201 protein-coding genes, 7 tRNA genes, 2 pseudogenes and 1 riboswitch (1 of these 211 cut by a window edge) are annotated in these 230,686 nt (G+C 70.6%); of the genes and pseudogenes, 130 read left to right on the top strand and 80 right to left on the bottom strand.

The features are described from left to right. Positions 1-126: 126 nt before the first annotated feature. On the bottom strand, positions 127-327 hold the full coding sequence (locus ACIQJT_RS15755; RefSeq protein WP_053851599.1) for a hypothetical protein: 201 nt from the start codon (positions 325-327) through the stop codon (positions 127-129). A gap of 194 nt (positions 328-521) precedes the next feature. Here ACIQJT_RS15755 and ACIQJT_RS15760 point away from each other — a divergent pair, with 194 nt between their 5' ends. The 5 genes from ACIQJT_RS15760 (at position 522) to ACIQJT_RS15780 (ending at position 5,569) form a co-directional block, all read left to right on the top strand. Continuing rightward, positions 522-1,088, top strand: coding sequence for a MarR family winged helix-turn-helix transcriptional regulator (locus ACIQJT_RS15760; protein WP_402643739.1), 567 nt, complete (start codon positions 522-524; stop codon positions 1,086-1,088). 13 nt (positions 1,089-1,101) lie between these two features. Then, positions 1,102-3,627, top strand: a complete 2,526-nt coding sequence (locus ACIQJT_RS15765; protein ID WP_402643742.1) for an MFS transporter — start codon at positions 1,102-1,104, stop codon at positions 3,625-3,627. Between the two features lie 91 nt (positions 3,628-3,718). Then, positions 3,719-4,540, top strand: coding sequence for a YceI family protein (locus tag ACIQJT_RS15770; RefSeq protein ID WP_402643745.1), 822 nt, complete (start codon positions 3,719-3,721; stop codon positions 4,538-4,540). A gap of 35 nt (positions 4,541-4,575) precedes the next feature. After that, positions 4,576-5,091, top strand: coding sequence for a class I SAM-dependent methyltransferase (locus tag ACIQJT_RS15775; RefSeq protein ID WP_365452599.1), 516 nt, complete (start codon positions 4,576-4,578; stop codon positions 5,089-5,091). 4 nt (positions 5,092-5,095) lie between these two features. Then, positions 5,096-5,569 (top strand): PPOX class F420-dependent oxidoreductase, encoded by a 474-nt coding sequence (locus tag ACIQJT_RS15780; RefSeq protein WP_053853344.1) that lies wholly within the window; start codon positions 5,096-5,098, stop codon positions 5,567-5,569. 32 nt (positions 5,570-5,601) lie between these two features. Here the strand turns inward: ACIQJT_RS15780 and ACIQJT_RS15785 are convergent, their stop codons facing one another. The 8 genes from ACIQJT_RS15785 to ACIQJT_RS15820 all read right to left on the bottom strand — a co-directional run bounded on the left by ACIQJT_RS15785 (position 5,602) and on the right by ACIQJT_RS15820 (position 15,759). Continuing rightward, positions 5,602-6,387, bottom strand: a complete 786-nt coding sequence (locus tag ACIQJT_RS15785; RefSeq protein WP_402643751.1) for a TetR/AcrR family transcriptional regulator — start codon at positions 6,385-6,387, stop codon at positions 5,602-5,604. A gap of 129 nt (positions 6,388-6,516) precedes the next feature. Then, positions 6,517-7,998: an MFS transporter gene (locus ACIQJT_RS15790; protein WP_402643753.1), complete on the bottom strand. Its 1,482-nt coding sequence runs from the start codon at positions 7,996-7,998 to the stop codon at positions 6,517-6,519. A 121-nt stretch (positions 7,999-8,119) separates the two neighbouring features. Then, complete coding sequence (locus tag ACIQJT_RS15795; protein WP_402643756.1) at positions 8,120-10,291, bottom strand: ArnT family glycosyltransferase; 2,172 nt, start codon at positions 10,289-10,291, stop codon at positions 8,120-8,122. Beyond that, positions 10,291-11,805 carry a glycosyltransferase gene (locus ACIQJT_RS15800; RefSeq protein ID WP_402643759.1) on the bottom strand — a complete coding sequence of 505 codons (1,515 nt, stop codon included), beginning with the start codon at positions 11,803-11,805 and terminating at the stop codon, positions 10,291-10,293. Before ACIQJT_RS15800 ends, ACIQJT_RS15795 begins: the two co-directional genes overlap by 1 nt. Positions 11,806-11,819: 14 nt before the next feature. Then, the gene (locus ACIQJT_RS15805) at positions 11,820-13,472 is read right to left on the bottom strand and encodes an ATP-binding protein (RefSeq protein WP_402643761.1); all 1,653 of its coding nucleotides are present in this window, start codon (positions 13,470-13,472) and stop codon (positions 11,820-11,822) included. Further along, the gene (locus ACIQJT_RS15810) at positions 13,469-14,209 is read right to left on the bottom strand and encodes a response regulator transcription factor (RefSeq protein WP_037711888.1); all 741 of its coding nucleotides are present in this window, start codon (positions 14,207-14,209) and stop codon (positions 13,469-13,471) included. Before ACIQJT_RS15810 ends, ACIQJT_RS15805 begins: the two co-directional genes overlap by 4 nt. A gap of 167 nt (positions 14,210-14,376) precedes the next feature. After that, positions 14,377-15,252 carry a DUF2797 domain-containing protein gene (locus ACIQJT_RS15815; protein WP_402643764.1) on the bottom strand — a complete coding sequence of 292 codons (876 nt, stop codon included), beginning with the start codon at positions 15,250-15,252 and terminating at the stop codon, positions 14,377-14,379. Between the two features lie 60 nt (positions 15,253-15,312). Further along, entirely contained in the window at positions 15,313-15,759 is a 447-nt protein-coding gene (locus tag ACIQJT_RS15820; protein ID WP_402643766.1) for an HGxxPAAW family protein, read from the bottom strand. Positions 15,760-15,840: 81 nt separating this feature from the next. On the opposite strand from ACIQJT_RS15820, the gene ACIQJT_RS15825 reads away from it, so the two are divergent. Beyond that, a complete protein-coding gene (locus ACIQJT_RS15825; RefSeq protein WP_053852364.1) occupies positions 15,841-16,329 on the top strand; it encodes a MarR family winged helix-turn-helix transcriptional regulator in 489 nt (162 codons plus the stop codon). A 200-nt stretch (positions 16,330-16,529) separates the two neighbouring features. Beyond that, positions 16,530-17,042 (top strand): GtrA family protein, encoded by a 513-nt coding sequence (locus ACIQJT_RS15830; RefSeq protein WP_365452615.1) that lies wholly within the window; start codon positions 16,530-16,532, stop codon positions 17,040-17,042. A gap of 30 nt (positions 17,043-17,072) precedes the next feature. Here the strand turns inward: ACIQJT_RS15830 and ACIQJT_RS15835 are convergent, their stop codons facing one another. Then, positions 17,073-17,510: an NUDIX domain-containing protein gene (locus ACIQJT_RS15835; protein WP_402643770.1), complete on the bottom strand. Its 438-nt coding sequence runs from the start codon at positions 17,508-17,510 to the stop codon at positions 17,073-17,075. A 164-nt stretch (positions 17,511-17,674) separates the two neighbouring features. Between ACIQJT_RS15835 and ACIQJT_RS15840 the strand changes: the two genes are divergently transcribed. Next, the gene (locus ACIQJT_RS15840; RefSeq protein WP_402643773.1) at positions 17,675-17,860 is read left to right on the top strand and encodes a hypothetical protein; all 186 of its coding nucleotides are present in this window, start codon (positions 17,675-17,677) and stop codon (positions 17,858-17,860) included. A gap of 431 nt (positions 17,861-18,291) precedes the next feature. Here the strand turns inward: ACIQJT_RS15840 and ACIQJT_RS15845 are convergent, their stop codons facing one another. Beyond that, positions 18,292-18,480, bottom strand: a complete 189-nt coding sequence (locus ACIQJT_RS15845; RefSeq protein WP_402643775.1) for a hypothetical protein — start codon at positions 18,478-18,480, stop codon at positions 18,292-18,294. A gap of 300 nt (positions 18,481-18,780) precedes the next feature. Here ACIQJT_RS15845 and ACIQJT_RS15850 point away from each other — a divergent pair, with 300 nt between their 5' ends. Continuing rightward, positions 18,781-19,365 (top strand): hypothetical protein, encoded by a 585-nt coding sequence (locus tag ACIQJT_RS15850; protein WP_402643777.1) that lies wholly within the window; start codon positions 18,781-18,783, stop codon positions 19,363-19,365. 111 nt (positions 19,366-19,476) lie between these two features. Here ACIQJT_RS15850 and ACIQJT_RS15855 read toward each other — a convergent pair whose 3' ends face one another. Continuing rightward, a complete protein-coding gene (locus ACIQJT_RS15855) occupies positions 19,477-19,737 on the bottom strand; it encodes a hypothetical protein (protein ID WP_365452623.1) in 261 nt (86 codons plus the stop codon). A gap of 734 nt (positions 19,738-20,471) precedes the next feature. Here ACIQJT_RS15855 and ACIQJT_RS15860 point away from each other — a divergent pair. Beyond that, positions 20,472-20,942 carry an SMI1/KNR4 family protein gene (locus ACIQJT_RS15860; protein WP_402643781.1) on the top strand — a complete coding sequence of 157 codons (471 nt, stop codon included), beginning with the start codon at positions 20,472-20,474 and terminating at the stop codon, positions 20,940-20,942. Positions 20,943-21,114: 172 nt separating this feature from the next. Here the strand turns inward: ACIQJT_RS15860 and ACIQJT_RS15865 are convergent, their stop codons facing one another. From ACIQJT_RS15865 to ACIQJT_RS15875, 3 genes are all read right to left on the bottom strand, one after another. Further along, the gene (locus ACIQJT_RS15865) at positions 21,115-21,813 is read right to left on the bottom strand and encodes a hypothetical protein (protein WP_402643783.1); all 699 of its coding nucleotides are present in this window, start codon (positions 21,811-21,813) and stop codon (positions 21,115-21,117) included. Positions 21,814-22,090: 277 nt separating this feature from the next. Beyond that, positions 22,091-22,163: transfer RNA gene (locus ACIQJT_RS15870), tRNA-Arg, on the bottom strand. Between the two features lie 188 nt (positions 22,164-22,351). Continuing rightward, positions 22,352-22,442 (bottom strand) — tRNA-Ser (locus tag ACIQJT_RS15875). A 251-nt stretch (positions 22,443-22,693) separates the two neighbouring features. On the opposite strand from ACIQJT_RS15875, the gene ACIQJT_RS15880 reads away from it, so the two are divergent. After that, the gene (locus ACIQJT_RS15880) at positions 22,694-23,125 is read left to right on the top strand and encodes an SSI family serine proteinase inhibitor (RefSeq protein ID WP_402643786.1); all 432 of its coding nucleotides are present in this window, start codon (positions 22,694-22,696) and stop codon (positions 23,123-23,125) included. Positions 23,126-23,295: 170 nt separating this feature from the next. Next, on the top strand, positions 23,296-27,729 hold the full coding sequence (locus tag ACIQJT_RS15885; RefSeq protein ID WP_402643789.1) for a PAS domain-containing protein: 4,434 nt from the start codon (positions 23,296-23,298) through the stop codon (positions 27,727-27,729). Positions 27,730-27,837: 108 nt separating this feature from the next. Here ACIQJT_RS15885 and ACIQJT_RS15890 read toward each other — a convergent pair whose 3' ends face one another. Further along, entirely contained in the window at positions 27,838-28,422 is a 585-nt protein-coding gene (locus tag ACIQJT_RS15890) for a TetR family transcriptional regulator (RefSeq protein WP_402643792.1), read from the bottom strand. A gap of 135 nt (positions 28,423-28,557) precedes the next feature. On the opposite strand from ACIQJT_RS15890, the gene ACIQJT_RS15895 reads away from it, so the two are divergent. Continuing rightward, positions 28,558-29,751 carry an MFS transporter gene (locus ACIQJT_RS15895; RefSeq protein ID WP_402643795.1) on the top strand — a complete coding sequence of 398 codons (1,194 nt, stop codon included), beginning with the start codon at positions 28,558-28,560 and terminating at the stop codon, positions 29,749-29,751. Between the two features lie 118 nt (positions 29,752-29,869). Here ACIQJT_RS15895 and ACIQJT_RS15900 read toward each other — a convergent pair whose 3' ends face one another. The 6 genes from ACIQJT_RS15900 to ACIQJT_RS15925 form a co-directional block, all read right to left on the bottom strand. Further along, positions 29,870-31,549 (bottom strand): long-chain fatty acid--CoA ligase, encoded by a 1,680-nt coding sequence (locus tag ACIQJT_RS15900; RefSeq protein ID WP_402643798.1) that lies wholly within the window; start codon positions 31,547-31,549, stop codon positions 29,870-29,872. A gap of 821 nt (positions 31,550-32,370) precedes the next feature. Next, positions 32,371-32,928 carry a SigE family RNA polymerase sigma factor gene (locus ACIQJT_RS15905; protein WP_053851784.1) on the bottom strand — a complete coding sequence of 186 codons (558 nt, stop codon included), beginning with the start codon at positions 32,926-32,928 and terminating at the stop codon, positions 32,371-32,373. A gap of 145 nt (positions 32,929-33,073) precedes the next feature. Beyond that, positions 33,074-34,240 (bottom strand): lipid-transfer protein, encoded by a 1,167-nt coding sequence (locus ACIQJT_RS15910; protein WP_402643802.1) that lies wholly within the window; start codon positions 34,238-34,240, stop codon positions 33,074-33,076. Beyond that, entirely contained in the window at positions 34,237-34,626 is a 390-nt protein-coding gene (locus ACIQJT_RS15915) for a MaoC family dehydratase (protein WP_402643804.1), read from the bottom strand. Before ACIQJT_RS15915 ends, ACIQJT_RS15910 begins: the two co-directional genes overlap by 4 nt. After that, positions 34,623-35,582: a bifunctional MaoC family dehydratase N-terminal/OB-fold nucleic acid binding domain-containing protein gene (locus ACIQJT_RS15920; RefSeq protein WP_402643806.1), complete on the bottom strand. Its 960-nt coding sequence runs from the start codon at positions 35,580-35,582 to the stop codon at positions 34,623-34,625. The genes ACIQJT_RS15915 and ACIQJT_RS15920 overlap by 4 nt, the downstream gene beginning before the upstream one ends. 197 nt (positions 35,583-35,779) lie before the next feature. Continuing rightward, on the bottom strand, positions 35,780-36,094 hold the full coding sequence (locus ACIQJT_RS15925; RefSeq protein ID WP_086724924.1) for a hypothetical protein: 315 nt from the start codon (positions 36,092-36,094) through the stop codon (positions 35,780-35,782). Positions 36,095-36,441: 347 nt separating this feature from the next. Here ACIQJT_RS15925 and ACIQJT_RS15930 point away from each other — a divergent pair, with 347 nt between their 5' ends. The 3 genes from ACIQJT_RS15930 (at position 36,442) to ACIQJT_RS15940 (ending at position 40,514) form a co-directional block, all read left to right on the top strand. Continuing rightward, a complete protein-coding gene (locus tag ACIQJT_RS15930; protein WP_402643810.1) occupies positions 36,442-37,311 on the top strand; it encodes a bifunctional DNA primase/polymerase in 870 nt (289 codons plus the stop codon). 68 nt (positions 37,312-37,379) lie between these two features. Continuing rightward, entirely contained in the window at positions 37,380-37,811 is a 432-nt protein-coding gene (locus tag ACIQJT_RS15935) for a hypothetical protein (RefSeq protein WP_365452684.1), read from the top strand. Between the two features lie 1,305 nt (positions 37,812-39,116). Beyond that, complete coding sequence (locus tag ACIQJT_RS15940; RefSeq protein WP_402643814.1) at positions 39,117-40,514, top strand: HEPN domain-containing protein; 1,398 nt, start codon at positions 39,117-39,119, stop codon at positions 40,512-40,514. A gap of 50 nt (positions 40,515-40,564) precedes the next feature. Here ACIQJT_RS15940 and ACIQJT_RS15945 read toward each other — a convergent pair whose 3' ends face one another. Then, positions 40,565-41,242 (bottom strand): AAA family ATPase, encoded by a 678-nt coding sequence (locus ACIQJT_RS15945; protein ID WP_402643817.1) that lies wholly within the window; start codon positions 41,240-41,242, stop codon positions 40,565-40,567. Further along, positions 41,239-41,997, bottom strand: coding sequence for a GntR family transcriptional regulator (locus ACIQJT_RS15950; protein WP_402643820.1), 759 nt, complete (start codon positions 41,995-41,997; stop codon positions 41,239-41,241). Before ACIQJT_RS15950 ends, ACIQJT_RS15945 begins: the two co-directional genes overlap by 4 nt. 774 nt (positions 41,998-42,771) lie before the next feature. Between ACIQJT_RS15950 and ACIQJT_RS15955 the strand changes: the two genes are divergently transcribed. The 15 genes from ACIQJT_RS15955 (at position 42,772) to ACIQJT_RS16025 (ending at position 53,850) form a co-directional block, all read left to right on the top strand. Beyond that, entirely contained in the window at positions 42,772-43,068 is a 297-nt protein-coding gene (locus ACIQJT_RS15955; protein ID WP_402643822.1) for a DUF6284 family protein, read from the top strand. Further along, the gene (locus ACIQJT_RS15960) at positions 43,065-43,511 is read left to right on the top strand and encodes a Pycsar system effector family protein (RefSeq protein WP_402643826.1); all 447 of its coding nucleotides are present in this window, start codon (positions 43,065-43,067) and stop codon (positions 43,509-43,511) included. The genes ACIQJT_RS15955 and ACIQJT_RS15960 overlap by 4 nt, the downstream gene beginning before the upstream one ends. Further along, the gene (locus tag ACIQJT_RS15965) at positions 43,508-43,702 is read left to right on the top strand and encodes a hypothetical protein (protein ID WP_402643829.1); all 195 of its coding nucleotides are present in this window, start codon (positions 43,508-43,510) and stop codon (positions 43,700-43,702) included. The genes ACIQJT_RS15960 and ACIQJT_RS15965 overlap by 4 nt, the downstream gene beginning before the upstream one ends. After that, entirely contained in the window at positions 43,699-44,562 is an 864-nt protein-coding gene (locus ACIQJT_RS15970; RefSeq protein ID WP_402643832.1) for a protein spdB, read from the top strand. The genes ACIQJT_RS15965 and ACIQJT_RS15970 overlap by 4 nt, the downstream gene beginning before the upstream one ends. Beyond that, positions 44,562-44,966 (top strand): RRQRL motif-containing zinc-binding protein, encoded by a 405-nt coding sequence (locus ACIQJT_RS15975; protein WP_402644759.1) that lies wholly within the window; start codon positions 44,562-44,564, stop codon positions 44,964-44,966. The genes ACIQJT_RS15970 and ACIQJT_RS15975 overlap by 1 nt, the downstream gene beginning before the upstream one ends. Next, positions 44,963-45,166, top strand: a complete 204-nt coding sequence (locus ACIQJT_RS15980; RefSeq protein ID WP_402643834.1) for a hypothetical protein — start codon at positions 44,963-44,965, stop codon at positions 45,164-45,166. The genes ACIQJT_RS15975 and ACIQJT_RS15980 overlap by 4 nt, the downstream gene beginning before the upstream one ends. 5 nt (positions 45,167-45,171) lie before the next feature. Next, the gene (locus tag ACIQJT_RS15985; protein ID WP_402643837.1) at positions 45,172-45,489 is read left to right on the top strand and encodes a hypothetical protein; all 318 of its coding nucleotides are present in this window, start codon (positions 45,172-45,174) and stop codon (positions 45,487-45,489) included. A gap of 2 nt (positions 45,490-45,491) precedes the next feature. After that, positions 45,492-45,662, top strand: a complete 171-nt coding sequence (locus ACIQJT_RS15990) for a pRL2-8 (protein WP_402643839.1) — start codon at positions 45,492-45,494, stop codon at positions 45,660-45,662. A gap of 145 nt (positions 45,663-45,807) precedes the next feature. After that, positions 45,808-47,934, top strand: a complete 2,127-nt coding sequence (locus ACIQJT_RS15995; protein WP_402643841.1) for an ATP-binding protein — start codon at positions 45,808-45,810, stop codon at positions 47,932-47,934. Between the two features lie 203 nt (positions 47,935-48,137). Then, on the top strand, positions 48,138-48,602 hold the full coding sequence (locus ACIQJT_RS16000; RefSeq protein ID WP_402643843.1) for a hypothetical protein: 465 nt from the start codon (positions 48,138-48,140) through the stop codon (positions 48,600-48,602). A gap of 89 nt (positions 48,603-48,691) precedes the next feature. Then, on the top strand, positions 48,692-49,429 hold the full coding sequence (locus tag ACIQJT_RS16005) for a DNA methylase (protein WP_402643845.1): 738 nt from the start codon (positions 48,692-48,694) through the stop codon (positions 49,427-49,429). Then, positions 49,426-50,271 (top strand): bifunctional DNA primase/polymerase, encoded by an 846-nt coding sequence (locus ACIQJT_RS16010; protein WP_402643848.1) that lies wholly within the window; start codon positions 49,426-49,428, stop codon positions 50,269-50,271. Before ACIQJT_RS16005 ends, ACIQJT_RS16010 begins: the two co-directional genes overlap by 4 nt. A gap of 2 nt (positions 50,272-50,273) precedes the next feature. Further along, positions 50,274-51,749, top strand: coding sequence for an ATP-binding protein (locus ACIQJT_RS16015; RefSeq protein WP_402643851.1), 1,476 nt, complete (start codon positions 50,274-50,276; stop codon positions 51,747-51,749). A 436-nt stretch (positions 51,750-52,185) separates the two neighbouring features. After that, positions 52,186-52,374 (top strand): helix-turn-helix transcriptional regulator, encoded by a 189-nt coding sequence (locus ACIQJT_RS16020; RefSeq protein WP_402643853.1) that lies wholly within the window; start codon positions 52,186-52,188, stop codon positions 52,372-52,374. 60 nt (positions 52,375-52,434) lie between these two features. Beyond that, entirely contained in the window at positions 52,435-53,850 is a 1,416-nt protein-coding gene (locus ACIQJT_RS16025) for a tyrosine-type recombinase/integrase (RefSeq protein WP_402643856.1), read from the top strand. A 138-nt stretch (positions 53,851-53,988) separates the two neighbouring features. On the opposite strand, the gene ACIQJT_RS16030 is transcribed toward ACIQJT_RS16025, so the two are convergent. Both ACIQJT_RS16030 and ACIQJT_RS16035 read right to left on the bottom strand, forming a co-directional pair. Then, positions 53,989-54,073: transfer RNA gene (locus tag ACIQJT_RS16030), tRNA-Ser, on the bottom strand. A 62-nt stretch (positions 54,074-54,135) separates the two neighbouring features. Then, positions 54,136-55,605, bottom strand: a complete 1,470-nt coding sequence (locus tag ACIQJT_RS16035) for a trypsin-like peptidase domain-containing protein (RefSeq protein ID WP_365452725.1) — start codon at positions 55,603-55,605, stop codon at positions 54,136-54,138. Positions 55,606-55,863: 258 nt separating this feature from the next. Between ACIQJT_RS16035 and ACIQJT_RS16040 the strand changes: the two genes are divergently transcribed. From ACIQJT_RS16040 to ACIQJT_RS16050, 3 genes are all read left to right on the top strand, one after another. After that, positions 55,864-56,691 (top strand): glycerophosphodiester phosphodiesterase, encoded by an 828-nt coding sequence (locus ACIQJT_RS16040; protein ID WP_365452728.1) that lies wholly within the window; start codon positions 55,864-55,866, stop codon positions 56,689-56,691. Positions 56,692-56,749: 58 nt separating this feature from the next. Beyond that, positions 56,750-57,385, top strand: a complete 636-nt coding sequence (locus ACIQJT_RS16045; protein WP_365452731.1) for an ATP-binding protein — start codon at positions 56,750-56,752, stop codon at positions 57,383-57,385. A 122-nt stretch (positions 57,386-57,507) separates the two neighbouring features. Beyond that, entirely contained in the window at positions 57,508-58,473 is a 966-nt protein-coding gene (locus ACIQJT_RS16050; protein ID WP_365452734.1) for a DUF5926 family protein, read from the top strand. A 244-nt stretch (positions 58,474-58,717) separates the two neighbouring features. Here the strand turns inward: ACIQJT_RS16050 and ACIQJT_RS16055 are convergent, their stop codons facing one another. Continuing rightward, the gene (locus ACIQJT_RS16055; protein WP_402643859.1) at positions 58,718-59,404 is read right to left on the bottom strand and encodes a hypothetical protein; all 687 of its coding nucleotides are present in this window, start codon (positions 59,402-59,404) and stop codon (positions 58,718-58,720) included. Positions 59,405-59,460: 56 nt separating this feature from the next. Further along, positions 59,461-60,126: a bifunctional DNA primase/polymerase gene (locus tag ACIQJT_RS16060; RefSeq protein WP_365452740.1), complete on the bottom strand. Its 666-nt coding sequence runs from the start codon at positions 60,124-60,126 to the stop codon at positions 59,461-59,463. 452 nt (positions 60,127-60,578) lie between these two features. On the opposite strand from ACIQJT_RS16060, the gene ACIQJT_RS16065 reads away from it, so the two are divergent. From ACIQJT_RS16065 to ACIQJT_RS16080, 4 genes are all read left to right on the top strand, one after another. Further along, complete coding sequence (locus ACIQJT_RS16065; RefSeq protein WP_402643862.1) at positions 60,579-62,090, top strand: PP2C family protein-serine/threonine phosphatase; 1,512 nt, start codon at positions 60,579-60,581, stop codon at positions 62,088-62,090. Between the two features lie 89 nt (positions 62,091-62,179). Beyond that, positions 62,180-63,640, top strand: coding sequence for an aminopeptidase P family protein (locus tag ACIQJT_RS16070; protein ID WP_402643864.1), 1,461 nt, complete (start codon positions 62,180-62,182; stop codon positions 63,638-63,640). Between the two features lie 80 nt (positions 63,641-63,720). Then, positions 63,721-65,067, top strand: coding sequence for a PLP-dependent aminotransferase family protein (locus ACIQJT_RS16075; RefSeq protein ID WP_402643867.1), 1,347 nt, complete (start codon positions 63,721-63,723; stop codon positions 65,065-65,067). 46 nt (positions 65,068-65,113) lie between these two features. Then, on the top strand, positions 65,114-66,442 hold the full coding sequence (locus ACIQJT_RS16080) for an MFS transporter (RefSeq protein ID WP_402643870.1): 1,329 nt from the start codon (positions 65,114-65,116) through the stop codon (positions 66,440-66,442). Here the strand turns inward: ACIQJT_RS16080 and ACIQJT_RS16085 are convergent. Beyond that, positions 66,405-66,845, bottom strand: coding sequence for an ATP-binding protein (locus ACIQJT_RS16085; RefSeq protein WP_365452755.1), 441 nt, complete (start codon positions 66,843-66,845; stop codon positions 66,405-66,407). The genes ACIQJT_RS16080 and ACIQJT_RS16085 overlap by 38 nt on opposite strands. A gap of 230 nt (positions 66,846-67,075) precedes the next feature. Here ACIQJT_RS16085 and ACIQJT_RS16090 point away from each other — a divergent pair, with 230 nt between their 5' ends. The 9 genes from ACIQJT_RS16090 (at position 67,076) to ACIQJT_RS16130 (ending at position 76,928) form a co-directional block, all read left to right on the top strand. Continuing rightward, positions 67,076-67,954 (top strand): hypothetical protein, encoded by an 879-nt coding sequence (locus tag ACIQJT_RS16090; RefSeq protein WP_402643873.1) that lies wholly within the window; start codon positions 67,076-67,078, stop codon positions 67,952-67,954. Positions 67,955-68,079: 125 nt separating this feature from the next. Continuing rightward, on the top strand, positions 68,080-68,817 hold the full coding sequence (locus tag ACIQJT_RS16095) for a YcnI family protein (RefSeq protein ID WP_402643875.1): 738 nt from the start codon (positions 68,080-68,082) through the stop codon (positions 68,815-68,817). A 76-nt stretch (positions 68,818-68,893) separates the two neighbouring features. After that, a complete protein-coding gene (locus ACIQJT_RS16100) occupies positions 68,894-69,553 on the top strand; it encodes an SCO family protein (protein ID WP_402643878.1) in 660 nt (219 codons plus the stop codon). Further along, positions 69,550-70,002 carry a copper chaperone PCu(A)C gene (locus tag ACIQJT_RS16105; RefSeq protein ID WP_402643881.1) on the top strand — a complete coding sequence of 151 codons (453 nt, stop codon included), beginning with the start codon at positions 69,550-69,552 and terminating at the stop codon, positions 70,000-70,002. The genes ACIQJT_RS16100 and ACIQJT_RS16105 overlap by 4 nt, the downstream gene beginning before the upstream one ends. Positions 70,003-70,015: 13 nt before the next feature. Further along, positions 70,016-72,031 (top strand): copper resistance CopC/CopD family protein, encoded by a 2,016-nt coding sequence (locus ACIQJT_RS16110; RefSeq protein WP_402643883.1) that lies wholly within the window; start codon positions 70,016-70,018, stop codon positions 72,029-72,031. An 8-nt stretch (positions 72,032-72,039) separates the two neighbouring features. After that, positions 72,040-73,317, top strand: a complete 1,278-nt coding sequence (efeB, locus tag ACIQJT_RS16115; RefSeq protein WP_402643886.1) for an iron uptake transporter deferrochelatase/peroxidase subunit — start codon at positions 72,040-72,042, stop codon at positions 73,315-73,317. 68 nt (positions 73,318-73,385) lie between these two features. Then, complete coding sequence (pheA, locus tag ACIQJT_RS16120; RefSeq protein WP_365452776.1) at positions 73,386-74,318, top strand: prephenate dehydratase; 933 nt, start codon at positions 73,386-73,388, stop codon at positions 74,316-74,318. Positions 74,319-74,850: 532 nt separating this feature from the next. Continuing rightward, the gene (gene serS, locus ACIQJT_RS16125; protein ID WP_402643889.1) at positions 74,851-76,128 is read left to right on the top strand and encodes a serine--tRNA ligase; all 1,278 of its coding nucleotides are present in this window, start codon (positions 74,851-74,853) and stop codon (positions 76,126-76,128) included. Continuing rightward, positions 76,125-76,928, top strand: a complete 804-nt coding sequence (locus tag ACIQJT_RS16130) for an HAD family hydrolase (protein WP_365452782.1) — start codon at positions 76,125-76,127, stop codon at positions 76,926-76,928. Before serS ends, ACIQJT_RS16130 begins: the two co-directional genes overlap by 4 nt. 175 nt (positions 76,929-77,103) lie before the next feature. Here ACIQJT_RS16130 and ACIQJT_RS16135 read toward each other — a convergent pair. From ACIQJT_RS16135 to ACIQJT_RS16160, 6 genes are all read right to left on the bottom strand, one after another. Further along, positions 77,104-77,191: transfer RNA gene (locus ACIQJT_RS16135), tRNA-Ser, on the bottom strand. 268 nt (positions 77,192-77,459) lie between these two features. After that, complete coding sequence (locus ACIQJT_RS16140) at positions 77,460-77,657, bottom strand: hypothetical protein (protein ID WP_007383214.1); 198 nt, start codon at positions 77,655-77,657, stop codon at positions 77,460-77,462. Between the two features lie 99 nt (positions 77,658-77,756). Continuing rightward, positions 77,757-78,476 carry an ABC transporter permease gene (locus tag ACIQJT_RS16145; RefSeq protein WP_365452785.1) on the bottom strand — a complete coding sequence of 240 codons (720 nt, stop codon included), beginning with the start codon at positions 78,474-78,476 and terminating at the stop codon, positions 77,757-77,759. A 10-nt stretch (positions 78,477-78,486) separates the two neighbouring features. Continuing rightward, complete coding sequence (locus ACIQJT_RS16150) at positions 78,487-79,398, bottom strand: ABC transporter ATP-binding protein (protein WP_053849664.1); 912 nt, start codon at positions 79,396-79,398, stop codon at positions 78,487-78,489. Beyond that, complete coding sequence (locus tag ACIQJT_RS16155) at positions 79,395-80,303, bottom strand: ABC transporter permease subunit (RefSeq protein ID WP_365452788.1); 909 nt, start codon at positions 80,301-80,303, stop codon at positions 79,395-79,397. Before ACIQJT_RS16155 ends, ACIQJT_RS16150 begins: the two co-directional genes overlap by 4 nt. Then, positions 80,293-81,258 (bottom strand): ABC transporter ATP-binding protein, encoded by a 966-nt coding sequence (locus ACIQJT_RS16160; RefSeq protein WP_365453784.1) that lies wholly within the window; start codon positions 81,256-81,258, stop codon positions 80,293-80,295. Before ACIQJT_RS16160 ends, ACIQJT_RS16155 begins: the two co-directional genes overlap by 11 nt. A gap of 247 nt (positions 81,259-81,505) precedes the next feature. On the opposite strand from ACIQJT_RS16160, the gene ACIQJT_RS16165 reads away from it, so the two are divergent. The 8 genes from ACIQJT_RS16165 to ACIQJT_RS16200 all read left to right on the top strand — a co-directional run bounded on the left by ACIQJT_RS16165 (position 81,506) and on the right by ACIQJT_RS16200 (position 88,725). Next, positions 81,506-82,348 carry a M24 family metallopeptidase gene (locus ACIQJT_RS16165; RefSeq protein WP_402643895.1) on the top strand — a complete coding sequence of 281 codons (843 nt, stop codon included), beginning with the start codon at positions 81,506-81,508 and terminating at the stop codon, positions 82,346-82,348. Then, on the top strand, positions 82,345-84,102 hold the full coding sequence (locus ACIQJT_RS16170; protein ID WP_402643898.1) for an SDR family oxidoreductase: 1,758 nt from the start codon (positions 82,345-82,347) through the stop codon (positions 84,100-84,102). The genes ACIQJT_RS16165 and ACIQJT_RS16170 overlap by 4 nt, the downstream gene beginning before the upstream one ends. Beyond that, positions 84,099-84,692 carry a metal-dependent hydrolase gene (locus ACIQJT_RS16175; RefSeq protein ID WP_402643900.1) on the top strand — a complete coding sequence of 198 codons (594 nt, stop codon included), beginning with the start codon at positions 84,099-84,101 and terminating at the stop codon, positions 84,690-84,692. Before ACIQJT_RS16170 ends, ACIQJT_RS16175 begins: the two co-directional genes overlap by 4 nt. Next, on the top strand, positions 84,689-85,627 hold the full coding sequence (locus ACIQJT_RS16180) for a MerR family transcriptional regulator (RefSeq protein ID WP_402643902.1): 939 nt from the start codon (positions 84,689-84,691) through the stop codon (positions 85,625-85,627). Before ACIQJT_RS16175 ends, ACIQJT_RS16180 begins: the two co-directional genes overlap by 4 nt. Before the next feature lie 122 nt (positions 85,628-85,749). Further along, positions 85,750-86,322 carry an RNA 2'-phosphotransferase gene (locus ACIQJT_RS16185; RefSeq protein ID WP_402643904.1) on the top strand — a complete coding sequence of 191 codons (573 nt, stop codon included), beginning with the start codon at positions 85,750-85,752 and terminating at the stop codon, positions 86,320-86,322. A 24-nt stretch (positions 86,323-86,346) separates the two neighbouring features. Further along, entirely contained in the window at positions 86,347-86,802 is a 456-nt protein-coding gene (locus ACIQJT_RS16190; RefSeq protein ID WP_365452806.1) for a hypothetical protein, read from the top strand. Positions 86,803-86,854: 52 nt separating this feature from the next. Continuing rightward, complete coding sequence (locus tag ACIQJT_RS16195; protein ID WP_402643908.1) at positions 86,855-87,757, top strand: LLM class flavin-dependent oxidoreductase; 903 nt, start codon at positions 86,855-86,857, stop codon at positions 87,755-87,757. Between the two features lie 83 nt (positions 87,758-87,840). After that, positions 87,841-88,725 carry a Cof-type HAD-IIB family hydrolase gene (locus ACIQJT_RS16200; protein WP_402643911.1) on the top strand — a complete coding sequence of 295 codons (885 nt, stop codon included), beginning with the start codon at positions 87,841-87,843 and terminating at the stop codon, positions 88,723-88,725. A 17-nt stretch (positions 88,726-88,742) separates the two neighbouring features. Here the strand turns inward: ACIQJT_RS16200 and ACIQJT_RS16205 are convergent. The 5 genes and pseudogenes from ACIQJT_RS16205 to hisC form a co-directional block, all read right to left on the bottom strand. Further along, positions 88,743-88,904 (bottom strand): annotated as a pseudogene (locus tag ACIQJT_RS16205) (M23 family peptidase); the annotation flags it as partial. 5 nt (positions 88,905-88,909) lie between these two features. Then, the gene (gene cydD, locus ACIQJT_RS16210; protein WP_402643913.1) at positions 88,910-92,413 is read right to left on the bottom strand and encodes a thiol reductant ABC exporter subunit CydD; all 3,504 of its coding nucleotides are present in this window, start codon (positions 92,411-92,413) and stop codon (positions 88,910-88,912) included. 57 nt (positions 92,414-92,470) lie between these two features. Continuing rightward, positions 92,471-93,475: a cytochrome d ubiquinol oxidase subunit II gene (cydB, locus tag ACIQJT_RS16215; protein ID WP_402643916.1), complete on the bottom strand. Its 1,005-nt coding sequence runs from the start codon at positions 93,473-93,475 to the stop codon at positions 92,471-92,473. Between the two features lie 18 nt (positions 93,476-93,493). Next, entirely contained in the window at positions 93,494-95,002 is a 1,509-nt protein-coding gene (locus ACIQJT_RS16220; protein ID WP_053846209.1) for a cytochrome ubiquinol oxidase subunit I, read from the bottom strand. Positions 95,003-95,236: 234 nt separating this feature from the next. Next, positions 95,237-96,316 (bottom strand): histidinol-phosphate transaminase, encoded by a 1,080-nt coding sequence (gene hisC / locus ACIQJT_RS16225; protein ID WP_402643918.1) that lies wholly within the window; start codon positions 96,314-96,316, stop codon positions 95,237-95,239. Between the two features lie 438 nt (positions 96,317-96,754). Here hisC and ACIQJT_RS16230 point away from each other — a divergent pair, with 438 nt between their 5' ends. From ACIQJT_RS16230 to ACIQJT_RS16240, 3 genes are all read left to right on the top strand, one after another. Continuing rightward, positions 96,755-97,867, top strand: coding sequence for a LacI family DNA-binding transcriptional regulator (locus ACIQJT_RS16230; protein ID WP_365452822.1), 1,113 nt, complete (start codon positions 96,755-96,757; stop codon positions 97,865-97,867). A gap of 396 nt (positions 97,868-98,263) precedes the next feature. Next, positions 98,264-99,328, top strand: a complete 1,065-nt coding sequence (locus tag ACIQJT_RS16235; protein ID WP_402643921.1) for a metallophosphoesterase — start codon at positions 98,264-98,266, stop codon at positions 99,326-99,328. A 193-nt stretch (positions 99,329-99,521) separates the two neighbouring features. After that, a complete protein-coding gene (locus tag ACIQJT_RS16240; protein ID WP_402643924.1) occupies positions 99,522-100,388 on the top strand; it encodes a hypothetical protein in 867 nt (288 codons plus the stop codon). A 91-nt stretch (positions 100,389-100,479) separates the two neighbouring features. On the opposite strand, the gene thiC is transcribed toward ACIQJT_RS16240, so the two are convergent. Then, entirely contained in the window at positions 100,480-102,258 is a 1,779-nt protein-coding gene (gene thiC / locus ACIQJT_RS16245; RefSeq protein ID WP_402643927.1) for a phosphomethylpyrimidine synthase ThiC, read from the bottom strand. Then, positions 102,251-102,440: riboswitch (TPP riboswitch) on the bottom strand. Its footprint overlaps the gene before it by 8 nt. A gap of 722 nt (positions 102,441-103,162) precedes the next feature. On the opposite strand from thiC, the gene ACIQJT_RS16250 reads away from it, so the two are divergent. After that, a complete protein-coding gene (locus tag ACIQJT_RS16250) occupies positions 103,163-104,422 on the top strand; it encodes a YibE/F family protein (RefSeq protein WP_365452831.1) in 1,260 nt (419 codons plus the stop codon). A 164-nt stretch (positions 104,423-104,586) separates the two neighbouring features. On the opposite strand, the gene ACIQJT_RS16255 is transcribed toward ACIQJT_RS16250, so the two are convergent. The 4 genes from ACIQJT_RS16255 to ACIQJT_RS16270 all read right to left on the bottom strand — a co-directional run bounded on the left by ACIQJT_RS16255 (position 104,587) and on the right by ACIQJT_RS16270 (position 107,329). Next, the gene (locus tag ACIQJT_RS16255; RefSeq protein WP_365452834.1) at positions 104,587-105,024 is read right to left on the bottom strand and encodes an SsgA family sporulation/cell division regulator; all 438 of its coding nucleotides are present in this window, start codon (positions 105,022-105,024) and stop codon (positions 104,587-104,589) included. Between the two features lie 98 nt (positions 105,025-105,122). Continuing rightward, on the bottom strand, positions 105,123-105,836 hold the full coding sequence (locus tag ACIQJT_RS16260) for an IclR family transcriptional regulator (RefSeq protein WP_402643931.1): 714 nt from the start codon (positions 105,834-105,836) through the stop codon (positions 105,123-105,125). A gap of 803 nt (positions 105,837-106,639) precedes the next feature. Further along, positions 106,640-106,852 (bottom strand): DUF5326 family protein, encoded by a 213-nt coding sequence (locus ACIQJT_RS16265; protein WP_053846220.1) that lies wholly within the window; start codon positions 106,850-106,852, stop codon positions 106,640-106,642. 159 nt (positions 106,853-107,011) lie between these two features. Next, a complete protein-coding gene (locus ACIQJT_RS16270) occupies positions 107,012-107,329 on the bottom strand; it encodes a cupin domain-containing protein (RefSeq protein WP_028808005.1) in 318 nt (105 codons plus the stop codon). Positions 107,330-107,387: 58 nt separating this feature from the next. On the opposite strand from ACIQJT_RS16270, the gene ACIQJT_RS16275 reads away from it, so the two are divergent. The 5 genes from ACIQJT_RS16275 (at position 107,388) to ACIQJT_RS16295 (ending at position 111,135) form a co-directional block, all read left to right on the top strand. After that, positions 107,388-107,765, top strand: coding sequence for a phage holin family protein (locus ACIQJT_RS16275; protein ID WP_402643935.1), 378 nt, complete (start codon positions 107,388-107,390; stop codon positions 107,763-107,765). A 6-nt stretch (positions 107,766-107,771) separates the two neighbouring features. Further along, the gene (locus ACIQJT_RS16280) at positions 107,772-108,263 is read left to right on the top strand and encodes a low molecular weight protein-tyrosine-phosphatase (protein WP_402643937.1); all 492 of its coding nucleotides are present in this window, start codon (positions 107,772-107,774) and stop codon (positions 108,261-108,263) included. After that, entirely contained in the window at positions 108,260-109,399 is a 1,140-nt protein-coding gene (locus ACIQJT_RS16285) for a cystathionine gamma-lyase (RefSeq protein WP_402643940.1), read from the top strand. Before ACIQJT_RS16280 ends, ACIQJT_RS16285 begins: the two co-directional genes overlap by 4 nt. Before the next feature lie 244 nt (positions 109,400-109,643). Beyond that, a complete protein-coding gene (locus tag ACIQJT_RS16290; protein ID WP_402643943.1) occupies positions 109,644-110,564 on the top strand; it encodes a LysR family transcriptional regulator in 921 nt (306 codons plus the stop codon). A gap of 88 nt (positions 110,565-110,652) precedes the next feature. Further along, positions 110,653-111,135: an NUDIX hydrolase gene (locus ACIQJT_RS16295; RefSeq protein ID WP_280907394.1), complete on the top strand. Its 483-nt coding sequence runs from the start codon at positions 110,653-110,655 to the stop codon at positions 111,133-111,135. Positions 111,136-111,147: 12 nt separating this feature from the next. On the opposite strand, the gene ACIQJT_RS16300 is transcribed toward ACIQJT_RS16295, so the two are convergent. Together ACIQJT_RS16300 and ACIQJT_RS16305 are read right to left on the bottom strand one after the other, a co-directional pair. Beyond that, positions 111,148-112,308 carry a globin domain-containing protein gene (locus ACIQJT_RS16300; protein ID WP_402644762.1) on the bottom strand — a complete coding sequence of 387 codons (1,161 nt, stop codon included), beginning with the start codon at positions 112,306-112,308 and terminating at the stop codon, positions 111,148-111,150. A 619-nt stretch (positions 112,309-112,927) separates the two neighbouring features. Continuing rightward, on the bottom strand, positions 112,928-113,560 hold the full coding sequence (locus tag ACIQJT_RS16305) for an HAD family hydrolase (protein WP_402643946.1): 633 nt from the start codon (positions 113,558-113,560) through the stop codon (positions 112,928-112,930). 223 nt (positions 113,561-113,783) lie between these two features. On the opposite strand from ACIQJT_RS16305, the gene ACIQJT_RS16310 reads away from it, so the two are divergent. Continuing rightward, positions 113,784-114,650: a GNAT family N-acetyltransferase gene (locus tag ACIQJT_RS16310; protein WP_402643949.1), complete on the top strand. Its 867-nt coding sequence runs from the start codon at positions 113,784-113,786 to the stop codon at positions 114,648-114,650. Positions 114,651-114,726: 76 nt separating this feature from the next. Here the strand turns inward: ACIQJT_RS16310 and ACIQJT_RS16315 are convergent, their stop codons facing one another. Next, positions 114,727-115,935 carry an MFS transporter gene (locus ACIQJT_RS16315; protein WP_402643951.1) on the bottom strand — a complete coding sequence of 403 codons (1,209 nt, stop codon included), beginning with the start codon at positions 115,933-115,935 and terminating at the stop codon, positions 114,727-114,729. Between the two features lie 141 nt (positions 115,936-116,076). Between ACIQJT_RS16315 and ACIQJT_RS16320 the strand changes: the two genes are divergently transcribed. Both ACIQJT_RS16320 and ACIQJT_RS16325 read left to right on the top strand, forming a co-directional pair. Next, positions 116,077-116,559, top strand: coding sequence for a MarR family transcriptional regulator (locus tag ACIQJT_RS16320; RefSeq protein WP_365452862.1), 483 nt, complete (start codon positions 116,077-116,079; stop codon positions 116,557-116,559). Between the two features lie 9 nt (positions 116,560-116,568). Then, positions 116,569-117,021, top strand: a complete 453-nt coding sequence (locus ACIQJT_RS16325) for a GNAT family N-acetyltransferase (RefSeq protein ID WP_365452865.1) — start codon at positions 116,569-116,571, stop codon at positions 117,019-117,021. Between the two features lie 82 nt (positions 117,022-117,103). Here the strand turns inward: ACIQJT_RS16325 and ACIQJT_RS16330 are convergent, their stop codons facing one another. Together ACIQJT_RS16330 and dnaB are read right to left on the bottom strand one after the other, a co-directional pair. Beyond that, the gene (locus ACIQJT_RS16330) at positions 117,104-118,489 is read right to left on the bottom strand and encodes a serine hydrolase domain-containing protein (RefSeq protein WP_402643955.1); all 1,386 of its coding nucleotides are present in this window, start codon (positions 118,487-118,489) and stop codon (positions 117,104-117,106) included. Positions 118,490-118,592: 103 nt separating this feature from the next. Next, a complete protein-coding gene (dnaB, locus tag ACIQJT_RS16335; protein WP_053846232.1) occupies positions 118,593-120,071 on the bottom strand; it encodes a replicative DNA helicase in 1,479 nt (492 codons plus the stop codon). Between the two features lie 450 nt (positions 120,072-120,521). Here dnaB and ACIQJT_RS16340 point away from each other — a divergent pair, with 450 nt between their 5' ends. Next, positions 120,522-121,868, top strand: coding sequence for an MATE family efflux transporter (locus tag ACIQJT_RS16340; protein ID WP_402643958.1), 1,347 nt, complete (start codon positions 120,522-120,524; stop codon positions 121,866-121,868). Positions 121,869-122,009: 141 nt separating this feature from the next. On the opposite strand, the gene rplI is transcribed toward ACIQJT_RS16340, so the two are convergent. From rplI to rpsF, 4 genes are all read right to left on the bottom strand, one after another. Continuing rightward, positions 122,010-122,456: a 50S ribosomal protein L9 gene (rplI, locus tag ACIQJT_RS16345; protein ID WP_020134131.1), complete on the bottom strand. Its 447-nt coding sequence runs from the start codon at positions 122,454-122,456 to the stop codon at positions 122,010-122,012. Between the two features lie 18 nt (positions 122,457-122,474). Next, on the bottom strand, positions 122,475-122,711 hold the full coding sequence (rpsR, locus tag ACIQJT_RS16350) for a 30S ribosomal protein S18 (protein WP_003949403.1): 237 nt from the start codon (positions 122,709-122,711) through the stop codon (positions 122,475-122,477). A gap of 57 nt (positions 122,712-122,768) precedes the next feature. Then, complete coding sequence (locus ACIQJT_RS16355) at positions 122,769-123,359, bottom strand: single-stranded DNA-binding protein (RefSeq protein ID WP_365452874.1); 591 nt, start codon at positions 123,357-123,359, stop codon at positions 122,769-122,771. Between the two features lie 78 nt (positions 123,360-123,437). After that, a complete protein-coding gene (rpsF, locus tag ACIQJT_RS16360; RefSeq protein WP_007383258.1) occupies positions 123,438-123,728 on the bottom strand; it encodes a 30S ribosomal protein S6 in 291 nt (96 codons plus the stop codon). 263 nt (positions 123,729-123,991) lie between these two features. Here rpsF and ACIQJT_RS16365 point away from each other — a divergent pair, with 263 nt between their 5' ends. The 3 genes from ACIQJT_RS16365 to ACIQJT_RS16375 all read left to right on the top strand — a co-directional run bounded on the left by ACIQJT_RS16365 (position 123,992) and on the right by ACIQJT_RS16375 (position 126,712). Continuing rightward, a complete protein-coding gene (locus tag ACIQJT_RS16365) occupies positions 123,992-124,306 on the top strand; it encodes a hypothetical protein (RefSeq protein WP_402643962.1) in 315 nt (104 codons plus the stop codon). A 178-nt stretch (positions 124,307-124,484) separates the two neighbouring features. Beyond that, a complete protein-coding gene (femX, locus tag ACIQJT_RS16370; protein ID WP_123990363.1) occupies positions 124,485-125,606 on the top strand; it encodes a peptidoglycan bridge formation glycyltransferase FemX in 1,122 nt (373 codons plus the stop codon). A gap of 74 nt (positions 125,607-125,680) precedes the next feature. Continuing rightward, a complete protein-coding gene (locus tag ACIQJT_RS16375) occupies positions 125,681-126,712 on the top strand; it encodes an alanine racemase (protein WP_123990364.1) in 1,032 nt (343 codons plus the stop codon). A 122-nt stretch (positions 126,713-126,834) separates the two neighbouring features. Here ACIQJT_RS16375 and ACIQJT_RS16380 read toward each other — a convergent pair whose 3' ends face one another. Continuing rightward, positions 126,835-128,334, bottom strand: a complete 1,500-nt coding sequence (locus ACIQJT_RS16380) for a glycosyltransferase family 87 protein (protein WP_402643966.1) — start codon at positions 128,332-128,334, stop codon at positions 126,835-126,837. Between the two features lie 108 nt (positions 128,335-128,442). Next, positions 128,443-131,130, bottom strand: a complete 2,688-nt coding sequence (locus ACIQJT_RS16385; RefSeq protein WP_365452881.1) for a transglycosylase domain-containing protein — start codon at positions 131,128-131,130, stop codon at positions 128,443-128,445. A 351-nt stretch (positions 131,131-131,481) separates the two neighbouring features. Here ACIQJT_RS16385 and ACIQJT_RS16390 point away from each other — a divergent pair, with 351 nt between their 5' ends. The 3 genes from ACIQJT_RS16390 to ACIQJT_RS16400 all read left to right on the top strand — a co-directional run bounded on the left by ACIQJT_RS16390 (position 131,482) and on the right by ACIQJT_RS16400 (position 134,651). Then, positions 131,482-132,162 (top strand): PadR family transcriptional regulator, encoded by a 681-nt coding sequence (locus ACIQJT_RS16390; RefSeq protein ID WP_053846238.1) that lies wholly within the window; start codon positions 131,482-131,484, stop codon positions 132,160-132,162. Positions 132,163-132,206: 44 nt separating this feature from the next. Continuing rightward, positions 132,207-133,289 (top strand): inositol-3-phosphate synthase, encoded by a 1,083-nt coding sequence (locus ACIQJT_RS16395; RefSeq protein WP_365452884.1) that lies wholly within the window; start codon positions 132,207-132,209, stop codon positions 133,287-133,289. 87 nt (positions 133,290-133,376) lie between these two features. Further along, positions 133,377-134,651, top strand: coding sequence for an MFS transporter (locus tag ACIQJT_RS16400; protein ID WP_402643969.1), 1,275 nt, complete (start codon positions 133,377-133,379; stop codon positions 134,649-134,651). 83 nt (positions 134,652-134,734) lie between these two features. Here ACIQJT_RS16400 and ACIQJT_RS16405 read toward each other — a convergent pair whose 3' ends face one another. Continuing rightward, positions 134,735-136,177 carry a CCA tRNA nucleotidyltransferase gene (locus ACIQJT_RS16405; protein ID WP_402643972.1) on the bottom strand — a complete coding sequence of 481 codons (1,443 nt, stop codon included), beginning with the start codon at positions 136,175-136,177 and terminating at the stop codon, positions 134,735-134,737. A 257-nt stretch (positions 136,178-136,434) separates the two neighbouring features. Here ACIQJT_RS16405 and ACIQJT_RS16410 point away from each other — a divergent pair, with 257 nt between their 5' ends. The 7 genes from ACIQJT_RS16410 (at position 136,435) to trxA (ending at position 146,115) form a co-directional block, all read left to right on the top strand. Beyond that, entirely contained in the window at positions 136,435-138,804 is a 2,370-nt protein-coding gene (locus ACIQJT_RS16410) for a DUF6049 family protein (protein ID WP_402643975.1), read from the top strand. Between the two features lie 44 nt (positions 138,805-138,848). Then, on the top strand, positions 138,849-141,119 hold the full coding sequence (murJ, locus tag ACIQJT_RS16415) for a murein biosynthesis integral membrane protein MurJ (RefSeq protein ID WP_402643978.1): 2,271 nt from the start codon (positions 138,849-138,851) through the stop codon (positions 141,117-141,119). A gap of 119 nt (positions 141,120-141,238) precedes the next feature. Beyond that, positions 141,239-142,951, top strand: a complete 1,713-nt coding sequence (locus ACIQJT_RS16420; RefSeq protein WP_365452899.1) for a protein kinase family protein — start codon at positions 141,239-141,241, stop codon at positions 142,949-142,951. Between the two features lie 31 nt (positions 142,952-142,982). After that, positions 142,983-143,708: an RNA polymerase sigma factor SigM gene (sigM, locus tag ACIQJT_RS16425; protein ID WP_365452902.1), complete on the top strand. Its 726-nt coding sequence runs from the start codon at positions 142,983-142,985 to the stop codon at positions 143,706-143,708. Continuing rightward, positions 143,705-144,601, top strand: a complete 897-nt coding sequence (locus ACIQJT_RS16430; RefSeq protein ID WP_402643983.1) for an anti-sigma factor family protein — start codon at positions 143,705-143,707, stop codon at positions 144,599-144,601. The genes sigM and ACIQJT_RS16430 overlap by 4 nt, the downstream gene beginning before the upstream one ends. A 168-nt stretch (positions 144,602-144,769) precedes the next feature. Continuing rightward, positions 144,770-145,738, top strand: coding sequence for a thioredoxin-disulfide reductase (gene trxB, locus ACIQJT_RS16435; protein ID WP_402643985.1), 969 nt, complete (start codon positions 144,770-144,772; stop codon positions 145,736-145,738). Between the two features lie 44 nt (positions 145,739-145,782). Beyond that, on the top strand, positions 145,783-146,115 hold the full coding sequence (gene trxA / locus ACIQJT_RS16440; protein ID WP_003991504.1) for a thioredoxin: 333 nt from the start codon (positions 145,783-145,785) through the stop codon (positions 146,113-146,115). 74 nt (positions 146,116-146,189) lie between these two features. Here the strand turns inward: trxA and ACIQJT_RS16445 are convergent, their stop codons facing one another. The 9 genes from ACIQJT_RS16445 to rpmH all read right to left on the bottom strand — a co-directional run bounded on the left by ACIQJT_RS16445 (position 146,190) and on the right by rpmH (position 153,095). Continuing rightward, complete coding sequence (locus ACIQJT_RS16445) at positions 146,190-146,807, bottom strand: GNAT family N-acetyltransferase (RefSeq protein ID WP_365452911.1); 618 nt, start codon at positions 146,805-146,807, stop codon at positions 146,190-146,192. 324 nt (positions 146,808-147,131) lie between these two features. Beyond that, the gene (locus ACIQJT_RS16450) at positions 147,132-148,229 is read right to left on the bottom strand and encodes a ParB/RepB/Spo0J family partition protein (RefSeq protein ID WP_402643988.1); all 1,098 of its coding nucleotides are present in this window, start codon (positions 148,227-148,229) and stop codon (positions 147,132-147,134) included. Continuing rightward, entirely contained in the window at positions 148,226-149,299 is a 1,074-nt protein-coding gene (locus ACIQJT_RS16455) for a ParA family protein (RefSeq protein WP_078935937.1), read from the bottom strand. The genes ACIQJT_RS16450 and ACIQJT_RS16455 overlap by 4 nt, the downstream gene beginning before the upstream one ends. A gap of 265 nt (positions 149,300-149,564) precedes the next feature. After that, positions 149,565-150,281 carry a 16S rRNA (guanine(527)-N(7))-methyltransferase RsmG gene (gene rsmG / locus ACIQJT_RS16460; RefSeq protein ID WP_053846250.1) on the bottom strand — a complete coding sequence of 239 codons (717 nt, stop codon included), beginning with the start codon at positions 150,279-150,281 and terminating at the stop codon, positions 149,565-149,567. 118 nt (positions 150,282-150,399) lie between these two features. Continuing rightward, positions 150,400-150,912: a R3H domain-containing nucleic acid-binding protein gene (locus ACIQJT_RS16465; protein WP_365452917.1), complete on the bottom strand. Its 513-nt coding sequence runs from the start codon at positions 150,910-150,912 to the stop codon at positions 150,400-150,402. Positions 150,913-150,927: 15 nt separating this feature from the next. Beyond that, positions 150,928-152,214, bottom strand: coding sequence for a membrane protein insertase YidC (gene yidC, locus ACIQJT_RS16470; RefSeq protein WP_402643992.1), 1,287 nt, complete (start codon positions 152,212-152,214; stop codon positions 150,928-150,930). Between the two features lie 3 nt (positions 152,215-152,217). Next, the gene (gene yidD / locus ACIQJT_RS16475) at positions 152,218-152,568 is read right to left on the bottom strand and encodes a membrane protein insertion efficiency factor YidD (RefSeq protein ID WP_037707204.1); all 351 of its coding nucleotides are present in this window, start codon (positions 152,566-152,568) and stop codon (positions 152,218-152,220) included. Next, complete coding sequence (rnpA, locus tag ACIQJT_RS16480; RefSeq protein ID WP_078959689.1) at positions 152,565-152,936, bottom strand: ribonuclease P protein component; 372 nt, start codon at positions 152,934-152,936, stop codon at positions 152,565-152,567. Before rnpA ends, yidD begins: the two co-directional genes overlap by 4 nt. A gap of 21 nt (positions 152,937-152,957) precedes the next feature. Then, complete coding sequence (gene rpmH, locus ACIQJT_RS16485) at positions 152,958-153,095, bottom strand: 50S ribosomal protein L34 (protein ID WP_005482975.1); 138 nt, start codon at positions 153,093-153,095, stop codon at positions 152,958-152,960. Positions 153,096-153,478: 383 nt separating this feature from the next. On the opposite strand from rpmH, the gene dnaA reads away from it, so the two are divergent. The 10 genes from dnaA to ACIQJT_RS16535 all read left to right on the top strand — a co-directional run bounded on the left by dnaA (position 153,479) and on the right by ACIQJT_RS16535 (position 166,864). Then, a complete protein-coding gene (gene dnaA / locus ACIQJT_RS16490; protein WP_402643997.1) occupies positions 153,479-155,473 on the top strand; it encodes a chromosomal replication initiator protein DnaA in 1,995 nt (664 codons plus the stop codon). Between the two features lie 932 nt (positions 155,474-156,405). After that, the gene (dnaN, locus tag ACIQJT_RS16495; protein WP_053847949.1) at positions 156,406-157,536 is read left to right on the top strand and encodes a DNA polymerase III subunit beta; all 1,131 of its coding nucleotides are present in this window, start codon (positions 156,406-156,408) and stop codon (positions 157,534-157,536) included. 127 nt (positions 157,537-157,663) lie between these two features. Then, positions 157,664-158,539 (top strand): phosphogluconate dehydrogenase (NAD(+)-dependent, decarboxylating), encoded by an 876-nt coding sequence (gene gnd / locus ACIQJT_RS16500; protein WP_402643999.1) that lies wholly within the window; start codon positions 157,664-157,666, stop codon positions 158,537-158,539. A 52-nt stretch (positions 158,540-158,591) separates the two neighbouring features. Next, entirely contained in the window at positions 158,592-159,713 is a 1,122-nt protein-coding gene (gene recF, locus ACIQJT_RS16505; RefSeq protein ID WP_053847947.1) for a DNA replication/repair protein RecF, read from the top strand. After that, a complete protein-coding gene (locus tag ACIQJT_RS16510; protein WP_365452932.1) occupies positions 159,710-160,264 on the top strand; it encodes a DciA family protein in 555 nt (184 codons plus the stop codon). Before recF ends, ACIQJT_RS16510 begins: the two co-directional genes overlap by 4 nt. Before the next feature lie 375 nt (positions 160,265-160,639). Beyond that, the gene (gene gyrB / locus ACIQJT_RS16515) at positions 160,640-162,688 is read left to right on the top strand and encodes a DNA topoisomerase (ATP-hydrolyzing) subunit B (RefSeq protein ID WP_179200363.1); all 2,049 of its coding nucleotides are present in this window, start codon (positions 160,640-160,642) and stop codon (positions 162,686-162,688) included. Between the two features lie 43 nt (positions 162,689-162,731). Beyond that, the gene (gyrA, locus tag ACIQJT_RS16520) at positions 162,732-165,329 is read left to right on the top strand and encodes a DNA gyrase subunit A (protein WP_365452935.1); all 2,598 of its coding nucleotides are present in this window, start codon (positions 162,732-162,734) and stop codon (positions 165,327-165,329) included. 18 nt (positions 165,330-165,347) lie between these two features. Beyond that, positions 165,348-166,178, top strand: coding sequence for a DUF3566 domain-containing protein (locus tag ACIQJT_RS16525; protein ID WP_365452938.1), 831 nt, complete (start codon positions 165,348-165,350; stop codon positions 166,176-166,178). A 111-nt stretch (positions 166,179-166,289) separates the two neighbouring features. Further along, positions 166,290-166,366: transfer RNA gene (locus tag ACIQJT_RS16530), tRNA-Ile, on the top strand. A 144-nt stretch (positions 166,367-166,510) separates the two neighbouring features. Further along, the gene (locus ACIQJT_RS16535; protein ID WP_402644005.1) at positions 166,511-166,864 is read left to right on the top strand and encodes a VOC family protein; all 354 of its coding nucleotides are present in this window, start codon (positions 166,511-166,513) and stop codon (positions 166,862-166,864) included. Positions 166,865-167,183: 319 nt separating this feature from the next. On the opposite strand, the gene ACIQJT_RS16540 is transcribed toward ACIQJT_RS16535, so the two are convergent. After that, positions 167,184-167,558 (bottom strand): DUF6344 domain-containing protein, encoded by a 375-nt coding sequence (locus ACIQJT_RS16540; RefSeq protein WP_402644008.1) that lies wholly within the window; start codon positions 167,556-167,558, stop codon positions 167,184-167,186. Positions 167,559-167,910: 352 nt separating this feature from the next. Between ACIQJT_RS16540 and ACIQJT_RS16545 the strand changes: the two genes are divergently transcribed. Next, on the top strand, positions 167,911-168,039 hold the full coding sequence (locus tag ACIQJT_RS16545) for a DLW-39 family protein (protein ID WP_003999697.1): 129 nt from the start codon (positions 167,911-167,913) through the stop codon (positions 168,037-168,039). 232 nt (positions 168,040-168,271) lie between these two features. Here ACIQJT_RS16545 and ACIQJT_RS16550 read toward each other — a convergent pair whose 3' ends face one another. Beyond that, positions 168,272-168,400 carry a hypothetical protein gene (locus ACIQJT_RS16550; RefSeq protein ID WP_402644010.1) on the bottom strand — a complete coding sequence of 43 codons (129 nt, stop codon included), beginning with the start codon at positions 168,398-168,400 and terminating at the stop codon, positions 168,272-168,274. 49 nt (positions 168,401-168,449) lie between these two features. On the opposite strand from ACIQJT_RS16550, the gene ACIQJT_RS16555 reads away from it, so the two are divergent. Then, positions 168,450-169,658 carry a hypothetical protein gene (locus ACIQJT_RS16555; protein WP_402644012.1) on the top strand — a complete coding sequence of 403 codons (1,209 nt, stop codon included), beginning with the start codon at positions 168,450-168,452 and terminating at the stop codon, positions 169,656-169,658. 1,787 nt (positions 169,659-171,445) lie between these two features. Here the strand turns inward: ACIQJT_RS16555 and ACIQJT_RS16560 are convergent. After that, positions 171,446-172,346 (bottom strand): annotated as a pseudogene (locus ACIQJT_RS16560) (serine/threonine-protein kinase); the annotation flags it as partial. Positions 172,347-172,555: 209 nt separating this feature from the next. Beyond that, positions 172,556-173,104 (bottom strand): DNA-binding protein, encoded by a 549-nt coding sequence (locus ACIQJT_RS16565; RefSeq protein ID WP_031036313.1) that lies wholly within the window; start codon positions 173,102-173,104, stop codon positions 172,556-172,558. Between the two features lie 184 nt (positions 173,105-173,288). On the opposite strand from ACIQJT_RS16565, the gene ACIQJT_RS16570 reads away from it, so the two are divergent. Beyond that, positions 173,289-173,361, top strand: a tRNA-Ala gene (locus ACIQJT_RS16570). Positions 173,362-173,445: 84 nt separating this feature from the next. Here the strand turns inward: ACIQJT_RS16570 and ACIQJT_RS16575 are convergent. Next, positions 173,446-174,396: a glycoside hydrolase family 26 protein gene (locus ACIQJT_RS16575; RefSeq protein WP_402644015.1), complete on the bottom strand. Its 951-nt coding sequence runs from the start codon at positions 174,394-174,396 to the stop codon at positions 173,446-173,448. Between the two features lie 149 nt (positions 174,397-174,545). After that, positions 174,546-175,247, bottom strand: coding sequence for a DUF5324 family protein (locus tag ACIQJT_RS16580; protein ID WP_365452953.1), 702 nt, complete (start codon positions 175,245-175,247; stop codon positions 174,546-174,548). A 242-nt stretch (positions 175,248-175,489) separates the two neighbouring features. On the opposite strand from ACIQJT_RS16580, the gene ACIQJT_RS16585 reads away from it, so the two are divergent. Both ACIQJT_RS16585 and ACIQJT_RS16590 read left to right on the top strand, forming a co-directional pair. Further along, entirely contained in the window at positions 175,490-176,023 is a 534-nt protein-coding gene (locus ACIQJT_RS16585; RefSeq protein WP_053848768.1) for a peptidylprolyl isomerase, read from the top strand. 104 nt (positions 176,024-176,127) lie between these two features. After that, complete coding sequence (locus ACIQJT_RS16590) at positions 176,128-177,012, top strand: rhomboid family intramembrane serine protease (RefSeq protein ID WP_365452956.1); 885 nt, start codon at positions 176,128-176,130, stop codon at positions 177,010-177,012. Positions 177,013-177,277: 265 nt separating this feature from the next. Here the strand turns inward: ACIQJT_RS16590 and crgA are convergent, their stop codons facing one another. Beyond that, on the bottom strand, positions 177,278-177,532 hold the full coding sequence (gene crgA, locus ACIQJT_RS16595) for a cell division protein CrgA (protein ID WP_053848770.1): 255 nt from the start codon (positions 177,530-177,532) through the stop codon (positions 177,278-177,280). Positions 177,533-177,672: 140 nt separating this feature from the next. On the opposite strand from crgA, the gene ACIQJT_RS16600 reads away from it, so the two are divergent. The 6 genes from ACIQJT_RS16600 to ACIQJT_RS16625 are packed head-to-tail and all read left to right on the top strand — an operon-like array spanning position 177,673 to position 181,872. Then, entirely contained in the window at positions 177,673-178,452 is a 780-nt protein-coding gene (locus ACIQJT_RS16600; protein WP_365452960.1) for a DUF881 domain-containing protein, read from the top strand. An 18-nt stretch (positions 178,453-178,470) separates the two neighbouring features. Continuing rightward, positions 178,471-179,160, top strand: coding sequence for a class E sortase (locus ACIQJT_RS16605; protein WP_365452963.1), 690 nt, complete (start codon positions 178,471-178,473; stop codon positions 179,158-179,160). Positions 179,161-179,212: 52 nt separating this feature from the next. Continuing rightward, a complete protein-coding gene (locus ACIQJT_RS16610; protein ID WP_019324742.1) occupies positions 179,213-179,374 on the top strand; it encodes a hypothetical protein in 162 nt (53 codons plus the stop codon). After that, positions 179,371-180,009: an aminodeoxychorismate/anthranilate synthase component II gene (locus ACIQJT_RS16615; protein ID WP_365452966.1), complete on the top strand. Its 639-nt coding sequence runs from the start codon at positions 179,371-179,373 to the stop codon at positions 180,007-180,009. The genes ACIQJT_RS16610 and ACIQJT_RS16615 overlap by 4 nt, the downstream gene beginning before the upstream one ends. Continuing rightward, positions 180,006-181,121 carry a class E sortase gene (locus ACIQJT_RS16620; RefSeq protein ID WP_402644021.1) on the top strand — a complete coding sequence of 372 codons (1,116 nt, stop codon included), beginning with the start codon at positions 180,006-180,008 and terminating at the stop codon, positions 181,119-181,121. The genes ACIQJT_RS16615 and ACIQJT_RS16620 overlap by 4 nt, the downstream gene beginning before the upstream one ends. 13 nt (positions 181,122-181,134) lie before the next feature. Beyond that, positions 181,135-181,872 (top strand): class E sortase, encoded by a 738-nt coding sequence (locus ACIQJT_RS16625; RefSeq protein ID WP_402644024.1) that lies wholly within the window; start codon positions 181,135-181,137, stop codon positions 181,870-181,872. A gap of 460 nt (positions 181,873-182,332) precedes the next feature. Here the strand turns inward: ACIQJT_RS16625 and ACIQJT_RS16630 are convergent, their stop codons facing one another. From ACIQJT_RS16630 to ACIQJT_RS16660, 7 genes are all read right to left on the bottom strand, one after another. Next, entirely contained in the window at positions 182,333-182,629 is a 297-nt protein-coding gene (locus tag ACIQJT_RS16630) for a hypothetical protein (protein ID WP_402644027.1), read from the bottom strand. Between the two features lie 391 nt (positions 182,630-183,020). Continuing rightward, positions 183,021-185,003: a Stk1 family PASTA domain-containing Ser/Thr kinase gene (pknB, locus tag ACIQJT_RS16635; protein ID WP_402644029.1), complete on the bottom strand. Its 1,983-nt coding sequence runs from the start codon at positions 185,001-185,003 to the stop codon at positions 183,021-183,023. Between the two features lie 169 nt (positions 185,004-185,172). Next, the gene (locus ACIQJT_RS16640) at positions 185,173-186,645 is read right to left on the bottom strand and encodes a peptidoglycan D,D-transpeptidase FtsI family protein (protein WP_402644032.1); all 1,473 of its coding nucleotides are present in this window, start codon (positions 186,643-186,645) and stop codon (positions 185,173-185,175) included. Next, complete coding sequence (locus ACIQJT_RS16645; RefSeq protein ID WP_053848779.1) at positions 186,642-188,096, bottom strand: FtsW/RodA/SpoVE family cell cycle protein; 1,455 nt, start codon at positions 188,094-188,096, stop codon at positions 186,642-186,644. The genes ACIQJT_RS16640 and ACIQJT_RS16645 overlap by 4 nt, the downstream gene beginning before the upstream one ends. Before the next feature lie 27 nt (positions 188,097-188,123). Then, the gene (locus ACIQJT_RS16650) at positions 188,124-189,689 is read right to left on the bottom strand and encodes a Stp1/IreP family PP2C-type Ser/Thr phosphatase (RefSeq protein ID WP_402644766.1); all 1,566 of its coding nucleotides are present in this window, start codon (positions 189,687-189,689) and stop codon (positions 188,124-188,126) included. 98 nt (positions 189,690-189,787) lie between these two features. After that, entirely contained in the window at positions 189,788-190,300 is a 513-nt protein-coding gene (locus ACIQJT_RS16655) for an FHA domain-containing protein (protein ID WP_053852850.1), read from the bottom strand. Between the two features lie 10 nt (positions 190,301-190,310). After that, on the bottom strand, positions 190,311-191,180 hold the full coding sequence (locus ACIQJT_RS16660) for a DUF3662 and FHA domain-containing protein (RefSeq protein ID WP_365452985.1): 870 nt from the start codon (positions 191,178-191,180) through the stop codon (positions 190,311-190,313). A gap of 468 nt (positions 191,181-191,648) precedes the next feature. On the opposite strand from ACIQJT_RS16660, the gene ACIQJT_RS16665 reads away from it, so the two are divergent. From ACIQJT_RS16665 to ACIQJT_RS16800, 28 genes are all read left to right on the top strand, one after another. Then, positions 191,649-191,735: transfer RNA gene (locus tag ACIQJT_RS16665), tRNA-Leu, on the top strand. Positions 191,736-192,194: 459 nt separating this feature from the next. Beyond that, positions 192,195-192,356, top strand: a complete 162-nt coding sequence (locus tag ACIQJT_RS16670; protein ID WP_159044519.1) for a hypothetical protein — start codon at positions 192,195-192,197, stop codon at positions 192,354-192,356. A 179-nt stretch (positions 192,357-192,535) separates the two neighbouring features. Next, positions 192,536-193,546: a LuxR C-terminal-related transcriptional regulator gene (locus ACIQJT_RS16675; protein ID WP_365452988.1), complete on the top strand. Its 1,011-nt coding sequence runs from the start codon at positions 192,536-192,538 to the stop codon at positions 193,544-193,546. A 191-nt stretch (positions 193,547-193,737) separates the two neighbouring features. Beyond that, complete coding sequence (locus ACIQJT_RS16680; protein WP_053853370.1) at positions 193,738-194,007, top strand: acyl carrier protein; 270 nt, start codon at positions 193,738-193,740, stop codon at positions 194,005-194,007. Between the two features lie 34 nt (positions 194,008-194,041). Further along, positions 194,042-195,304, top strand: a complete 1,263-nt coding sequence (locus ACIQJT_RS16685; RefSeq protein ID WP_402644038.1) for a beta-ketoacyl-[acyl-carrier-protein] synthase family protein — start codon at positions 194,042-194,044, stop codon at positions 195,302-195,304. Next, positions 195,301-196,464 carry a beta-ketoacyl synthase N-terminal-like domain-containing protein gene (locus ACIQJT_RS16690; RefSeq protein WP_365452994.1) on the top strand — a complete coding sequence of 388 codons (1,164 nt, stop codon included), beginning with the start codon at positions 195,301-195,303 and terminating at the stop codon, positions 196,462-196,464. Before ACIQJT_RS16685 ends, ACIQJT_RS16690 begins: the two co-directional genes overlap by 4 nt. Then, positions 196,457-197,482 (top strand): beta-ketoacyl synthase N-terminal-like domain-containing protein, encoded by a 1,026-nt coding sequence (locus tag ACIQJT_RS16695; protein ID WP_402644040.1) that lies wholly within the window; start codon positions 196,457-196,459, stop codon positions 197,480-197,482. Before ACIQJT_RS16690 ends, ACIQJT_RS16695 begins: the two co-directional genes overlap by 8 nt. A gap of 47 nt (positions 197,483-197,529) precedes the next feature. Further along, entirely contained in the window at positions 197,530-198,324 is a 795-nt protein-coding gene (locus ACIQJT_RS16700; RefSeq protein WP_365453000.1) for an alpha/beta hydrolase, read from the top strand. A gap of 95 nt (positions 198,325-198,419) precedes the next feature. After that, positions 198,420-199,397 (top strand): acyl-CoA thioesterase, encoded by a 978-nt coding sequence (locus tag ACIQJT_RS16705; protein ID WP_402644043.1) that lies wholly within the window; start codon positions 198,420-198,422, stop codon positions 199,395-199,397. Next, the gene (locus tag ACIQJT_RS16710; RefSeq protein ID WP_402644045.1) at positions 199,394-200,689 is read left to right on the top strand and encodes a beta-ketoacyl-[acyl-carrier-protein] synthase family protein; all 1,296 of its coding nucleotides are present in this window, start codon (positions 199,394-199,396) and stop codon (positions 200,687-200,689) included. Before ACIQJT_RS16705 ends, ACIQJT_RS16710 begins: the two co-directional genes overlap by 4 nt. Continuing rightward, the gene (locus ACIQJT_RS16715) at positions 200,682-201,752 is read left to right on the top strand and encodes a beta-ketoacyl synthase N-terminal-like domain-containing protein (protein ID WP_402644047.1); all 1,071 of its coding nucleotides are present in this window, start codon (positions 200,682-200,684) and stop codon (positions 201,750-201,752) included. Before ACIQJT_RS16710 ends, ACIQJT_RS16715 begins: the two co-directional genes overlap by 8 nt. Then, a complete protein-coding gene (locus ACIQJT_RS16720; protein WP_365453012.1) occupies positions 201,736-202,551 on the top strand; it encodes an SDR family oxidoreductase in 816 nt (271 codons plus the stop codon). The genes ACIQJT_RS16715 and ACIQJT_RS16720 overlap by 17 nt, the downstream gene beginning before the upstream one ends. Before the next feature lie 64 nt (positions 202,552-202,615). Next, positions 202,616-203,734: a beta-ketoacyl synthase N-terminal-like domain-containing protein gene (locus ACIQJT_RS16725; protein WP_365453015.1), complete on the top strand. Its 1,119-nt coding sequence runs from the start codon at positions 202,616-202,618 to the stop codon at positions 203,732-203,734. Between the two features lie 238 nt (positions 203,735-203,972). After that, positions 203,973-204,242: an acyl carrier protein gene (locus ACIQJT_RS16730; protein ID WP_365453018.1), complete on the top strand. Its 270-nt coding sequence runs from the start codon at positions 203,973-203,975 to the stop codon at positions 204,240-204,242. Continuing rightward, positions 204,239-204,676: a 3-hydroxyacyl-ACP dehydratase FabZ family protein gene (locus ACIQJT_RS16735; RefSeq protein WP_402644051.1), complete on the top strand. Its 438-nt coding sequence runs from the start codon at positions 204,239-204,241 to the stop codon at positions 204,674-204,676. Before ACIQJT_RS16730 ends, ACIQJT_RS16735 begins: the two co-directional genes overlap by 4 nt. Continuing rightward, positions 204,673-205,182: a 3-hydroxyacyl-ACP dehydratase FabZ family protein gene (locus tag ACIQJT_RS16740; RefSeq protein ID WP_402644054.1), complete on the top strand. Its 510-nt coding sequence runs from the start codon at positions 204,673-204,675 to the stop codon at positions 205,180-205,182. The genes ACIQJT_RS16735 and ACIQJT_RS16740 overlap by 4 nt, the downstream gene beginning before the upstream one ends. 23 nt (positions 205,183-205,205) lie before the next feature. After that, positions 205,206-205,958, top strand: a complete 753-nt coding sequence (gene fabG / locus ACIQJT_RS16745) for a 3-oxoacyl-[acyl-carrier-protein] reductase (RefSeq protein ID WP_402644056.1) — start codon at positions 205,206-205,208, stop codon at positions 205,956-205,958. Next, positions 205,955-206,767 (top strand): 2-hydroxychromene-2-carboxylate isomerase, encoded by an 813-nt coding sequence (locus tag ACIQJT_RS16750; RefSeq protein ID WP_402644059.1) that lies wholly within the window; start codon positions 205,955-205,957, stop codon positions 206,765-206,767. The genes fabG and ACIQJT_RS16750 overlap by 4 nt, the downstream gene beginning before the upstream one ends. 224 nt (positions 206,768-206,991) lie before the next feature. After that, positions 206,992-210,477 carry an AMP-binding protein gene (locus ACIQJT_RS16755; RefSeq protein WP_402644062.1) on the top strand — a complete coding sequence of 1,162 codons (3,486 nt, stop codon included), beginning with the start codon at positions 206,992-206,994 and terminating at the stop codon, positions 210,475-210,477. Continuing rightward, a complete protein-coding gene (locus tag ACIQJT_RS16760) occupies positions 210,474-212,279 on the top strand; it encodes an acyl-CoA dehydrogenase family protein (protein ID WP_402644065.1) in 1,806 nt (601 codons plus the stop codon). The genes ACIQJT_RS16755 and ACIQJT_RS16760 overlap by 4 nt, the downstream gene beginning before the upstream one ends. After that, complete coding sequence (locus ACIQJT_RS16765; protein WP_365453039.1) at positions 212,276-212,572, top strand: acyl carrier protein; 297 nt, start codon at positions 212,276-212,278, stop codon at positions 212,570-212,572. The genes ACIQJT_RS16760 and ACIQJT_RS16765 overlap by 4 nt, the downstream gene beginning before the upstream one ends. 106 nt (positions 212,573-212,678) lie before the next feature. After that, positions 212,679-213,662 (top strand): 2,3-diaminopropionate biosynthesis protein SbnA, encoded by a 984-nt coding sequence (sbnA, locus tag ACIQJT_RS16770; protein ID WP_365453042.1) that lies wholly within the window; start codon positions 212,679-212,681, stop codon positions 213,660-213,662. Between the two features lie 6 nt (positions 213,663-213,668). Beyond that, on the top strand, positions 213,669-215,036 hold the full coding sequence (locus ACIQJT_RS16775; RefSeq protein WP_365453045.1) for a condensation domain-containing protein: 1,368 nt from the start codon (positions 213,669-213,671) through the stop codon (positions 215,034-215,036). Beyond that, entirely contained in the window at positions 215,033-215,809 is a 777-nt protein-coding gene (locus ACIQJT_RS16780) for an FkbM family methyltransferase (RefSeq protein WP_365453048.1), read from the top strand. The genes ACIQJT_RS16775 and ACIQJT_RS16780 overlap by 4 nt, the downstream gene beginning before the upstream one ends. Before the next feature lie 65 nt (positions 215,810-215,874). Then, positions 215,875-216,873: a 2,3-diaminopropionate biosynthesis protein SbnB gene (gene sbnB, locus ACIQJT_RS16785; RefSeq protein WP_365453051.1), complete on the top strand. Its 999-nt coding sequence runs from the start codon at positions 215,875-215,877 to the stop codon at positions 216,871-216,873. A gap of 62 nt (positions 216,874-216,935) precedes the next feature. After that, positions 216,936-217,157: an MbtH family NRPS accessory protein gene (locus tag ACIQJT_RS16790; protein WP_365453054.1), complete on the top strand. Its 222-nt coding sequence runs from the start codon at positions 216,936-216,938 to the stop codon at positions 217,155-217,157. A 40-nt stretch (positions 217,158-217,197) separates the two neighbouring features. Beyond that, positions 217,198-222,381, top strand: a complete 5,184-nt coding sequence (locus ACIQJT_RS16795; protein ID WP_402644070.1) for an amino acid adenylation domain-containing protein — start codon at positions 217,198-217,200, stop codon at positions 222,379-222,381. Beyond that, positions 222,378-230,686, top strand: the 5' portion of a protein-coding gene (locus ACIQJT_RS16800) for an amino acid adenylation domain-containing protein (protein WP_402644072.1). It continues 2,446 nt past the right edge of the window; 8,309 of the gene's 10,755 nt are visible here — the first part of the coding sequence; it begins with the start codon at positions 222,378-222,380; its stop codon lies off the right edge, out of view. Before ACIQJT_RS16795 ends, ACIQJT_RS16800 begins: the two co-directional genes overlap by 4 nt.

Below are 230,686 nucleotides of genomic sequence, written 5' to 3' on the forward strand. Positions count from 1 at the left end.
GGCCCCGACCCACCCACCGAACCCAAGGCGCTACACACGCCCCCACCGGACAGCGACGGGCCGCCGCAGGCATCAGGGGCGCGGGGAACTGCGCACAACGCCCGCCCCCACCAAGCCGCACCGTCACTACTTCAGCGCCAGCCAAGCCACCGCCGCCACGATCGCCACCGCGATCACCACACCCACGATGAGCCCGATGCGCGGGCCGCCCGACGCCGCGGGCGCGGTCTGCTGTCGGCCCTGCGGGCCCTCGTCGACGAACGCGCGGAACATCTGGGTGCTGCCGGCGGGGTCGTAGTTGCCCTGGGGGCCCTGGTTGTCAGCCATGCCCAGAGACCCTAGCGAATCTGGCAGTGGCGCCCAAGTGCGGGGCTGACGGGGGTATCAGCGGACCCCACGTGCAGGTTTACGTTCGCAATACTTGCCTTTGCCAAGTTTTTATGCCGCACCTACCCAACTTATTTGCCTGTAGCAACCAAGCACGCCTATGGTTGCCCTAAGCAACAAATACGGGAGGTGTGATGGCCGAGCAGGCGCGCTACGAGGAGCTGATCCGCCAGTTCAGCGCCTTCGGAGCCGTGAAGCGGGAGATAGGACGCATGATGCCGTCCGAGTGCCCCGCCGGTTCCGCCGCCGTACTGACCCTGCTCGGGCGCTACGGGGACATGCGCATGAGCAAGCTCTCCGAGTTGCTCGCCGTGGACATGTCGGTCACCAGCCGCCACGTGGCGCACGTCGCCGAGCGCGGCTGGATCGAGCGCTCCCCCGACCCCGCGGACAAGCGTTCCCGCATCCTGCGTCTGACGCCGGCCGGCCAGTCGCTCCTCGACCAGCTCTCCCGGCGGACCTGCCACCTGCTCGCCGAGCGGCTGAGCGACTGGAGCGACGACGAGGTGGCCCAGCTCACCGCGCTGATGGCCCGGCTGCGGGCGAGCTTCGACGACACCCGAGCCCACGACCCGCGAACCCATGACACCCGCTCACACCACACCCGCGCAGACGACACCCGCGCCCACGGCCCCGACCCCCGGCCCCCCGCACCCCCCGTACTCGAACAGACCACCCGTACACCCGCGATCACCCAGTAAGAGAAGGAAGCCCATGGCAACGACCACACCAGCCGGTGTGCGGGCTCACGCCAAGCACGGGGGAGGCTCCGGCGAGTACGCCCCGATGACGCACCGGCAGATCATGGAGGCCATCTCCGGCCTGCTGCTCGGCATGTTCGTGGCGATCCTGTCGTCCACGATCGTCACCAACGCGCTCCCGCACATCATCAGCGACCTCGGCGGCGGCCAGTCCGCCTACACCTGGGTCGTCACCGCCGCCCTCCTGTCGATGACCGCGGCCACCCCCCTGTGGGGCAAGCTCGCCGACCTGTACAGCAAGAAGGCGCTCGTCCAGATAGCGCTGGTCATCTACGTCCTCGGCTCCGCAGCCGCCGGTCTCTCGCAGAACGCCGGCATGCTGATCGCCTGCCGTGTCGTCCAGGGCATCGGCGTCGGCGGTCTGTCCGCCCTCGCGCAGATCGTCATGGCCGCGATGATCTCCCCGCGTGAGCGCGGCCGTTACTCCGGCTACCTCGGCGCGACCTTCGCCGTCGCCACCGTCGGCGGCCCGCTGCTCGGCGGTGTCATCACCGACACCTCGTGGCTGGGCTGGCGCTGGTGCTTCTACGTCGGCGTCCCCTTCGCCGTCATCGCGCTGATCGTGCTCCAGAAGACCCTGCACCTGCCCGTCGTGAAGCGGGACGTCAAGGTCGACTGGGCCGGCGCGACCTTCATCGCCGCCGCCGTCTCGCTGCTGCTGGTCTGGGTCACCTTCGCCGGTGACAAGTACGACTGGCTGTCGTGGCAGACGTACACGATGGTCGGCGGTTCGATCGTGCTCGGACTGCTGTTCGTGCTGATCGAGTCCAAGGCCACCGAGCCGATCATCCCGCTGCGGCTGTTCCGCAACCGGACCATCACGCTGGCGTCGCTGGCCTCGCTGTTCGTCGGTGTCGCGATGTTCACCGGCACGGTCTTCTTCAGCCAGTACTTCCAGCTGGCCCGCGACAAGTCCCCGACGATGTCCGGCGTCATGACCATCCCGATGATCGGTGGTCTGTTCGTCTCCTCGACCGTCTCCGGGCAGTTCATCACCCGCACCGGACGCTGGAAGGCGTGGCTGGTCAGCGGTGGTGTGCTGGTGACGGCCGGACTGGGCCTGCTGGGCACCATCCGGTACGACACGGCCTACTGGAAGATGTCGATCTTCATGGCCCTGCTGGGTCTCGGCATCGGCATGATGATGCAGAACCTGGTGCTGTGCACGCAGAACCAGGTCGAGCCGAGCGACCTCGGCGCGGCCAGCTCGACGGTCACCTTCTTCCGTTCCCTGGGTGGTGCGGTCGGCGTCTCCGCGCTCGGTGCGGTCATGGCCCACCGGATCACGCACTACGTCGAGGACGGCGTCGCCGCTCTCGACCCGCAGTACCGGGCCGCCCTGGCCGGTTCCGGCTCCTCCACCGACAGCATCCCGGACCTGGCCAAGCTCCCGGCCCCGGTGCGCACGCTGGTGGAGAGCTCCTACGGGCACGGCATCGCCGACGTGTTCCTGATCGCCGGCGCCCTCGCGGCCGTCGCGTTCCTGATCACCCTGTTCATCAAGGAGGTCCCGCTGCGGACCAAGGGCGCGCTGGCGCAGGCCGCGGCGGAGCAGTCGCCGGCCGAGGTGGCCGCGGAAGCCGCCGAGGCCCCGGCCGCCGCGCACACCCCGAGCTGGGCCGCCACCGCCTCCGACACCGAGACCGCCCCCGAGGGCACGCAGCGGCTGTCCGCCGTCGCCACCCTCGCCCGTCCCGAAGCCTCCGGTGAGGGCTCCGGCGGCATCCCGGTCCGCGGCTTCGTGCGCGGCGCCGAGAGCGCCCCGGTCCCGCAGGCCGCGGTCACGCTGATCTCGCTCTCGGGACAGCAGCTGGGCCGGGCGGTGACGCAGGCCGACGGTTCCTACGCGGTCGAGGCACCGGGCGTCGGGTCGTACGTCCTGATCGCCTCCGCGGACGGCTTCCAGCCGCAGGCGTCCACCGTCCTCGTGAACGGTGAGCCGGTGGCCTACGACGTCCTCCTCAGCGGCACCAGCGGGCTGAACGGGCTCGTGCGGGCCGCGCAGAGCGGGGAGCCGGTCAAGGACGCGATGGTGATCGTCACCGATGTGCGCGGAGATCTGCTGGCCACCGGGACCACCGGTGAGCAGGGCGAGTTCGCCTTCGGTGAGCTGGTGCCGGGTGCGGTGACCGTCGCGGTGAACGCCGCCGGGTTCCGGCCGCGCGCCCTGCCCGTCGAGGTCGGCGGCACCGGCGTCACCCGCATCGAGGTCGACCTCGACTCGGGCGCCCGCCTCCAGGGTGTCGTCCGGGCGCCGCACGGTCCGCTGGCCGACGCGCGGGTCACCCTCGTGGACGCGGCCGGCAACGTGGTCGGCACCGCCACCACCGGGACGGACGGGGCGTACGCCTTCACCGACCTGGACGGCGGCGAGTACACGGTCATCGCCACGGGCTACCCGCCGCAGGCGACGGCCGTGACGGTGAACGGCCCCGCGGTCGACGGCCACGACATCGAACTCGCCCACCCCGGCGAGTAGTTCAACCGCTCCGGCCCGTGGCGGGGAGCGCGCGCTCCGATGGGAGGCGCGCGCCCGCCACGGGCCGGTCTCATTCGAGGAGTTGTGAGACATGGGACTGACCGCGAGGATCCGCACCCGGGACGGATGGGCCGTGTCGCACGCGGTCGTCACGGTGACCGACATGACCGGCGCCCAGGTGCTGCGCGCGGAGGCGGACGCCGAGGGGGCGGTACGGGACGGGACTCCGCTGGAGCCGGGGCCGTACACCGTCATCGTCACGGCCGTGGGATACGCGCCCGCCGCCTCCAGCGCGATCGTCACGGCGAGCGGGCGGGCCGAGGTCGGCACGGTCACGCTGGCCCGTATCGGCGGGGCGGAACTCCCGCCGCCCGGGCCCTGGACCGTCGACCCGGCCCACTCCAGCGTGGGGGCGGTCGCCCAGCACCTGGGCATCTCCAGCGTGCACGGCCGCTTCACCGACTTCACCGCGGCGATCGAGGTCGCCCCGGACGACGTGACCAAGTCCCGGGTGGAGGCGATGATCCGGGCCGCCTCCATCGACACGGGCAACGCGATGCGGGACGAGCACCTGCGCTCGGCGGACTTCCTGGACGTCGAGCGGTACCCGGAGATCACCTACCGGTCGACGGGGCTGACGGTGGCCGGCACCGACCGCTGGACGGTCCACGGGGAACTGGCGATGCGGGGTGTCGTACGGCCGGTGGACCTGGACCTCGCCTACCTGGGCACGGGCGCCGACCCCTGGGGCGGCACCCGCGCGGCCTTCCGGGCCACGGCCCAGCTGCGGCGGGACGACTTCGCCATGAACTACAACCAGGTCGTGCAGGCCGGGATCGCGGCGATCGGCACGACCCTGAAGGTCGAGCTCGATGTGCAGGCGGTCCAGGGGGAGTCGCTGCCGCAGGCCTGAGGGCGTTGTCAGTGGCGGGACGTACGGTTCGGGGCATGGAGCGGAGCACGGGGGTGCAGGCGTACTACGCCGAGTCGGCGGAGCGGCTCGGGCGGGTCTACGAGAGCGTGTCGCTCGAGGACGTGCACGGGGCACTGCTGGACCTGCTGCCGCCGGCGCCCGCGCGGGTGCTGGACGTCGGCGCGGGGACCGGGCGGGACGCGGCGGCGCCGGCCGGCCGCGGATACACCGTCGACGCGGCGGAGCCGGTGGCGGAGCTGCGGCGGGTGGCCGAGCGGCTGCACCCCGGCAGCGGGGTGACCTGGCGGGCGGGCGCCCTGCCGGAGATACCGGGTGTGCGGGGGCCCTACGACGTGGTCCTGCTGACCGCGGTCACTGCCGCGGTGACGGTGACCGTCGCGATGGGGGTGGTCGGACTGCTGCTGGTGAGCGCGCTGATGGTGGTGCCGGTGGCGGCGGGGCTGAGACTGCTGCGGACCGTGGCCGAGGGCACGGACCGGCTCGGCCGGGACGCGGTGCACTGGCACGCCGTGGCGCTCCAACTAGGCTGATTCCATGGCACCGAACATCGCGACCAACACGTCCGTCTCCCTGGAAGAGCTGCTGGACTTCGTGCGGCCCCGGCACCGGGCGATCCTGCTGACACGGCGGGCGGACGGGTCACCGCAGGCCTCGCCGCTGACGTGCGGGGTGGACGACTCGGGGCGGATCGTCGTGTCGACGTATCCCGAGCGGGCGAAGACGAGGAACGCGAAGCGGGATCCGCGGGTGAGCGTGGTCGTGCTGAGCGACGACTGGAACGGACCGTGGGTGCAGGTCGACGGGACCGCGGAGGTCATCGACTCGCCCGACTCCGTGGAGCCGTTGGTGGAGTACTTCCGGAACATCTCCGGGGAGCACCCCGACTGGGACGAGTACCGGGCGGCGATGGTGAAGCAGGGTAAGTCGATCATCCGGGTCACGCCGGAGCGGTGGGGGCCGGTTGCCACCGGCGGTTTCCCGGCGCGGTTGGCTTCGCCGGACGCGTGAGGAGGGCTTCTCGTTCGTCGGCGGGTGCGGGTTCACTGTGGCCGGTCGGGCCCCCGGGGAGTCGTCCTCACCTTCGCCTCGATGCCTGCCACCAGTAGCTCCAGGGCGAAGTCGAAGTCCCTGTCCCTCATTTCCTCCACCGTGTCGCCGCCCCTCGCCGTCATGATCTCCTCGTTCTCCCTGAGGATCTCGGCGGCGTCGGGGGACCGGGTCGCCGAGGCCATGGCGTGGCGGAAGTAGGACTCCTGGGTCATGCCGGCGCGGGCCGCCCGGGTGGCGAAGTGGCCCTCGATGGTGCCGAAGCCGTAGACGAACTGGAAGACGGCGGAGATCGCGCCGGTGATGCCGTGGGCGGGCAGGCCGGTCCTGCGGACGACCCGGTGCACGGTCCGGGACAGGGCCAGGGAGTGCGGGCCGATGTTGAGGAAGGTGCCGGCCAGCGGTGAGACCCAGGGGTGCCGGACCAGCAGTCCCCGGTACTCCCCGGCCACCGTGCGCAGTTGGTCCCGCCAGTCCTCGTCGGCGTCCGGGTCCGGCAGCTCCAGCTCGCCGAAGACCGCGTCCAGGGCGAGTTCGAGCAGGTCGTCCTTGGTGTCGACGTACCAGTAGACGGACATCGCGGTCACGTTCAGCTCGGCGGCCAGCCGCCGCATGGAGAACTTGGCCAGCCCCTCCGCGTCCAGGAGCCGTACGGTCACCTCGGTGATCCGGTCCCGGTCAAGGCCGGACGGCTGGCCGCTGCCCCGCCCGCTCCGGCGCACCTTGCCGTCCAGCCAGACACTGGTCCGACCCGAGGCCTTCTGGCCCGCGTTAGCCATGGCGCACCTTTCAGAAACGTCCGTCCACCGGCAAAGCTGCCAGGTGCCTTCCAACTTAAGGGGCGGGGGGAACTGCGCGACCTGCCACAACCGGCCTGCGTCGGCCGACGCTCCAGGACCCTCACCCCCTCAGGCGCCTTCTCCCCGCTCGGCCCGCCGCAACAACACCCCCGCCACCACCCCGCCCAGCAGCACGGCCACCGCCCCCACCGACTGGCTGCTCTCCAGGCCGGAGGCGAACGCGTCCGTGATCCGCGCCCGCTCCGACGCCGACCCCGCCTCCGCCAGCGCCCCCGGCAGGGACACCGCGGCCACCGAGATCCCCGCCGCGAACCGCGCGTTCAGCACCGCACCCAGGACCGCGACCCCCAGCCCCTGCCCGAACTCGGCGACCGTGCCGTTGATTCCCGCGCCGACCCCGGCCTTCTCCGGCGGGATCGCGCTCATGATCGCGTGTGCCATCGCGGGGCTCGCGACCGCCGCCCCCGCGCCGATCAGCACCAGCCCGAGGAGCGTGCCCGCATAGCCGTGGCCGGTGAGCGTGGCGATGGAGAGGAGGCCCGCGGCCATCACCGCCATGCCGAGGCCGATGGACAGCGGGGTCCCCAGTCTCGTCGACCACTTCGCCGCGACGCCCGTGAAGTTGAGGGCCACGATCATCAGCGCGAGCGGTGCCGTCCGCAGGCCCGCCTCCAGGGGGCCGTAACCGAGGACGAACTGCATGTGCTGGGTGAGCAGGAAGAGCGAGCCGCCCATGCCGAAGGTGATCAGGACCGCTCCCGCCACCGCGCCGGTGAACCGGCGGTCGCGGAAGAAGTGCATGTCGAGCATGGGGTACGGGATGCGGCTCTCCCAGTACGCGAACGCCCCCAGGACCGCCACCGCGACCGTCGCCGGCACCAGCACCCGGCCGGACGTCCAGCCGTGCTCGGGGCCGGAGATGATCGCGAACACCAGGGCCGCCATGCCGATCGTGGAGAGCAGCGCGCCGAGCAGGTCGGGGCGGTCGCCCCGGGGGTTCTTGGACTCGGGGACCAGGATCACCACCGCGACCAGGGCGAGCGCGGCGACCGGCAAGTTGATCAGGAAGATCGCGCCCCACCAGAAGTGGTTCAGCATGAAGCCGCCGAGGAGGGGGCCGGCCGCGAAGCCCAGCGAGTTCACCGCCGCCCAGATGCCGATCGCCCGCGGCTGCTCCCCGGGCGCGAAGATCTGCATCGCCACGGCGAGCGTGGTGGTCATCAGCAGGGCGCCGCCCACGCCCATCCCGGCCCGGGCCGCGATCAGTTGGGCGGTGGAGTCGGCGAGGCCCGCGACCAGTGAACCGACGCCGAACAGGACCAGTCCCGCGGCCAGCATCTTCTTGCGGCCGTAGCGGTCGGCGGCGCTGCCCGCGGTGAGCAGGAGCCCCGACTGCACCAGCGAGTACGCGTTGATCATCCACTGGATGTCGGAGGTGGCGGCGCCCAGTTCCCTGGTGAGGGAGGGGATCGCCACGTTCAGGATCGTGTTGTCGAGCAGCACGGTGAGCTGCGCGAGGCAGATGACGCCGAGTATCAGCCAGCGCTGGGGGTGGCCCTGGGAGACGGCGGCGGGGGCGGGAGCGGTCATGCTGTACACCGTAGAACAGTTCTTATACGGCGTACAACGCGGTTTTCCGTCGTCGCACTTCCAGCCGTACGACGACAGGGGCGGTGACCGAGGTCACCGCCCCTGTCCCTTTCGAGAACCGTCAGCCGTTCGCCTCCTGGGTGAGGTCGTAGAAGGTGGCCGAACCGACCGTCACCTTCTTGAAGTTGGCCTCGACCCACGAGGTGATCTGCGAGGACGTACCGCTGCCGCCGCCCATGCCGCCGCCGGAGCCGCTGGAGATGAAGTAGTGGATCCTCCCCTCCTCCACGTACTTCTTGAACTGGGCGAGCGTGGGCGACGGGTCGGTGCCGTTGAAGCCGCCGATCGCCATCACCGGTTCTCCGGTGGACAGTTGGTAGCTCGCCGCGTTCTGTGCGCCGATCGCCGCCGCGACCCAGGTGTACTGCGACGAGTCGGTCTCCAGCAGCTTCTTGGCCTCGGAGCCGACGCTCGCGCCGTTCAGCAGGCCGCCGGCGCCACCGCCGCCCATGGGGCCGTCACCCGTCTGTCCGCCGGAGCCGCCCTGCTGGTTCTGGGTGCCGCCGTCGCCGTTCTGCTGCCCCGGCCGGCCGGGCATGCCGCCGGGGAAGCCGCCCGTGCCGCCGCCCTGCGTGTTGCCGTTGCCGTTCTGCTGGTTCTGGCCCGGCATGCCGCCGCCGAAGCCGCCCCGGCCACCGCCGCCTCCGCCCGGACCGCCGCCCATCATGGACGCGCCCGCCGGGCCCGCCGTCACGATGGAACCGGTGTGGCCCTCCTGGAGGGTGCTCAGGGTGTACGCCGTCGGGCCGGCCAGGGCGGCCACCAGGCCCAGGCAGGCCGCGGCGAGGGCGAGTCGCCGGCTGAGCCGGCCCGCGAAGACCAGACCGAGCGCGGCGACCAGGCCGCCGATCAGGACCAGGTACTTCAGCCAGGGCAGGTAGTCGGAGGTGCGGTCGAGGAGGACGTAGCCCCAGGCGGCCGCCGCCACGACCGAGGCCGCGAGGGTGATCGACGCCCACAGCGCGGCGCGCTTCTCCCACAGGATGCCCGCGCCCATGCCGATCACGGCCGCCAGGTAGGGGGCGAGGGCCACCGTGTAGTACTGGTGGAAGATGCCCGCCATGTAGCTGAAGACGACCATGGTCATCAGCAGCGAGCCGCCCCAGACCAGGAACGCGCCGCGGGTCGCCGACGTCCGCTTGAGCCTGCGGGTCGCCACCAGACCGGCGACGAGCAGGATCAACGCGGCCGGCAGCAGCCAGGAGATCTGGCCGCCGATCTCGGAGTTGAACATCCGGTCCCAGCCGGTCTCGCCCCACTGCCCGGTGCCGCCTCCGCCGCCACCGCCGCCGACCGAGCCGGTCTCGTCGCCGTTGAGGCGGCCGAGGCCGTTGTAGCCGAAGGTCAGTTCCAGGAAGGAGTTGTTCTGGGAGCCGCCGATGTAGGGGCGGGACGACGCGGGCCACAGCTCGACGATCGCCACCCACCAGCCGCCGGACACGATCAACGCCAGCGTGGCCGCGGCCAGTTGACCCAGCCGCTTCCTGACGGACACCGGCGCGCAGACGGCGTAGACGATCGCCAGCGGCGGCAGGATAAGGAAGGCCTGGAGGGTCTTGGCGAGGAACGCGAAGCCGATCGCGGCACCCGCCCACACCAGCCACTTCGTACGGCCGTCCTCCAGGGCGCGGACCACGAGACAGCAGGCCACCGACATCAGCAGCGCCAGCATGGCGTCGGGGTTGTTGAACCGGAACATCAGCGCCGCGACGGGGGTGAGCGCGAGCACGGCGCCCGCGATCAGACCGGCCGCGGGGCTGAACCGGCGGCGCACGGCGGCGTGGACGACGGCGACCGTGCCGACGCCCATGAGGACCTCGGGGGCCAGGATCGCCCAGGAGTTCAGGCCGAAGATCCGCACCGACAGCTCCATCGGCCACAGCGAGGCCGGGGGCTTGTCGACGGTGATCGCGTTGCCCGCGTCCAGCGAGCCGAAGAAGAACGCCTTCCAGGACTGCGATCCCGCCTGGACCGCCGCCGAGTAGAAGGAGTTGGCGTAGCCGGAGGAGCTCAGGTTGTACAGGTAGAGCAGGAGGGTCGCGGCCAGCAGGCCGAGGAAGGCCGGGCGCGCCCAGCGGGGGTCCTCGGGGCGGCCGCGCCACAGTCTGCGGACGAAGGGCTGCCGGGGTTCACCGGACCCGGGGGCCTGGGCGGCGTCCGGCGCCCCGGGAGCCGTCGCCGTCGGAGCCCGCCCGGAACCCTGCTGGGCCGGACGGTCGGTCTGCGTGGTCATCAGGACTTCCTCGGTTCGGTGTCGGTCGGGCGCACCGGCTGCAACCGCACGGTGGCGTCCTTCCAGGAGCGCTGCTCCGCGGCTTCCGCGGCTTCACCGGCGCGGAACTCGGTCGTGTCGTACGGGGACGCCGGGGTGTACGGCGTCGCCGCATACTGGTGCGGCGCCGGGGGCCGGGGCAGCGGTGCGTACGGCTGCCGCGGGAACTGCTGGGTGGCGCAGGCCGGCGAGGACGGGGGGCGGGCGGTGACGACGGTGGACCGGGGCCGGTCGTCACCGCGGTCGGGGAAGACCCAGGCCCGGAAGAGCAGGAACCGCAGCACGGTCGCCGCGAGGTTGGCGGCGACCAGCACCGCCAGCTCGGTGGAGTGCGCGGGATCGCTGCTGGCCGCGTCGAGGGCGGCGAGGGAGCCGCTGGTCAGCGCGAGGCCGATACCGAAGACGACCAGGCCCTGCGCCTGGTGCCGGACGGCACCGCCGCGCCCGCGCACCCCGAAGGTCAGCCGCCGGTTGGCGGCGGTGTTGGCGACCGCGGAGACCAGCAGGGCCAGAGCGTTGGCGACCTGGGAGCCGCCGAACTGCCGGAAGGCGCTGTAGAGGACGAGGTAGAAGAGGGTCGACAGACCGCCGACGACACAGAACCCGACGAGCTGGCGGGCCAGCCCCTTCGGCACGTCCTGGATCTCACGGTCGCGCGGGTCGTCGCCGAACGGCCGGGTGATCCGGTCCAGCGGCAGCGATCCGCTCGCCAGCGCCTTGCCCACCCGCCACACGCCCTTGAGGTCCTCGGTCGCCGTCTTGACGATGTGGACGCTGGAGTCCGGGTCGTCGACCCAGTCGACGGGCACCTCGTGGATCCGCAGTCCCGCGCGCTCGGCGATGACCAGCATCTCGGTGTCGAAGAACCAGCCGGTGTCCTCGACGAGCGGCAGCAGGACCTGCGCCACCTCACGCCGGATGGCCTTGAACCCGCACTGGGCGTCGGAGAAGCGGGCCTGGAGGGAGCCGCGCAGGACGAGGTTGTAGGCGCGGCTGATGAACTCCCGCTTGGGGCCGCGCACCACCCGGGAGCTGCGGGCGAGCCGGGAGCCGATCGCCAGGTCGGAGTGGCCCGAGATCAGCGGGGCCACCAGCGGCAGCAGGGCGTTGAGGTCGGTGGACAGGTCCACGTCCATGTAGGCGAGGACCGGGGCGTCGGAGGCGGACCAGACGGTCCGCAGGGCCCGGCCGCGGCCCTTCTGTTCCAGCCGGAAGGCCCTGACCTCCGCGATCTCCGCCTCCAGCGTCCGCGCCACCAGGGCAGTGGTGTCCGTCGACGCGTTGTCCGCGATGGTGATGCGGAACGCGTACGGGAAGGTGCGCTCGAGGTGCTCGTGCAGTCTCAGCACACACGGCTGGAGGTCCTTCTCCTCGTTGTAGACGGGGATCACTACGTCCAGGACAGGCGTACCGGCGTCGCCGGCCGGGAGGTGCTCCCGCGCCGGCAGGGTGCCGGGAGAAGAGTCGGTTCGCATGTGAACGACTCTGGTCAAGCCCCCTGTCGCACCCATATGGCGGCGCTGTGCTGTGCCTGTGAGTGCGATTGCCAGTTCGTTTCGGGCGCCGGAAGGGGGACCGCGGGCCCGACCGCGGGCAGGTGCACGGTGAACACGGTCCGTCCCGGAACACTGTCCACGGTCACCGCGCCGCCGTGCGCGGTCGCGACGGCCTGCACGATGGCGAGGCCGAGGCCGGTGGACCCGGTGGCACGGGAGCGCGCGGAGTCGCCGCGCGCGAACCGTTCGAAGACGTGCGGGAGCAGGTCGGCCGGGATGCCCTGGCCGTTGTCCTCGACGTCCACGCACATCCACGGTCCGCGGCGCTGCACGCGCGCGGTGACCGTCGTACCCGGCGGGGTGTGCTTGCGGGCGTTGCCGAGCAGGTTGATGAGCACCTGCTGGAGACGGGCCGCGTCGCCGGAGACGAGGGCGGGTTCGTCGGGCAGGTCCAGGCGCCAGTTGTGGTCCATGCCGGCCGCGCGGGCGTCGCTGATGGTGTCCACGACGAGCGGGACGAGGTCGGTCTGCTCGAACTGGAGCGGCCGCCCGGCGTCCAGGCGCGCGAGCAGCAGCAGGTCCTCCACGAGCAGGGTCATCCGGCCCGCCTCGGACTCGATACGGCCGAGGGCGTGCCGGGTGTCGGGGCCGACCTGTTCCCTGCCGCGCCGGGTGAGTTCGGCGTACCCGCGGATGGAGGCCAGCGGTGTTCTGAGCTCGTGACTGGCGTCGGCGACGAACTGCCGTACCCGCATCTCGCTCTGCTGCCGTGCGTGCAGGGCGCCGTGGACGTGGTCCAGCATCCGGTTCAGCGCGGAGCCGACCTGCCCGACCTCGGTGTGCGGGTCGCACTCCGACTCGGGCACCCGCTCGCTCAGGTTGACCTCCCCGGTGTGCAGCGGCAGTTCGGAGACCCGGGTGGCGGTGTTGGCGACCTTGCGCAGGGGGCGGGTGGCGAGCCCGACGAGGACGTAACCGGCGATCACGGCCGCGCCGAGGCCGGCGGCGGTGACGCTGACCTCGACGAGGATCAGGGTGTTGATGGTGCTGTTGACGTCGTCGGTGGGCAGGGCGATGTAGTACGAGTCGGTGTTGTCCCTGCTGGTGACGTACTGGACGCGGTACTCGCCGAGGCCCGGGACGTCCACGGTGTGGGCGTCGTCGTCCCGCGGCACGGCGGCGAGGGCCGCCTTCTGCGCGGCGTTGAGCCCGGCGGCCGTCATTCCCTTGAAGTCGCCGTTGCTGTCCTTCTGCTGCTCGGCGACGGCGGCACTGACGATCTTGCCCTTCTGCACGTACGCGGCGATGGTGTCGGGCTGCGTCGGGGCCTGCTTGATGAGGTTCGCGGCCTTGGCGCTCGCCGGGATGTCCGGCTGCGTGCCGGGCAGGTCCTTCGGAGGCTCTTTGCCCTGCTGCGGTGCGTTGTCCCTGCCGAAGCCCACCGCGCGCCCGGCGGTCTCACGCAGCTTGCCGTCCAGCTGGTCGTACAGATGGGTCCGCAACGCCAGTGTCGTCACCGTGCCGATCACCGAGCAGACCACGGCGATCAGCACCACCGACGCGACGACGAGCCGCGTCCGCAGCGTGCGCGGCTTGCCTGCTCGCCGTGCCCGCTTCTGCGCCCGTGGCCGTCGTCGCCCGCTCATGACGCGGCGGGCTTGATCAGGTAACCGGCGCCGCGCCGGGTGTGGATCATCGGCTCCCGGCCCGCGTCGATCTTCCGGCGCAGGTAGGAGATGTAGAGCTCGACGACGTTGGCCTGGCCGCCGAAGTCGTAGGACCACACCCGGTCGAGGATCTGCGCCTTGCTCAGCACCCGCCGGGGATTGCGCATGAGGAACCGCAGGAGCTCGAACTCGGTCGCGGTGAGGTGGATGTTCTCCCCGGCCCGCGAGACCTCGTGGCTGTCCTCGTCGAGGGTGAGGTCGCCGACGACCAGCACGGAGTCGGAGCGGCGGTCGGCCGCCCCGGAGCGGCGGATGAGTCCGCGCAGCCGGGCCACGACCTCCTCGAGGCTGAACGGCTTGGTGACGTAGTCGTCGCCGCCGGCGGTGAGCCCCGCGATACGGTCCTCGACCGCGTCCTTCGCGGTCAGGAACAGCACGGGCACGTCCGGCAGCTCGCGCCGCAGCCGGCCCAGGACGGTGAGGCCGTCCATGTCCGGGAGCATCATGTCCAGGACCACGGCGTCGGGCCGGAACTCCCGCGCGGTCTGGACGGCACCCGTGCCGTCCCCGGCGCTGCGGATCTGCCATCCCTCGTAACGCAGGGCCATGGACAGCAGTTCGGTGATCGACAGCTCGTCGTCCACCACAAGCACGCGGACGGGGCTCCCGTCCGGCCTCAGCAGTTCGGTGCGCCCCTGGGGCGAGGTCGTGGTCATGGTGAACACCATGTCGGGGCCCCCTGAGAGCACCCTTTCGGCAGTCTGTGATTTCTCTGAGAAACGCACAGGCGGCTCTCAGGGAACGCCTGGGAAGTGGCTTGTCCGACCGTGCGGACAAGCCGTCCGGGGAGCCCACGAAGTCGACGGCTCCCCCCGCCGACCCGTCAGAACAACCCGTCCTGCACCCCTGGCGCCTCCCTGAACTCCCGCACCGGCACGGTGATGTCCGCCCCGTCGGCCGGCACCAGCTCCCATCCGGTCATCAGCCGGGTGTCGAGCACGACGGCTCCTCCGTCCGCCGTCTCCAGGTGCAGGTCCGGTCCGGCGGCCGCGAGGAGCCGTCCCCCCACCGACCCGCCCGCGACGAGCCCGGTCACCTCACCCACGGCGGTGGGCAGTCCGGCGAGACCGAAGATCTCGACGTGGTCGACCGGTCGGTACGGCGCCCGCGTCAGGGACTCCGGCCAGCCGCCCAACGCCACCGCACGCGCGTGCAGTTCGGCGATCTCGGCGGCCCACTCGGCGGCCGACCCCGGCAGGGCGGACCGTACGACCCGCTTGGCGCCGTACGGAATGCGGTCCGGGACCGAGAGCGCCGCCCGCAGCAGTTCCTCGGTGCGCCGCGCGGCCATGAGCGGGCCGGTGCCGAGCCAGCTGAAACAGACGGCACCCTGCTCCCACAGGCGCGCCGGGCCCCGCTCGAACGCCGTGATGCCGACCTTGACCATGCCGGGCCCGAACCACGCCAGGTACACCCGGTACGGACGGGGATCGTCCGCGAGGGTGTCGGCCGCCACGGAGTGGGCCCGGTCCAGTCGCGCGCACTCCTCGCACCGCGCCCCCGTGCTCCGCGCCGACACCGCCGCCCGCGCCGGACACGCGTGCCCCCGAGCTCCCACGCATGTCCGCACACCCCCCTCGGCGACCCCGAAGGCCACCCGCTTCCCCCGGGTCAGCGCGCTGCGCCGCCCGCCTTCCCAGCGCAGCACGGGCCCGTCCGCCGACCACGACAACCCCGAGCACTTCCATCCCTGTGCCATCCCTCACGAGAGTAGGGGGCACCACTGACAACGGGACGGCACGAGCGGCGCCGGCGCCGGTCAGCGCGACGACTCCACGGACACGGGCTCCACGGCCACCGCCTTCTTGGACACCGCCTTCTCGGACACCGCCCCCGCTGCCCCCGGCTCCGTGGACAGCACCCCCGGTGCCGCCGCGGCCCGCGCCCCGACCACACCGGTCCGCGCGTCGGCGCGTCCCGCCATCCGGCATCCGACGCACCCCGGGTGCCCCTGCCGGGCGCCGGTGTCCCGCACCCGCATCGCCCACTGCTCGCGCGGTCGGCGCCCCGGCGGCTTGCCCCAGCCGGTCAGGTGCAGGGCCCAGGTCACCAGGGCGCTCGCCACGGTGATCACGAGACCGACGGCGATCAGCACGCCGGACACCGTGCACACCCCCGCCCCCAGTACGGACGTCCCCACCGTGGCGATGGCGACTCCGGTCCACCCCGCGACCGTGTGCCCCTCGTCATACTGATGTGCACTCACAGAACCTCCTGGACCAGCTCTCTCACCTCCTAAGAAATTTACATCAGAAACCTCTTACACGCTAAGGGAATAAGGATTCCGATGCACGCCGAGCCCCGCCCCTCCGCCACTCCGGCCCAGGCCCTGGAGGCGATGGACTTCTTCATCGCCACCGCCCACCTCGGCCAGCAGGAGATGGCCCAGCGGCTGGGCCTGAACGTCACCGACCTGCTGAGCTTCGCCTGCGTCCTGAAGGCCGGCGAGAACCTCCTCACCGCGGGCGACCTGGCCGAGCACGCCCACGTCACGACCGGCGCGGTCACCGGCATCCTCAACCGCCTCGAACGCGGCGGCTACGTCACCCGCGTCCCCGACCCCACCGACCGCCGCCGCGTCCGGGTCGCCGCGCAGCCCGACGCCGTGGCCAAGGTCGTCGCCCTCTACCAGCCGTACTACGACCGCCTCGACGCCGTCTTCGCGGAGTACTCCGCCGACGAGATCGCCGTGCTCCACGACTGGTTCAGCCGTACGACGAACCTGACGCTCGCCTATATCGAGGAGTTGCGGGCGAAGGACGCGGAAGGCGAGTAGCGCAAGCCGACAGCGGGCGAGCGCCCCTGATCGCAGCGGGAGTCGACGGGGTTCCCCACCCCGGGGGTGCAGCCAGCCCTACCTTCGGTTCGGGAGTGCGCTCCATCGATTCGGCGCCCTCGCGACGGCATCGTTGATCACGGCTGGTCCATCCGGGATCCAGCGGATCGACAAGCCAGCGCCGAGCCGGAGGAAACACCATGGAGCCGCAGACGGCCGACCGGACCCAGTCCCCGTCCACGCCGGGCGCCGTCGCCTCCTTCGTGCGCTTCGTCGTCTGCGGCGGCGGGATCGGCGTCCTGTCCAGCTTCGCGGTACCGCTGGTCGCGGTGACGATGCCGTGGGCGATGGCGAACGCGGTGATCACCGTGGCCGGCACCCTCCTGTGCACCGAGCTGCACGCCCTGTTCACCTTCGGCACCGGCCGTCGCCCCGGCTGGCGCCGGCACCTCCAGTCCTCCGGTTCGGCGGCCGCCGCGTACGCCGTCACCTGCGCCGCGATGTTCCTGCTGCACCTGATCCAGTCGGCGCCTGGGACGGTCGCGGAACAGGTGGTCTACCTCGGCGCCTCGGCCCTGGCGGGCATCGGCCGCTTCCTGGTCCTGCGCCTGTTCGTCTTCGCGGGCCCCCGCAAGGACCCGCGCCCGTCCGGGACCGTCGTCGCCCTGCCCCGCCCGGCGCTGCCGCGCACCGCGGTGCTCCCGGCCTGCTGAGCGGGAGGCACGGCCGGCCCGGACCACAACTCACCGCGCCGCTCCGGCCCTTCGGACCGCCCTGTACCGCCCTGTACCGCCCTGTACCGCCGAAGGACCTCCACCCCGTCGGACACGAACACCCCTTGCCCCACCGCCTCCAGCAACTCGCCCTCCCCGAACCACGTGATGCCCCCCAGATCGGGCGGCCCCGAGCCAGGAGGGGGCTGAACTCGCCGCGGCACAGAACTTGAGGACGGGACGCGGCCGGCCGAACACCCCCAGCTCCTCGGCGAGTTCCCGGGCAGCCGCCGCCTCGTACGCCTCCCCGACCTCGACGGCCCCGCCCACCAGCCAGTTGTACTGCCCGGGAAACCGGGAGAGGCCCTCCGGCCGCCGATGCACGAGGACCCGCCCGAGCGAATCCCGGCAGACGGTGGTCGCAACCCGATGCAGCCACCCCTTCTCGACGGCCTCGGCCCAGTCCACCGCCCCATGCAGAGAGGTACGACGACACCCCCGAGGGGGGCTGACGACCCCCTGGGGGTGCGGCTTGCCCCACCCCGGATCGGGCGGACGGCTCCATGTCGCGGCCCCGGGATCGACGGCATCGTAGAGGCCATCGGCACCGGCCCCTTCCGGAAGGAACTCCCATGAACCAGCTCCTGTCCACCCCGCCGGCCAAGACCGCCCCCGAGAGCGACCTGTCCCCGCTCCTCACCGCCTGGGACGAGGCCCACCCGGTCACCACCGACCCCGACTGGCGCCACCTGCTGGACGAACTGGCCCACCCCCGCACCACCCAGGCCTTCCACACCCTGGCCACGACCCCGGCATGAACGAACGCCCCACCGCCCCGACCACGGCAAGAGGCCCCGCAGAGATTCCAGGCCTCGATCCATCCTGCCTCGAGGTCGATCGGTACCCGGGCGGAGATCTGGGTGCCGAGCCCGTCGTGCACCTTGACCACGTACGGGTCCTCGGCGATGAAGACGAGGTGGGCAGCCCGCCCCTGGCCCGGCCAGGCACCGGAAAACCTCGGTGCCGTGAGCACGACAAAGCCCCCTCCGGGATGATCCCGAGGGGGCTTTGACTGCTGTGCACTCGGCAGGATTCGAACCTGCAACCTTCTGACCCGTAGCTCTACCGAGATCGGTCAGGGGAGGTCAGAGCTCATACAGGTTGCCCGGGGGGCCCATGAGACCCGGTCTGAAGTGCTGCCGGTCGCTTGGTGCGCGCTTTCGTCATCCACGCTCCGGCGCTGTGCTGTCTACCGCTTCTGCACCCTGTAGCGCTTCAGCAGGAGGGTGATTCGTGCCTGGTCCGCCTCGCCGTTGAGCTCGGCCAGGAGGTCGTCAGGGCACAACTCGTAGAGGTCGCCCCACCATCGCCGCCCTCGGTTGTCCCAGATTCGGTAACCACCAGGCACGCCCCTGGCCACATAGCGTCTCCTGCTCATAGGCCCCAGCTCCCCCGCCGTCCGCGGTCGTCCCCGACGTGTGACCATACGCACGCTGCCACCCACCAGCGAGGGGGTATCCAGCTGTCGGCCCACACGATTCCAACTGTGTTGATGTCCCACGGGTCATTGGACGGGACCGTTCACCTGCGTACATGGGCGGCCCAACCCTCACTCGCCATCGGCTTTCCGGTCCGCCCTGTACGGCGGTGAACCGTGCTGAACGAGACGGAACCTGAGACGGAGGCGTGCGCACAACTCGGGTGACCGCAAGCTTCGGTTGGCTCTAGCCTTACTGCGGTGATCAGCAGTGAGGGAACACGCCTGGGTGCGGAGGCCGCACGCCGTCTGGCAGAGACGGGCCGCTATGAGTTCGAGCCGGGTCTGACGGACGCCGAGTTCGCCCGTATCGAGAGCGAGTACGGTTTCCGAGCGTTCCTTGCAGCCGGCCTACCCGTCAACGTTCCTCCCGAGGAAGGGCAAACCTGGTCCAAGCCCTGGCCGGAGTGGAGGGGCGGCGACCTGGACAGCTTGCGTCGACAGCTCGCCTGGCCGACCGAGGGTGTTCTCCTCAGCGTCGAGCACAATGTGTTCTGGTACGACGGCTGGGGCGAGCGTCCGTCTGATGGGGCGACGGCACTGGATACGGCAAGGCGTCATCTGAGGGCGGCGCCGGTGCTGGTGCCTGTGTACGCCCACCGATACCTGCCGGCCGGGCGGGGAAGCTTCGGGCATCCGGTGCTCTCGATGTGGCAGACCGATGTCATCTACTACGGGCTGGACCTGGCCGACTACGTGCACCAGGAGTTCGACGAGGCACGCGGCGACGTCGACGAGGACTGGAACCCGAGGGCGACGGTCCCCTTTTGGCGGGACCTCGTCTGAATCTGCTGCGGGATCGAGAAACGTGCGCCATCAGCTTGGAAAGCTGCTGGCATCTGTGGTTCAACCCTGGCGTTGGGTGCTGGCGGTTGTTGGGGTTGTTGCACGTCGGCGCTACCAGTCCCGCCAGTCATCCGTGATCTCGGTGCGGCTACGCTCTTCGGTCTCATAGCCAGCGCTGTCATGGTCTTCGTTGATCTCATTCAGCGCCAGGACGACATGCTTGACTACCTCGAAGACCTGTTCGTCGTCACCGTCCCGGAGCGTGCCCACTCCCGACTCAAACGCATGCAGCGCTCCATCGGTCGCCGCCAACAGCGACTCAGGGAAGAGCTCTGACAAGAAGGCATCACTCGGGTCATGGCGGCTGGTCACCGGCGTTGAGGCGCTGCGGGTCTCATCTGAACGGCCGTGAACGGTGCTGCATGTGACGCAAACAGACGACCGTCCGTGGTCCTAGAACTGGCCTCGCCACCATGGCACGTCCAAGCTGTCAGCCGGGATCACCTTGGCTCTGGCCAGGATCTTCCTGTCGAGGGCCCATACGATGGCGCGTAGCTCACGCGCGCTCTTCCTCGGCAGGGCGTGAAGCACGACTTCGAGGTGGCCGCGGAAGTCGATGCCGTAGCACCCGCACATAGGGATGCCGCAGTCAGGACCTACCAGTGGGTCCGCAAGTTGTCCGAGAGGGCCGTGGGCCAGGGCCTTCCAGTGCCAGAACGCCTCTTCCGTGGCTTCGGGCCAGAAACGGGTCCGCTCGAGCCGCCGTATGTCAGCAGTGCAAGACCCGGACAGGCGATCGATGAACGGGTACCGTCGCTGCCTCGGCCGGCGGGTAGGAAGGTCGCCCCGCAGGTCTGACGGGCGCCTACGCGGCATGGCCCCTTCGATTGTCGGTCATGCGGGCAAAGTACAGAACGACGTGCTTGGTGACCACCGCGTATCCCGTGATTGATGCTCTAAGTTCGGGAAGCCCCTGCGGTGGGCCTGGAGTGGGACGGAAATGGCCGCCGACTTGTGCCCCCCACTCTCCCTATTCGCCCTGCTTCTCCGCAGGATCTGGCACACATCTGGCACGTCCGACAAACCAGGGCTGAGAGCCTGGGCCGATGACTGATGATGAGGTTGTCGAGGCATTGCGGATCGTGGCGAGGGCGGGAACTTTGCCACCGCCCGCAACACCGGAGGCTGTCGCCGCGGCGGAAAAGGCCATCGGGTTCCCGTTGCCTCCTCTCCTGCGGCGCTTGTACGTAGAGGTCGCCAACGGAGGGTTCGGCCCGCACGAAGGAATCCTGGGCGTGAGCGGTGGGGCCGCACAGGGCAACTTCGCGGACATCGCCGAGCTGTACCAGGACGGCCCGGATCCGTCCGGTCGCATCCCGGCCGGCCTGGTGCTGATCTACGACTGGGGCTGCACCGTCTGGTCGCTGGTCGACTTCCGCGACCCCGCGGGCGTCATGTGGGTCAACCATGATGGTGAGTGCTGGCCCCAGGGTGTGAACCTCGCGGAGTGGCTGACGAGCACGCTCACAGGAACGTTGACGGTGGAAACGCTGCTGGAGAGCCAGCCCCCCTCGTAGACCAGATGCCCCGCCGCCCTGGGCTGGTGCTTCTCTCGCCTGCGCTGATGGTCCGTAGGCGTCCGCGGTTGTCCGCTGTTGCTTGCTTGCCTTGTCACGCAGTCGGACACGCACCCGGTTGGACCGCATTACCCCTGCCTCGGCGTCCGAAGATGCCGGCTCGGTTCGCGGATCAAGGTCTGAACAGCCAGCGCTCGATCTCGTCGAGGCCGATGCGGCGCCCGAGCCGCCTGCTTTCCTCACGAGCCCAGCGGTCCAGGAGCGCGCAGTACCGGGCGTAGGTGTCAGTGGGCCATCCGTGCTTACCGAGCGAGTCCCACTTGCAGGTGTCCCTGAGTGTGGCGGCCACCCGGTAGTCGAGGATCACGCACGGGTGATCGAGAGCGCCGCTGCCGGCGAAGTACAGGACCTTGGTCGAGAACGCCGGTCCTAGATACGCGATGACGTTGCGGCCTCCTGGGCGCAGAGCTTCGTACGCCTGCGCCGGATCCTCGCGGGCCGCATGCAGAGCATGGCGCAGAGCTGCGACAGCTGAGGACGGGCTGTCTGCCACAGCTTGGATGCGCTTGCGGTTGAGGCGGAGTTTCATGCCGCTGCCCCAGGCGAGGACTCGCCACAGGAATCGCAGCAGCTCCTCTTCGGAGCCCGCATCAAGGTTGGCCGCATCCCTGAACAAGTCGCCTCGGCTGAGCTGCGTGACATCCGGTCCGGTCACAGGCGCTCCAGGCAGGTGAGCGGCAGTGATCTCGGTGTTCCACCAGTCGCCGGCTATGGGGACGGTGTGACCGTCGATCCGCTCCGACCGTCGCTCGGCAAGAGCCGCACAGGCCGCGTGCGGCAACTGCAGGCGGGACAAGTCAGTGCGGTCCATGACCCCATCCTGCCTCGCGGGCAGGAAGGGAGTGGGCGACTCCGGTGCTCACGGCTTGCCGATTCTGACGAACGAAAATTCCGGGCTCACGCCAGGGCACCCAGTGCTCGACGGCTCGGCCCGGTAGAGGTGGAGGGCGCCACTGTACGAACGACCTTGACGCCCTGGGACACGCCTGCTCGGCTCCGCCTGGGCGACGGCAGGCGGGATAGCCGTGCCGCTGCTGTACGGCACGAAAAAGGCCCCTCGGAGTGATCCGAAGGGCCTTTGACCTGTGTGCACTCGGCAGGATTCGAACCTGCAACCTTCTGATCCGTAGTCAGATGCTCTATCCGTTAAGCTACGAGTGCTTGTTCTGTTTTCTCGCCGTTCCTTGCCCTTCCGGGCCGCTCGCGGCGACAGGAAGAACATTACATGACTGCCGCTCGCATGTGAAATCCGTTAGCCATACCCCTTGCGACCTGCGAAAACGTACATCTGAGCGAAGCAGGGAACGACGAAGCCCCGGCCGCTGGGACCGGGGCTTCGTGATCAGGCGCGGAGGCGGAGGGATTTGAACCCTCGATGGGATTTAAGTCCCAAACCGCATTAGCAGTGCGGCGCCATAGACCGGACTAGGCGACGCCTCCAGCACAGCCGCCCGCGCGAGCGCGAGTGGTGCGTGCAGATGATGACACAGCCGGAGGTCGTGCCACCAATCGGCTCCCACGGTACTAGGCAGTCGGGGCGCAGGGCAAAGTGCTTCCGCCGCTCCACCTTCCGCCGCACAGCCGCGCCACCGCGCCACCGCGCCGCCCCACCGCGCCGCGCCGCCCCACCGCCGCCGAACCGTTCCACCGCTCCCTCGCAACGTACGGCGCCGTCCGCCGTTAGTCAGGGCATGTCATACGTCATCCGGCCCAGCCGGCTCGCACGGCTGAGTCCGCTCCCGCTGTTCCTCGCCGCCCTCGCCCCCACCCCCGCGACGGCGGCGTACACCCCGCCCGGTGACCACCTCACCGTCACCGTCCGGGACGCCGGCCACGGTGCCGACGGGACCTTCGAGGTCGACTGCCACCCCGCGCGCGGCACCCACCGCGACCCCGCGGGCGCGTGCGCCGGCCTGGACAGGAACACCCGGTGGGGGCGCGACACCTTTGCCCCCGTCCCCGAGGGCAGCGTCTGCACGATGCTCTACGGCGGTCCCGCCACCGCCCACGTCACCGGGACGTGGGCCGGCCGCCCCGTGGACGCCCGGTTCGACCGGAGCAACGGCTGCGAGACCGCGCGGTGGGACCGCTTCGTGCCCCTCCTCCCCGGCATGGGCACCTAGCCCCCGAAAGGCGGTCACACGTTCTACTTCACTTCGTCGTGCGACCTCCCTCTCATCCGGCACCCCCGCACAACCGCTGCGCTTAGACTCCCTCGCGTGACACGTCGCGGGCCCCTTGGCAAGATGGCCCGAACGGTCGGCAAGGTGCGGTAACAGGGAGGAAGCGTCTCGTGAGCAGCAGGCCATCCCGAGGCGCTGCTCGCCTCGCAGCCATACTCGACGCGCTTCCCGACGCGTTGGTGCTGGTCAACGCCAATGGGACCGTCGTCAACGCCAACACCATCGCCCTGGAGGCGTTCGAGGCGCCGGGCACCGCGCTCGTCGGGCGCGGGCTGCTCGATCTGCTCCCGCAGTTCGACTCACGGCTCATCCCGGGCTCCATGCGGCGGCCGGACCACATGGACCCGCGCGGGCGGACCAAGCCGACCCGGATGGTGGCACGCAGGACCGACGGGAGCGAGTTCCCCGTCGAGGTCACCAGCGCCAACCTGGAGAACGGCCAGCAGGCCTACGACGGTTACGGCTACAGCGGCGACGAGCTGCTCATGCTCGTCGTGCGCGACCTGACCGGGACCGTCGACACCGAGGCCGAGCTGGCCCGTTCGCAGCGGCAGACCGAGATGATCCTGCGGGCCGCGTCCGAGGGTGTCGTGGGCACCGACACCGACGGGCGGATCGTGCTCGTCAACCCGGCCGCCGCCCAGATACTGGGTTACCGGGCCAGTGACCTCGGCGGACGCGAGCTCCACGACCTCGTCCTGCACTCCCGCGCCGACGGCACCCCCTTCGCGTACGAGGAGTCCCCGCTCGCCGACACCCTGCGCTCCGGGCGCAAGCACCGGGTGCGCGGGCAGGTGCTGTGGTCCAAGAAGGGCGAGAAGGTCCCGGTCGACCTCACGACCGCGCCCGTGCGCGACGGCGACCAGCTCGTCGGCGCCGTGCTCACCTTCACCGACCGGCGGCCCTACGACGCCCTCGCCGACGAGAAGTCCGCCGCCGAGAGGGCCCACGCGGAGGAACTGGAACGGCTGGAGGAGGAGCACGCCTCCGAGCTGACCGCGCTGCGCCAGAAACACATCGCCGAGCTGGAGGAGCTCCAGGAGCGGCACGACGAGGAGATCGCCGCCGGCGAGGAGCGGTACGCCGCGCTCGGCGAGCGCGAGAAGGACCGGTACGAGGCCCTGGCCGGCCGGCACGACCAGCTCCTCACCCTGCTCGGGCGCTCCCTGCGCGGACCCCTCGACGAACTGCGCCGCGAACTGTCCGCGCTCGCCGCCGACGACGCCGGACAGCTCTGGCCCGAGGCCAACCAGGTCCTGCACCACCTCTCGGCCGGCTACTCCCGCATCACCAACCTCATCGACAACGTCCTCGGCTACCAGCGCCTCGACGCGGGCGCCGACGACATCGTCCGTACGAACGTCATGCTCGACGCGGTCGTCGCCGCCGGCGTGGACGGCGCGGTCGAGCTCATCGGGCCGGGACGCGTCCAGTTCGCCGTGCACGCGCCGCCCATCGAGGCCGAGGTCGACGCCCAGCGTCTCGCGACCGCGCTCGCGCACCTCATCGCGGACGTGGCCGGGGTCGACGCCACCGGGAACTCGCCCGTGTCCGCGGGCGGTTACATGGACAACACGGTCGTCGTCGCGGCCGCGCAGCGCGGCGAGGGCGTCCGCATCGAGGTGCGCGGGCCGTACGCCGGGGGAGACCCGGTGCACGAGCCGATCGTGCGCGGGATCGTGCGTGCCCACGGCGGTGTGCTCCAGACGCACGAGGTGCCCGGCATGAGCGGCAGCGCGTACGTCCTCGAAGTGCCCATCGGCGGTGGGGCGGGGGCCGTCGCGGCTCCCGGTCCGGCCGCGCTGGAGGCCGCGCCCGCGGAGGCCGCCCCCGCGGAGGCCGCCCCCGCGGAGGGTGCCCCGGCCGAGACCGCTCCCGCCGAGGGCGGCGGGCGGCGGCGGGCCCGGCGTTCCTCCACCGACTCCTTCCTGGACGCCGACGTCCCGGCCGGGACCGACGAGACCGTGCCGCCCGCAGTACCGCCTACCGGGCGGCGCAGGCGGCGGGCGGCGGCCGAGCAGGAACAGCCGGTGTCCGTACCGGCGCAGGCCTCCGGGGACGACGGCGACGGCTCCGGCGGTACCGGACGGCGCCGTGGGCGGCCCGCCGAGGGCGCCGAGGCCGCCGAAGCCGGGGTGTCCGAGGGTGCCGTGGTGATGGCCGGCGAGCACGGTGCCGGGTCCGCGGCCGCGGGCACCGGGCTCGGCGGGACCGTACCGCCGCAGGGCGTGCCGGTCCCGGCGGGGCGCCGGGCCCGGCGCGAGGGCGGCGAACAGCACGCGCTGCCGGCCGCTCTGCCCGCGGGCGGCTCCGCCGAACCGGGGCGACCGCAGGGCGAGCTCCAGGTCGCCGGGCAGGGGCCGGCCGGTGACGGCACTCCGCAGCAGGACGGGCGCCGGCGCCGGGCCCTCGCGGCCGCGTCGGAGCGTGCGGCCGCGCAGGAGGCCGCCCCCCGCTCGGTCTTCGCGCTTCCGCCCGCCGACGCGGACCGCCCGGCCGACGCCCCGGCCCCGGTGGCACCGGTCCAGACGCAGGGCCCTGCCCAGCCGCAGGGACAGACGGCGGCCGCGGGGCAGATTCCGGGCCAGGTGCCGGGGCAGTTCCCCGGCCAGGCTCCGGGGCTCCTCCCGGCCCAGGTGCCCGGGCAGGTCCCGGCACCGGGTGCGACACCGGCCCCCGTCCCCGTACCGGCGGCCACTCCCGTCGCCGCCAACGGCCTCGCCCAGCCCCTGCCCGCCGACGGCCACGGTGACGACGGACGGCACGACGCCGTGCCGCACGACCAGGCCGCCGACCACACCCCGCCCCAGCCGCACCCCACCAACGCGCCCACGGGCCGCCGTCGCCGGGCCGTGGCCCAGCCCGCGGAGGCACCGGCCGGCACGCCCGCGCAGGGCGTCCCCGCACAGGCCGGGCAGGCAGCCGTTCCCGGCGCGCCCGTGCCCGTCGGGGTTCCCGCGGCCCCCGCGCAGCAGGTCCCCGGGTTCCCGGGTGTCCCCGTGCAGGACGCGACCGGGCAGCCCGGCCTGATCCCGCAGGCCGCACCCGCCCCGGCCTCACCCCTCGCCGCGGCCCCGGCCCAGCCCGCCCGGCCCCTCCCTGCCGAGGCTCCCCAGCCCCAGCCCCAGCCCCAGCCGCAACCGCAACTCCAGCCTCAGGGGCAGGCCCCGGCCGCGCCCGCCTCGCAGCAGTGGCCCGCCGGCCACGACACCTCCGGTGCCGGTGTCGCCGCCGCCGTACCCCCGAACCGGCCCGCCGCCCAGCCCGTTCAGGCCCCCGCCGGGCAGCCCACTCCGCCGCCCGGTACGCCGTTGCCGGCGGAGGCGGTGCGGGCGCAGGTACCGGTCGCGGCGCAGCCGCTGCCCGCCGAGGCCGCGGCGGCTCCCGCCGCGCCCGTCGACCCGAACTCCACGCAGGGCCGGGCGATCAGCGTGCGGACCCTCGGTCAGGGGGTGCCGTTCACCCGGCAGGCGGCCCAGGTGCAGCAGCCGGGGGCGGCCACGCCGCCCCCGCACCAGCCCGGCGGTTCGGGACGGCGGCGCAAGCTCGGCACCCGGCCCGACCCCGCCGCCGCGGCGGCCCCGGAGCAGACCGGCCGCCCGCATCCGGCGGCCGAGCAGGCCGTGTCCGCGCCGACGCCCGCTCCGCAGCCGTCGCAGACCGGGCAGTCCCGGCTCGCGCACGCCACCGAGGCGGCCGGGCGGTCGTACGCCATAGGGGCGCCGGACGAGAACGCCGCCGAGGGGCCCGAGCCGTTGGACGGTCCCGGCGGGGCCGTCGAGATCCCGGACACCCCGCGGCCGCAGCCGATGGACGACGAGCTGCCCCCGGAGCCGCTGGACAACCCGCGGCGGCTGCTGGTGTGGCCCGCGCCGGACGTGACGACCCAGCAGGCGCTGAGCGACCGCGGGTACCGGCCCGTTGTCGTGCAGTCGCGCGAGGAGGTCGACGCGCAGATCGCGGCGTTCCCCGCCGCGCTGTTCGTGGACCCGCTGACCGGGCCGATCACCCGGACCGCGCTCCAGTCGCTGCGGCAGGCGGCGGTGGCGTCCGAGGTCCCGATCATGGTGACCGCCGGACTCGGGCAGGCCTCGCGGGAAGCGGCGTACGGCGCCGATCCCGCCGTACTGCTCAAAGCGCTGGCGCCCCGGGACAGTGAGCAGCATCCGCCGCGGGTGCTGCTGATCGAGGAGCACGCGGAGATCGCGCTGGCGCTGACGGCGACGCTGGAGCGGCGCGGGATGCAGGTCGCGCGGGCGGCGAGCGACGCGGACGCGGTGACGCTGGCGGGACAGCTCAGGCCGAACCTCGTCGTGATGGACCTCATGCAGGTGCACCGGCGGCGGGCCGGGATCGTGGACTGGCTGCGGGCCAACGGGCAGCTCAACCGGACGCCGCTCGTCGTCTACACGGCCGCCGTCGACCAGGCCGATCTGCCGCGGCTGGCCTCCGGTGAGACGGTCCTCTTCCTCGCCGAGCGGTCGACGAGCCCCGAGGTCCAGGCGCGGATCGTGGATCTGCTGGCCCGGATCGGGACGAACTAGCCCCGGACCGGGCCGGGCCGGACAGGCCCGGAGCGGGACGAGGAACAGGCCAGGAGGCGCCCGCGCGGCGTGTGCGCGCCCTCGCGGGCGTGATCCGTCAAGTCACCGTCAGGTCGCCGTCAGCCTGCGCGCCGCCTCCCGCACGGACGCCCGCAGCCGTTCCCGGTCCGCGGGCTCCCCGCCCACCAGGATCCGCTTCATCTGCGGGACCACGGCCGCCCAGTTGGCCACGGCGATCAGCAGGAACAGCAGGTCGCGGGCCGGGATGGCGTCGGTGACGACACCGCGTTCCTGGCCGTCCCGCAGGGTGGCGACCTTGTGGCGGTAGTGCTCCTGGCGTTCGGCCTCGTCGGGCAGCTCGGTGCCGGAGCCGTACTCCAGGCCCTCCCAGAACAGCAGGCGCAGCACCTCGGGGTGGGCCTCGTGGTAGTCCATGAGGCGGTCGATCCAGCCCCCGATGTCGTCCGGGTCGACCGGGACGGCGATCGCGAGGTCGAGCATGACCTTGCCCAGGACCTTCGTGAACAGCTCCGCCTTGTTGCCGAAGTAGGCGTAGATGAGCTGCTTGTTGGCCTTGGCCTCGGTCGCGATGCGGTCGATGCGGGCGCCCGCGATGCCGTGGCGGGCGAACTCCGCGACCGCCGCCTCGAAGATCCTGGCCCGGGTGGCCTCGGGGTCCCTTGCTGCTGCCATGGGGCCAGGGTACGGCCGACCGAGCCAGTAACCAACTATTTGGTTGACAGGGAATGGACGGCCCTCGCAGACTGTTGGGGCAGTCGTCCAACCAACCAGTTGGTTATTAGATCCGACTCTAAGGATGCCCCGGTCATGCCGACAGCCACCGTCACCCAAGGACGGTCCGCCGAGACCCCCGCACGGGACGCGGGCTCGCTCCTCCTCGTCCTCATCGCCGTCTGCACCGCCGTCACCGCCGCCAACATCTACCTCGCGGCCCCGCTGCTCCCCCTCATCGCCCACGACTTCGGTTCGACGCCCTCCGCGGTCGCCTGGGTCGCCTCGGTCGCGCAGTTCGGCTACGCCTTCGGCCTGCTCGTCTTCGCCCCGCTCGGCGACAGCGTGAACCGGCGGCGCCTGGTCGCCGGCCTCTCCCTCGTGACCACCGCGGCCCTGACCGCCGCCGCGCTCGCCACCGGCACCACCGCCCTCGCCGGCGCCGTGCTGATCGCCTCCGCGGCCACCGTCGTCCCCCAGCTCCTGGTCCCGCTGGTCGCCCAGCGCGCCCCCGCCCACCACCGGGCCCGGCATGTCGCGGCCGTCATCGCGGGCCTGTTCACCGGAATCGTCGCGGCCCGGGTGCTCGGCGGACTGATCGGACAGGCCTTCGGCTGGCGGGTGGTCTTCGTGGGCGCGGCCGTCCTGACGGCCGCCCTCGGCCTCGCGACGGCGTACGCCCTGCCCGCGGAGCAGGTGCGCCGCTCCGGCCCCCTCTTCTCGGGTCTCACCGCCCTGCCGTCCCTCGTCCGCCGCTCGCCCGACCTGTGGCGCGCGTGTGTGCGGCAGGCAGGGATGTACGGCGCCTGGAGCGCGCTGTGGACCTCGCTGGCCCTCCTGCTGACCGGCTCGTCCTACGGCCTGTCGACCGCGACCGCCGGGCTCTTCGGCCTCTTCGGCCTCGCCGCGAGCGTGGTGGCGCCCCTGGCCGGCGGGTTCGTGGACCGCTTCGGTGCCGCCAGGGTCGTACGGTCGGCGTATCTGCTCGCCGCCGTCTCCGTGCCGCTGTTCTGGCTCGGCGGGCACGCGCTGTGGGCGCTGTTCGTCGCGGCGATCGCCGTCCACGCGGCCCTGGTCGCCTCCCACGTCGCCAACCAGACCCTCGCCCTGACGACGACCTCGACCCCGGCCACCGCCAACACCGCGTACGTGGTCGCCGGTTTCGCGGGCGGCGCCACGGCGTCCGCGCTGGCGGGCTCGGCGTTCGGCTGGTGGGGCTGGGGCGGCGTGTGCGCCGTCGCGGGGGTGTGGCTGGGCCTGGGCTGGCTCACCACCTCGGTACGGCGGTGAGGCTGCCGCCGCCCCACGGTGGGGTTGTCGCCGTACGGCGGTCAGGGCCCTCGGTGTTCACCCGGGGCGCCCTGACCGCCGTGTCCGTAAGGTCTCTCGGAGGTGCGCTCAGCGTGGCTCAGAGCTTGGTGACGTCCAGGCCGCCCTCCGCGTACTGCTTGCGCAGGACCTTCTTGTCGAACTTTCCGACGCTCGTCTTCGGGACCGCCTCGATGATCGACCAGCGCTCCGGGAGCTGCCACTTGGCGATCCTGCACACGTCGCTCGCGAGGAAGGCGCGCAGGGACTCGAAGTCGGCGGTGGAGCCCTCCTTGAGGACGACCGTGGCGAGGGGGCGCTCGCCCCACTTCTCGTCGGGGACGGCGACGACGGCGGCCTCGGTGACGTCCGGGTGGGACATCAGCGCGTTCTCCAGCTCGACCGAGGAGATCCACTCGCCGCCGGACTTGATGACGTCCTTGGCCCGGTCGGTGAGGGTGAGGAAGCCGTCGGCGGAGATGGTGCCGACGTCGCCCGTCTTCAGCCAGCCGTCCTCGCTGAACTTGTCGGCGGGGCGCAGGGGTTCGGCGTCCGGGCCGTTGTAGTACGCGCCGGCGATCCAGGGGCCGCGGACCTCCAGCTCGCCCGCGGACTCGCCGTCCCAGGGCAGGCGCTCGCCGCCCGGCCCGGTGAGGCGGGCCTCGACGCCGGCCGGGAAGCGGCCCTGGGTGAGGCGGTACGCGAACTCCTCGGGCGTGCCGACCACGTGGGCCGGCGGGCGCGCGATGGTGCCGAGCGGGGAGGTCTCCGTCATGCCCCAGGCGTGGCAGACCCGCATGCCGAGTCGGTCGAAGGCCTCCATCAGGGAGGGTGGGCAGGCCGAGCCGCCGATGGTGACCTGGCCGAGCGAGGAGACGTCCCGCGGCTTGGCGGTGAGCTCGGCGAGCAGGCCCTGCCAGATGGTGGGGACGGCTGCCGCGTGGGTCGGCCTCTCGCGCTCGATCATCTCGGCGAGGGGGGCGGGCTGCAGGAAGCGGTCCGGCATCAGCATGTTGACGCCGGTCATGAAGGTCGCGTGCGGCAGGCCCCAGGCGTTGACGTGGAACTGCGGGACGACCACGAGTGAGGTGTCCTGGTCGGTAAGGCCCATCGACTGGGCCATGTTGACCTGCATGGAGTGCAGGTAGATCGAACGGTGGCTGTAGACCACGCCCTTGGGGTCGCCCGTGGTGCCGGAGGTGTAGCACATGGCGGCGGCCTGGCGCTCGTCCAGCTCGGGCCAGTCGTACGTGGCGGGCTTGCCGGCGATCAGGTCCTCGTACTCGTGCACGCGCGCGTGGGAGCCTTCGAGGGCCGTGCGGTCGCCGGGCCCCGAGACCACCACGTGCTCGACCGTCTTGAGATGCGGGAGCAGCGGGGCGAGCAGGGGGAGCAGCGAGCCGTTGGCGATGATGACGCGGTCGGCCGCGTGGCCCACGATGAAGGCGAGCTGGTCGGCCGGGAGGCGGAGGTTCAGGGTGTGCAGGACCGCGCCCATGGAGGGGATCGCGAAGTAGGCCTCGACGTGCTCGGCGTTGTTCCACATGAGGGTCGCCACCCGCTCGTCGTCGGCGACCTCGAGGTCCTCGCGCAGGGCGTGGGCCAGCTGCGCGGCGCGGGCGCCGATCTCGGCGAAGGAGCGGCGGTGCGGCTCCGGCTCGCCGGTCCATGTGGTCACCTGTGAGGTGCCGTGGATCGACGACCCGTGGGTCAGGATCCTGGAGATCAGCAGCGGTACGTCCTGCATGGTGCTCAGCACGGCGTCCTCCCGGGGCGACATTGCCTACGCGGTAGTAAGGGATGCGCCGATTCTGCGCACATACCGCGCGGTATGTCACTAGAGCCGAGCGATCGATCACGTCACGATGCCCTCACAACGGCCGACCGCGGCCGACGGTTCCCCTGCGGGGCGGCTCCCAGGCCGGCGGACGGACGGGCAGGGGCCCGAGTCCCAGTGCCGGAGGGCGGGCGTGGGGCGTGGGGCGACGATCACCCGGCGGGCGACGATTCACCGGCGGACGTGCACCCGGCCGTGTGGCCAGCCCCAGAGGGAGGGCACCGGCCCGGGGGGACGTATGCCGGAGTGTGTGCACCGGCCAGGCGACGACTGTCGGCAGACGGGCACCGGTCGGAGGCGACGGTCGCCGGACGGCGAGCAGGGCGCCCGGTGCGACGACTCCCGGCGGACGGGCCACGACAAAGGGGCCGCCGGCCGGCGGGAACAGGCCGCCGTAGTACTCCCGGATGGGCGGCCACCGACCGCGGGCGGCGATTGCCGGCGGGAGAGCACGGGGCCGGACCGGCGTGGCGCCTGGCGGCCGACGTGCCCGGCGCGGCCAGGACGAACGGGTGGCCGACGGGCGGGGCGGGCAGCACCTTGAGGGACGACTCCCCAAGGGCTTCCGGCTTCCGGCTTCCGGCTTCCGGCTTCCGGCTTCCGGCAGGTGTGGACGAGTCCGAGGCTCGCCCGGCGCTCGGCCGGCCCGCGAACCTCGTACGGGTCGACGCAGGCGCGGGTCCTGAGGCGACGTGTCCCCGGTCGACGAACACCAGCCCGGAGCCACGATCCCGGACAGACGAACGCCGCCCAGATCTGCGCCCCTACCGGGCGAGCACCAGCTCGGGGTCCTCGCGGAGTTTGCCCAGGGCTCGGGAGACCGCCGACTTCACGGTGCCGACGGAGACCCCGAGGACCTCGGCCGTCTGCACCTCGCTGAGGTCCTCGTAGTACCTGAGGACGACCATCGCCCGCTGCCGGGCCGGCAGCTTCATGATCGCCCGCCACATCGCGTCGTGCAGCGCCTGCTGCTCGGCGGGGTCGTCCTCGCCCGGCACGGGGTCGGGCTCGGGGATCTCGTCGGTCGCGAACTCGTCCACCTTGCGCTTGCGCCACTGCGAGGTGCGCGTGTTCAGCAGGGCCCGGCGCACATACCCGTCGAGGGCCCGGTGGTCCTCGATGCGCTCCCAGGCGACATACGTCTTGGTCAGGGCGGTCTGCAGCAGGTCCTCCGCGTCGCTCGGGTTCGCGGTCAGCGACCGGGCGGTACGCAGCAGCACCGGCTGGCGGGCCTTCACGTACGAGGCGAACGAGGGGTACGCGAGGGTCTGCGTCGCCGGTACGGCGGCCTTCGAAGCGCTGGTGCAGACGGGTGTGGTCATGGCTCCACGCTAGATTCGCGACGCCCGCCGCTCATCGGCCACAGGTCCCGAAGAGGACTCCCCCTCAGGTTGTAGAGGTGGGGCTGACTGCACCTCCTGAAGGTGGACGAGAGAGACACGTCTACTGCGGGATCACCCCTGGGGGCTACCCGTCCGCGGTGAGCACGAGCCCGGACGTGGGCACCCCCGTCCCCGCCGTCACCAGGACTACCCCCGCCCCCGCCACCTGGTTGGCCGCCGTCCCCCGCAGTTGCCGTACGGCTTCCGCGATGCCGTTCATGCCGTGGAGGTACGCCTCCCCCAGTTGGCCGCCGTGGGTGTTGAGGGGGAGCGCGCCCCGGCGCACGAAGTCCGCGGCCTCGCCCCGGGCGCAGAAGCCGAACTCCTCGAGCTGCATCAGGACGAACGGGGTGAAGTGGTCGTAGAGGATCGCCACGTCGATGTCCCCGGGGACCAGGCCCGAGGTCCGCCAGAGCTGGCGGGCGACGACGTTCGTCTCGGGGAGTCCGGTGAGGTCGTCGCGGTAGAAGCTGGTCATCTGCTCCTGGGCGCGGCCGGCACCCTGGGCGGCGGCCGCGACGACGGCGGGCCGCCGGCGGAGGGCACGCGCGCGTGCGAGGGAGGTGACGACGATCGCCTGGCCGCCGTCGGTCTCCTGGCAGCAGTCCAGGAGCCGGAGCGGCTCCACGATCCAGCGGGAGGCGGCGTGGTCGGCGAGGGTGATGGGGCGGCCGTGGAACCAGGCCGCCGGGTTGGTGGCCGCGTACGCCCGGTCGGTCACCGCCACATGACCGAAGGCCTCCGGTGTGAGGCCGTAGGTGTGCAGATAGCGCTGGGCCGCCATCGCCACCCAGGACGCCGGGGTGAGCAGCCCGAACGGCAGCGACCAGCCGAGCGCGACGCCCTCGGCGGAGGGTTCGCGGTGCTGGACGCCGGAGCCGAAGCGGCGGCCGGAGCGTTCGTTGAAGGCGCGGTAGCAGACGACGACCTCGGCCACGCCCGCCGCGATCGCGAGCGCCGCCTGCTGGACGGTCGCGCAGGCCGCGCCGCCGCCGTAGTGGACGCGGGAGAAGAAGGACAGCTCGCCGATCCCGCAGGCCTGGGCGACGGTGATCTCAGGGCTGGTGTCCATGGTGAAGGTGACCATGCCGTCGACGTCGGCGGCCGTGAGCCCCGCGTCGTCGAGCGCCGCGCGGACCGCCTCGGCGGCCAGGCTCAGTTCGCTGCGGCCGGAGTCCTTGGAGAACTCGGTGGCCCCGATTCCGGCGATCGCGGCCAGGCCGCCGAGCCGGTCACGCGCGCGTGTGCTCATTCGGCGTCCCGCAGACAGAAGGTGACGGTCCCCGTGACGTGGTCGCCGATGGCGTTGGTCCCCACGATCCGTACGGTCGCGGTGTCTCCTCGGACGGTCTCCACTCTTCCGCTCAGCACCATGGTGTCGCCGGGGTAGTTGGGGGCGCCCAGCCGGATGGCGACCTTCTTCAGTACGGTCCGCGGGCCGAAGTGGTCGGTGACGTAGCGGCCCACCAGGCCGTTCGTCGTCAGGATGTTCATGAAGATGTCCGGGGAGCCCTTGCGGCGGGCCGACTCCGGGTCGTGGTGCACGTCCTGGTAGTCCCGGGAGGCGATCGCCCCCGCGACGATCAGCGTGCGGGTGACCGGGATCTCCAGGGGCGGCAGTTCGTCGCCCGTTCTCATACGGCGGCCTCCTCGGCGGCGGCACGGAAGACGGGGAGGGTGAGATCGCCGTCGTAGGACTGGAAGACGAGCCGCACCGGCATCCCGATCCGCACCTTGTCGTACGGCGTCCCGACGACGTTGCTGATCATCCGTACGCCCTCGGCGAGTTCGACGAGCACGACGGCGTAGGGAGGGTCGAAGGCCGGGAAGGGCGGGTGGTGCATGACGACGTACGAGTGGACGGTTCCCTCTCCGCTCGCCTCGACGGTGTCCCAGTCGGGGCTCCCGCAGTGGGCGCAGCCCGGCAGCCAGGGGAAGCGGAGGGTGCCGCAGGCGGTGCAGCGCTGGATGAGGAGCCTGTGCTGTTCGACGCCCTCCCAGAAGCCGGCGTTGTCCCGGTTGACGACGGGGCGGGGCCGGGGAGGGACCTGCTCACGTCGTACGGGCGCGTACTTGAGGATGCGGAACCTGTGCGTGCCGACGAGGGCCCCGGCCACCCGGACGTCGGTACGGATCGTGACGAAGTGACCGGTGCCGAGCCTGGTGGTCTTGCGGTCCGAGACCGACTCGATGACGGTGTCGAACGTGATCTCGTCGCCGGGACGCAGTGGCCGGAAGTACTCCTGCTCGCAGTCGGTGGCGACGACCGAGGTGCAGCCCGACTCGTCGAGCAGCGCCAGGAGTTCGTCGTACGCCGACGATCTGCCCGGGTGCCCGCTCAGGCCCCCCATCGTCCATACCTGGAGCATGGTGGGCGGGGCGACGGCGCCGGGCCCCGAGTAGGCCGGGTGGGCGTCCCCCAGGGCCTCGCACCAGTGCCTGATCATCGGCAGGTTGACGGGGTCCTTGCCGGTGGCGGAGACGGCGGCGGGGTGGCCTTCGTAGGACTTGAGGCGGGTGAGCGGGTCGGGGGGCGGGGACTGCGGATCGCGGGCCTCGGGCAGGGTCGGCGGAGTGTCCGGATCGTCGGCCATGAGGACAACCTCCTTGTCCGCAAGATTTCCTGACTGTCCGTCAGATCAGGTGCGGTGTCAAGACCGTCGCCCCGGCGCGGACACGCCTGCGCGGCGGCGCCGAAGCACCGCCGCGCGGACGTGTCACCTCCCCCCGTGGAACCCCCCGGATCCGCCCCCCTGAAGCCCCCCGCCGCGGGCCGGCCGGATCTCGCGGATCACCACCACAGAGGGGTGAAGTGGACGGACGTGTTGTTGTTCCCCTGGTTGATGGCCGTGAACGCGGAGCCGTTGACCTGTGCCGTGTTGCTCTGGTTCGACGCCCCGGAGCCGACGGCGTTCTGCTGCGTGGTGGAGGCGTTGCCGTTGTTGTCGTGTCCGACACCGCTGCCCACGATGCTCGCGACTCCCGCGTTCGATCCGTCGTCCGCGAAGCCGCCGTTGTCCGCCGTCGCGATGCCGGTGAAGAGCGCGGCGGCGAGCGGGAGGGCGGAGACGGCGGCGATGACGCGGGCGGTACGGATGCTTGCCATGGTGTTTCCTCCAGAACCCGGCCTGTGGCCGGTAGTACGTCAAGTAAGGCTGTTGGCAGGGCAGTTGGCCGACCACCCCGGTGCTGTGCACGACGTCGTGAGTCCAGAGTTGCCCACCGGATCGCCGGCGAACCAGAGCGGAAGCTGTTATTCCCCCTGAAGCGTGAGGACAAGTCGATAAACCCCTTTCGCGACTTCGGGCACTATCTCGGGGCGATACGGACTCCCACGCCTCAAGCGGGACAAGAGAGGAAGCGTTCCAGCACCTTTCCGGCCAATCCCTCACCCTCGGCGCGTCGCACCCGCCACCCCTTCCCTTTTTCGAACACGCGTACGAACATAGAGCCATGGCCACCACAGACCGGCAGGCCACGACGCTGGCCCTCGCACACGCCCTGTCAGCCGCCGAGCGCGGGCTGGCCGTCATCCCCCTGTCCCGCACCAAGCTCCCGGCCCTGCGCTCCCCCCACCGCGACGACCCCCTGGCCGCCCCGTGCCACGGCGAGTGCGGCGCGTTCGGCCACGGCGTGTACGACGCCTCGACCGACCCCGTCCGCATCCGCGAGCTCTTCGCGGCCGCCCCCTGGGCCACGGGCTACGGCATCGCGTGCGGTCTGCCGCCCCACCATCTGATCGGCGTCGACCTGGACACCAAGTCGGGCACGGACTCCTCGGCGGCCCTGCGCGAACTGGCGCTGCGCCACCTCTTCACGATCCCCGACACGGTCGTCGTGCTCACCCCGAGCGGTGGCCGGCACCTCTGGCTGACCGGCCCGCCCGACGCCGCCGTCCCCAACTCGGCCGGCCGACTTGCCCCCGGCATCGACATCCGGGGCGCAGGCGGCTACCTCGTCGGCCCCGGCTCCCGCACCGACCACGGCACCTACACGACGGCCCCGGGCACCGCCCACCTCGCCCCCGCGGCCTGCCCGCCGGCTCTGCTCCGCCTGCTCCTGCCCCCGCCGCGCCCCACGCACCCCGCGACCCACCCCTCCGCGGGCGACCAGGGCCAGGGCCTGGTCCAGTTCGTCCTCGCCGCCCACGAGGGCCAGCGCAACACCCGCCTCTTCTGGGCCGCCTGCCGCGCCTACGAGAACGGCATCGGCCCTGCATTGGTCGCCCCCCTGGTCGACGCAGCCCTCAACACTGGCCTCACGGAACGCGAGGCACGGGCCACGATCGCGTCGGCGGCCCGCATGACCGGCCGCCGCCCCTGACCCCACCCGCCCGGACCACTGGCACCACCAGCACGGCAGAACCATTGGAGCGCCACAGAGTGCCGATCATGACCCTGTCCCGGCTCGTCCTGACCTCCGGCCGCAGGGTCGACCTCGGAGAGCTGCGCCTGACGTCGACGTACGGCGGGATGCTGGACGGTTATCCGTGCAGACCGGTCAACGAGCTGCGGATCGAGGGCCTGCTGCGATCGGCCGAGCACGACTACCCGACCGCCCCCGTGCACCTGGTGCCGCCCCCGCACGAGTACCCGGACCACTACCCCGGCGCCTTCGGCCCGGTCGAGATGCTGCCGGCGGTGGCCTGCGTCGGCGTCTTCCGCTCCACGGCCCTGACCCGGTCCCGCGACCCCGTCCTCTACGGCAGCCACCTGACGATCATCTGGTTCCAGCCCCACGCCCGCGTACCCTCCGACTGCGACGCACAGGCCGGCCTGCGGGACGTCGCCTGGGAGGAACTGGCCCGCGACTACGAGCTGTAGCGCAGAAGACCGGGCCGCCGGGCCCCCGCACGCAGAAAGGGCACCCCGGCGAGGGGCACCCTTTCTGAGCAGCGCATGCGCTGAACGACCGCGGTGGGTGTGGGATTTGAACCCACGGTGACTCGCGCCACGACGGTTTTCAAGAGCGTCGCGGAATCAGAAGCGAAACTCCCTCTGACCTGCACGGGAGCCCGTGCTCGGCCCCTGTATCGCGGCGCTGGCCCGCACATGGCCCACAGCCTCTCAGGGCTGCCCCTTCGACTCTCCTTCGCTGGACGGCAGCGAACCTCGGTGGATCAAGGGGACAACCACAGCTACCACAGCAGCGGCCGTACCAAGAGGTGCAGCCAGGGCGGGCACAAAGACGACCAAAACGGTCACCGCGAGGGCAAGCCCACCCATGCCTCCGAGCAGCACACCCCGCCGACGAAGCAAGGGCACATCCGTCGAACGGACGAGGGGTACGTCGGCCTCGTGCCCCTCTCCCGAAGTTGAGAGTTCGGGACCAATCGGTACTGTCATTACTGACCTTTCTCACGCTTGGGACTAGGTCAGGGCGGCTCCCGTGCCAGCGGGGGCCGCCTTTTTCTTGCGGCCACGCCACCCGTTGTCGACATGGTGGCAGTGAGTAAGCCCTACGCCAATCTGGTTATCCACAGCCCCTGTGGACAACGGGGCCATTACTGTGCGTAAGCCGTGATTTCCTGTGCACGACCCAGTGGACAGGGCGGTGGGTAAACCACAGGATCATCCACAGCACGTGGTCTGACCTGCGGCTTTTGTTTACCCACACTGTGGAGAAGAAAAAAATCTCCAACTGAGCACACATCACTGCGCGTAAGGGCGGAAGGATTGATTCCAAGCTTATTTCTATCCGCGTAGAGCCTCCGAAAGGGGCGCATTTTAGCGGTGCCCACTGACAATCCCTTGCCCTGGGCAGACTCCGCACCAGAGCCGAGCCACGCGGCCGTAAGCAGCTCGGCAATCAGGCTGAGACCGAGAGAGCCGAACCGGAGACCTTCCGCCCTCCAGCCGAGGGAGGTCAGCCCCAACTGACGTCGGTTGTGGCCCTCAGGCTGAGTGGGCACGTCTCTGCGCGACCGGCACACGCAACGCACCTAGCGAGACAGTGACGTCTAGGGGAGGTCACTGTGCCGCCGGCTCCTCTACCGCGCGACTGGCGCCAGAGGGGCACACCCGGCACAAGAAAATTCTATTGCTCGTGACCGTAAAACCTGCGCTATCCCGCTAGTGGGTCACTAGAATGTCGGCACTACCGAACAGTGATCGACAGCGGGAGTAATTGTGGAGCCGTTTGAAAGTGAAGGGCTGTTTTGGCTTCCCGAAGCAGAGGAGCAGCAGATCGCAGGGAAAATCTCGTTCACGCATTCGGAAGGCGTTAAGCTTTACCTGATCGGCGGATTTTCCGAATTTCAATCGTTTACAAACTTGAATGACGTTGCACGATTTCCGATCATTCACGGAGTCGCAGGAAAACGCTACCTAACATTGCAGGACTGCACACGGTCAAGCTATCGAATCGAATTTCCGGGGATGCTCCGCGAAGACTATAGGGCTGTCACACTCTTCGCCGGCCAAACTCTTCTAACATCAGACGATCAGCATTTTACTGAAGTTACGGTCCGCTTCAACAACCTATGGGACTGGACGCAAAGGACGATAATTTCTCAGAACTACACCTTTGACTCTGACTCCAAGCTAACTAGCGCAACACTTACCTTGACACCCCTCGAAACAGAGGAGCACGAGATTGCCGGAGGAAAGCTTGCGCTGATTTCTAGATGGAATATCCCAGGAGGCCAACAACAAGACAGGGGTTTCGAGCAAGATTTCTCCCTGCGCTTGACTTACGACGATCCAGTTGATCTCGCGCACATCCGCAATGATGTGGCCACTCTCCAGGACTTGATTTCCGCTACAAGCGATTCCGCCTGTCTGCCAACGGACATATCGCTATGGATCACAGAAGAGTCTGACGGGAGCACTGAAACTGCAAGACTAAACCTGTACGGTCAGCAGTCCGCACAGAGCATGACCCAAAAGTCAAATTCGGTTGAATTCCTCCTTCACCTAGACGAGATCGGTGGGCTTCCCGCAATAGGGAGATGGCTAGATTTCCTACGCGACAGGCGCATCGTTCTGGGCCTAGCTCTGTCGTCGAGATACAGGGCAATGTACGTGGAGAATAAGTTCTTCAATGCCGTTTCATCCGCCGAAACTCTTCATAGGATGGAGTTCCCTAACCACGTAATGCCTACCGCGGACTATAAGGAATTCAGGGACCTCCTCGTGGGGTACGTGCCTGAGGAGCATCGCAGATGGCTAAAGGAACAACTCGCCTTCTCGAACGAGCCAAGATTGCGTGGGCGAATCAAGGAGTTGGCGGAATTCTGTGGCTTGCCCGCTGTGCTGGAGTGTGATGCCGACCAGTGGGCAAGGGCCGTAACCAATACACGCAACAGAATGGTTCACCATGACGACAGAAAGGGCCCACGAGCTTCGAACGCGCAATTCTATTGGATGTCCGAGTCTTTGCAGCTTCTCGTGCTGCTGTGTCTAGCGAAATTTTGCAAGTTCCAGGACGGGTATCTCGCAAAAATCAAGGCGAGTGACACTGTCGACTTGATCGCCAGGAGAGTGCGCGAGCTCCTTGATCCGAAAAAGGCAAACGATAGCGCGTAAGCTGATATTTGAGGACCCTTATAAATGTTTATCCGACGCTCTGTCGAGAGTCAGGGTCGGATAAGCTCCAGCGCCGAAATCACCGTTGCGGGATCTCCGTCGTATATCAAGGGCTGTTCATCTGACTCAGGAGCAACGAAGCGAGTGCGGTACCTCCGGAGGTCGCTCTCGGAGAAATAAATCGCGTTGGGATCGTGAGCGTGGGCCTCGTTGCGCTTGTTGATCCTTGACCAGAGTTCGTCATGGCTCGCTTCGAGATAGACCAGCAGCGGAGTCGCGCCGGCGTCGGTCGCGATGGTTCGCCACCGGGCGCGGTCGTCCGGAGTCCAGAAGCCATGGTCAACCACGACGTCACGCCCCGACTGAAGCAGTTCGCGCAGCTCAACCGCGACATCCTCAAGGACCGGCCGTTCAAGGGTGGGGAAGGTGCCTCGTGGGAAGTCCACCCCGTACACGCCGTGTCGGCGATACATCTCCTCATCCGGACACAGGCGTACGAAGCCGCGATCGGTGAGGACTCGGGAAAGCGTGGTCTTGCCAGAGCCGGGGAGCCCGGCCATGAGAACGCAGAACGGCGAACGTGAGGTCATGGGTCTCGTGAGGGTCTGGGAGATCGCGGAGATTTCCACTTCGGCTTCGGGTGAGAGCGTGCCTGTACGGCGAGCGGCGAGTAGACCGCCCATCCGATCTTCAAGCACGCTCAAGAGCGTGTCATCCAAGGTCGTCACGGGGAAACCTCCGATTCTGTGCGCCAGGTGCGACCAGGGCCACCGAGGTCAACGCCGTATTCCACAACGTTGTTCTCACTGTCGATGAACTTCGCGGTCATCACGACGACGGGTTCCGCAGGCGGGTTCTCCGGGTCCAACTCCAGGAGCTGGGTGTCTTCTGTCGTCAGTAGGCGCGCTGAGGCGGTGTCAATCCGATGACTGATCGGAAGGCCCGTCGCCTCCGCGATGAGCTGGAGTGAGGTGCCCCCGGTCAGTCGCTCACTCTTCGCCAACTGCGGGATCAGCTTCCCGTACCTAGCCGGGATCCAAGACGTACTGTGCGCCACGATGCCGTGTCGGTCCCGGTAGACCCGGCTACGACGAATCACGTCGGAGCGAGGCTCGATACCTAGAGCCTGCGCCACCTCCACAGGCGCAGGGACCACGTCAGCCTTGTGCGAGTCGGAGCGTTCACCGGACCCCCAACTTGAGCCGGTACGGCGGCCGCGGTCCTGGCGCTGAGATCCCGACGACATCGGACCCGGCTGATCCAGGACTTCCGTTCCGATCCCGTGGATGCCTCGGACCATGCCTTCGTTGCGCAGCTTGCGCAACGCCTTCTCGGCCGTGGCCGTGCTCACGCTCCACTCTTCCGACAGGTTCTTGATGCTCGGCAGGAGCGTTCCCGGCTGCAGCCGACCGGACGTGATCAGCTCCGCGTAGTGGGCGGCAATCTTGGCGTACGGCGCCCGGTTGTCGGCCTGACCGGCCATTTCGCGTGCTCCCTCGTCTCGGTTCCCTGAGGTTCCCTAGCTTACCGCTTGACACCGCAGGGAACCCTAGGGAACCTTAGGGATGTGCCCGCCGGTCGGAACAGTCGATCGGAAGGCGCTGCACCTTGATGCGCCTGCGCTCCACGGCGGCGCAGCCCGGAGGAAAGCCCGCAGGGGTCAGTACGAAGGCAGCGATCGTTGGTTGAGAATTCAATAGAGATTCAACTCTGACGGGCTCCGCGTCCCGTCCCCTGAACGGCCGGGGTGATGGCCGTTGGCAGCCACTTCGTGGCAGGTGAACGTGTCCTGCCCTGTGCGTCAGCTCTGGAGAACACTCGTGCGGATCATCCCTTCCTTGCGGGAGGTCAGCCGCTCGTGGTGCCACCTGCCGCACGCTGCCCTGCTGGCGTCAGAGCAGTGACGATGACGCGCCCGACTTTCCCGGCTCGGGGTCGGTCCGCTGTGCCAACGGCGTACCGGCGAAAGCCGTGTCCCTGCGATTCGCGGGAGGTCGGCATGGGCCGACGACATACAAAGGCGCCGCCGCGATGGACCGGCCAGCGGCGCTCTCCTTCCTCCGGTCCGTCCTGGCTTCGCAGCGCCTGACGTTGCGGCCGGCTGCCTCTCCCGCCCGTACCTCGTTCCGCCTTGCGGCCGGGGGACGGACGGGAGCGCGGGGAGCCGGAATGACCGACTTCAACGGCGCGCGGCCCCGGAGGTGCAACTCCGGGGCCGCTGTTCGGGCCGTTCCCCTGCCAAAGGAACCACGACCCAATGGAACACATCGTCACTGTTCAGGGCATTGTTACGGCGTCCGATGACTGGACGCCGTTCGCCAACTCCGCCGACTTCATGGAGCCGACGGATGCGGAGCTGGATGCGATCGAGCAGGAGATGCCGCTGATCCTGGCGCGCGTCGACCTGCTCGACGCACAGATCATCACGCTCGACCGCACGCCGACCGAACTGGACACCCGCCGTATCCGCCGGGCCCGCAACCGGGTGCTTGCCGAGCGTCGGGCCCTGGCCAACCGCACCGTCGTCGTCACGCTGCCCGGGGGTGTCGCATGAGCACCCTTGAGCAGAGCTTGACGGCCGCGCATGCTGAGGTGAAGGCGGAGATCGCGCGGACCGACAACAAGACGGCGCTGTTGTTGGCGTTCGTCGGTGCGGTGCTGGCCGGGGCGTGGACAATCGCCCGTGACCTGCCCCTGAACCCGTTCGCCTGTGCCGTGGGCGGACTCGGCATGACGCTGCTGATCGCGGCGGCTGGTCTGCTGCTGCGCTCGGTGCGTCCCAACATCAAGGGCCGGCACGGCTTCCCGCTGTGGGCCACCCTCACTGCCGAGCAGATCAGCCAGGCCGTCTCCCGCGACCTCGCCGCTGACATCGCTGGCCTGTCCCGCCTCGCGGTCGCCAAGTTCACGGGCCTGCGCCGCGCCGTCGACCTGACCCTTGCGGGGGGCGGACTGCTCGCTCTCGCCCTCCTGATCGTGATCGGGGGCGCGGCATGACCCCGACGCCTTCCCTGCGCGGCTGGGAGCTGCTGATTGCCATGGCGGGCGCGCTGGCGGCGATGGCCGGTACGACGGCCGCGTATCTCACCGACGACCACGCCTGGCGCTACCTGGTCGCGGCCGGCTGCCTCGCGCAGTTCGTCGGCTGGACGTTGCACGGCCGGCGCCTGAGGGGCGGTGCCCGATGAACCGCACGAGCCGGACCGTTCTGCCCGCCGTCGCGATGACGGCCGTGTCCATGGTGCTGACCCTGGCCGTGGTCCTGATGTGGCTCGGCACGGCCGTGCCGTGGCCGGTCGCCCTGGTCGTCGGGCTCGGCATCGACGGCGGCTGGCTGGCCACCCTCGCCTATGAACGTCGCCTGGCCGCCCAAGGCGACCACAGCCGAGTGGTGACCGCAGTGGGCTGGTTGTTCGGCCTCATCGCCACCGGCTTCCTCATCGCCCACGCACTGACCGCCGAACAGTCTGCCGGCGCCTGGTTGGCGGTGGCGTGGCTGCCGATCGCGGCAAAGGCCCTGTGGCTGGTGCACAGCCTGTGGGAGCGCACCGCGCTCACCACCGTCGCCCTGGACGCTATCCGGGGTATCCAGCAGGAAGCCCGCGACGAAGCCGCCGTGGCCCGCGCCCGCCTCCGGGCGGAAGCGGCCTCGGAGGAGACGCGGCTGACCGCCGTGACGGGGGCCGGTGCTCGCGTCGCCCGCGTGCAGGCGAGGACCGCGAAGACCCTTGCGGGGGCGTGGTCGACGCTGGAGGAAGCGCGGCAGGGTGAGGACACGAGCAGGGCGCTGACCAGCGTGACGAGTCGCGTCACACCCGGCGTCACGCCCCGCTGGGAACTGCCCGTCTGGGGGCCTGTCGAGCAGGTTCCCGCGCTGGAGTCGGCGCCGCCCGCGCTGACCGACAGCGAGTTGGACGCGCTGGTCGACCAGATCCGCACCAGCCAGACCCCCGCCCTGTCGTATCGCGAGATGGCCACGCGCTTCCGTGCGGCCGGCCATTCCGCCTCCGAGGTCCGCCTGCGGGCGGCGTGGAAGCGAGTGGCGTGATGTCCGGCGTCTACGGCAAGTGCTTCGACCCCACCGGGGCCCGCCACGGGATACCCACCTACCCGTGGCGCCTGGCCCCCCACGGGCTAGCCACCCGCCGGCAGTTACGGGCTCAGGGCCTGCGCCCTGGGGGTCAGCCGATCGCCGCGCAGGCCATGCGCATCAACCGGCGCACCGGCGGCCCGCGGGTGGCCTACCTGTACCGCGAAGACCTCGCGCTTCCGGTGCGGCCGATGACCTCGCGCAAGTGGGGCGCCCTCGCCCTGGCCATGCTCGCCCGCCGCACCTGCCCGTCGTGCCGGCTCGACGCGGGCTATTGCATCCCGCGCTCGCTCGGCATGTGCGTGCCATGCGCCTACCCCACCACCCCCACTCCCGTGCCTGACCTGGGAGGTCAGCCGTGAAGAACGTGCTGCACGAGTCGCCGGGCGACGACAACGCCCGCACCCTGCGCCTGCTGGACGCCACCGACACCGCGTTCGCCCACGAGTCCACCACCGAGCTGGGCACCGACTTCGAGCAGGTCGTGTTGGAGGGCCTGCTCACCGACCGGTCCGTGGACGTCTATCCGCCCGCCGGCCACACCTACCCGAGGAAGGACTGACCGCCATGGGCAAGCCCGACACCCGCCGCCTGGACAAGGAAATCCAGCGAACCCAACGCAAGCTGGAAGCCGTCCGCAACGAGGAAATGTGGCCCCTGACCAGCCAGGAACGCCGTCAGGTCATGGGCGCCCTGGTCAGCGGCTCCTACCGCACTGTGCGGTCCAAGAGCACCGGCCGCGCCGACCGGAAGCTGGAGAGCGTCTGGGAGTCGGTGCAGACCCGGCTCATTGCCGAACTCACCGCGCTTCAGAGCGAGCGGCAGCGTCTCGTCACCGAGGCCGCCACCGCCAAGGCCGCCAAGAAGTCCTCGGGGTGGTGGTGAGCATGGCAGCGACGCAGACGCCCCCGGGTGAGTGCCCGCAGTGCTGGGAGCACGCCCACAACAAGCGCATCCACCGCCGCCTCAAGCCGCGCCAGGACTGCCCGCAGTGCGTCGATCACATGGTCAACGGCTGCCCCTACCTCACGCCCAAGAAGGAATCCCGCTGGTGGTGACCGCCCCCACCAGCGCCCTTCCGGCCGCCTGACGCGCGGCTCGCACGCCTCGCATGCCGGGGTGGTCGTCCCTGCCACGGACCCGGCCACCCCGGCACTCTCCCGCAACTCCCGCCCGAGTAGGGCAGTCAGGAGCACTTCCAGCATGTCCGAGAACGTCGTCAGCCTCCACAAAACACCCGAACCCACGACTGCCGATGCCACCGTGACCACGTTGACCGTGGTCCCCGACCCGGCCCCGGCCAAGCCGATACCGCTGTGGGTGCGCTCCGGGCGCGCGGTGCGCACGGTCGTCACGCACGAGACCACCCGCACGACCGCCCGCGCCGTGGTCCGCCACGGCCTCTACACCGTCAACGGCGGCCGAATCCTGGCCCGCCGCACCTGGGACGGCAAGACCGGCGCCCGCTACGAGCGCATGCTCCGTGCCGCTGAAGCCGCAGGCAACTACGAGGTGGCGGAGGAGTGGGAGGAGCGTCTTCAGCGCTTCCGCGAGGCCCGCCACCGCCGCCGCATGGACCTGCTCCACTCCCCGCTCGACGTCGCCAAGGGCGTCGGGGTCGGCGTCGGCATGAGCATCGGCGTCCTCGTCGCGCTCGGGGTCGTGATGGCCATCAACAACCACGACATCACCGACGTCATCACCCCCCTCGCGGCCACCATCGAGTTCATCGGCCTGCTCATCCGGATCGTGCAGGTCGTATGGGGCCCCGCTCTCGTGCTCGGGCCGCTGTTCGCTCTGCTGGGCATGTGGATGGTCGGCAGCAAGCAACAGGCCGCCCCCGCCTGGGTCATGCCGGCCAACGTGCGCAACGGCGAAGGTGAGCCGATCACCCCGTCCATCGTCGTCAAGGCCCTGCGGGATCTCGGCATCCCCGCCATGCGCAAGGCCATCACGGAGATGGGCGACGCCGGCGCCTCCATGCTGGGACCGATCCGGATCGCGGGATGCGGAGTTGAGGTCGACGTCACCCTGCCCTCTGGCGTGGCCACGAACGAGGTGCAGTCCAAGCGGCGCAAGCTGGCGGAAAACCTGACCCGGCACGAGCACGAAGTGTTCATCACGATCCCGCAGGCCGCCCGCACGGTTCGCCTGTGGATCGCCGACTCCGGGGCGCTGGATGAGCCGATCGGCCCGTCTCCGCTGGTCACCGATGAGACGCTGACCGCCGACTACGTCAAGGGCCGCGCCCCGTGGGGTCAGGACCTGCGCGGCGACGCCGCCGCCCTGTCGCTGTATCAGCGGCACCTGCTCATCACGGGTCTGTCCAACCAGGGCAAGACCGCTGCGCTGCGCTCCCTGGCGCTGTGGGCGTCGCTGGATCGGCGGGTGGAATTCCGGATCGCCGACCTCAAGGGTGCGGGTGACTGGGCGATGTTCGACGGCTTGGCCACGGTGCTGATCCAGGGGCCGACAGATGAGCACGTGATCGAGGCGACCGAGATGGTTGAAGGGCTGGTCGATGAGATGAATCGCCGGATCGCGCAGCGTCAGGCGGACCCCTCGGTGGTGTTCGAGCCGCTGATCGGGATCGTGGACGAAGCGCAGGTGGCGTTCATGTGCCCGGCCGTGGACGACGAGAAGCGCCCTTACGGCGGCTCCAAGGCGACCTCCCGGTACTTCATGGCGGTGCGGAAGGTCCACAACCAGGGCCGTGTGGTCGACGTGCTCATGTGGGAGGGCACCCAGGACCCCACCGACCAGAACCTTCCCAAGCTCGTGCGCGAGGGCGCGCACACCCGGGCCTCGCTCGCGCTGGGCACCGAGGCACAAGCCGTCATGGCGCTGGGTGAGAAGGCAGTCAACGGCGGGGCCGCCCCGCACCTGCTCCGGCAGGGTCTGGACAAGGGAACCCTGGTCGTCGCCTCCGACGGCATCGACATCCCCAAGGGCCAGTCCTCGATCACGGTGCGCACCCACTACATCGACGACGACGCGGCCAAGGCCATCACCGACCGCGCCAAGGGCCTGCGCGACGGCGTCACCACCCTGCACGCCATCGAGCGCGGCGAGGACCGCGACCGCCTCGCCGACATCGCCTCCGTGGTCGGAAACGCGCCCCGCGTGCGCACCCAGGACGTCCTCAAGCGGCTCGCCGTGCTCGACGAGGACGTCTACGGCAAGTGGTCCTTCCTCGACCTCAAGCGCGTCCTGGAGGGCACCGGAGCCGAGCCCTACAAGTCGGACGGCGTCATGGTCGTGGGCCGCGACCGTCTCGCCCGTGCCCTCGCCAACCGCGACGACGAAGGTTCCGCTTCCGCCGCCGGATGACAGGGAGCAGGCGCCGCCCGGGTCAGGGAGGCAGGGAGAACTCCCTCACCCCCTCCCTGACCCGCCTCCCTGGCCCTGACCTGCATAAAAGATCAATCAGGGAGGCAGGGAGGCGTCCCAGGTCAGCCCCCGAAAACCCCTCCACAGCACCCCTCCAAGGGGGTGTCTATGTCTCCCTGACTCATGTTCGGAAGGGATTCCGCATGTACCCCGAACCCGCCCGCCACGCCCCCGCTGAGGGGGCCGTGGAAGTCCACCAGCCGACCCCGCTTCCGCCCGCCGTGGTCGCTCCGGCGCCGATGGTGGCCGTGCAGCCGGGAGCCGTGCCGGCGGTCGCGAGCATCGTCCTGCCGGACGGCCGCGTGGTCACCGGCTACGCCATCAACCCCGCACAACCCGAACCCCTCACCGCGAACCCGCCCGTGTCCCGCGCAGCGGTGAACGTCGCCCTCGGGGGCGTCGGGTTTCTCGCGGTGTGCGGCGGCCTGCTGCTGCTCACCACCTTCATCACCGCCCTGACCGCGCTCATCACCCAGCTCATCACCCTCGCCGCCGTGATCTTCGGCGGCTGGATCGCGGTGCAGGTCTTCAAGCCGCACGGCCACCAGGGCGGGACCACGGTCAACATCCGCAAAGCGATCTTCAAGCGCAACCACTTCCACGGCTAGCTACGCCAAGGGCGGCCCCTCCGTCTCGCCAAAGTCGCGGGGCCGCCCTTGCCCAGCCAGTACCCGTCAAGGAACTGGAGACATCCAGCATGACCCATCGTCTTGTCCTCGGGCGACTGCTCGCCCTCCTCGAACCCCTACGGGTGTTGGACGCCTTCTGCTGCATCGGGGGCGCCACCACCGGCTACCGGCGCGCGTTCGGCAATTGCCACATCACCGGCGTCGACATCCAGGCACAGCCCGACTATCCGGGCGACGCCTTCCACCAGGGCGACGCCATCGAGTACATCCGCGCCCACGGCCACGAGTACGACTTCATCCACGCCTCCCCGCCGTGCCAGGGCGAGGGCGCTCCCACCAAGGGCACCAACCGGGCCCGCAACGCGGCCATCGGCCGCACCTACCCCCGGCTCATCGCCCCGACCCGGGCCGCCCTGGAAGCCACCGGCCGGCCGTTCGTGATGGAGAACGTGCCGGGCTCCGAGGTCCGTAAAGACCTGCGCCTGTGCGGCGAACAGTTCGGCCTCGCGGTGCTCATGCACCGCTACTTCGAACTCGGAGGCTGGACCGCTCCGCAGCCCGCCCACCCCAAGCATCGGGGCTACGTGCGCGGTTGGCGCCACGGCGTCTACCGCGACGGCCCGTATGTGGCCGCGTACGGTGAGGGCGGCGGCAAGGCCACCGTGGACGAGATTAGGGCCGCGAAGGGCATCGACTGGTCCACAGACCACCTACGGCTCCGGGAAGCCCTCCCGCCCGCCTATACGCAGTGGATCGGGGCCGCATTCCTGGCCTCCCTCGCTCCTGCGCTGGGAGTGGCCGCATGAGCGCCCCGACCCTGCTGGACACCGCGCTCAAGCTTGCCGCAGACGGCCTCCCACCCCTGCCCCTGCGGGCGGGCAAGGTGCCGTTCGGCAACTGCCCGGACTGCACCGGCAACGCGTGCGGCGGCCGGCCGAATATGAAGACCCCGGGCCCCTGCGCATGCCCCGGCGTCTGCCACGCGTGGGCCGCCGCCACCATCGACCCCCACGTACTCACCTCCCCGGCGTGGGCGACTGCGTGGCGTCGGGCCGCCGCCGTCGCCTACCACCCCGGCGGCGCCGGCGTGACCGTGGTCGACCTGGACGACGCGGAGGCCGTCACTTGGGCCCGCACCACATTGCCCCCCACGCTCACCGTGCCGACGACGCGGGGAGAGCACTGGATCTACCGGGGCGTGATGCGGTCCGTGAACGCCGTACGACCCGGCGTCGACCTCAAGTCCCTTATGGCATACGCACGTTGGCTCGGACCCGGCACAGGCGTCATGGCCCCTCTCCCGGACTCTGTGCGCGCGCTGGCAGTAAAGGAGCCGTCACCGGCGCGCAGGGCGCCACAGAGCCTCACAGCACCTCTGAAGGGCCATGGGGGCGAGTGCAGGCACAGGACCCCCGCCTACCTGGAGCGCGGGATCGCCATGGCAGAGCAGCGCATCAGCGAGGCGCGCAGCGCCGTTCACGCGACCGTGTACCGCACGTTCCTCGCCGTGCTCTCCACCCACGGCCGGTGCGGCTGCCTCAGCGACACCCACGTCAACCGGCTGTTCACCGCCGCGCAGGCCAAAGGCGAGACCCCCCGGCACTGCACGGACGCGTGGACCAACGCCCTGACCACGTTGGGACTGTGACCATGTCTGACGACGAGAAGAACCCCGCTCGCGAGGTCATCGCCGACTACGCGCACTCCCACTTCCGCTACTTCCGCACCGCCGACGGCACCGTCTACGCCCAGAAGAACGGCCACCCCGTCGCCCGCCCCATCCGCTCCCAGGGCACCACCGGAAGCCACCGCCAGGAACTCATGGTCGGCCTCTTTAGGGACGGGGTCGGCGTGTTCAACGGCACGGCACTCAAGGAGGCGTTGGACTTGATCGAAGCACTCGCGCTGTCCGAGGACGTACAGCCCGTGCACATCCGCGTTGCCCCCGGATTCGATGGGGCCACGTGGCTGGACTTGGGGCGCGCCGACGGACAGTCCGTCCGCATCCACCCCGCCGGATGGGACATCAAGGTTCCCGACCCGCGTGAAGTGTGCTGGCGGCGCACTCAGCTCACCGGGGAGCTGCCCCTGCCCGCTCGGGATACGAACGGCAAGGGAATCGACAGTCTTCTGAGGCTGTGCAACTTCGCCACAGCCGAGTCTGAGTGCCTGGCGATCGCGTGGCTGATCGGCTGTCTCGGACCGTCCGTGCCTGTCCCGGCCCCGTTCCTCACCGGCCCGCAGGGCGCCGGCAAGTCGACGGGCGGCCGGATGCTCGTCCGGATCATCGAGGGGATGACGGGCGACCTGCGCCGGGCCCCGAAGGATGAGGAGAACCTGATCGCGGCGGTCGCGGCAGGGTGGGTAACCGCGCTGGACAACCTCTCCCACATGACCCCGGATCTGTCCGATGCGATGTGCTGCATCGTGACCGGTGCGGAGAGCGTCAAGCGAGCGCTGTTCACCGACGGGGACGTCTTCCGCGTCGGTTACCGCCGCCCGCTGCTCCTCACCGGAATCGACGTCGGAGTCATCCGCCCCGACCTCGCCGAACGCCTCCTGCCCCTGCGTCTGGAACGGCCGAAGGTGCGGCGCACAGAGGCAGAGCTGTGGGCGGAGTACGCGGAGGTGCTGCCCGTCGTCCTCGGCTCGTTGCTGGACCTGACGGTCAAGGTCCGTGCTGTGGACGCGGAGACACCCACGGACCTGCGGATGGCGGACTTCGCCCACCTGTGCGCACAGCTCGACGGCGCCACCGGATTCGGGGCACTCGCCGCCTACCGGGCCAGTCTCGACGACCTCAACGACGACGTCATTGAAGGCGACCTGCTGGCACAGACCGTGCTCCGGCATGCCGAGAGCATCGAGCCAGGCGAGGCGCAGCGGATGACGTCCACCGAGTGGCTGCACTGCCTCAGCCGCCTCTACAGCGGTGAGGAACTCCGCACGCTGCCCAAGGGCTGGCCGACAACGGGAAAGGTGCTCTCTGACCGCCTCAAGCGGCTCCAGCCCACCCTTGCTGCCCGGGGTGTCCTCATCGACTCCGGGCGCACCTATGAAGGCCGCTATCTCGAAATGGCTCGCGCGTCCGCCCCACCGTCGCACGCGCAGGAAGCGGCGTTCTGACCTACCGAGACAAGCAAGAAGAGCACCAGGCGCGCCGGGGGTGCTCTTCTTGCTCTTCGGCGGCGGCGCCGCCCCCAGGACGTGCCGCGCAGCGGCTCCTTCTTCACGTCCTGAGAGCACCCGCACCACTACAGACACCCCTCCATTTTCCTAAGTAGGGGAACGCTGCGTCATGTGCGTCATACGGACGGGAAACCGGCCCCCTACTTGCGAGAACGACCATGACGCAGACGGCCGATCCTGCGTCATTCCCGCGTCATGTGCGTCATGCCATGACGCACGCCATGACGGACACATGACGCACGCCTCAAGCCCTGCGTCATGCAAAACCCCAGCTCAACGCATGCGTATGACGCACATGACGCTATGACGCAGAAATCCGGACCTCGGACAGACGCAACCCAAGACCCCTGACCGAAGCCTCAAGGAGTCGACCGTGGCACACCCCGAGATGCTGAAACTCCCCGAAGTGCTCACCGAGATCAAGATGAGCCGCGCCGCCTTCTACCGCATGCGCGCCCGCGGCCAAGCCCCCCGTCTCCGCAAGCTCCCCAACGGACAGGTCCGCGTCAGCCGCGCCGACCTTGATGCCTGGTGGGAGCGCTGCGAGCAGCAAGCCGCATAGGTCAAACCGCTTCACCGGGGCCCGCGCTGAGCGCGGGCCCCTCGTCACGTCTGGAGAGACATGCTCACGTACGACGTCGATATCTGGTCCATCCGCAAGCGGGCCGGCCGCCCCAAGCCGTGGGAGCTGCGTTGGAGGGTGGGCGAGCGCCCCCACTCCCGCAGTTTCAAGCTGAAGCCGCAGGCAGATGGGCGACGGGCCGAATTGATGGCGGCTCTGCGGGATCAACAGCAGTTCGACGAAGAAACGGGCCTACCCGCACGTGAGTTGCTGGCTCTGACCTCTCCCTCCTGGTACGAGCACGTGACGGAGTACGTCCTGATGAAGTGGCCGCGCGCCGCCGCCAAGCATCGGGCGAGCATCGCGGAATCCCTCGCAGTCGTGACGCCCGCGCTCGTCACGAACAAGCGAGGAGCACCCCGCCCGTCAGTGCTGCGCGATGCGCTCTACCAGTGGGCATTTCGCGCAGTGCGAGGGCCGGACGGTACTTGGGTTCCGCGCCACGTAGCCGAAGAGCCACCAGCGGATATCCGCGCCGCGCTTGAATGGGTCGCCTCCCGCTCCATCAAGGTCAAGGACTTGGAGGACCCCGCCCTCCTGCGTCCCGCCCTTGAAGCCCTCTCGCTCCGTCTGGACGGGGGGAAAGCCGCGGAGAACACCGCCCGACGCAAGCGCATGGTGCTGAGCAACGTCCTTCGCTACACAGTCGAAGAAAAGGGCCTGCTCGCCTCCAACCCTCTCCCGCGCGTGGACTGGACCGCTCCCGAGAGCGACGACGAAATCGACTTCCGATACGTGCCGGACCCACGGTTGGCGCGGGCCCTGCTCGGGGCAGTCCGCGACTCTGGCCCCCGCGGTCAGCACCTCCACGCGTTCTTCGGGTGCCTCTACTACGCCGCAATGCGCCCTGGCGAAATCGTCGCGCTCACCAAAGACGACTGCACCTTGCCGCCCAACTCGCCAGACTCCGTGCAGGAGTGGGGCGAACTCCTGCTCGGAGAGAGCCGCCCGGAAGTCGGCGGCGGCTGGACGGATGAGGGCACGTCGTATGAGAAGCGTGGGCTCAAGCGACGTAAGCAGGGAGCGACACGGACCGTGCCCATTCCGCCCGTTCTCGTGCACCTCCTACGGCAGCACATCGAGCGATACGGCACGGCCGACGACGGGCGGCTGTTCCGGGCCTCGCGGGGCGGACGCGTCCCCTCCACCGAGTACTGCGACCTCTGGGAGAGAGCACGAAAGGCGGTCCTCTCCCCCCGTGAGGTGAAGTCGGACCTCGCCGCCGTGCCTTACTCCCTCCGGCACGCGGGAGTGTCCCTCTGGATCAAATCGGGCGTGGACCCGGCGGAGGTCGCCGCGCGCGCCGGCCACAGCATCGCGGTGCTGTACCGCTTCTACGCAAAGATCCTGAAAGGCGGTCAGCAGCACTCCAACGATCTCATCTCCCGGGCGCTCGACGAGGGAGGAGGGTCCTGACTCTGGCCCACAGATGGCCCATACGTACTGGTCAACGCTGGGATATGAGCGAGAAGGAGTGAGACAGGACCCATGCAGAAGGGGTGCCGCTCCGGAGAGTGGCACCCCTTCTGACCTGCAAGCTTCTGGCCTGCGAAGCGGTGGGTGTGGGATTTGAACCCACGGTGACTCGCGCCACGACGGTTTTCAAGACCGTTCCCTTAGGCCGCTCGGGCAACCCACCCCGCGCCGCCGGTGACCGTGGCGCGGGGACCAGAGTAACGGGTCGGGACGGGGGCGTGGATGTCAGCTGTCGCCAGTGCGGGAGCCCAGGGTGAGATCGACCGTGCGGGTCTGGCCGTCACGCTCGTAGGTGATCTTGACCTTGTCGCCGGGCTTGTGGGTCCAGATCTCGCCGATCAGGGTGGGACCGGAGTCGATGACGTGGTCGTCCAGCTTGGTGATGACGTCGCCCGGCTTCAGGCCGGCCTTGGCGGCGGGGCCGCCCGCCTCGACCGGAGCGGAGCCGCCCGCGCCCTCGGTGGTGATCTTCGCGCCGCCGGTGGAGTCCTCCAGGGAGACGGACGCGCCGATCTTGGCGTAGACCGGCTTGCCGGTCCGGATGAGCTGCTGGGCGACGTACTTGGCCTGGTTGATCGGGATGGCGAAGCCGAGGCCGATCGAGCCGGACTGGCTGGTGCCGCCGAGGCCGCCGCCGCTGGTGGACTGGATGGCGGAGTTGATGCCGATCACGTTGCCCTGCGCGTCGAGGAGGGGGCCTCCCGAGTTGCCCGGGTTGATCGACGCGTCCGTCTGCAGCGCGCTCATGTAGGAGGCGTTGCTGCCGCTGCCGTCGCTGGAGGCCACCGGGCGGTTCTTCGCGCTGATGATGCCCGTCGTGACGGTGTTCGACAGGCCGAAGGGGGCGCCGATCGCGATGGTGGAGTCGCCGACCGCCACCTGGTCGGAGTTGCCGAGGGTGAGCGGCTTGAGGTCGCCCGGCGCGTTCTTGAGCTTGATGACCGCCACGTCGTAGCCCTGCGCGTGGCCGACCACCTCGGCGTCGTACTTCTTGCCGTTCGGGAAGGTGGCGGTCAGCTTGCCGCCGTCGACCGCGTCGGCGACCACGTGGTTGTTGGTGACGATGTGGCCCTGGGTGTCGAAGACGAACCCGGTTCCGGTGCCGCCCTCGCCGTTGGTGGACTCGGCCTCGATGGTGACCGTGCTGGGCAGGGCCCGCTGCGCCACGCCCGCCACGGTGTCGGCGGCCCGCTTCACGCTGCCGCCGCTGTCCGAGGCGGACAGGGTCGTCGAGGAGCCGTTGTCGTTGTTCTTCGCCAGGGTGTAGCCCAGACCGCCGCCGATCCCGCCGGCGACCAGCGCGGCCACCAGGATCGCGGCGACGAGACCACCGCGGCCCGTCTTCGGCTTCGGCGCGGGCTGCTGGTAGCCCGCGCCCCAGACACCCGTCGGACCGGCGCCGCCCGCACCGCCGTCGGCGTACGAGGGCGTGCCCGGGACCTGCGGCGGCGGCCAGGAGCCCTCGGGGCCGCCCGCGCCACCGTGCTGCTGCCCCTGCGTCGAGGCGTACGCCGGCGCCGGTCCCGCGTGCACGAGTTCCGGGTTCTGGGCGCCGCCTGCGGGGTGCGGCGGGACCGGCGGGGTCGGGGCGCCCGCGTCGGGGGCCTGGGGGGCCGAAGCCGCGGGAGCGTCCACCGGCACGGGGGGTGCAGACGGGGCCGGGGGTACCGCGGTGCCCTCGTTCTCGGTGCTCACAGCTTCTCTCCTCGGTCCACGGCTGTCGATTGTCGGTCGCACCCGGTCACGCGCGGCCGGGGCCGCTCCGTGTCCGGCGTACGTCAGCTATGCATGTCCTTTTGTATGCCGTCAGCTTTTCCCACAAGCCGTCAGGGCACCATAAGCGGTGCCTGTGGGTTCACGGCTGCTCTTTATATAGGCCATGCAAGACAAATGAGGCGCAATCCATATGCCTCCGTTCGCACGCGTACCCCCGAGCGGTGGCACCATGACGCGGTGACCCACGCACGGCAGCAGCTGACTCAAGTCGTCGCCCACCGCGGAGCCTCGGAAGACGCTCCCGAGCACACGCTCGCCGCGTACCGCAAGGCGATCGAGGACGGCGCGGACGCCCTCGAGTGCGATGTACGCCTCACCGCCGACGGCCATCTCGTGTGCGTCCACGACCGACGGGTCAACCGTACGTCCAACGGCCGCGGAGCGGTCTCGGCCCTGGAGCTCGCCGACCTCGCCGCCCTGGACTTCGGCTCGCGCAGGACACGGGAGTTCTGGCGCACCCGCGACGAGGAACCGGACTGGGTGTACCGGCCCGAGGACCGGGAGGACACCTCCGTGCTCACCCTGGAGCGCCTGCTCGAACTCGTCGCCGACGCGGGGCGGCGAGTGGAGATGGCCATCGAGACCAAGCACCCGACGCGCTGGGCCGGCCAGGTCGAGGAGCGGCTGCTGCTGCTCCTGAAGCGGTTCGGCCTGGACAGCCCCGCCTCGGCCGCCGAGTCGCCGATCAGGGTCATGAGTTTCTCGGCCCGGTCGCTGCACCGCGTGCGTGCCGTCTCGCCGACCCTGCCGACGGTCTACCTGCTCCAGTTCGTCTCGCCCCGGCTGCGGGACGGCCGGCTGCCCGCAGGGGTGCGGATCGCGGGTCCCTCGATCCGGATCGTGCGCAACCACCCCGGCTACATCGAACGCCTGAAGCGGGCGGGCCACCAGGTGCACGTGTGGACCGTCAACGAGATGGAGGACGTGGACCTCTGCGTCGAGCTCGGCGTCGACGCCATCATCACCAACCGGCCGCGCGCGGTGCTCGACCGGCTCGGCCGCTGACGTCCCCTGCGTCACAGGGTGTGCCCCGGCGCGTTCGGTGCGTGTTCGAACGCGGCGAATGCGTCGGCGGAGCGGAATCGGCCGGTTTCCGGTTCAGGCCAATGGGGCATCCACACCGTGGCGTGGGGCGAAGGAGGTCTCGGGGGTGGCGTTGGTGGTGGCACAGGAGGTGCCCACGTCGTCGAGCATGGCCGTACCCCATGGCCCTGCGGGCGTGGGGGAAGCGAGACACCGTATGCGCGTCCAACTGCGCAGGGGTGGCGTGGCGGAATCGGTCATCGACGACGCCGTACTGATTCTTTCCGAACTCTTGAGCAACGCGTGCAAACACGGCCGGCCGTTGGGCGACGCCCTGGCCGGGGACGGTGACGTCCGCGCCGCCTGGCGGGTGGACGCGAGGGGCCGGCTCACGGTCGAGGTGACGGACGGCGGCGGGCCCACCCGCCCGGCTCCGGCCACGCCCTCGGTCACCGCGCACGGCGGCCGCGGGCTCAACATCATCACCGCGCTGGCGGACGACTGGGGCGTCAGGGACGACGCCCGGGGCGAGGTCACGGTCTGGGTGATCGTCCACTCAGATGTCCACGACCCGGACGCCGGCTGCCGCCGCGACGACTTCGCGACGCGTGTCGTGGCCCCGTCGGTCGCGATACCCGACCTGGACTTCTCGGACGCCTTCGACGATCTCGGCTGAGGGCTCGGGACCGGCGTCCGGGCCGGACATCCCGGTGGTTGTCCACAGGCTCCCGTCGGCCAGGTCGCGAGCGGCTAGGCTCGCGCCCGTACGAGACGAGCCGTAACCGGGAGACAGCCACGATGGCCAAGAAGCGACCCCAGACGAAGGCCAAGCGCCCGCAGATCACGGACGGTGAGGTCCCGGTCGTCGGCGCCCGCGAACCCTGCCCCTGCGGAAGCGGCCGCCGCTACAAGGCCTGCCACGGCCGGGCCGCCGCGCAGGCCGCGACCGAGCTGGTGCACCGCCCGTTCGAGGGTCTCCCGGGCGAGGGCGACTGGGTGGCACTGCGCGAGCTGGTCCCCGCCGCCACGGTCGAGCTGACCCTCAAGAGCGGTCTCCCCGAGGGCGTCCCGTCGGTCACGCTGGCCACGGTCCTGCCGATGGCCTGGCCCGCCCTGCGCCGCGACGACGGCTCGGTCCTGCTCGGACTGCAGAACGACACGGCGTCCGGTGACATCAGCCGCGATCTCGCCGACACCCTCCAGCGCGCGCTCACCGCGGCTCCCGGCACCCCGGTCGAGGGCCGACGCGCCCCCGCCGACGGTCCGCGGTTGCAGGATCTGCTCGACCCCGATGGCGCGTTCGAGCCAGTTGTGCACGAGGGCTTCGAGTTCTGGGTCCCGGACGCGGAGAACGCCACGCCCGAGGTGACCGCCTCCCTGGAGCGGGCCAACGCGGCGGCCATCCCGACCGTCCGGCTGACCGGTGTGGACGCCGCCTACTGGTGCGAGACCCCGGACAAGAACCATCTGCGCTGGGTGATGCCGCACCCCGAGGAGCAACTTCTGGACGCGCTCGCGCGCCTGCACGCGGCCGGGAGGTCGAGCCTCGGCGAGGGCACCCGGCTGGTCGGTTCCTTCCGCGCCCACGGCCTCACCGTCCCGGTCTGGGACCTGCCGAGCGGGGTCACCGCGGAGGACGTCGAGAAGCCGGCCGCCGAGTTCGCCGAGCGGCTCGCGGGCGCTCTGGCCACGGACGCACCGCTGACCGCCGACGAGCGCCGCGCCCGGGGCGGTCTCACCAACCGCCAGGTCACGCTGAGTTGACACCGGGAGTGCGGCTGACCGGTCGGTCAGCCGCACCGAACCTTCACGGAACGACCGGCTCCGTTCACAACTCGCCTCAGGGAAAGGCGAATCGGTGTCCGAATCAGCCAGGGGGCGGCGCGGTCGAATTTGCGAACGGGCGATCTCTTGTTACCGTTCCAGTAGCCCGGTTGCTGGTGCATCCCCCGTCGCCAGCAACCGGGTCTTTCTGTGTCCGGGCAGCTTTACGGAACGCCGCCGCGCGTCAACTGCCCGTGTTCTCCCCGGAGTTGCTCCCGGCCCGCAGCAGCAGCGGTCCGTCGCCCCGCCGGGCGAACTCCGCCACCGCCGTGTAGTCGGCCGGCGCCCCCCGGGTGCGCTCCCGGGGCGTCTCGCACAGGTCCGGCTCGTCGCCGGCGCCGACCGCGCAGCGCAGCTCCACCGTGCGTCCGCCGGGTCCCATGAAGCTGAGGGCGGCGTCCAGCACCGCGCCGGTCGCGTTGCGGTAGTAGGTGCGCGCCCAGGTCTCCTCGCCCTGAGTGAGCACACAGGTCTGTGCCTCCACGCCGTCGGGGGAGCTCAGTTCGGGACCGCAGCGCGCGGCCGTGGCCAGACCCACACCGAGCAGCAGCGGGGAGCGGCCGGGGCCGGGGAGGGGCGCCTTGGGATCATCGGCCGCGGACGGCCGTACGTCGGAGGACCCCGCCGAGGGACGCGCGGCGGATGACCCTCCGGTCGAACGCACCCCGGAGGACCCCGCGTCGGGACGTGCGGCCAAAGGCGGCGTGGCGGGACGCACGAGATCGCGTACGACGGTGCGGCCCCGGTCGCCCACCTGTCCCGCGGAGGCCACGGCCAGGGGGAGCACGACGGCGCCCACCACGGCACCGGACAGGGCGAGCAGCCGAACCCACGGGGTGCCTGGGGGTCGTCCCCCGGAATGACGCAGCATGAGGCGGACGATAACGACCGGGCGCGGGCACCCGGTTCCGCCCGCGCCCGACACCCCTACAACTCGGGTGCGCTCACACCCGTACGGGTGAGGGCCTCGACCACGGCGTCCACCACGGCCTCGACGTCGGGGACCCACGGGGAGGCCGAGCCGGGCAGCGGAGCCCGCTCCCAGGTGATCTCGCCGTGGCCGGTCTCGGACGGGGGCAGGGCGAGGTAGCCGCCCTCGCCGTGGAAGCGGAGGGAACCGGGGACGTGGTCCTGGGCGTACAGCAGTTCGCCCAGCTGTTCCAGGGAGTACGGCTTGACGAGGATCGCCCAGCGGGTCGGCGCGGCGATCACCGGGCCCAGGCGCATGCCCTCGCGGTCGAGTGCGGCCAGGGCGCGGGCGGCCGGCAGGGCCGGCAGGCTGACCGCGCAGGGGGCGCTGCCACCGGTGGCCAGGACGATCGGCGCGGCCGGGCGGTTGGTCCACCACCAGCGCACCATGCGCTCGTCCGTGGTGGCCGCGAGCAGGCCCGGGTCGAAGGGGTGGGCGCCGGGGACCGTGCACTCCGGGTCGGGGCATCCGCAACGGGCCCGGCCCTCCGGGTCCGGTGCCACACCCGGGAGTACCGGCCACTGCCATTCCTTCGCGAAGGTCAGGGCCGCGCTGAGCAATTCAGGCCTTCCGTCGCTGCGCTGGGACAGGAGCCTGCGTCGCCTTCCGAGGATCTCGCGCATGAGCGCTCGTTCCTTTCCGTTGCACCGCTGGCAACACCGTGGACCACATCACACCATGTGTCGATCACTTCACTGTGCGTACCTGTTGGCGCATCACACCCTTGTCCGAGACAAGGGGAACCCCATACTGCGTCTATCAAAAGCGCGGGCGTGGCGGGGGGTGGCGAAGTCTGGCGTTTTGCCGTCCCGCGTATTTCTCTCCGCCTCCGCCACGGGAGGATGGGGCTCGATCGTCGGTGGCTAAGACGCCCGGGTCGGTCACCAGGTTCCGGGTGACTGTCCAGCACCCCTGGTCCTTACCGAGTACGTACCCATCACGACCGCTGTGACGCTCTGTGGAGCAAGGCCAGTCGACCTCAATACACCGTAACCCGAAGCAGTTTTAAGCCATCTTTGCCCATCGACCCACCCTCCACCAGTTACCCACGGACACCAGGAATCCCGGCAGGACAATGCTGGACATCCCCTCACGAGTGCGTGTACATGTGGAGACACTGCTAGCGGCGCAGAATGACATGGGGGTTTGCGATGCTTTTGAGCAATACGCACCGGTCGGAAAGCCGGACGCCATGAACGCCCCTCACCCTCCGAAAGTGGCCGGAATCGATTCAACGGTTCCCGCACCCGCACACACTGTCACGCCCGCGCCCGCCGCCCCGGGCACCCCCGCGCCCCCCGTGCCGAACGCACCCGGCGCGCTGCTCCAGGACCGTCTCGCCGGCTGGGTCTCCGACCTGACGACCCTCCATGAACTCACCGAACGCCTCGCCCGCACCGAGGCGTTGTCCGAGGCCCTCCAGGAACTCCTGCGCGCCGGCGCCGCCCTGGTGGGAGCCCGGCGCGGACTCGTCGTCCTCGAACCGGACGACCGACTCGGCCCCGACACCACCATCGGCCTCGGACTCGCCCGCGCCGACCTCGGACACATCGAGACCGTGCCGCGCAGCGCGATGTCGTACGGCCGCATCCTCGAAGGACTGCCGGGCGGTGACGGCGAGATCGCCCAGCCCGACCTGCTCGCCGAGGACGGCCTCGACCCGCGCCACCGCGAGGTGGCCGCCCGCCTCGGTTACGCGGCCTGCTACGCGCTCCCGCTGTCCACCGCCGGCGCCGGCCGCCTCGGTGCCGCCGTGTGGCTCTACGACGAACCCGCCGAACCGTCCGAGCGCCGGCGCCACCTCGTCGGCCTGTACGTCCGCCACGCCACCGAGCACCTGGCCCGGCTCGTCGAGGTCGAGCGCACGCGCGCGTGCATGGCGACGATGGCCGAGGAGCTGCTGCCGTCCCGGCTCCCCCGCGTCGCCGGCGTCCGGCTCGCCGTCCGGCACCGCACCGGCCCGCGCGGAGGCGGCGACTGGTACGACGCGCTGCCGCTGCCGGACGCGGCCCTGGGCCTCGCGGTCGGTTCGGTCACCGGCAGCGGCCCGAGCGCGGTCGCCGCGATGGGGCGCCTGCGAGCCTCCCTGAGGGCGTACGCCGTGATGGAGGGCGAGGACCCGGTCGCGGTCCTGTCCGACCTGGAGCTGCTGCTCCGGCTGACCGAGCCGGCCCGCTCCGCGACCGCCCTGTTCGCCTACTGCGAGCCCGCGCTGCGCAAGCTCACGCTGGCCGGTGCCGGGCACTGCCCGCCGCTGCTGATCGGCGAGCGGCGCACCGAGTTCGTGGAGACGTCCGTGTCCGCGCCGCTCGGCATGCTCGCCTGCTGGGAGGCGCCGAGCGTGGAGCTGTGCGCGGAGCCCGGTGAGACGGTGCTGCTGTACACGGACGGGCTGCTGCACCGCACCGGCGACCCCACCGACCGCGCCTTCGCGCGCCTGCACGCGGCGGCGGCCGGAGTGCCGAGGGCGCTGCGCGGTGACCCCGACGCCGTCGCCGACCACGTGCTGCGGACCGTGCTGCCGGACGGACTGGACGAGGCGGATTCCGAGGAGGACGTGGTCCTGCTCGCGGCTCACTTCGAGTAGCGGTCGGTAACAGGTGCTGCGGGCCTGGGCCCCCTTCGGTACGACCGTACGATGGACGGGGTCCAGTGCCGTTTCGTAGGAGGATGACCGTGGCCGAAGAGCTCACCCCGGCGACCCCGGAAGATGAGTCCGAAGAGCCGATCAAGAAGCGGAAGAACGGCCTGTACCCGGGCGTCTCCGACGAGCTGGCCGAGAACATGAAGTCCGGCTGGGCCGACACCGAGCTGCACGACCTGGAGCCGATCGCGCAGGCCGCCGAGACCGCGGCCCGCCGCGCGGCGCTCTCCGCGCGCTTCCCCGGCGAGCGGCTGGTGATCCCCGCGGGCAACCTGAAGACCCGCTCCAACGACACCGAGTACCCCTTCCGGGCCTCCGTGGAGTACGCCTACCTCACGGGCAACCAGACCGAGGACGGCGTCCTCGTCCTGGAGCCCTCCCGGGACGGCCACACCGCCACGCTGTACCTGCTGCCGCGCTCCGACCGTGAGAACGGCGAGTTCTGGCTGTCGGGTCAGGGCGAGCTGTGGGTCGGGCGGCGGCACTCGCTGACCGAGGCCTCGACGCTGTACGGCCTGCCCGTCTCCGACGTGCGCGAGCTCGCCGGCATCCTGCGCGAGGCCACCGGCCCGGTGCGGGTCGTGCGCGGCTACGACGCCGGCATCGAGGCCGCGCTGACCGACAAGGTCACCGCCGAGCGGGACGAGGAGCTGCGGGTCTTCCTGTCCGAGGCACGCCTCGTCAAGGACGACTTCGAGATCGGTGAGCTCCAGAAGGCCGTCGACTCGACGGTCCGCGGCTTCGAGGACGTGGTGAAGGTCCTCGACAGGGCCGAGGCCACCTCCGAGCGGTACATCGAGGGCACGTTCTTCCTCCGCGCGCGCGTGGAGGGCAACGACGTCGGCTACGGCACGATCGCCGCGGCGGGACCGCACGCGTGCACGCTGCACTGGGTGCGGAACGACGGAGCGGTCCGGTCGGGTGAGCTGCTGCTCCTCGACGCCGGTGTCGAGACGCACACGTACTACACCGCCGACGTGACGCGGACGCTGCCGGTCAACGGCCGGTTCAGCGAGATCCAGAAGAAGATCTACGACGCCGTGTACGACGCCCAGGAGGCCGGGATCGCGGCCGTGCAGCCGGGGGCCAAGTACCGGGACTTCCATGACGCGGCCCAGCGGGTGCTGGCCGAGCGGCTCGTGGAGTGGGGGCTGGTCGAGGGGCCGGTGGAGCGGGTGCTGGAGCTGGGTCTCCAGCGGCGGTGGACGCTGCACGGGACCGGGCACATGCTCGGCCTGGACGTCCACGACTGCGCCGCCGCGCGGGTCGAGTCGTACGTGGACGGGGTCCTGGAGGCGGGGATGGTGCTGACCGTCGAGCCCGGTCTGTACTTCCAGGCCGACGATCTGACGGTGCCCGAGGAGTACCGGGGCATCGGCGTGCGGATCGAGGACGACATCCTGGTGACGGCGGAGGGGAACCGGAACCTGTCGTCCGGTCTGCCCCGGCGGTCCGACGAGGTCGAGGCGTGGATGGCCGGCCTCAAGGGCTGAGGTACGGGCGGGTGGGGGCTGGTCGCGCCCGCGCGGCGGAGCCGCACGTCGATGCGGTCCCGCGCCCCTGGGTGGGTGCAGTGGACCTGCATCTGGACATCAGCCACGGTGACGGGCTTCGGGCCGGGCTCGAACGGGCCCTTCGTGATGCCGTTCGTGAGGGGCGGCTGGCTCCTGGGGCCCGGTTGCCCGCCACCCGACGGCTCGCCGAGGAACTGGGGGTCTCCCGGGGGACCGTCAGGGACGCCTACGACCAGTTGATCGCCGAGGGTTTCCTCACCGCTCGGCAGGGGGCCGGTACCGAGGTCGCGTCCCTGCCGCCTCTCGGTACCGCACCCGTGAAGTCCGCCGCACGCGTGCGGGTGCCCGTCCACGATCTGCGGCCCGGCACGCCCGACGTCGGCGCGTTTCCCGCTGACGCCTGGGTCAAGGCCGTGCGGCGGGCCGTCGCCACCGCTCCGGTCTCCGCGTACGACTACGGCGATCCCCTGGGCCGGATCGAGCTGCGGGCCGCCCTCTCCGAATATCTCGGGCGGACCCGCGGGGTGGTCGCGCCCGCGGAGCGGATCGTCGTGACGTCCGGGGCCGTGCAGGGGCTCGCGCTGCTCACGCGGGTGCTGGAGGGCGGGACGGTCGCCATGGAGGACCCGGGGCTGCCCTTCCACCGCGAGGTCGTGCGGCGGGCCGGCGGGCGGGTGGTGCCGGTGCGGGTCGACGGACTGGGGGTAGAGGTCGACGACCTGCGGGACCCCGCGGCCGTCGTCGTCACGCCCGCCCACCAGTACCCGACCGGCGTGACACTGCACCCCTCACGGCGGCGCGCGCTGGCCGACTGGGCACGCACGCGTGGAGCGCTGATCGTCGAGGACGACTACGACGGCGAGTTCCGGTACGACCGGCAGCCCGTCGGAGCGCTCCAGGGAATGGCGCCGGGGCACGTCGTCTACCTCGGGACGGCGTCGAAGACGCTCGGCCCCGCGCTCCGGCTCGGCTGGATGGTGCTGCCGCCGCACCTCGTCGGGCCCGTCGCCGACGCCAAGCTGCACAGCGACCACAGCACCGAGGCGATCGGGCAGCTCGCGCTCGCCGAGCTGATCCGCGGCCACGCCTACGACCGACACGTACGCGCGTGCCGGCTGCGGTACCGCCGGCGCAGGGACCGGCTCGTGGAGCGGCTGGGGGCGCGGTGGCGGGTCCAGGGGATCGCGGCCGGGCTGCACGCGCTGGTGGAGGTCGGGGACGAGACGGCGGTGCTGACGCGGGCCGCGGCCCAGGGGCTCGCGGTGGGGTCGCTTCGGGAGCACTGGCACGCGGCGGGTGCTCGGGAGGGGCTGGTCGTGGGGTACGGGACGCCTCGCGAGGGGGCGTATCCCGGGGCGCTGGACGCCCTGGTCCGGGTCCTGGAATTGGGCCACTCACCGAGGTGATCATTGGGCCTCCACGGCGGCCCACCGCGCTTCTAGCGTGGTTCCCATGACGAACTCACTCGTCCCGCCCGCGGGCCCGCAACGCGTCCTGGCTCTCGCCCAGTTGAGCAACTCCGTCGGGGACGGCGCCTATTACGTGACGTCGGCCCTCTACTTCACGCACGTCGTCGGCCTCGCTCCGGCCCGCGTGGGGCTCGGGCTGACCGTCGGGTGGGCGGTCGGATCGGTGGTGGGAGTACCGCTCGGGCGGCTCGCGGACCGGCGCGGGGCGCGCGGTACGGCGGTGCTGCTGGCGCTGGCGACGGGGCTGGCGGTGGCGTCCTTCCTGGTGGTGCGGGACTTCGTGCCGTTCGTCCTGGCGGCCTGCGCCTACGCCTCCGCGCAGTCGGGGCTGGCGGCGGCCCGGCAGGCGCTGCTCGCGGGACTGGTGTCCGCCGGCGAGCGGACCGGACTGCTGGCCCACCTCCAGGCCACGCTCAACGCCGGGCTGGCGGTCGGGGCGGGGCTGGGCGGGCTCGCGCTGCACGCCGGGACACGGGCCGCGTACCTCGGGGTGTTCGCGGTGGACGCGGTGAGCTTCGTGGTGTGCGCGGGGCTGTTGCTGCGGCTGCCTTCGGTGGCCCCCCGCCAGGCCGTGGACCGGCGCCGCACCTCCGGAGTGCTGCACGACCGTCCGTACGCCGTGCTCACCCTGCTGAACACCGTCCTGCTGCTGCGGATGCCGCTGCTGAGCCTGGGCATCCCGCTGTGGATCGCCGAGCGGACCGCGGCTCCGGACTGGCTGGTTTCCGCGCTGTTCGTGCTCAACACCGGGGCCGTGATGGTGTTCCAGGTGCGGATGGCCCGCGGGGTGACGGGGCCGGCGTCGGCCCTGCGCGCGGTACGGCGGTCGGGGTGGGTCATGCTGGCGGCCTGCGCGGTGCTCGCCCTGTCGGCGGGGGCCTCGCCGTGGGTGGCCGTAGGGGCGCTGGTCGCCGGGGCGGTGCTCCAGGTGGTGGCCGAGATGGGGCAGTCCGCCGGGTCCTGGCAGCTGTCCTTCGACCTGGCCCCGGCCGACCGGGTCGGCGAGTACCAGGGGTTCTTCGGGACCGGGGTGACGGTGGCCCGGACCCTGGGGCCGCTGGTGCTGACGACGCTGCTGGTGGAGTGGGGCACGCCGGGATGGCTGCTGCTCGGCGGGGCGACCCTCGTGACGTCGTACGCGATGGGCCCGGCGACGAGGTGGGCGACGGACCGGGCCGCGGAGACGGGCGCCCCGGGGACGAAGGCCCGGACGCCCGTGCTCGTGGACCAGGCGCTGTCAGACCGCCCTCGGGGCAGCCGTCACCGGGAGCGTGTCACACCGCAATCAGCGGTGCGTCCTCGCGCCACTTGAGGATCTTGTCGAAGCTCACCACGGCCCCGCTGCCCGGCTTGTTGCCGATCTGGACGTGGTCGGCGAGTTCGTGGATGAGACAGAGCCCCCGGCCGCTCTCCGCCTCCACGGGGGTGGGGCGGGGGCGCACCGGCGAGAACCCCGGGCCGGAGTCGGTGACCTCGATACGGCACTTCTCGCCGTCGAGGTAGGCGGTGACCCGGTAGGCCTCGCTGGCGTCCTGCGGCCCGCTCTCCCCGCCGTGCTCCACGGCGTTGGCACAGGCCTCGCTCAGGGCCAGGGAGAGGTCGTAGGAGACGTCCGGGTCCACGCCCGCGGTCTCCATGGTGCCGAGCAGCAGACGCCGGGCGAGCGGAACGCTCGCAGCCTCGCGCCGCAGATGGAGTGACCACCAGATGCTCATGCTCCAGCCTCCTGGCCGCGGCTCGACATACCTCTACGTATTGCCGCCCGTGCCCGTGTGTAAGCACATCGTTGACGTGATGCCCCCCATATGGGCGATGCGTCGGCGGCGACGGGCGGTGTATGTGGGGCACTCCGCACCAGAAGTGACCTTCCGGTCCTAGCCCCCGTACGTCACCTTGTGGACCTGCCGTACGGGGCTCATGGGCCCAGTGCGATGATGAGCCCGCCATGACTGCCCCCCACGCGCGTTCCGGAGGGGATCTCCGGGTTCTGCGGGCCGCGGTGTTCGCCGCGGTCTGCGTCGTGCTGGCCGCGGCCGGCCACTCGATCGCCTCCTGCGCCACGGTTCCGCTGTGGACGCTCGGCGCGGGGTTCGCCGGGGTCGGGCTCGTCGTGGCACCTCTGGCCGGTCGCGCGCGCTCGCTGCCGGGGATCGCGACACTGCTCGCGGTCGGACAGAGCGTGCTGCACGTCCTGTTCGGCCTCGGACAGCACGGCACGACGGCGATGTCCTCGTCGATGACGTCGATGTCCGGGTCCGGGATGTCCGCGGTCCCCGGGATGTCGTCGGCGATGTCCTCCTCGGTGTCGTCCGCGCAGTCGGTGTCCGACGCCACGCTGGTCCAGCAGGCCGCGCGGCTGCTGTGCGGGACCACCGCCGCGGCGATCAGCCCGGCGCAGGCGCAGAAGATCCTCACCGACGCCCGGCTGTATCCCGGCACCCCGGGGACGACGGCCCACCACTCGGCCGACGCCATGAGCGGCGCCTCCGTCTGGCCGTCCCTGCCGATGGTCCTCGGCCACGTCCTCGCCGCGGTCGCCGCGGGCTGGCTGCTGCGGCGCGGAGACCTGGCCCTGCTGCGGCTCGCCGAACTGTCCACGTGCTCGGCGCACGCGGTCGCCGAAGGGGCGCTCGTACGGTCCCTGCGGGGGGCGCTCGCGCTGGTGCGTGCCCTGGGCGCGGGGCTGCCGGGGGTTCCCGAGGCCGGACCGCGCGCCCCGCTGACGGCGTCACTCGCGCCGCCCCGACCTCGGACCGCGGCACTCCAGCACACGGTGATCAGGCGCGGTCCGCCGGCCGCCGCCGCACTCGTTCTCGCCGCCTGACGCGACGCGACCACCACTCCGCTTCCCGAGGAAGACGGAAAAGGGGCCGCCGTCGTGCGGCACGCGCGTGTGCGCACGCGCATCCCTCTTCCCAGGAATCTCTTTCGAAGCGGAGTGCTCTTTTCATGAAGGCTTCTCGTCTCGCCGCCACCGGTGCCGTCGCCGCCACCGCCGTCGTCGTCCTGTCCTCACCCGCCTTCGCGCACGTCAGCGTGCAGGCCGAGGGCACCGCGGCCAAGGGCGGTTACGCGGTCGTGGACTTCAAGGTCCCCAACGAGCGCGACAACGCCTCCACCACCAAGCTCGAGGTCAACTTCCCGGCCGACCACCCGCTGGCCTCGGTCATGCCCGAGCCGATGCCGGGCTGGAAGATCGAGGTCACCAAGTCCAAGCTCGCCAAGCCCCTCGAACTGCACGGCGAGCAGATCACCGAGGCCGTCTCCAAGGTCACCTGGACCGCCGCCGGCAAGGACAGCGGCATCCAGCCCGGCTACTTCGAGAAGTTCCCGGTCTCCATCGGCGCCCTGCCCGAGGACGCCGACGAACTGGTCTTCAAGGCGATCCAGACGTACTCCAACAAGGAGGTCGTGCGCTGGATCGAGGTCCAGGAGGACGGGGCGGAGGAGCCCGAGACGCCGGCTCCCGTCCTCGCCCTGTCCGCGGCCTCCGAGGACGGCCACCACGGCTCGACGGGCGCCGAGGACGCGGACGACAAGACCGAGAACGCCGCCGCGACCACCGAGGCCGCCGACGGTGACAGCAGCGACACCACGGCCCGTGTCCTCGGCGTGGTCGGCATCGTGATCGGCGCCCTGGGTGTGGCCTACGGCGTGCTCGCCGGCCGCCGGCGCAGCGACGCCTGACCTGTTCCGCGGGACCCGCGCCGGGGCGGTACAGCCCCGGCGCGCACCGAAATTCTTACATCTGGGACATTTTGATATGCGCAAGAAGACGTTCGCCGCGGCGGCGCTGGTCGCCGCCGCCACCCTGACGCTCTCCGCCTGCGGCAGCGGTGACGACAGCGGCAGCTCGCCCGTCTCGGTGGTCTCGGAGGAGGCCGGCTCGGACAAGGCCGCCACCGTCCTCGACCAGCCGTTCGAGAAGCCCGACCTGGTCCTCACCGACACCAAGGGCCAGAAGTACGACCTCCGCAAGGAGACGAAGGGCAAGCCGACACTGGTCTACTTCGGCTACACCCACTGCCCCGACATCTGCCCGCTGACGATGAACAACATCGCCGTGGCGAAGAAGCAGCTCCCCAAGGCCGAGCAGGACCGGCTGACCGTCGTGTTCGTCACCACCGACCCGGCCCGCGACACCCCGGCCGAGCTCGGCAAGTGGCTCAAGGGCATCGACACCCGGTTCGTGGGCCTGACCGGCGACTTCGCCACCATCCAGGCGAGCGCCCGCACCCTGGGCATCTCCATCGAACCGACCCACAAGGACAAGAAGACCGGCAAGACCGTCTCGGTGCACGGCACCCAGGTCGTCGCCTTCTCCCCGAAGACCGACCAGGGATACGTCCTCTACGGCGAGGACGCCACCGTCGACGACTACACCAAGGACCTGCCCAAGATCATCAAGGGGCAGACCCCGTGACCCGTGCGTCCACCGGGCTCGCCGTCCTGACGGGAGCGACCCTGCTGCTGGCCGGCTGTTCCGACTCCGGCGACTCCCCGGCCCGCCTCACCGTCTCCGGTGCCTACATCCCGCAGCCCGTCTCCGCCGACATGGCCGCCGGGTTCCTGACCATCTCCAACTCCGGCTCGTCCGCGGACGAGCTGACCTCGGTCACCAGTGACGAGGGCGAGGTCACCATGCACGAGACCGACGGCGGCGCGATGGAGGAGGTCTCCCGCCTGACCGTCCCGGCCCACGGGCGGCTCGTGTTCAGGAGCGGCGCCAACCACCTGATGTTCGACAAGCTGAAGCAGGCTCCGAAGCAGGGGCAGACGGTCACCGTCGAACTCCACTTCGCCACCTCCGACCCCGTCGTCGTCAAGATGCCGGTGAAGTCGGCGACCTACGTCCCGAAGACCGGACACTGAGGGAGGGACCACCTTGACGCAGACCATCACCCCCCGCGTCCGGACCCTGGTACTGCTGCTCCTGGCCGCGTGCGGCCTGCTGCTGACCACGGCCGGGCCGGCCTCCGCGCACGCCGCGCTCACCGGCAGCGACCCCCAGCAGGGGGTGGTGGTCGACAAGGCGCCCGACCAGGTCGCCCTGACCTTCTCCGAGAAGGTCGCCCTGTCGAGCGACTCGCTGCGGGTCCTCGACCCCAAGGGCAAGGCCGTCCAGCAGGGCAAACCGTTCGAGGTCAGCGGCACGACGTACGCCGTGAGGCTGCACAGCGGGCTGCCCGACGGCACCTACACCGTCACCTACCAGGTGGTCTCCGCCGACAGCCATCCGGTCGCCGGTGCCTTCACCTTCTCCATCGGCGCCCCCTCCACCACCTCCGTCTCCGTCTCCGGGGACACGGCGGGCGGCGGGGTCGTCGGCTGGCTGTACGGCTTCGGGCGGTACATGTCGTACGCCGGCTTCATCGTGCTGGTCGGCGGCGCCGCCTTCGTGCTCGGCTGCTGGCAGCGCGGCGCCGGAGTGCGGCCCATGCAGCGGCTCGTCGTCGGCGGCTGGCTCACCCTCACCTCGGCCACCCTGCTGCTGCTCCTGCTGCGCGGCTCCTACACGGGCTCCGGGAAGGTCGGGGACGTCTTCGACCTGGACCTGCTCGGCAACGTGCTCCAGACCAAGGCGGGCGCCGCCCTCGTCTCCCGGCTGCTGCTGCTCGCGGCGGCGGCCCTGTTCATCTCCGTGCTCTTCGGGGCGTACGACAAGCGTGAGGACGAGGAGAAGCGCGACCTCACCTTCGGGCTCGCGATCGGCGGCACCGTCGTCGCGGCCGGGCTCGCGGCGAGCTGGGCCATGGCCGAGCACGCCTCGGTCGGGCTCCAGGCAGGCATCGCGATGCCCGTCGACGTCGTCCACCTGCTGGCCGTCGCCACCTGGCTCGGCGGGCTGACCGCGCTGCTCGTCGCGCTGTACCGCTCGGACACGCCGGTCGAGTCGGCCGCCGTACGACGGTTCTCCCAGGTCGCCTTCGGCAGCGTGGTCGCGCTGGTCGCGACCGGCGTCTACCAGTCCTGGCGGCAGCTCGGGTCCTGGTCGGCGTTCACCGAAACCCGGTACGGGCAGCTGCTGCTGGTCAAGATCGGGCTGGTGGCGCTGCTGGTCGGCGTCGCGTTCATCTCACGGCGGTGGACCGCGCAGCTCGCGGACACGGTGGTGCAGCGGGGGAAGCGGGCGCAGCAGAAGGAACGGGTCGGTGCGGGAGCCTCGGGTTCGGGCCCGGGCTCACGTCCCGGCTCCGGCAAGTCCAAGGGGGGCGGCGGCTCCAAGGGGGCCGCGTCGAAGGAAGCCGGTGCCGAGGAGGGCGGCGCCCAGGAGGGCCGTGACAAGCGCGGCTCCGAGGCCGCCCGTGACTCCAAGCGGGCCGCTCAGCTCGCCCGGCAGCAGGCCGCGATCGACACCGCCCGGCAGAAGCGGGCACGGGACGCCGATCCCCACCGGTTCGGACTGCGCCGCTCGGTGCTCGCCGAGGCGGGGGTCGCGGTCGTCCTGCTGGCGGTCACGACCGTGCTGACGCAGACCGAGCCCGGCCGCACGGAGGAGGACGCCAAGGCGGCCAAGGCGGCCTCCTCCTCGGCCTCCTCCGAGTCCTCGGGAACGTCCGGTGCGCTGACCCTGGACATGTCCTTCGACACCGGCGGCACGGACGGCACGGGCGTCGTCACGGTCGACTTCGACCCCGCGCGCGTGGGCGGCAACGAGATGCACGTCTACGTCCAGCGGCCCAACGGCCGGGCCTTCGACATCCCCGAGGTGAAGGTCGCCCTCACCTTGGAGGCCAGGAAGATCGGGCCGCTGGCCGTCACCCCCGACCGCATCTCCACGGGCCACTGGTCGGCGAGCAACGTGCAGATCCCCATGGCCGGAGACTGGAAGGTGGCCGTGACCGTACGGACCTCCGACATCGACCAGACGACCGTCTCGAAGAACGCGCAGATCGGCTGAACCGCACCATGGCTGAACAGTCCCTCCCCCTCGTCGACGAAGACGCCTCCAGCCCGGAGCGTCCCACCGCGGGCCAGGGCATCTCACGGCGTGCCCTGCTCGGCACCGCCGGCGCCACCGGGCTCGTCCTCGGAGCGGCCGGCGGAGCCGCGGGGTATGCCGCCGCACCCGCCGCGGCGACTCCGCTGGCCTCGGTCGGCAGCCGCGAGGTGATGTTTCACGGGAAACATCAGCCCGGCATCACCGACGGCCTCCAGGCGCGCGGCCATCTCGTCGCCTTCGACCTGGCGGCGGGCGCGGGCCGCAAGGAGGCCGCCGCGCTGCTGCGCCGCTGGTCGCGGACGGCTCAGCGGCTGATGGCGGGGGAGGCGTCCGCGACCGGCGACACGGATGTCGCCCGGGACGCCGGACCCTCCGCACTGACGCTGACCTTCGGCTTCGGGCACAGCTTCTTCGCCCGCACCGGACTGGAGAAGCAGCGGCCGGTCGCCCTCGACCCGCTGCCCGACTTCTCCTCCGACCAGCTCGACAAGGCCCGCAGCAACGGCGATCTGTGGGTGCAGATCGGCGCCGACGACGCCCTGGTCGCCTTCCACGCCCTGCGCGCGATCCAGAAGGACGCGGGCAGCGCGGCCACAGTCCGCTGGCAGATGAACGGCTTCAACCGCACACCGGGAGCCACGGCCCACCCCATGACGGCCCGCAACCTCATGGGCCAGGTGGACGGCACCCGCAATCCGAAGCCCGGCGAGCCCGACTTCGACCAGCGCGTCTTCGTCCCGGAGTCCGGCACGCCCGCGTGGATGGCGAACGGCTCCTACGCGGTCGTACGGCGGATCCGGATGCTGCTGGACGACTGGGAGAAGCTGTCCCTCAGGGCCCAGGAGGCCGTCATCGGGCGCCGCAAGGCCAACGGCGCGCCCCTGACCGGGGGCACCGAGACGACCCCGATGGACCTGGAGAAGACGGACGCCGAGGGCACTCTGGTCGTCCCGGTCAACGCGCACGCCCGGATCACCCGGCCCGACCAGAACGGGGGCGCGGCCATCCTGCGCCGCCCGTTCTCGTACCACGACGGCATCGACGCGGACGGCACACCGGACGCGGGGCTGCTGTTCGTCTGCTGGCAGGCGGACCCGCTGCGCGGTTTCGTGCCGCTCCAGCGCAAGCTCGACCGGGGGGACGCGCTCTCCGCGTACGTGCGGCACGAGTCGAGCGGTCTGTTCGCGGTACCGGGCGGGGCGGCGCGGGGGGAGTACGTGGGGCAGGCCCTGCTGGAGGGGTGAGGTTACGCAGGTTCACCCGGTGGTGAGACAGGCGGGCTCCGTCCCGCAAGGGCCATTAGGGTGAGGTCATGCCAGCCAGCTATGCGTATCTCGGCCCCGAGGGGACCTTCACCGAAGTCGCGCTGCGGACGCTTCCCGAGGCGGCCACCCGGGAGCTGATCCCCTACGTGTCGGTGCAGTCCGCGCTGGACGCGGTGCGCACGGGCGAGGCCGAGGCCGCCTTCGTGCCGATCGAGAACTCCGTCGAGGGCGGCATCACCACCACCCTCGACGAACTGGTGGCGGGCGCGCCGCTGATGATCTACCGCGAGGTACTGCTGTCGATCACCTTCGCGCTGCTGGTCAGGCCGGGCACCGAGCTCACGGACATCAAGACGGTCTCCGCGCACCCGGCCGCCCAGCCGCAGGTGCGCAACTGGCTGAAGAGGAACCTCCCGGACGTCCACTGGGAGTCCGCAGCCTCGAACGCGGACGCGGCCCGGCTGGTCCAGGAGGGCCAGTACGACGCGGCCTTCGCCGGCGAGTTCGCGGCCGCCCGCTACGGCCTCGAGGCCCTGGAGACCGGGATCCACGACGCCGAGAACGCGCAGACGCGGTTCGTGCTGGTCGGCCGCCCCGCCCGGCCCGCCGCGCCGACCGGGGCCGACAAGACCTCCGTCGTGCTGTGGCAGCGCGACGACCACCCCGGCGGACTGCGCGACCTGCTCGGCGAGTTCGCCACCCGCGGCATCAACCTGATGCTGCTCCAGTCCCGGCCCACCGGCGCGGGCATCGGCAACTACTGCTTCTGCATCGACGCCGAGGGCCACATCACCGACCGCCGGGTGGCCGAGGCGCTGATGGGACTGAAACGGATCTGCCGCGAGGTGCGCTTCCTGGGTTCGTACCCGCGTGCGGACAAGGAGCCGACGGACCTGGGGGCACCGCTGGCCGGGACCTCGGACGAGGAGTTCATGGCCGCCTCGGACTGGGTGGCCAGATGCCAGGACGGCCGCTTCTAGGGCCGGTCCTACCTGCAGATTTTAGTTATCCACAGGAGTTTTCCACAGGTCCGCTTCTCGACCTGGGGACAAGTCGACAACAAAAGGTGACCCTGTCGACAAATCGGCCCTCAGGGCACATCGGTGTCCACACGCGCGCACGTCACCCTTCGTCCACTGTTTTCCTTTAGGCAATCCTTTGGGGTGACCCCTTTCCACTCGAAAGTAGGGGTACAAGTGGGTTTGCGACGGGAATCCTCGGCATGGTCCCCGGGTTTCGGAGTGATCAATTCCGAAATCCACAGATCGTCCGCACACCCTGTGGATAACTTTTCGCAAGGTGTGGATTCCTGTGGACAACCATGCGCCAAGTCCCGCTCCCAGCAAGGGAGTCGAGTCAACCCGACTCCGCGCGCATGCTTCGTCCCGGGGACCCTGTTCCCGTTTCCTTGACACGCTCCGCAATTCGCTCATAACGGTACGTAAGCGATGATTTTGCTCGGCGGGAATAGTGAGTCGTGGGCCGTATGCCCGCACCGGTAGCCTTGGCGGCGTGATTGACCTTCGCCTGCTCCGTGAGGACCCCGACCGAGTGCGCGCGTCCCAGCGCGCCCGTGGAGAGGACGTCGCCCTCGTCGACGCCCTCCTGTCTGCCGACGAGCGGCGCAGGTCGTCCGGCGTCCGCTTCGACGAGCTGCGTTCCGAGCAGAAGTCGCTCGGCAAGCTCATCCCCAAGGCCACGCCCGAGGAGCGCGCCGAACTGCTCCAGAAGGCGGAGCAGCTCAAGGCCGACGTCAAGGCCGCCGAGGCCGCGCAGAACGAGGCGGACGAAGAGACCAAGCGCCTCGCGCTCCGGCTCGGCAACCTCGTCCACCCCGACGTCCCCGTCGGCGGCGAGGAGGACTTCGTCGTCCTGGAGACGCACGGCACCATCCGCGACTTCGGCGCCGAGGGCTTCGAGCCCAAGGACCACCTGGAGCTCGGCGAGGCGCTGGGCGCCATCGACGTCGAGCGCGGCGCCAAGGTGTCCGGCTCGCGCTTCTACTACCTGACCGGCGTCGGCGCGCTCCTGGAGCTCGCGCTCGTCAACGCGGCGATCGCCCAGGCCACCGAGGCCGGGTTCACGCCGATGCTCACCCCCGCGCTGGTCCGCCCGCGCGCCATGGAGGGCACCGGCTTCCTCGGCCAGGCCGCGGAGAACGTCTACCACCTGGAGAAGGACGACTACTACCTGGTCGGCACCTCCGAGGTCCCGCTCGCCGCGTACCACATGGACGAGATCCTGGACGCCGACCAACTGCCCCTGCGCTACGCCGGCTTCTCGCCGTGCTTCCGCCGCGAGGCAGGCACCTACGGCAAGGACACCCGCGGCATCTTCCGCGTGCACCAGTTCGACAAGGTCGAGATGTTCTCCTACGTCGCCCCCGAGGACGCGGAGAACGAGCACAAGCGGCTCCTGGACTGGGAGAAGCAGTGGCTGACCGGCCTCGAGCTGCCGTTCCAGGTCATCGACGTGGCCTCCGGCGACCTCGGCGCCTCCGCCTCCCGCAAGTACGACTGCGAGGCGTGGATCCCGACCCAGGGCAAGTACCGCGAGCTGACCTCGGCCTCCAACTGCGACGGCTTCCAGGCCCGCCGCCTGTCCGTGCGCATGCGCGACGGCAAGAAGGTGCAGCCGCTGGCGACGCTCAACGGCACGCTGTGCGCCGTGCCGCGCACCATCGTGGCCATCCTGGAGAACCACCAGCTCGCCGACGGCTCGGTGCGGGTGCCCGAGGTGCTGCGCCCGTACCTGGGCGGCCGGGAGCTGCTGGAGCCGGTCGCCAAGTGAGCCAGGCCTTTCCGTACCGGTTGATCGCGACCGACCTCGACGGCACGCTCCTGCGCTCCGACGATTCGGTGTCCCCGCGCACCCGGGACGCGCTCGCCGCGGCCACCGCGGCGGGCGCCTCCCACATCGTCGTGACGGGACGCGCGGTCCCCTGGACCCGGCACATCCTCGACGACCTCGGCTACGACGGTCTCGCGGTCTGCGGGCAGGGTGCGCAGGTGTACCACGCCGGTGAGCACCGTCTGCTGACGTCGGTGACGCTGGACCGGCAGCTCGCGGGCGTGGCTCTCGCGAAGATCGAGGCGGAGGTCGGCCCGCTGTACCTGGCGGCGAGCCGTGACGGCCTCGAGGGCGACGTGCTGGTCGGGCCGGGGTACGCGGTGACGGGGAAGCTGCCCTCGACGCCGTTCACGGACGCGTCGGATCTGTGGACCGCCCCCCTGAACAAGATCTACATACAGCATCCGAAGCTGTCGGACGACGAACTGGCCGAGGCGGCCCAGCGGGCCGCGGGCGGCTTCGTCACGGTCGCGATGGCGGGCGAGGGCATCGTCGAACTGCTCCCGCTGGGCCTGTCGAAGGCGACCGGCCTGTCCCTGGCGGCCCGCCGCCTGGGGCTGAAGGCCGCGGACACGATCGCTTTCGGCGACATGCCCAACGACATCCCGATGTTCGCCTGGGCGTCCTACGGCGTGGCGATGGCCGGCGCCCACCAGGAACTCAAGGCGGTGGCCGACGAGGTGACGTCCTCCAACGAGGAGGACGGCATCGCGGTGGTGCTGGAACGGCTGCTGGGCTGAGGGTTGCCGGGCTGACGGTCCCGCCCGCGGCCACCGGGCAGGGTCTCCGTCGGCCTGCCTCTCGCCGCCTGGAGTCGCCACCCCGGCCCGGGGCCGCGGCAGCACCGAGCGGCTCCCTGCCCTTCTCGACGCACTCCGGCATGAAGCACGGCCGAGTCCCAGTGACAACGTCTCGCGGAGGATGCACGGATCGAACGTGCGCGGGCTTTCCAGGCCCGACCTTGGCTTAGCAAGCCAGTGCCTTACCACTCGGCCAATCCTCCGGGTGGGCGGCCTCACGCGAGAGCGACATCGCGTGCTCGAAGCGGCCGCCCCGGGCTACCTGCGGGTGGACTCGACGGTGGCGTAACTACACCGGAGTCCTCCGCCGGCTGCCCTGACGGGAACCGGACGTACTGTCGTGCATGGACATCGCCCGGCTCCTCTCCCAGCTCGCGGCGCCGGACGGTCGTCCGGCGGGGTGGACACAACCACTGTGCCCGTACGACGAGTTGGGCGCCACCGATTAAATGCGGCCGGGTGTTCGAAAACCTAACGGCGTCGCCACCGCCGCCGGCGCTTGCTGAAGAACCACCCGGCAGGTGGCTCGTCGGAGCGCCAGGGCTGCGGTTCGGGCTCCTCGTCACGCCAGCGCGCGGCCAGCATCCGGGCACGGGCAGACGGCTCGGTCGTCCCGGCGGACCGTATGAAGTCCTCGTCCAGCACGAGGTCGTCCCAGTCGTCTGCCATGCCCGTTCCCTTCGACTCGCTGCCGGACGTCCCCCGGTGTCCAGGGTGGCCGGACACCGGTGAAGTCCCCGTCAGTAAGCGGGACGTGAGGGGAGGTTCCTACTCCTCGCCCGCCAGCGTCAGCGACCGCAGCTTCTGTCCCGCGTACCAGGTCGCGAGGACGGTCACCACGACCAGCAGCACCGTGGCCGTCGGCAGCCCCACGTCCGAGGTGACCAGGTCCCCGCCCGCGACCTTGTGGGCGACGGCCAGCGACCACTGCTGGACGCTCAGGGTCCTCGCCCCGGAGACCAGGGAGCCGAACAGGGCCTCCCACACCAGCGCGTAGACCAGCCCGAACACCACCGCGTGCCGGGAGACCGTGCCGAGCAGCAGGAAGAGCGCCGCGTAGGCGATCGAGGCGACCAGCGCGGCCACCGTGTAGGCGACGGCGATCTGCTGGCCGTTGCCGTTGAGGATGAAGCCCGCGATCAGCGTCGGCAGCGCCGAGAACACCATCGTCACGGCGATCGCCACGATCAGCTTGGTGAAGATGATCGTCGGCCGCTTGAGCGGCTTGGACAGCAGGTACACCACCGAGCCGTCGTCGATCTCCGGGCCGATCGCGCCGGTGCCCGCGATGACGCCGATGATCGGGACCATGGTGGCGAGCGCGAGCCCGCCGAGCAGGTCGGAGGCGGTCTGGTCGTCGGCGCCGACCAGGCCGCGCACGATCACGGAGATCACGATCAGCAGCGCCGGCAGGGCGCCCAGGATGAGGGCCCGGCGGCGGCCGAGCAGGGCCCGGTAGGTGAGTCGGGCGACTGTGGGGTCGTACATCTTCGGCCTCCTACGCCGCGACGAGATACGAGAAGACGGACTCGAGCGACTCGTCGGACGGCGAGACCGTGAGCAGCCGGATGCCGTGGTCGCGCGCGACCTTGGGCAACAGGGCGGTGAAACGGCCGAAGTCGACGGCCTGGATGCGCAACGCGCCCTCCGTCAGGTCGACCTCGATGCCGGACGTGGACGGGTCGGCGATCAGGGCGGCCGCGAGCGCGCGGTCGTCGCTGGAACGCACCAGGTAGCGGTGCGGGCGGTCCGTCATCAGGCGGCGGATCCTGCGGAAGTCACCGCTGGCCGCGTGCCGGCCCGCGACGACGACCTCGATGTGCCAGGCGAGCTGCTCGACCTCCTCGAGGATGTGCGAGGAGAACAGCACGGTGCGGCCCTCGTCGCCCATGCGCCGCAGCAGGTCCATGAGCTGCATGCGCTGGCGCGGGTCCATGCCGTTGAACGGCTCGTCGAGCAGGAGCAGCGAGGGGTCGTGGACCAGGGCGGACGCCATCTTCACGCGCTGGCGCATGCCCTTGGAGTACGTGGAGATCTTGCGGTCCTGCGCGTACTCCATCTCGACCGTGGCCAGCGCCTTCTGGGCGGCCTTGGCACCGAGACCGTGCAACTCGGCGTTGGCGACGACGAATTCGCGGCCGGTGAGGAAGTCGTACATCGCCTCGCGCTCGGGGACGATGCCGATGTGCCGGTAGATGGCCTCGTTGCGCCACACCTGCTGTCCGTCGAGGGTGACGGTGCCGGTGGAGGGAGCGAGGAAGCCGCCCATCATGTTGATGAGGGTGGACTTCCCGGCGCCGTTGGGGCCGAGGAGGCCGGTGACGCCGGGGCCGATCGTCATGGTGATGTCGTTGACGGCGACCACGTTGCCGAACCAGCGGGAGACGTGGTCGATCTGGAGCGTGGTCACAGTCCCACCTTCTTGTAGCGGCGCATCAGGAGGCCGTAGCACGCGGCGATCAGGCCCAGGACGGCCAGGACGTAGACCACGCCCTCGCCGTTCGACGGGCCGACCTCACCCGGGAACGCGGAGCTCGCGCCGAGGAACGCCGACTGCAGTCCGTCGATGAGGGTGACCGGCGAGAACAGGCCGATCCAGGGGATCGCGCCGGTGGTGCCCTGGGCGTCGGCGATGGCCTGGAGGGTGGTCACCGCGCCGTAGGAGATGGTCAGTACGGCGATCACGGCCGCGATGCCGAAGCCGCGGCGCGGGGTGACCGACGCGATGACCAGGCCGATCCCGGCGAAGAGCAGTGAGAGCAGCGCCACGGAGACGAGTCCCTGACCGAATCCCTTGGTCTGGTCGGTGAAGTCCAGCTTGGCCAGGAGCGCGCCCACGTAGAGCACGATCAGCGGGGCGGCGGTGAGGATGAACATCGCGGTGGCGAGCGCCGCGTACTTCGCGCGCACGTAGTCGGCGGTCTCGATGGGCCGCGAGAAGTACAGCGGCACGGTCTTGAAGCGCAGGTCGCGGGAGACGGACTGGGGCGCCTGCGAGGCGACGTACAGGCTGATGACGGCCTGCATGATGATCGCGTAGCGCGTGTAGTCGACGGGCAGGTCGTTGGCCTTCGTGGCGACCGCGACGGCCACCATGATGGCCGCCGGCACGCACATCACGACGAAGAGCAGCATCGGCAGCACCTTGGACTTCACCGAGCGGCCGAGGCCGTAGGCGCCGCGCAGGGACTGCGAGTAGAGCGACCGGGTGGCGTAGGACCGGCCGAGGCGGGGGCCGTCGTAGGCGCGGTAGCCGATGTTGTGGATGCGGGTCTGGTCGCCCGAGGGGGCGGTGACCGGGTGCTCAACTGCCATGGCCGACGGCCTCCTTCCGCTGCTCGTCCTCGTTCGTGAAGACTTCCGAGATGTGGTGCCTGCGCTGCTCCATGCGCACCAGGCCGAGGCCGAGATCGGCGACGACGTCCCGGACGACGTCGTAGGTCTCCTCGCCCTGCGCGGTCACCAGCAGGATGTGGCCGGCGCCCGGCAGACCGCTCTGGGAGTCGAGGACCTCCACCCCGCGCGCGTGGAGCGCCTCGCGCGCCGCGCGGGTGCCGTCCGGGTGCTCGTCGCTGTCGGTGACCTCGACCGCGAGGGTCGTGGTGGTCTGGGTGAAGTCGGTGGTGGAGCTGGAGCGCAGGAGCTTGCCGCCGTCGATGACGACGACGTGGTCGCAGGTGCGCTCCAGCTCGCCCAGCAGGTGCGAGGTGACCAGGACCGAGATGCCGAAGTCGGTCCAGATGCGGCGGATCAGACCCAGCATGTCGTCGCGGCCGACCGGGTCGAGGCCGTTGGTCGGCTCATCGAGGAAGACGAGCTGCGGGTCGTGCACCAGCGCCTGGGCGAGTTTCACGCGCTGCTTCATGCCGGTGGAGTAGCCGCCGATGGGGCGGTAGCGCTCCTCGTACAGGCCGACGTGGCGCAGGGTGTCCGCGGTGCGCTCGCGCGCGGCGGTGGGCGGCAGCCCGGACATGCGGGCCATGTGCACGACGAACTCGGTGGCCGAGACGTCGGGCGGCAGGCAGTCGTGCTCCGGCATGTAGCCGACCCGCTCGCGGATGGCGGCGCCCTTGGTCGCGACGTCGAGCCCGAGCACTTCGGCGCGGCCCTCGGTGGCGGGGGACAGACCCAGCAGGATCTTGATCATGGTGGACTTGCCGGCTCCGTTGGCGCCGACGAGTCCGGTCACACCGGGTCCGACGTCCAAGGAGAGCCGGTCAAGCGCGGTCACCCGGGGGAACCGCTTGCTCAGGCTTTCGGTCGCGATCACAGTCACATCCCCGACAGTAGTGACGCGGACCACTCAGGTCGTCACCCCGCAGAGCTGCATCGGCATCAGACTCCAGGCGTACGGGCACCTAGGGGTCACCCTGAAGTCCGACAACCGTCCTGCGTTTTCCACATCGGCGGGGTTTTCCACAGGTCCCCCAGGCCCTATTGACGCAGCCTCCAATGACTGTCACATTCGCCAGTGTCACGTTACGGACACGTACCGCGGTCGACGGGGACGAGGCGGCATGACCACAGCAGTGCACAGCGGGATCGCCGACAGGTTGCGCGGATTCCGGCAGGTCCAACGGCTCGCGTACGCATGCGCGGAGGCGGTCGCGGCCCGTCTGGAACCCGGAGTCACCGAGCGGCAGGCCGCCCGGATGCAGCGCGAATGGCTCCGGGCCCGGGGTGTGCGGGACTGGTTCCACCTGCCCTTCGCCTGGTTCGGGGACCGCACGGCGTTCACCGGCTTCCGCGTCCCGCTCCAGTTCTTCCCCACCGACCGCCGCCTGGAGCCCGGGATGCCGTTCATCCTGGACATGGCCCCGGTGCACGAGGGACACACCGCGGACATCGGCTACTCGGGCTCGCTCGGCGTCAACCCCCTCCAGGACCGGCTGATGGCCGATCTGGAGGCACACCGCGAGCTGATCCTGCGCGAGGTCCGCGAGCGGCGGCCGCTGCGCGAGATCTACGAGGACGTCGACCGCCTCATGGTCCGCCAGGGCTACGCCAACCGGCACCGCGCCTACCCCTTCGGCGTGATCGCCCACAAGGTCGGCCAGGTCAGGCAGCGGCGCCGCACACCCCGCCTGTTCGGGTTCGGCGTCCAGTCCTTGAAGGGCCTCGCCGCCGACGCGCTGCACGGTCACCGCGAGGGCTGGTCGCCCCTGTGGTCGCCGTACCGCTTCTCCGACCACCCCCCGCAGCCGGGCCTGTGGGCGGTCGAACCCCACCTCGGTTTCCGGGGCACCGGCGCCAAGTTCGAGGAGATCCTCGTCGTCACCGACTCCGCGGACCCCGAGCAGAGCGCCTTCTGGCTGGACGACGATCTGCCGCACGTGCGGCGCTGGGCGGAGGAGAAGTGACCTTGCTCGAAGGAGCGCGCGAGCGCCGGGTACGCACCGGCGGCATCGAACTGTCCGTGGCGGAACTGGGCGACCCGGGCCGGCCGACCGTGATCCTGGTGCACGGCTACCCGGACAGCAAGGAGGTCTGGTCCGAGGTCGCCCCACGCCTCGCCGACCGCTTCCACGTCGTCCTCTACGACGTCCGCGGTCACGGCCGCTCCACCGCGCCCCGGCCCCTGCGCGGCGGATTCACCCTGGAGAAGCTGACGGACGACTTCCTGGCCGTCGCGGACGCCGTCAGCCCGGACCGGCCCGTGCACCTCGTCGGACACGACTGGGGCTCGGTGCAGTCCTGGGAGTTCGTCACCGTCCGGCGCACCGAGGGCCGCGTCGCCTCCTTCACCTCGATGTCCGGCCCCTCCCTCGACCACTTCGGCCACTGGATCCAGAGCCGCCTCCACCGCCCCACCCCCCGCCGGATCGGCCAGCTCCTCGGCCAGGGCGCCAGGTCCTGGTACGTGTACGCGCTGCACACCCCCGCCCTGCCCGAACTCGCCTGGCGCGGCCCGCTCGGCAAGGTCTGGCCGCGCATGCTGGAACGCGCCGAGAAGGTCCCCGCCGCCGGCTACCCGACCGCCTCGCTGCCCACCGACGCCGCCCACGGCACCTGGCTCTACCGGGACAACATCCGGGCCCGGCTGCGCCGACCACGCACCGACGCCTACGCACACGCGCCCGTGCAGCTCATCACGCCCCTCGGGGACGCCTTCCTCTCCGAGAAGCTCTACGACGGCCTGGAGCAGTGGGCACCCCAGCTCACCCGGCGCACCCTCCCCGCCAAGCACTGGGTCCCCCGCTCCCGCCCCGACCAGGTGTCCGCGTGGATCACGGAGTTCGTGACGTCCGTCGAAGGCGGCCGGACCCCCGTCCGGGCCACCGGGAAGCACGCCGACCGGTTCGGCGGACAACTCGTCCTCGTCACCGGCGCCGGCAGCGGCATCGGACGGGCCACCGCGTTCGCCTTCGCCGAGGCCGGCGCGCGCGTGGTCGCCGTCGACCGGGACGCCGAGTCCGCCGCCCGCACCGCCGAACTGTCCCGGCTGCTCGGCGCCCCCGAGGCCTGGGCGGAGACCGTCGACGTCTCCGACGAACAGGCCATGGAGGAGCTCGCCGCCAAGGTCGCCGCCGAGTACGGCGTGGTCGACGTCCTGGTCAACAACGCCGGCATCGGCCTCGGCGGCCCCTTCCTCGACACCACCACCGAGGACTGGAAGAAGGTCCTCGACGTCAACCTGTGGGGCGTCATCCACGGCTGCCGCCTCTTCGGCCGGCAGATGGCCGAGCGCGGACAGGGCGGCCACATCGTCAACACCGCCTCGGCGGCCGCCTACCAGCCCTCCCGCGCACTGTCCGCCTACGGCGCCTCCAAGGCCGCCGTCCTCATGCTCAGCGAGAGCCTGCGCGCGGAACTGGCGGGCCGGGGGATCGGTGTCTCGGCGATCTGCCCCGGCTTCGTCAACACCTCCATCACCTCCACCGCGCGCTTCGCTGGCGTCGACGCGGACGAGGAGAAACGACGCCAGAAACGCACGGCCCGCCTCTACGAGCTGCGCAACTACCCGCCCGAGAAGGTGGCCGACGCCGTCCTCAGAGCGGTCGTGCGCAACCAGGCCGTCGTACCGGTCACCCCCGAGGCCCGCGCCGCGCTCGCCCTGTCCCGGTGGGCGCCGAGGGCACTGCGGGCGATCGCACGGCTGGAGCCGCCGCGATGAGCCACCGCCACCGGATCGCCCCGCGCCGGGTGGCCGCCGGCTGGTCCCGCACCTCCCTGCACCGGATCCCCGGCGACCCCACCGCCACCCACAGCGTCCAGCACACGCACGTACCGGACCACTCGGCGGCGCAGCGGCTCGACACCGCCGACGGCCTCGACCACGCCGACGCCGACGCCGACGCCGACGCCGACGAGGTCATGCTCGGCCTGCTGCGCCGGCACGGCGCCGAGGAGGGCGAACACCGCGCGGTCGCCTCCGGCATGTACCAGCACTGCGGCGGCACCGGCGCACCCCGCTGCGCCCGCCGGGCCGCGGGCACGGCGGTGACGGCCCCGGTGATGCCGTACCTGTGGGTACGGGGAGCGGCCTGCTCGATGCGCCACGACCCGGAGTCGGCGGGACGGCCGTGCTGCTCCCGCAAGGAGCACGAGAAGACCGTACGCAAGGGTCTGCTGCCGTCCTGGAGGGAGCTGGGAGCGGTCGTACCGCGCTGCCTCAGACGGCCCTGCCGCCCCTCGCACGAGGGGTCGTCGAGCCGTGCGGTGGAGTACCTGAAGCGGTCACCGGCGGCGAAGGCGGCCTCGTGAGCGACAGCCCCGCCTACCGGATCGAGGACCTCGCCCACCTCAGCGGCACCACCGTCCGCACCATCCGCGCCTACCAGGACCGCGGACTGCTCCCCCGCCCCGAGCGCCGCGGCCGCGCCAACATCTACACCGACGCCCACCTCGCCCGGCTGCGGCAGATCTCCGACCTCCTCGACCGCGGCTACGGCCTGGCCTCCATCAAGGAGCTCCTGGAGGCCTACGACTCCGGTCGCGGCCTCGGCGGGATCCTCGGCCTGGTCGCCGAGGTCGACGGCCCCTGGACCGACGAGGAGACCGTCCGGGTCTCCCGTGCCGAACTGGACGCACGCTTCGGCGGCACCCCCGACGAGGCCGCGGTCGCCGAGGCGGTTGAGCTCGGCGTGCTGGAGCCGGTGCCGGGGGACGAGGACTCCTTCCTCGTGCCGAGCCCCCAAGAGCTCGCGGTGGCCGTCGAGTTGCACGCCGCAGGAGTGCCGCTTTCCGCGATCTCGTGCCATCTGCGGGAGTTGAGGGGCCAGGTCGAGCACATCGCCTGCCGTTTCCTGGAGTTCACCACCGAGCACGTCTTCGCCCGCTACCTCGAAGGACCGCACCGGCCGAGCGAATCCGACGCCGCCGAAGCGGCCGCACTCGTACGACGGCTGCGGCCTCTCGCGCAGCAGACCGTGGATGCCGAACTCGCGCGCGCGATGAGGGCGTTGGCGGTACAGCACCTACGGCAGCACCTCGGTTCGGGAGAGCCGCAGGAGGGGCGGCCCGTGTCACGTTCCGTGGCCGTCCCCGAGGAGACGATGCGGGCGGTGGAGGAGCTGGTTGGGGCGGAGCGGGTGGCGGAGTTCTTTGTGCTGGCGGCTGAACGGGAGGTGCGGGCACGGAAGTTGGATGCGCTCACGTCAAATGGGCGACCCCTGATCGATCTTGACGAAGTGGACTGACATGACAGGGAGTTGTCCACAGAAACCCCAAGTAGCCTGTGGATAACTACAGTTGGTTGTGGATCAAACATCGGCGCCAAAATCATTCGCGTGATTCACGTCTCTCCCGGCACCCTGGCGAGATGAATGAGAACAAGCCACGCGAGAGCGACGAGAGACGCACCGTGAAGGTGTCGAAGTACCTCTCGAAGCATCTGCGCCACCAACCGGAACGGATCGGGCTCACGCTCGACGAGGCCGGCTGGGTCGAGATCGACGCGCTGATCGCCGCGGCCGCCGCGCACGGCTTCCGTTTCACCCGCGACGAGCTGGACCACGTGGTCGCCGCCAACGACAAGCAGCGCTTCGCGGTCGAGGGCACCCGCATCCGCGCAAGCCAGGGCCACAGCATCGACGTCGACCTCGGCCTGCCGGCGGCGACCCCGCCGCCGTACCTCTACCACGGGACCGTGGGCCGCTTCCTGGACGCGATCCGCGCCGAGGGACTGCGCCCCATGAACCGGCACGACGTGCACCTGTCGGCCGACCGTGAGACCGCGACCCGGGTCGGTGCCCGCCGCGGCCGCCCCGTCGTGCTCTCCGTCGACGCGCAGGCCATGCACCGCGACGGCCACGTCTTCCACGTCAGCGCGAACGGGGTGTGGCTGACCCAGACCGTGCCACCGCGCTATCTGCGTTTTCCCCAGCCGCACTGAACCCGCTGGGAGATGATCGACGCCATGGATCACGGCAGGAACCACCTCCCCACCACCGAGGCCGCCGTCACCGCGCTCCGCGCCCTCGCCGCCGAGTACGGGCTCGCCATCGAGGTGACCCACGACATCGGCGCCGACCAGACCTCCCGCCGCAGCGCCGCGGGCGTCGGCGTCATCACCGACCCGGACGGCACCCTGCCCCACGAGGCGTACGTCGAACTCGGCGGCCGGCCGCAGGTGGATGTGCGCCTCTTCCCGGACGACGACGCCCTGATCACCGTCGACGGAGTCGAGTGCCCCGACGTCGCCCGCGACGACGTCCCCGCGTTCCTCCGCGCCCTCTACGACGGCCACGCGTGGGTGAAGGCACGGCGCTTCCCGCCCGGCCACTTCCTGATGGTGCCGCTGCCGGGTGACCGTGTACACAAGGAGTTCATCACGGTGGGCCTCAGCCCCTGGCTCAGCGGCCGCACACAGTGACCGTGAGTCACTGTTTCACGTGAAACACGGCCCGACGCATACGCTCGGACACATGAGTCTGCGCCTGAGCACCGTGATCCTCCCGTACCGCCGCTGGAACGAGGGGGGCCGCGAGGCATGGCAACGCGCGGAGCAGCTCGGCTTCCACACCGGGTACACCTACGACCATCTGTCCTGGCGCACCTTCCGCGACGGGCCCTGGTTCGGTGCCGTGCCCACCCTGACCGGTGCCGCGGGCGTCACCGACCGGATGCGCCTGGGCACCCTGGTGACCTCGCCGAACTTCCGCCACCCGGTGACCCTCGCCAAGGAACTGATCACCCTCGACGACATCTCCGGCGGCCGCGTCACCCTCGGCATCGGCGCGGGCGGCACCGGCTTCGACGCCACCGTGCTCGGCCAGGACCCGTGGAGCCCGCGTGAGCGCGCCGACCGGCTCGCGGAGTTCGTCCCGCTGCTCGACCGCCTGCTCAGCGAGGACTCCGTGTCCTACGACGGCGACTTCTACTCGGCGCACGAGGCCCGCAACCTCCCCGGCTGCGTCCAGCGGCCCCGGCTGCCCTTCGCCGTGGCCGCCACCGGGCCGCGCGGCCTGAAGCTCGCCGCACGCCACGGGCAGGCATGGGTGACCACCGGCGACCCGAAGCTGTACGAGAAAGGGACACCCGAGCAGTCCGTCCAGGCCCTCCGGGGCCAGATCGACAGGCTCTCCGACACCTGCGCGGCGCTCGGCCGGGACGTGAGGACCCTGGACAAGATCCTGCTCACCGGTTTCACCCCCGACCGCAGCAGTCCGCTGGACTCCCTCGACGCGTTCGTGGACTTCGCGGGCCGCCACCGGGAGCTCGGTTTCACGGAACTCGTGATCCACTGGCCGATCCCCGACTCGGTCTTCGCCGCCGACGAGAAGGTCTTCGAGCAGATCGCCATGGAGGCTCCGGCACAGGTGGGCTGAGACAGCGGCACCGGGACCTGTGAGGTACGCCCCGCGTCATCTATGTCTCACCTGTGCGGGCACCCGCACGGTCGTGCACGCATATGCGGGAGAATGAGCGGGTGACCTCAGCGACTCGACAGCCCGAGACCCCGGCCGCAGACATACCGCCGCGCCTGATCGCCACCGATCTCGACGGCACTCTGCTGCGCGACGACAAGTCGGTGTCCCCGCGCACGGTCGCGGCCCTCGCCGCCGCCGAGGAGGCCGGCATCGAGGTCTTCTTCGTCACCGGTCGCCCCGCCCGCTGGATGGATGTTGTCAGCGACCACGTCCATGGCCACGGCCTCGCCATCTGCGGCAACGGCGCCGCGGTGGTCGACCTGCACGGCGGCCCCGGCGCCCACCGGTTCGTGAAGGTGCGCGAGCTGGCCCGGCAGAACGCGCTGGACGCCGTGCGCCTGCTGCGCGAGGCGGCGCCCGGCACGGTGTACGCGGTGGAGCAGACGTACGGCTTCTACCAGGAGCCGGACTATCCCAAGCTGCACATGGAGATCCCGGACAACCTCGCCCCCGCCGAGGAACTGCTGGCCGAGGACGGCCCCGGTGCCGCCGAGCCGGTGCTGAAGATCCTCGCCTACCACCCCTCGATCGACCCGGACGCCTTCCTCACCCTCTCCCGCCTTGCCATCGGCGAGCGGGCCAACGTCACCCGGTCCAGTCCCAGCGCCCTGCTGGAGATCAGCGGGCCCGGTGTCTCCAAGGCCAGCACGCTCGCCCTGTGCTGTGCCGAGCGCGGCATCTCGCACGAGCAGGTCGTCGCCTTCGGGGACATGCCCAACGACATCGAGATGCTCACCTGGGCGGGACAGTCGTACGCGATGGGCAACGCCCACCCCGACGCGATCGCGGCCGCCTCAGGCCGGACCGTCGCCAACAACGAGGACGGGGTGGCCGTCGTGATCGAGCGCATGCTGGAGCGCATGTAGGAGCCGCGGCCCGGCCGAGGGACGCCGCGCGGCAAGTCCTGCCCGGTGTGCCGGCTCGCCCACCGCCTCTCGCCGCTGCCGAACCCGGCGGACAGCTCGTACGCCGCCACCGGAGTGACCCAGGTGCCCTCCGCCGCCGGCGACTGCTCCAGGCGCACGGCACCCCGGCACGAGCCGGCCGTCCTCAGCGCGCCGCCACCAGGAGCTCCGACTCCGCCTCCCGCTCGGCCATCCCCCGCAGCGGCCCCTCGGCACCCGCCAGCTCCCGGTAGGAACCACGCTGCACGATCCGGCCCTCGTCGAGTACGACCACCTCGTCCACCGACTCCAGTCCTGCCAGGCGGTGCGTGATGAGGAGTGTCGTACGGCCCGCGGTGGCGGCCAGCAGATCGGCGGTGAGCGCGTCGGCGGTGGGCAGGTCGAGATGTTCGGCTGGCTCGTCCAGCACGAGGACGGGGAAGTCGGCGAGCAGTGCCCGGGCCAGCGCGAGCCGCTGGCGCTGACCGCCGGACAGCCACGCCCCGTGCTCACCGACCAGGGTGTCCAGCCCGTCGGGAAGGCTCTCTGCCCAGTCGAGCAGGCGGGCCCGCCGCAGCGCGTCCCGCAGCTCCTCCTCGCTCGCGTCCTTCCTGGCGAGGAGGAGGTTCTCGCGCACCGAGCTGTCGAAGAGATGGGCGTCCTGGGCGCACAGCCCCACCAGCCGCCGTACGTCGTCGCTGGGCAGCCCGTAGGCGTCCACGCCGCCCAGGGTGTAGGTGCCGGCGTCCGCGTCCAGGAAGCGCAGCAGCACCTGTGCGAGCGTCGTCTTGCCGGAGCCGGAGGCGCCGACCACGGCGATCCTCCGGCCCTCCGCGAGGGTCAGGTCGAGGCCCGCGAGCGCGTCCCGGTCCTGGCCCGCATGCCGCGTGGTCACCCCCTTGAGGACGACGGGGAACGGCGAGGCGGGCGCCTGCCGGGCGTGCTCCGGCTCTCGAACCGGCACGGGCGCGTCCAGCACCTCGTGGACGCGCTCCGCGCTCCTGCGCACCCGCTGGCGGTACTGCACGGCGAGCGGCAGTCCGAGGACGGCCTCGAAGGCGGCCAGCGGGGTGAGGACGACGACGGCCATGGTGACCCCGCCGAGCCGGCCTGAGGCGACCGCCTGGGCGCCGACGAAGGCGGTCGCGGTGACGGTCAGGCCGCAGATCAGCGCGGTGAGGCCGTCACCGACTGCGGTGGCGGTGGCGGCGCGGGAGGCGATCCGGGTGAGGACGCCGTCGGCCCGCCGCGCCTCGGCGGTACGGGCGGGCAGGGCACCGGCGACGGTCAACTCGGCGGTCCCGGTGAGGAGATCGGTCACCCTGGTCGACAGTTCCCCGCGGGCGGGGGCGAGTCTGCGCTCGGCGCGGCGGGCCACGGCTCCCGTGACGAGGGGGACCCCGGCGCCGGCGGCCAGCAGGCCCAGGGCCAGCGCGGCACCCGCCTCCGGCAGCAGCCAGGCCGTGAAGCCCACGGAGGCCGCCGACACCACGACGGCAGCACCGGCGGGCAGCAGCCAGCGCAGCCAGTAGTCCTGGAGGGCGTCCACGTCGGAGACGAGCCGCGAGAGCAGATCACCCCGGCGGGCGGTGCGCAGACCGGCGGGCGCCAGCCGCTCCAGGCGCCGGTACACGGCGACCCGGGTGTCGGCGAGCATGCGCAGGACGGCGTCGTGCGACACCAGCCGCTCCGCGTACCGGAACACGGCCCGCCCGATCCCGAAGGCCCGGGTCGCCGTCACGGCCACCATCAGATACAGCACGGGCGGCTGCTGCGAGGCCCGCGAGATGAGCCACCCCGAGGTGGCCATCAGTCCCACGGCGCTGCCGAGGGCGAGGCTACCGAGCAGCAGCGCGAGCCCGAGCCGGCCCCGCCGGGGGCCCGACATGGCACGGACGCGGGCGAGGACACCGCGCGTCTCCGCTGCCCGCTCGATCGTTCCGGGCTCGGCCTGAACGCGGTCGCCCGGAACGGGGTCGCCGTCCTCCACCACGCGGGCCGTGGGCGTCCCGGCGGTGGCGTCCACAGGAGCCGGTGCCGCGGGCTCCGTGAGCCGCACCACCCGGTCCGCCACCCCGAGCAGCGCCGGCCGGTGCACCACCAGCAGCACGGTCCGCCCGGCCGCCAGCCGCCGTACGGCCGCCACGACCTCCGCCTCGGTCGCCCCGTCGAGCGCCGCCGTCGGCTCGTCCAGGAGCAGGACCGGCCGGTCCGCGAGGAACGCCCGGGCCAGCGCGAGCCGTTGCCGCTGCCCGGCGGAGAGACCGGCGCCGTCCTCGCCGAGCACGGTGTCGGCACCCAGCGGAAGCGCGTCGACGAACCCCAGCGCCCCCGCGTCCGCCAACGCCCGCCGCACCGCGGCCTCGTCGGCGTCGGGCCGTGCCAGCCGGACGTTCTCGGCGATCGTCCCCGCGAACAGGTGCGGCCGCTGCGGCACCCACGCGATGCGCGAGCGCCACTCCTCCAGGTCGGCCTCGGCAAGATCGGCTCCCCCGATCCGCACCCGCCCCTCGGCCGGCCGCACGAAGCCCAGCAGGACGTTCAGCAACGTCGACTTGCCCGCCCCGCTGGGCCCGACCAGTGTGACCGTCTCGCCGGGCGCGACCTCGAAGGACACGTCCGTGACGGCGTCCCCGGAGCGGCCGGGGTACCTGACCGTGACCCGCTCGAAGGCCAGCGCACCGGCGGGCACGGCGACCGTGCCCGATGCCGGCACCGGCGCCTCCAGCACCGAGAAGATCTCCTCGGCGGCCGCCAGCCCCTCCGCTGCCGCGTGATACTGCGCACCCACCTGCCGCAGGGGCAGGTACGCCTCCGGGGCCAGGATGAGGATGACCAGGCCGTCGTACAGGTCCATCTCACCGTGCACGAGACGCATCCCGATCGTCACGGCGACCAGCGCCACCGAGAGCGTCGACAGCAGTTCGAGCGCGAAGGAGGAGATGAAGGCGATCCGCAGGGTCCGCATGGTGGCCTGCCGGTACTCGGCGGTGATGCGCCGGATCGACTCGGCCTGCGCCTTGGCCCGGCCGAACACCTTCAGGGTCGGCAGCCCCGCGACGACGTCCAGGAAGTGACCCGACAAGCGGGACAGCAGCCGCCACTGTCGGTCCATCCTGGACTGCGTGGCCCAGCCGATCAGCACCATGAAGACCGGGATGAGGGGCAGGGTGCCGACGATGATGGCAGCCGAGACCCAGTCCTCGGTCACGATCCGCGTCAGCACCGCCACCGGTACGACCACCGCGAGGCCCAACTGCGGGAGGTAACGCGAGAAGTAGTCGTCGAGGGCGTCGACACCCCTGGTGGCCAGGGCGACCAGAGATCCCGTCCGTTGTCCGCTCAGCCACCCCGGCCCCAGCGCGGTGGCCCGCTCCAGCAAGCGTCCTCGCAGCTCTGACTTCACCGCCGCACTCGCCCGGTGCGCGGCCAGCTCGGTGAGCCACGAGACGAGCCCCCGGCCGACGGCGACAGCCGCCAACAGCAGCAGGGGAGTACGGAGTTCCGAGACCGCCAGACCGTGCTGGAACGCGCCGACCACGATCTCGGCGACGAGCATCGCCTGAGCGATGACCAGCAGGGCGCCGAGGACACCCAGGCCGACCACGGCCACCAGGAAGAGGCGGGTGGCCCGGGCGTAGCGGAGCAGACGCGGGTCGATCGGTTTCACGTGAAACACACCCTTTTCTCAAGGGGCACGTTTCACGTGAAACATGCCCCACCGGGCTCAATGCGCGGCTTCGGCAATGTGCTGGGTGCCGATCCGCTTGCGGAACACCCAGTAGGTCCAGCCCTGGTAGAGCAGGACGACCGGCGTGGCGATCCCCGCGCACCAGGTCATGATCTTCAGCGTGTACGGGCTCGACGAGGCGTTGGTGACCGTCAGGCTCCAGTCCGCGTCGAGCGAGGACGGCATGACGTTCGGGAAGAGCGTCAGGAAGAGCATGGCCACGGCGGCCACGATGGTGACACCCGACAGCGCGAACGACCATCCCTCACGGCCCGCATGGTTGGCCACCAGAGCGGCGACCAGCGCGGCCACGGCCACCACGAGCGCGACCAGGCTCTTGCCGTCACCGCTGTCGACCTGCGTCCACAGCAGGAAGACCGCTGCCAGCGCGGCCGCCGTGACACCGACCCGGGTCGCCAGCCTCCGTGCCCGCTCCCGGATCTCGCCGACCGTCTTCAGTGCCGTGAACACGGTCCCGTGGAAGGTGAACAGGGTCAGCGTCACCAGACCGCCGAGCAGGGCGTACGGGTTGAGCAGGTCCCAGAGGGAGCCGACGTACTCGAAGTTCCGGTCGATCTTCACCCCGTGCACGATGTTGCCGAAGGCCACGCCCCACAGGAACGCGGGGATGAGCGAGGTCCAGAAGATCGCGGTCTCCCAGTTGCGCTGCCAGTTCTCCTCGGGCCGCTTGGCCCGGTACTCGAAGGCGACACCCCGGACGATCAGGCAGACCAGGATGACCAGCAGCGGCAGGTAGAAGCCGGAGAAGAGCGTGGCGTACCAGTCGGGGAAGGCGGCGAAGGTCGCGCCGCCCGCCGTCAGCAGCCATACCTCGTTGCCGTCCCAGACCGGGCCGATGGTGTTGATCAGGACACGCTTCTCGGTCCGGTCACGGGCGAGCAGCTTGGTGAGGACACCGACTCCGAAGTCGAAGCCCTCCAGGAAGAAGTAGCCGGTCCACAGCACGGCGATGAGCACGAACCAGACGTCGTGAAGTTCCATGACTCGATCTCCCTCGGCCTAGTACGAGAAGGCCATCGGCTTGTCGGCGTCACGGGTGTCGCCGCCGATCTTCGTGGGCGGGTTGAGGTCGGCCTCGGTGAGCTCGGGCGGGCCGGCCTTGACGTACTTCACGAGCAGCTTGACCTCGACGACGGCGAGGATGGCGTACAGGGCCGTGAAGACGAGCATCGAGATGAGGACCTCGGCCTGGGAGACGCCGGGGGAGACCGCGTGCCGGGTTTGCAGGACGCCGTAGACGACCCACGGCTGGCGGCCCATCTCGGTGAAGATCCAGCCCCAGGAGTTGGCGATCAGAGGGAAGCCCAGGGTCCAGATCGCCACGAGCCAGTAGAGCCTGCCGAGCTTGGGGCTGAGGGCCTTGTTCTTGAACAGGACCAGGTGCGGTACCTCGTCCTCGCCGACCCTCAGGTGCTGGGGGAGCATGAACTTCTTGCGGGTCAGCCAGAGTCCGGCGAGGCCGATGGCGAAGGACGCCATGCCGAAGCCGATCATCCAGCGGAACGCCCAGAAGGTGACGGGGATGTTGGGCCGGTAGTCCCCCGGCCCGTACTTCTGCTGCTCGGCCTTGTTGACGTCGTTGATGCCGGGGATGTACGAGGTGAAGTCGTCGTTGGCGAGGAAGGACAGCAGGCCCGGGATCTCGATGGCCACGCTGTTGTGGCCCTTCTCCACATCGCCGTAGGCGAAGATCGAGAAGGGGGCCGATTCCTGGCCGTCCCACAGGGCCTCGGCGGCCGCCATCTTCATCGGCTGCTGCTTGAACATGACCTTGCCGAGCGTGTCGCCGCTGATCGCGGTGAGCATGCCGGCGACGACCACGGTCACCAGTCCGAGGCGCAGCGACGTCTTCATGACGGGGATGTGCTTCTTGCGGAACAGGTGGAAGGCCGCGATGCCGACCATGAAGGCGCCGCCGGTCAGGAAGGTGGCCGACAGGGTGTGGAAGACCTGGGCGAGCGTGGTGTTCTGGGTCAGCACCGCCCAGAAGTCGGTGAGTTCGGCGCGGCCCTTCTCCTTGTTGATCCGGTAGCCGACCGGGTGCTGCATCCACGAGTTGGCCGCGAGGATGAAGTACGCCGACAGGATCGTGCCGATCGAGACCATCCAGATGCAGGCCAGGTGGATCTTCTTGGGCAGCTTGTCCCAGCCGAAGATCCACAGGCCGATGAAGGTCGACTCGAAGAAGAAGGCGATCAGGGCCTCGAAGGCGAGCGGGGCACCGAAGACGTCGCCGACGAAGCGCGAGTAGTCGGACCAGTTCATGCCGAACTGGAACTCCTGCACGATGCCGGTGACCACGCCCATCGCGATGTTGATCAGGAAGAGCTTGCCCCAGAACTTGGTGGCCCTGAGGTACTTCTCGTTCTCCGTCCGCACCCATGCGGTCTGGAGGCCCGCCGTGAGGGCGGCCAGGGAGATCGTCAGGGGGACGAACAGGAAGTGGTAGACGGTGGTGATGCCGAACTGCCAGCGCGCCAGGGTCTCCGGCGCCAGAGCCAGGTCCACGTCGCCGCTCCTTACCTCACAGGCTTGTGGAACAAATGCTTGCAAAACGAAGCGCTTGTGAAAGCGTTCACATTCACAAGCAATTATGACGCATGGCAGTTCGACATGGGGTGGGTGGGGGGTCCCTGGGCGGGTCCGATAGGTCACATCTGTAAGGACCGATCGGCCCCTGGCGCACGGGAGGCCGGGGTTTCACGTGAAACCCCGGCCTCCCACAGACTCACTCGCCGCGCGTCACAGCTCCTTGCGGAAGCCCTCCGCCACCTTCAGAAAGATGTCGTTCGCCTCGGCCTCGCCGACCGTCACGCGCACACCCTCGCCCGCGAAGGGCCGTACGACCACACCGTGCTGCTCGCACGCGGCCGCGAAGTCGACCGTGCGCTCCCCCAGCCGCAGCCACACGAAGTTGGCCTGGGTCTCGGGCACGGTCCAGCCCTGTGCGCGCAGCCCCTCCACCACCCGGTTGCGCTCGCAGACCAGCGAGCCGACCCGGCCGAGGAGTTCGTCCTCGGCCCGCAGCGAGGCGATCGCCGCCTCCTGTGCGAGCTGGCTCACCCCGAAGGGCACCGCCGTCTTGCGCAGGGCCGCGGCCACCGGCTCGTGGGCGATCGCGAAGCCGACCCTGAGCCCCGCGAGGCCGTACGCCTTGGAGAAGGTCCGCAGCACACAGACGTTCGGCCGGGTGCGGTACAGCTCCACACCGTCCGGCACCTGCGGGTCGCGGATGAACTCGCGGTAGGCCTCGTCCAGCACCACCAGCACATCACTCGGCACCCGGTCGAGGAATCGTTCCAGCTCGGCCCGCCTGACGACCGTGCCCGTCGGGTTGTTGGGGTTGCAGACGAAGATCAGCCGGGTCCGGTCGGTGATCGCGTCGGCCATCGCGTCCAGGTCGTGCACATCGCCCGGCGTCAGCGGCACCCGTACCGAGGCGGCACCGCTGATCTGCGTGATGATCGGGTACGCCTCGAAGGACCGCCACGCGTAGATCACCTCGTCGCCCGGCCCCGAGGTCGCCTGGATCAACTGCTGGGCGACGCCGACCGAGCCCGTGCCGGTCGCCAGGTGGGAGAGCGGGACGCCGAAGCGCTCGGACAGCTCCTCCATCAGCCCTGTGCAGGCCATGTCCGGGTACCGGTTGAAGGAGGAGACCGCGGCCGTCACCGTCTCCAGCACACCCGGCAGCGGCGGATACGGGTTCTCGTTGGAGGACAGCTTGTAGGCCACCGGACCGCCGGCGGCGGCGGGCTTGCCCGGCTTGTACGTGGGAATACCCTCCAGCTCGGCGCGCAGCTTGGGGCTCGTCTCGCTCACCGCAGTCCTCCTCTGGACCACCGACACATGACCACCGGCACATGGCGGCCGACTCGGGCAGCCGGCTTCCAATACTGCTCACCTTATGAGGATTGGGCGCCGCTGCGTACAGGGGAGAGCCAACCTCATCCGCCCCACGGGCATCAGGGGCATCACCGTACGAAGGCAGACGAATCAAGGGGCGCGGTCACATATATCTATGCGCCGGTGGCTCGCGCCGTAGCGCGCGTCACCCGTGCAGGTGAGTTGAGACCTCTTCGAAACATCGGGGGCTTGGCAGGCCCATGCGTGCCGACGAGTTACGTAGTGCCATTGGATCAACTAACTGGCTTTGTTTCACAGGTAGTTGGTGGCAGATGACCTTGCAGAAACGTGCCTGTCAACGCGTGCATATGCGTCCGCCCCACCCCACCACATGAGCCCTACTATCGGCTCGCCATGACAGCAGCAGGGAAGCACCAGGTGAGCCGCGCGGAAACCTCACGTCGAGGCAGTCGGCCGGGCCGGGCGGGCATCAGAGACGTGGCCGCCGCCGCCGGAGTCTCCATCACGACCGTCTCCGACGCCCTGAACGGCAAGGGCAGGCTCCCGGACGCCACCCGCCGCCATGTCAGGGAGGTCGCCGACCGACTGGGCTACCGGCCCTCGGCCGCGGCCAGAACCCTCCGTACCGGCAAGTCGGGACTCATCGGCCTGACCGTGACCACGTACGGGGATGAACCTTTCACCTTCACCGAGTTCGCCTACTTCGCCGAGATGGCGCGGGCCGCCACCTCGGCCGCGCTCGCCCGCGGTTACGCCCTCGTCATCCTGCCTGCGACCTCCCGCCACGACGTGTGGTCGAACGTCGCCCTGGACGGCACGGTGGTCATCGACCCGTCCGACCAGGACCCGGTCGTCAGCGAACTGGTCCGGCAGGGACTGCCGGTCGTCTCCGACGGCCGCCCGGTCGGCGCGCTCCCGGTCACCGCCTGGGTCGACAACGACCACGAGGCCGCCGTCCTCGGCATCCTCGACCACCTGGCCGACGCCGGCGCCCGCCGCATCGGCCTGCTGACCGGGACGACGACGGACACGTACACCCATCTGTCGACCACCGCGTACCTGCGCTGGTGCGAGCGAGTGGGACAGGACCCGGTCTACGAGGCCTACCCGGCGCACGACCCGTGCGCGGGCGCCGTCGCCGCCGACCGGCTGCTCGCCCGCCCGGACCGGCCCGACGCCGTCTACGGCCTGTTCGACCCGAACGGCACGGACCTGCTGGCGGCCGCCCGCCGCTACGGGCTGCGCGTCCCGGACGACCTGCTCATCGTCTGCTGCAGCGAGTCCACCGTGTACGCCAGCACCGAACCGCCCGTCACCACGCTCTCCCTCAAGCCGCGTCGCATCGGCACAGCCGTGATCCAGCTCCTCATCGACGCCATCGAAGGGGTCGAGTCGGACCAGCCGGTCGAGCAGGTGATACCGACCGAGCTGATCGTGCGCACCTCCTCCCAGCGGCGGGCCCCGCGCACGACGGTCAGCCCGCCGCGGTCGCCCGAGGAGGAGTAGGGAGCCGGGAGGCTCGGGCTCGGGTCACGGCGAACCGGCGGGTCCGGTCGCCCCGGACGGGCCCGGCGGCGCGGCGGGGTGCACGGCGGGGCCGACTCACGGAGGCGGGGGCCGGCGGCACCGCACCCGCCGTCAACCCAGCGGGGCGACCTGCCGCCTCCCGCGTCGGTGACCCGATCCGCCGGCCTCCTGCCGAAGAGGAGCGTCACCCGGGGGTCGAAGCCCTGCCCAAACGGGGCGAATGCCGCGGTGAACAGGAGTCTTGCTCCGATTCACCACCCCTGGGTCATCACACGGCGCGATCCGCATTCCTATGATGGGCCCACGACACCGCGGGGCCGCTGCGACCAGGCAGTCCGAAGCGGTGCAGATGCGGCGCGATGGTGGAGGGGTCTGATGACTCAGGGGGCCGGTCAGGGACCCGAGGTGGAGCGCACGGCGGTGCTGCGCGACTTCCGGGTGCCCGCGTACGTCAACGAGACCGGTCCGTACGGCCACAGCACGCACCCCGGGGACGTCGTCCCGGCCCACGAGGAGGCCTACCCCGAGGGGTACACCCCCACCGAGCAGGACCTGCCCGTCATCGACCCCGGCGACGGGCTCCAGGCGGCCGCCGACCCCGCCGAGCAGGCGGCGGACGGTCCCGGTCCGCTGTTCGTCGTCGGCGACGTCCACGGCTACCTCGACGAACTGATGGCCGCACTCCACGAGAAGGGCCTGGTCGACGCCGCGGGCAACTGGTGCGCGGGCACCGCCCGGCTGTGGTTCCTCGGCGACTTCACCGACCGCGGCCCAGACGGCATCGGCGTCATCGACCTCGTGATGCGGCTGTCCGCGGAGGCCGCGGCGGCGGGCGGCTACTGCAAGGCCCTCATGGGCAACCACGAGCTGCTGCTCATCGGCGCCAAGCGGTTCGGCGACACCCCCGTCAACTCCGGCGCCGGCACCGCCACCTTCCAGGCGGCCTGGCTGCTCAACGGCGGGCAGAAGACCGACATGGACCGCCTCCAGGACCACCACCTGCAGTGGATGGCCCGACTCGACGCCGTCGAGGAGGTCGACGGCCATCTGCTCGTGCACTCCGACACCACCGCCTACCTCGACTACGGCGACTCGATCGAGGCGGTCAACGACACCGTCCGCGAGACCCTCACACGCAATGACGCGGACGAGGTGTGGGACCTGTTCCGCAAGTTCACCAAGCGCTTCTCCTTCCGCGACGAAGGCGGCGCCGACCATGTGCGCTCCCTGCTCGCCACGTACGGCGGCAGCCGCATCGTCCACGGCCACAGCCCGATCCCCTATCTGCTCGGCGAAGTGGGCTCGGAGGACGACAAGGAGGAATCCGGTCCGCTCGTCGAGGGACCGCACGTCTACGCCGACGGACTGGCCATCGCCATGGACGGCGGAGTGACCATGGCCGGAAAACTGCTGGTCCAGCAACTGCCCCTGGATATCTGAACCTTCACCGGGCAGACCTTCCCCCAGGACGGACCGACCGTCTGCCGCGCAGGCCAGAGGCCAATTTCTGGAAACCCCCTGTCACCCTGTGCCGAGACCGCTCTACCATCTGCTTATCCGTAGCAGGCTCCCCTCCGTTTCTGCCCGACGGCTCGTTGGCATGCGAGCCCCAAGCCCTACGGAGCATCGGGGGATGCACATGAACAGCGTTCCGCAGCACCTGCACAGCGAGGACCGCCAGGACTACGAGCGGATCCTCGATGAGGCGCTGCGCTCCGCACCACACCGTCCCGAACTGGCCGCGGTCGGACAGCGGCTGAATCCCGAACAGCTGCGCACCATGGCGCTCAACGCGACCGCGCTCATCACGGCGGCCGCGGCGACCGAGTACCAGCACTACGTGAAGGTCCGCGAGGAACAGCGCCGCCCCGCGACGCCGTCCAGCCTGTCGTCCGCGCACGAACCCGGTCCCGCCGACTCGGGCACGGGTGCGATGGGGCTCGCCACCACCATGGGAGAGGTCGCCGAGACCGCCGGTGCGGGCGCCGTCGCCGTCGCCGCCGTCCTGACGCCCGTCCTCGCCGGAACAGCCGCGGCGATCTTCCTGCTCGTGGGCTACATACTCCAGATGCTCAGCCCCCCGCCGGCGTTCGCCCACGCCATGATCACCATCGGATGGGTCTTCGGCGCCCTGACCGCGGCCGCGATCCTTGTCGCCGCCGTCGGTCTGCTGATCACCGCACTGCGCAACCGGCCCTCGCCGGACGCGGGGTACGGCGAACTGAGCGAGGAGGTGGCACGGGCCAGAGACGCCTGGCGCGAAGCCCTGCTGGAACGTGGCCTCCTCCCCTTCCTCAGGGAGGCCCTGGCCGATCCCGGCACCGCCGCCGCACTGCATCACACGGCACCGCCCGCACCGACCAGCCGGATGCCCAGCCTCGGCTACGACCGCCCGGGCTTCAGCAGTCCGGACGACGGGGCCTCCGGTGCCCGCCCGAGCTTCACCAGCCCGGACTACACCAGCCCGGACTTCGGGGGGCCGGAACACCAGCCGGAGTGACACCCGGCACCGCCCCTCGGCTTGCGCCCCCACCACGGGGAGCGCAAGCCGAAGACCCGGCCGCGGGCCGCCCGCCGACGGTCCGCCTCCGTCAGTCGGCGATCGGCAGATAGACGCGGTTGCCCGCCGCCGCGAACTCCTTCGACTTCTGGGCCATGCCCTCCTCGATCTCCTCCTGGCTGTCGCCGTGACGGCGGCGGATGTCCTGGGAGATCTTCATCGAGCAGAACTTCGGCCCGCACATGGAGCAGAAGTGAGCCGTCTTGGCCGGCTCGGCCGGGAGGGTCTCGTCGTGGAACTCCCGGGCCGTGTCGGGGTCGAGGGCCAGGTTGAACTGGTCCTCCCAGCGGAACTCGAAGCGGGCGTCGGAGAGGGCGTCGTCCCACTCCTGGGCGCCCGGGTGCCCCTTGGCGAGGTCGGCCGCGTGGGCGGCGATCTTGTAGGTGATGACCCCCGTCTTGACGTCGTCCCTATTGGGCAGGCCCAGGTGCTCCTTGGGCGTGACGTAGCAGAGCATCGCGGTGCCCCACCAGGCGATCATCGCGGCACCGATGCCGGAGGTGATGTGGTCGTAGGCCGGCGCGACGTCGGTGGTCAGCGGGCCGAGCGTATAGAACGGAGCTTCATCGCAGATCTCCTGCTGAAGGTCGATGTTCTCCTTGATCTTGTGCATCGGGACGTGTCCCGGGCCCTCGATCATGGTCTGTACGTTGAAACGCTTCGCGATCCGGTTGAGTTCCCCGAGCGTGCGCAACTCCGCGAACTGCGCCTCGTCGTTGGCGTCCGCGATCGAGCCGGGCCGGAGGCCGTCGCCTAGCGAGTACGTGACGTCGTAGGTGGCGAGGATCTCGCACAGCTCCTCGAAGTTCTCGTACAGGAACGACTCCTTGTGGTGCGCCAGGCACCACGCCGCCATGATCGAGCCCCCGCGCGAGACGATGCCCGTCTTGCGGTTCGCGGTCAGCGGTACGTACGGCAGGCGCACGCCCGCGTGGACCGTCATGTAGTCCACACCCTGCTCGGCCTGCTCGATCACCGTGTCCTTGTAGATCTCCCAGGTCAGCTCCTCGGCACGGCCGTCGACCTTCTCCAGCGCCTGGTAGAGCGGCACCGTGCCGATGGGGACGGGGGAGTTGCGCAGCACCCACTCGCGAGTGGTGTGGATGTTGCGGCCGGTGGACAGGTCCATGACCGTGTCGGCGCCCCATCGGGTCGCCCAGGTCATCTTCTCGACCTCCTCCTCGATGGAGGACGTCACGGCCGAGTTGCCGATGTTGGCGTTGACCTTCACCAGGAAACGCTTGCCGATGATCATCGGCTCGATCTCCGGGTGGTTGACGTTCGCTGGCAGGACCGCGCGTCCCGCCGCGATCTCCTCGCGGACGACCTCGGGCTCGACGTTCTCCCGGATGGCGACGTACTCCATCTCGGGGGTGATCTCGCCGCGGCGGGCGTACGCGAGCTGGGTGACCGCCTGGCCGTCACGGCTGCGGCGCGGCTGGCGCGACCGCCCCGGGAAGACCGCGTCGAGGTTGCGGAGGCCGCCCCGGGGTGAGGTGTGCTTGATCCCGTCGTCCTCGGGCCGCACGGGTCGACCCTCGTACTCCTCGGTGTCCCCGCGGGCGATGATCCAGTTCTCCCGCAGCGGCGCGAGGCCCCGGCGGACGTCCGTGTCGGTGAGCGGATCGGTGTACGGGCCCGACGTGTCGTACAGCGTGACCGACTGCCCGTTGGTGAGGTGCACCTGGCGGACCGGCACCCGCAGATCGGGGCGCGAGCCCTCGATGTACGCCTTGTGCCAGCCGATGGACTTCCCGGCCTCCGTGTCGAGCTGGTCGGAGGCAGGCGTGCGCGCGTCCTTGATGGTCATGAGACCTACTCCCTACGCCGGCATTACCCGGTAACAGGTTCGGCGGTCGACGCAGCCATTTCCGTCCGCCGACGTTTCGTGGGGAACGTCACTTGCTTGAAATGAAGTTCCACGTGAAACATCGCTGGGACGGAGGTCAGCGCCCTCTCAGCCCGGTGCTCCGAGCTCCCGCGTGTACAAAGGTGGCTCCACGCTAGCGTCAATTCGGGCGCGGTGAACAGAGGGCCCCTGTCGTTCTTGCGATGATCGGTCGGTGACCACGACGCATCAGTCCCCTTACCCGCCTCCCGAGCCGCCGCGTCGGCCCGGCTCCGGAAACGGCCCTGGGCACGGGCCGGGACATGGACCTGAGCACGGGCCCGGGCATGGTCCTGGCACTGGCTCCCGTGGCAGTTTCGGAGGCGCTGAGGGCAGCGGAGCCAGCGGCGGCAGCGGCAGCGGCAGCGGCAGCGGCAGCGGCAGCGGCGGAACGGCCGGGGCCGGTGGCTGGCACGAGCATGAGCATGAGCATGAGCGTGGTGGCGGGCAGGGCGGCAGTCAGGGGCGGGGTTACGGCCAGGGGCAGGGTTACGGCCAGGGTCAGGGGCAGAGTCACGGTCAGCGTCCGGGTGCGGCTTTTGGCGGCCAGGGCAGTGGTGGGGCTGGTGGCGGACACGGGCAGGGTCCCGGAGACACGCACGGGTACGGTCCGGGGGCAGGACGCGGTTACGTTCCAGGGGGCGGGCGCGGGCCCGGTGACGGGCACGGGTCGGGCGACGGACACGGTTCGGTCGACGGACACGGGAGTGGACCCGGTTCCGGTGGTGGCGGGCACGGTCACTCGCACAGTCACAGTCATGGACCGGCGGCTCCCGTCTCCAAGCACCTGCGCAAGGTCATCGCGGCGATCCTCATCCCGTTCGGCATGGCAGTGGTGGTGGGGCTTGTTGTGCTCTGGCCCGGAGGCGCCCCGGCACACGAACGCACCGGAGTCGGATTCGACCGGCAGACGCAGCAGGCCACCGTCAGCAAGGTCGTCAGCGTCGACTGCAAGTCGGTGAACGCCTCAGGGGAGACCCCGACCGGGGACACCTCCACCGCCGAGGGCTCCTCCGCAGAGCAACAGGCGAACGGCACCTGCAAGAAGGCCACGATCCGGGTCGACACCGGCAAGGACAAGGGCCGCACCTTCACGGAGATCGTCCAGCCGGACCAGTCCCGGCAGTTGCACGAGGGCCAGAAGGTCGTGGTCGCGTACGAGCCCTCCGCGCCCAGGGACTTGCAGTACTCGGTGACCGACGTGAGCCGCCGCTTCCCGATGGGGCTGCTCGCCGGCGTCTTCGCGCTCGCCGTCGTGGTCGTCGGGCGGCTGCGCGGGGTCATGGCGCTGGTCGCGCTGGCCATCAGCTTCATGGTGCTGAACTTCTTCATCCTGCCCGCGATCCTCCAGGGCTCGAACCCGCTGCTCGTGGCGGTGATCGGGTCGAGCGCCATCATGCTGATCGCCCTCTACATGTGCCACGGCCTGTCGGCGCGTACCTCCGTGGCGGTACTGGGGACGCTCATCTCACTGGTGCTGATCGGCATCCTGGGCTCGCAGTTCATCGGCTGGGCGGCGCTGACGGGCAACACGGACGACAACACTGGGCTCATCCACGGGCTGTACCCGGCGATCGACATGAGCGGTCTGCTGCTCGCCGGCGTCATCATCGGCTCGCTCGGTGTCCTCGACGACGTGACGGTCACCCAGACGTCGGCGGTCTGGGAGCTGCACGAGGCCAACCCGACGATGGGCTGGCGCGGGCTGTACCGCGCCGGAATCCGGATCGGCCGCGACCACATCGCATCCGTCGTCAACACCCTGGTCCTCGCCTACGCCGGTGCCGCGCTGCCGCTGCTGCTGCTGTTCTCCATCGCGCAGTCCAGCGTGGGGACCGTCGCCAACAGCGAACTGGTGGCGGAGGAGATCGTGCGCACCTTGGTCGGCTCGATCGGCCTCGTCGCCTCGGTACCGGTCACCACGGCCCTCGCCGCCCTGGTGGTCTCGGCCGACCGACCCGGAGCGGGAACGGAGACGGCGGGGACGTCCGTGCCCGTACCGGCGACGAGTGCGAGCGCGGGCACGGCCGACAGTCGGCCGGCCGCGGGATGGGGTGGCGGAAAGGGACGACGGCGCAGGCGCTGAGTCCCGTTGCCCCGGCATGGCGGCGCAGGCGCTGAGCTCGGTGCCCCGGCATGGCGGCGCTGGCGTGGGGACCTTCTGCCGCGGCGGCGCCGACGTTCAGCAGAAGCGTTCCTGCACCCTCCCCTCCCGCGCTGAAGCGTTACGTCCTCACGTTGCCCGGGAAGTCAGCCGGCGCTCTGCTCCTCCGCCAGGATCCGGTCCAGCGCCTCGTCGAGATGTGTGTCGAAATCGGCCAGCGCGGCCTCCTGGCCCAGCGGCACCAGCTTGTCGGTGCGATCGAGGAACGCGATGACCGGCGCCGTCGACGAACGGAACAGGGCCTGGTCACCGCCGACCTGCAGTCTGATCAGGACGTCACCCAGCAGGTCGGGGCCGGCGGGCGAGACCCGCACATCGCCCTCCCCGCAGGGGCGCCCCACCCCGTCGATCAGCAGCTCACGACCAAAAGCCCAGGTCACCGGGGCATCGCCCGGGAGATGGAAGGTCAGCCGCACCGCATAGGGATCGCAGGCCTCGTAGCGCAGTTCCACCGGAATGCGAAAGGAGAGCTCCTCCGACACGAGGAAGCTCATCATGACCTCTGCCTGTACGGACTCGCGCATCGCTTACCCCGTCATCTGCCTTTGTCGGCCGGAAATGATCCCTCTGACACTGGAGGCATCTTGCTGAACGTGTACGACAGATCACAAGGAGTGAGTTTTCAGATACTGATAGAGATCGCCAGTGACCCCATCAAGCGACCGATTTCTTCTTGTAGTTGCTGGGTGGCGGCCATCAACCGGTCCGCCTGATGGACGGGCATGGAGATGGCCATCGTTGCCGCAGCGTTACCCACCGTGATCGGAATCGCCGCGCACACCGTCCCCAGCGCGTACTCCTGACGCTCGATCACCGGCCCCATGCGCGCGGTCCGTTCGAGACGCCGGAGCAGGCTGTGGCCGTCGCGCACGGTGTACGGCGTGATGGACTGCACCGGGTACCGGTCGAGGTGGTCGCGCCGGGCCTCGTCGTCGAGCTGGGCGAGCAGACACTGCCCGATGGCGTGCGCGTGCCCGGTCTCACGGAAGTCGGCCCACTCCTCGACCGCCGGGCTCCCGGGACTGTCGGATACGCAGAGGACCTCGATCTCGCCGTCCCGGTACTGCGCGTAGTACACCGGTACGCCGATCAGGTCGCGCCAGTGCGCGAGCGCCTCGACGACGGTGCTGCGACGTTTCTGCTCGGCTCCGCTGCTGCTCAGGCGCACGGCTGCGTCCCCGAGGAAGAACAGGCCCTTGTCGCGGCGCAGATAGCCCTCGTGCACGAGGGTGCGCAGCAGGTGGTACGCCGTGGGGAGCGCCAGCCCGGTCTCGCGGGCGAGCTGCTTGGCGGGGGCTCCCTGCACGTGCTGTGCGACGGCTTCGAGCAGGCGCATCGCACGCTGGACGGACCCGATCAGGGTGGCGGAGTGGGCCTGTTCGGGAGCTTCGGAGGAGGCCGCCGCGTGCCGCTGGAGGGGAGCTGTCGGCCGTAGGGAAGCGGAGGGCTGCACGGGGGCCGACGCCCGCGCAGGGGTCGCGGACCGGCCGGGGGTGGTTGGCCGGCCGAGTTCGGGTGACCGGTCGGAAGCGGGGGGCTGGCCGGAAGCTGATGACTGGCCATGAATGGATGACCGGCCGGGAGTGGGTGAGCTGGGAGCGGATGACTGGCCGCTGCGTGCTGATCCCTGCCCCGGAGTTGCGGACCGTCCCGGAGGCGTCGGCGGAGGGGGAGCTTCCCGCTGGTCTTGAGCCACGGGCAGGGCGGGTGCGGCAGGGAGGACGGGGTCCCTGGGCAGGGCGGGGGCGACGGGAACGACGGGATCCCCGGGCCGAACGGGCGCCTCGGCCTGAGCTGAGCCGGCCGACCCCCCGGGAGACGTCGGCCGTCCCCCGGCCGTTGACCGTCCCGAAGCCGTCGGCTGGGTCGGAGCCGTCGGCTGTGCAGGGGGCGTCGTCGAGCGGGCGTCGGTCTGTGCGGGTGCGGTGTCAACCGTGGCCAAGGGGCTCTCCCGGAGCGCGAGGGGCAGCCCGTGCGGGGAACACGGGAGGGGGTGTACTCCGCTCGCGGGGTCGTCCCCGCGTCGAGTTCCGGACTTTAACGGTCCGCCACCGCTCGTATACGGCCCGTACGGGAAACTTCCCTCCCCCGAGGGAACGAGGGATTCCTGTTACCGCTCGTCCCGCCCGCTGCGGACGCTCACCAGTCGCTGCGCGACGAGGAGCTCGACATGAACTTCCGTACGACGTAGACGAGTCCGCCGACCAGGGCCACGAAGACCAGCAGCTTGAAGAGCAGGCCGATGACGAAACCGACGACCGTGGCTATCAGTCCGCCGAACACCACCAGGGCGATGACCGGCACCGCGACCCACTTCACCCACCACGGCAGCCCCGCGAAGATCGCTCCCATCGCACTCAACCTCTCTGCAGTCCGGCACCGTCCGGTCCCTCTGGTACCGGATCCACCAATGTCCTGCACCCGATGCTAGGGCCGTGAGGTGCCGCCGCGGGGGCCTCGCAGCCCTTGTCCTCCCCTGACTGATCCCCTAGGGAACCCCGAGGCCACAGGTCAGCTCTCCGGGGGAGAGAACACCACCATCACCCTGAGGTCCTCGCTGATGTGGTGGAACTTGTGGGCGACCCCGGCCGGCACGTACACCACGCTGCCGCGCGCCACCTGGGTCGTCTCCATGCCCACGGTGATCGCGGCGCGGCCGCTGACCACGAAGTAGACCTCGTCCTGGTTGTGCGGCTGCTGCGGGTCCTGCGCGCCCGCGTCGAGTGCGTACAGGCCGACCGACATGTTCCGCTCCCGCAGGAACTGGAGGTAGGCGCCGTCGTTGGCGGCGCGCTCCGCCTCCAGTTCGTCCAACCGGAATGCCTTCATCGACTAAGTCCGCCCTCGTCAGTGCCCGTGCCCGATCTCTTCTGTCACGATCAGACACATGAAGAATTTCCTAGTCAAGACGATCGCCAACGCGGGTGCTCTGGCGGTCGCCGTCTGGCTGCTCGACAAGATCACCCTGACCGGTGGCAGCACCGGCAAGAAGGTCTGGACGCTGATTCTCGTCGCCCTGGTCTTCGGCCTGGTGAACTGGCTGGTCAAGCCGGTCGTGAAGGTCCTGACCTTCCCCCTGTTCATCCTGACGCTCGGCCTGTTCACGCTGGTCGTCAACGCACTGATGCTGCTGCTGACCTCGTGGCTGGCCGACGTGCTCGACCTGAGCTTCCACGTCGAGGGGTTCTGGACCGCCGTCCTGGGCGGCCTGATCATCTCGATCGTCTCCTGGGCCCTGCACATCGTCCTGCCCGACGAGGACTGAGGAGGCATGACCTACCGCGTCTGTTTCGTCTGCACGGGCAACATCTGCCGTTCCCCGATGGCCGAGTCGGTCTTCCGCGCCCGCGCGGCGGAAGCCGGTCTGGACGGCCTGGTCGAGGTCGAAAGCGCCGGTACGGACGGCTGGCACGAGGGCGACGGCGCGGACCCGCGCACCGTGTCCGTCCTGGAGGAGCACGGCTACGACGGCGCCCACACGGCCCGGCGGTTCCAGCCCTCCTGGTTCTCCCGCCTGGACCTCGTCGTCGCCCTCGACGCCAGCCACCTCAAGACCCTGCGACGCCTCGCGCCCACCCCGGAGGACGCCGGAAAGGTGCGGCTGCTGCGTTCGTACGACCCCGCCGCGGGCGCCGACCTCGACGTTCCGGACCCTTACTACGGGGGCCTCGACGGCTTCGAGGAGTGCCTTGAGATGGTGGAGGCGGCGAGCGAGGGTCTGCTCGCCGAGGTACGTGAGCTGACGAGAGGACGGGTGGCATGAGCGACAGGGCTGCGGACCAGGGGGAGGGCACGCGCGCGGTGCGGGCCGGACTCCCCGAGGCGGTCAAGAACGAACCGACCCTGCCCGGTCCGGCCTTCGCCGCCCACTTCCACCTGCCCGGCGAGGTCGACGGCCCGTACACCTACGGCCGCGACACCAACCCGAGCTGGAGCCTGCTGGAGCGCGCCATCGGCGAACTGGAGGCGCCCGGCCAGGACGGCGTGGAGACGCTGGTCTTCGCCTCGGGCATGGCCGCCATCTCCGCCGCGCTCTTCTCGCAACTGCGCGCCGGGGACACGGTCGTCCTGCCCAGCGACGGCTACCAGGTGCTGCCCCTGATCCGCGCCCAGCTGGAGGCGTACGGCATCGAGGTGCGCACCGCTCCGACCGGCGGCGACGCCCAGCTCGACGTCCTCGACGGCGCGCGGCTGCTGTGGATCGAGAGCCCCTCCAACCCCGGCCTCGACGTGTGCGACATCCGGCGGCTGGTCGAGGCGGCACACGCGCGTGGTGCGCTCGTCGCCGTAGACAACACGCTCGCCACACCGCTCGGACAGCGGCCGCTGGAGCTCGGCGCGGACTTCTCCGTCGCCAGCGGCACCAAGCAGCTCACGGGCCACGGAGACGTCCTCCTCGGGTACGTCACGGGCCGCGAGGGCGAGGCCATGGACGCCGTCCGCCGCTGGCGGAAGATCGTCGGCGCGATCGCGGGGCCGATGGAGGCCTGGCTCGCGCATCGCTCGATCGCCACGCTCCAGATGCGCGTCGACCGGCAGAACGCGACCGCGCTCGTGCTCGCCCGGGCACTGCGGGAACGGCCCGAGGTGACGGGCCTGCGCTACCCCGGCCTGCCCGACGACCCCTCGCACAAGATCGCGTCGCAGCAGATGCGCCGGTACGGATGCGTGGTCTCCTTCACGCTGCCCACGCGCGCGCGTGCCGACCGTTTCCTCGACGCACTGCGGCTCGTCGACGACGCGACGAGCTTCGGCGGGGTGCGCTCCACGGCCGAGCGGCGCGGGCGCTGGGGCGGGGACGACGTGCCGGAGGGCTTCATCCGCTTCTCGGTCGGGGCGGAGGATCCCGAGGACCTGGTGGCGGATGTGCTGCGTGCGCTGGACGAGTCGGCCGACTGACCGTTCCAGCAGAGTCCTCACGGACTCACGGATGCACAACCATGCACGGCTACGCACAACGGACGGTCCGAGCCTCCCCCCTCGTGGCTCGGACCGCCCCGGTTCCGCGCGCGAAGAACCGCGCGACCAAGGCTAGTTGACTCTCTGTCAGTGTCCAATCACAGTAGCGACAGAGACCTATCGACATATTTATAGTTGGGCCCCTGCTCCCGGGCCGGAACTGGAGCGGGAAGGGGACGTCACCATGGACCTGGCCTTGCTGCGCACCTTCGTGACGGTGCACCGGGCCGGTTCCTTCACCCGCGCCGCCGCCCTGCTCGGCCTGTCGCAGCCGGCCGTCACCTCCCAGATCCGCACCCTGGAACGGCAGCTGGGACGTCCCCTGTTCTTACGGCAGGCCCGCGGCGTGACCCCCACGACCATCGGCGACGAACTCGCCCACAAGGCCGCGCCTCACCTCGACGCCCTGGTGGAGATCACCGAGACGGGACTCGACGACGAGTCGTCCCTGCGCACACTGCATCTGGCCGGACCTCCCGAGTTCACCGCCGAGCGGGCGCTGCCCGCACTCACTGAGCTGACCGGCGAGGACGGGCAGGGCTTCGCGCTACGGGCCTCCTTCGGGAACGCCGAGGAGACCCTGGAGGGCCTGGCCGCCGGGCATCACGATCTGGCCATCAGCACGGCCCGTCCTCGGGGCGCGCTGCTCACCGCGAGCACGCTCTGCGACGAGGAGCACGTCCTGGTCGCCGCCCCGGACTGGGCCGGCCACCTCGGGCCGGAGAAGACGGTCGGCACCCGTCCCACAGACAAACGGGCCCCCGCGTTCGAGGACGTCCCCGTGATCGAGGTGCACGAGTCGCTCCCCTTCGTCTCGCGCTACTGGGCCTCCGTCTTCGATTCCCGCCCCGCCGCACCGGGCACCGTCGTCGTCCCCGATCTGCGTGCCGTCCTCGCCTGCGCCATCGCGGGCGCCGGGCTCGCGGTGCTGCCGCGCTATCTGTGCGCGGCCGCTCTGGAGCGCGGTGACGTCGTCGCGCTGCACGAGCCCGCGGTGCCCCCGCTGCGGACCTACTTCCTGGTGGTCCGCACCGGAACACTGGCCATGCCTCATGTCGCACGGGCACACGAATGGCTGCTGAGGGCGGCCGTCGACTGGTGTTGAGCTGCGATGTCGCGTCCTTCACCCCGTGAGCTCAGCCGGTGACACCGGGCGATGTTTCACGTGGAACCATCCGGGCCACATACCCCCCATGACCGTCCGACCCGTGGTCAAGCGCACCGCCCGTGCCGTCCTCCTCGACGGCGATGATCTGATCCTGATCAAGCGCACCAAACCCGGCATGGATCCTTACTGGCTGACTCCCGGCGGAGGAGTCGAGCCGACCGACACGACCGTCGTCGACGCTCTGCACCGCGAGGTGTACGAGGAACTCGGCGCCAAGATCACCGATGTGGTCCCCTGCTTCGTGGACACCGTCGAGCACATCGGCGACGACGGTGGCGCGACCGGAGTGAAGGTGCAGCACTTCTTCGTCTGCCACCTGGAATCGATGGACCCGTCCCTGCGTCACGGCCCCGAAGTGGACGAGCCCGTCGGGGAGTACGAGATCGTCCGGGTGCCGTTCACCCGCGTGGGGATCGCCTCCGTCCACCTGGTCCCGCTGTCCCTGCGCCACTATCTGGACGGCAACATCGAGGGCGTACGGGCGATGCACGCACCGGACCTGGGCTGACCTCTCCGCGGGTCACTGGGCCACGACGAGTTCCTCCACGGAGTCGTGGCGTATGCGTTCCGACGGGATTCCGATGGATGTGAGCGTGTCCACACCGTTGCGGATCATGCCGGGCGGACCCGAGAGATAGGCGTCGTACTCGTGCCAGGGACCGTACGCGCGTACGGCGTCCGGGAGCCGACGACGGGCCTGCCGGTCGACGACGGCCCGTACCGACAGCCACGGGTGGGACTGCTGGAGCCTGAGCATCGTGTCGATGTCGTACAGGTCGTGATCGGTGCGGGCTCCGTAGAAGACCTCGACGGAGCGCCGTGCGCCGTGTTCCGCCAGGTCCTCGACCAGCGCCTTGATCGGAGCTATGCCGGTACCGCCACCCAGACAGAGCAACCCGCTGTCGGTGGTGTGGTCCACGGTCATGGACCCGGTGGGCGGACCGAGCCGGATGGTGTCGCCGGGGCGGGCCCGGTGCACCAGGACGTTGGAGACCCAGCCCGCGGGCACGGCTTTCACGTGGAACGACAGCAGTCCGTCCGAGCGGGGCGCCGAGGCGAACGAGTAGTGCCGCCAGATACGCGGCCACCACGGCGTCTCCAGGCTCGTGTACTGGCCGGCCAGGAACGGATAGGGCTGATCGGGCCGGACGGTGACAACGGCGACGTCCGGGGTCCTCAGCTCGTGCGCCACGACCTCTGCGTGCCACCAGGCCGGGGCGCGCCGTTCGTCCGCGGCCGCCGCGTCGATCATCACCTGCGAGATCGTCGTGTACGCCCGGACCCAGGCCGCTTCGGTCTCCGTATCCCAACTGGCGGAGGCGTACCTGCTCAGCGCTCCGATGAGGCACTCCCCGACCGCCGGATAGTGCTCGGCGCGGGTCCCGTACTTGCGGTGGCCGCGCCCCAGGTTCTGTAGGTAGGCCACCAGGGCTGGGGTGTCGTCGATGTGCTCGGCGGCCGTCAGCAGCGCCCTGAGCAGGCGATCCCGCTGGGCGTCCATGGCTGCCGGGAACAACGGGCGCAGATGGGGGTGGCGTACGAAGAGCAGTGCGTAGAAGTACGACGTGACCTTCTCGGCGACCGGGGTGACCTCGGCCATGGTCCGGCGGATACGGACGGCGTCCGGGGAGGGCTGAGTCTGCGCTGTCTGAGACGTGTGCGGAGGCACCGAGGGGCGTATCTGGTCCGGCCGCGTCGGGGTGCCTGTTTCCCCGGTGGGCACCCCGTCCCCGCGGCCGGTTTCCGGACCAGGCGGCACTGTCCCGTGAGCCGAGATGCCGGGCGGCACCGGGCTCTGCGTCGGCCGGCTCGTCCGGGCAGCTGTCGGGGCTCCGGGAACGGTGCCCGGTCCCGGCCCGCCCACCAGGCGCGGTGCGGCCGGCAGAGCCCTCTCTACCGTCTCGTATCCGGCACCGGGCGCCCCCTCCGTCGGTTGCTGGCGGGAAGTGAACCAGCCACCCTCGCCCCCGGAAGTGCCGTCGTCGGCCTACATGCCGGTCGGAGCGTCCATGTCGTGCCTCGCCTCGAACATCTTTCGGTCGGTCTGCGCACTTCCTCGTTCGGAAAATGCCTGCTGTCCCCCGGGGACGGCTTGGTTGGCGTGCGTGTGGCAAAGACCGCAGCGTCTCCCCGCAGCGTCCCACCGCGTATAGGCGCCTTGGCCGCATAGGGACGAATGCGGGTCTTCGATCTCCTCGTCCCGTTAGGCTGCGTTGCCCCACTCTCGGGCCCAGGGCGCTCGCATCTCGGTACGGGACGGGGGCCGGGTCGACCTCTACCGGTCGACGTTCCGCGCACGCTCAGCGAGCCTGCCGCACCAACTCATAGGCGTCCCACAGGTCCATGCCGGTGTAGGAATGGGTCGAGACGTCGGACAGATGATGGTCCGCATTGACCGCCACCGAGAGCGGCACCACAGAGAAAAGGTCCTTGTCGGACGCTGAGTCGCCATAGGCGACGCAGTCGGCCCGGGTCACCCCGAACTGTTCGCACAGCCTGTCCGCGATCAGGACCTTGGCGGCCGCGTTGAGTGCTCCGGCAGGATCCACGGGCTCGGTGAAGGGCACGGCCGGAAAGCGTGACCCGTACGTGGCATGGGCTCCCCAACTGGTGAGCCGTTCCACGAAGAAGGACGGCGAAAGGGATACGACCGCGCAGTAATCCCCCTGTTCCCTGATCTCCGCCCAGACCTCGCGAATGCGGGCCAGCCACGGGGCACCCTCGAAAGCCGCGACGACATGTGCCTCGGTCAGGGACGCCCACAAGGCGTACACCTGCTGCGCGTATTCGGACGGGTCTATCAGTCCGGCCCCGATCGCCTGGTCGAGTGCCACCGTCTCGGCCTCGAGTCCGAGCTGCCGGGAAATCTGAACGGGGGCGCTGCTTCCGTGCAGCAAAGTGCCGTCGAGGTCGAAGAGATGAAGTCTCGCCATGTCCTTGAGGCTAGTGGCCTATTTGAGGCAATGGTTCATGAGAACGGTAAGGCGTCATGCTGCTTCTTTCGGACGCCGGACGATCGCCGTACTCCGATGTTTCACGTGAAACACCCGATATCCGATCACGCGCTGCGCACTCGGCCACCACATGGCCAAAAGCTCGTACGAGCCCCAGGAAACGGGTGGACGTCGAGGGTCCTCGTCGGACAGCCTGACCTGCGTGCCGACTCCTTCTCTCGCCGCCCTCCCCATCCGCCGTCTGACGCTTCGTGATCTCACTGCCTGCGCGGACCTGTCCGAGGACCGGGGGTGGCCACGCGAGGAGCACAAGTGGGGTCTTCTCCTCTCGGCCGGAAAGGGCTACGGCATCGATGATCCCGACGGAGGACTCGTCACCGCCTGCGTGGTCACGGAGTACGGCCCCTACAGCGAACCCGATTTGGGAGCGATCGGGATGGTGCTGGTCGCCGAACGGCACGCTCGGCAGGGGATCGGCCGTCGGCTCATGCGGCACGTCCTCTCGGTGATGGGCACCACTCCGCTGACCCTCCACGCGACGCCGTACGGCCGCCCGCTCTACGAGGAACTGGGTTTCAAGGTCACCGGCCGGGCGGAGATGCTCCGCGGACACTTCAACTCGGGCGGCCCGGTACCGACGACGAGTACACGCGCGGCCACCGCCGAGGACCTCGCTGCGGTTCTCCGGCTCGACGAGGAGGTGCTCGGCACGGATCGCACGCATCTCATCACCCGACTCCCCGCCTTCGCCGACCAGTTCCGTGTCGCCGAGGAGAACGGCCGGATCATCGGGTACGCCGCCGCCTGGCCCAACATGGACACCCAGGTGGTGGGCCCACTGGTCGCCCGTGACACCGACACCGCCAAGGCCCTCGTCACCTCGCTCGCCGCCGGCACCGACCGCCCCCTGCGCACCGACATCGACGTGCGCCACGAAGAGCTACGGACGTGGGCCCGGGAACGCGGCCTGACGTCGGCCGCTTTCAACTCGGTCATGACATACGGGATGCCGGAGCTGCCGGGCGACTGGAGCCGGCGGTTCGCCCCGCTGACGGTGGCCGCACTCTGAGGCATGCGACGGCGCCGGTGCCCTGGACTTCGGGGAACCGGCGCCGGCGTCATGCCCGGCCGTGGGCCGCGCGACTTCAGTGGTGCACCGCGCTCCGCTGTTCTGCGGGAGTCGCCCCTGCGACCACAGCGCTGGGAGTGCTGTCCCGGCGTTCCAGAGCAGCCGAGACGAAGGCGAGGAGGAGAGCACCCGCGGCCAGGGCGGCGCCCACCCAGTTGGGGGCGGTGTAGCCGAAGCCGGCCGAGATGACCAGACCGCCGAGCCAGGCGGAGAGGGCGTTGCCGAGGTTGAAGGCCCCGATGTTGACGGCCGAGGCGAGCGTCGGGGCCTCGTGCGCCTGGTCCAGGACCCGCTTCTGGAGCGGCGGCACGGTGGCGAAGCCGAGGGCGCCGATGAGAGCGATCGTGACGCCGGCCAGGACCTTGTCGTGCGCGGTGAACGTGAAGAGCGCGAGTACGACGGCCAGGGCGCCCAGGGAGACGTACAGCATGGGCATCAGGGCCCGGTCGGCGTACTTGCCGCCGACGAGGTTGCCGCCGACCATGCCGAGGCCGAAGAGGACCAGCAGCCAGGTCACCGAGCCGTCGGCGAAGCCCGCCACGTGGGTCATCATCGGCGCGATGTAGGTGATGGCGGCGAAGACACCGCCGAAGCCGAGGACGGTCATCGCCATGGCGAGCAGCACCTGGGCGTTCTTGAAGGCGGCCAGTTCGTGACGCAGCCGCACGCCCTCCGGCCGGGGCACCTCGGGAACGAGCTTGGCGATGCCGGCCAGGCCGACGACGCCGAGGCCGGCGACGATCCCGAAGGTGAGACGCCAGCCCGCGCTCTGGCCGATCAGCGTGCCCAACGGGACTCCGACGACATTGGCGACGGTCAGGCCGGTGAACATCGTCGCGATGGCTCCGGCCCTCTTGTCGGGGGCCACCAGGTCGGCGGCGACGACCGAGCCGATCCCGAAGAAGGCTCCGTGGGCGAGGGAGGCGACCACCCGGCCGATCAGCATGACGCTGAAGGCCGGGGCCAGCGCGGAGAGCAGGTTGCCGACGATGAACAGCCCCATCAGCAGCATCAGCATCCGCTTGCGGGAGACCTTGGTACCGAGGGCGGTCATCAGCGGGGCGCCGAACATGACGCCGAGCGCGTAGCCGGTGACCAGGAAGCCGGCGGTGGGGATGGAGACCCCGAAGTCGTCCGCGACCTCGGGCAGCAGCCCCATGATCACGAACTCGGTCGTTCCGATTCCGAAGGCCCCGATCGCAAGGGCCAGAAGCGCGAGCGGCATGGGGGGTGACACCTTCCCAGATGATTGCAGGAGCATGTTGCGCACGCCCACAATAGTTGCAGACGCTCTATATTTGCAAGCGACGGCAATCTCGGTCCGTCGCTACTCCTGCAGAGGCCGAGAAGGAGGGAAGCAGGCCCCATGACCGCCACTGACCCCGCGCTCACCGCCCTCGCCCAGGGCTGGTGCGCGCTCTCCCTGCTGCACGGACGGATCGAGGCACACATCGAGAAGGCGCTCCAGTCCGCCCACGACCTCAGCGTCCGCGAGTACTCCCTGCTCGACGTCCTGGGCCGCCAGCACGACGGCGAGGGCGGGCACCTCCAGATGAAACAGGTCGCCGACGCCGTCGTCCTCAGCCAGAGCGCCACCACCCGCCTGGTCACCCGCCTCGAGGACCGCGGCCTGCTCTCCCGCTACCTCTGTCCCACCGACCGCCGCGGCATCTACACCGACGTCACCGACACCGGCCGCACCCTCCTCGAACAAGCCCGCCCCACCAACGAGAAAGCCCTGCGCGAAGCCCTCGACCAAGCCGCCACCAACCCCGAACTCGCCCCCCTCGTCAGGGCTTTGGAAGACCTCCGCACACCGCCGGCGCCCGGGGACGAGTGCCCCTCGTAGGGTGCGGACATGGCAGATCTCGAGATTCGGCCCGCCACGGCGGACGACGTCCCCGCGATCGTCGGCATGCTCGCCGATGACCCCTTGGGTGCCCAGCGCGAGTCCCCGGACGACCTGGGGCCCTATCTGACCGCTCTGGAGCGCCTCTCCTCCGACCCGAACCAGCATCTGGTCGTAGCCGTGCGCGAGGAGCGCGTGGTCGGCACCCTGCAGCTCACCGTCGTGCCGGGGCTGTCCCGGCGCGGTGCCACCAGGTCGATCATCGAAGGGGTCCGCATCCACGCCGAGGAGCGCGGCAGCGGACTCGGGTCCCGGCTCATCGAGTGGGCGATCGAGGAATCCCGCCGTCAGGACTGCCGGTTGGTGCAACTGACGTCAGACAACACCCGCACGGACGCCCACCGCTTCTACGAACGGCTCGGTTTCGCTGCCTCCCACGTGGGCTTCAAGCTGGCCCTGTGATCATCCGCAGGGCTGTTTCCTCGCGGCGCAGCAAGGCGCTCTGTTTCACGTGAAACAGAGCGCCGCTCGGCGAGCAGGGGACCTAACCGATGCCTCGCCACCCCGCCGGATCCACTCCACCGGGCACGGAAGCCGTCTCGTCGTACGGCTGCCGCGTGAACACGAACGAGCCGAGGTCGAGATGGTCCACGCTTCCGTCGGGCCGCCGTACGACCGCCAGGACCTCGCCGTGGAAGTAGCCCTCCAGTCCGGTCCAGGTGCCGTCACCGTTGGCCCGGAATCGTGAGCGCCGGCCTGCTCCCGACAAAGGCTCCAGCGAAACCAGTCCATCCGCTGTGAGCCGCAGGGCGAATCCGTTCGTTCCCCAGTACCACTGGCCCGCCAACTCCAGTGCGGGCGAGTCGGCCTCGCGCATCGGGCGCCACGGCTCGGGAATCCTGGGCTCGGCCTCGGCGACGATCCGCACGAGATCGGCTCCCACGACGGACAACAGGGGGCCGGAGGTGCAGTTGGCAAGTACGACCGCGGCGACATCGTCGCCCACGCTGATCGTGAGATTCGCGAGAAAGCCCGGCAGCGAGCCCGAATGCCCCACGAGCAGCCGCCCGTCGCGGTGCTGGACCTGCAACCCGAGCCCGTAAGAGGCACCGTCGACGAGCTCGGCCGCCCCGGCCGGCGCCGCGGGCGTCCGCATCTCCCGCACGGTCTCCGCGCACAGCACCCGCTCGTCGCCGTTTACAAGGAAGACCGCGAAGCGCGCCAAGTCCGCCGTGGTGGACCAGAGTTGCCCGGCTGGAGCCATCCGACCCAGATCCTCGGAGGGCTCGGGAAGCATCACATCGGCCCACGGATGGACCGCCCACCCGCCCGCATGCGGCGCTTCGGGACGGACCGTCGTGCGGGTCAGCCCCAGAGGCGCGAGTACTTCCCGCCGGAGCACCTCCTCCCACGGAGCCCCGCGCAGTCGCTCGACGAGTGCTCCGAGCAGGGTGTAGCCGGGGTTCGAGTAGTGGAAGAGGCGTCCCACCGGATGCAGCAAGGGCTGCTCGCCCAGCACATCGGCGAGTTCGGGGCGCAGATCGCCCGAGGTGCGCTCCCACCAGGGCGCCGGGGACTCGGCCGCCAACCCACCGGTGTGGGCGAGGAGCTCAGCGACGGTTGCCTCCCCCGCTCCCGTGCCGGGCAGGTGCTTCTCCAGCGGATCGCCCAGGTCGAGCAGTCCCTCGTCCCGCAGTCGCAGGACGAGGACGGCGGTGAAGGTCTTGGTGATCGAGCCGATGCGGTACTGCACGTCCTCGTCCGGGCCGTGCCCGTCCACCGAGGTGCGTGCACCGCGCCACACGGTCCGTCCGTCCCGCACGACCTCCGCGACCAGTGAGGGCGCACGCCCCTCCGCCTGGGCCACGGCGATCCGGTGCAGCAGCGCCCGGCGCGTGCCGGGAAGCAGCTCGTCCTGAGATGTCGTCATGCCCCCAGTCCATCCCGTGGGGCGCACGGGCGTCGACTTCTTTAGCCCTGAGGGCGTCGCGACGGAGCCCCGGCGAGCTGCCGCCGTCGGAGTGACGCGGAGCTCAGGTCTGGGCCATGTCCACGAAGCGCGAGTAGTGGCCCTGGAAGGCGACTGTGATCGTCGCGGTGGGGCCGTTACGGTGCTTGCCCACGATGATGTCCGCCTCGCCCGCGCGGGGCGACTCCTTCTCGTAGGCGTCCTCACGGTGCAGCAGGATCACCATGTCGGCGTCCTGCTCGATGGAGCCGGACTCACGCAGGTCGGACACCATGGGCTTCTTGTCCGTCCGCTGCTCGGGACCACGGTTGAGCTGCGAGAGCGCGATCACCGGGACCTCAAGCTCCTTGGCGAGGAGCTTGAGGTTACGGGACATGTCCGAGACCTCCTGCTGACGGCTCTCGGAGCGCTTGGAGCCACCGGCCTGCATCAGTTGCAGATAGTCGATGATCACGAGCTTGATGTCGTTGCGCTGCTTCAGGCGCCGGCACTTCGCGCGGATCTCCATCATCGACAGGTTCGGGGAGTCGTCGATGTAGAGCGGAGCGGAGGACACCTCGGGCATCCTGCGCGCCAGCCGGGTCCAGTCCTCGTCCGTCATGGTGCCCGAACGCATGTGGTGCAGGGCCACCCGCGCCTCGGCCGACAGCAGACGCATCGCGATCTCGTTGCGCCCCATCTCGAGGGAGAAGATGACGCTGGCCAGGTTGTGCTTGATGGAGGCCGCGCGGGCGAAGTCCAGCGCGAGGGTGGACTTTCCCATGGCGGGGCGGGCCGCGATGACGATCATCTGACCCGGGTGCAGGCCGTTGGTGAGCGAGTCGAGGTCGGTGAAACCGGTGGGAACACCAGTCATCTCGCCGCTGCGGGAACCGATCGCCTCGATCTCGTCGAGCGCGCCCTCCATGATGTCGCCGAGCGGCAGGTAGTCCTCGCTGGTGCGCTGCTCGGTGACCGCGTAGATCTCGGCCTGGGCGCGGTTGACGATCTCGTCGACGTCGTCGTCGGCCGCGTATCCCATCTGGGTGATGCGGGTGCCCGCCTCGACCAACCGCCGCAGGACCGCCCGCTCGTGGACGATCTCCGCGTAGTACTCGGCGTTCGCCGCCGTCGGCACGGTCTGGACGAGGGTGTGCAGATACGATGCGCCGCCGACCTTGTTGATCTCACCGCGCTTGGTGAGCTCGGCGGCGATGGTGATGGGGTCGGCCGGCTCACCCTTGGCGTAGACGTCCAGGATCGCCTGGAAGATCGTCTCGTGGGCGGGCTTGTAGAAGTCGTGGCCCTTGATGACCTCGACGACGTCCGCGATGGCGTCCTTGGACAGGAGCATGCCGCCGAGGACGGACTGCTCGGCGTCCAGGTCCTGGGGCGGGACCCGCTCGAAGGCCGTGCCTCCGCCGTCCCAGTCGCCGGTGTCCCTGCCGCGTTCGTGCTGTTCGTCGCGCCCCCGGCCCCCGTCGCCGCGGCGGCGCGAGGAAGGGAGACGATCACTGGGACCGCTGTCGGCCCACGGGTCGTCCAAGGGCTCGGAAATACTCACCGAGCCACCTCCTCCCGTCCGCCGAGCGGACCTCGCCGTGCTTCTCAGTTCTACGGCACGGCACTGACAAATGAGACGCCCAACTCCGTTTCTGGCGCGTCGTGTTTGTGATGGTTTCCAAGCCGACGAACGGAGCGGGCGCCGGACCACGGTAGGCCCGCGGGCACCGTCAGCCAATCTGGTTATCCACAGGCCATGTGGACGACGGCCCGGATGCTGTGGAGAACTCCTCAAAACCTGTGCACGACCCGGTGGACAGCCCTGTGAACAAGCTCCGGACCTTCCCGAAAGAAGTGCTCTGACCTGCACTTTCGCCGTCCACCGGCTGTGCAGAAGAAAAACTTTCCCGGTCGGCGCAAGATCAGTTCGAACTGTACACAGCGGCGCACACGCCCTGAACACACGTAAGGGTCCAACCTGGATTGCATCTCTTACCTGTGGACGATTAGATTGGTGCACATGACACAGGCGTCCGCGACTCCCAAGGCCACCCGGCGACAGCACGACCGTGAGATCGTCGCACTCGCCGTTCCGGCCTTCGGCGCGCTCGTCGCCGAGCCCCTCTTCGTCCTTGCCGACAGCGCGATCGTCGGCCACTTGGGCACCGCCCAACTCGCCGGGCTCGGCATCGCCTCAGCCCTTCTCACGACGGCCGTCAGCGTCTTCGTCTTCCTTGCCTACGCCACCACCGCGGCAGTTGCCCGCCGCGTGGGAGCGGGCGACCTCCCGGCCGCCATCCGTCAGGGCATGGACGGCATCTGGCTGGCACTGCTGCTCGGTGCCGTTGTCATCGCCGTCGTCCTGCCGGCCGCACCGTCGATCGTGGAGCTCTTCGGTGCCTCCGACACCGCCGCTCCCTACGCGACCACCTATCTGCGGATCTCCGCCCTCGGTATCCCGGCCATGCTGGTCGTGCTCGCTTCGACCGGGGTGCTCCGCGGGCTGCAGGACACCAGGACTCCGCTCTACGTAGCCATCGCCGGCTTCGTGGCCAACGGCGCTCTCAACGCGGTTCTCGTCTACGGTGCCGACCTCGGCATCGCGGGCTCCGCCTGGGGCACCGTCATCGCCCAGTGCGGTATGGCCGCCGCCTATCTCGTGGTCGTCGTCCGCGGCGCCCGGAAACACGGCGCGTCCTTGCGTCCCGACGCCGCAGGGATCAGGGCCTCCGCCCAGGCCGGTGTCCCGCTGCTGGTCCGCACGTTGTCCCTGAGGGCGATCCTGATGATCGCCACGGCCGTCGCAGCCCGCCTGGGGGACTCCGACATCGCCGCCCACCAGATCATCCTGTCCCTGTGGAGCCTGCTCGCCTTCGCACTGGACGCCATCGCCATCGCCGGCCAGGCCATCATCGGTCGCTACCTGGGTGCCGAGGACACAGAAGGAGCCCGCCAGGCATGCCGCCGGATGGTCGAATGGGGCATCGCGGTCGGAGTCGCACTCGGTGTGCTGGTCGTGCTCTCCCGACCGCTTTTCCTCCCCCTGTTCACCGGTGACTCCACGGTCAGGGACGCCGCTCTGCCCGCTCTGGTGATCGTGGCTCTCTCCCAGCCGATCTGCGGAGTGGTCTTCGTCCTGGACGGCGTGCTGATGGGAGCCGGAGACGGCCCCTACCTCGCCTGGGCCATGGTGATCACCCTGGCCGTCTTCGCCCCGATAGCACTGCTCGTGCCCGCACTGGACGGTGGACTCACCGCCCTGTGGGCAGCGATGACGCTGATGATGGTGATCCGCATGCTGACGCTCTGGCTGCGAACCCGTTCGGGTCGCTGGCTCGTCACCGGTGCGACCCGTTGACCGTTTCACGTGAAACGCGATGGGCCGCGACGTTTCACGTGAAACACCCTGAGCTCCACGCTTGCGCCACAGCATGCAAGAAGGGCCGTACCCCGACGGGTACGGCCCTTCTCACCATTGCTCAGACAACCACTGGGGTCGTCAGGCCGCGACGACCTCGATGTTGACCTTGGCGGCCACCTCGGGGTGCAGACGCACGGACGTCTCGTGGGCGCCCAGGGTCTTGATGGGCGAGCCCAGCTCGATACGGCGCTTGTCGACCTCGGGGCCACCGGAAGCCTTGATCGCGGAAGCGATGTCGGCCGGGGTGACGGAACCGAAGAGACGACCGGCGTCGCCGGAGCGGACGGCCAGGCGGACCTTGACGCCCTCGAGCTGGGCCTTCACCTGGTTGGCCTGCTCGATGGTCTGGATCTCGTGGATCTTGCGAGCGCGACGAATCTGCTCGACGTCCTTCTCGCCACCCTTGGTCCAACGGATCGCGAAGTTCCGCGGGATCAGGTAGTTGCGAGCGTAACCGTCCTTGACGTCGACGACGTCGCCCGCGGCACCGAGGCCGGAGACCTCGTGGGTGAGGATGATCTTCATGAGTCGGTCACCCTTCCCTTATCGCGCGGTGGAGGTGTAGGGCAGCAGCGCCATCTCACGGCTGTTCTTGACAGCCGTGGCGACGTCACGCTGGTGCTGCGTGCAGTTGCCGGTCACGCGGCGGGCACGGATCTTGCCGCGGTCGGAAATGAACTTCCGCAGCATGTTCGTGTCCTTGTAGTCCACGTACGTGACCTTGTCCTTGCAGAAAGCGCAGACCTTCTTCTTAGGCTTGCGCACAGGCGGCTTCGCCATGGTGTTTCTCCTGTGTGATCAAGAAGTGTGGGTACGACCCACCCCTCGGCCCGAGGCCTAGAAGGGGGGCTCGTCCGAGTAGCCGCCGCCACCGCCGCCGGAGTTTCCACCCCAGCCGCCGCCACCGCCGCCCTGGGCGCCACCGGCGGGAGCGCCGGTCGCCCACGGGTCGTCGGCGGGAGCGCCGCCGCCCTGCTGACCGCCGCCGGAGCCACCGCCCCAGCCGCCGCCACCCTGGCCACCGCCGCCGCCGTAACCGCCCTGGCCACCACGGCCGGCACCGCCGGCGGTCTTGGTGACCTTGGCCGTGGCATTGCGCAGGCTGGCGCCGACTTCCTCGACGTCCAGCTCGTAGACCGTGCGCTTGACGCCCTCACGGTCCTCGTAGGACCGCTGCTTCAGCCGGCCCTGCACGATGACGCGCATGCCTCGCTGGAGCGACTCGGCGACGTTCTCCGCCGCCTGACGCCAGACCGAGCAGGTCAGGAACAGGCTCTCGCCGTCCTTCCACTCGTTCGTCTGACGGTCGAAGGTGCGGGGGGTGGACGCGACACGGAACTTCGCGACCGCCGCACCGGAAGGGGTGAAGCGCAGCTCGGGGTCGTCGACAAGATTGCCGACGACCGTGATGACGGTCTCGCCTGCCATGGGGAACCTCTCGGCGGGTTTGCTGCTCTGGCTGCTTGGTTGCTGCTACTCGGATCCCGGGATCATCTGAGCGAAAGCTCAGTGGGTCTCGGGACGGAGGACCTTGGTCCGGAGGACCGACTCGTTCAGGTTGAGCTGGCGGTCGAGCTCCTTGACGACCGCAGGCTCGGCCTGCAGGTCGATGACCGAGTAGATGCCCTCGGGCTTCTTCTTGATCTCGTACGAGAGCCGACGACGGCCCCAGGTGTCGACCTTCTCCACCTTGCCGTTGCCCTCACGGACGACGGAGAGGAAGTTCTCGATCAGGGGGGCGACAGCGCGCTCCTCCAGATCGGGGTCGAGGATGACCATCACCTCGTAGTGACGCATGTGGAACCCACCTCCTTTGGACTCAACGGCCACGGTCGTTCCGTGGCAGGAGGGTTGTGATGCGTACGCAACGGTATCGGCCGCCACTGACAATCGGGGCTTCCTCGCGGTAGTCCCGGTCGTGACATGGGCAGACACCGTGCAGACGGTACAGACTACCCGCACACCGGCTTCCGGTTGAAATCCGGCCCCGAGCACGGTCACTCTGTACGCATCGGGTGTGTATGGCGCTACGATGCGCCGTCTTCCGCAGGAGGTGCCCTATGGCACAGGCAATGCGACCCAACACCGCCGGAGGCCTTTTCGCCACGGACGGGAAGTCCCACCCCCTCCAGGACACGCTGCTCGCGGTGACCCTGGTGCTGGGCATCACGGCCTTCGTCTCGGCGATGTTCCACAACCTGCACCTGCTCAGCTCCTGGACCGGCCTGGTGGGCATCCTCACCGGCGCGTACGGCCAGTGGATCTCGGAGACCACCCGGGAGCGCTTCGGACTGATCCTGGGCCTCGGCGCGGCCGCGGTCGGGTTCTTCCTCGGCATGGCGCACGGCGGCCTCTTCGGTGGGGTCATCAACTGACGCCACGGGCACCGTCCCCCGACACCACCCAAAGCACCACGGAACGCCTCGGCGGCCTCTGAGCCGGGGCGCAGGTTCCGTACGCCCAACCGGGGCGCTCCCCGGGCGCAGTAGGCTTCGGCGCGAGAGCCGGAGCCCCTGTACCCATGGGGACACACCAGCCCGAGGAGCGCCCCGAATGAGCCTGACCCTGAGGACGATCAGTCGCGAGCAGCATCTGGCGTACATCCAGAGCCTGCCCTCGGCGAGCCACATGCAGGTTCCTGCCTGGGCAGACGTCAAGGCGGAATGGCGCTCCGAGAGCCTCGGCTGGTTCGACGAGAAGACCGGCGAGCTGGTCGGCGCGGGTCTCGTCCTCTACCGCCAGCTCCCCAAGATCAAGCGTTACCTCGCCTATCTGCCCGAGGGCCCGGTCATCAACTGGTTCGCGCCGAATCTGACCGAGTGGCTGGAACCGATGCTCGCGCACCTCAAGCACCAGGGCGCCTTCTCCGTGAAGATGGGCCCGCCGGTGATCATCCGGCGCTGGGAGGCCACCTCCATCAAGGCAGGCATCCAGAACCCCGACGTCAAGCGCCTGCGCGACATCGAGGCCGACTTCATCGAGCCGCGCGCCTTCGAGGTCGCCGACAAGCTGCGCCGCATGGGCTGGCAGCAGGGCGAGGACGGGGGAGCCGGCTTCGGTGACGTGCAGCCCCGCTACGTCTACCAGGTGCCGCTCGCGAACCGCTCCCTGGAAGAGGTCCACAAGAACTTCAACCAGCTGTGGCGGCGCAACATCAAGAAGGCCGAGAAGGCCGGCGTCGAGGTCGTCCAGGGCGGTTACCAGGACCTCGAGGAGTGGCAGCGGCTGTACGAGATCACGGCGGTGCGCGACCACTTCCGGCCCCGCCCGCTGTCGTACTTCCAGCGGATGTGGACGGCCCTCAACTCCGAGGACCCCAACCGGATGCGGCTGTACTTCGCCCGGCACGAGGGCGTGAACCTGTCGGCCGCGACGATGCTGATCGTCGGCGGGCACGTCTGGTACTCCTACGGCGCCTCCGACAACATCGGGCGTGAGGTCCGGCCCTCGAACGCGATGCAGTGGCGGATGCTGCGTGACGCCTACGCGCTCGGCGCGACCGTCTACGACCTGCGGGGCATCTCCGACTCGCTGGACGAGACCGACCACCTCTTCGGTCTGATCCAGTTCAAGGTGGGCACGGGCGGCCAGGCCGCCGAGTACCTCGGTGAGTGGGACTTCCCGCTCAACAAGCTGCTCCACAAGGCCCTCGACATCTACATGTCGCGCCGCTGACGTCGCGTTCTTCGCTTCAATAGCTCGCATACCTCTGATACACCGCAGCCACTAGAAAGGTTCCGGGTCCGGCCATGGCGCTCACGCTCTACGTCGACACCGCGCGCTGGCGGGCGCACCACAAGCACGTGCAGGAGCAGTTCCCGGGCCTCGTCCCGGTCTGCAAGGGCAACGGCTACGGCTTCGGGCACGAGCGGCTGGCGGAGGAGGCCACCCGGCTGGGCTCGGACGTCCTCGCCGTCGGCACGACCTACGAGGCCGCCCGGATCAAGGACTGGTTCGGCGGTGACCTGCTGGTGCTGACGCCCTACCGACGGGGCGAGGAGCCCGTACCGCTGCCCGACCGGGTCATCCGTTCGGTGTCCTCCATCGACGGGGTCTACGGCCTGGTGGGTGCCCGTGTGGTCATCGAGGTGATGTCCTCGATGAAGCGGCACGGCATCAGCGAGCAGGACCTGCCGCAACTGCACGCCGCCATAGAGAACGTCCGCCTGGAGGGCTTCGCGATCCACCTGCCGCTGGACCGCACCGACGGCTCGGACGCCGTCGAGGAGGTCATCGGCTGGATGGACCGGCTGCGCGCGGCCCGGCTGCCGCTGCACACCATGTTCGTCAGCCACCTCAAGGCCGAGGACCTCGCCCGGCTTCAGCAGCAGTTCCCGCAGACCCGCTTCCGCGCCCGTATCGGCACCCGGCTGTGGCTGGGGGACCACGAGGCCACCGAGTACCGCGGAGCCGTCCTGGACGTCACGCGTGTCTCCAAGGGCGACCGCTTCGGCTACCGGCAGCAGAAGGCGGCCTCCGACGGCTTCCTGGTCGTCGTGGCGGGCGGTACGTCGCACGGGGTGGGCTTGGAGGCCCCGAAGGCCCTGCACGGCGTCATGCCGCGCGCCAAGGGGGTCGCCCGGGCCGGCCTGGCCACGGTCAACCGGAACCTTTCGCCGTTCGTCTGGGGCGGCAAGCAGCGCTGGTTCGCCGAGCCGCCGCACATGCAGGTCTCCATCCTGTTCGTGCCCTCGGACGCCCCGGAGCCGAAGGTCGGCGAGGAGCTGGTGGCCCACCTGCGCCACACCACCACCCAGTTCGACCGGATCGTCGACCGCTAGAACGCCTCGCGACCGCCAGAAGGCGTCGAGAGCCGCACGGGAAAAGGCCGTACACGGGGTTTCCGTGTACGGCCTTTCAGGTGTGGGTGCCAACAGGCGTACGCCGTACGGGCGCTGTTCGCTCAGAGCGAACGATCGCCGGGCCCCCGGTCGCTGCCCCAGTCCACCGGTCCGTCGAACTGGGCGGCGTGCCGGGGCGGATGGGCGGCGGAACCCAGCACGAAGACGTCCTCGGCCCCGTCGAGAACACCGCCCGAGGGATCGTCGTCGCCGGCCCGGCGCACCACGTCGCGTTCCGGCATGAGGATGTCGCGCACGACCATCGCGCACAGGTAGGCCGTGCCCAGCAGATGCAGTCCGATGGCCCAGTGATAGCCGTCGGTCGGCAGGCCCTTATGGGCGTTTCCGCTGGTCGTGTAGGCGAGGTACATCCAGATCCCGAGGAAGTACGCCACCTCGCACGCCTGCCAGATGAGGAAGTCCCGCCACTTGGGCCGGGCCAGCACTGCCAGCGGCACCAGCCACAGGACGTACTGCGGCGAGTAGACCTTGTTGGTGAGGATGAACGCGGCGACGATCAGGAACGCCAGCTGGGCGAAACGCGGCCGGCGCGGAGCGGTCAGGGTGAGCGCCGCGATGCCCGCGCAGCACAGCAGCACCAGCAGCGTGGCCAGCGTGTTGACGGTGTCGGTGCTCAGCGGGTCGCCTGAGTTCTGGGCCAGGATCAGCCAGAAGGAACCGAAGTCCACGCCCCGCTCCTGGCTGAACGTGTAGAACTTCGACCAGCCGTCGAAGGCGAAGAGCATCACCGGCAGGTTCACCACGAGCCAGGAGACGGCCGCGCCGCCCAGGGCCTTGCCGAAGTCCCGCCACTTGCCCGCCCGCCAGCACAGCACGAACAGCGGCCCGAGCAGGAACACCGGATACAGCTTGGCGGCCGTGGCGAGCCCCAGGAGGACCCCGAAGGCGAGCGAACGGCCTCGCGCCCACATCAGCATCGCGGAGGCCGTCAGAGCTACCGCCAGCAGGTCCCAGTTGATGGTGGCGGTCAACGCGAAGGCGGGTGCCAGGGCGAGCAGCAGACCGTCCCACGGACGGCGGGCGTGGGTACGGCTCACACAGACGACGATGACGGCCGCGCAGGCCATCAACATCCCGGCGTTGACCATCCAGTACCACTGCTCCTGGTCCTGGATGCTGCCGCTGCCCGGCGTGAGCCAGGCGGCGACCTCCATGAACACACCGGTCAGCACCGGGTATTCGAGGTACTGCATGTCGCCGGGGAGCTTGTCGAAGTACGGGACGAGCCCGTCGGCGAAACCGCGTCCCTGGTAGAGGTGCGGGATGTCCGAGTAGCACGCGTGGGTGTACTGGGCGCTGGCACCGAAGAACCAGCCGCCGTTGTAGCAGGGCGCCTTCTGGACCAGGCCGAGCGCGAACACGCCGATGGCCACGAGCGCGATGACCCGGACGGGCGTCCACCAGGAGGTCCCCAGCAGCGCGTGCCGCCCGAGAGGACCGCCGATGAACTCGCTGCCGTTCCTGGAGACCTCGTCGTCCTGGGTCGGACGCACCGGGTCGGACTCGTGCACGCTCGCTGGCGTCGATTCAGCACTGGGCATGCGGCCCATCCTGCCGTACGAGGCTGGGAGTACGCCGAGGGCCGCCGCACCTGGTGGGTGCGACGGCCCATGTTTCACGTGAAACACCCTCGACGGGGCATTTGGCGGCTAACCGCCCGATCCTCCGAAGAGGCCCCCATTGCCGTTGCCGTTGGTGTTGCCGCCGTTCCCCTCGGTCGATGTGGCCGTGGGCGTCGAGGTGACACCACCGTCGGTACCGCCGTTGTCCGTGCCGCCCGTGTCCTCGCACTGCCAGTCGAACCGGCAGGTCTCGGTAGCCGTGGGCGTCGGTGAGACGAGCGTCTGGCTGGGCGTCGGGGTCGGAGTCGGGCTGGGCGACTCGGTCTCGGTGGGCGTCGGGGTGGGCGTCGGGCTCGGCTCCTCGTTGACGATCACACCGATGGGCTCCGGCGTCGGGAAGTCGATCGCCTTCTGGCCCTTCAGCGCCTTCTCCATGTAGTCGTGCCAGATCTCGGACGGGAACGACGCACCGTGGATCTTCTCCTGGCCGCCTGTTCCGTACATCTCGAGGAACGTGCGGTTCTTCTTGGTCTCGTCGTCGTCCAGTCGGAACATGGTGATCGACGTGGAGAGCTGCGGGGTGTACCCGACGAACCAGGCGGACTTGTTGCCGTCGGTGGTACCGGTCTTGCCGGCCACCTCACGCCCGGTCAGCTGGGCGTTGGTACCCGTACCGTCCTCGACCACGGTCTTGAGGACGTCGGTGACGTTGTCGGCGACCTTCTTCTCGAACGCCTGCTTGGGCTGGGCCTTGTGCGTGAAGACGTCGCCGTCCTTGCTCGTGACCCTCTCGACGGAGTACGGCTCGTTCTGCTTGCCGCTGGCCGCGAAGGTGGCGTACGCGCCCGCCATGCGGATCGCACTGGGGTCGGAGATGCCGATGGAGAAGGACGGGTAGTTGGTGCCGGCCAGGCTGTTCTCCTTGAGGCCCGCGTCCATGGCCGCCTCCTTCACCTTGTCCAGGCCGACGTCCATGCCGAGCTGCACGAAGGCGGAGTTCACGGACTCCCGCATCGCCTCACGAAGATCGATCTGGTACTTGGGCGGAGAGCCGTAGGACTGCTTGCCGTCGTTCTCCTGGAGCCACTCCTTGCCCTCCTCGTTCTTCCAGATCGAACCGTCGTAGTTCTCGATCTTGAGGTTGTTCTTGCCGCTGAACAGACTCTTCGCGTTGACGACCGTGCGCTCGTCCTGTGCCTGGCTCTCACCGAGGTCCGGATCGCGCACACCCCACTTCATCGCCGCGGCGAGCACGAACGTCTTGAACGTCGAGCCGACCTGGGCACCGGTGGAGTCGCAGTTGTTGGTGAAGTGGGTGGTCGCGTCCACACCGCCGTAGCAGGCCCGGATCGCCCCGGTGGCCGGCTCCACCGAAGCCCCGCCGAACTGGACGTAGGTGTCCTTGTCCGGGCGCTTCTTGGGGTCGATGTTCTCCTTGCGGACCTTCTTGACCGCTGCCTCGAGCTCACCGACCTTCTTCTTGTCGAAGGTTGTGTAGATCGAGTAGCCACCCTGCTGGAGCTGGTCGGCAGTAATGATCTTGTTGTTGACCAGATATGCCTTGGCGAGGTCGACCAGATAGCCGATCTGCCCCTTGAGCTGGGTGTTGGACCGGGGGTTCTGCCACTTGGGCAGCGTGGTGTACTTCGCCCGCTCCGTCGCGCTGAGGTGGCCGTACTCGACCATCTTGTCGAGGGTGTCCTGCATCTGCCGCAGGGCTCGCCTCTGGTTGGCCTCAGGCGTGGCCTGCGTCGAGTCGATGGAGGTCGCGCCCGCCGGGTCGTAGTACGTGGCGCCCTTGAGCATGGCCGAGAGGAAGGCGCACTCGCCCGGATTCAGGTCCTTGGCGTCCTTGTTGAAGTACGCGCGCGCGGCTGCCTGGATGCCGTAGGCGTTGCGGCCGTAGTACGCGGAGTTCAGGTACCCCGCCATGATCTCGTCCTTGTTGACCGTGGCGCCCACCTTGATGGAGATGAAGATCTCCTTGAACTTGCGCGTGACGGTCTGGGACTGGTCGTTCAGGCGCGCGTTCTTGACGTACTGCTGGGTGATGGTGGAACCACCCTGGGTGTTGCCGCCCCTGGCCATGTTGAACACCGCGCGGGCGATGCCCTTGGGGTCGATGCCGCTGTCGGTGTAGAAGGTCTTGTTCTCCTGCGAGACGACGGCGTATTGCATCGCCTTCGGGATCTGCGCGAGGTTGACGATCTGGCGGTTGGTCTCGCCACCGGTGGAGACCATCTCGGTGTCGTCGGACCAGTAGTAGACGTTGTTCTGCGCCGTCGCGGTCTCCGCGACGTTCGGAACGCTCACGAGGGCGTACCCGACGCCGGCGACCGCGACCAGGCTGCCGATGAAGCCGATGAACAGGCCCGTCACCAGCTTCCAGGACGGCACCCAGCGGGCCACGCCGTACTTGCCCGCGCGCGGGTAGTCGATGAAGCGTTTCTTGCCCGGGTCGGAAGCGCGTCCCCGGCCGGCCGGCGCCCCGCGCCTGCCGGCGCGAGCAGGCTCCGCCCCTCTGCGGCGGCCCCCGCCGCCCGTGCTTCTCTGGGCCGCACGGCGGGCCTCGGCACGGCCGCCGTACGGACGGTCCTCGCCTCCCGGACCGTTGGGTGCCGAATCCTGGGAGCTGCTCCCATAGGAGTCGGCAAGAGACCCGGTGGCGCCTCGCGGAGCCGCGCGGCGACCGGAGGACGAGCCGGACTGGCCGCGTCGGGCCGCGGCACGTCCGCCTCCCTGCGGCTGCGGCGGTTTGCGACGGTGCTCGCTCATCGAACGACTACTCCTCGGGCAGGCGCACCCTTGCGCGCCTGGAAACGGCGGCTGGTTTCCGGTCCCCCCGAAGTACGGATGTGGTCGGTCGCGCATTCATCCGTACCGCACCGGGACAGCGACGCCCCCCAGGCGTCACTTGGTTCCCGGTGGTGTGCATGCCGCACAGACTACGCACCGTCAAAACCTGCTGAGCCCCGAAGTTCACCTCAAATCCGGCAACTTGGTTCGCATGAATCATTGATGTGATCCCGTTCACCGTCCTCCCACTTGTCCCTTCCGGAAGGGCGTTCTATCGTCTTGATGTATCGAGTCGATACATCGGTGCGAGACAGTGACGAGGAGGCGACGATGAGCCGGCGTTCCGGGATCCTCGAATTCGCCGTGCTCGGCCTGCTCCGCGAGTCCCCGATGCACGGCTATGAGCTGCGCAAACGTCTCAATACATCCTTGGGCGTGTTCCGAGCCTTCAGCTACGGCACGCTCTACCCCTGCCTCAAGACGCTGCTCGCCAACGGCTGGTTGATCGAGGAACCGGGGAACACCACCGAGGACGCCCTCGCCGCACCACTCGCAGGGCGTCGCGCCAAGATCGTCTATCGGTTGACGGCGGAAGGTAAGGAGCACTTCGAGGAGTTGCTCTCGCAGACGGGTCCCGACGCGTACGAGGACGAGCACTTCGCCGCTCGTTTCGCCTTCTTCGGGCAGACCTCACGCGACGTCCGCATGCGAGTCCTCGAAGGCCGGCGCAGCCGGCTGGAGGAGCGCCTGGAGAAGATGAGTGCCTCGCTGGCACGCACCCGGGAGCGCCTCGACGACTACACACTCGAGCTCCAGCGCCACGGGATGGAGTCCGTGGAGCGCGAAGTGCGCTGGCTGAACGAGCTCATCGAGAGCGAGCGGGCCGGCCGGGACCTCAAGGGTCCCGGCCGAGGCGAAGCCGCTCGCGACACCACAGAGGGAGCGCCGGGCGTCCTGCCCCGGCCCGGGGACACCCCCGGTCCGGATACGCCCGGCGACACCGCCACGTGAGGTCCCTGCCAGGGCCTCACTCGTACACACAGGGAGCAACCGGAATGGGTTCGGTTCGCGTAGCCGTCGTCGGCGTGGGCAACTGCGCTGCGTCGCTGGTTCAGGGAGTCGAGTACTACAAGGACGCCGACCCGGCGTCGAAGGTCCCCGGGCTGATGCACGTCCAGTTCGGCGACTACCACGTGCGTGACATCGAGTTCGTCGCGGCGTTCGACGTCGACGCGAAGAAGGTCGGTCTCGACCTCGCCGATGCCATCGGCGCCTCCGAGAACAACACCATCAAGATCTGCGACGTGCCGAACACCGGCGTGACCGTCCAGCGCGGCCACACCCTCGACGGCCTCGGCAAGTACTACCGCGAGACCATCGAGGAGTCCCCCGAGGCCCCGGTCGACATCGTCCAGGTCCTCAAGGACAAGCAGGTCGACGTCCTCGTCTGCTACCTGCCCGTCGGTTCCGAGGACGCGGCGAAGTTCTACGCCCAGTGCGCCATCGACGCCAAGGTCGCCTTCGTCAACGCCCTCCCGGTCTTCATCGCCGGCACCAAGGAGTGGGCGGACAAGTTCACCGAGGCGGGCGTCCCGATCGTCGGCGACGACATCAAGTCCCAGGTCGGCGCCACCATCACGCACCGCGTCATGGCGAAGCTGTTCGAGGACCGGGGTGTCGTCCTGGACCGCACGATGCAGCTCAACGTCGGCGGCAACATGGACTTCAAGAACATGCTCGAGCGTGACCGCCTCGAGTCGAAGAAGATCTCCAAGACGCAGGCCGTCACCTCCCAGATCCCCGACCGGGACCTCGGTGAGAAGAACGTCCACATCGGCCCGTCCGACTACGTGGCCTGGCTCGACGACCGCAAGTGGGCGTACGTCCGCCTCGAGGGCCGTGCCTTCGGCGACGTCCCGCTGAACCTGGAGTACAAGCTCGAGGTCTGGGACTCCCCGAACTCCGCCGGTGTCATCATCGACGCCCTGCGCGCCGCGAAGATCGCCAAGGACCGCGGTATCGGCGGCCCGATCCTGTCGGCCTCCAGCTACTTCATGAAGTCCCCGCCGGTCCAGTACTTCGACGACGAGGCCCGCGAGAACGTCGAGAAGTTCATCAAGGGTGAAGTCGAGCGCTAAGGCTCACTCAAACGCTCCTGCCAGGGCCGTAGAGGGTCCCCGGGCTGTATCGCCCGGGGACCCTCGCCGTATGTGAGGCTGTGCCCCATGTCCGTCGTCCGCGATCTGCGTGTCCTTCTCCGCCTCCGGGACTTCCGGCGCCTGCTCTCCGTGCGCCTGCTCTCCCAGGGCGCGGACGGCGTCTACCAGATCGCGCTCGCCGCCTACGTCGTGTTCTCCCCGGAGAAGCAGACCTCGGCCACGGCGATCGCCTCCGCGATGGCGGTCCTGCTCCTCCCGTACTCCTTGGTGGGCCCGTTCGCCGGCGTCCTCCTGGACCGCTGGCGTCGCCGCCAGGTCTTCCTCTACGGCAATCTCGTACGCGCCCTGCTGGCATCGGTGACAGCCGTCCTGATGCTCGGCCATGTCCCGGACTGGCTCTTCTACGTCTCCGCCCTCTGCGTCACCGCCGTCAACCGCTTCGTCCTGTCCGGCCTGTCCGCCGCCCTGCCCCGTGTCGTGGACGAGGAACGTCTGGTGATCGCCAACTCCCTCTCCCCGACGGCCGGAACGCTCGCCGCCACGACGGGCGGCGGTCTCGCCTTCCTCGTGCGACTCCTGGTCGCCGACTCCGACGCGGCCGTGGTGCTGCTGGGAGCGGGCCTGTATTTGTGCGGTGCGCTCGCCGCGCTGCGCATACCACCGGAACTGCTCGGCCCCGACCGCCAGTTGATCCGCCCCCGCCTCGGCGACGCCCTCACCGGCACCGCCCGCGAGCTGGCCGCAGGCGTACGCCACCTGGCCGCCCCCGCACGTCGGCCGGCCGCCCGGGCGCTCGGAGCGATGTCGGTCATGCGGTTCTGCTACGGCGCTCTGCTCGTCATGGTGCTGATGCTCTGCCGGTACGCCCTGACGTCCGACCCGGACGACGGACTGGCTCTGCTGGGACTGGCATTGGGCATCTCCGGCGCAGGCTTCTTCGTCGCCGCCGTGATCACCCCTTGGGCCGCCGGCAGACTCGGACCTGAGCGCTGGATCGTCGTGTGCGCGGCGACCGCCGCGGTCCTGGAACCCGCCCTCGGGCTCCCCTTCGCCACCGTCCCCATGCTCGTCGCGGCGTTCGTGCTGGGCCTGATCACGCAGGGCGCGAAGATCGCCACGGACACCATCGTGCAGTCATCCGTCGACGACGGGTTCCGGGGCCGGATCTTCTCCGTCTACGACGTCCTGTTCAACATAGCTTTCGTGGGCGCCGCAGCCGTGGCCGCCCTGATACTGCCGCCGGACGGCCGCTCTGCGGCCTTGGTGGTCACCGTCGCCGTCCTCTACGGGGCGATCGCGGTCGCGATGACGAAGCAGCGGCAAATGACGCCGGAACGATGAAGGGGCGATGTTTCACGTGAAACACCGCCCCTCGACGCGCAGGGGGTCATGTTTCACGTGAAACATGACCCCGTTTCACAGCCTCAGCCCTGAGCAGCCCACCACTCCTTGAGCGCGGCCACCGCTTCGTCGCGTTCCATCGGCCCGTTCTCCAGCCGAAGCTCCAGCATGTGCTTGTACGCACGGCCCACGGCGGGGCCGGGTGCCACACCGAGGATCTCCATGATCTGGTTGCCGTCGAGGTCGGGCCTGATCGAGTCCAGCTCCTCCTGCTCCTGAAGCTGGGAGATCCGCTCCTCCAGACCGTCGTAGGCACGCGACAGCGCGGCTGCCTTGCGCTTGTTCCTGGTCGTGCAGTCCGAGCGGGTCAGCTTGTGGAGCCGGTCGAGCAGAGGGCCCGCGTCCCGCACATAGCGGCGCACTGCCGAGTCCGTCCACTCTCCGGTGCCGTATCCGTGGAACCGCAGGTGCAGTTCGACGAGCCGGGAGACGTCCTTCACCAGCTCGTTGGAGTACTTGAGCGCCGTCATCCGCTTCTTGGTCATCTTCGCGCCGACCACTTCGTGGTGGTGGAACGAGACCCGGCCGTCCTTCTCGAAGCGGCGCGTACGGGGCTTGCCGATGTCGTGGAGCAGCGCGGCCAGGCGCAGGGTCAGGTCGGGCCCTTCCTTCTCCAGCGCGATGGCCTGCTCCAGGACGATCAGCGTGTGCTCGTAGACGTCCTTGTGCCGGTGGTGCTCGTCACTCTCCAGCCGCAGGGCCGGAAGCTCCGGCAGCACATGCTCGGCGAGACCCGTGTCGACCAGCAGCGTCAGCCCCTTGCGCGGATGGTCGGACAGGATGAGCTTGTTGAGCTCGTCCCTGATCCGCTCGGCGGAGACGATCTCCAGGCGTCGGGACATCTCCGTCATCGCGGTGACGACCTCGGGGGCCAGCGCGAAGTCGAGCTGTGCCGCGAAGCGTGCGGCCCGCATCATCCGCAGCGGGTCGTCCGAGAAGGACGCCTCCGGGGTGCCCGGCGTGCGCAGCACCCGCGCCGCGAGGTCGTCGAGGCCGCCGTGCGGGTCGATGAACCTCTTCTCCGGGAGAGCGACGGCCATCGCGTTCACGGTGAAGTCACGCCGGACGAGGTCCTCCTCGATGGAGTCGCCGTACGACACCTCGGGCTTGCGGGAGGTGCGGTCGTACGCCTCGGACCGGTAGGTGGTCACCTCGATCTGGTAGCCGTCCTTCTGCGCCCCCACCGTGCCGAAGGCGATCCCGACCTCCCACACGGCGTCCGCCCACGGGCGCACGATCTTCAGCACGTCCTGGGGGCGGGCGTCGGTCGTGAAGTCCAGGTCGTTGCCGAGCCGGCCGAGCAGTGCGTCCCGTACCGAACCGCCGACCAGGGCGAGTGAGAACCCGGCCTCCTGGAACCGGCGGGCGAGGTCGTCGGCGACAGGTGCGACCTCGAGCGGTTGGTTCACCGCGCGGTCCTGCACCTGACTCGGGGCACTGAGCTTGTCTTCGTTGGCGTTCGGCACAACAGAAGAGGGTACGTGGCCCGGGCATACCCGGGCGCCTCCATTGAACGTGCACAGACTCGCCATCCGGACCTGCACAAGGTCTGCTCCGGAGACCCACGCGCACGCTCCCCTCTATACGTGCACATTCGGGACAGTGCGGCAGCGTCCCCCGATCTTGTGGAGCGGTCCGCGGCACTTCCCCTCAGCGCGCATCGTTACCATGCGTGGACGCACATTCCGACGACCACTGACGACGACGAGGGACGGGCGAGCGCGTGGCCGAGGCGGCAGACTTCCAGGGGACGAGTCCCTCACCTGCCCGCCGCTGGCTGCGGCGCACCGGGGCCCTGCTCGCAGGGGCTCCTCTGCTGGCCGGTCTGTGCCAGTTCACCGCCGCGGCACCCGCTGAGGCCGCCGACAGCTCCGGGTCCGTCTCCGTGGCGGTCGACACGCTCAGCCCGAGCGCACCTACGGAGGGTGACACGCTCACCGTGTCGGGGACGGTGACCAACAACGGCAAGCAGGCCGTCTCGGCCGCTCACGTGGGACTGCAGGTCGGCCCGGAGCTGAACACGCGCTCGTCGATCGACAGGGTCAGCGCAGACGGGGACTCGCTCCAGGGCGATACGGGCTCCGAGGTCGGCGGGAAGTACGAGGCGAAGTTCGCGAAGCTCACCCCCGGGGTGGCCCAGCCCTTCACCATCTCCGTCCCGGTCGACGACCTGGACCTCGGTGACGCCGGCGTCTACCAGTTCGCCGTCGCGGTGTCGGGCAGGACCGCGGCCCAGCCGTGGGACCAGCCGCTGGGCATCCAGCGGACCTTCCTGCCCTGGCAGTCCGACGAGGCGGACACGAAGACGAAGACGACGTTCCTGTGGCCGTTGATCTCCACCGTGCACATGACGGCGGAGACCGGCTCGAACGCCCAGCAGACACCGGTCTTCCTCAACGACGACCTCGCCGAGGAGATCTCGGCGGGCGGCCGCCTGGACCAGATGCTGTCGCTGGGCGAGAACCTGGACGTCACGTGGGTGATCGATCCGGACCTGCTGGCGTCCGTCGACGCGATGACCCGCAGCTACCGGATCCAGGGCGAGGGCGACACCACCACCGCCGGCACCCACCAGGCACTCGCCAAACAGTGGCTGGCCAGGCTGCAGACGGCGGTGGAGGACAAGGAGGTCGTCGCGCTCCCCTTCGCCGATCCGGACCTCGCCTCCCTCGCCCACAACGGCACGAGCGTCACCGGCTCGCTCAGCCACCTCCACGAGGCCACCGACGTCGCCGCCACCACGGTGCGGACCGTGCTCCACGTGACACCGAGCACCGACTTCGCGTGGCCCGTGAACGGCGCGGTGGACCCGTCCATCGTCAAGGTCGCCACCTCCGCCGGTGCCGACAAGGTGATCGCCCGCAGCGACAGCCTCCAGGAGACCGCCGGACTGTCGTACACACCTTCCGCGGCCCGCCCCATCGGCGGCGGCACTACGGCGGTCGTCGCGGACGCGCGGCTGTCCACGGCCTTCCAGGGCGATCTGACGAAGGCCTCGTCCGCCACGCTCGCCGTGCAGCGGTTCCTCGCCCAGAGCCTCGCCCTCGACCTCCAGACGGACAAGCAGCGCAGCATCGTCGTCGCCCCGCAGCGCATGCCCACGGCCGCCCAGGCGGACGCCATGGCCGAGGCGATCACCGCGTTGCAGGGCGGCAACTGGTCGCAGTCCCAGAAGCTCACGGCGGCGGCCGCGGCCAAGCCGGACCCCGAGGCCACCACCAAGGTGCCCTCCGCGTCCGCCTACCCCGCCTCGCTGCGCAAGCAGCAGCTGCCGAAGTGGGCCTTCCAGCAGATCGCCAGCACGCAGAACAAGCTCGACAACTTCAAGGTGATCCTCTCCGACCAGTCCCGCGTCGTGACCCCCTTCGGGCGGGCCATGAACCGCGAGATGTCCACGTCGTGGCGGGGCCGCGCAAGCGAGGCGAGCAGCTTCCGCGCGGACGTCGAGGCCTACCTGGACGAGCTGACCTCCCAGGTGAGCCTGATCGACAAGTCGGAGACCAAGCTCTCCGGACGCAGCGCCACGATCCCCGTGACGGTCCAGAACAACCTGGTGCAGGGAGTGGAGCACCTGCGGCTGCGGCTGACCTCGCTGAGCCCGAACCGGCTCGAGATCGGCGGCTCCTCCTACTACGAGCAGCAGGTCGAGGTCTCCGGCGGCCACAGCCAGACGGTGAAGTTCACCACGACGGCCAACGCCAACGGCAAGGCCTCGGTGATCGCCCAGTTGTACACGGAGGACGGCCAGCCCTACGGAGAGCCCGTCAGGTTCGACGTGAAGGTCACCGAGTTCACGGCCACGGTCATGCTGGTCATCGGTGGCGGTGTCCTGCTGCTGGTACTGGCAGGATTCCGGATGTACACCCAGCGCAAGCGCGCGGCCGCCCGTGAGGCCGAGCAGAACGGACCCGACGACGGGGCGGGTGCAGCCGTGGACGGTCCGGAGAACCCGGAAGGCTCCGAGGACCGTCTCAAGGAAGAGTCCGGCACCGGACCCTGGGCCGACGACCCGGAGCAGCCGAGTGACCTGACAGCGGACACCGCAGCGGAAAGCGCCGACCCGTCCGGCACGGGTGAGAGAGTGGACCGTTGAGGATGTCGTGGCCGGTGGGCCCGGGACGATGAGGTGGGGTAACCATGAACGCGCCGTACGACGGTGATCGCGGTCAGGGCGCGGACAACTCGGGTCGCCCCGAGGGGCCGCCGCCCGAGCACGACCAGGTGCCGCCGCAGGCTCCCGCGGACATGTACCTCCAGGACGCCTACGACCAGGACCCCTATCGGGCGCAGGACCTGCACGCCCAGGACCCGGTCGCCGAGGCCCTCTACGACCGTGCGGCGCATCCCCCGCCGCCGCCCGGCACCCATCAGCCGCAGCAGCCGCTGTACTCCCAGCCGCCGCAGTCTCCCTACGCGCCGGACCCGCACGTGTGGGCGCAGACCCCGGCTCCCGAGCCGGAGGGCCCGACGCAGTACCTGCCGTACGGCGACGACCCCCGCACCACGCAGTTCGTGGGGGTCGACGACCTGGTGAGCCAGGCCGGCGAGGAGCGTCACGAGCCGGACGCGTTCGCCCACCTCTTCCGCGACCAGCAGCAGCGTGGCGGCCGGCCGACGGACCCCCCGTTGGTACCGGCGCCGGGCGGGCCGGTGCAGACACCGCAGTTCCAGGCTCCCGTGGCGGCCGCACCCTCGGCCGACGAGACCATGAACCTGGGGACCGTGCCGGTCGCGCCCGAGGCGGTCTCCGAAGCTCCCGCCGCCCCCGCGAAGAAGGGCGGCAAGGCGTCGGGCCTGCTGAAGTCGAGCGCCGTGATGGCGGCCGGCACCATGGTCTCGCGTCTGACCGGCTTCATCCGTTCGGCACTCATCGTGTCGGCGCTCGGCACCGCCTTCCTGGGCGACTCCTTCCAGGTGGCCTACCAGCTACCGACCATGATCTACATCCTCACCGTCGGCGGCGGCCTCAACTCCGTCTTCGTGCCGCAGCTCGTACGCGCCATGAAGGAGGACGACGACGGCGGCGAGGCCTTCGCGAACCGGCTGCTGACGCTCGTCATGGTGGCCCTCGCCCTGCTCACCGCGCTCACCATGTTCGCGGCACCGCTCCTGGTGCGGGCCCTGTCGAACCCCGTGGCGACCAACCCCGCGGCCAACGACGTCGCCATCACCTTCACCCGCTACTTCCTGCCCTCCATCTTCTTCATGGGCATCCACGTGGTGATGGGGCAGATCCTCAACGCGCGCGGCAAGTTCGGCGCGATGATGTGGACTCCGGTCCTCAACAACATCGTCATCATCGTGACGCTCGCGATGTTCCTGTGGGTCTACGGCACCGCCGGGCGCTCCGGCATGAGCGTCACGAACATCCCGCCGGAGGGCCAGCGGCTGCTCGGCGTGGGCATTCTGCTCGGCCTCGTGGTGCAGGCCCTCGCGATGATCCCGTATCTGCGCGAGACCGGGTTCCGGCTGCGCCTGCGCTTCGACTGGAAGGGCCACGGCCTCGGCAAGGCCGCGATGCTCGCGAAGTGGACCATCCTGTTTGTCCTCGCCAACCAGGCGGGCGCCCTGGTCGTCACCCAGCTCGCCACCGCGGCCGTCGCCGACACCAAGATCCCCGGCACCGGCTTCAGCGCCTACGCCAACGCCCAGCTGATCTGGGGCCTTCCGCAGGCCATCATCACCGTCTCGTTGATGGCCGCACTGCTGCCGCGCATCTCCCGCTCGGCGGCGGAGGACGACGCCGGCGCGGTCCGCGACGACATCTCGCAGGGCCTGCGCACCACCGCGGTCGCCATCGTGCCCATCGCCTTCGGCTTCCTCTCGCTCGGCATCCCGATGTGCACGCTGATCTTCGGTGCCTCCAGCACCGGCGCCGCCACGAACATGGGGTACATGCTGATGGCCTTCGGCCTCGGCCTGATCCCCTATTCGGTCCAGTACGTCGTCCTGCGCGCCTTCTACGCCTACGAGGACACCCGGACGCCCTTCTACAACACCGTCATCGTGGCGGCCGTCAACGCCGCCGCCTCCGCCGCCTGTTACGCCCTGCTGCCGCCCCGCTGGGCCGTGGTCGGCATGGCCGCCTCGTACGGTCTCGCGTACGCGATCGGTGTCGGCGTCGCCTGGAACCGGCTGCGCAAGCGCCTCGGCGGCGACCTGGACGGCAACCGCGTCCTGCGCACCTACGCCCGGCTCTGCATCGCCTCCGTCCCGGCGGCCCTGCTCAGCGGAGCGGCCTGCTACGGCATCGGTCACTCGCTCGGCCAGGGCGTCGTCGGTTCGTTCGCCTCGCTGATCGCGGGCGGTGCGGTTCTGCTCGGGGTCTTCTTCGTCGCCGCCCGCAGGATGCGGATCGAGGAGCTGAACTCGTTGGTCGGCATGGTCCGGGGGCGTCTGGGGCGCTGAGGCAGGGGTACGCGCACAACCATCGTCCGCCACCGTGTGTCGTGCATAGCGGCGGACTGTGGGCACAATTGGATTCTGCGTCGCACGGCGCGCATTGAATGGGGAGGCAGGGAACGACGGTGGCGGAACGGAGCACGGCTGCCGTCGACGTGGCAGACACCAGCGGTGACCAACCGCTGACCGCCCAGGCGGACCAGTCCACGGCCGACGGCGTGGCCAAGAACCGGGAGCGGGACACGGAAGACGTCGAGGCACAGGGGAGTGGCGGGACCGAGGGTCCTGGCAAGGCGTCACCGCCGGAGCTGCACAGCGGTCACAAACTCGCAAGACGCTACCGTCTCGAGGAATGCGTCACCCGTCTGGACGGGTTCAGCAGTTGGCGTGCCGTCGACGAGAAACTCCGTCGGGCCGTCGGCGTGCACATCCTGCCCGCCGACCATGCGCGGGCCCGCTCCGTCCTGGCCGCGGCCCGTTCCTCCGCGCTGCTGGGTGACCCGCGCTTCGTCCAGGTCCTGGACGCCGTCGAGGAGAACGACCTCGTCTATGTCGTCCACGAGTGGCTTCCCGACGCCACCGAGCTCACCACCCTCCTCGCCCCGGGCCCGCTGGAGGTGTACGACGCCTACCAGATGGTCAGTCAGGTGGCGTCCGCCATGGCCGCGGCCCACCGCGAGGGCCTCGCGCACCTGCGGCTGAACCCGAACGCTGTCCTGCGCACGTCGAGCGGTCAGTGGCGCATCCGCGGCCTCGCCGTGAACGCCGCGCTGCGCGGCGTCGTTTCGGAGACCCCGCAGCGCACGGACACCGAGGCGATCGGCGCTCTCCTGTACGCGGCGCTCACCCAGCGGTGGCCGTACGAGAGCGACGCCTACGGTCTGGCCGGCCTGCCCAAGGACGTGGGTCTCATCGCCCCCGACCAGGTGCGGGCGGGGGTCCACCGCGGGCTGTCCGAGCTGGCCATGCGCGCCCTCGCCAACGACGGGGCGACCGCCTCCCGGCACGAGTCGGCGTGCACCACGCCCGAGGAACTGGTCAAGGCGATCGGGGAGATGCCCCGCATCCGCCCGCCGGAGCCGGCTTTCACGGCCCCGCCCGAGTACCAGCGCACGACGTACCAGCAGGGCACCTACGGCCGCCCGGCACCGCCCGGTGTCACCCAGCCCGTGGCGCCCCCGCCACCGCCGCTGCAGAGCCGCACCGGCCGCGCCCTGAAGTGGGCCGTCTCGGCGCTCCTCATCGCCGCGCTGGGGCTCGGCAGTTGGCAGCTCGCGGACGCCCTGATGGACCGGGGCGGCACATCGGACGAGAACCAGACGCAGACGACCGACGACGGCGACAAGAACAGCACCGCGCCGAAGCCGACGAAGACCCTCAGCATCGAGAACGCCCAGGAGTACGTGGCCGAGGGCGACGCCCAGCACCCCGCCGACGTGAAGCTGACGTACGACGGCAGCATGACGACGGGATGGCGGACCAGCAGCTACAAGGACGGTCCGCAGATAGTGATCAAGCCCGGCGTCGGCATCGTCTACGACCTCGGTTCCGCGCAGGAGGTGTCGGCCGCCACGCTGTCGTTCCGGTACGGCGGCGACCACACCACAGCCAAGCTGTACGCGTCGGACTCGCTCACGCCGTCCTCGCTGGACTCCCTGGACGAAATCGGTTCGGCTACGACGAACGGCACCACGGCCACGGTGAAGGTCGGCAAGCCGGTGAAGTCGCGGTACGTCCTGGTGTGGCTCACCGCGCTCCCTTACTCCGGAGCCGACTCCGCGAACTACAGCGACCCCGGCTACAAGCAGGCCATCACCAACGTGAAGTTCACCGGCTGAGAACTCACCGCAGACAAGGGGAGGGGGTCCGATGGCAGATGACACCGCGTACGGCGACACCAGCGATCAGGACCTCCTGGCCCGTCATGTAGAGGGCGACCCCGACGCCTTCGGTGAGCTCGTGCGGCGGCACCGGGACCGGCTCTGGGCCGTGGCCCTGCGCACGCTCGGGGACCGCGAGGAAGCCGCTGACGCGGTGCAGGACGCGCTGGTGTCCGCCTACCGGGCCGCTCACACCTTCCGGGGCCAGTCGGCGGTCACGACCTGGCTGCACCGGATCACGGTCAACGCCTGCCTGGACCGGGCCCGGAAAGCCGCCTCCCGCAAGACGTCCCCGGTGGACGACACCGAGCGCCTGGAGCAGCTCCTGGAGCCGCACGAGGAGGCATCGGCGCCCGCCGAACGCAACGACCTCCACCGCCAGCTCGTGGAGGCCCTCGGCACGCTCCCACCCGACCAGCGTGCCGCTCTCGTTCTCGTGGACATGCAGGGCTACCCCGTCGCCGAAGCCGCCAGCATGCTCGACGTGCCGACGGGGACGGTGAAGAGCCGCTGCGCCCGGGGAAGAGCCAGACTGCTCCCGCTTCTCACCCATCTGCGGCCGGAAAACGCCGGAGCAGGCAGAGAAGCGGGCGTCGGACGGAACCGGACGCAGGAGACATCCGTCCCACCCGCAGCGGGACCTCCGTCGGACGGCTCGCCGGATTCGGGACCAAGCGATTCAGCCGCAGTGAAGGGCGGAGGTGGGCGAGCGTGACTTCCACGACAGACACAGACGGGCACCCGGACGTCGCGGAGATCTCCGACCTCACCGAAGGCATCCTCTCCCCCTCCAGGACCGCGGACGTACGCCGGCATCTGGACGAGTGCGAACTCTGCGCGGATGTGCACGCCTCGCTGGAGGAGATCCGCGGCCTGCTCGGCACGCTGCCGGGACCGCCCCAGATGCCCGCCGACGTCGCCGGCAGGATCGACGCCGCCCTCGCCGCGGAGGCACTCCTCCAGGCGACTGCTCCCGAAGCCGTGAACGACCAGGCACCGATCGAGAGCGCGCGTGTTTCACGTGAAACATCGCCCACCTCAGACCGTCCCACCGGACATGCCCGCACCTCCAGCACCGGCCCCGGCCGCAAGGACCGCCGGAGGAACGGACGTCGCAAGGTCGCCGTTCTCGGTGCCGTCTTCACTGTCGCCGCACTGGGATTCGGCTCCGTCCTGCTGTCGTCACTGGACGACGGCAAGCCGAACGACGCGGCGCGCGGGCAGACCACGACCTCCGCCGACACCTTCTCCGCGAGCGGACTCGAAAAGCAGGTGTCGGACCTGCTCACCGAGAAGAGCACGAGCGGCGGTTCCCGGGCTCCACGCAGCAGCATGGGCGCAGCGCAGAACATCCCCGGCTCCGAGGACCCCCGCGTCCTGGTGACACCCGAGGTCCCCCAGTGCATCCAGAAGGGCCTGCACACCAGCGACGCTCCGCTCGCGACCGAGGACGGCGTCTATCAGGGCACGGACGCCATCCTGGTCGTGCTGCGTGATCCCTCCGACAGCACCCGGATCACCGCCTACATCGTGGATGCGTCGTGCGTGAAGAACGCGCCGACCGGCACTGCGAAGGTTCTCCTGAAGCGCTCCTACGCCCACTCCTGAACGAGCACGCTTCGTCTCCGTCCCGCGTGGTAATGCGTACGGTGTGGCCTCTCCGTGTGCCCGGACACAGCGGGAATGCGCGCCCCTTAGGATCCGTTGGGCAGGGTGAGAGTTCTGCGAGGGGCTCCACCGGTCCGACGACGCAGTCCAGAGACGAGGAACCAAGCCGTGAGCGACGTCCGTAACGTGATCATCATCGGCTCCGGGCCCGCCGGCTACACGGCGGCGCTCTACACCGCGCGCGCGTCGCTGAAGCCGCTGGTGTTCGAGGGCGCCGTCACCGCCGGTGGCGCGCTGATGAACACCACCGAGGTGGAGAACTTCCCCGGCTTCCAGGACGGCATCATGGGCCCCGAGCTCATGGACAACATGCGCGCCCAGGCGGAGCGCTTCGGTGCCGAGCTCGTCCCGGACGACATCGTCAGCGTAGACCTGACCGGTGAGATCAAGACCGTCACCGACACCTCGGGCACGGTCCACCGGGCGAAGGCCGTGATCGTCACCACCGGCTCGCAGCACCGCAAGCTGGGCCTGCCGAACGAGGACGCCCTCTCCGGGCGCGGTGTGTCGTGGTGTGCCACCTGTGACGGCTTCTTCTTCAAGGACCAGGACATCGCCGTGATCGGCGGCGGTGACACCGCGATGGAGGAGGCGACCTTCCTCTCGCGCTTCGCCAAGTCGGTGACGATCGTCCACCGCCGGGACACCCTGCGCGCCTCCAAGGCGATGCAGGAGCGCGCCTTCGCCGATCCGAAGATCAAGTTCGTGTGGGACAGCGAGGTCGCCGAGATCCAGGGCGACCCGAAGCTTTCGGGCCTGAAGCTGCGCAACCTCAAGACCGGCGAGCTCTCGGACCTGGCGGTCACGGGCCTGTTCATCGCGATCGGCCACGACCCGCGCACCGAGCTCTTCAAGGGCCAGCTCGAGCTGGACGACGAGGGCTACCTGAAGGTGGAAGCGCCTTCGACCCGCACCAACCTGACCGGTGTGTTCGGCGCCGGTGACGTGGTCGACCACACCTACCGCCAGGCGATCACGGCCGCCGGCACCGGCTGTTCCGCCGCTCTCGACGCCGAGCGCTATCTGGCCGCCCTCGCGGACGCAGAGAAGGCCGAGCCCGAGAAGACCGCTGTCTGACCCCCATCCCGCCCCACCGCACCAACCCAGTTAAGGAGCCCGCCGTGGCCGGCACCCTGAAGAATGTGACCGACGATTCCTTCGAGCAGGACGTCCTGAAGAGCGACAAGCCCGTCCTGGTGGACTTCTGGGCCGCCTGGTGCGGACCGTGCCGTCAGATCGCTCCGTCCCTCGAGGCGATCGCCGCCGAGTACGGCGACAAGATCGAGGTCGTCAAGCTGAACATCGACGAGAACCCGGGTACGGCCGCCAAGTACGGCGTCATGTCCATCCCGACGCTGAACGTCTACCAGGGTGGCGAGGTCGCCAAGACCATCGTCGGTGCCAAGCCGAAGGCCGCGATCGTCCGCGACCTCGAGGACTTCATCGCTGAGTGATGTTTCACGTGAAACATGAAGGGGGCCGGTCCGCAGGGACCGGCCCCCTTCATGGTGTCAGTGGCACTTCCGCGTTACAGGGGACGCAGCGCCGGTTCCTTCTGTACCGCTCCCAGCAGCCGGTCCAGTGCCATCTCCACGTCTTCCTTCCAGGAGAGCGTGGTGCGCAGCTCCAGCCGCAGTCTCGGATACCTGGGATGCGGTCTGACCGTCTTGAAGCCCACAGCGAGGAGATGGTCGGCAGGCAGCAGACAGGCGGGCTCTTTCCAACGGGCGTCCCCGAAGGCCTCGATGGCCTTGAAGCCCCGTCGCAGCAGATCCTTGGCGACCGTCTGCACCATCACCCGGCCAAGCCCCTGTCCCTGATAGCCCGGCATGATGAACGAGGTCATCAACTGGACGGCGTCCGGGGAGACAGGGCTCGTGGGAAAAGCCGTCGAGCGAGGAACATAGGCCGGAGGGGCGTAGAGGACGAAGCCGACCGGAACGTCGTCGACGTAGACGACCCGACCGCACGATCCCCAGTCCAGCAGGACGGCGGAGATCCAGGCCTCCTTCTCCAGAGCGGCTGTTCCCGCCTTTACCGCGGCCTCTCCGCTGACGGGGTCCAGCTCCCAGAAGACACACGAGCGGCACCGCTGGGGTAGGTCCGGAAGGTTGTCCAGCGTGAGCGGTACGAGCCGACGCCCCATGAAGGCTGTTCCTCGCTTCCTACGCCCGCCGCGTCGCGGGCGGCCGTCAGAGCGCTCCGTTCCCTGAGCAGACTGCCGACGAATCCGCCGACCGCCCCCAGTCCCAGGCCCGCGCTCACCAGTCCGCTTCTGCTCATCGTTCGCATGGCCCCTGCCTCCCCTCAGAGGTACTGCCGGGTGGATGTGCCGCACCCATTCGCATCGTATCCACCCACCGATTCCATCGACACCGCCTGAATGCAAAGAGCGGGCCGTGTCCGGTACGCACCGGACACGGCCCGCTCTTCATGCCTGGTCTGGTCCGGCATGCTCACGAGTCCCGGCTCAGGCTTCCGTCTCCTCGTCCTCGCCGTCCACCAGGCTCTTCTGCAGAACCGGTCCCTCACCGGGGGCGAGGGAGCTGAGGATGCGCTCGAGGTCCTCCATGGAGGCGAACTCGACGGTGATCTTGCCCTTCTTCTGCCCCAGGTCGACCTTGACCCGCGTCTCGAACCGGTCCGACAGACGAGTCGCGAGGTCGGTCAGCGCCGGAGAGACCCGGGCACCGGCTCGCGGACCCTTGGATCGCTGGGCGGTCTGCGGCCGCGACCCCATGAGGGTCACGATCTCCTCGACGGCGCGCACCGAGAGTCCCTCGGCCACGATCCGGTGGGCCAGCCGGTCCTGCTCCTCTGAGTCCTCGACGGACAGCAGAGCACGGGCGTGTCCGGCCGAAAGCACTCCGGCGGCCACTCGGCGCTGCACCGCCGGCGACAGCTTCAGCAGACGCAGGGTGTTGGAGACCTGCGGGCGGGACCGGCCGATGCGGTCCGCGAGCTGGTCGTGCGTGCAGTTGAAGTCCTTCAGCAGTTGGTCGTAGGCGGCTGCCTCTTCCAACGGGTTGAGCTGGGCCCGGTGCAGGTTCTCCAGGAGGGCGTCCAGGAGAAGCTTGTCGTCATCCGTGGCCCGCACGATCGCGGGGATCGCCTCCAGGCCGGCCTCACGGCTGGCCCGCCAGCGGCGCTCACCCATGATGAGCTCGTAGCGAGCGGGGCCGACCTGCCGTACGACGACCGGCTGGAGGAGGCCGACCTCCTGGATGGAGGTGACCAGCTCCTGAAGCGCGTCCTCGTCGAAGACCTCACGCGGCTGGCGCGGGTTCGGCGTGATGGAGTCGAGGGGGAGTTCCGCGAAGTGGGCGCCCATGGGAGGCGCGGGCGTCTCCGGGTAGCCGTTGACCGGCGTCTCGGTTTCATGTGAAACCGGCGGCAGCGTGGCCACCTTCGCCGCGGCCACTCCGCGATCGGTCGTCAGCACCGGGACAGACGTCGGAGATGCGGAACCCGCGCCCTCCATCGCCGCCGGCGTCGGCGTCTTCTCGGTCGGGGCAGCAGGGATCAGTGCGCCGAGACCACGGCCCAACCCCCTCCGTCGCTCGCTCACTGGATCCCCTCCACCATGCTCGGGTTGCTCTGTGCGCCGATGTGCGCCTGCGTCGGGTCATAGGAGACACCGACACCCTTCAGCGCGATCTCTCGCGCCGCCTCAAGGTAGGACAACGCTCCGCTCGATCCTGGATCGTAGGTCAGCACCGTCTGTCCATAACTCGGCGCCTCGGAGATACGGACCGAGCGGGGAATGCTGGTCCGCAGCACCTCGTCGCCGAAGTGGGTGCGCACCTCGTCCGCGACCTGGGACGCCAGGCGCGTCCGGCCGTCGTACATGGTGAGCAGGATGGTCGATACGTGCAAGGTGGGGTTGAGGTGACCCCGCACCAGATCGACGTTACGCAGGAGCTGGCCCAGGCCCTCCAGCGCGTAGTACTCGCACTGGATCGGGATGAGGACCTCGGCACCGGCCACGAGCGCATTGACCGTCAGCAGGCCGAGCGAGGGCGGACAGTCGATGAGGATGTAGTCCAAGGGCTGCTCGTACGCCTGGATCGCACGCTGTAGCCGGCTCTCACGTGCCACCAGGGACACCAGCTCGATCTCCGCACCGGCGAGATCGATGGTGGCGGGGGCGCAGAAGAGACCTTCGACATCAGGGACCGGCTGAACGACCTCGGCCAGCGGCCTGCTCTCGACCAGGACGTCGTAGATGGACGGGACTTCGGCGTGGTGGTCGATACCCAGCGCGGTGGACGCATTGCCCTGGGGGTCGAGGTCGATCACCAGGACACGGCCGCCGTGCAGAGCCAGCGAAGCGGCAAGGTTGACGGTTGTCGTCGTCTTGCCCACTCCGCCCTTCTGGTTGGCAACGACCATGATCCGGGTCTGCTCGGGCCGTGGCAGGCCCTCGCCGGCGCGGCCAAGAGCCTCTACCGCCAGTTGGGCAGCACGACCGATCGGAGTGTCGTCCATCGGGGGCGGTGTTTCACGTGAAACATCCTCCCCCATCGACTCGGTTCGGGGACCGGGGACCGGATCGGTCATCGGTCCCGCGATGTTGGCGTCGGACCGCAAGGATTCACTCTCCTCGACTTCAGGCTCGCAATGAACAGAGCCTCCCATGTCTTCGGGGTCGTGAACCAGTGAGGCCTGTTGTTCTGTGGAGAAATCCACCTCTGTGGACAACTCCGTTACCTCTCCGAGTGACCCGAGAGGCTTCCGGTCGCGGGGTTCGGCCGCAGCGCGGCCCCGGCTGATGATGCCGTGCAGCAGTGAGCGACGTTTCACGTGAAACACGATGCAGGGCAGCCGTGCCCGTTCTGCCGCGACACTCCGGCTTGCATAGGTTTGGCAGCTTGTGTGGAGTACGTCTCGTCGTCAGGACGGATCAGCGACGCCGACGGGTGCGGCCGGTACGGGCCGCCTTGGCACGCTTGGCAGCGAAGCGCACACCGCCGGGGCTCTCTCCGACCTCGACCCTCACCACGGTGGACAGCGGATCGACCACGCCTTCACCCACATGCAGGATGGACGTCCCCACAGCACCGAGCTTGCTCAGCGCCGTGTGTGCCGCCTTGAGTTCCTCCTCCGCGGTGTCGCCCTTGAGCGCGAGCATCTCCCCGTAGGGACGCAGCAGCGGAACACCCCAGGTCGCCAGCCGGTCCAGCGGGGCCACGGCTCGCGCCGTCACCACATGCACGGGCGTCAGCTTGCCCATGACCTCCTCGGCCCGACCGCGCACCACCGTCACATGGTCCAGGCCCAGCAGCTCCACGACCTCCGTCAGGAAGGTCGTACGCCGCAGCAGCGGCTCCAGCAGCGTGATCTTCAGGTCCTCGCGGACGAGGGCCAGGGGGATGCCGGGCAGACCCGCACCGGAGCCGACGTCGCACACCGTCACACCCTCGGGGACGACCTCGGAGAGAACCGCGCAGTTCAGCAGATGCCGCTCCCACAGGCGGGGCACTTCACGAGGGCCGATGAGGCCGCGCCGCACACCCGCCTCGGCGAGCAGCTCGGCGTAGCGCACCGCGTCCTCGAAGCGATCGCCGAACACCTCGCGCGCCTGCTCGGGCGCGGGGGGAAGCTCCGCTGCCTCCGTCACGGGGAACCGTCCTTCCGTACCGCATCAGCGCACCGGGCGCCGACCATCAGAACTATCAGGCTGACAAAGTTCGGCCCCGCCTGCTCTACAGACGGGGCCGGAGAAACGTACGGACCGCTCAGGCGGGAAGCACGACGACGAAGCGCTGCGGCTCCTCGCCCTCGGACTCGCTGCGGAGCCCGGCGGCCTTGATCGCGTCGTGCACGACCTTGCGCTCGAACGGCGTCATCGGGTTGAGCTTCACGGACTCACCGGTGCTCTTCACCTCGGCGGCGGCCTTGGCGCCGAGCTCGGAGAGCTCAGCGCGCTTCTTGGCCCGGTAACCGCCGATGTCCAGCATCAGTCGGCTGCGGTCCCCGGTCTCCCGGTGCACGGCCAGGCGGGTGAGCTCCTGGAGGGCTTCCAGCACCTCGCCGTCACGACCGACCAGCTTCTGCAGGTCGCGGCTGCCCGAGTCGCTGATGATCGAGACAGCGGCGCGGTCGGCCTCGACGTCCATGTCGATGTCGCCGTCGAGATCGGCGATGTCGAGCAGACCCTCGAGGTAGTCCGCCGCGATCTCGCCCTCCTGCTCAAGGCGGGTCAGGGTGTCTGCACCCTCGGCAGCGGCGGAGGTGGTGCCTTCCGTCACGGGATGGACTCCTTCTTACTTCTTGGACGGGGACTTGGGCCGCTGAGGGCCCTTGCGCTGTCCGGACTGGGCCTTGCTGCGGGTACCGCCGCCGGACTGCTTCTTGGCGGAAGCGGCGGGCTTGGCGTCCTCGGGCTCGTCGGACTTGCTCAGCGAGGTCGGCTCCGACGACTGGCCGTCGCCGGTCGCCTTCGCGCCGGCCGAGGCCGCACCCGACTGCCGCTGGGACTTGCTCTGTCGCTTGGGCTGCTGACGCCTGGGAGCCGCCGCGCTCGCCGTCGAACCGTCCTCGGTCTGCACCGCGGCCTGGGACTCGCTCTGGATGACCGAACCGTCGGCCTGGGCCGCGAGGCCGGCCTTGTTCAGACCGTTGATGAACTTGCGCTCGAACTCGTTGCGGTCCCGGCCCTTGGCGACGATCGCCTTGATGATGGTGCGCTCGCTGCGCCTGCGGGCCTTGCCGTGGGTCGTGACGTGCTTGGTGAGGCGCTCCAGGTAGGCGGCCTGCGCCTTGGAACCCGGGGTCGGGTTGTTGCGGATGACGTACATCTGCTGACCCATGGTCCACACGTTGGTGGTCAGCCAGTAGACGAGGACACCGACCGGGAAGTTGATGCCGAAGACGGCGAACATGACCGGGAAGACGTACATCAGCATCTTCTGCTGCTGCATGAACGGCGTCTTGACCGTGGTGTCGACGTTCTTCGTCATCAGCTGGCGCTGCGTGTAGAACTGCGACGCCGACATCAGGACGATCATGACCGCGGTGACGACCCGGACGTCGGTCAGCGAGGCGCCGAGTGCCTCGACCTTGCTCGAACCGTCCGTGAACTTCGCGGCCAGCGGAGCGCCGACGATGTGCGCCTTACGGGCGCTGGCCAGCAGCGACTCGTTGATGACACCGATGGTGTCGCCCGTCGCGATGCCGTTGAGCACGTGGTACAGGGCGAAGAAGAACGGCGACTGCGCCAGGATGGGAAGGCACGAGGAGAGCGGGTTGGTGCCCGTCTCCTTGTACAGCTTCATCATCTCTTCGGACTGGCGCTGCTTGTCGTTCTTGTAGCGCTCCTGGATCTTCTTCATCTCGGGCTGCAGCGTCTGCATGGCCCGGGTCGCCTTGATCTGCTTCACGAAGAGCGGGATCAGGCAGATACGGATCAGGATCACCAGGGACACGATCGACAGGCCCCAGGCCCAGCCGGTGTCGGGGCCGAAGATGGCGCCGTACACCTTGTGGAACTGGACGATGACCCAGGAGACGGGTGTCGTGATGAAGCTGAAAAGACTGGCAATCGTGTCCACTAATCATGCTCCTTGGGCATGGGACGGAGTCTCTGCGGCCGGGCTCGAAGGAGTCTGCCCCTCGGTGGCCGAGGCGGCGGAGGGCCCGCCCCTACGTGCACGCCAGGCGTTACGCAGCATTTCGTGCCACCGCGGACGCTTGCGCGGCGGGACATGGTCCACACCGCCCAGCGACCACGGATTGCACCGCAGGATGCGCCAGGCGGTGAGTGCCGTTCCCTTGATCGCACCGTGCCGGTCGATGGCCTGGTAGCCGTAGTGGGAGCACGACGGGTAGTACTTGCACACCGGCCCGAGCAGCGGGCTGATGGTCCACTGGTACAGCTTGATGAGCGCCAGCAGCGGGTACTTCATCGTGCGCCCCCTCCCAGCAGCCGCTGAACGGCGGCATCCAGGTCTCGGGCCAGTTGTTCGTGATCGGCGTCACCCGCCTCGGGCAGCGCTCGTACGACTACCAGGCTACCGGGGGGAAACAGGGCGACCCGGTCGCGCATCAGATGGCGAAGCCTGCGCTTCACCTTGTTGCGCACCACGGCACCGCCCACGGCCTTGCTCACGACGAAACCCGCACGCGTCGGGGGAGCGCTCTCCCCAGGCGCGTGCGGGTCCATGGCACCGCTACGAAAGTGAACGACGAGGGACGGGCGTCCGGCCCGGCGCCCTCGTCGTACCGCGGTCGCGAAGTCCTCGCGCCGCCTCAGCCGGTTCTCGGTGGGCAGCACGACGGCATGACCTGACCGGGATCAGGCGGACAGGCTGGCGCGACCCTTGCTGCGGCGGTTCGCCAGAATCGCGCGGCCGGCACGGGTACGCATCCGCAGACGGAAGCCGTGGGTCTTGGCGCGACGACGGTTGTTCGGCTGGAAGGTGCGCTTGCTCACTCGGGGGCTCCAGAAATCAATCGGTGGTGGCGGGTGCCGTCCTGGCTGTCACCGTGCGCCCACGAGTAGCTCGCAGTTACGCCCGTGTGCACCGCTTCCCGATCACCTGACGCGATCTGTGCCCATCGGAGGCAGGCGGCAGCAGCCATCGACAACTCGACCTGGTTACGGTACGCGCGGCTACGCCATCCGGTCAAACCAGTGGTCACCGGGAGACACTATCCACAGGCTGGGGACAACAACTTGAACCGCACCCGTCGCCCTGACTACCGTGGCTGAACTCCGATTCGTTCCCTTGACCCCTGTGTTTCGGCTCCACCCCATTTGAATCCCGACTCGTCCCACAACCACACGTTCGTGGGACCCGTGAGAGAGCGTGCCCTGTGGCTGACGTACCTGCCGATCTTGCCGCAGTGTGGCCACGCGTACTCGAGCAACTCCTCGGCGAGGGCCGCGTCCAGGGTGTGGAGGCGAAGGACGAGCACTGGATCCGCCGCTGCCAGCCGCTCGCGCTGGTCGCCGACACCGCCCTGCTCGCCGTACCGAACGAATTTGCGAAAGGCGTACTGGAGGGCCGACTGGCCCCGGCCGTCAGCGAGACCCTGAGCCGCGAGTGCGGCCGCCCGATCCGCATCGCGATCACCGTCGACGACTCCGCGGGCGAACCCCCGGCACCGCCCGCACCCCCGGCCCCCCGCACCCAGCCGCGCTACGAGGAGCCCGAGCTCCCCTCCGGCCAGTACGACAACCAGTACGAGGGGTACGGCCGCCACCGCGCCGACGACTCCCGCCCGCCCCGCGGCGAGCAGCGCCCGGGAACGCAGGGCGACCACGCGCCCCGCCCCGACCAGCTCCCGACCGCGCGCCCCGCCTACCCCTCGGAGTACCAGCGCCCCGAGCCCGGCGCCTGGCCGCGGCCCGCACAGGACGACTACGGCTGGCAGCAGCAGCGGCTCGGCTTCCCCGAACGCGACCCGTACGCGTCGCCGTCGCAGGAGCCCTATTCCCAGGAGCCGTACAAGCCCGAGTCCTACCAGCAGGAGTCGTACCAGCAGGACTCCTACGGCCCTCCGTCGCAGGACTACCGGCCGCAGCCGATGGAGCGCTCCTCCTACGACGGTCCGCGCTCCGACTACGACCAGCGGCCGGAGTACGACAAGCGGCCCGACTACGACAAGCCGCGGTCCGACTACGACCAGCGCGACACCCGCCGGGACCTGCCCGACCCCCCGCCCGGCTCCGGGCACGTGCACCGCGGCGGACCGGTCGGCTCCAACCTGCCCACCACCGGCGCCCCCGGCCCGCTGGCCGCGCAGCCCGCGCCGGCGACCGGCCCCGGTGAGCCCACCGCGCGCCTCAACCCCAAGTACCTCTTCGACACGTTCGTCATCGGCGCCTCCAACCGCTTCGCCCACGCGGCCGCGGTGGCGGTCGCCGAGGCACCGGCCAAGGCCTACAACCCCCTCTTCATCTACGGGGAGTCCGGGCTCGGCAAGACGCACCTGCTGCACGCCATCGGGCACTACGCGCGCAGCCTGTATCCCGGCACGCGCGTGCGGTACGTGAGCTCGGAGGAGTTCACCAACGAGTTCATCAACTCCATCCGGGACGGCAAGGGCGACAGCTTCCGCAAGCGCTACCGCGAGATGGACATCCTGCTCGTCGACGACATCCAGTTCCTCGCGGACAAGGAGTCGACGCAGGAGGAGTTCTTCCACACCTTCAACACCCTCCACAACGCGAACAAGCAGATCGTGCTGTCCTCCGACCGGCCGCCCAAGCAGCTCGTGACGCTGGAGGACCGGCTGCGGAACCGTTTCGAGTGGGGTCTGATCACCGACGTCCAGCCGCCCGAGCTGGAGACCCGGATCGCGATCCTGCGCAAGAAGGCGGTGCAGGAGCAGCTCAACGCACCGCCGGAGGTGCTGGAGTTCATCGCCTCCCGGATCTCGCGCAACATCCGCGAGCTGGAGGGCGCGCTGATCCGGGTGACGGCGTTCGCCTCGCTCAACCGGCAGCCGGTGGACCTGGGCCTGACGGAGATCGTGCTCAAGGACCTGATCCCGGGCGGCGAGGACTCGGCCCCCGAGATCACCTCGACGGCCATCATGAGCGCCACGGCGGACTACTTCGGCCTGACCGTCGAGGACCTGTGCGGCACCTCGCGCGGCCGCGCGCTCGTCACCGCCCGCCAGATCGCCATGTACCTGTGCCGCGAGCTGACGGACCTGTCGCTGCCGAAGATCGGCGCGCTGTTCGGCGGCCGCGACCACACGACCGTGATGCACGCGGACCGCAAGATCCGCAATCTGATGGCCGAGCGCCGCTCCATCTACAACCAGGTGACCGAGCTGACGAACCGCATCAAGAACGGCTGACAGCACCAACGGCACCAACGGCGGCAACGGCGGCAACAGCGGCAGGAACGGCTGCACAGGCCGAGGCACGGCGTTTCGGCGCCGAGGGCGCCCTGGGGACGAGCTCCCGAGGGCGCCCTTCGTCATTCCACAGGTCACGACGCCGTAGCCCGCTGTTCGATTCCGCGCCGGGTTACGGCCTCCCTCCACAGATCCGGTGACTTTTTCCCGTCCACATGCTGGGGACTGCGAAGTTGTCCAGATCGCGGTCCACAGGCTCCCTGCCGAAAGGCCATCAGGCCAGGTCAGGTGGTTGTGGATTCGTGGACGAACGATCTCCACAGACTGTGGACAGGGAGAAGATCCACAGGCTGTGCAGCGAGTTGTCCACTGGCCGCCCACAGATCGGGACCGGTTGTCCCCAGCGATCGGCGGCTTCTCCACATGCCTGTCCACTGTTCGGCAACGCGACCCGCCTGATCACCGGGTCGAGTGAAAGGCGTCACACGAAGATGCCGGGTTGGGCTGTGGGAAAGCTGGGTAAAGCTGGGGACGGCGCTGGGGAGAAGTCGCCTCAGGCTGTGCACGGAGTGTGCAGAACTTTCTGTTCTCCACAGAAGTGCCAGGTTGTCCACCGGTGTCGCCCACAGGGCCCGTGGACAAAATTCCCGCTCTGAGCTGGGAAAACAGGGTTATCCACGGTATCCACAGCCCCTACTACTACTCCCAACTAGAGAGAGCTGGGAATCCGTTTCGAAGGGGGCCCTGTGCACAACTCGCTGTCCGGCGCCCGACTGCCCCTCGTCACGACTTGACCCCGAGAGGCACCTACTGTCAGTGGGGTGCGTCAGACTGTTCCCCGGTGTCCTTCCGTCACACGGGCCGACGACGCCGAGACAGACGACGAAGCCAGGCAGGCCGAGCAGCGCCGGCAACAGCAGGAGGCGGCAACAGTGAAGATCCGGGTGGAACGCGACGTACTCGCGGAGGCAGTGGCCTGGGCGGCGCGCAGCCTCCCGGCCCGTCCGCCGGCGCCTGTCCTCGCCGGCCTTCTCCTGAAGGCCGAGGAAGGCCAGCTCAGCCTGTCCAGCTTCGACTACGAGGTCTCCGCGCGGGTGTCCGTCGAGGCCGAGGTCGAGGAGGAGGGCACGGTCCTCGTCTCCGGCCGCCTGCTCGCCGACATCTGCCGCGCCCTGCCCAACCGGCCGGTGGAGATTTCCACAGACGGTGTACGGGCGACGGTGGTCTGCGGTTCCTCGCGGTTCACACTCCACACCCTGCCTGTGGAGGAGTACCCGGCGCTGCCGCAGATGCCGAGCGCCACCGGCACCGTCCCCGGTGAGGTCTTCGCCTCCGCCGCCGCCCAGGTGGCCATCGCCGCGGGCCGCGACGACACGCTCCCCGTGCTGACCGGTGTGCGCATCGAGATCGAGGGCGACACCGTCACCCTGGCGTCCACCGACCGCTACCGCTTCGCGGTCCGCGAGTTCCTGTGGAAGCCGGAGAACCCCGAGGCGTCCGCGGTGGCCCTGGTGCCCGCCAAGACGCTCCTGGACACCGCCAAGGCGCTCACGAGCGGCGACAGCGTGATCCTGGCGCTGTCCGGCTCCGGTGCGGGCGAGGGTCTGATCGGTTTCGAGGGCGCGGGCCGCCGTACGACCACGCGTCTGCTCGAGGGCGACCTGCCGAAGTACCGCACGCTGTTCCCGACGGAGTTCAACTCCGTCGCCGTGATCGAGACCGCCCCCTTCGTGGAGGCCGTGAAGCGTGTGGCCCTGGTCGCCGAGCGCAACACCCCGGTGCGGCTCAGCTTCGAGCAGGGCGTGCTGATCCTGGAGGCCGGCTCCAGCGACGACGCACAGGCTGTGGAAAGGGTCGACGCCCAGCTGGAGGGCGACGACATCTCGATCGCCTTTAACCCGACCTTCCTGCTGGACGGCCTGAGCGCGATCGACTCCCCGGTGGCCCAGCTGTCGTTCACGACGTCCACCAAGCCCGCGCTGCTGAGCGGCAAGCCGGCGCTGGACGCCGAGGCGGACGAGGCCTACAAGTACCTGATCATGCCGGTCCGGCTGAGCGGCTGAGCCAAAGCCCCAGGTGAGGGCATACGTTTGAGCGCGTATGCCCACAGGTGTGCGTGAGCGTCCGGGTTTAGGCTCGTACGTGGGTACGAAGGTGCCACTCACGCCACAGCAACCTAAGGAACAACTGATGGAGCTCGGTCTCGTCGGCCTCGGCAAGATGGGCGGCAACATGCGCGAGCGGATCCGCCGCGCAGGCCACACCGTGATCGGATACGACCGCAACCCGGACCTCGCCGATGTCCACAGCCTCAGGGAGCTTGTGGACGCGTTGCAGGGTCCGCGGGTCGTGTGGGTGATGGTCCCGGCCGGTGCGCCGACCCAGGCGACCATCGACGAGCTGGCCGAGCTCCTGGAGCCCGGTGACGTCGTGGTGGACGGCGGCAACTCCCGCTGGACGGACGACGAGAAGCACGCCGAGGAGCTGGCCGCCAAGGGCATCGGCTTCGTCGACTGCGGCGTCTCCGGCGGTGTGTGGGGCCTGGAGAACGGCTATGCACTGATGTACGGCGGCGACGCGGAGAACGTCGCCAAGGTGCAGCCGGTCTTCGACGCCCTCAAGCCCGAGGGCGACGCGGGCTCGGTGCACGCCGGCAAGGTCGGCGCGGGCCACTTCGCGAAGATGGTCCACAACGGCATCGAGTACGCGATGATGCAGGCCTACGCGGAGGGCTGGGAGCTCCTGGAGAAGGTCGACTCCGTGACCGACGTCCGGGAGGTCTTCCGCTCCTGGCAGGAGGGCACCGTCATCCGTTCCTGGCTGCTCGACCTCGCGGTCAACGCCCTCGACGAGGACGAGCACCTGGACAAGCTGCGCGGCTTCGCACAGGACTCCGGCGAGGGCCGGTGGACCGTGGAGGCCGCCATCGACAACGCGGTGCCGCTGCCGGCGATCACCGCGTCCCTGTTCGCGCGGTTCTCGTCCCGCCAGGACGACTCGCCGCAGATGAAGATGATCGCGGCGCTGCGCAACCAGTTCGGCGGCCACGCGGTCGAGACGAAGTAGTCCACAGGACTGTGCGAACAGTCCACAAGCTGGGGGAGGTCGGCGACCGACCATGCACGTCACGCATCTGTCGCTGGCCGACTTCCGCTCGTACGCCCGGGTCGAAGTGCCGCTCGACCCGGGCGTCACCGCGTTCGTGGGCCCCAACGGGCAGGGCAAGACGAACCTGGTCGAGGCGATCGGCTACCTCGCCACCCTCGGCAGTCACCGGGTCGCCTCCGACGCCCCCCTGGTCCGTATGGGCGCCGACCGCGCGATCGTCCGGGCGCAGGTCCGGCAGGGCGAGCGGCAGCAGCTGGTCGAGCTGGAGCTGAACCCCGGCAAAGCGAACCGGGCCCGCATCAACAGGTCCTCGCAGGTCAGGCCCCGTGACGTACTCGGGATCGTGCGCACCGTGCTGTTCGCGCCGGAAGACCTCGCCTTGGTGAAGGGCGACCCGGGCGAGCGGCGCCGTTTCCTGGACGAGCTGATCACCGCGCGCTCCCCGCGCATGGCCGGCGTCCGCTCGGACTACGAGCGCGTCCTCAAGCAGCGCAACACCCTGCTGAAGTCGGCCGCCCTGGCGAGGCGGCACGGCGGCCGCTCGATGGACCTGTCCACCCTCGACGTGTGGGACCAGCACCTCGCGCGTGTGGGCGCCGAGTTGCTCGCCCAGCGCCTCGACCTGATCGCGGCTCTCCAGCCGCTGGCCGACAAGGCGTACGAGCAGCTGGCGCCCGGCGGCGGTCCGGTCGCGCTGGAGTACAAGCCGTCCGCGCCGGGCGAGGCACACACGCGTGAAGCCCTCTACGAGCAGTTGACGGCGGCCCTCGCCGAGGCGCGCAAGCAGGAGATCGAGCGGGGCGTGACCCTCGTGGGGCCGCACCGGGACGATCTGCTGCTCAAGCTCGGTCCGCTGCCCGCCAAGGGATACGCCTCGCACGGCGAGTCCTGGTCGTACGCGCTGGCGCTGCGCCTCGCGTCGTACGACCTGCTCAGGGCCGAGGGGAACGAACCGGTGCTGATCCTGGACGACGTGTTCGCCGAGCTGGACACCCGCCGCCGTGAGCGCCTGGCCGAGCTGGTCGCGCCCGGTGAGCAGGTCCTGGTGACGGCGGCGGTCGACGACGACGTGCCGCACGTGCTGTCGGGGACGCGGTACGCCGTGGCCGAGGGGACGGTGGAGCGCGTATGACCGACGAACGGCCTCCCGCGGAGAACTCCGGGACCCCCAGGCCCGCCGCCGAACCCTCCGGCGTCGACCTCGCGCGCGTGGCGCTGAGGGCGGCCAAGGAACAGGCACGCGCGCGTGGGGACGCGGCGCAGCAGAAGCGGCAGGCGCGCCGGGGTGGGGGCCTGCGCTCCGGGGCGCATGCCGACGGGCGCGACCCCATGGCCTTCGGTGCCGCCATCAACCGTCTGATCACCGAGCGGGGGTGGGAGGCGCCGGCCGCCGTGGGCGGGGTCATGGGGCGCTGGCCGCAGATCGTCGGCGAGAAGCTGGCCGACCACTGCACGCCCCAGAGGTACGACGAGGACGAGCGCGTCCTGATCGTGCAGTGCGAGTCGCCGGTCTGGGCGACCGAGGTGCGCCGCCTCGCCCCGAGCCTGGTCGCCCGCCTCAACGAGGACCTGGGCCATGGCACGGTGCGGCAGATCAGGGTCCTCGGGCCCGGCGGTCCGCCCCGCAACTACGGCCCCCTGAGGGCCCCGGGCAGCAGCAGGCCCGGCGACAGCTACAGGTGACTTACGTCACGTGGCCCGGGCGTGACCGGTGCCGTCGCGGCACTGCACGCGGTTGCGAATTCCGACCTGACTGCCAAGTAGCCAAGGGTAGACAGCCCGAAGCGCTGAGTGCCGCTGTGAGCCTCTTGGAGCCCCGCTCCGTATATGGGGACCCGGAAGACGCCGGTTCAGGGCGGCACATGCGGACTCAGGTACCGGCAAACCCCCATCACTGTCGGCGCTACCGGTAGACTGGAAGCCAATCCCGCCCCGACCGTGGGGACCGCCCGGGAGAAGCTGAGCAACGCTGATCAAGGCTTACCAACGCAACATGCCGCAGCCGCTCCGGCAACCCGCCGACGAGCCCGGCTCGTGCTGTGCCAGAAAGGGCGCTTCGTGGCCGATTCCGGCAACCCCAACGAGAACATTCCGTCCACCGACGCCGAGGCGACCTCGTCGAACGGCGAGGTAACCGCCTCGTACGACGCCAGCGCCATCACCGTCCTCGAGGGTCTGGACGCGGTCCGCAAGCGACCGGGCATGTACATCGGCTCGACCGGCGAGCGCGGCCTGCACCACCTGGTGCAGGAAGTCGTCGACAACTCCGTCGACGAGGCACTGGCCGGGTACGCGGACACCATCGACGTGACGATCCTCGCCGACGGCGGCGTGCGCGTGGTCGACAACGGCCGCGGTATCCCGGTGGGCATCGTCCCCTCCGAGGGCAAGCCGGCCGTCGAGGTCGTGCTGACCGTGCTGCACGCGGGCGGCAAGTTCGGTGGCGGCGGCTACGCGGTCTCCGGCGGTCTGCACGGCGTGGGCGTCTCCGTGGTGAACGCCCTGTCGACCAAGGTCGCCGTCGAGATCAAGACCGACGGCTACCGCTGGACGCAGGACTACAAGCTGGGCGTGCCGACGGCCCCGCTGGCCCAGCACGAGGCCACGGACGAGCACGGCACCACGGTCACCTTCTGGGCCGACCCGGACATCTTCGAGACCACGGAGTACTCCTTCGAGACGCTCTCGCGGCGCTTCCAGGAGATGGCGTTCCTCAACAAGGGTCTGCGGATCAACCTCACCGACGAGCGCGAGTCGGCGAAGGCCACCGCCGGCGCGGACGAGGCGGGCGAGGACGAGAAGCACGAGGTCAAGAGCGTCTCGTACCACTACGAGGGCGGCATCGTCGACTTCGTGAAGTACCTCAACTCCCGCAAGGGAGAGGTCGTGCACCCCACGGTGATCGACCTGGAGGCCGAGGACAAGGACAAGAACCTCTCCCTCGAACTCGCGATGCAGTGGAACGGCGGTTACAGCGAGGGCGTGTACTCCTTCGCCAACATCATCCACACGCACGAGGGCGGCACGCACGAAGAGGGCTTCCGCTCGGCGCTCACCTCGCTGATCAACAAGTACGCGCGCGACAAGAAGCTGCTGCGCGAGAAGGACGACAACCTCACGGGTGACGACATCCGCGAGGGTCTGACCGCGATCATCTCGGTGAAGCTCAGCGAGCCGCAGTTCGAGGGCCAGACCAAGACCAAGCTGGGCAACACCGAGGTGAAGACCTTCGTCCAGAGGGTCGTCTACGAGCACCTCACCGACTGGCTGGACCGCAACCCCGTCGAGGCCGCGGACATCATCCGCAAGTCCATCCAGGCGGCCACCGCGCGCGTGGCGGCCCGCAAGGCCCGCGACCTGACCCGCCGCAAGGGCCTCCTGGAGACCGCGTCCCTGCCGGGCAAGCTCTCCGACTGCCAGTCGAACGACCCCACCAAGTGTGAGATCTTCATCGTCGAGGGTGACTCCGCCGGCGGCTCGGCCAAGTCCGGCCGCAACCCCGAGTACCAGGCGATCCTCCCGATCCGCGGCAAGATCCTGAACGTCGAGAAGGCGCGGATCGACAAGATCCTTCAGAACCAGGAGATCCAGGCGCTGATCTCGGCCTTCGGCACCGGGGTCCACGAGGACTTCGACATCGAGAAGCTGCGCTATCACAAGATCATCCTGATGGCGGACGCCGACGTCGACGGCCAGCACATCTCCACCCTGCTGCTGACCTTCCTGTTCCGCTTCATGCGGCCGCTGGTCGAGGCCGGGCACGTGTACCTCTCCCGCCCGCCGCTCTACAAGATCAAGTGGGGCCGGGACGACATCGAGTACGCCTACTCCGACCGCGAGCGCGACGCGCTGATCGAGATGGGCCGCCAGCGCGGCAAGCGCATCCGCGAGGACTCCATCCAGCGCTTCAAGGGCCTCGGCGAGATGAACGCCGAGGAGCTGCGCGTGACCACCATGGACCAGGAGCACCGCGTCCTCGGCCAGGTCACCCTCGACGACGCCGCCCAGGCCGACGACCTGTTCTCCGTCCTGATGGGCGAGGACGTCGAGGCCCGACGCCAGTTCATCCAGCGCAACGCCAAGGACGTCCGCTTCCTCGACATCTGAGTCGGTCTCAGCCTGACCGCACCAGGAAGGATCTTCACCAGCAATGGCCGACGAGAACACTCCCGTCACCCCTGAAGAGGGCGGCGAAGTCGCGATGCGTGTCGAGCCCGTCGGGCTCGAGACTGAGATGCAGCGTTCGTACCTGGACTACGCGATGTCCGTCATCGTGTCCCGCGCGCTGCCGGACGTCCGGGACGGTCTCAAGCCCGTCCACCGGCGCGTCCTGTACGCCATGTACGACGGCGGCTACCGCCCCGAGCGCGGCTTCTACAAGTGCGCGCGCGTGGTCGGCGACGTCATGGGCAACTACCACCCGCACGGCGACTCCTCGATCTACGACGCCCTGGTGCGCCTCGCCCAGCCGTGGTCGATGCGGATGCCGCTGGTGGACTCCAACGGCAACTTCGGCTCCCCGGGCAACGACCCGGCGGCGGCCATGCGGTACACCGAGTGCAAGATGGCGCCGCTGTCCATGGAGATGGTCCGGGACATCGACGAGGAGACCGTCGACTTCACGGACAACTACGACGGCCGCTCCCAGGAGCCGACCGTCCTGCCGGCCCGCTTCCCGAACCTGCTGATCAACGGCTCCGCCGGTATCGCGGTCGGCATGGCGACCAACATCCCGCCGCACAACCTGCGCGAGGTCGCGGCCGGCGCCCAGTGGTACCTGGAGAACCCGGAGGCCTCGCACGAGGAGCTCCTGGACGCGCTCATGGAGCGCATCAAGGGCCCCGACTTCCCGACCGGCGCCCTCGTCGTCGGCCGCAAGGGCATCGAGGAGGCGTACCGCACCGGGCGCGGCTCGATCACCATGCGCGCGGTCGTCGAGGTCGAGGAGATCCAGAACCGCCAGTGCCTGGTGGTCACGGAACTGCCGTACCAGACCAACCCCGACAACCTCGCGCAGAAGATCGCCGACCTGGTGAAGGACGGCAAGGTCGGCGGCATCGCGGACGTCCGCGACGAGACGTCGTCGCGCACGGGTCAGCGGCTCGTGATCGTCCTCAAGCGTGACGCGGTCGCCAAGGTCGTCCTGAACAACCTCTACAAGCACACGGACCTGCAGTCGAACTTCGGCGCCAACATGCTGGCCCTCGTCGACGGCGTCCCGCGCACGCTGTCCCTGGACGCGTTCATCCGGCACTGGGTGGCGCACCAGATCGAGGTCATCGTCCGCCGTACGAAGTTCCGGCTGCGCAAGGCCGAGGAGCGGGCCCACATCCTGCGCGGCCTGCTCAAGGCCCTGGACGCCATCGACGAGGTCATCGCGCTCATCCGGCGCAGCGACACCGTCGAGATCGCGCGCGGGGGCCTGATGGAGCTCCTGGAGATCGACGAGATCCAGGCCAACGCCATCCTCGAGATGCAGTTGCGCCGGCTCGCCGCCCTGGAGCGCCAGAAGATCATCCAGGAGCACGACGAACTCCAGGCGAAGATCACCGAGTACAACGAGATCCTCGCCTCGCCGGTCCGCCAGCGCGGCATCGTCAGCGCCGAACTCGCCGCGATCGTCGAGAAGTACGGCGACGACCGCAAGACCATGCTGGTGCCCTACGACGGTGACATGTCCATCGAGGACCTCATCGCCGAGGAGGACATCGTCGTCACGGTCACGCGCGGCGGTTACGTCAAGCGCACCAAGACCGTCGACTACCGCGCCCAGAAGCGCGGCGGCAAGGGCGTACGGGGCACGAAGCTGAAGGAAGACGACATCGTCGACCACTTCTTCGTCTCCACCACGCACCACTGGCTGCTGTTCTTCACCAACAAGGGCCGCGTCTACCGCGCCAAGGCCTACGAGTTGCCGGACGCCGGCCGTGACGCCCGTGGCCAGCACGTCGCCAACCTGCTGGCCTTCCAGCCGGACGAGTCGATCGCCGAGATCCTCGCGATCCGCGACTACGACGCGGCGCCCTACCTGGTGCTCGCCACGAAGGCGGGTCTGGTCAAGAAGACATCACTGAAGGATTACGACTCTCCGCGTTCCGGTGGTGTCATCGCCATCAATCTGCGGGAGCGCGAGGACGGTTCCGACGACGAACTGATCGGCGCCGAACTCGTATCGGCCGACAGTGATCTGCTTCTGATCAGCAAGAAGGCGCAGTCGATCAGGTTCACCGCCTCGGACGACACGCTGCGTCCCATGGGCCGCGCCACCTCGGGCGTCAAGGGCATGAGCTTCCGCGAGGGCGACGAGCTGCTCTCGATGAATGTTGTTCGACCCGGTACGTTCGTGTTCACTGCTACGGACGGCGGGTACGCGAAGCGGACCGCCGTCGACGAGTACCGCGTCCAGGGTCGCGGCGGCCTCGGCATCAAGGCTGCCAAGATCGTGGAGGACCGCGGATCACTCGTCGGGGCGCTGGTGGTCGAGGAGACCGACGAGATCCTCGCCATCACCCTGTCCGGCGGTGTGATTCGTACGCGAGTCAGCGGAGTCAGGGAGACGGGCCGTGACACCATGGGCGTCCAACTGATCAACCTGGGCAAGCGCGATGCCGTGGTCGGCATCGCACGTAACGCCGAGGCGGGACGTGAGGCGGAGGAGGTCGACGGCGATGTGGCCGACGACGAGACCGCCGAGGGTGTCGCCGAGACCATCGGCACGGACGAGGGTGAGTCGCCCTCGGCCGAGTAGCACGAGGAGTGAGTCATCGTGAGCGGAGCCACGGGCGCCGGATCGACCGGAACCTCTAGGGGGTCCTCCCCCGGCACGGAGGCGGACGGCGGCGGCCGTGGCTCTGCCGCGCGTGCGACGGACCCACGGACCACGGACGCGCGGGCGGTCGATGCGCGGGCGGCGGAACCGCACCCGACAGATACGCACACGACTCAACTCAAGGCGATCAAGCCGCCGGCGACGGAGTCGCGCTCGCCCGAGACTCGTGGATCCCAGGGGGGACCTGTGACGGACACCCAGCCGCCGGCCCAGCCGACGGTGCCCGGGGCACCGCCGAAGGCAGGGGCCCAGCCTCAGCCCTCACCTTCCCCGCTGCCGGGGGAACGGCAGCCGCAGCAGCCGGCCGGGCCCTACCACCCGCCGCAGGCCTACCCGACCCAGGGCGCACCGGCCGGTGCCGTACGCCGCCCGCGCACCGGTGCGCGCACCATGCCCCGGACCCGCAAGGCACGTCTGCGGGTGGCCAAGGCGGACCCGTGGTCGGTCATGAAGGTCAGCTTCCTGCTCTCCATCGCGCTCGGCATCTGCACCATCGTCGCGGCCGCCGTGCTGTGGATGGTCATGGACGCGATGGGCGTCTTCTCGACGGTCGGCGGGACCATCTCCGAGGCGACCGGCTCGAACGAGTCGAACGGCTTCGACCTCCAGGCGTTCCTCTCCCTGCCGAACGTCCTGATGTTCACGACGATCATCGCGGTCATCGACGTCGTCCTCGCGACGGCGCTCGCGACCCTCGGCGCGTTCATCTACAACCTCTCCGCGGGCTTCGTCGGCGGCGTCGAGCTGACGCTGGCCGAGGACGAGTAACGCCGCCGCGAACCCGCGTGGGCGGTCCCCGGGGAACCGATTTTGGGACTGCCCACGTCGTGCGCTAATCTTCAGGAGTCAGCGCGCGGGACACACTCCGCAGAGCGCGGCGGGGCTATAGCTCAGTTGGTTAGAGCGCATCCCTGATAAGGATGAGGCCACAGGTTCAAATCCTGTTAGCCCCACCAGCACGAAGACCCCCAGTCGATATGACTGGGGGTTTTTGTCATCCACGAGCGACATCGGTCCTCGGTGCCGTGTCGGTCGGTCGGCCTTCCTTCAGCGCTGCAATCGCCTGTTTTCCGGAGTCCTCGGGTGCCTAGACTCCCCGGATGACCTTGGAATGGGAACAGGTAATCGTTCACTCGGTGGATCCGGCGGCCCTGGGGCAGTGGTGGGCCGAGGCTCTCGGCTGGGTCGTGGTGTACTCCTCCGACGACGAGTTCGAGATCCGTCCGGAGCCGGATCGCATGCCCGGGCTGGACTTCGTCAGGACCGAGGAGAGCAAGAAAGTCAAAAGTCGGCTGCATCTCGACTTCCGGCCCGATGACCAGGCCGCCGAGGTGGCTCGCCTTGAGGCTCATGGCGCGAGGCGCGTCGACATCGGCCAGGGTGACCAGTCGTGGGTGGTCATGGCCGACCCCGAAGGCAACGAGTTCTGCGTCCTGGGCCAACTGCGTCAGTGAGAAACCGTGAGGGGCACGGGGGGCCGGCGGACACGGATGGCGCGTCCCTCGTGTGCGGTGCCCTCCGGAGCACGTCCTCGCGGTGTGGTGCTCGGCTCTGCGGTGCGGTGTGCGACGTCGTCACTTCTTCAGCGCTTCTTCGGTACGTCTTTACTGCGGCTGCGGCTGCGGCTGCGGCTCTGGCTGCCGCTGTGGGTCCGGCTGTGCTTGTACCTGCGGTGCTTGTACCCGCTGTTGTGGTGCGTCCTGCGTGCGTCTTCGGTACGTCAGTGGTGCTTCAGCGGTACTTCTGCGGTGTTTCGCGGGTGGTGCCGTGGCGTCAGGCGCAACCCGGGCCGGCGGGGCCGGCCGTTCCGGCCGGTTCTGCTGTGTCCTGCGGGTCCGTGCCCTGGTCCGTGTCCGGGGCCGCGGCCGTGTCCGTGTCGCCGAGGGAGCGGGGGCGGCAGCTGGGAGTCTTGCCGTGGGCCTCGGCCCGGATCCGCTGCTTCATCGTGGGTGGCAGCGACCTGACGTAGGACCAGAGACCGTGGGACGCCGCCGGGGGCTCCGGGTGAGCGGCGGCGCTGTTGCGGGCCGGCTGGGTCTGCGGTACGGCAGCGGCGGCGGTCGTCGTGATCAGTCCGAGCGCCGTGAACAGCGCGAGGACGGCGGTGATGACGGCGGTCCACAGCTTCATGACCTTGTTCCGGGCCATGGTCCCTCACTTTCGGGTTGGGCGATTTGCGTACTTTCCTCATGATGTGTATGGGCGGCGCGAAATCACGGACCTGAGCCTGTGGCGCGTCGATCTTCAGATGAACACCACACGGATGGACGCATGAAGGGCGAAAAAGTGGAGAAACGGGGCGACGGAGCCTGACGGGATCGCCTGCGAAGGCGGTGATCATCCATGTGATCACCCTCTGATCGGAGGTCCCTGCTCCGCTTCTATCGGGGTGTTCCCGACGGGAGTTGAGGGCCCGGACACAGGTCACCGATCGGTATCGGCCGGTGTGTATAGTCGGGCGCCAGAGGTCCCCTACGTCAAGGAAAGACGAGGTCGCGCGGTGAAGAAGCTTCTCCTGGTCGCACTGGCCGCCATCGGCGGGCTCCTCGTGTACCGCCAGATCCAGGCGGATCGCGCCGAGCAGGATCTGTGGACGGAGGCGACTGACTCCGTGCCCACGGGTTCGTGAGTACCGAGATCCGATTCTGAACAGACCCCGGCCGTTGTTGCGGTCGGGGTTTTGTGTTGCCCGGGGTCCGGTCCGGTGGTGTCGGCACCAGGGTTTCGGACGGTCGTACGGATTCCCGGGTGGTCGGCGGCCCGGCGGGGCAGGATGGGCCACGGCCGCCCGGCCTGGCGGCCGTGGTCGCGATCGCGGCCGTGGCCGTGGTCATGGCTGTGGACATGGCCGTGGTCGACGGTCATCCGAGGACGGGTCGTAGGAGCGCGGAGGGGTGGCGCGGGATGGGGCGGCGTACGGCGTGGTGGCGGGTGGCCGTCGCGGGGAGCGTGTTGGGGGCCGTGATCGGCGCACCGGGTTCACAGGGCATCGCCGCCTCCCCTTCCCCCTCCGCCTCTCCCTCCCCTTCTCGTTCTACGGTGTCCTCGTACGCCTTCGCCTCAGACGCCCTGTCGGTCACCGGGGCGACGGACCCCGCGGACGCCGAGCGTCTCGAACCCGGCACCACGTACCGCAGTTCGCTGCCGAGTGACGGCGAGGTCTACTACCGCCTCGAACTCGACGGCACCTCGACCGTGTACGTCGCCGCGACGGCCGTACCTCCGACGGACGCCGTGGTGACCCCCACGGAAGGCGTCAGGGTGTCCCTGCAGGACGCCGAGGGCCGTTCCTGCTCGGCGGCGGACACCGCCGGCATCGGCGCCGGCCGCAGCCCGCGTCCGCTCACCGTGTGGGGCGCGCGCGAGCTCCCGTCGAGCCGGTCGCTGTGCCGCAGCGCCGGTACGTACTACGTCGTCGTCGAGCGGGTACTGCGCACCGAGTCCACGCCGGGAGACTGGGACCTGGAACTCGCGCCCGTGCTGGAACCACGGTTGCGGAAGGCGGATGCGACCCGGGCGCCCGAGTCCTGGGACTCGGCCACGCCCTCGCCGCCCGGCGGTGAGGCGGTACGACTGCGGGGCGGCGGGGGCTTCGACTCCGCGACCGCGCTGGAACAGGGGGTCTGGCGCGACGACGTACGGCCCGGGCAGACCCTGTTCTACGAGGTGCCGGTCGCCTGGGGGCAGCAGGTGTACGCCACGGCCGATCTCAGCGGTGCGCGCGGTGGCGGGGCGGGCGGGGGGTTCGTGCCGGGGGGCGTGAACCTGGCGCTGTACAACCCCGTGCGCGGACTCGTCGACGACACGAGCATCAGTTACAACGGCAGCCGGAAGTCGGGTGCGCTCGCCGCGCTGCCGCCGGTCGGCTACGAGAACCGGTACGCCGTTTCCGACCGGGTGGGCGGGATGCGGTTCGCCGGGTCCTACTTCCTGGTCGTGCATCTCGCGGCGCGGGTGGGCGAGAAGTTCGGGGACGGGCCGTTCGGGCTGACGCTGCGTGTGCGGGTGACGGGGGAGGCGGCGGCCGGGCCCGGTTATGCGGGGCAGTCCGAGCCTGCCGGGATCTTCCAGACGGGGGCCCTCGGGAGAGGTGGCTCGGGAGCGGTGGGGGATGCGGGTTCGAGCGGTGCCGGTGCCGGTGCCGGGATGAAGCTCGTGGCGGTCGGGGGGATCGGGGCGGGGACGTTGGTTCTGGTGGTTCTCGGGGTGTGGGCCGTGGTGGGGCGGCGGCGGGCTGCGGGGGTGTAGGGCTGCGGGGTGTAGGGCGGTGCCGGGCCTCGGGAGGGGACGGTTCGGCTTCGTCGGCACGGGTCGCCCAGGGGCCGGTCTGCGCTGTCGGGTGCCGGGTTCTCAGATCTGGGTGAGCGCCCAGAACCCCACGGCGTAGCAGGCCAGGGCCAGGAGCAGGAGAGGGATCGCCACCTTCGCGGGTGGGCCGCTTCGGCGTGCCCGCGAAAGTGAGGGAGCGGGAGTGGGAACCTGCGGGCTCTGAGCGGTGTACGAAGCAGTAGAGGTGTCAGCGGGGAGCTGATGCGGGGCCGCGTCGGAGTGGGGGGAGGGCAGGAAGTGAGTGGGGGGTGTGGGGTCATGGGGGGAGACGTAGGCGGGGTACGCCGGTGGGGCGGCAGGCCGGTGCGGGTGTGCGTGGGCCTGTTGGTGAGGGTGCTGCTCAGGTGGAGCGGACTCCGGAGACTGGAACGGGTTGGGGGGAGTCGGCCAGGGGGTGCCGTGGCCCGTCATGGGGGAGGGCGCCTCGGTGCCCGGGGAGGGGGAGGCCTCACGGGGCCAGGACGGCACGGCGGCCTGGCCGGGCCACCGGTTCGATGCCCCGGGCCACGACGCCGAGTTCGCCTGCGCGGGACCCTCAGCGGGTCGAGGTGGAGGGCTGCTCTCGCCAGGACGCCGGGAGACGTCGTTGTCCTTGCCTGGCCGGCTCGGCGGGGCGGGGTGGTGAGCCGGCCCGTGAGCCGCGTCTCCGTGCGGGTATGCGGAGCCGTTCGGCCCGCCGTGCCCGTAGGCGGGCCCGTTCAACCCACCTCGCTGGTAAGGCGTCTCACCGGCCTCGGGGAGCTGGGAGGGCACTCCGCCCGCCTCCCCGTGCCAGTAGGGCACCTCGCCTGGCCTCTCGGGTTGGAAGGACTGCCCGCTCCCGTCACCGGGCCAGTTGGTGGCTCCGCGTTCCTTCCTGGGCCGGGGTCCGGGGAGGGAGCCCGTCGAGTTTCCGCCGCCGTGCCAGTCGGACGCCCCGCTCGCACCCTCGGGGCGGAACGCGCCTGGCCGGTTCTCTTCGCCGGGCTGGAAGGCGCCCGGTCCGTTCTCTCCACCGGGTTGGAGGGCACCCGGCCGGTTCCCTTCGTCGGGGTGGAAGGCACCCGGCCGGTTCCCTTCATCGGGGTGGAAGGCACCCGGTCTGTCCCCTCCGCCGGGCTGAAAGGTCCCCGGCCCATCCCCTCCGCCGGGCTGAAAGGCCCCCGGCCCATCCCCTCCGCCGGGCTGAAAGGAGCCGTCGTCCGCGCCACCGGGCCGCGGCTCCACCCCGTTGCCGTCACCGAACCAGGAGGACCCCCCACCATCACCCGCCAGGGAGTCAACTCCGTTGCCCTGACCCGGCCAGGAGGACTCCCCGGCCGCCCCACCAGATCCGGAGCCGGCACGCTCCCCGGCCTCAGCAGCACCACCCGACCCAGTCCCGGAACTCGATCCCGGACCGGTGTTGGCCCCGCCGGCCCCTGCACCCGACGGCGCCCAAGCGACCCCGGCACCGGACCCAGCCTCAGGACCACTGCCCCGACCACCGGAACCAGCCTCAGGACCACCGCCCCCGGCACCGGACCCCGACCCCGCACCACCGGTCCCTCCGCCGGCCCCGGGCCACACAGCACTCCCGTCCCCCTCACCGGAGGCGAAAGCGCCCGCATTCCCCCCACCACCCCCGAAGGACCCCCCACCGTCCCCCGTCCACAGCCGGGCTTCTCCCCCCGTCCCGAAGCGAGCCCCTCCCCCCGTCCCGGACCCCCCGTTCCGTGTCCTGTTCGGGTCCACACCCGGAGCCTGCTTGAGCGGTCCCTGGGGGCCGAACCCGGGTGGCAGAGGGCCGAGTTGGTCGAAGATCTCGATGGACTCGTCGTCGGGGCCGGGGTCGGGCAGGAGTTCTCTGGCGGCGGCGAGGGCCTTGCGGGCCCCCGTGGCGGTGCGGAAGCGGGCCTGAGGGTCCGGCTGGAGGAGGGAGGCCACGACCTGCCAGAGCGGCTCGGGGACGCTCTGGGGCGCGCCTGGGGTGCCGTGGGCGGCGAAGTACTCGACGAGCGCCTTGGCGTCGGGCTTGGCGCCCTCCAGGAGGTACAGCGCGACCAGACCGACGGCGAACAGGTCGGCGGGGAAGTCCGGTTCCGCGCCCAGCATCTGCTCAGGGGCGAGATAACCCGGCGTGCCCACCACGAGGTTGGTCTCGGTCAGGCGCGGTTCGCCCAGCCGCATGGCAATGCCGAAGTCGGACAGCCGCAACCGCGGACGGGCGGTGCCGGTGGCCTCGAGCAGGATGTTGGCCGGTTTGATGTCGCGGTGCACGACGCCTTCCGCGTGCACCGCCGCCAGCCCCGCGAGGAGCTGGTCGAGCAGGGTGCAGACGAACGCGGGCGGCAGGGGACCGTAGTCCCCGACCAGGTGGACCAGCGAGCCGCCGGCCACCAGGTCCATGGTGAACAGGACCTTGTCGTCGTCGGCGGCCCAGCTCGCGGGCGCGAGGACATGAGGGTGGTCGATCCGCAGAGCCTGTTCACGGACGAAGCGCAGCAGGGAGTGGGCGTCGCTCTGCAGCAGCACCTTGGCGGCCACATACCTGCGGCGCCGATGGTCCCAGGCACGCCAGACGGCGCCGACGCCCCCGCGTCCGATCGGATCGGCCAGTTCGTACCGGCCGGCGAACACCTCACCCATGACTGCGCGTCGCTCCTCCCCCTGCGGCTACCCCCGTTGCTTCCCCCTCGATGAGCGATACGACCCCTCGTGGCCTCCCGGATGAGAGATACGGCCCCGTGTGCCAGCCCCCGTGCTGATCGTCTCCTCGGCGGCCGACACACCCCCGCGTGTCGAGCGCCGCCGCCCTGCCCGGCTGCCGAACCCCCTTCGGCGACCGGACGGACGCCTCAGTTCTGGTGCGACTGGTAGTGCGTGACCGCGTCGGAGGTGCGGCCGGCACCGTAGACCCGGAGGAACTCTGCCAGTTCCGGGTGGGTCGGGGCGAGAGTGTCGGCCGCGTCGATGATGTCCCCGGCGGCGGCCACCGAGCGCAGCAGCGACTGGATCTCACGGACGACCCGCTTGACCGTCGGCGCACCCGAACTGCTGGTCGTGGTCGTGGTGTTGCTGAGCACCGAGCCCCCCTGCGACTTCTTGATCTCGTCCATGCGCTCGGTCGCCTCGGCCGCGCTCACGCTGCCGTCCGCGACCTGCCCCGCCAGGTCCTGCAGCAGCTGCACCCGCTGGACCACGGCCGGGTTGCCGATCTTCGCCCGCTGACCGCTCATGAGCTGCGACAGCATCGGGGCGGACAGTCCCAGCACCCCCGCGAGACGAGCCTGGTTGAGGCCCAGGTCGTCTATGAGCTTACGGAAGAGCGCCCCCAGCGGCTCCCCGTACCAGTTCCGCTGCAGTTCCCGCGCTCTCGCGGTCGCTTCCTGCTGTGCGGCGTCCATGTGCGTCTCCCCATCGCTTCCCCAAAAAACCGTGGTTCGCGACAGCGAACCACGCCGAGCATCTTACGGAGAGTGGTCGTTCGCGGGGACCCCCAATCTTTTTGCGGAATACCGGGGATGACCCGGTACTCTGGTCTGCGGCGCCCACCGGCAAGTGGTTCTTCCGGCGGACGTCCCTCTTCCCGGGGCCTTAGCTCAGTTGGTAGAGCGCTGTCTTTGCATGGCAGATGTCAGGGGTTCGACTCCCCTAGGCTCCACTTCAGGAGACCCCTCCGACCTGCGGATACGCGGGCGGAGGGGTTTTTCGTGCCCGGCCGCGGACGCGACGGCCCGCACACCGGCTACCGCATCAGCGAGCGGTACACCGCGGAGGACCGCGGATGGGCCCGGCAACCCCACACGCCGTGCGGGCAGTAGTCGGTGATGGTCTGGTACAGGGGACGCTGCCGGGCGAACCAGGTGAGCATGCCGCGCAGGTAGACCGGGTCGTCGCCGTTCTCGTACAGACCCCACTCCTGGTAGGAGAACGGTTTGCGGTGGGCGCGGGCGAAGCGGACATGGGCGGCCAGACCGTACGGCTCGCTCACCTGATCGGCGAAGCGCAGGCCGCGCGGGGCGTCGTAGGCGTCCATGCCGATGATGTCGACGACCTCGTCACCCGGGTAGCACCGCGGCCACGGGATCGCGTCACGGCCGCGGTTGGGCGTGAACTCGAAACGGAAGCGCTGACCGGGCACCGAACGCATCGCCCGCACGATCCGCGTCCAGTACGCCTTCCAGGCGGCCGGGTCCGGGGCACAGCGGTGGGTGTACGTGGTGCCGTTCATCTCCCAGCCGAGGACGAGGACCGTGTCCGGGACGCCGAGAGCCGTCAGCCGCCGGGCCAGGGCACGGAAATGGCCGTCGTAGTCACCGGCCGCCCCACGTCGGAGCTCGTCGCGGACCGTGCCGTCGGGAAGGTGCGCCTCCGTGCGCTCCAGCAGGGGCACGTTCAGGACCAACAGGCGCCGCGGATCGGAGCGCCGCCAGGACGCCCAGGAGGCCAGGTAGCCCGGCGCCCCCTCGATGTTGCTCCAGCGGTCGCCGGGCAGGTACACGTGCCCGACCCGGGGCGGGCGCCCGCCGAGCCAGGCGCCCAGGGCGTCGAGCCGCGCCACGTCGGCGGACTCGTAGCCGACGTACGCGCCGTACGGCGTGACCGCCGCGGGCTCGTCGACGCGGGTGGTGCAGGCCGAGATCAGAAGCAGCAGGACGACGGTCAGGGCGAGCGGCCCGCGGCGTGAGGGCTTCATCAGAGCGGCGGTCCGTCCGGTGCGAGGAGGTGTCCCCGCGACTCTGGCGCACAGGAGCCGTGTCCCACCGGTCCGGCCACCCCCTCGGGTGAACACGACGGTGGGGCGGAGAATCTCCGCCCCACCGGTGGTACACGCCGGAACCGGCGTCAGCGCCCTTCGTCGTGCTTCGCGGCGTCCTCCTCGGCCTCCTTCGCCTGGACCTCCGGGTCCAGGACGGACTGCCCGGTGCCGTCCACGGACGTCAGCCGACCCGTCTCCGGGACCTCGGTCGCGGCGGGCGGCTCGACCAGCCAGTCGGGATTGGCCTGCTTGTCCCACCACTTCCAGGCGGCGTAGGCACCGCCCGCTACGAGGCCCGCGACCGCCAGAGCCTTGGCGAGCCGTCCTGCACGGGCCCGCCGCTCGTGCTTGCGGACCAGCTTCTGGACCTCCTTGGGCGAGATCTGACCGCGCAGCGCGGCCAGAGCGGCCACACTGCGAGCGGCGGCCTCCTCACGGACCGGGCCGGCCGCGGCGACGGCCTGCTCGATCCTCGGGCGGGAATAGTCGGCGGCCTGCCGAGCGGCCTTACGGGTGCGTACGGCGGCCTCGTGGGCCGCCTGGTCGACCTTCGGCGGAACATGCGTACGAGCCTGCTCCAGGCGCGGCGCGACATGGGCGCCGTACTGGACACGTGCCTGCTCGGCCGCCTGCGAGACCTTCGGCGCGAGCCGTACGCGTGCCTCCGTCGCGTAGTGCGAGGCCTTGTCCTTGGCCGTGTCGGCGTAGGGCGCCACCACTTCCGCGGCGTGCAGCACGCTGTCCTTCGCCGAGCCGGTCGCGGCGCGCACGCTGTCGATGCGGGTCACGGGATCCTCCTCCTCGGTGGCGTACGGTAATTCGACTTTCCACCCTTTTACGGATCATGCCTGCCGGAGCACAGCCCGGCACCTGAGGGCGGGCATCCGGATCAATAACGGATGAATACGTGGCAACAGGAGCTTGTCGACGACAATGCCACGGATCGCCGCTCCGCGCCCCTGCCCGGACCCTCCTCGGCCGGATCCGTGCGAGGATCGGTCGGGCACAGGAAGACAACGGAAGGCAGATCGTGGCCGAGCAGCTTTACGCCACCCTGAAGACCAACCACGGCGACATCGAAGTCCGGCTCCTGCCGAACCACGCCCCGAAGACGGTCAGGAACTTCGTCGAACTCGCCCAGGGCGAGCGCGAGTGGACGCACCCCGGCACCGGCGAGAAGTCCACCAAGAGGCTCTACGACGGCACGATCTTCCACCGCGTCATCAGCGGGTTCATGATCCAGGGCGGCGACCCGCTCGGCACCGGCATCGGCGGCCCGGGCTACGAGTTCGAGGACGAGTTCCACCCGGACCTCGGCTTCGACAAGCCGTACCTCCTCGCCATGGCCAACGCCGGCCCCGGCACCAACGGCTCGCAGTTCTTCATCACCGTCTCCCCGACGGCCTGGCTGAACCGCAAGCACACCATCTTCGGCGAGGTCACCGACCCGGCCAGCCAGAAGGTCGTCGACGCCATCGCCGGCGTCAAGACCACCCGCCCCAACGACCGCCCGGTGAACGACGTCGTCATCGAGCAGGTCGTCGTGGAGACCCGCCAGGGCTGAGCCCGGGCGACCACCGCGCAGGGAACCAAACGCCCCGCTCAACCGTAAGGACGAGCGGGGCGGTGCACGTGGGCACCACGACCCAGGGCGACATGGGGGATGGCATGAATCAGGAGGCGGGCAGCACACCGCAGGCCCAGAACCTGCCCGGCTGCTACCGGCACCCGGACCGTGAGACCGGCATCCGCTGCACCCGCTGCGAGCGCCCGATCTGCCCCGAGTGCATGGTCAGCGCCTCCGTCGGCTTCCAGTGCCCCGAGTGCGTGCGCGACGGAGGCGGCAGCGGACCGGCCCCGGCCGCGGCCCGGCCCCGCACCGTCGCGGGCGGCACCGTCACGGCCGATCCCCGCCTGTTCACGAAGATCCTGATCGCGGTCAACGTGGCGATGTACCTCGCCATCCAGATGCGGCCGTCGCTCCTGCGGGACCTGGCACTGATCGGCGCGTGGCCGCCGGCACCGTTCTCACCCACCGAGGGCGTCGCGGGCGGGGAGTACTACCGCCTGCTCACCTCGATGTTCGTGCACGAGCAGATCTGGCACATCGGCTTCAACATGCTGAGCCTGTGGTGGCTCGGCGGCCCCCTCGAAGCGGCCCTGGGCCGGGCCCGCTATCTCGCGGTCTACTTCGTCTCCGGTCTCGCGGGAAGCGCCCTGGCCTATCTGCTGGCCACTCCGGTCACACAGACCTTCGGCGCATCGGGCGCGATTTTCGGCCTCTTCGGCGCCACCGCCGTCCTGATGCGCAAGCTGAACTACGACCTGCGGCCGATCATCGCGCTCCTGGTGATCAACCTGATCTTCACCTTCGGCTGGAGCAGCATCTCCTGGCAGGCCCACATCGGCGGCCTCGTCGCCGGGCTGATCACGGGGTACGGCATGGTCCACGCCCCGCGCGAACGGCGGGCGCTGGTGCAGTACGGCACTTGTGCGCTGGTGCTGCTGGCCGTCGTGGTCCTGACCGTGATCAGAACCGCCCAGCTCACCTGACGGGGCCCGCGGACCCCCGCTGAGCGGGCCTTGTCCACAGCGTGTGCCGGATCTTGTGCATACAGTGCGGGAACTGTTGTGCCCCCTGTCGCTGACCCGTGTTTACGCAGGTCAGGCAGGGGGCGAACAGGCTTGCGGCAACGGGTGCGATGGTCGTACCGGCGTCAACGCGCGATGGGTTATCCACAGATCGTCGTCTTTTCCCCAGCCGGTTGTGGAAATTCAACCGGGCTGTGGATAACTCAGCGGATAGCCCTGGGGAGAGCTACTTCCACTGGGTGGAGACGGCGAATCCGGCGGCGATGAAGCCGAAGCCCACCACGATGTTCCAGTTGTCCAGGGCGTCGACGGGCAGGGAGCCGTCGGTCACATAGAAGACGACGATCCAGGCGAGCCCGATGAGGAACATGGCCAGCATCACAGGCGCCACCCAGGCGCGGCTGTTCAGCTTGATGGCGGTCGCCTGCTTCGCCGGCGGCGGCGTGTAGTCGGCCTTCTTGCGGATACGTGACTTCGGCACGAGGGTCTCTCCTGTCGATGCGCTGCGTGGCCGCGCAGGTAACTGGTCGGGCTCGGGGCAGCGTACAAGGGGACACTGAGTGCTCCCCCGGGCGTCCGTTAGCGTAGTGCTTCCGCGGCGCCGAAGGAGATAAGGGTACGTTGAGCAATTCTGCCGACTCCCCCCAGTCCGGATCCAGTCCTGTCCGCAGGCGGGGTTTCCGGCCGGTGCGTGTGCTCACGGTAGGGGTCTTCGCTCTCGCGGGGCTCATTTTCTTCACGAGTTTCAATACGGCCAAGGGCACCGACATCCGCACGGACGCCTCCCTGCTGAAGCTCTCGGACCTCATCCAGGAACGCAGCCGCAACAACGGCGAGCTCGACGAGTCGAACGGCTCGCTGCGCCGGGACGTCGAGTCGCTGGCCGAGCGCGACGACGGCAGCACCAGGGCCGAGGACGAGAAGCTGGCCGCACTGGAGGACCGGGCGGGCACCCAGAAGCTCAAGGGGAAGGCGGTCACGGTCACGCTCGACGACGCCCCGCCGAACGCCACCGCCAAGCTCCCCGGCTATCCCGAGCCGCAGCCCGACTACCTGGTCATCCACCAGCAGGACCTCCAGGCCGTGGTCAACGCCCTGTGGAAGGGCGGGGCCAAGGGGATCAAGGTCATGGACCAGCGGCTGATCTCCACCAGTGCCGTGCGCTGTGTCGGCAACACCCTGATCCTCCAGGGCCGCGTGTACTCCCCGCCGTACAAGATCCAGGCGGTCGGTGACCCCGACAGGCTGAAGCAGGCGCTCGCGGACTCGAAGGCCATCCAGAACTACATGGTCTACGTCAACGTCTACGGCCTGGGATGGAATGTCGCCGACGACGGCACGGTGACTCTTCCCGGCTACTCGGGCACAGTGGATCTGCAGTACGCCAAGCCAGTGGAGTAGGTCCCGGGGGAGCTGCCGGTGCGTGTCGTCGTCAGGACCGTCAGCGAGCTGTGCATCACCGCCGGCGCCCTGATCGTGTTGTTCGTCGCCTATGTGCTGTTCTGGACCGGCGTGAAGGCCGACACCGTCATGGACGACCAGATCGACCAGTTGCAGGACCAGTGGGCGCAGGGGAGTGTGCGGCAGCCGAGGACGGCGGCCGGCCCGTCCGCCTCTCCCGCGGAGCCGGCGCCGTACCGGAGCGGCAGGCCCTTCGCGATCATGTACATCCCGCGGCTCGGTTTCACGTGGAACAAGCCGGTGCTCGAGGGCACCGGGGTGGGCACCCTGAAGAAGGGCCTCGGGCACTACGCGGAGACCGCGCGGCTGGGGCAGCGGGGCAACTTCTCGGTCGCCGGTCACCGGCGGACCTACGGCGATCCGTTCAAGGACTTTCCGAGGCTGCGGCGCGGTGACGCGGTCGTCCTGACCGACGGAACCACCTGGTTCACGTATCGGATCGACAAAGGGCCCTACAAAACAGTGCCCACCGACATTGAGGTGATCGATCCTGTGCCACGTAAATCCGGGTACACGCGCCCTGGCCGCTATCTCACGCTGACCACGTGCGATCCGGAGTGGGGACACAGCCACCGGCTGATCGTGTGGGCCCACCTGGACTCCACACAGCCTGTGGAGGACGGCAAGCCTGTTGCCCTGCGCCGTTAGTCTGGTGCGGTACGGCGTGTGTGTGGTGCCGTGGTGCGACGGAAGGGACGGCATGTACGGCTGGATCTGGCGGCATCTGCCGGGGAACGCGTGGGTGAAGGCGCTGCTCTCACTCGTGCTGGTCGTTGCTGTGGTCTACGTCCTGTTCCAGTACGTGTTCCCGTGGGCCGAACCGCTGCTGCCCTTCAACGATGTGACGGTGGACAACCAGTGAGCGCGCGCATTCTCGTCGTCGACAACTACGACAGCTTCGTCTTCAACCTGGTCCAGTACCTGTACCAGCTCGGTGCGGAGTGCGAGGTGCTGCGCAACGACGAGGTGTCGACGGCGCACGCCCAGGACGGTTTCGACGGGGTGCTGCTGTCGCCGGGCCCCGGGACGCCGGAGGAGGCCGGGGTCTGCGTCGAGATGGTGCGGCACTGCGCCGCGACCGGGGTGCCCGTCTTCGGTGTCTGCCTGGGCATGCAGTCGATGCAGGTGGCGTACGGCGGTGTCGTGGACCGCGCCCCGGAGCTGCTGCACGGCAAGACCTCGCTCGTGGAGCACGGGGGCAAGGGCGTCTTCGCCGGTCTGCCGACGCCGTTCACGGCGACCCGCTACCACTCGCTGGCCGCCGAGCCGGCCACGGTCCCGGCCGAGCTGGAGGTCACCGCGCGGACACAGGACGGGATCGTCATGGGGCTGAGGCACCGTGAACTGCCGGTCGAGGGTGTGCAGTTCCACCCTGAGTCGGTGCTGACGGAACACGGTCACCTGATGCTGGCCAACTGGCTGGTGGAGTGCGGGGACCAGGGCGCGGTGGCGAGGTCGGCGGGGCTCGCCCCGGTGGTGGGCAGGGCCACGGCGTGACGGCCCTGCGCCCCGAGCGCGAGGACTTGTACGGCGACGCGTCGTACCAGTCCTACGGCGGCGATCCCTACGGCGGTCAGTCCTTCGGCGGGGCGGCACCCGTCGGGCAGACCCGTGCCGGGGAGCCGTACGCCGAGGCCCCGTACTCGGAGGAGCCGTCGGGCGGGGCGTCGGCGCCGTACGTGCCCCCGGCCGACGACGAGACGGTGGCGCTGCGGATACCGGATCCGCCGCCGCCCATATCCGCCTCTGCGGCTTCTTCCGCCACATCCACCACTGGATCCCCACAGGGCGGCCGCGCGGCCCGCAGAAAGGCCGCCAAGCGCCGTCACGGGCGTCATGGCGGCGCGGCCGGCCCCGAGACGCAGCCGGAGACGGAGTCGTCCGGCGGCAGGCCGCTCTCCCGGGTGGAGGCCCGCAGACAGGCGAAGGCCCGCAAACCCGGCGCGGCCGTCGTCGCGAGCCGTGCGATCGGCGAGATGTTCATCACCACCGGCGTGCTGATGCTTCTGTTCGTCAGCTACCAGCTGTGGTGGACGAATGTCCGGGCCCACGCACAGGCGGACAAGGAGGCGAGCAGCCTCCAGAACGACTGGGCGAGCGGGAAGGGCGCGCCGGGCACCTTCGAGCCGGGCCAGGGCTTCGCCCTGCTGCACATCCCCAAGCTGGACGTCGTGGTGCCGATAGCCGAGGGCGTCAGCAACAAGAAGGTCCTGGACAAGGGCATGGTCGGGCACTACAGCGAGGGCAGGCTGAAGACGGCGATGCCCGACGCCAAGAGCGGCAACTTCGCGCTCGCCGGGCACCGCAACACGCACGGCGAGCCCTTCCGCTACATCAACAAGCTCAGCCCGGGTGACGCGATCGTCGTCGAGACGCAGGACGAGTACTTCGTCTACAAAATGACGTCGACGCTGCAGGTGACGTCTCCGAGCAACACGAGCGTGATCGACCCCATCCCCAAGGGGTCCGGTTTCACCACGGCCGGCCGCTACATCACCCTCACCACCTGCACGCCGGAGTTCACCAGCAAGTACCGGTTGATCGTCTGGGGCAAGATGGTCGAGGAACGGCCGCGCAGCAAGGGCAAGCCGGATGCGCTCGTCCAGTAAGGGCAGATGACAAGTGGCAGCGACCACCGAGCAAGAGCAGCACACCGGCACCCCCGTGCCGCGCCGCCGCGGCACCGGCCGGATCGCCATGGCGGTCAGTTTCTTCGGTGAACTCCTCATCACGGCCGGCCTGGTGCTCGGCCTGTTCGTCGTCTACTCGCTGTGGTGGACGAACGTCGTCGCCGACCGCGCGGCCCACAAGGAAGCCGACAAGGTGCGCGACAGCTGGATGCAGGACCGGGACACCGGCCCCGGCGCGCTGGACACCAGGAACGGCATCGGCTTCCTGCACGTCCCCGCCATGAGGAACGGCGAGGTGCTGGTCGAGAAGGGCACCTCGTCGAAGATCCTCAACGACGGTGTCGCCGGCTACTACACCGACCCCGTCAAGGCCACGCTCCCCACCAGCGGCAAGACCGGCAACTTCTCCCTCGCCGCCCACCGGGACGGCCACGGCGCGAAGTTCCACAACATCGACAAGATCAAGAAGGGCGACCCGATCGTCTTCGAGACCAAGGACGAGTGGTTCGTCTACAAGGTCTACGCCGTCCTGCCCGAGACCTCGAAGTACAACGTCAAGGTCCTCGGCCGGATCCCCGAGGAGTCCGGCAAAAAGAAGGCCGGCCACTACATCACGCTGACGACGTGCACGCCGGTCTACACCTCGCGCTACCGGTACGTGGTGTGGGGGGAGCTGGTGCGCACGGAGAAGGTGGACAGCGAGCGCACGCTGCCGAAGGAACTGTCCTAACCGTGACGGAGGCACGAAGCCGGGCCTCGCTGTTTCGTACCTATCGCAGGGACGTGCGGCGGGCTCCGGCGCTCATGCCTCCAAGTCGTCGCGGTGCACAGGACTCCGCTTAGATCGGTGACGGCCTGTGTGTCGCAGCTGAAGTTGCCGGTGATGAACAACCATACGTCTACGCGATCGATGGCTTGAGCGGCGAGTGGTTTTGGTTCGTAAGCCTGCGCGACGACCTCTGCGCGGCCGTCGCGCAGGAGCACATCGGCTCCATGCCGTTCGAAGGCCTTCCAGGTCATGGCTGTGAGGGCAAGAGACGCAGTGCGCGACTGGATCTTCCTGAGGTTTAACGAGTAGGTACGTACGCAAACACGATCAACGTTTATGGATGTGCGAGTGACTGAACTACCGAGACGGCGATGGGCTCCGGTAGGGAGCATCGGAGCCCATCAGTGAAGAAAGCTTGACGTTACGACTTCGGGGCGTAGTCGTGGCACTGGAACTGTGCCCAGTCCGAGGAATTTACGGTGCCCTCAAGCCATACGACCACTATGCCCTTGGGCTGCTGAAGAGTGCTGCTCCACTCGCTGATTACGCTTCGGCCCTGAGCGCCGGTGCTCCACGGGAACTGAGTTAGCGAGCCGTCTTTGTTGGAGGTCATGAGCCTGAGCTTCGGTGCCCGCGTGTCATCGATGTAGTCGGTAGTCCTGAACCAGACGTCGTATTTGGCCGTGGGTGCACCGCTGCCTTCAAGGGTGGCGTTCACCTTAAAGGTCTTAGCAGGGTCGGTGCAGCTCAGTTTGATGACTACGTTGGCAGCCGCCTGAGCCGGTGCGGCGGCAGAAACCGCAGTTGCCACAGCGGTCAGGCACAGGGCTACAGATGCGGCTCTACGGCGGCTCTGCAACCTGCGTGTCATATGTGAGTGCATGATGTTCCCCCTTGATTGGGTCAAAGCGTGGTCACCTTTAATTTGAACTCATTGAACTGATCACGACAAGGTTGGCGATCTTGATATGTCGGACATCGGGGCACCTGCTCGAGTGTGAAGTGCATCACAGGTAAGAGGACTTATCTAAGCTTGAGGCCCGGGAGTGTCCGCCCGGGCCTCAAGTGATCAAGCTATGCAAATGGGTTTGGTGACCAGCGTCATTTCTTTAACCGAAGATACCGCCGCCATTCCCGCCGTCATTACCACCATTACCCCCAACGCTCACAGCCGTGAGGGTAATTGTTGTGCTTCCGGGATCATCTACTTCGGTGCCCGCAGGGGGGTCCTGGGCAAAAACGAGGGCGTTCTCATCCTGGGAACTACCATTGGCGAAGCGGATGTTGGTAAATCCCGACTGTTGCAGAGTGGCCCTGGCGTCCCTCACGGTCTGCTGGACGACGTTGGGGACCTCGGTCTTGTCCGCCGCCTTGCCGATCTGGATGTTGACCGTCGAGTTCTTGTCGGCCTGGGTGCCGGCCTGCGGCGCGGTCGTGATGACCTTGCCGATCTGGTTGGTGTCGTCGGTCTCGACCTCGGTGCAGTTGCCGACGAGGTTGTTCGCCTGCATCTGCGCCTTGGCCTCGTCGCAGGAGCGGCCGGTGACGTCCGGGACCGTGGCCTTCTCCTCGGCCTTGGCGATGGTGAGGGTGACGGTGGAACCCTTCTCCACCTCCGCGCCCAGTTTCGGGTCCTGCTCCAGGACGGTGCCCGGCTCCTCGGTGGACACCTGCTTCTTGGTCTTGACGACGAACTGGTACTGGTCGCCCTGAAGTGTCTCCGTGGCCTTGTCGACGTCCTGGCCGAGGACACTGGGGACGGCGACCTTCGGCGCTCCGGTGGACACCACGATGCTGACGGCGGTGTTCTTGTCGACCTTGGTGCCGCCCGTCGGGTTCTGCTCGCAGATGTTGCCCTTGGCGGTGTTCTCGCAGGGCTTCTCGGTGACCTCGCCCAGCTTCAGGTCGACGTTGCTCAGCTGTTTCGCCGCGTCGGCCTGGGGCTGGTTGACCAGGTTCGGCACGGCCACCTGGTCATTGCCCGCGCCGCCGCCGCTGAAGATCCACTTGCCGATGAGGATCGCGCCGACGAGCACCAGGATGCCCGCCACCACCAGCAGGATCGTCGAGGTGTTCGACTTCTTCTGGCGGCGCCGGTCGGGGCGGTCGTCGTAGCCGTAGCCGCCGTCGTCCGGGTTCGTCGGGGGCAGCATGGTGGTGGCGCCGGCGTCGGAGCGCAGGGCCGTGGTCGGCTGGTCGTCGGGGTAGCCGCCGTAGCCCACCGAGCCCATGGCCGCGGTGGCCGCGACCGGCTGGCCGTCGAGGCAGGCCTCGATGTCGGCGCGCATCTCGTCGGCCGACTGGTAGCGGTAGTTCGGGTCCTTGACCAGGGCCCGCAGGACGATGGCGTCCATCTCGGGCGTGATCTCGGGGTCGAAGACCGACGGGGGCTGTGCCTCCTCGCGGACGTGCTGGTACGCGACGGCCACCGGGGAGTCGCCCACGAAGGGCGGCCGGACCGTCAGCAGCTCGTAGAGGAGACAGCCGGTGGAGTAGAGGTCCGATCTGGCGTCGACCTGCTCGCCCTTGGCCTGCTCCGGGGAGAGGTACTGGGCGGTGCCGATGACCGCGGAGGTCTGGGTCATCGTCATGCCGGAGTCGCCCATGGCGCGGGCGATGCCGAAGTCCATCACCTTGACCTGGCCGTTGCGCGTGAGCATGACGTTGGCCGGCTTGATGTCCCGGTGGACGATCCCGCTGCGGTGGGAGTACTCCAGCGCCTGGAGGATCCCGATGGTCATCTCCAGGGAGCGCTCCGGCAGCAGCTTGCGGCCGGAGTGCAGCAGCTCACGGAGGGTGGAGCCGTCGACGTACTCCATGACGATGTACGGGATCGAGACCCCGTCGATGTAGTCCTCGCCCGTGTCGTAGACCGCCACGATCGCGGGATGGTTGAGCGAGGCGGCCGACTGGGCCTCCCGGCGGAACCGGGCCTGGAAGGACGGGTCGCGCGCGAGGTCCGCGCGCAGCGTCTTCACCGCCACCGTGCGGCCGAGGCGCGTGTCCATGGCGAGGTAGACCTCCGCCATGCCACCACGGCCGAGCACCTGGCCCAGCTCGTACCGGCCGCCGAGGCGACGCGGCTCTTCCATAGCTTCCTACCAGCCCTCTCCGTCGGTCCCGACCGGCACGTGTGTGCCGTCGGAGGCTGCACTCCGGGCCTACCGTACCCGGCTAGCTTTGTGTGACCTGGCCAAGTGCGTCACCCGATACAGGACCGGTATCGCAACGTGCACCGATGTGGAGGTGACGTGAGCGGGGTCACTTCTTGGAGTCGATGACCGCCTCCATGACGCTCTTGGCGATGGGCGCCGCGAGACCGCTGCCGGAGATGTTCTCGCGGACCGCGTTGTCGTCCTGGACGACCACGGCCACGGCGACCGGCGCGCTGTCGCCGACCTTGGCGTACGAGATGAACCAGGCGTACGGGTTCTTGCTGTTGTTCTCGCCGTGCTGGGCGGTACCGGTCTTGCCGCCGACGGTGACGCCGTTGATCTGGGCGGTGGTTCCGGTGCCCTTTTCGACGACCGTCTCCATCATCGACTGGAGGATCTGGGCGTTCTCCGCCGACAGCGGCTCGCTCATCTTCTCCGGCTCGGTCTTCTCGAGGGTGTCCAGGTTCGGGGCCTGGAGCGAGTCGACCATGTACGGCTTCATCAGGGTGCCGTTGTTGGCGACGGCCGAGGCGACCATGGCCATCTGGAGCGGGGTGGCGGCGGTGTTGAACTGACCGATCGAGGAGAGCGCGACCTCGGAGGGCGCCATGTCGTCGGAGAAGACCGAGGCGCTGGAGCGGACCGGGGTGAACTGCTCCTCGGTGAAGCCGAACTTCTTGGCCTCTTCCAGCATCTTGTCGTTGCCGAGCTGGGAGCCGATCTTGCCGAAGACGGTGTTGCAGGAGTACTGGAGCGCGACCCGCAGGGTGGCGTTCTTGCAGGGGATGTTGCCCTCGTTCTTCAGCTCGGTCGTGGTCCCCGGCATGGTCCACGGCAGCGGGGAGTCGGTCTGCTCGTCGGCCGACTTGTACAGGCCGTTCTCCAGTGCGGCGGCCGCGGTGACGACCTTGAAGGTGGAGCCGGGCGGGTAGACCTCGCGCAGCGCCCGGTTGAGGGAGGGGTCGTCGGGGTTGTTCTTCTTGTCGAGCTTCTTCCACGCCTCGGCGTCGGCGTCGCTGCCGCCGGCGATCGTGGAGGGGTCGTACGACGGGTAGGAGGCCAGCGCCAGGATCTTGCCGGTGGAGGGCTCGATGGCGGCGACGGCGCCCTTGCCGCCCTGCCTCTTCAGACCGTTGTAGGCGGCCTTCTGGGCGGCGGCGTTGAGGGTGGTGACGACGTTGCCGCCCTCCTTCGGCTTACCGGTGAGCATGTCGAGGGTGTTGCGGAAGAACAGCCGGTCGTCGTTGCCGGTGAGGATGCCGTCCTCGATGGACTCGAGCTGGGTGGCGCCGTAGGCCTGTGAGACGAAGCCGGTGACCGGCGCCCACATGGCGCCGTCCTTGTAGGTGCGCTTGTACTTGAAGTCGCCCGACGTCGTCTCGGCGTGCCCGGTGATGGACTTGCCGTCGACGATGATGTCGCCGCGGGGCGTGGCGTACCGCGCGATCAGTACCCGGCGGTTGTCGGGGTCCTCACGGAGGCTGTCGGCCTTGACGTACTGGAGCCAGTTGTCGCGGATGAGGAGGGCGAGGACCAGCAGGCCGCAGAAGATCGCGATCCGGCGCAGGGGCTTGTTCATGACGGGCGGACCACCTGGGTCATCTCGGCGTCGGGGCTGGGGGCGGGGGCGGGCGCCGGGCGGCGTGCGGTGTCGCTGATCCTGATCAGGATGCCGATGAGGGCCCAGTTGGCGATGACGGAGGAACCGCCGTACGCCAGGAAGGGCATCGTCATACCGGTCAGCGGGATCAGGCCCATCACACCGCCGGCCACCACGAAGACCTGGAGGGCGAAGGCGCCGGACAGGCCGATGGCGAGCAGCTTGCCGAAGGGGTCGCGGGCGGCGAGGGCGGTGCGTACGCCGCGCTCCACGATCAGGCCGTAGATCAGCAGGATCGCCATGAGGCCGGCCAGGCCCAGTTCCTCGCCGAAGGTGGCGAGGATGAAGTCGGAGTTGGCGGCGAAGCGGATCAGCTCGGAGTGGCCCTGGCCCCAGCCGGTTCCGAGGGTGCCGCCGGAGCCGAAGGCCCACAGGGCCTGCATGGCCTGCTCGGAGTGGACCATGCCGTCGCCGTTGGGGTTGCGGCTGAGGGTGTACTCGCGCATCGGGTCGAGCCAGGCCTGGACACGGGTCTGCACGTGCGGTTCGAAGCTGGCCACGCCGACGGCGCCGGCCGCGGACATCAGCAGACCGAAGACGATCCAGCTGGTCCGCTCGGTGGCGACGTACAGCATGATGATGAACATTCCGAAGAACAGCAGCGAGGTGCCGAGGTCGGTCTCGAAGACCAGGATGAGGATCGAGATCATCCAGACGACGATGATCGGGCCGAGGTCGCGGCCGCGCGGCAGGTACAGGCCCATGAAGCGGCGGCTGGCGAGGGCCAGGGCGTCGCGTTTGACCATGAGGTAGCCGGCGAAGAAGATCGCGAGGACGATCTTGGCGAACTCTCCGGGCTGGATGGTGAAGCTGCCGACCTTGATCCAGATCTTGGCGCCGTAGGTGATGTTGGCGCCGAGGCCCGGGACCAGCGGGAGGAGCAGCAGGACCAGGGCGCCGACCATCGAGATGTAGGTGTAGCGCTGGAGGACCCGGTGGTCCTTGAGGAAGACCAGGACGACGGCGAACAGGGCGATGCCCATCGCCGTGTAGATGAGCTGGTTGGTGGCCTTGCCGCCGGCCTGGCCGATCTGCTGGAGCAGCTTCGACTGGTCGAGCCGCCAGATCGCGACGAGTCCGAGGCCGTTGAGCAGGGTGGCCAGCGGCAGCATCAGCGGGTCCGCGTAGGGCGCGAACTTGCGTACGACGAGGTGGGCGACGCCGGCCAGCAGACCGAGTCCCAGGCCGTAGCTCAGCAGGCCGGCCGGGACCTGGTCGTCGATGGCCAGACCCACGTTGGCGTAGGCGAAGACCGGGATGAGGACGGCGAACACCAGCAGCGCCAGCTCGGTGTTGCGGCGGCTCGGTGCGCCGATCGCGCCGATCGTGGACGTGTGGTGCGTCGACGTGTTCGAAGTACTGCTGCTCATCGTGTGACAGGGCCTCTCACGGCTTGCCTACTGCGTACCGCAGTTCCCGACGACCTGCTTCTCCTCGTCCGAGAGGGTGGGGCCGGGGGTGGGAGTGGGCTTCGGGGACGCGGAAGCGTTCGGGGACGGGGAGGACGTGCTCGTCGGGTTCGGTGTGGCCTTGGACGTCAGGGAGGACAGAGTGGTTCCCGTGGTGCCCCCGGCCTGGCCCTCGCCCGTCTTGGAGTTCTTCCTGCTGTCCGTGGCCTGTGCCTCGGCCTGCTTGCGGCACGCGGCGGCCTGCACGCCCAGTTCGTCGATCTTCTTCTGGGCCGTCTTCAGGTCGCCCTCGGCGATGGTGCCCTCGACCGACTTCTGCTGGTACGGCGGCAGGTACTTGAGTTCGATCTCGGGGTGGTCCTTGGACACCTTCGAGAGCGACACCCACGCCAGGTCCTGGCTGATGCCCCGGTACAGCGCCACGTGCTCGCCGTTGACGCCGACGTAGTACTGGGTCTGCGTCCAGCGGTAACCGCCGTACAGGCCACCGCCGATGACGGCGAGGGCGAGCACCGAGTAGAAGGATCTCTTCAGCCACCTGCGGCTCTTGCGGGGCTTGACGAAGTCGTCGTCGGAGTAGTCGCCGAAGCCGTCCGCGGGGATGTAGCCGGTGGTGTCGGAGGAGCCGGGCGGCCCGAACTCGCCGCCCCCGCCCTGTCCGTGGCCCTGCCGGCCGAGCCCGGAGGCGCGGCCCGCGGGGGTCTGCATGATGCCGTTGTCGTGGAGCTGGTGCTGGTTCTCGGCGACCGCGCCGACCACGACCGGGGTGTCGGAGAGCTGCCCGGCGAGGGTGTCGCCGGTGTCCAGGTCGAGGACGTCGGCCACGATGACCGTGATGTTGTCGGGGCCGCCGCCGCGCAGCGCGAGCTGGATGAGCTCCTGCACGGTCTCCTGGGGGCCCTGGTAGCTGGCGAGGGTGTCCTCGAGGGTCTGGTGCGAGACGACGCCGGACAGGCCGTCGGAGCAGATCAGGTAGCGGTCGCCGGCGCGGACCTCGCGGATGGACAGGTCGGGCTCGACGTGTTCGCCGCTGCCCAACGCCCGCATCAGCAGGGAGCGTTGGGGGTGGGTGGTGGCCTCTTCCTCGGTGATGCGGCCCTCGTCGACCAGGCGCTGCACCCAGGTGTGGTCCTGGGTGATCTGGGTGAGGACACCGTCGCGCAGCAGGTACGCGCGCGAGTCGCCGACGTGCACGAGGCCGAGTCGCTGGCCGGTCCACAGCAGGGCGGTGAGGGTGGTCCCCATGCCTTCGAGCTGGGGGTCCTCCTCGACCATGGAGCGCAGTTGGTCGTTGGCGCGCTGGACGGCCACGCCGAGCGAGGTGAGGACGTCGGAGCCGGGGACGTCGTCGTCGAGGGCGACGATGGTGGAGATGGCCTCGGAGGAGGCGACCTCGCCGGCGGCGGCGCCGCCCATGCCGTCGGCGATGGCGAGCAGGCGGGGCCCGGCGTATCCGGAGTCCTCGTTGCCCTCCCGGATCATGCCTTTGTGCGATCCGGCGGCGAAGCGCAGTGACAGACTCATGCGCACCTCGCCCGTCGGCTCCGGGTACATCCGCACGGTGCCCACCCTCCGGTCGGGAGCGCGCCGGGGCCCGGGGTGGGGGCCCACGCCGCGTGCTCGCTCCGCTCGCGCCTATTCATGATGTAGCACTACTTCCGCAGCTCGATGACGGTCTTGCCGATGCGGATCGGCGCGCCCAGCGGAATCGGCGTCGGGGTCGTCAGCCGCGTTCGGTCGAGGTACGTGCCGTTGGTGGAGCCCAGGTCCTCGACGATCCACTGGCCGTCGCGGTCCGGGTAGATCCTGGCATGCCGGCTGGAGGCGTAGTCGTCGTCCAGCACGATGGTGCTGTCGTGCGCCCGGCCCAGCGTGATGGTCTGGCCCTGGAGCGCCACGGTGGTGCCGGTGAGGGTGCCCTCGGACACGACGAGCTTGGTGGGGGCGTTACGGCGCTGGCGGCCCCCGGCGGCCGGCTGCTGGCGCTGCTGCGGGGGCGCCTGCCGCTGGGCCTGCTGGGCCCGGCCGGCCTCCCGGCGCGAGCCGCGCTGGGTGACGCGCGTACCGAACAGGTCGCTGCGGATGACCTGCACGGCCACGATCACGAACAGCCACAGTACGGCCAGGAAACCCAGCCGCATGACCGTGAGGGTCAGCTCTGACATTGCCCCCGCTTCACCCTTCGGCTTGCCGGTAAATGATGGTGGTGCTGCCCACGACGATCCGCGAGCCGTCGCGGAGCGTAGCGCGGGTGGTGTGCTGCCCGTCCACCACGATGCCGTTGGTGGACCCGAGATCCTGGATCGTCGAGGGCGTTCCGGTCCGGATCTCGCAGTGCCGGCGCGAGACGCCGGGGTCGTCGATCCGCACGTCGGCCTCGGTGCTGCGGCCCAGCACCAGCGTGGCGCGGGAGATCTGGTGGCGGGTGCCGTTGATCTCGATCCAGTGGCGGGTGCGGGAGCCCGGCGCGGGCGCGCCGACCGGGCCGCCGGCGCCGTGGCGCGGGGCCTGGGCGGGCTGCGGGTAGCCGTAGCCGCCGCGGCCGGGCGGTGGGGCGGCCGGCATGGGCGGGGCGCCCGCCGGAGCGGCCGGCGGGTAGCCGTAGCCACCGGGTGCCGGTGCGCCGGGCCGGCCGGCCGGGGCCGAGGTGCCGGGGCCCTGCTGGTTGGTGGAGGAGGCGAGCGTACGGCTGCGCACCCGGTACAGACCGGTGTCGAGGTCGTCCGCCTTCTCCAGGTTGACCTTGATGGGGCCCATGAAGGTGTAGCGCTGCTGCTTGGCGTAGTCGGCGACCATGCCGGCGAGTTCGTCGCCGAGCTGGCCCGAGTAGGGGCTGAGCCGCTCGAAGTCCGGCGTGCTCAGCTCCACGATGAAGTCGTTGGGCACGACCGTGCGGTCGCGGTTCCAGATGGTCGCGTTGTTGTCGCACTCCCGCTGGAGCGCTCCCGCGATCTCCACGGGCTGGACCTCGGACTTGAACACCTTGGCGAAGGTGCCGTTGACCAGACCTTCGAGACGCTGCTCGAACTTCTTCAGGACTCCCATGAGGCACCTCCTCCGTCCTTGCCGCCCTGGGTACTGCGCCGGCTGCTGCTTACCTGGTACTGCTTACTGATCGTATCCACGCGCCGGTGAATCGGCTGGTTCCCCCTGTCGGCACGGTCGACGGGTGTCGACGCCTCCGAAGTTCCCTGCGGAGCCCCACTTCGAACTCCGCTGTCGAACTCCTCCGTCAAGGATCGTAGAGGCGGCCGCAGACCAGTGTCCCGCACCTGACTGTGGACCCCTGCCCGCTCCTGGGGAGACGGGCGTTACCGGTACGAGGTTGATACGTGAACCGGCACTGGCCGGCACATGGCCGGCGGCACCCCGGACCGGTGGCCCGCCACCGAACCCGCTGGTGGGCGGCTGCCCCCGGACAACGGATGTGAACCCACCCTCTCCAGCGTGCTAATGTTCTGCATGTCGGAAGGCGCCGCACCGCAAGGCGAGGGGCCCGAGGACACACCCAATGCGCGGGTGGCGGAATAGGCAGACGCGCTGGATTCAGGTTCCAGTGCCCGAAAGGGCGTGGGGGTTCAACTCCCCCCTCGCGCACCACTGGAAGCCCCCCCAGGTCCTGGACCTGGGGGGCTTCTTGCTGTCCCGGTGAGGGCCCTCGGTGGTGGCGGGGCTCACGCTGTGAGGTCTCTCTCACTGGCCCTGCTGGGCTCGCTGTCGGCGGGTCCGCTGGCATCAAGCTGCACCCCCCGGGGCCGGGTCCCGGCTCGTGCCGGCGGGCGGCGTTGGCGGTGGGGGCCGTGCGCAGGGGGAGGTCCGGCGCGGGCGGCGGGCGTAGCGCCAGGTCAGTCGGCTCCGGACGGGAAGCGGGATTTCCGGGGCGGAAAACGGCGGAGCGGGTTCCGCTGTCAGCACCTTGCCAGCGCAGCTCCCTGCATTGCTTTTCTGTGGTGGTGCGTGGAGTTCCTCGGTGAAGATTCAGTTGTCGGCAGGACGGGGAAATCCGGCCGACGGAATCGCAAGAAATTCAATTCTTGATTTCCGAGGGGGAAATACTTCATGCGTGACAACCTGCTGCGTGCCGTCGTCGCCACCCTGGTTCTCTCGGTCACCGTCGTACTGGGCGGTGCGAGCGTCTCGGCGGCCGCTCCGCAGGACCCGATCTGGGGCTCGGTGACCCTGACGACGGACAGCCCGGACGAGGACCCCATCTGGGGATGAGCTGGTCCCCTCCGGGGGACGGAAGTCGGCCAACCGTGGCCGAAAGGGCCCGCTTCTTGGAAGCGGGCCCTTTGTTACTGTGCGGTCACCCTGTGAGTCGTCACATTTTCGTTGCCAATCATTTTCTGCATAAACATAATGATCGGCGGCACCTTGTGATCACTGGGGGAGGAGCACAGATGCTGGAGCCGCTCGGGCTGCCGTCCCATGTGTCCGAGATCTACCGTTCGCTGCTCAGACAGCCGGCCTCCGTGGAGGATCTCGTGTCCTCCCTCGGATGGCGGCCGGAGCGGGTGCGCTCCGCGCTGGACGAATGCGTGCGGCTCAATCTCGTAAAACCCTCGTGGGGCGCCCCGGAAAACCTCCGTGCGGTCAGTCCGGAGGTGGCCCTCCAGGCCCTGATGACGCGTCGGGAGAACGAACTCCTGGACCGCCGCAAGGAATTGGCCGAGGCGCGGACGGAAGTCGCGCGGTTCATCGACGACCACAAGGCGGCGCAGCAGGACCTGCGGGGCTCGGTCATCGAGCGGCTCAACGGGCTGGAGGAGATACGTTCCCGTATCGAGGAGCTCACGCAGAAGTGCGAGGCCGAGCTGCTGACGTTCGCGGCCGGCGGGCCCCAGACCGCGGAGAGCCGGCAGGCGAGCCGGCCGCTCTGCGAGGACCTCGCCGGACGCGGGGTGGCGATGCGCAGCGTGTACCTCGACAGCGTGCACAACGATCCGGCGACCGTGGAACACCTGCGGTGGCTGCACTCGCACGGGGACGAGGTGCGCACGACCGCGTCGCTGCCCTCGCGGATGCTGATCTTCGACCGGGCGCACGCGGTGCTGCCGACGGACCCCGACGACTCCGCGGCGGGGGCACTGGTGCTGCACGGGCGGGGCGTGCTGGTCGCGTTGGGCGACCTGTTCGAGCGGGTGTGGGAGAACGCCCTGCCCTTCACCCGGGGACGGCCGCAGCACCGCGAGCGCGGCGAGGGGGAGCTGACCTCGCAGGAGCAGGCGGTGCTGCGGCTGCTCGGGGAAGGACTCACGGACGAGGTCGTCGCACGGAAGCTGGGGGTGTCCGTGCGGACGGGGCGGCGGATCACGGCGGAGCTGATGAGCCGTCTGGGAGCGCGCAGCCGGTTCCAGGCGGGGCTGCGGGCGGCGCAGTTGGGGTGGCTGGCGGGCGCGGAGGAGGAGTGACCGGCGCCCGGGGGCGCCTCGTGGCGCTGCCGGGCGGGTGCGGGTCCGCCGGGGCTTGTCGCGCAGTTCGCCGCGCCCCCGAGAGGCGCGTGCAGGGACCGTATAGGGGCCGTATAGCGGGCGATCTCAGTCTTGGGGCGTCAGAGGGCGGGGCCACCGGGCTCCGGCAGTGACGTACTCAGGGAGTCGAGATGAGCAACGTGAGCCTGACGGACGGGCTGGACGCCGAGCGCAAGCAGGAGATCAAGGAGATCGTCTGCGACATCCTCGAGATCGACGAGGACGAGGTCACCGAGACCAGCCTCTTCAAGGAGGAGCACGACGCGGACTCGCTGCGGGCCATCGAGATCCTCGCCGCCCTGGAGCGGACGCAGCGCGTGACCATCGACCAGGCCGAGCTCAGCCGCATGGTCAACCTGGAGGGTGTGTACGCGGTGGTGGCCGAAGCCGCCCGGCGCTGACGTCCCCTTCCGACCGTCAGACGGGTGAGCTGCGATGAATGCTTCGATCAGCACGGACACACAGGCCTCCGGCCGCCGGGTCGTCATCACCGGACTCGGGGTGGTCACCAGCATCGGCATCGGAGTCGAGGCCTTCACCGCCGGACTCCGTGACGGGCGCAGCGGCGTCAAGCCGATCACCGCGTTCGACACGGCCGGCTTCGCCCACGCCAACGGCTGCGAGGTCACCGACTTCGAGCCGGAGCGCTGGATCGTGCGGCAGCACCCCGAGGAGCTGGGCCGGGCGAGCCAGTTCTCGGTGGCCGCCGCGCGCATGGCGGTCGAGGACGCGGGCCTGACCGAGGAGGACGTACGGGCGCGCCGCTCCCTGGTGTCCGTGGGCACCACGGACGGCGAGTCCCGCGACCTCGACCAGCTCGTCGCCACGAGCATGGACGGCGGTCCCGACGCGTACGACCCGACCGTCGCCCGGCGCATCCCCGCGGGACGGCTGTCCGCCGGGATCGTGCGCGAACTGGGCCTGACGGACGTGGAGGCCGTGACGATCCCGACCGCGTGCGCGGCGGGCAACTACGCGGTCGGCTACGGCTACGACGCCCTGCGCAGCGGCGACGTCGACATCGCCCTGTGCGGTGGCGCGGACGCGGCCTGCCGCAAGACGTTCACCGGGTTCTACCGGCTCGGCACCGTCGCCCCCGAGGTGTGCCGCCCCTTCGACAAGGACCGCGAGGGCATCCTCACCGGGGAGGGCGCCGGCATCCTGCTCATGGAGAGCCTGGAGTCGGCACTGGCCCGCGGGGCGCGGATCTACGCCGAGGTGCTCGGCTACGGGCTCGCCTGCGACGCCCTGCACCCGGTCGCCCCGGACCAGGGCAGCATCGCGCGGACCATCGAGATCGCCCACCGCAACGCGGGCGTGACGCCGGACCAGGTCGACTTCGTCTCCGCGCACGGCACCGGGACGAAGGCCAACGACATCACCGAGGCGGGCGCCATCCGCCAGGTCTTCGGCGCCGACGCCATGCCGCGCACCGTCTCCATCAAGTCGATGATCGGGCACAGCATGGGCGCGGCCAGCGCCGTCTCCGCGGCGGCCTGCGCACTGGCGATCACCGAGGGCTTCATCCCGCCGACGATCAACCACCGGGAGACCGACCCCGAGTGCGCGGTCGACTGCGTGCCCAACGAGGCCGTCGAGGCGGAGCTGACCGTCGTCCAGAACAACGCGCTGGCCTTCGGCGGCAACAACGCCGTCCTCATCCTCGGCGCGTACCGCGACCACCGGAGCGCGGCATGAGCTGGATCGTGACCGGGATGGGGGCCGTCGCCAGCATCGGCGGCAGTGTCGATGAGATCTTCGACTCGCTGGTCGCGGGGCGCAGCGGGCTCGGACCGCTGCGCGGCTACGACCGGGAGAAGTTCCGGGCGCGGGTGGCCTACGAGATCGACGACCGGCCGGCACCGGGCGTCGACGAGCCGCTGCGGGCGACCCGCTGGCTGGAACAGGCGGTCGCCGCGGCCGCCGCCGACGCCGGGCTCGGGGACGACCTGTCCTCGGTGCCGGTGCTGGTCGGCACGACCCTCAGGGAACTGCGCTCGGTCGAGCTGTCCTGGCGCGACGGGATCCCCTTCGACGCGGCCGACCTGCACTTCGGCACCATGCTCCGCCGGCGTTTCGGCGCAGCCGACACCCACACCGTCGCCAACGCCTGCTCGGCCTCGCTGTACGCGCTGGCGATGGGCGCCGACCTGCTGGAGGCGGGCGCGGCGGACACCGTGGTCGTGGCCGGCGTCGACACCATCACCGAGAGCACCTACGGACTGCTGGACCGCTGCTACCCCGAAGCACCCGACCGGGTCAGGCCGTTCGACCGGGCCCGGCGCGGGATGCTCCAGGGCGAGGGCGCGGTGGCCGTCGTCCTGCGCAGGGAGGCGGACGGACCGGGAACGGCGCCCCGGGTGCACGCCCGGGTGCGCGGGGTCGCGGTCAACTGCGACGCCTACCACCCCTCGGCGCCGGACGCCAAGAGCATCGCCGCCGCCGTGCAGGAGGCGCACCGGAGGGCCGGCGTACGGCCCGCCGACATCGACCTCGTCATGCTGCACGGCACCGGCACCCCGCTGAACGACGAGGCCGAGTCGACCGCGCTGGGCTCGGTCTTCGCGGGCCTGGACGTCTCCCCGTACATGACGGCCATCAAGTCGATGACCGGGCACACCGCCGGGGCCTCCGGGCTGCACAGCCTGGTCGCGGCGGTGGACGTGCTGCGCACCGGGACCGTCCCGCCGACCGTCTACCTCGACGACCCCGTGGAGGCCGTGGCCGGGTTCCGGCTGGTGCGCGGGGCGGCGGAGCGGCCGGACGGGCCGATGCGGCTCGCGCAGATCGACTCCTTCGGGTTCGGCGGGCTCAACGCGGTCGCCGTCGTCGAGAGCGTGGGGGTGGGTGATGAGTGACGTCGCCACGGCGGACGCCGTGATCACCGGGCTGGGCAGTGCGGTGCGCGGGCTCGACGGGCCCCTGCGGCTGCTCGGCGCGCTGCCCGACGGGCACCGTACGGCGGCCGACCCGGTCGGCCGGCTGACCGGGCGCGGGCTGCGGTACAAGGACCGGGCCACCAAGCTCGCCATGGTGGCGGCACAGGACGCGCTGCGGGCGGCCGGCCTGGTCGACGAGTCCGGCGGCCTGACGGTGCCGGGCGAGAGCGTCGGGGTCAGTGCCAGCACCAACTACGGCAACACCGACACCGTCTGCGAGACCGTGCGGACCATCGCCGAGTCCACCTACCTCGGCACCAGCCCGATGATGCTGCCCGCCACCTCCAGCAACGTGGTGGCCTCCTGGGTCGCCATCACGCACGGCCTGCGCGGCGCCAACGTGACCCTGTGCAACGGGCCCACCTCCGGGCTCGACGCCGTCAACTGGGCGCGTCTGCTCGTCGTCTCGGGGCGGGCCGAGCGGATGCTCGTGGTGGGAGTGGAGCCGGACAACCCGGCGGTGCGCCACGTCACGGGGGTCGCCGAGGGGCGTGCGGACGGGGTGCCCGACCTGTTCGACGGGGCGGTGGCCCTGGTCGTGGAGTCGGGGGCGTCGGCCGCGGCGCGGGGCGTACGGGCACTGGCCGTGCTCGGGCCGTACGCGCGTCGGGGACGGCACGCACAGGCGGTGGCCGAGGTACGCCGGCGCCGGCCCGGGCCCGTGGGGCTGTGGTGCGTGCCCGAGCATCCGGAAGGGGTGCGGGCGCCCGCGGCGGGGCTGGGGGCGGGGGTCGGCAGTGCGGTGCCCGTGCATGACCTGGCCGCTCTGTACGGGCCTTCTTCCGGGGCGCTGGGGGTTCTTCAGTGTGCCGCGGGGGTGGCGTGGCTGAGCGGGCGGCCGGACGAGATGGTGCTCGCCAGTGCGGGCACCGGGGACGCGGGGGGCGATGACGCGAGTGCGGCGCTGCTTCTCGCGGGGGCCGGGGGTGCGGTGTGACGGCCTCGGCTTCGCCTTCGGCCTTGGGGTTCCCACCCGCACCACCCGTGCTGCTTTCCTCGCCGTCGGCGGCTTCCCCGGTCCGGATGCGGCGGGCGGCGCCCGAAGGCGGTGATCCCGTCCGGGTTCTGCTGCTGCACGGGCTGGCCGGGAGCACCTCCCAGTGGGCGGCGTACGCGGAGCTCGCCGACGACGTGGCCGAGGTGTGGGACGCGGTGCTGCCCTGGGGTGCCGAAGGCGACCCGGGGTGGAGCGTCACCGACGAGCCCGGCGGCCATGTGGAGCGGGCTCTGGACGCCGTGCCCGGCGGGGTGGACGTGCTCGTCGTGCACTCCTTCACCGCGGGGCCCGCGCTCGAAGTGCTCGCCCGGCGAAGCGATGTCGGGGCCGCCGTGGTCGTCGCCCCCTTCCACCGGCGCTCCCCCGACGCCTTCACCTGGGACGACGCCCAGTACTACCTGAACGGGTTCCACCGGATCCTCGAAGAGGGGCTGCGGATCGGCGCGGGCGACCGCGTCCCGCCCGAGCTGCGTGCCGCGATGGCGCTCAGGGTGCGGGAGCGGATCGGACCGTACGGATGGCAGCAGTTCTTCGGCGCCTACCTGCGCAGCCCCGGACTCGACGTCGACGCGCTGCGGCTGCCCGTGCTCGTCGTGGCCGGCGCCGAGGACTTCGCCGCCCCGCCCGACGACGCCCGGGCACTGGCCGCCGCCCTGCCCGCCGGCCGGCTGCGGCTGTTCGAGGACTGCGGGCACTTCGCGATGGCGGAACGCCCGCGGGACTTCGCCGACGCCGTGCACGAGCTGCTGCACGAGGTCTTTCCCGAGCGGGTCACGGCCTGAGGGGCCTGAATGGCCTGAGGGACCTGAGCACCACAACTTCCCGCACCTGCACGAGCGTTCAGTTTCTCCTGCCCATCCCTACTCACGGAGTCGACGTGACCACCACGCACACCGCTGACATCGAGGCCGCGGTCCTCGCCCTGAAGGAGCCCAGCTCCCTGGAGATCCGGCCCCGTTACGAGGGCTCCAACATCTGCACCTGGATCGGTTTCAAGCACGTCAACTACCTCGTCGAGGAAGCCGTGCTGAACCATCTCCGCCAGGCCGGCCTCGCGCCCGGCACGGTCTACGAGGTGTACGGCCTGTGCACCGACATCGTCGACATCGACACCCGCATCCTGCACGCCTTCCACATCGACGACACGGCCGTCGCCGAGGTGAGGCCGCACCGCAAGGCCAAGGACGGCGAGCTGCTCTTCGCCGTCACCCTGCACGTGCGGCGCGAGACGCTGCTGAAGGCCGTCACCTCCACCGTGCGCGTCCAACTGCGCCTCGACCCGCGCGGCGGCGGCGAGCTGCCCGTGCCGGCCGCCCTCGCGCCGTTCGCGGTGGACCGGCTGGCCGCCGAGCCGGGCTGGACGCCCGAGCCGGTCGAGGCCGACCTCGCCGCCGACGACCTGGTCAAGGAACTGACGGCCGGGAAGAACGCGTACGCCTGGAAGTTCCGCATCCCCTACTGGTACTGCCACTTCACCGAGCGCCAGCAGATGTCCGGCTACCTGCGGCTGATGGAGGAGGCCAAGGACCGGCTCGTCGCCGACCGCGGGGTCTCCATCAAGACGCTCCTCGACGAGCAGAACTGGATCCCGGTCGTGCCGCACTCGCGGATCACCGTCCTCGACGAGGCCCGCATGGAGGAGGACCTGTACGTCGTCCTCACCGTCGAGAGCGTCTTCAAGGGGTTCACCTACGACTCCCGCATGGACACCTACGTGGTGCGGGACGGGCAGCTGGTGCAGACTGCCACCGGGCGGATCACCCACGGGTACGCCGTCATCGAGAACCGGCGCGACTGGTCGCTGGTCTCCTTCGACGACCGCATGAACGCGGCCCTGGAGGGCCGGACGGCATGAACGCCGAGGCCGAGGCCGTGGTCACCGGGATCGGCGCCGTCACCTGCCACGGTGCGGGCGCGGACGAGCTGTGGCGGGCCATGACGGCGGCCGGGACCCGTCTGCCGGACCGGCCGGCGGACCCGCTCGCCCTCATGGACCTGCCGCTGATCAACCTGGTGCCCGACCTCGGCCTGCCCGGCCCCCACGGGCCGGGTCCCGCCCTGACGTCCGAGCGGGCGACGCGGTTCGCCTCGCTCGCCGCCGCCGAGGCGCTGGCCGACGCGGGGCTGGACGGCGGCGCCCTGGACACGGTGCGCTGCGCCGTCGTGCTCGGCAGCTGCATGGGCGAGCCCGGGGTGAACGAACGGGGGCGCGGCGGGCAGCGGTGGGAGCCGCCGTTCCGGCTGGCGAGCGCCCTCGCCGGTGAACTGGGGCTGTTCGGTACGGCCGTCGACGTCGCCAACGCCTGCGCCGCCGGGGCGTACGCCCTCGGGGTCGCGCTGGACCTGGTGCGAAGCGGTCAGGCCGATGTCGTGATCGCGGGCGGTTCCGACGCCTACTCGCGGGTCGCCCTCGGGTGCTTCAACCGGCTCGGCGCGGTCGACCCCGAACGCTGCCGGCCCTTCGAGAGCGACCGGGCCGGGACGGTGTTCGCCGAGGGCGCGGGCGTGCTGGTCGTGGAATCGGCCGCGCACGCCCGGGCCCGCGGAGTGCTCGACACCGGTGACGGGCGGGTGCTGAGCCTGTCCGGGGTCGGCTGGAGCTGCGACGGCGACCATCCGACGGCACCCCGGGAGGACGGCGAGGAGATCGTGCGGGCGATGCGGCGGGCCCTGGGCGAACCGCCGTACGACGTGGGGTGCGTGGTGCCGCACGGCACCGGCACGCGGCTCAACGACGTGTTGGAGAGCCGGTTGCTGCGGCGGGTGCTGGACACCGCGCGGGTGCCTCTGTACAGCCTCAAAGGGCTGCTCGGGCACGCGGGCGGCGCGTCGGCGGCGCTCGGGGTGGTGGCCGGGGCGCTGATCCTGCGGCACCGGACGGTGCCCGGGAACGTGCCGCTCAAGGAGCAGGACCCGCAGTGCGAGGTGTGGCTGCCGTCGGGGGCTGTGCCGTTGCGTGCGGGGCGGGTGCTGGTGAACGCGTACGGGTTCGGGGGGAACAACGCGTCGGTGGTGCTGGGGGCTGTGGCCTCAGCTTCGCCGTCGGGTGCGGGTGGCCCCGGTGGGGCGGATTCGCCGTCGGCGGCTGACGGTTCGTCTGCCGGAGGGAATGCGGGCTCGTCGTCCTCGGGAGGCTTCGATGGGTGACGTCGCTGTTACCGGGGTCGGGGTTGTCTCGCCCTGGGGGGACGAGGCCGGGGCCGCCGCTGTGTACGGCGGGCTGCCTGCCGACGGGGCTTGGTTCGATCACCGGGCGAGGCTCGGGGCGCGCGGGTACAAGTACCTTCCCGCCGCCGCCCAGTACGTGCTCGCCGCCGCTCGGGCCGCCGTCGCCGACGGGGACTGGGGCGCGGGCGTGCCCGCCGACCGGCGCGGACTGCTGCTCGCCACCAACGCCGGGCTCGCCGGGGCGTACGACGCGATGGACGCCACCGTGGCGGAGCGCGGCGCCGACGGGATCTCCCCCGCCCTGGCGCCGTACTTCGCGGTCAACGTCCTCGGCAACCGGCTCGCCGCCGAACTCTCCCTGCACGGCTTCGCGCTGACCGTCGCCACCGCCCGTACGGCCGCGCTGGACGCCCTGTCCACCGGGGTCTCGGCGCTGGCCGCGGGCCGGTGCGGGGCGCTGCTGCTGGCCGCGGCGGAGGAACCGGTGCCGGCCGCGCGGGGCGGGGGCGGTGAGCAGGGCGCGGCGGTGCTCGCGCTGGAGCCGCTCACCGCGGCCCGCGCCCGCGGCACCGCCGTCCACGCCACCCTCCGGGCCCGCTCGGTGTTCCTGCCCCCCGGGGCGCTGGAGCGTCCGGAGGGCCGGGAGCGGGCGGCGCGGGTGCTGGAGCGGGTGCTGGAGGAGCTGGTCCCGGGGGCGCGGAGGCACGGGAGCGCGGACCCGGCAGCGGACGCCGACCGCGGGGCATCCGGGCCGCCGGCGGTGCGGGTCCACCTCGATCTCGACACCTCCCCGGTCTGCGAGGCCGTGGCCGGGGTGCTCGCCGGGACGCGTACGCGGGCGGCCGCCGGGCCGGACGAGCCGGCGTCGCGGCGGACCGGATGCCTGGGTCCCGCCCTCGCCCTCGCGCACGCCGTGACCGACCGGGACGGCGGGGAACGGCTCGTCGTCAGTGCGACCGGGGCGGGCCAGGTCGCCTTCGTCCGGGTCTCTCCCGTACAGGACCGTCACACACAGGAGTTGCAGCATGCTGAAGTCGCTTGAGGGGAGCTGGTGCCTGGTTCTGGGGGCGTCCAGCGGGATCGGACGGGCCATCGCGCTCGGGCTGGCCGACGAGGGCGTCCACGTCGCCGGCGTGCACTTCGACACCGCCGCGCGCCAGGACGAGGTCGCCGAACTGGTCGAGGACATCCGCGGCAAGGGCGTCGAGGCGCGGTTCTTCAACGCCAACGCCGCCTCCAGGGCGGCCCGGGCCGAGATCGTGCCCGAGCTCGCCGAACTGACCGGGGCCACCGGGGGGATCCGCGTCCTCGTCCACTCGCTGGCCTTCGGATCGCTGGTGCCGTTCCTGCCGCGGGAAGGGTGGGAGAAGCGGATCAGCGGGCGGCAGATCGAGATGACGCTCGACGTCATGGCGCACAGCCTCGTCCACTGGACGCAGGACCTGGTCGAGGCGAACCTCCTGCGCGGCGGTTCCAAGGTGTACGCCATGACCAGCGCCGGGACCTCCCAGCACCTGCCCAGCTACGGGGCGGTGTCGGCGGCCAAGAGCGCCCTGGAGTCCCATGTGCGGCAGCTCGCCTGCGAGTTGGCCACCAGCGGGATCGCCGTGAACGCGCTGCGGGCGGGGACCACCGTCACTCCCGCGCTGCGCCGGATCCCCGAGCACGCCGGGTACATCGAGCGGGCCGCCGAGAACAACCCGCACGGCCGGCTGACCCGGCCCGAGGACGTCGCGGACGCGGTCGCGCTGCTGTCCCGCACCGAGTCCTCGTGGCTGACCGGCAACACCATCGGCGTCGACGGGGCGGAGCTGCACGCCGCCGCGGGGGCGTGGGGCTGAGCCCCCGCCGTACGCCGCTCTTTCAACTTCCGCGCACTTTCTACGACTTCAGGAGCAGACAGCTATGAGTGTCAGTCTTGCCACCGGGGCGGACCCGGACACCCTGGTCGTCTCCGGCTGGTCCGTGGCGTCGCCGTACGGTCTCGGCGCCGAGGCCTTCGCCGAGGGCGTGCGGGGCCTGCGGGACGCGGTGCGTCCCGGCGACGAGGAGTCCGACCTCGGACCGTACGAACGGGCCGGGCGGATACCGGACTTCGATGTGCGCGCGGTCCTCGGACGCAAGGGGACCCGGGCGATGGACCGGGCCACCGGGCTCGCCGTGGCCACCGCCGGGATGCTGCTGGAGCAGGCCGGGGCGGGGCTCGCCGAGGAGGTGCCCGAGGCCGTGGGCATGGTGCTGGGCACCGGGCACGGCAGCGTGCAGTCGATCATGGACTTCACGCGGGACTCGCTGACCGGGGAGAAGCCCTTCCACGTCGACCCCGCGCTGTTCCCGAACACCGTGATGAACCGCGCCGCCGGGCAGAGCGCCATCTGGCACACCCTGCGCGGGCCCAACACCACCGTGTCCGGCGGGGCGTTGACCGGGCTGCTCGCGCTCAGCTACGCGGCGCGGCTGCTGCGGCGCCGGCACTGCGAGGCGGTGCTGTGCGGGGCGGTCGAGGAGTTCTCCCGGGAGCGGGCCTGGCTGGAGTACCGGGCGCGCAGCGGAGGGCCGCAGCGGCAGCCGGTCGGGCCGCTCGGGGAGGGGTGCGCGCTGTTCCTGCTGGAGTCGGCCGGGCGGGCCCGTGCCTACGGGCGCACCGAACTGGCCTCGCTGCTCGGGTCCCGGTTCATCGCGTTCCCCGATCCCGAGGGTGCCGACGAGGCCGTGGGCCGGGCCGTGCGGGAGGCGCTGAAGGAGGCCGACGTACGGGCCGAGGACGTGGGGCTGCTGGTCCCGTCCGACGGGGGCGGGGTCCTCGGGGCCCGGGAGGACGCCGCGCTCGCCGGGATCTTCGGGGAGCACCGGCCGCCCCGGCTGCGGTTGCGGCGGCTGGTCGGGGATCTGGGGGCGGCGTCCGCGTCGCTCCAGATCGCCGGGGCGGTTGCCGTGGGCGGTTCCGGTGAGGTGGCGCTGGTCACCTCGGTGGACGCGGACGGGCAGGCCGGGGCGGTTGTGCTGCGGGTGGGGGCGCCGTGACGCCGGCCCCGGCCTCGGCTTCGCCTTAGGTCCTCGTGTTCCCACCCGCACCACCCGTGCACCTTTCGTCGTCGGGTGCGGGTGGCCCCGGTGGGGCGGGTTCGCCGTCGGCGGGTGCGGGTCTGTCGTCGGCCCGTGTGGGTTTTCTCTTTGTCGTCCGGCGCCTCGGTTGTCGGCTGCGTCGGCTTTTGTTCTGTTCGTCTGCGTTTCGCCTGATCAGGAAGGACGTGTGTACGTCATGACCGACACCACCATCGCCGGCTCCGTGCTCGACAAGGAGCAACTGCGGGATCTGGTCGCCGATGTCCTCGACCTGGACGTCGCCGAGGTCACCGACGAGGCCCACTTCGTCGACGACCTCGACGTGGACTCGTTGATGGCGCTCGAGATCACCGTGCGGCTGGAGAAGGAGTACGGGGTCAAGCTCCAGGAGACCGAGCTCGCCGCCATCACCTCGCTGCGCGGGACCTACGAGCTGCTCGACCGCAAGCTGCGGGACGCGCGGTGAGCGCCGCGACGCCGCTCGGCGACCTCGAGCTGATCCGCAGCGGGCCCGCCGGGGCCGTCACCGCCTTCGACGCTCCCGTGGACGGGCCCGTCGTGGACGGCCACTACCCCGGATTCCCCGTACTGCCAGGCGTCTTCCTCATCGAGGCCGCCGACCGCACGGTCCGCCAGTGGGCGCACGGCAACGTGCCGGCCCGCGACGGGGCCGACGGCGGCGAGGTCGATCTCGTCGCGATGGACCGCTGCCGGTTCCACCGGCCGGTGTTCCCGGGCGACCGGGTGCTGGCCGACGTGACCGTCACCGACAACGCGGCCGGCCTGCTGTTCAAGGCCGCCGTCGCCACCAACCGCGGCAAGGTCGCCGACATCCGGCTCCGCTACCGCGTCCGGGACGGCCACGACCAGGAGGCACCGGCAGCCGAGGGCGCCGCGTGACCGGGGACGAGTACGGCGTCGGCCGTATCAAGAACACCATCCCGCACCGCGGGGAACTGCTGCTCGTGGACCGGGTCCGGCGGGTCGTGCCCGGGCAGAGCCTCACCGCCCTCAAGGCCGTCTCCGGCAACGAGCCCTGCTACGCCCCGCTGGGCCAGGACGCCGCCCCGGCCGACTACGCCTACCCGTCCTCCCTGGTCGTGGAGTCCTGGGCGCAGTCCGCGGTGTTGCTGTCCGTGTGGGAGGCGCCCAACCCGGACGTGCTGGCCGGGAAGGTCGAACTGGCCGGTTCCATCAACGAGGTGACCTTCGGGGCGCGCGCCTACCCCGGCGACGTCCTGGAGCACCGGGTGCGGATGGTCAAGGCCGTGGACGAGACGGCGATCCTCGCCGGGGAGACATACGTCGGCAGCCGCGAGGTGCTGCGGATCGGGGCGTTCGTCGTGGCGCTGCGGGACGTCACCGAGCTGGCGCCGGCGCCCGGGCGTGCGCTGCTGACCGTATGAGACAGCCAGAGGGAGACGACGGAATGTCCGTACAGACAGAGGACCGGCGCGTCGCGCTCGTCACCGGCGGCTCGCGCGGTATCGGCCGCGCGGTCGTCCAGCGGCTCGCCCGCGACGGCCACGACATCGGGTTCTGCTACCGCTCCGACGAACAGTCCGCCGCCGTCGTGGAGAAGGAGGTGCGGGAGCTGGGGCGGCGGGTGTTCGCGTGCCGCGTGGACGTGGCCGACGCCGCCCAGGTCCGGGAGTTCGTGCAGCGGGCCGAGGACACCCTGGGGCCGGCGACGGCCGCGGTCACCTCGGCCGGGATCACCCGGGACAGCCCGCTGGTGCTGATGCCGGACGAGGACTGGGACGCGGTCGTGCGCACCAACCTCGACGGCACCTACCACCTGTGCCGCGCGGTGGCCTTCCCGATGGTCAAGCGGGGCGGCGGAGCCGTCGTCACGCTCTCCTCGGTGGCCGGGGTGGCGGGCAACGCGGGCCAGACCAACTACTCGGCGTCCAAGGCGGGGATCATCGGCTTCACCCGTTCCTTCGCCAAGGAGGCCGGTCGGCACGGCATCCGCGCCAACGCGGTGGCCCCCGGGTTCATCGACACCGACATGACCTCCGTGCTGCCGCCGAAGAAGGCCAAGGAGATGCAGGGCCGGATCCCGCTCAAGCGGTTCGGGTCGCCGCGGGACGTCGCCTCGCTGGTGTCCTTCCTGGTCTCCGAGGAGGCGTCGTACATCACGGGCCAGGTCTTCCAGGTGGACGGCGGCATCTCGCTGTGAGCGCCGCCGCCCGCCGCACCCGCAGGCCCCCGCGGTTCTACTTCTCGCTGCGCAGCCCCTACTCGTGGCTGGCGTACCGGGACCTGCTGGAGCACCATCCGCGGACGGCGGCCGCCCTGGAGTGGGTGCCGTTCTTCGAGCCCGACGAACTGAGCGAGAAGATGCTCGCCGAGGCCGGCGGGGCCTTCCCCTACACGCCGATGTCGGCGGAGAAGCACCGCTACATCCTCCAGGACGTACGGCGGCTGGCGGCCGGTCGCGGGCTCTCCTTCACCTGGCCGGTGGACCGTGACCCGGTGTGGGAGGTGCCCCACCTCGGCTATCTGGCCGCGGCGCGGCACGGCCGGGGCCCCGAGTACATCGCCCTGGCCGCCCGGGCCCGCTGGGAGCTGGGGCAGGACGTCTGCGACCGGCGCACGATCGCCGGCTTCGGCGCGGCGCTCGGACTGGACGGGGAGGAGCTGGCGTGCGCCTCGGACGATCCGGGGCTGCGTGCCGAGGGGGTCCGGGTGCTGCTGGACATCCAGCGCGACGGTGTCTTCGGCGTCCCCTTCTTCGTCGACCACTACGACAAGTACTGGGGCGTCGACCGGCTCCCCGCCTTCGTCGCCGCGCTCACGGCGAGGGACCCCCGGCTCGCGAGCGACTCCCGGCCCGCGCCGGACCTTCCGCCCGAGCCGGACCTTCCACCCGCGAAGACCCTTCCGCCCGAGCCGGACCTTCCGCTCGTGTCGGGCCCGAGTGAGCCCGCCCCCCTCGACGGCGCCGAGGTCCGCGTCGACGACGGGCACGCGGGCGGATGCGGCTGAGCCACCCCCGCCACGCCCCCTGGCTCACCGCGTCATCCCCCACGGCCGCCGTACGTCACCCCTCCCCCCCGTGGTGCGTACGGCGGCCTTCGGCGTGCGCGGCGAGTTCGCGTACCGCACCAAAGGCCACATATAGGTGCCGCATAGTGCGCCCCGGTTGGCTGAAGTCCAGACCGCTGCTGTGCGAGCGCGGCCCGACGGGCCGCAGAGGGTGAGTAGTTGGGGTGACCGACTTCGAGAGCTTCGTCGGCGCGCTGCGCCGCAGGGCCGAGCACCGGCCCGCGCACAGCGCCGTCCGCTTCCGTACCGGACCGGAGGTGGAGGAGCTGGCGTACGGGGAGCTGGACCACCGGGTCCGGGCCGCCGCCCAGTGGCTCGCGGGCCGAGTGGCGCCCGGGGAGCGGGTGCTGGTGTCCTGCGGGCCCGGCACCGGTTTCCTGCGCGCCTTCCTGGCCTGCCTCTACGCCGGCGCGGTGCCCGTGCCGGTGCCGCTGCCCGGCGGCTTCGGGCGGCAGGAGTCCCGGACCACCGCGATCGCCGCCGATACCGGGGCCCGTCTGGTGCTGACCGACGGCCCGGGCCTGACCGCGGTGCGCCGGTGGCTGGAGGCCGAGCGGGCGGACCTGCCCGGCCTCACGGCGGTGGAGGTGGCGGAGGCCGAGCGGACCGGGGACGCCGACGCCTGGCGTGAACCGCCCGTGACACCGGGCACTTTGTGCTTCCTCCAGTACACCTCCGGCTCCACCAGCGACCCGAAGGGCGTGATGGTGCCGCACGGGGCGCTCGTCCACAACCTGGGGATGATGCGCGACCGGCACGGCTGGCACGGCGGCATGACCTGGTGCAGCTGGCTGCCCGCCCACCACGACATGGGGCTCATCGCGATGATGCTCGCCCCGCTGTACCTGGGCGGCACGGCGGTGCTGATGTCGCCCACCGAGTTCCTCAAGCGCCCGGTGTCCTGGCTGCGGCTCATCGACGAGTACGGCGCCGAGGTCAGCTGCGCCCCCAACTTCGCCTACGACCTGTGCGCGCGCCGCCTGACCGAGGAGCAGACCGCGGGCCTCGACCTGTCCCGCTGGCGCTACGCCTGCAACGGCGCCGAACCGGTCGACGCGGCCACCCTCGCCCGGTTCGCCGAGCGCTTCGCCGACGCGGGCTTCGCGGCGCGCGCCCTCCTGCCCGGCTACGGCCTCGCCGAGGCCACCCTCTACGTCTCCGGCACCCTCGCCGGCGAACCGCCCACGGTGCTGTCCGCCGACGCGGGCGCCCTGGCCCGGGACGAGGTCGTGGCGGCCCAGGAGGGCGCCGTACGCCAGGAGCTGGCCGGCAGCGGTGTGGTGGCCGGGCTCGACGTGCGGATCGTGGACCCGGCGGGCCGCGGCGAACTGCCCGAGGGGCGGGTCGGGGAGATCTGGATCCGCGGCGACAGCGTCGCGCTCGGGTACTGGAACCGGCCCGAGGAGACCGAGCGGACCTTCGGCGCGCTCCTGTCCGACGGGACCGGGCCCTTCCTGCGCACCGGCGACCTGGGGGCGTTCCGGGACGGACAGCTCTACGTCACCGGCCGCCTCAAGGAAATGATCATCGTGCACGGCCGGAACCTGTATCCGCACGACATCGAGCGGGAACTGCGCGACCTGGACCCCGCCTTCGCCGACCGGCCGACCGCGGTCTTCGCCTCCCGGCCCGGGGGCGCGGGGGCCGAGGAGATCGTCGCGGTCCAGGAGGTGCGCGGACGCGGCCGTACGGCCGACGAGCTGGCCGCCCTCGCGCGCACCGCCCGCGCCCGTCTCGCCCAGCGCCTCGGCGTGCGGGTCGGCGGCGTGGTCCTGGTCAAGCCGGGCCGCGTGCAGCGCACGACCAGCGGGAAGATCCGGCGGGCCCGGATGCGGGAGCTGTTCGAGAGCGGTGAACCGGCCGCGCTGCACGAGGAGTTGTCGCCGGGGCTCACCCGGGCCTTCCGGGCCGGCTGGGATCCGCACGGCTACGCCCGGGAACTGGAGGAACGGCTCGGCGACCCCCGTGACGAGCGGCGGGTGTTCTCCTACCGCCGGGTCGCGGAGTGGGACCGGGCCGAGGAGTTCCCGGCCGAGGTGTGCCGGGAGCTGGACGCGCTCGGGGTGCCCCGCCGCTTCGTGCCGGCCGAGCACGGGGGCGAACTGCGCACCGGCGAGGAGCTGCTCCAGCTCATCCGCACACTGTCCCGGCGCGACTTCACCTCCGCCCTCGCGCACGCCAAGACGTACCTGGGCGCGATCTCGGTGTGGGTGGCGGGCCGCGAGGAGCAGGCCCGGGCGCTGGCCGAGCGGGTGAACCAGGGGGCGGTCGTCTCCCTCGCGCTCACCGAGCACGCCCACGGCAGCGACCTGCTGGCGGGCGAGCTGCGGGCCGAGCGCACGGCGGACGGCTGGCGGCTCGACGGCCGCAAGTGGCTCATCAACAACGCCACCCGCGCCGACCTGGTGTGCGTCCTGGCCCGCACCAGGCCGGAGGGCGGCACCCGCGGCTTCAGCCTCTTCCTGGTCGACAAGTCCACGCTCGCCGAGGGCAGTTGGCATCCGCTGCCGCACGTGCCCACCCACGGTGTGCGCGGCGCCGACATCAGCGGCATCGCCTTCGACGGCGCCCTGACACCGGATGACGCGCTGATCGGCGGCGAGGGCGAGGGCCTGGAGATCATCCTCAAGGGCTTCCAGATCACCCGGACGCTCTGCTCGGCGATGTCCCTGGGCATGACGGACCACGCCCTGCGCATCGCCGTGGACTTCGCTCGCTCCCACCGCCTGTACCGGCGTCCGCTCGCCGAACTCCCGCACGCCGCCCGCACCCTGGCCGAGTCCTGTGCCGACCTGCTGGCCATGGAGGCGGCTGCCCTGGTGGCGACCCGCTCCGCGCACACCCTGACCGGGGAGCAGAGCGTGGTGTCGGCGGTGGCCAAGTACCTGGTGCCCACGCTGGGCGACGAGGTGTTCGGGGCGCTGCGCTCGCTGCTGGGCGCCCGCGCGATGCTGACCCGGGACTTCGCCGACGGGGCGTTCCAGAAGCTGGAGCGGGACCACCGGATCGTCGGGATCTTCGACGGCAGCACGGCCGTCAACCTCAACTCCCTCATCAACCAGTTCCCGGTGCTGTGCCGGGGCTGGCGCGGACGGCTCGCCGACCGCGACGCGGTGGCGGCGGCCGCCGGGCTGGACGGGCCCGCGCCCGCCCTGGACCACGCGCGGCTGAGCCTGTACGCGCGGTCCGGGTCCAGCGTCGTGCAGTCGCTGCCGGAGGCCGTCGAGCGCGTCGCGCGGACCGCGCCGGCCCGGGTCGCCGAGCGCGCCCGGACCCTGCTCGCCCTCGCGGAGGAACTGCACACCGAGATGGCCGCACTGCGGCACAGCGCACGGGCCGTACCGGAGTCCGCCTTCGTCGCCGCCCGCCGCTACGCCCTGGTGTACGCGGGGGCCGCGAGCCTGCACCTGTGGCTGGAGAACACCGGCACGCCGCGGGCCCGGAGCCCGCTGTGGACGGACGCGGCCTGGCTGGACGCGGTCCTGGCCCGCCTCCTGCACCGGCTCACCGGTGCGCCCGACCTGGACGACACCGACGGGCCCGCCCTGGACGCCCTGCTCCCGGCCCTGGACGTCCAGGCCGAACAGGGCCTGCTGTTCTCGCTGTTCCCGTGCCGCCTGGCCAAGACCCCGAAGGAGGAAGCGGCATGACGGACCTGCTGACACCGGACACGGCCGGACCCGGGACCGGTGCGGTCACCGACCCCGCACTGGAACGCATCGCCGCCCTGGAGACCCTTCTCGGCGACCCCGACGACCCCGCCAACCCGCTGGGCCAGAGCGCCGTGCTCGCCGCCGACGAGCGGGGCGAGCTGCTCGCGGCCGGGGAGGAGGCGCTCGCCTCGTTCGGGCTGGGCGCCGAGTTCGTGCCGGTGGAGTTCGGCGGGCGGTTCGCACGGGCCGACCGGTTCGCCCTGCTCATGCGGAGTCTGTTCCGCAGGGACGCCTCCCTCGCGATCGGGCACGGCGTGACCAGCTTCATCGCCGGACTGCCCGTGTGGGCGGACGGCTCCGACGAGCAGCGGCGCCGGGTGGCGGACCTGCTGTGCGGCGGCGGCCGGGTCGTCGCCGCCTACACCGAGCTCGACCACGGCAGCGACTTCGCCCGGATCGCGCTCACCGCCCGGCCCGCGCCCGGCGGCGGCTACCTCCTCGACGGCGGTAAGCAGCTCGTCAACAACATCGGCCGGGCCGAGGCCGCGGTCCTGTTCGCCCGGACCGACGACCGCCCCGGCAGCCGCGGCCACTCCCATCTCCTGGTCGGCCTCGACTCGCCGGCCGTCGACCGCTCGGCCCGCTACCCCACCTCCGGGGTGCGCGGCTGCCTGCTGGGCGGCGCCGACTTCACCGCGGCCCACGCCCCCGCCGACGCCCTGCTCGGCGAGGAGGGCGGCGCCATGGAGACCGTACTGAAGGTCTTCCAGGTCACCCGCTGCGTGCTGCCCGGGATGGTCGTCGGCGTCGGCGACCGGCAACTGCGCACCGTGCTCTCCTTCGCCGCGGAGCGGCGGCTGTACGGCGGCCCCGTCAGTGCCCTGCCGCTCGCCCGGGCCACCCTCACCGGCGCCTTCGTCGACCTGCTGGTCTGCGACGCGCTCGCCATGGTCGCCGCGCGCACCCTGCACCTGGCGCCCGAGGAGGCGAGCGTGCGGTCGGCGGCGGTGAAGTACCTGGTGCCGAAGCTGCTCCAGGACAGCTCCTACCGGCTCGGGGTGCTGCTCGGCGCCCGCAGCTACGTCCGCGAGGGGCCGTACGCCGGGTTCCAGAAGACGGCCCGGGACCTGCCCGTCGTCGCGCTCGCCCACGCGAGCGGGGCGGTGTGCCTGTCGAACATCGTGCCGCAGCTGCCCCGGCTCGCCGACCGCGCCTGGCGCCCGGCGGTGAACGGCCCCCGGCAGCCGTACGACGCCTCGCTGTTCCGGCTCCACGACCCGCTGCCCGCCCTGGACCTCGGCCGTCTGGAGCTGACCGCGCGCGGTGCGGACTCACTGGCCGCGCTGCTGCCCGGGTTCGCCGAGGACCTCGCCCGCCGGGGCCCCGCCCACGCCGGACTCGCCGCGCTCGCCGCCGAGTTCGCCGGTCACCTCGCCGACCTCGCGGACCGTGCCACGGCCCTGTCCCCGCAGGACCGCACCCCGCTGGCCGGCCGCCGTGCCTTCCTGCTCGCCGAGCGGTACGTCCTCCTCCTCGCGGCCGCCGCCTGCCTGGGCGTGTGGCGCGCGGCCGCCGAGGACCCGGACGGCGACCCGTTCCTCGCCGACCCGCGCTGGGCCGGCGCCGCACTGCACCGGCTCGCCGAACGGCTCGGCCCGCACCGCGCCCCGCTGCCCGAGGCCGCCGTGGACGTGCTCTTCACGGAGCTGTCCGCACGGCACGATGCCGCCCGCACCTTCGACCTGTTCCGCACCCGGCTCGCCACGGACGGCGGGCCCGCCAAGGGAGTTGACTCATGACCGAAACCGCCTCCGCCCCCACCGCCCCCGTCGCGCCGCAGGCCATCCGGGCCTGGCTCGTCGACCGGGTCGCCTACTACCTGGAGCGCAACCCCGCCGACGTCGACGAGGGCACCCAGCTCGCCGAGATGGGCCTCGACTCGGTGTACGCGCTCACCCTGTGCGGCGACGTGGAGGACCACTTCGGACTGGTGGTGGAGCCCACGCTGGCCTGGGACCACCCGACGATCGACGCGATCACCGCGCACCTGGCAGCGGAACTGCGGCAGTCGCAGGGGGAGATGCCGCGCTAGGTCGCCGTTCGGCCGCGGCCTCGTCGCGGCCGGCCGCGCCCACGCGGCGGAGCCGCATATGTCACCGCCCCGCGCCCCTTCGGGCGCTCACGCCCTGGAGGGGCCCGTGCCTGAGAAGACCTATCCCGGAATCCTGTCCACCGTAGGCAACACCCCGCTCGTCGAACTGGCGCGACTCATACCGGAGTTCGGCTCCCGCGTGTTCGGGAAGGTCGAGCGGTTCAACCCCGGCGGCAGCATCAAGGACCGCTCCGCCCTCGGCATGCTGCTCGCGGCGATCCGGGCCGGCGAGGTGGAACCCGGCCGGTCCGTGATCGTCGAGTCCAGCTCCGGCAACCTGGCCGTCGGGCTCGCACAGATCTGCCGCTACTTCGGACTGCGCTTCATCTGCGTGGTCGACGGCAAGACCACCGAGCAGAACCTCGCCATCCTGCGGGCCTTCCGCGCCGAGGTCGAGGTGGTCACCGAACGCGACGAGCTGACCGGGGAGTACCTGCCGGTCCGGCTGCGCCGGGTGCGGGAGCTGGTGGCCCGGATCCCCGGCGCCTACTGGCCCAACCAGTACGCCAGCCCGCTCAACCCCAAGGCCCACGAGACCACCATGCGGGAGATCGCGGACAGCCTCGACGGCAAGGTCGACTACCTGTTCTGCCCGGTCAGCACCTTCGGGACGCTGCGGGGCTGCCGGGACCACATCCGTGAGCGGGGCCTTCCCACCAAGGTGGTCGCCGTGGACGCGCTGGGCAGCGCGATCTTCGGCCTGGAGTCCACCCAGCGGCTCATCCCCGGACACGGCGCCTCCGTGGTGCCGCCGCTCGCCGACCCGGCCTACGCCGACGAGGTGGTGCACATCTCCGACCTGGAGTGCGTGGTGGCCTGCCGCCGGCTCATCGCCCGGGAGGCGGTCCTCGCGGGCGGCTCGTCCGGGGCCGCGGTGGCCGCGCTGTGGAAGATCCGGCACCGCGTCCCGGAGGGCTCGAACTGCGTCCTGATGTTCCCCGACGGGGGCGACCGCTACCTCGACACCATCTACTCGGACACGTGGGTGCGCGAGAACTTCGGCGACGTCTCCCACCTCTGGAAGGACTGACCGGCCATGACCGCGCGTCCCCTCTCCGCCGGGCAGGAAGCCCTGTGGCTCGCCCACCAGCTCGACCCGGACAGTCCCGCCTACAACGTCGTCCTCGCCGTACGGCTGCGCGGCGCCCTGCGCGCCGACGTCCTCCAGGAGGCGCTGACCGCGCTCGTGGCCCGCCACGAACTGCTGCGCTCCCGCTTCCCCGGCACCGACGACGGGCCCGTGCGTCGCCTCGGAGCGGCGGAGTCCGTCCGCCTCGACGTCCGCGAGACACCGGACGCCGACGACGCCGGCCTCTTCCGGCTCGCCACGCAGGCCGGGGAGGAGCCGTTCCGGCTCACCGCCCAGGGCGCCTTCCGCGCGGTCCTGCTGCGCCGGAGCCCCGAGGACGCGGTCCTCGTCACGGCCACCCACCACATCGTCAGCGACGCCACGTCCCAGTGGCTCCTGCTGCGCGACCTGTTCACGGAGTACGGCACCCGCACCGGCCGGCCCGCCGGACCGGGGACGGCTCCCGGGACCGCCCCCGCACCTGCGGGTGGCTGGGACGAACAGGTGCGCGCCGAGCGGGACTTCGTGGCGTCGCCGCGCGGCGCGCGGGCGGCCGCGCACTGGCGCACGGTGTGCACGGGGCTCCGGGCCGCCGTGCTGCCCACCGACCGGCCGCGTCCGTCGCACCGCACGCTCCGCGGGGCCACCCACGAGACCGTCTGGCAGCCGGACGTCTCGCGGCGGCTGCGGGAGGCCGCCGCCGGGCACGGGCTGACCCCGTTCGCCTGGCTGCTCGGCACCTTCCAGGCCGCCCTGCACCGCTCCGGCTGCGGTGACGGCTTCCTCGTCGGCTGCCCGGCCACCACGCGCCTCACCCCGGCCACCCGGCAGGCCGTCGGCTACTACGTCAACGCCCTGCCGACCGCCGCCCGCTTCACCCCCGCGACGACCCTGCTGGAGACGATCGCGTCCGCGCAGGACCAGCTCCGCCGGGGCCTCGCCCACGCCCGCTACCCCGTCGAACTGCTGGGGGGCGGGCCGCTGTTCCGCATCTCCTGCACCCTCGTCGCCGCCGACCGGCTGCCCGTCGAGGGCCTGTACGAGGGCCCGGTGCGCCTCGGCGGGCTGCGCGCCGACCTGGTCGACGTGCCGCAGCAGGAGGGCCAGCTCGACCTGACCGTGGAGATCCTCCAGGACTCCCGGGGCTTCAAGGCGGTCCTGCGCTACCGCAGGGACCTCTTCGACGCCGCCACCGTCGAACGGTTCGCCGAGACCTGGCGGTGCCTGCTGGACGCCTCCCTGGACGACCCGGACACCGCCGTGTCCGACGTCGGTCTCGTCGCCCACGACGACGACCTGGCGTTCCTGCTGGCGCTCGGATCGGGGGCGGCATGAGCGAGAGCCTGCGCAGGCAACTGCCCGACGGACCCGCCGTGTGGTGCACCAACGGCCCCGCCGCCGTGGCGATGTGGCGCGAGATGCTGCCGCCCGGCGCCTACCACCGGGCGGCCGGACGGCTGCGGCCCGGTGACACCGTTGTCGACATCGGCGCCAACATCGGCCTGATGTCGGTGTACTGCTCCCGGGTGCGGCCCGGCGTCCGCGTCCTGGCCGCCGAACCCGTACCCGCCCTGCACGCCTGTCTGGAGCGCAACCTCGCCGAGCACGCGGCCGACGGCTGGCGGACCGAGTGCGCGGCCGTCTCCGACCGCCCCGGCCTGCTGCGCTTCACCTACTACCCCGAGGCGCCCGGCAACTCGGGACTGCACGCCGACCCGGACGCCGACGACGAGATCACTCTGACCTTCCTGCGCAACAGCGGGGTCGACCCCGAGGACGCGGCCGAACTGGTCGAGGGGCTGCACGAGGGCGTCGAGCTGACCGTGCCCGCCGTCACCGTCTCCGAGCTGCTGCGCCGGCACGGCGTCGAGCGGGTCGACCTGCTCAAGGTGGACGTGGAGCGCGCCGAGCTGGAGGTGCTGCGCGGCGTCGAGGAGGAGCACTGGCCCCTCGTCGGCGCGGTGGTCGCCGAGGTGCACGACGAGGACGGCCGGCTGGCCGCCGTACGCGAGCTGCTGACCGCGCAAGGGTTCACCGTCGACGTGCGGCAGGACCCGCTGCTCGCGGACACCGTGCTGTACGACGTCGAGGCCCTGCGGGCCGTATAGGGCGCATATAGCGGCCGAACCCACCATCGCTGCATCACCGAAAGGCTCCGCAGAGAGGGAACCCCATGCTGATCCTCCGACGCACCGACGTGACGGACGTCCTGTCCGGCCGGGAGACGGAGATCATCGACCTCGTCGCCGACACCTACCGGCTGCACGACGAGGGCCGCACGTCCCTGCCGCACTCGACGTTCCTGCGCTTCCCCGAGGAGCACCACGCCCGCGACCGGATCATCGGACTCCCCGCCTACCGGGGCGGGGAGCGTCCGGCCGCCGGGATGAAGTGGATCGCCTCCTTCCCCGGCAACGTGGCCGCCGGCACCGAGCGGGCCAGTGCCGCGATCCTCCTCAACTCCCTCGACCACGGGCGTCCGGTGGCCCTCGTCGAGGGCGCGGTGGTCTCCGCCAAACGGACCGCGGCGAGCGCCGCCCTGGCCGCCGCCGAGCTCACCGCCGGGCACCCGCCCGCCTCCGTGCTGCTGGTCGGCTGCGGGGTGATCAACCTGGAGATCCTGCGCTTCCTCACGGCCGCCCTGCCCCAGCTCACCGAGGCCGCCCTGTACGACACCGACCCGGCGCGCGCCGAGGAGTTCGCCGCCCGCTGCCAGGAGGCCGCGCCCGCCGTGAAGGCACACGCGGTCACCGACCTCGCCGCGGCCCTCGGCGAGCACCGGCTGGTCTCGCTGGCCACCACGGCCGCGACCCCGCACCTGGACCTCACCGCCTGCGGCCCCGACACCACCGTCCTGCACGTCTCCCTGCGCGACCTGACCGCCGAGACGATCCTCGGCGCGGTCAACGTCGTCGACGACACCGACCACGTGTGCCGCGAGCGCACCTCCCTCGACCTCGCCCAGCAGATCACGGGCGACCGGGACTTCGTGGCCGCCGAGATCGGGGCGCTGCTGCGGGGCCGCGTGCAGCTCGCCCGCACACCCGAACGGCCCGTCGTCTACTCGCCGTTCGGCCTCGGCGTGCTGGACATCGCGCTCGCCGAGTACGTGCGCGAGGAGGCCGAACGGCGTGGCCTCGGCGTCCGCGTCGAGGACTTCCTGCCGGCCTGAGCGCCGCCGCCCGCCCGTTTTCCGCACCGAAACCCACCGTCCGTATGCCCGAAGGAGCAGTCATGACCGCCGAGCAGCACACCGAAGGCCCCCGTCAGCGCGTGGTGTTCAACGACGAGGAGCAGTACTCGCTGTGGCCCGTCGCCCGCGAGCTGCCCGCCGGCTGGCAGGCCGAGGGCACCGAGGGCTCCCGCGAGGAGTGCCTGGCCCGGATCGCCGAGGTGTGGACCGACATGCGTCCGCTGAGCCTGCGCCGCCGCATGCACGAGTCCTCCGCGGCCTGAGTCGCGCCGCCCTCCACCCAGGTCTGTGACAGGAGTTGCCGTGAACGCCGAACTGCTTCCGGAACGCTTCGCCGAGCAGGCGTTCCGTACGCCCCACGCCGTCGCCGTCGTCGACGGCGAGCGGGCGGTGACGTACGACGAGCTGGACCGCGCGTCCGCTCGCATGGCCCGCCTCCTCGCGGACCTGGGCGCCGGGCCCGAGACGCTCGTCGGGGTGAGCCTGCCCCGCGGCGCCGGCCTGGTGGTCGCGCTGCTGGGCGTGTGGCGGGCGGGCGCCGGCTATGTGCCGCTCGACCCGGCCCAGCCCACGGCCCGGCTGGCCTCGCTGATCCGTGAGTCGGGGGCGGGGCTGGTGCTCGCCGGACCGGAGCTGGAGGAGACGGTGGCCGGGGCGGGCGCCCGCCGCGTCGACCCCGACGCGGCCTCCGAACTCCCCGATGCGAAGGGGGCGTCGCCCGCCGCCGACCCGGACGGTGTCGCGTACGCCATCTTCACCTCCGGCTCGACCGGCAAGCCCAAGGCCGTCGCCGTCACCCACGCCGGCATCGCCAACCGGGTCGGCTGGACGGTCGAGCGGCACGCGCTGGGCGCGGGGGACCGCGTCCTCCAGAAGACCACCGTCGGCTTCGACGCGGCCGGCTGGGAGATCTTCGCTCCGCTGGTCGGCGGCGGCACCGTGGTGCTCGCCCCGGCCGGCGCCGAGCGCGACCCGGCCGGGCTGCTGCGGGCCGTGGCCGAGCACGGCATCACGGTCCTCCAGGTCGTGCCCTCGGTGCTGCGGCTGCTGGTGGAGGAGGGCGACTGGAGCGGCTGCGGCTCGCTCCGGCTGCTGTTCTCGGCGGGCGAGGCCCTGCACGCCGAACTCGTCGCACGGGTACGGGAGCTGGCGGGCCCGGAGCTGGAGGTGTGGAACACCTACGGCCCCACCGAGTGCTCCATCGACGTCACCGCCTTCGCGGCCGACCCCGCCGTCACGAGCGGGCCCGTCCCGATCGGGCGCCCCCTGCCCGGCCTGAAGGTGCTCGTCCTCGACCCGTCGGGCGCCCCCGTGCCGGTCGGCGTCCCCGGTGAGCTGTACGTCGGCGGCGTCGGCGTGGCCCGCGGGTACGCGGGCCGGCCCGAGCTGACCGCCGAGCGCTTCGTGCCCGACCCGTACGAGTCCGGGGCCCGGCTCTACCGCACCGGGGACCAGGTCCGCTGGCGGGCCGACCGCACGCTGGAGTACCTCGGCCGCCTGGACCACCAGGTCAAGGTGAACGGCGTCCGCATCGAACCCGGTGAGATCGAGGCCGCCCTCGCCGCCCACCCCTCGGTCACCGGTGCCGTGGTGGTGCCGTACGAGGGGGAGGACGGCGGCAAGCGGCTCGCGGCGCACCTCACCACCGACGGTCCTGCCCCCGGCTCCGCCGAGCTGCGGGTCTTCCTCGCCGAGCGGCTGCCCGAGAGCCATGTGCCGTCCTTCTTCCACGTCCTGGACGCCTTCCCGCTGCTGCCGAGCGGCAAGGCGGACCGTGCCGCGCTGCCCACGCCGGCCGAGCTCACCGCCGTCGCGCGGGCCGGTTCCGTCGCCCCGCGCGACGCGGCGGAGGAGCTGGTCGCCGGGGTCTGGGCGGAACTGCTGGGCCGCGAACAGGTGGGCGCGCTCGACGACTTCTTCGCCCTCGGCGGCACCTCGCTGCAACTGACCCGGCTCGCCGCCCGGCTGCGCGCGGCCTCCGGCGAGAAGATCTCGCTGCGCGGCCTGTTCGGCGCGACGACGGTGGAGGCACAGGCGCGACTGCTGGGCGCGCCGGGCGCGGGCGGACCGAGTACCGGTGCCGTGGCGGCTGCCGGCGGAACCGCCGCGACGGGCGGCGCCTCGGCCGCCGCCGCTGACGGGGCGTTTGCCGCCGCCGCCGGGCCGGACGGGCCGTCCGGCGACGACGAGCCTCCCGTCCTCCCCGTCGCCCGCACCGGCGCCCTCCCCCTCTCCTCCGGCCAGCGCCGCCTGTGGTTCCTGGACCGGATGCACCCCGGCAGCCCCGAATGGGTCGCGCCGCTCTTCCTGCGGCTGCCCGCCGCGCTCGACCCGGCCGACGTGGCCGCCGCCCTGGACGCGCTGGCCGCCCGGCACGAGCCGCTGCGCACCCGCTATCTCGCCGAGGGCGGTGAGGTGCGGCAGGTGATCGACGCCCCCGGAGCCCCCACAGCCGCCGGGGTCGAGCTGCGGGTCGAGGACGCCGGCCGGGACGAGGTGTCCGGGCTGTTCGCCGGGCAGTTCGCCCAGGGCTTCGACCTGGCCGAGGGGCCGCTGTGGCGTGCCCTGCTGGTGCGGCTGCCCGGCGAGGACCACCTGTTGCTGCTGACCCTGCACCACATCACCTGCGACGGCTGGTCGACCGTCGTCCTGGAGCGGGAGCTGCGCGAGCTGTGCGCGGCCCGTGCCGAGGGGCGCGCGCCCGAACTGCCCGCCCTGGAGCTCCAGTACGCCGACTACGGCACCTGGCAGCACGCCCGGCTCACCGAGGAGTTCGTCGAGGGGGAGCTCGCGCACTGGCGCACCGCCCTCGACGGCGTCGAACCGGTGGAGCTGCCCGCCGACCGGCCCCGCCCCGCGGTCCGTGACCCGCGCGGTGCCGTCGTACCGCTCAGGGTTCCGGAGCGGACCGCGGCCGCCCTGACCGAGCTGGGCCGCGGGCACGGGGCCACACCGTTCATGACGCTGCTGACCGCGTACGCCACCCTCGTGGCCCGCTGGAGCGGCCGCTGGGACGTGCCCGTCGGCACCCCGGTGGCGGGCCGCACCCGGCCCGAGACCGAGCACATGGTCGGCTTCTTCCTCAACTCCCTGGTCGTGCGCTGCGGTCTGACCCCGGACCTGGGCTTCGCCGAGGCCCTGGTCCGGGTCAGGGACGCGGCCCGAGCCGCCTTCGTCCACCAGGAACTGCCCTTCGAGCGGCTGGTCGACGAGCTCCAGCCGGAGCGCGACCTGTCCCGCACCCCGCTCTACCAGGTCGCCTTCGACCTGCACAGCGAGGGCGTGACCAGTGTCGTCACCCAGGACGCCGACCTGGCCGCGTTCACCGAGGCCTGGCAGGTCGCCAAGACCGATCTGTCGCTGTTCATGCGGCAGACCCCCGAGGGCGCCCTGGACGGCGTCCTGGAGTACGCCACCTCACTGTTCGACCGGAGCACCGCCGAACGCATGGCGGGCCACTTCCTCACCCTCCTCGACCAGGTCGCCGCGCGCCCGGACACCCCCCTCGGCGCCCTCGACCTGCTCGGCGAGCAGGAGCGCCGGCAGCTCCTCGACGGCTGGAACGACACCGCCTGGCAGCCCGACGAGCGCACCGTCCTCGAACACTTCGAGGAGCAGGCCCGCAGCCGGCCCGACCGCACCGCCCTCGCCTTCGGCGAACGGACCGTCTCCTACGGCGAGCTGGACACCGCCGCCAACCGTCTCGCCCAGCAACTGCGCACCCTGTGCGTGGGCGCCGAGCGGCGGGTCGCCGTCCTGCTGGACCGCGGCCCCGAACTGGTCACCGCGCTGCTCGCGGTGTGGAAGGCGGGCGGCGCCTACGTGCCGGTCGACCCGTCCTACCCGGCGGGGCGCGTCACCGCGATGTGCCGGGCGGCCGGGGTGCGCACGGCGGTCACCTCGTCGGCGTACGAGCAGCGCTTCACCGGCGCGGACGGCCCGCGCCTGCTGCGGCTCGACACCGACGCCGCCGAGATCGCCGTACGGCCCGCGACCGCGCCCGCGCGGGACCGGGACCCGGACCGGCTCGCCTACGTGATCTTCACCTCCGGCTCGACCGGTGTCCCCAAGGGCGTCGAGGTCACCCAGCGGGGCCTGGCCAACCATGTGGCGTGGGCCGCGCGGGACCTCGCCGGCCGGGACTACGGCGGTGCCGCGCTGTTCTCCTCGGTCGCCTTCGACCTGGTCGTCCCCAACCTGTGGGCGCCCCTGGTCACCGGCCAGCGGCTGTTCCTGCTGCCGCAGGACACCGACATGTCGGAGCTCGGCAAGCGGCTGTCGGAGGCGGCGCCCTTCAGCTTCCTGAAGCTGACCCCGGGCCATCTCGACATCCTCGCCCACCAGTTGTCACCGGCCCAGGCGGGCTCGCTGACCCCGCTCACGGTGGTGGCGGGCGAGCCGTTCACCCGGGCGGCGCTGGAGCGCTGGCGGGAGCTCGCCCCCGACATGCTGCTCCTCAACGAGTACGGCCCGACCGAGGCCTCCGTCGGCACGTCGGTCTTCCCGGTGCCGCAGGACGAGGCCGAACCGGTCCCCGACGTCCTGCCCATCGGCCGCCCGCTGCCCGGCATGACCATGTACGTCCTCGACCCGGCCCTGGAGCCGGTCCCGGTCGGTGTCGCGGGCGAGCTGTACGTCGGCGGCACGGGCGTGGCCCGCGGGTACGCCGGCCGGCCCGAGCTGACGGCCGAGCGGTTCGTGCCCGACCCCTACGGCGCCGCGGGCGCCCGGCTGTACCGCACCGGGGACCTGGTGCGGCGGCTGCCGGACGGGAACGTGGCCTTCCTGGGCCGGCTCGACGACCAGGTCAAGATCCGCGGCTACCGCGTCGAACCCGGCGAGATCCGGGCCGTCGTGGAGGAGCACCCGCAGATCCGGGAGGCCGTGGTCGTCGTCCACCGTCCCGAGGCCGGCGAACCCGCCCTGGCCTGCTACGCCGTACCGGCCGCGCCCGGCGCCGAACTGCCCGACTTCGCCGCGCACCTCGCGGCCCGGCTGCCGGAGTACATGATCCCGGCGACCTTCACCGCGCTCGACGCGATCCCGGTCAACGCCAACGGCAAGGTCGACCGGCGGGCCCTGCCCGAACCGGGCCGCCGCGAGGACGGCCCCGCGCACGTGGCGCCGGACGGGCCCGTGGAGGAGCGGATCGCCGAGGTCTGGACCGAACTGCTCGGCGTACAGGCCTCCGCGCACGACAACTTCTTCCACATCGGGGGCAACTCGATCCTCGCGATCCGGCTCATCTCCCGCATCCAGCAGGAGTTCGGCATCGACTTCGCCGTCCGCACGGTCTTCGAGGGCCCCACCATCGCCCAGCTCGCCGCGACGGTCACGGAACGGGTCATGGCCGAGGTGGCGGCGCTGACCGACAGCGAACTGCTGTCCGAGGCCGCCGCGACCGCAGGGCCCCCCGCGACCGGCGGCGCATCGCAGACCACCGTCCGCCCCCACACCGCATCGCACACCGAGGAGCAGCAGGCATGAGCACCGGGGAAATGGAGAGGCCCGTCGTGACGGGCGGCGGCGACGGTGGTTCCGGTACCGAGGCCGACGCACTGCGCGCGGAGTTGCTGAGGCGCCGTCTCGCGGGCCGCGGTGCCGCCGCCCCGCGCCGCGCGGGGATACCCCGCGCCGACCGCACCGCCCCGCTGCCGCTGTCGTACGGACAGCAGCAGATGTGGTTCCTCAGCCGGCTGGAGCCGGACAGCCCGGAGTACCTGGTGCCGCTGGTGCTGCGGCTGCGCGGCGCCCTGGACACCGAGGCGCTGGAGCGGGCCTGGCAGGGAGTCGTCGACCGGCACGAGATCCTGCGCACCCGCTACGCATTGGCCGGCGACGAGCCCGTACAGGTCGTCGACGCGCCGCGGCCGCTGCCCCTCGCGCACTCCACGGCCGCCGACGACGCCGGGGTACGGGCCCTCGTCGAGGCCGACCTGGCCCGCACCTTCGACCTGGCCCGCGACTGGCCGGTGCGCGGCCGCCTCGTCCGCATCGGCGCCGACGAGCACGTCCTCGCGGTCGTCTTCCACCACATCGCCTGCGACGCCTGGTCCGCCCAGGTCTTCGGCCAGGAACTGAGCGAGCTGTACACGGGCGCCGTCCCGGCCCCGCTCGCCGTGCAGTACGCCGACTACGCGGCCTGGCAGCGCACGACGATGACCGAGGAGGTCGTCGCCCGGCACCTCGGCCACTGGAAGGACGCGCTGGCCGACCTGGCACCGCTGGAGCTGCCCACCGACCGGCCCCGCCCGCCGGTCCGCGACGGCGCCGGGGACGCGGTCCCCTTCGAGGTGCCCGACCGGCTCGCAGCCCGGCTGCGGCAGTTGGCCGCCGACCGGGACAGCACCCTGTTCATGCTGTTCCTGGCCGCCTGGCAGACCCTGCTGTCCCGGCACACCGGCCGCACCGACATCGCGGTGGGCACCGTGGTCTCCGGCCGCGGCCGTCCCGAGCTCCAGCAGCTCATCGGCTACGGCATCAACAGCCTGGTGATGCGCGGCGACCTCGCCGGCGACCCGTCCTTCACCGGCCTGCTGGCCCGCACCCGCGCCACGGTCCTGGACGCCTACGACCACCAGGACGTGGCCTTCGCCCAGGTCGTCGAGGCCCTCGCACCCGAACGCGACCTGTCCCGCACGCCCCTGTTCCAGGTCGCCTTCACCCTGCACGGCGACCGGGGCGCCGCCTTCGACCTGCCCGGCGTCGACGCGGAGCCCTTCGCCGGCTCCGGCCGGGTCGCCAAGTTCGACCTCGACCTCCAGGTCCGCGAGGGCGCCGACGGCTCGCTCGGCGGCCACCTGGAGTACGCCACCGCCCTGTTCGACCGCACGACGGTCGAGCGCCTCGCCGGCCACCTGGTCCGGCTGCTGCACGCGGTCGCCGACGCCCCCGAGGCCCCGCTGTCCGCCCTGGAGATCCTGGACGAGCAGGAGCGGGCCGTCCTGCTCGGCCCGCCCCGCGAGCAGGCCCCGGTGACCCGGCGCGTGCACGAGCTGTTCGCCGAGCAGGCCGCCCGCACCCCGCACCGCACCGCCCTGTCCTTCGAGGGCACCCACCTCACCTACGCCGAGCTGGACGCCCGCGCCAACCGGGTCGCGCACGCCCTGATCGCCAAGGGCGTCGGCCCGGAGACCCTGGTCGGCCTGAGCCTGGAGCGGGGCATCGAGCTGATCCCCGCCCTCCTCGGCATCCTCAAGTCCGGTGCCGGCTACCTCCCGCTGGACCCGGCCAACCCGGCCGACCGCATCGCCTACATCGTCGAGGACGCCCAGGCCCCGGTGGTCGTCACCGTCTCCGACCACGCCCACCTGTTCGACGTGGACCTGCTGCTCCTGGACCGGGACCCGCTCGACGAGCAGCCCGGCACCGACCCCGGCGTCCCGGGCAGCCCCGAGAACCTGATCTACACGATCTACACCTCCGGCTCCACCGGCCGCCCCAAGGGCGTCGCCCTCACCCACGCCAACGTCGCCCGCCTCCTGGCGCGCGGCCACGAGCACTACGCCTTCGCCGAGACCGACGTGTGGCCGCTGTTCCACAGCTACGCCTTCGACGTCTCGGTGTGGGAGATGTGGGGCGCGCTGCTGTTCGGCGGCCGCCTGGTCGTCGTACCGCAGGCCGTGACGCGGTCGCCGGAGGAGTTCCTGGACCTGCTGGTCCGGGAGAAGGTCACCATACTCAACCAGACGCCGACCGCGTTCCGTTCGCTGGTGGACACCGACGCCGAGCTGTCGCTGCGCGCGGTCGTCTTCGCGGGCGAGAAGCTGGAGGTCTCCGAACTGCGGCCGTTCGCCGAGCGGTTCGGCCTGGACCGGGTGGCCCTGGTCAACATGTACGGGATCACCGAGACCACCGTCCACACCACCTACCACCGCATCACCGAGGCCGACCTCGACCCGCGGGCCGGCAACCCCGTCGGCCACCCGCTCGCCGACCTCCGCGTCTACCTGCTGGACGCGCACGCCCGCCCGGTCCCGGTCGGCGTGCCCGGCGAGATGTACGTGGCCGGGCCCGGTGTGGCCCGCGGCTACCTCAACCGGCCGCGCCTGACCGCCGAACGGTTCGTCCCCGACCCGTACGGCCCGCCCGGCTCCCGGCTCTACAGAAGCGGCGACCTGGCGCGCCGGCTGCCCGACGGCAGCCTGGAGTTCCTGGGCCGCATGGACGACCAGGTCAAGATCCGCGGCTTCCGCATCGAGCTCGGCGAGATCGAGACCGCGCTGGCCGCCCACCCGGACGTCCGGGACGCGGTCGTCCTGGTGCGCGAGGACACCCCGGGCGACAAGCGCCTGGTCGCGTGGGTGACCCCGGCCGCGGACACCGCGCCCGAGCCCGGCACGCTCCGCGCCCAGCTGGCCGCCCGGCTGCCCGAGTACATGGTCCCGGCCGCCTTCGTCACCCTGGACGCGCTGCCGCTGACCACCAACGGCAAGCTCGACAAGCGGGCCCTGCCCGCCCCCGGCCAGGACGCCCTCGGCGGCGCCGCCTTCGTCGCCCCGCGCACGGTCGCCGAGGAGCGCGTCGCCGAGGTCTGGGCGGACGTGCTGGGCCTTGAGCGGGTCGGCGTCGAGGACGGGTTCTTCGAGCTGGGCGGCCACTCCATCCGCGCGGTCACCCTGGTCGGACGGCTGCGCGCGATCGGCTACGACCTCGCCGTGCGGGACGTCTTCGAGCACCGCACGGTCGCCCGGATCGCCGAACTGGTCACCGGGCGCCCGGCCCCCGCCGACGCCGACCGCACCGTCGAGCCGTACGCCCTGATCGGCGACGGGGACCGGGCGAAGCTCCCGGCCGACGGCCTGGTGGACGCCTACCCGCTGTCCCAGGTGCAGCTCGGCATGGTCGTCGAGATGCTCACCGACGACGGCAAGCACCCGTACCACAACGTCACCTCCTTCCGGATCCGTGACGAGCGCCCCTTCTCCCTGGACGCGCTGCGCGCGGCCGCCGCGCGGGTCGTCGCCCGGCACGAGGCCCTGCGCACCTCCTTCGACCTCACCACCTACTCGGTTCCCCTCCAACTGGTCCACGCCGACGCCGAGATGCCGGTCGGCGCCCGCGACCTCTCCCACCTCGGCCAGGACGAACTCCTCGCCTCGCTGCGGGAGTTCACCGAGCAGGAGCGGGCCCGCCTGTTCGACCTGGCGACCCCGCCGCTGCTGCGGCTGTACGCGCACACCGCCGGCGACGGCAGTTGGTGGATCACCAACACCGAGTGCCACGCGATCCTCGACGGCTGGAGCCACCACTCACTGCTCATGGAGGTGCTCCAGGAGTACGACCGGCTGGTGGACGGCGCCGACGCCGTGGAGCCGGAGCGCCCGGCCGTGCGGTTCGCCGACTTCGTCGCCGCCGAACTGGAGGTCCTCGACGCCGAGGACTCCCGCGCCTACTGGCAGTCCGTCGTCGACGGGTACGCCCGGCTCACCGTGCCCGCCCCCTGGCGCGGAGCCCCGGACGACTCCGGCGCCCCCTACCGCGTCCCGGTCCCCTTCCACGACCTGGAGGACCGCCTGCGTGCCCTGGCCGCCACGGCGGGCGCCTCCCTCAAGAGCGTGCTGCACGCGGCCCACCTCAAGACGCTGAGCATGCTCACCGAGGAGGACCGCTTCTTCTCCGGGCTGGTCTGCAACGCCCGGCCCGAGGTCCTCGGCGCCGACCGCGTCTACGGCATGCACCTCAACACGCTGCCCTTCGCCCACGACCGCACGGCGTCCGGCACCTGGCGCGAGCTGGTGGCCTCCGTGTTCGCCCGCGAGGTCGAGCTGTGGCCGCACCGCACCTACCCGATGCCGGTCATCCAGCGGGAACTCGCCGACGGCGAACGGCTGATCGACATGCGGTTCAGCTACCACGACTTCGACCAGGTCGACCGCGCCCAGGTCGACTACCTGGCCAGCATCGACGACAGCCCCACCGAGTTCCCGCTCGGCGTCTCCGCCCGCGTCGGCCACCTCGTCCTGACCGCCTCCCCGCGCGCCCTGAGCCGCACCGGCACGGACCGCCTGGCGCAGATGCTGCGCCAGGTCCTCGAGGCCATGGCCGCCGACCCGGACGGCGACGCCCGCGCCACCTTCCTGCCGGAGGGCGAGCGCGAGCGCCAGGTCGTCGAGTGGAACGACACCGCCCGCGAGCCCGAGACCGCCTCCGTCCTCCAACTCTTCGAGGCACAGGCGGCCCGCACTCCGCACGCGGCGGCGGTACGGCACGCCGGCGGCTCCCTGTCGTACGGCGAACTCGACGCCCGCGCCAACCAGTTGGCGCACCACCTGCGCGAGCGGGGCGTCACACCGGAGTCCCGTGTCCTGGTCCAGCTGGACCGCGGCCCCGACCTGCTGACCGCGCTGCTCGCGGTGTGGAAGGCGGGCGGCGCCTACGTGCCGGTCGACCCGTCCTACCCGGCCGCCCGGGTGGCCGCGATGCGCGAGGCGTCCGCCGCGGTGGCCACGCTCACCGGACTCCCGGACCTCACGGGACGGCCCGACGAGGCCCCGGCCCGCCGCGACGACCTGGACACCCTGGCGTACGTCATCTTCACCTCCGGTTCGACCGGCGTCCCCAAGGGCGTCGAGGTCACCCACCGGGGCCTGGTCAACCACGTCGCCTGGGCGGCCCGCGAACTCGCCCCGCACGGCACCGGCGGCGCCCCGCTGTTCTCCTCGGTCGCCTTCGACCTGGTCGTCCCCAACCTGTGGGCCCCGCTGGTCACCGGCCAGGCGGTGCACACCGTCGGCCAGGACGTCGACATGGCCGACCTGGGCGAACACCTCGCCGCCGCAGGCCCGTTCAGCTTCGTCAAGCTGACCCCGGGACACCTGGACGTGCTGGCCCAGCAGCTCACCGCCGACCAGGCGGCCGCCCTGGCCCCGGTGCTGGTGGTGGCGGGCGAGGCCTTCACCCGCGCCACCCTGGAACGCTGGCGCGCCCTCGCTCCGGAGACCCGCCTGATCAACGAGTACGGCCCCACCGAGGCGTCCGTCGGATCGACCGTCTTCCCGGTCCCGGACGACTGCGCCCCCGACGTCCTGCCGATCGGGCGCCCGCTGCCGAACATGCGGGTCCACGTGCTGGACTCGACGATGCGGCCGGTGCCGGTCGGGGTGGCCGGGGAGCTGTACGTCGGCGGTACCGGGGTGGCGCGCGGTTACGCGGGCCGGCCGGACCTGACGGCGGAGCGTTTCCTGCCGGACCCCTTCGGTCCCGGCCGCCTGTACCGGACCGGCGACCTGGTCCGCCGACTGACCGACGGCGACGTCGAGTTCCTCGGCCGCATCGACGACCAGGTCAAGATCCGCGGCTACCGGATCGAACTCGGCGAGATCCAGGCCGTCCTCACCGAGCACCCCGCCGTCCGCGAGGCGTTCGTGACGACGTACGACGGCGAGCTCGCCGCCTACTACGCCCCCGCCGACGCCGCCCCCGACGCCGTACGGGCACACCTGGGCGACCGGCTGCCCGAGTACATGGTCCCGGCCGCCCTGCTCCCCCTTCAGGCGCTGCCGCTGAACGCCAACGGCAAGGTGGACCGGCGCGCCCTGCCCGCCCCCGACACCGCCGAGGCCGCCGACGACGGGTACACCGCCCCGCGCACGGTGACCGAGGAGCGCATCGCCGAGGTGTGGGCGCAGGTGCTCGGCCTGGAGCGGGTCGGTGTCGAGGACGGATTCTTCGAGATCGGCGGACACTCCATCCGGGCCGTGGCCCTGGTCGGGGCCCTGCGCTCGGCCGGGTTCGACATCGGGGTCCGGGACGTCTTCGAGCACCGCACGGTCGCCGAGCTCGCCGAGTTCCTCACCGGGCGCCCCGCGCGCACCGAAGTGGACGTGCCCGTCGAGCGGTTCGCGCTGATCGGCGACGGGGACCGGGCCGCACTGCCGGCCGACGCGGTGGACGCCTACCCGCTGACGCAGGTGCAGCTCGGCATGGTGCTGGAGATGCTCGCCGACGACCGGCACGCCTACCACAACGTGTCGTCGTTCCGGATCAGCGAGTCCGTGCCGTTCTCCGCGGACGCCCTGCGCGCCGCGGCCGTCACGGTCGCCGCCCGGCACGAGATGCTGCGCACCTCCTTCCACCTCGACGGCTGCTCCCAGCCGCTCCAGGTGGTGCACGCGGACGCGGAGATCCCGGTCGCCGTCCGCGACCTGCGGGGCCTGGACCAGGCCGCGCTCGACACCGCCGTCCGGACCTTCCTCGCCGCCGAGCGCGCCGACCTCTTCGACCTGGAGCACGCCCCGCTGCTGCGCATGACCGCGCACGTCGAGGACGACGGCTGGCGGCTCGGACTGACCGTCTGCCACGCCATCACCGAGGGCTGGAGCCACCGCGCGCTGCTGATGGAACTGCTGGACGAGTACCGGCGCGTGCGTGACGGCGGCGAACGGGTCACCGTGACGGCACCGCAGGTGCGGTACGCGGACTTCGTCGCCGCCGAACTGCGGTCACTGCAATCGGAGACCGACCGCGACCACTGGCAGGGCGTCACCGAAGGACACGCCCGCTTCTCCCTCCCCTCCGCCTGGGCCGGCGACCGCACCGCCGAGCGCGAGCGCTACCGGGTCGCGGTCGCCCTCAAGCCCTTCGACGCCGGGCTGCGCGCCCTGGCCGCCCGGGCCCGTGTCTCGATCAAGAGCGTGCTGCTCGCCGCCCACCTCAAGACGCTGAGCCTGCTCACCGAGGAGGACCGCTTCCACTCCGGGCTGGTCTTCAGCGCCCGCCCCGAGGCACCGGGCGCCGACCGGGTCTACGGCATGTACCTCAACACCCTGCCGTTCGCCTTCGACGCCGACCGCGACCGCACCTGGGAGGAACTCGTCCGCGAGGTCTTCGCCCACGAGGCCGGCATGTGGGAGCACCGCCGCTACCCGATGCCGGCGATCCAGCACGACGCCGGCCTGGAACGCCTGCTCGACGTCCGCTTCAGCTACCAGGACTTCGACCACGTCGACACCGACCGCGTCGACCTGGACGCCAGCTCGGGCGAGGGCGCCACCGAGTTCGACCTGGCGGTCTCCGCGGTCTCCGGGTACCTCCTGATGACCACCCACACCCACGCCCTGTCCCGGGCGAACGCCGATCGCCTGACCGCGCTGTACACGGCCGTCCTCGACGCGATGACCAAGGACCCGTCCGGAGACGCCCGCGCGGTCCCGCTGCCGGACGACGAGCTCCACCGGCAGCTCGTCGAGTGGAACGACACCGCCCACGAGGCCGGCACCGCGGACGTGCTCCGGCTCTTCGAGGCACAGGCCGCCCGGGTCCCGGACGCGCCCGCCGTCACCCTGGGCGACCTGACCCTGTCGTACGCCGAACTCGACGCCCGCGCCAACCGGTTGGCGCACGCCCTGCGGGCCCGGGGCGTCGACACCGAGGCCCGGGTGGCGGTCCAGCTCGACCGGGGACCGGACCTGATCGCCGCGCTGCTCGCGGTGTGGAAGGCGGGCGGCGCCTATGTGCCGGTCGACCCCTCCTACCCGGCCGAGCGGGTCGCCGCGATCGTGCGGACCGCGGGCGCCAGGGTGGCGGTGACCTCCGAGGAGTACGCGGACCGGTTCGCCGGCACGGAGGTGCTGTTCGCGGCGACGGCCGGTGCGGGGATGCCCGACGAGACCCCCGCCCGCCGGGACGACCTCGACGCGCTGGCGTACGTCATCTTCACCTCCGGTTCGACCGGTGTCCCCAAGGGCGTCGAGGTGCCGCACCGGGGCCTGGTCAACCACGTGGCCTGGGCGGCCCGGGAACTGGCCGCCCGGGGGACCGGCGGCGCGCCGATGTTCTCCTCGGTCGCCTT

Source organism: Streptomyces sp. NPDC091972 (assembly GCF_044756385.1).
In the GTDB taxonomy this organism is placed as follows: Bacteria; Actinomycetota; Actinomycetes; order Streptomycetales; family Streptomycetaceae; genus Streptomyces.

Coding starts and splice junctions, on each gene's coding strand:
- ACIQJT_RS15755 (WP_053851599.1), bottom strand. CDS start 327: ATGGCTGACAACCAGGGCCCCCAGGGCAACTACGACCCCGCCGGCAGC.
- ACIQJT_RS15760 (WP_402643739.1), top strand. CDS start 522: ATGGCCGAGCAGGCGCGCTACGAGGAGCTGATCCGCCAGTTCAGCGCC.
- ACIQJT_RS15765 (WP_402643742.1), top strand. CDS start 1,102: ATGGCAACGACCACACCAGCCGGTGTGCGGGCTCACGCCAAGCACGGG.
- ACIQJT_RS15770 (WP_402643745.1), top strand. CDS start 3,719: ATGGGACTGACCGCGAGGATCCGCACCCGGGACGGATGGGCCGTGTCG.
- ACIQJT_RS15775 (WP_365452599.1), top strand. CDS start 4,576: ATGGAGCGGAGCACGGGGGTGCAGGCGTACTACGCCGAGTCGGCGGAG.
- ACIQJT_RS15780 (WP_053853344.1), top strand. CDS start 5,096: ATGGCACCGAACATCGCGACCAACACGTCCGTCTCCCTGGAAGAGCTG.
- ACIQJT_RS15785 (WP_402643751.1), bottom strand. CDS start 6,387: ATGGCTAACGCGGGCCAGAAGGCCTCGGGTCGGACCAGTGTCTGGCTG.
- ACIQJT_RS15790 (WP_402643753.1), bottom strand. CDS start 7,998: ATGACCGCTCCCGCCCCCGCCGCCGTCTCCCAGGGCCACCCCCAGCGC.
- ACIQJT_RS15795 (WP_402643756.1), bottom strand. CDS start 10,291: ATGACCACGCAGACCGACCGTCCGGCCCAGCAGGGTTCCGGGCGGGCT.
- ACIQJT_RS15800 (WP_402643759.1), bottom strand. CDS start 11,805: ATGCGAACCGACTCTTCTCCCGGCACCCTGCCGGCGCGGGAGCACCTC.
- ACIQJT_RS15805 (WP_402643761.1), bottom strand. CDS start 13,472: ATGAGCGGGCGACGACGGCCACGGGCGCAGAAGCGGGCACGGCGAGCA.
- ACIQJT_RS15810 (WP_037711888.1), bottom strand. CDS start 14,209: ATGACCACGACCTCGCCCCAGGGGCGCACCGAACTGCTGAGGCCGGAC.
- ACIQJT_RS15815 (WP_402643764.1), bottom strand. CDS start 15,252: ATGGCACAGGGATGGAAGTGCTCGGGGTTGTCGTGGTCGGCGGACGGG.
- ACIQJT_RS15825 (WP_053852364.1), top strand. CDS start 15,841: ATGCACGCCGAGCCCCGCCCCTCCGCCACTCCGGCCCAGGCCCTGGAG.
- ACIQJT_RS15830 (WP_365452615.1), top strand. CDS start 16,530: ATGGAGCCGCAGACGGCCGACCGGACCCAGTCCCCGTCCACGCCGGGC.
- ACIQJT_RS15840 (WP_402643773.1), top strand. CDS start 17,675: ATGAACCAGCTCCTGTCCACCCCGCCGGCCAAGACCGCCCCCGAGAGC.
- ACIQJT_RS15845 (WP_402643775.1), bottom strand. CDS start 18,480: ATGAGCAGGAGACGCTATGTGGCCAGGGGCGTGCCTGGTGGTTACCGA.
- ACIQJT_RS15860 (WP_402643781.1), top strand. CDS start 20,472: ATGACTGATGATGAGGTTGTCGAGGCATTGCGGATCGTGGCGAGGGCG.
- ACIQJT_RS15865 (WP_402643783.1), bottom strand. CDS start 21,813: ATGGACCGCACTGACTTGTCCCGCCTGCAGTTGCCGCACGCGGCCTGT.
- ACIQJT_RS15880 (WP_402643786.1), top strand. CDS start 22,694: ATGTCATACGTCATCCGGCCCAGCCGGCTCGCACGGCTGAGTCCGCTC.
- ACIQJT_RS15890 (WP_402643792.1), bottom strand. CDS start 28,422: ATGGCAGCAGCAAGGGACCCCGAGGCCACCCGGGCCAGGATCTTCGAG.
- ACIQJT_RS15895 (WP_402643795.1), top strand. CDS start 28,558: ATGCCGACAGCCACCGTCACCCAAGGACGGTCCGCCGAGACCCCCGCA.
- ACIQJT_RS15900 (WP_402643798.1), bottom strand. CDS start 31,549: ATGTCGCCCCGGGAGGACGCCGTGCTGAGCACCATGCAGGACGTACCG.
- ACIQJT_RS15905 (WP_053851784.1), bottom strand. CDS start 32,928: ATGACCACACCCGTCTGCACCAGCGCTTCGAAGGCCGCCGTACCGGCG.
- ACIQJT_RS15910 (WP_402643802.1), bottom strand. CDS start 34,240: ATGAGCACACGCGCGCGTGACCGGCTCGGCGGCCTGGCCGCGATCGCC.
- ACIQJT_RS15915 (WP_402643804.1), bottom strand. CDS start 34,626: ATGAGAACGGGCGACGAACTGCCGCCCCTGGAGATCCCGGTCACCCGC.
- ACIQJT_RS15920 (WP_402643806.1), bottom strand. CDS start 35,582: ATGGCCGACGATCCGGACACTCCGCCGACCCTGCCCGAGGCCCGCGAT.
- ACIQJT_RS15925 (WP_086724924.1), bottom strand. CDS start 36,094: ATGGCAAGCATCCGTACCGCCCGCGTCATCGCCGCCGTCTCCGCCCTC.
- ACIQJT_RS15930 (WP_402643810.1), top strand. CDS start 36,442: ATGGCCACCACAGACCGGCAGGCCACGACGCTGGCCCTCGCACACGCC.
- ACIQJT_RS15935 (WP_365452684.1), top strand. CDS start 37,380: ATGACCCTGTCCCGGCTCGTCCTGACCTCCGGCCGCAGGGTCGACCTC.
- ACIQJT_RS15950 (WP_402643820.1), bottom strand. CDS start 41,997: ATGGCCGGTCAGGCCGACAACCGGGCGCCGTACGCCAAGATTGCCGCC.
- ACIQJT_RS15955 (WP_402643822.1), top strand. CDS start 42,772: ATGGAACACATCGTCACTGTTCAGGGCATTGTTACGGCGTCCGATGAC.
- ACIQJT_RS15960 (WP_402643826.1), top strand. CDS start 43,065: ATGAGCACCCTTGAGCAGAGCTTGACGGCCGCGCATGCTGAGGTGAAG.
- ACIQJT_RS15965 (WP_402643829.1), top strand. CDS start 43,508: ATGACCCCGACGCCTTCCCTGCGCGGCTGGGAGCTGCTGATTGCCATG.
- ACIQJT_RS15970 (WP_402643832.1), top strand. CDS start 43,699: ATGAACCGCACGAGCCGGACCGTTCTGCCCGCCGTCGCGATGACGGCC.
- ACIQJT_RS15975 (WP_402644759.1), top strand. CDS start 44,562: ATGTCCGGCGTCTACGGCAAGTGCTTCGACCCCACCGGGGCCCGCCAC.
- ACIQJT_RS15985 (WP_402643837.1), top strand. CDS start 45,172: ATGGGCAAGCCCGACACCCGCCGCCTGGACAAGGAAATCCAGCGAACC.
- ACIQJT_RS15990 (WP_402643839.1), top strand. CDS start 45,492: ATGGCAGCGACGCAGACGCCCCCGGGTGAGTGCCCGCAGTGCTGGGAG.
- ACIQJT_RS15995 (WP_402643841.1), top strand. CDS start 45,808: ATGTCCGAGAACGTCGTCAGCCTCCACAAAACACCCGAACCCACGACT.
- ACIQJT_RS16000 (WP_402643843.1), top strand. CDS start 48,138: ATGTACCCCGAACCCGCCCGCCACGCCCCCGCTGAGGGGGCCGTGGAA.
- ACIQJT_RS16005 (WP_402643845.1), top strand. CDS start 48,692: ATGACCCATCGTCTTGTCCTCGGGCGACTGCTCGCCCTCCTCGAACCC.
- ACIQJT_RS16010 (WP_402643848.1), top strand. CDS start 49,426: ATGAGCGCCCCGACCCTGCTGGACACCGCGCTCAAGCTTGCCGCAGAC.
- ACIQJT_RS16015 (WP_402643851.1), top strand. CDS start 50,274: ATGTCTGACGACGAGAAGAACCCCGCTCGCGAGGTCATCGCCGACTAC.
- ACIQJT_RS16025 (WP_402643856.1), top strand. CDS start 52,435: ATGCTCACGTACGACGTCGATATCTGGTCCATCCGCAAGCGGGCCGGC.
- ACIQJT_RS16045 (WP_365452731.1), top strand. CDS start 56,750: ATGCGTCGGCGGAGCGGAATCGGCCGGTTTCCGGTTCAGGCCAATGGG.
- ACIQJT_RS16050 (WP_365452734.1), top strand. CDS start 57,508: ATGGCCAAGAAGCGACCCCAGACGAAGGCCAAGCGCCCGCAGATCACG.
- ACIQJT_RS16055 (WP_402643859.1), bottom strand. CDS start 59,404: ATGCTGCGTCATTCCGGGGGACGACCCCCAGGCACCCCGTGGGTTCGG.
- ACIQJT_RS16060 (WP_365452740.1), bottom strand. CDS start 60,126: ATGCGCGAGATCCTCGGAAGGCGACGCAGGCTCCTGTCCCAGCGCAGC.
- ACIQJT_RS16065 (WP_402643862.1), top strand. CDS start 60,579: ATGCTGGACATCCCCTCACGAGTGCGTGTACATGTGGAGACACTGCTA.
- ACIQJT_RS16080 (WP_402643870.1), top strand. CDS start 65,114: ATGACGAACTCACTCGTCCCGCCCGCGGGCCCGCAACGCGTCCTGGCT.
- ACIQJT_RS16085 (WP_365452755.1), bottom strand. CDS start 66,845: ATGAGCATCTGGTGGTCACTCCATCTGCGGCGCGAGGCTGCGAGCGTT.
- ACIQJT_RS16090 (WP_402643873.1), top strand. CDS start 67,076: ATGACTGCCCCCCACGCGCGTTCCGGAGGGGATCTCCGGGTTCTGCGG.
- ACIQJT_RS16095 (WP_402643875.1), top strand. CDS start 68,080: ATGAAGGCTTCTCGTCTCGCCGCCACCGGTGCCGTCGCCGCCACCGCC.
- ACIQJT_RS16100 (WP_402643878.1), top strand. CDS start 68,894: ATGCGCAAGAAGACGTTCGCCGCGGCGGCGCTGGTCGCCGCCGCCACC.
- efeB (WP_402643886.1), top strand. CDS start 72,040: ATGGCTGAACAGTCCCTCCCCCTCGTCGACGAAGACGCCTCCAGCCCG.
- pheA (WP_365452776.1), top strand. CDS start 73,386: ATGCCAGCCAGCTATGCGTATCTCGGCCCCGAGGGGACCTTCACCGAA.
- ACIQJT_RS16140 (WP_007383214.1), bottom strand. CDS start 77,657: ATGGCAGACGACTGGGACGACCTCGTGCTGGACGAGGACTTCATACGG.
- ACIQJT_RS16145 (WP_365452785.1), bottom strand. CDS start 78,476: ATGTACGACCCCACAGTCGCCCGACTCACCTACCGGGCCCTGCTCGGC.
- ACIQJT_RS16155 (WP_365452788.1), bottom strand. CDS start 80,303: ATGGCAGTTGAGCACCCGGTCACCGCCCCCTCGGGCGACCAGACCCGC.
- ACIQJT_RS16165 (WP_402643895.1), top strand. CDS start 81,506: ATGACCACAGCAGTGCACAGCGGGATCGCCGACAGGTTGCGCGGATTC.
- ACIQJT_RS16175 (WP_402643900.1), top strand. CDS start 84,099: ATGAGCCACCGCCACCGGATCGCCCCGCGCCGGGTGGCCGCCGGCTGG.
- ACIQJT_RS16185 (WP_402643904.1), top strand. CDS start 85,750: ATGAATGAGAACAAGCCACGCGAGAGCGACGAGAGACGCACCGTGAAG.
- ACIQJT_RS16190 (WP_365452806.1), top strand. CDS start 86,347: ATGGATCACGGCAGGAACCACCTCCCCACCACCGAGGCCGCCGTCACC.
- ACIQJT_RS16195 (WP_402643908.1), top strand. CDS start 86,855: ATGAGTCTGCGCCTGAGCACCGTGATCCTCCCGTACCGCCGCTGGAAC.
- ACIQJT_RS16200 (WP_402643911.1), top strand. CDS start 87,841: ATGCGGGAGAATGAGCGGGTGACCTCAGCGACTCGACAGCCCGAGACC.
- cydB (WP_402643916.1), bottom strand. CDS start 93,475: ATGGAACTTCACGACGTCTGGTTCGTGCTCATCGCCGTGCTGTGGACC.
- ACIQJT_RS16230 (WP_365452822.1), top strand. CDS start 96,755: ATGACAGCAGCAGGGAAGCACCAGGTGAGCCGCGCGGAAACCTCACGT.
- ACIQJT_RS16235 (WP_402643921.1), top strand. CDS start 98,264: ATGACTCAGGGGGCCGGTCAGGGACCCGAGGTGGAGCGCACGGCGGTG.
- ACIQJT_RS16240 (WP_402643924.1), top strand. CDS start 99,522: ATGCACATGAACAGCGTTCCGCAGCACCTGCACAGCGAGGACCGCCAG.
- thiC (WP_402643927.1), bottom strand. CDS start 102,258: ATGACCATCAAGGACGCGCGCACGCCTGCCTCCGACCAGCTCGACACG.
- ACIQJT_RS16250 (WP_365452831.1), top strand. CDS start 103,163: ATGGCAGTGGTGGTGGGGCTTGTTGTGCTCTGGCCCGGAGGCGCCCCG.
- ACIQJT_RS16255 (WP_365452834.1), bottom strand. CDS start 105,024: ATGCGCGAGTCCGTACAGGCAGAGGTCATGATGAGCTTCCTCGTGTCG.
- ACIQJT_RS16260 (WP_402643931.1), bottom strand. CDS start 105,836: ATGCGCCTGCTCGAAGCCGTCGCACAGCACGTGCAGGGAGCCCCCGCC.
- ACIQJT_RS16265 (WP_053846220.1), bottom strand. CDS start 106,852: ATGGGAGCGATCTTCGCGGGGCTGCCGTGGTGGGTGAAGTGGGTCGCG.
- ACIQJT_RS16270 (WP_028808005.1), bottom strand. CDS start 107,329: ATGAAGGCATTCCGGTTGGACGAACTGGAGGCGGAGCGCGCCGCCAAC.
- ACIQJT_RS16275 (WP_402643935.1), top strand. CDS start 107,388: ATGAAGAATTTCCTAGTCAAGACGATCGCCAACGCGGGTGCTCTGGCG.
- ACIQJT_RS16280 (WP_402643937.1), top strand. CDS start 107,772: ATGACCTACCGCGTCTGTTTCGTCTGCACGGGCAACATCTGCCGTTCC.
- ACIQJT_RS16285 (WP_402643940.1), top strand. CDS start 108,260: ATGAGCGACAGGGCTGCGGACCAGGGGGAGGGCACGCGCGCGGTGCGG.
- ACIQJT_RS16290 (WP_402643943.1), top strand. CDS start 109,644: ATGGACCTGGCCTTGCTGCGCACCTTCGTGACGGTGCACCGGGCCGGT.
- ACIQJT_RS16295 (WP_280907394.1), top strand. CDS start 110,653: ATGACCGTCCGACCCGTGGTCAAGCGCACCGCCCGTGCCGTCCTCCTC.
- ACIQJT_RS16305 (WP_402643946.1), bottom strand. CDS start 113,560: ATGGCGAGACTTCATCTCTTCGACCTCGACGGCACTTTGCTGCACGGA.
- ACIQJT_RS16315 (WP_402643951.1), bottom strand. CDS start 115,935: ATGCCGCTCGCGCTTCTGGCCCTTGCGATCGGGGCCTTCGGAATCGGA.
- ACIQJT_RS16320 (WP_365452862.1), top strand. CDS start 116,077: ATGACCGCCACTGACCCCGCGCTCACCGCCCTCGCCCAGGGCTGGTGC.
- ACIQJT_RS16325 (WP_365452865.1), top strand. CDS start 116,569: ATGGCAGATCTCGAGATTCGGCCCGCCACGGCGGACGACGTCCCCGCG.
- ACIQJT_RS16330 (WP_402643955.1), bottom strand. CDS start 118,489: ATGACGACATCTCAGGACGAGCTGCTTCCCGGCACGCGCCGGGCGCTG.
- rplI (WP_020134131.1), bottom strand. CDS start 122,456: ATGAAGATCATCCTCACCCACGAGGTCTCCGGCCTCGGTGCCGCGGGC.
- rpsR (WP_003949403.1), bottom strand. CDS start 122,711: ATGGCGAAGCCGCCTGTGCGCAAGCCTAAGAAGAAGGTCTGCGCTTTC.
- ACIQJT_RS16355 (WP_365452874.1), bottom strand. CDS start 123,359: ATGGCAGGCGAGACCGTCATCACGGTCGTCGGCAATCTTGTCGACGAC.
- rpsF (WP_007383258.1), bottom strand. CDS start 123,728: ATGCGTCACTACGAGGTGATGGTCATCCTCGACCCCGATCTGGAGGAG.
- ACIQJT_RS16365 (WP_402643962.1), top strand. CDS start 123,992: ATGGCACAGGCAATGCGACCCAACACCGCCGGAGGCCTTTTCGCCACG.
- femX (WP_123990363.1), top strand. CDS start 124,485: ATGAGCCTGACCCTGAGGACGATCAGTCGCGAGCAGCATCTGGCGTAC.
- ACIQJT_RS16375 (WP_123990364.1), top strand. CDS start 125,681: ATGGCGCTCACGCTCTACGTCGACACCGCGCGCTGGCGGGCGCACCAC.
- ACIQJT_RS16380 (WP_402643966.1), bottom strand. CDS start 128,334: ATGCCCAGTGCTGAATCGACGCCAGCGAGCGTGCACGAGTCCGACCCG.
- ACIQJT_RS16385 (WP_365452881.1), bottom strand. CDS start 131,130: ATGAGCGAGCACCGTCGCAAACCGCCGCAGCCGCAGGGAGGCGGACGT.
- ACIQJT_RS16390 (WP_053846238.1), top strand. CDS start 131,482: ATGAGCCGGCGTTCCGGGATCCTCGAATTCGCCGTGCTCGGCCTGCTC.
- ACIQJT_RS16395 (WP_365452884.1), top strand. CDS start 132,207: ATGGGTTCGGTTCGCGTAGCCGTCGTCGGCGTGGGCAACTGCGCTGCG.
- ACIQJT_RS16400 (WP_402643969.1), top strand. CDS start 133,377: ATGTCCGTCGTCCGCGATCTGCGTGTCCTTCTCCGCCTCCGGGACTTC.
- murJ (WP_402643978.1), top strand. CDS start 138,849: ATGAACGCGCCGTACGACGGTGATCGCGGTCAGGGCGCGGACAACTCG.
- sigM (WP_365452902.1), top strand. CDS start 142,983: ATGGCAGATGACACCGCGTACGGCGACACCAGCGATCAGGACCTCCTG.
- ACIQJT_RS16445 (WP_365452911.1), bottom strand. CDS start 146,807: ATGGGGCGTCGGCTCGTACCGCTCACGCTGGACAACCTTCCGGACCTA.
- ACIQJT_RS16455 (WP_078935937.1), bottom strand. CDS start 149,299: ATGGGAGGCTCTGTTCATTGCGAGCCTGAAGTCGAGGAGAGTGAATCC.
- yidD (WP_037707204.1), bottom strand. CDS start 152,568: ATGAAGTACCCGCTGCTGGCGCTCATCAAGCTGTACCAGTGGACCATC.
- gnd (WP_402643999.1), top strand. CDS start 157,664: ATGGAGCTCGGTCTCGTCGGCCTCGGCAAGATGGGCGGCAACATGCGC.
- recF (WP_053847947.1), top strand. CDS start 158,592: ATGCACGTCACGCATCTGTCGCTGGCCGACTTCCGCTCGTACGCCCGG.
- ACIQJT_RS16510 (WP_365452932.1), top strand. CDS start 159,710: ATGACCGACGAACGGCCTCCCGCGGAGAACTCCGGGACCCCCAGGCCC.
- gyrA (WP_365452935.1), top strand. CDS start 162,732: ATGGCCGACGAGAACACTCCCGTCACCCCTGAAGAGGGCGGCGAAGTC.
- ACIQJT_RS16535 (WP_402644005.1), top strand. CDS start 166,511: ATGACCTTGGAATGGGAACAGGTAATCGTTCACTCGGTGGATCCGGCG.
- ACIQJT_RS16540 (WP_402644008.1), bottom strand. CDS start 167,558: ATGGCCCGGAACAAGGTCATGAAGCTGTGGACCGCCGTCATCACCGCC.
- ACIQJT_RS16550 (WP_402644010.1), bottom strand. CDS start 168,400: ATGCCCTGTGAACCCGGTGCGCCGATCACGGCCCCCAACACGCTCCCC.
- ACIQJT_RS16565 (WP_031036313.1), bottom strand. CDS start 173,104: ATGGACGCCGCACAGCAGGAAGCGACCGCGAGAGCGCGGGAACTGCAG.
- ACIQJT_RS16575 (WP_402644015.1), bottom strand. CDS start 174,396: ATGAAGCCCTCACGCCGCGGGCCGCTCGCCCTGACCGTCGTCCTGCTG.
- ACIQJT_RS16590 (WP_365452956.1), top strand. CDS start 176,128: ATGAATCAGGAGGCGGGCAGCACACCGCAGGCCCAGAACCTGCCCGGC.
- ACIQJT_RS16610 (WP_019324742.1), top strand. CDS start 179,213: ATGTACGGCTGGATCTGGCGGCATCTGCCGGGGAACGCGTGGGTGAAG.
- pknB (WP_402644029.1), bottom strand. CDS start 185,003: ATGGAAGAGCCGCGTCGCCTCGGCGGCCGGTACGAGCTGGGCCAGGTG.
- ACIQJT_RS16640 (WP_402644032.1), bottom strand. CDS start 186,645: ATGAACAAGCCCCTGCGCCGGATCGCGATCTTCTGCGGCCTGCTGGTC.
- ACIQJT_RS16645 (WP_053848779.1), bottom strand. CDS start 188,096: ATGAGCAGCAGTACTTCGAACACGTCGACGCACCACACGTCCACGATC.
- ACIQJT_RS16650 (WP_402644766.1), bottom strand. CDS start 189,689: ATGTACCCGGAGCCGACGGGCGAGGTGCGCATGAGTCTGTCACTGCGC.
- ACIQJT_RS16655 (WP_053852850.1), bottom strand. CDS start 190,300: ATGTCAGAGCTGACCCTCACGGTCATGCGGCTGGGTTTCCTGGCCGTA.
- ACIQJT_RS16660 (WP_365452985.1), bottom strand. CDS start 191,180: ATGGGAGTCCTGAAGAAGTTCGAGCAGCGTCTCGAAGGTCTGGTCAAC.
- ACIQJT_RS16670 (WP_159044519.1), top strand. CDS start 192,195: ATGCGTGACAACCTGCTGCGTGCCGTCGTCGCCACCCTGGTTCTCTCG.
- ACIQJT_RS16675 (WP_365452988.1), top strand. CDS start 192,536: ATGCTGGAGCCGCTCGGGCTGCCGTCCCATGTGTCCGAGATCTACCGT.
- ACIQJT_RS16680 (WP_053853370.1), top strand. CDS start 193,738: ATGAGCAACGTGAGCCTGACGGACGGGCTGGACGCCGAGCGCAAGCAG.
- ACIQJT_RS16685 (WP_402644038.1), top strand. CDS start 194,042: ATGAATGCTTCGATCAGCACGGACACACAGGCCTCCGGCCGCCGGGTC.
- ACIQJT_RS16690 (WP_365452994.1), top strand. CDS start 195,301: ATGAGCTGGATCGTGACCGGGATGGGGGCCGTCGCCAGCATCGGCGGC.
- ACIQJT_RS16695 (WP_402644040.1), top strand. CDS start 196,457: ATGAGTGACGTCGCCACGGCGGACGCCGTGATCACCGGGCTGGGCAGT.
- ACIQJT_RS16710 (WP_402644045.1), top strand. CDS start 199,394: ATGAACGCCGAGGCCGAGGCCGTGGTCACCGGGATCGGCGCCGTCACC.
- ACIQJT_RS16715 (WP_402644047.1), top strand. CDS start 200,682: ATGGGTGACGTCGCTGTTACCGGGGTCGGGGTTGTCTCGCCCTGGGGG.
- ACIQJT_RS16720 (WP_365453012.1), top strand. CDS start 201,736: ATGCTGAAGTCGCTTGAGGGGAGCTGGTGCCTGGTTCTGGGGGCGTCC.
- ACIQJT_RS16725 (WP_365453015.1), top strand. CDS start 202,616: ATGAGTGTCAGTCTTGCCACCGGGGCGGACCCGGACACCCTGGTCGTC.
- ACIQJT_RS16730 (WP_365453018.1), top strand. CDS start 203,973: ATGACCGACACCACCATCGCCGGCTCCGTGCTCGACAAGGAGCAACTG.
- fabG (WP_402644056.1), top strand. CDS start 205,206: ATGTCCGTACAGACAGAGGACCGGCGCGTCGCGCTCGTCACCGGCGGC.
- ACIQJT_RS16760 (WP_402644065.1), top strand. CDS start 210,474: ATGACGGACCTGCTGACACCGGACACGGCCGGACCCGGGACCGGTGCG.
- ACIQJT_RS16765 (WP_365453039.1), top strand. CDS start 212,276: ATGACCGAAACCGCCTCCGCCCCCACCGCCCCCGTCGCGCCGCAGGCC.
- ACIQJT_RS16775 (WP_365453045.1), top strand. CDS start 213,669: ATGACCGCGCGTCCCCTCTCCGCCGGGCAGGAAGCCCTGTGGCTCGCC.
- ACIQJT_RS16780 (WP_365453048.1), top strand. CDS start 215,033: ATGAGCGAGAGCCTGCGCAGGCAACTGCCCGACGGACCCGCCGTGTGG.
- sbnB (WP_365453051.1), top strand. CDS start 215,875: ATGCTGATCCTCCGACGCACCGACGTGACGGACGTCCTGTCCGGCCGG.
- ACIQJT_RS16790 (WP_365453054.1), top strand. CDS start 216,936: ATGACCGCCGAGCAGCACACCGAAGGCCCCCGTCAGCGCGTGGTGTTC.